This window comes from Acinetobacter sp. CAU_H_60, assembly GCF_058599385.1.
The window spans coordinates 2,190,816-2,421,501 of the sequence record NZ_CM178653.1; the positions used below are offsets into that span (position 1 = coordinate 2,190,816).

Genomic DNA, 230,686 nt, shown 5'->3' on the forward strand with positions numbered 1-230,686 from the left:
GCCCAAACCACAAAGACATCCGCAATCGGACTGTTGGTAATCCACATTTTCGCGCCAGTCAGACGGTAACCCCCATCGACTTTTTTGGCACGTGTAATCATGCTGCCCGGATCAGAACCGTGATCCGGTTCAGTCAGACCGAAACAACCGATATATTCACCGGTCGCCAGTTTTGGCAAATATTTCTGCTTTTGTTCTTCAGACCCAAATTCATTGATGGGTACCATCACTAGCGAGCTTTGTACGCTGGCCATTGAACGGTAACCGGAATCCACACGTTCCACTTCACGAGCAATCAGACCATAGCTGACATAATTTAAGCCGGCACCGCCGTATTGCTCAGGAATGGTTGGACCCAGCAGACCGAGTTCACCCATTTCACGGAAAATAGTGGGATCAGTTTTTTCATGACGGAACTGTTCTAATACACGCGGCATCAGCTTATCCTGACAGTACGCATGCGCGCTGTCACGGATCATGCGTTCTTCTTCAGTCAGTTGTTGCTCCAGTAAGAACGGATCCTGCCAGTTAAAATAGACCTTGCTGGTTTTTTTCGTATCGACCATTTGATTCATAGTATTCCCTGCCAATCCTTCATCTATCTATTAGATGATGTTGTTTTATCCTTCAGATTGACTCTAAGCATGAATCGTGACTTGTTCAAACAATAAATTTGCATGCAACTATGCAATTTACGCATATCTTATATAAGTCGCTATTTCTAGAAATTATTTTCTTAGCCAATTTGCCTATTTTTTATACCAAAGTCGTATAGTAGTATAAGAGTGATATACCATTTATTGATATCTGACCATTTTAAGTTCAAGGATGAACAGGTGCGTAGAAAAATACCTTCCCTGCAAGCACTGATCTGTTTCGAATCTGCTGCACGTCATGCCAGTTATACTTATGCAGCGCAGGAACTGTTTTTAACTCAAAGTGCAGTTTCACGCCAGATCCAGCAACTGGAGGAGTATTTAGGTACAGCTTTATTTACTCGTACGCGGCATGGTGTAGAACTCAATCATGCTGGACAGCAATATTTACAAAGTATCACTCCGCATCTCAAAGGACTGGAACAGGCAACACTAGATGTCATTACGCATCAAGGCCGCGGCGGCACTTTAAAACTGGGCGTAGTGCCTACGTTTGCGACTCGCTGGCTATTACCTAAACTCCAGAGCTTTAATCGACTGTATCCTGAAATTACGGTACATCTGGAAACCAGCACCCGCCCTTTTCTATTTCAGGAACAGATTTTCGATGCTGCCATTTATGCAGGAACACCTCAACAGGTCGAACAATGGCCTGGTACGCATAGCCATTTTCTAATGCATGAAGATGTAGTTGCTGTCTGTGCGCCTGATCTGATTCAACAGTATTTTCCCGATGCACAGAAGATTAATGATTACAGCTATGACTTAAGTGCTGAACAATTGGTTCAACTTCCTTTATTACAGCAAACCACCCGGCCGAATATCTGGGAAGACTGGTTCAAGTTACATCAGATCCAGCATCCGAATCCTTTGCAGGGGCAACGACATGAACTGTTTTCTATGCTCGCTGTAGTGGCTAGCCATGGCATGGGAATGGCCTTGATTCCACAAATGCTAATTGAAAAAGAATTAAAGCGGCAGGAATTGGTGCTGGTATCCAGCAAGACCTTAGAAAGGAAACGAGGCTATTATCTGGTCCATTCCAGCCAAGAAAGCTCACCGCTGATTGAAAAATTTGTTGCATGGATACAACAGGAAATTCAAGGCAGCCTTCCCTCTGAGTCTGAGCTATAAACCCCAATGAATAGACAATAAAAAACCCCGATCAATGATCGGGGTTTTTCGTATCTGGCGGAAGCGGTGAGATTCGAACTCACGGAGGGGTATAAGCCCTCGTCGGTTTTCAAGACCGGTGCATTAAACCGCTCTGCCACGCTTCCATGGCCGCCATCATATAAATATTTCTGTTTCTTGGCAATAAATTTTCGCAAAACTTCTGTAAAAATCAGTTCATTCAGTCAAAAATCAGACGAAAATTTTAGAGTAGATAAAATTTTATACACAGAATCTTGGTGCTGATATTTTTATTTTCAGAATGAATTTAGCCTTAATATTCACATCATTTTGAACAATGAAAATTTGAAATTATTTTAATAAGTTAAAAATAAAAACCCCGATCAATGATCGGGGTTTTTTATATCTGGCGGAAGCGGTGAGATTCGAACTCACGGAGGGGTATAAGCCCTCGTCGGTTTTCAAGACCGGTGCATTAAACCGCTCTGCCACGCTTCCATGGCCGCCATCATATAAATAAAAATTGCGCTTGGCAAATATTTTTCCAATTTCTCTGCATCAACTGCACAAAATAAAATCAATTTTATTAATCTTCTGAATTTTCTGGCTTTTCATAGCGAATTGAATTGATGAACCAGAGTTTCTTGCCGGATGGTGTCATCACTTCAGCTTCATCATCCACTGACTTGCCTAACAGGGCACGCGCCATGGGTGAATCAATCGAAATATGCTGCGGATGATGATCATAAATTTCATCGACGCCCACAATCCGAAAACTCTTCTGCTCACCCTGTTCATTTTCAATTTCGACCCAGGCACCAAAATAAACTTTGCCTTCCTGTTCAGGGGAAAAATCAACAATTCGCAGCTCTTCCAGCCGCTTGCCCAGATAACGAACCCGACGATCAATTTTACGTAAAAGCTGTTTGTTATATTGGTAATCTGCGTTTTCCGAACGGTCGCCGAGACTGGCTGCCCAGTTCACTTTTTTGGTAATTTCAGGACGTTCTTCATGCCAGAGATTTTTAAGTTCTGCCACCAATTTGTCGTGTCCACCACGGGTAATCAGGTTAGATTTCATGTGTTTTAATTGCCAATTTTGAACCAGTTTTTAGACATTAAGAGCTTATTTTATTTGGAGTTTTAGGACAAGCCAGAATATGCAATTTTTTTCTTCAATAAATTTAATAACTTAAATTACATTTAAAAAATAAATTATGTACAAAATTTGACAATTCATTTTTTGATCTTTAATATGCACCCTACTTTTGGAATCGCTTATTTTTTAATCTATGTAGTTTTTCTACATATTTCCCGATCAATTTAGTCATTTTTGAATGACGTCATGACTGCCCAACCCTTATTGAATTTATCAAACTTTTAAAAGTTTCTGGCTAGTATTGGCTGTGATTTTTAGGGCATAAATTACTTGTAGCGGAGACAACATGCACAGTAGTTCAACCACTGGGTCGAGGCTTTGCCTTAGCTCTTTTATCTCTTCTCTCCCTGTAAAAGCACTGGTACTGAGTACGGCACTTATCCCCTTTCATAGTATCAATGCCACTAAAACCACACTTCAATATGATCATGTGGTCAATAGCAACAAACTCACCGTCGTCGCAGTTCAAAGTCCAACGACTGTGTTTCAGGATGGACAACATCAGCATGGTTTTGGTTATGACCTGGTTCGCAACTATGCCAACAGCCTGAATGTTAAGCTGGATTTTAAAACTGTTCCGGATAATGCCACGGCCCTGAAATGGGTAGCGCAGGGTAAAGCCAATCTGGCCATGACCACCACTGATCTGGGTACGATTGAACAACAACGTTTAACGGCTTTTTCTGCCACTTGTGGTGATGAGTCTTCACTGGCCAGTAATGGACTGAATTCTAACCTGAATCTGGTATTTAAATCAGCCAGCGACCCTTTAAGTCAAACTGCTAGTGCTTTTGTCTGTCAAGGTAAACAAAGCGGTGCAATCAAGCAGCTTGCATCCTTCTACAATCAGAATGTGGTAGAAGAACATTCTTGGGATGAAATTCAACAGAACCTGAACCAGCGCCTCCCCACATACAAGGCGAGCTTCCAGAAATCTGCTCAGCAGTACGATCTGGACTGGCACCTGCTCGCCGCGATCGGTTACCAGGAATCCTATCTAAAGCCAAACTCCGTATCTCCCACCGGTGTCCGCGGTCTGATGATGCTCACAAGCTCTACCGCAAAAGCGATGGGGGTTAGTAACCGGACAGATCCAGGTGAAAGTATTGATGGGGGTGCCAAATACTATGACCAGATGCTGAGTCGTTATGAACATATCCCTTATCCGGATCGTAACTGGTTTGCTTTGGTCGCCTATAACATGGGCCCAGGTGCTGTGAATCAGCTGCAAAAACGTATTCAGGCCCAAGGCAAGAATCCGAATAACTGGGTAAACCTGTATGCTTATCTGGAACAGAATAAAGCCAGTAATGGTCGTTACCGTCAGGCCCTTCAATACGTGACCCGTATTCGTGCCTATCTGGAACACATCAAGACCACTCCACAGCTGGTGAATATTTAAGCCTGATCATTTCTAATCCAGATATTCAGCCATAAAAAAAGCTTACCTTAGGGTAAGCTTTTTTGTTACTACAGCTTTTTAGATCAAAACTATTAAGCCGTGGTATTTTCAAGAACTTTCTTGAACAGGTCTTTTTGTGCTTGGCTTGGCTTCGCTGTTTGCAATGCCATCAATTGAGACATATCGCCTTGCACCTTGATTTTACCTGTCATAAAGGCTTGCATTGCAGCCGCCATATCAAACTCAAGGAAAACTTTACGTAAGGTTTCACCATCCATGTTTAATGTTGTTTTCGCATTTGGAGATAAACCTTTTTTAATCGCGCCACCTTCCAAAGATAATTCTGTATTACCTGTAGTGTCTGCAACGACTAAATTAATTGCCAGATTCGCCAAAGCAGGTGGCAAATCCAAATCACCAGCTTGTGCAGTGAGCGTGTCTACAGTCGAAAACCAATCATCAGTTAAAAAAGCAGGCATGATCTTTCCTCAATTTATTTATTCATTTGTGTCGACTATCCAGACGACATCAGGTTGAAGCTATTATGCTTGTGGCTTGTTATAACATGATCATTATGGCAAAGGCTAACGAATTTTGTACGCACCGTTCAATTTTTGTAGTTCTTATCTTACGTTATTTTTGATTCAGGCATCGGCCGTAGCCCATGCCTGTATCAGCTTGACTTTATATAGGTCGATTAGTCTGCTGCAAAGCCCAGATTGACCATATTGATGCGGCGGTTCTCGCCTTCTACCGCCTCTTCAGTTGAACAGCTGCCTTTGAAATCGAATTCGCGCTGGCTATCCAGAATTTCGAAATCAAATAATTCGCGGTCAACTAACTGAGATGGCGACACATTTTGCAAGGCACCAAAGATACTGTGCAGACGTTTTGGATGCGCATTGTCCCATTCACGTAACATGTCATTGATAATGGCACGTTGAAGATTTTCCTGAGAGCCACATAAATTACATGGAATAATTGGAAATTGACGCATCTGTGCATATTTGATGATGTCTTTTTCTTCCACATAGGCCAATGGACGAATTAGGATATTCTTTTTGTCAGAAGACAGCAGTTTTGGCGGCATGGCTTTCAGGCTGCCCCCATGGAACAGGTTCAGGAAGAATGTAGCCAGAATATCATCACGGTGATGACCCAGCGCCACTTTAGTCGCCCCAATTTCCTGAGCAAAACCGTACAAAGAACCACGGCGCAGACGTGAACATACTGCACAGTAAGTCTTGCCTTCCGGTGTCAGTTTTTTGGTAATGCTGTAGGTATCTTTTTCCAAGATGTAATACGGAATGTTATTTTCTTCTAAATAACGCGGTAATACATCTTCCGGGAAACCGGGCTGTTTCTGGTCCAGGTTAACCGCCACCACATCAAAGTTGATCGGTGCAATGCGTTTAAACTGAAGCAGGATATCAAGCAAGGTATAACTGTCTTTACCACCAGAAATACACACCATGACCTTGTCGCCGTCTTCAATCATCTTGAAGTCGCGAATGGCATGTCCGACCTGGCGGCGAAGCTTCTTCAACAAACGGTAGTAGGCAGAGCTTGTTGGCAGTTCAGGTTTGAAATTAAATCCTTGCTCGGATTCAACTGGCGAGTACATAGACGAGAATAACCCATAAATAAAAATACCGCGCAATTTTAGCTGATTCGGTTCCGTATCGCATCAAAAGAATTTATTTTCATACAAATGCCATATTAGTTTCATTTTCATGTTTTATTTAGATTGATATATTGAACGATTTAGTTCAATTTTTAAGCGAGATGCTTATCTTTTGGACTTTTCCACAGTTGTCCACAAAAGCTGTGGATAACTTTGTGGATTGAAATGGACTTGACAACTTGTTCACCTCAAAATTTAAGGCTTTTCTTTAAATTGATCATTTTTTGATCAATTTATTTTACTATTAAAATCAATAACTTAAACCTGTCAACCCTAAGGTTTTAAATTAAATAAAAAAAATATTTTAGTGTTCAAAATATTGACAGGCGTTCCTGTTTACATACTCGTTTATAAATGCAGCGTATAAGGCTGTGCATTACGTAATTTTTTGTTAAACTCATCCATGAATTTTTCTAGCTTATTATTTATCAAATATAAACAATGAAAATAAAGACGTATTTCTTGGGGTGTCAACTGATCGGTAGCTTGGTTATGCTGAGCTGCAGTCATTTGGTGTATGCCGGTGAAACCATCTATCAGTTGCGTGATAAAAACGGCAGTACCTTATTGACCAATAAGAAGAGCCGTTATAATCATCTTCAGGTCGAAAAGAAGACTTATTATCCGGATAGCAATATTCATAGCTATAGTAACTGGGGCAGCAGCGAGTCGTCGGTTTTGCCTAGCTATAGCAAGAATAAGAATGCTTTTGATTCGATCATTCGTCAGGCCGCACAGACTTATGGTGTGTCTGAAGGTTTAATTAAAGCAGTGATGCATACTGAATCAGGCTTTAATACCCATGCCCGCTCCCCTGTGGGTGCACAAGGTTTGATGCAGCTGATGCCAGCTACAGCACGTCGCTTTAATGTCAGTAACGCTTATGATCCTCATCAGAATATTATGGCAGGCGCCAAGTATCTGGCCTGGTTATTAAAGCGTTTTAATGGCAATACCAGTCTGGCATTGGCGGGCTATAATGCCGGTGAAGGCAATGTCAGCAAATATGGTGGAATCCCGCCTTTCCGGGAGACCCAAGATTATGTGCGCCGTGTGACCAGCCGTTATCAAAATCTGTATACTCATGGCCTGAGTGCAAGCACAACCACGTCTAGCACTTCATCCAGTGAAGGCCGCATCATTGCCAGTTCAGCGAATTACTCCAATGATAGCAGCAACACTTCGCACATCCAGGCAGCCAAGTATCAGCGTCAGATTATTATGAATGCTGATGGCAGTTATACCGATGCACCGATGGGTTCTTATGCAACGGCGAATGCAACAGCAGCAGCTAAAATTTATTTAAGTGAATAAATAAATCAAAATCATTTGATTCTGAATGGCCTTAGCGAAAATACAGCAAAAAATAAAGCTGTGTTTTATGATCTAGGGCCATTTTTTTCTTGAATTTTTAGTCATTTCACCCCATATTGATTTCAATGATTTTCATTTGCTAATCAGATTATTTTTTTATAATAAGAGGATTTCTCAATGATGCGGATTGGTTTGTTCTTGCTAACCAACCTCGCGGTACTGGTTGTAGCTGGCATTATCCTGTCACTCTTCGGTGTCGGTAGTTACCATGGCGCGGGTGGCTTGAATCTAGGCAACCTGTTGGTGATCTGTTTTGTGTTCGGTATGGTGGGATCACTGATTTCCCTGTTCATGTCTAAATGGATGGCGAAAAAAACAACCGGTACTGAACTGATTGACCCAAATGCCCCTCGTAACCAGGCAGAAGCATGGTTATTACAAGAAGTTGCGCAACTTTCTCAGCGCGCTGGCATTAAAATGCCGGAAGTGGGTATTTTCCCATCTTATCAGTCAAATGCCTTTGCAACAGGCTGGAACAAGAACGATGCGCTCGTGTCTGTTTCTACAGGTCTGCTGGAACGCATGAACAAAGATGAACTTCGTGCGGTACTGGCGCATGAGATCGGTCACGTTGCCAATGGCGATATGGTGACACTGGCCTTGATCCAAGGTGTAGTCAACGCATTTGTCATGTTCTTTGCCCGTGTAGTTGGTGACTTCGTAGACCGTACGATCTTCGGCCGTGAAGAAGGTGAAGCACCGGGTATTGGCTATTTTGTGATTACCATTGTGCTGGATATCGTATTTGGTATTATGGCTTCTGCAATCGTATTGTGGTTCTCACGCTACCGTGAGTATCGTGCTGATGAGGCAGGTGCGCGTTTAGCTGGTAAACAGGCCATGATTTCAGCGTTATTACGTTTACAGGCGGAATCAGAAATGCCGGATGCTATGCCGAAAGAAATGAAAGCCTTTGCAATTTCTGCTGGTCAGGAACAAGGTTTTAGTCTGGCGGCACTGTTCCAGACTCACCCAACGATTGAACAACGTGTTGCTGCTTTGCAACAACTCGATTGCCCTTAAGCAACACATTGATTGATAGAAAAAAGCCTGCATTTGCAGGCTTTTTTATTAAGTTTAGGTTTATAAACCTTCAGGCTTTAAACCATTGAAAAAGCTGCATTGTGCCCCAGCCAATGGCCATAATTAACAGAATCAAAAAGAAAGTTCCTAAAAGATCTGGCAGATGAATCCAAATCCAGGCCACCACAGGATTACGCCAGAAAGCGGATTGCTGTTGTCTGCGTTCCAGACTTTCATGCAGAAATGGATGCACCACATGATGATCGGTACGGATCTGGTATTCGTCCCGGATATGTTGATGCACAATATCCAGTGCCTTACGGCTAGGACGAATAAAAATATCAAATATTGTTCCTGCTACAGGAATAAAGCCGACCACAGCATCCATGACGGCCATTTTCAGGACTGGCTTTAATTTTTCATTCGGCACCCCGATCTGACGGGCTTTATAAATCGCATAACTGGTCAATACAAAACCTGCGATATCTCCCGCTACCGGAATGGTACTCAAAGCAGCATCTGCCCCGACACCCTGCTTGGTAAATGGAATCCGTACCACTGAATCCATCATATTGGCAAACTTGGCCAGATCCCGCTCCAGCCGAATGACATCTTGTTGGCTCAGTTTATTTTTTTGTCCGGGATCAGGCATGGGTTCTTCCAGAAATGAGACTGATGTAATTGAGCATAAAGTATTTTTTCTATTTAAGCTGTAATTGCTAAGTATTTAAAATAATAATTGAGAGGCAATAAACAAGTAAATAATCACCCCGGTGGCATCACAAATCGACGTCACCAGAGGCGCTGATGCACTGGCTGGGTCCATTTTCAGCTTGTTGAGAATAAAGGGCAAACTCATGCCAATCAGACATCCCATCAGTACAATACCTAACATACTTAAAGCGAGTACAACGGCGACCATCCAGTCGCCTCGAATATAACCCAGGATTGATACAGCAATGGCCATCGTTCCACCCAGACATAAAGCAACTAGGGATTCACGACCCAGCAGGCTAAGCCAGTCCTTAAACTGCACATCGCCTGTTGCCAAGGCACGCACCATCAAGGTGGCAGATTGTGAGCCAGCATTCCCGCCACTTCCCACCAACAATGGCAAGAAAAATACCAGCACAATATGGGTGGAAATAATATCTTCAAAATGGGCAATCCCGATTCCGGAGAGCAGGCTGCCAAACACCAGAATGACCAGCCAGAATACGCGTTTTTGATACAGTCTGAGAATCGGTGCAGTTTTCAGGCTCAGCTCATTCAAAGGCGTCACTGCACCGGATTTTAAAATATCCTCGGTGCTTTCTGCCTCAGCAATATCCATGGCATCATCATAGGTAATAATCCCGACCAGCTTCTGGGTCGCGTCGACCACAGGCAAGGCGATAAAATCATAATAGGCCAAGGTACGGGCGACCTGCTCCTGATCCTCATCCACTGTGGCATAGACTACATCTGTGGTCATGACTTCATTAATGGTGGCATCCGGCTGTGCCTGAATAATTTGTCGCAAGGAAATTACGCCGAGCAGATGCTGTTTCTCATCCACGATATAGATCAGATATAAGGTGTCATGATTCCCTGCAATATCACGCAACATTTCAATTGCCTGAGTCATGCTCAGCTCGGGAGCAAGCGTGACGAAGTTCAAACTCATTAATGCACCGGCAGTTTCTTCCGGATAAGCATGCAGTTCTCGCAGGGTTTGTAGCGACTGGGTGGATAATTTGCCAAGTAATTGCTGCTGCACTTCACAAGGCATCTGCTTGTATAAATCAATGAAGTCATCGGAATGCATGGCATCCATCAGACTGGCCAGTTGCTCCAGAGGAAATTGATAGGCCAGCTGGATTTGCATGGCCAGTGGCAAGTACTCCAGTACTTCTGCCTGACGTTCCAGCTGCTTGAAATGGTGACAACGTTCTGCTGGTCCAAGCTCAGACAGAATTCTGGCCTGATCGGCAATATTCAGCTTTCGTAGAAGCTGATGAATGTTATTTTCCCCTGTCAGCAGAGTCTCATGTAGTTGCTGTATTTTTTCTTGGTGCTGCATTCCCATACCATCATTCCATGCAGGTATGAAACATACCCGCCCTAGAGTGAGTATTCCTCATTTTCCTGATTGATTTGTATAACTTTATTTGTTGCTTTGACACGAAACAGGTTTCGAATTAACGCATACATAAACGGGATAAAGAATAACACCAGAATAGTTGCAAAAATGACCCCGCCCAAAACGCTGGCACCAATTTCCTGACGGCTGATCGCACTGACCCCAGAGGCAAAGATCAAGGGAATCACTCCCGCAGCAAAAGCAATAGAGGTCATGAGAATCGGCCGTAAGCGCAAACTTGCTCCTTCTAAAGCTGCAACTATTGCGGTTTTTCCTGCTTTCTCTGCCTGTGCAGCAAACTCCACAATCAGAATGGCATTTTTACAGGACAGACCAATCGTCGTCAGCAAGGCAATATGAAAAAAGATATCATTGGCGAAACCAAAGACCCAGCAAAATAAGATACTGCCGCCTATGCCTAATGGAATGGCACTGATCACGGCCGCAGGAATGGTCCAACTTTCATATAAAGCGGTTAAACACAGGAAAATAAAGGCAATCGAAATCATATACAGGAAAATCGCCTGACCGCTGCTGCGTTTTTCTTCCAGTGCGGCTCCGCTCCAGGCCAGATTTACGCCTTCTTGGGCATCTACCAATGTTTCAACATCCTGCATGGTCTGACTGGAAAACTTGTCCTTTGGAATCCCGGCATAAACTGGAACAGCGTTATAGCCCATATAGCGGTTAATACTGTTCGGCCCGCCCTGCCAATTCAGACTGCTGAACTGGTTAAACGACAGCATTTCACCTTTTTGATTGCGTACATGCCAGAAGGCCAGATCCTCAGGTTTGGAACGGTATTCTGCTTCACCCTGCATAATCACACGCTTAATCTGCCCGCGATCAATAAAGTCATTGATGTAAGTTCCACCCCACGCTGCAGCCAAAGTACTGTTTACATTTTGCTGAGGAATGGAATGCTTTAACACACGCTCTGCATCAAGTTTGATATTCAGCTCAGCACTTTCTTTGGGTTGGTCCAGCTGTAGAAATTCAATCGATGATTTGCCTTGGGCACGCGCTTCAATCTGGCCAAATGCCTCCTGTAAAAATTCAGCCCCTTTATAATCCAGGTCCTGCAACCAGAAATCGACTACACGACCATTACTCGACATGGAAGGCGCCATAAAGAAAATTTGGGCATTGGCATGATTGGCAAAGTGTTTCTGTGCTCGATCGACAATGGCAAAGACCGAATCTTCAGGATTTTTGCGCTCAGCCCAGTCTTTTAATACCACAAAGAGCTGCCCGCGATACGGACCTACACCGACATTGTTGCCGCTATACCAGACACCTACACTCTGAATGCGTTCCGATTCGTGTTTCATCAAATAGTCTTGTACTTCACGCCCGACTTTTTCGACTTCTGTACGCGGTGCATTGCCCGGCATGACAATCTGCCCCATCACAAAGCCCATATCTTCAGTGGGCATCAATCCTTCCGGCAAATGCTTATATACCCAACCGAAGCCCATTATGCACACACTAAACAGTGCCAACATCGTGAATTTCAATCGCATGCTTTGAGCTGAAACTTTTTGGTAACCGGCATTGAGCTGATCCATACCATGGTTAAAGCGCTGCGCCCAGCGAGCCTGATGATGTTTGCGTTTCAATAATTGTGCCGCAAATGTTGGGGTAATCACCAAGGCTACGAATAAAGACAGCAACATCGCTACCACCAAAGTGATGGAAAATTGACGATAAATCACCCCAGTGATGCTGCCAAAGAAAGCCATCGGGATAAATACTGCGGTAAGTACCAGTGTAATACCGACCAGTGCTCCACTCATTTCCTGCATGGACTTTAAGGCGGCCGCTTTGGCATCCAGGTGTTCGTCCTGCATCAGGCGTTCAATATTTTCCACCACTACAATGGCATCATCGACTAGCAGGCCGATGGCTAAAATCAGGGCAAATAAGGTAAAGCTATTCAAGGTCATACCCAAGACATACAGCACTGCAAAGGTCGCCAAAACCACAATCGGAATCGTAACGGCCGGAATAATCGTGGCACGCCAGTTTTGCAGGAAGATAAACATCACCACAATGACCAGAATAATGGCTTCAACTAGGGTCTTAGCCACTTGTTCAATTGAGCTGGTAATAAATGGAGTTTTGTCCATGGTCATTTGCAACTGGTAGTGCGGTGGCAAATTGGCCTGAGCGTTTTTTAATACGTCTTGAATCTGTTTGGACACGGCAATGGCATTACTCCGCGGCGCCAAAGTAATCGATAAAGCTGAAGAGAGCTGTCCGTTGGTATAGTTAATGTGGTTATAACTTTCTGCACCTAGCTCTACCCGTGCCACATCTTTTAAGTACAGCAATGAACCGGAATCCGTGGTTTTAACGATGATATTTTCAAATTCTTTCACGCTGCTTAAACGTGAACCCGCACTGACCTTGGCATTGAGATATTGACCCTGCATCGTCGGCAAACCGCCAATTGCGCCTGAAGCTAATGGTGCGTTCTGGGTTTCAATGGCATTACGAATATCACTTGACATCAGGTTAAACTGATGCAACTTATGCGGATTTAGCCAGATCCGCATAGCATAACCTGCACCGTACAGGTCAATTTCCCCTACACCTTCAATACGTGACAAACGCGGTTCGACGTGGACCATCAAATAATCTGAAAGTTCAGTAACGCTACTCTGTCCACTCTCATCATATAAACTTAACAGTGCAAACTGGTCATACCCTGATTTATAAACATTGACTCCGCCCTGCTGCGTCTCTTCAGGTAAGCGGCTCAATACGCCATTCACGGCGTTTTGAACCTGTAACTGGGTTTGATCAAGATCGACCCCTTGCTCAAATTGCAGCGTAAGTTGGGCCCGTCCCACCGAACTGCTAGAATGAAAGGTTTCCAGACCTTCAATGCCTTTTACCGCCTGTTCCAGAATCTGGGTCACCGATTGCTCAACTGTTTCAGCCGACGCCCCACGATAACCTGCGGAAACGCCTAAAGCTGGCGTATCCATATTTGGCATATGTTCAATGGGAATTTTTTGAAGTGCAAATACCCCAAGGGCCATCATTAAAATTGCAATGACTGCTGCAAACTTGGGACGATAAATAAAAAAGCGCGACAACATAAATTAGAAATCCCCATCAAATGCATCTTTAGAATGCACACGCCATGAATAGATGATTTCTATAGCAATTTTCACACCATGCTTAAATTTAAGCCGACCTTTAACTCTTTATTTCCGATAAAAAAAATCCCCGTCATAACGGGGATTTTTGAGCTCAATATTTTGCATTGATATTAAATATGTGATTTCTTCATCGTCATTTGGCGAATTAAAACGTACATAAATGGAATAAAAATCAGTACCAGTATCGTTCCGAAGATCACTCCACCAAAAACACTGATTCCAATCTCACGACGACTGGCTGCACCAGCACCAAAAGCAAAGACCAGTGGCAAAATGCCAGCACCAAAGGCCAAAGATGTCATCAGGATCGGACGCAAGCGTAGTGACGCACCTTCAAGTGCAGCTTCAACTACAGATTTACCTTTTTCCTGGGCCAATGCCGCAAACTCTACGATTAAAATTGCATTCTTACAGGACAGACCAATCGTGGTGAGCAAAGCAATCTGGAAGTAAATATCATTCGGAAAATCTGCCAGAAAACTGAAAATGATATTCCCGCCTATCCCTAAAGGAATCGCGGACATCACCGCAGTCGGAATCGTCCAGCTTTCATATAAAGCGGCCAGGCACAGGAAAATGAAACCAATCGACACCAGATATAACCAGATTGCCTGATTACTGGATTGTTTTTCCTCAAAAGATAAACCGCTCCAGACCACATCAATACCATCCTGTTCTGCCACCAGATTTTCGACATCCTTCATCGCTTCACCAGAACTGGAACCTTTAACCATATCCGCTTGCATTTGCAGCGAGGTATAGCCCATAAAACGGTTGACCACCTCAGGACCGCCACTCCAGTCCACCTGAGCGAAATTACTGAAAGGCACCATCTCGTTCAGGTCATTACGTACGTGCCATTGCGCCAGATCTTCAGGTTTGGAACGGAATTCTGCATCACCCTGCATAATCACCCGTTTAATCCGACCACGATCAATAAAGTCATTAATATAGTTGCCGCCCCAGGCCGCTGAAAGCGTACTGTTAATTGCGGATTGACTCAGGCCATTGGCCATGGCCTGTTTCTGGTCAATATTGACTTTAAGTTCGGCTTTTTCCGGATTGGAACGCTTATCCAGATTTTCAAAGCTACTATATTGAGCTGCGCCAGCCTGCATATTCTGGAACTGCTCTTCCAGATACTGACGGCCATTACCGTTAATATCACGAATCCAGAAATCCAGGCCGTCGGTTTGCCCTAAACCATTCACTGAAGCTGGCATACTGATATTGACCTGGGCATCACGGTTACTGCGGAAATGCTTCATGGCACGTTCACGAATCGCCTGCGCAGTATTTTCTTCTCCTGCACGGTCATCCCAATGCTTCAAGGCAACAAAACCGGTCGCCAGGTTCTGACCGGTACCTGAGAAGTTACGGCCATAACGTAACATTACCAAGTCGATATTGTCCTTTTCTTCTTCCAGAAAATACTGACGAATCTGCTCACCGACCTGAATGGTGTTTTTCATCGGAGCGCCTTCCTGTAGCCGGATTTGCAGATTCAGGATGCCTTGATCCTCACTCGGCAAGAAGCTGGTGGGTAAGGCGCGATAGAATAAAGCAAATACGCAGAGCAATCCGGCAAAAAGCACCAGACTAATGGCCTTATGTTGTAGAGTGACTTTAGAAACTTTCAGATAACGATGCTTTAAACCATCCAGTTTCTGGTTAAACCAACTCGCCCACTTGGCAGGTTTTGGATTTGGTTTCAGAATCAGCGCACAAAGTGCAGGCGTCAGAATCAGTGCGACCATCAGCGACAGAGACATCGCTGCCACGAGCGTAATCGAGAACTGACGATAGATCACTCCGGTTGAGCCACCAAAGAATGCCATGGGAATAAAGACCGCGGTTAAAACCAGGGTAATCCCGATCAGTGCGCCGCTGATTTCCTGCATGGATTCCAGTGCTGCTTCTTTGGCTGTAAGCTGCTGCTCATGCATCAGACGTTCAACGTTCTCCACCACCACAATGGCATCATCGACCAGCAAGCCTATGGCCAGTACTAAGGCAAACAAAGTCAGCGTATTAATACTCAGTCCCAAAACATAAAGTACCGCCATGGTTCCGAGTAAAACTACAGGCACAGTTACGGTTGGAATCAAGGTGGCACGCCAGTTTTGCAGGAAGATAAACATCACAATGACGACCAGAATGACCGCCTCAAATAAAGTTTTAACGACTTCTTTAATCGATTCTTTAACAAACGGGGTATTGTCACGCGGATAAGCAATTTTATAGCCTTCCGGCAACTGCTGGGAGAGTCGCTCGATTTCAGCTTTGATCAGACTCGACGTCGCAATCGCATTGGCACCGGAGGCCAGTGAAATACCTAGACCGGCAGAAGGATAGCCGTTGGTGGTACTATATGACTGATAATTTTCCGCACCCAGTTCAACCCGTGCAACATCTTTTAAATAGATAAAGCTGCCATCCCGGGCAGACTTCACAATAATATTTTCAAACTCTTCGACTGTTTTTAAACGGCTGCCTGATGTGACTTTGGCATTCAGATACTGATCATCGACTGTCGGTAAGTCCCCAATCGCACCGGCTGCCACTTGAGTATTCTGTGATTCAATCGCTGCCCGCACATCACTTGGCATCAGGTTATACTGTTTTAATTTTGCTGGATTCAGCCAGATGCGCATCGCGAACTGTGAACCAAAAACATCCACTTCCCCAATGCCATCAATTCGGGAAATATCCTGTTCCAGATGCGTTGTCAAATAATCAGACAGTTCAATATTGCTGCTACGCCGTGACTCATCATACAAACCGATGACCATATGAGTATCGCCAAGAGATTTGAAGACATTCACGCCCTGTCGCTGGACATCATCAGGCAAACGATTGAGAACCCCGTTAATCGCATTTTGAACCTGTACTTGTGCTGTATCTGGATCGGTACCATTTTCAAAACTGATGCTGATCCGGCTTCGACCTGAAGAATCACTACTGGAGCTGAAATACAGCAAGCGGTCGATACCTTTAATTTGCTGTTCCAGCACTTGGGTCACGCTCTCTTCTACCGTTTCTGCAGATGCACCGGTATAGGTTGTTGCCACAGTAATACGAGGCGGCGCAATATCCGGATAACGTTCGACAGGTAAATTCATCACCGCAAAAAGTCCAATGGCCATGACCACAATGGCCAGTACACCTGCAAAAATAGGACGATGAATGAAAAACTTAGACAGCATAAGTCTGAATCACTTTGAATTTAATGAATTATGGAAAGCGTTGTATTATTGAGTCAGCTTAAGGATATTCAGGCAGTGGCCTAGAGAATGCAAGGCTTGATCACAGAAAAATATGTATAAAATTGAATCATGAAGAAAATATGAAGATTTTTCCTTTCATCTAGCTGTTTCAACAATTTATAGGGTTATTCATTTTATTTTAGGCATAAAAAAACCCTGCTTACGCAGGGCTTTTTTAGAATCGATTCAGAGCTGATTAAGCAGAGAATTGGTTCATTGTGTTTTTCGCATCGTCACCCGCTTTAAGCGCGTTGTCACCAGCGAAGATTTCTTTGTGGTCGTCACCGATGTCAGAACCAGCCATTGCTTGGTGTTTCACACAAGCGATACCGCCGCGGATTTCTTTACGTTGTACGCCAGCAACATAAGCCAACATACCTTCAGAACCGAAGTAACCTTGAGCAAGCTCGTGAGTAGAAAGAGCAGCTGTGTGGTAAGTAGGCAGAGTGATCAAGTGGTGGAACACGCCTGCTTCACGAGAAGCGTCTGCTTGGAATGTACGTACTTTTTCGTCAGCTTCAGCAGCCAATTCAGAATCGTCATACTCAGCGCTCATCAATTTAGCGCGGTCGTATGCAGATACGTCTTTACCTTCAGCAACCCAACGGTCGTACGCTTGTTGACGGAAGTTCAGTGTCCAGTTGAATGATGGAGAGTTGTTGTAAACAAGTTTCGCATTTGGCACAACTTCACGTACACGGTTAACCATGTGAGCGATTTCAGCAACGTTTGGAGTCGCAGTTTCGATCCAAAGAAGGTCAGCACCGTTTTGTAAGCTAGTGATACAGTCAAGTACAACGCGGTCGATCTGAGTGCCTTCACGGAACTGGTACAAGCCAGAAGCAAGACGTTTAGGACGGTGAAGTTTGCCATCACGTTTGATCAGGATTTCGTCTTCTTGCGCTTCAGAGATATCAATTTCTTGAGTGTCTAAGTAGCTGATGTATTGAGAAGCGATGTCGCCTGGCTCTTTAACCACTGGGATTTTTTGAGTCAAGTCAGCGCCTTCAGAGTCAGTACGTGCAACGATGATACCGTCGTCAAGACCCATTTCAAGGAATGCATAACGAAGAGCGTGAATTTTCGCGATGAAGTCTTCGTGTGGAACTGTAACTTTACCAGCTTGGTGACCACATTGTTTCGCATCAGAAACCTGGTTTTCGATTTGAAGTGCACAAGCACCCGCTTCGATCATTTTCTTAGCTAGTAAGTAAGTTGCTTCTTCGTTACCGAAACCAGCGTCGATGTCCGCAATGATTGGCACAACGTGAGTTTGGAAGTTGTCGATTTGTGAAGTGATTTCAGCAGCTTTAGCTGTATCACCAGCGTCTTGAGCTTTTTTAAGTGCGCGGAACAGGTCATTCAGTTCTTTCGCATCAGCTTGACGTAAGAATGTGTAGATTTCTTCGATCAATGCAGGAACAGAAGTTTTTTCGTGCATAGATTGGTCAGGAAGAGGACCGAATTCTGAACGAAGTGCAGCAACCATCCAGCCAGAAAGGTAGATATAGCGACGTTCAGTTGTACCGAAGTATTTTTTGTTCGCAATCATTTTTTGCTGAGCGATGAAACCGTGCCAGCAGCCTAGTGATTGAGTGTATTTGCTAGAGTCTGCATCATAAGCAGCCATATCACGACGCATAATCGCCGCTGTATATTTAGCAATGTCTAAACCAGTTTTAAAACGGTTTTGAAGTTGCATACGCGCAGCATCTTCAGGACTGATGTCTGCCCAAGTGTTACCGAATTTCGCTTTTAATTCGCGGATTGCATCAATCGCTGTTTGGTATGTAGTCATGATATATTCCTGTATTAATATTAGGATTTTTCTGCAACGAACCGCTCAAATCACACCCTCAATGACTTGTTCAGATTTTCAACGATCCGTTGGGATAGCTAAAGATTAGTGGGCTTCGAAAAATTAATCCAATATTCTGCAAGAATTATCATTATTTATTTAAAAAATATGTAGATGAAAGTCTAATTATATATTGATCAATATTTTATAAGTTATTGTATTTTATATTTTATTTATGAATTTTTAAAATTGAATTTTGTCTAAAACATCAGCAACATGAGTAAAAAATATTCATTAGACTTAAGTCTTGCAAGACTTTAGCAGCGCTTAATTTCAGCAATTTTTGTCCATTTTATAAGCCTTAAAACTTGGAACACTTATTTCGAAGGAATTATTTTTCATTTATTTGTTGAAATATTTTTTTATCAAATCTGGCACATTATTTGCTAATTCCCTCTGTTTTTCAGAAATACCTTTCTTTCGTTTCGAAGGCAGCCAGATTTCCTTTCTGCTCTTAAAAATAGAGGAGGATTCAGGCTGGCAAAATCTACGGTGAAAGAGACTCTAAAAAGGTATTTCAGTACAATCAGCTGGGCTTTTTTTCATCAGTTGCGTACACAAGCTATAGTAGTTATGGCATAATCCATATAATTTCATAATTTTATTTTCGGTATTTTTTTTATGAATCTGGAGCGGGTCGATCTTAATCTCCTCATTTATCTTGACGTACTTTTACGTGAAAAAAATGTCACGCGTGCAGCAGAACAACTTGGGGTAACCCAGCCTGCGATGAGTAACATTTTACGTCGTTTACGAAATTTATTTAATGATCCCCTCCTGATTCGCTCTTCTGAAGGTATGACCCCAACAGAACGTGCACTAGAACTCCAACCTCGTATCCGTGATGCCTTAGCGGATCTTTCCATGATTCTGGAACCGCGTACCGAGTTCCGTCCTTATACTTCAAACCGTGTCTTCCGCATCATGACTTCAGATTATGCTGAAGCCACACTGGTACCACGCCTGGTGAAAGCATTACGTTCAGAAGCACCGAATGTGGTGCTCGACTTCTTAACGCCAAGTGATGTGTCCTATCGTGACATGGAACAAGGTAAAGTTGATCTGGCGATTAACCGTTTTAATGAAATTCCGCAAAGCTTCCATCAGGTACTGGTTTGGCGTGACAGCTTTTCTTGCCTGTTAAATAACAAGCATCCGGCTGCGGGCAATCTAAACCTGAAAAGCTATCTGGATGCACAGCATATCTGGGTATCAAAAACTGGTATGGGCGTTGGCTTTGGGGTAAACCCTGAGAAACAGGCGGGTCTCGGTTGGATTGATCAGGCCCTTGAGCGTATTGGTCAGAAACGTAAGATTTCGGTATTTACCCGTCATTATCAGATGCCCGGTCTTTTGGCTGCTAATGTAGATCTTGTAGCAACACTACCGACCCGTATTGCACGTCTGCAAGCTAAAAACCAGAACTTACTCATTAAAGATCCACCATTTTATATTCCTGAGTTTGAATTGAAGATGGCGTGGTGTCCTTTATTGCATCATCATCCCGCCCATCGCTGGTTACGTCAGCTAATTCTGTATGTAGCGCGTCAGATGATCGAAGAAGAAAATCGTGAATTTTTAATGAATAATTCGCAATTTTCGCATTATTAAATTGAATATTAGCTAAATTGCTCATTTTTAAGCTTATACTCTAGAGACTTGAGTTGCTTTATTTGTACCTCAAGTCTTTTTTTGTGTTAAAAATATTTTTAGCTAGATCATATTAATCCACAGGTGGATTCGTGAGCCTCTTTCAAAACATCGTGATTATCTTATTACTCATCGCGGGGGCCGGTTTTTTATCATTAACAGAAATCGCGCTTGCAGGTGCCCGTAAGGTCAAATTAAAAATTTTGGCTGAATCGGGAGATATTCGCGCTCAAAAAGTTTTAGATTTACAAGAAAACTCTGCTGACTTTTTTGCAGCGTCCCAAATCGGCTTAAACGCCGTTGCCATTTTAGGCGGTATTTTAGGTGAAGGCGCCTTCCGCCCTTATATCATCAATTTACTTTCCAGATTTTATCAAGGTCCCTGGACTGAAACGATTGCATTCAGCCTGTCCTTCACCGCAGTTACTTCATTATTTATTCTGTTTGCGGACTTGATGCCGAAACGTCTGGCCATGATCGCTCCAGAAAAAATTTCTGTCTCGGTGATTAATCCGATTCAGGTATTTATCAAAATCTGTAAACCATTGGCCTGGTTCATCAATGCCATTGCGAACCTGTTATTCCGCTTATTTAAAGTAAATACCATCCGAGACGACAATATTACCTTTGCGGATATTTCAGCGGTAATGGATGCGGGTGCTCAGGCAGGTGTATTACAGAAACAGGAACATCACTTTATTGAGAACGTATTTGAGCTTGAAGAACGTAATGTTCCTTCCAGTATGACCACTCGTGAAAATGTGGTGTTCTTTACCTTGAAAGAATCTGAAGCCAGTATTCGCCAGAAACTGGCTGAATTTCCTTATTCCAAGTTCTTGGTTTGTAATGAAAATATCGACGATGTAATTGGCTATGTCGACTCCAAGGATATTCTGGTTCGTATTCTGAATAATCAGTCTTTACTTCAGTTGAATGAAAATACCATCCGTACGGTTCTGACCATTCCAGATACGCTAACCTTATCTGAACTGCTTGATCGTTTTCGTTCGACCAAGGAAAAGTTTGCAGTCGTTATTAATGAATATGCCTTGGTCGTGGGTGTGATTACCCTTTCCGACATCATGATTACCGTAATGGGCGACTGGGTTACTCCCCTGGAAGAAGACCAGCAGATCATTAAGCGTGACAGCAATTCATGGCTGATTGATGGCAGTACGCCCATTGAAGACATCAAACATGCACTGGAAATTGATGAAATGCCAGATGAAGAGAATTATGAAACTCTAGCTGGTTTTATGATGTTCAAGCTGCGTAAGATTCCACGTCCTGCAGATATTGTGCTACATGCGGGTTACAAGTTTGAAGTTGTCGATGTTGATCATTTCAAGATTGACCAGTTACTGGTTACACGTATGCTGGAAGTGAAAAAGCCACCGACAGAAGAATCAGAATAATCTGGTTCTTCTTCAATTTTTTTAAAATTCCAAAAACAATAATAATGAGACTTTTATGAATATTGCTGCGCTACTCGCCTGTCTGAGTTTTTATTCGGCCTTATATTTATTCTATTTTTTCTTTATACAAGATCAACAGCCTGTATTTCTGATTATAGCAATTGTGCTCATTTTCCTTTCAATCTGGCTGACTCCCTATCCTTATGAGCGGCGCCGGCAAGGATTTGATTCGACTTTAAGAATAGGCGAATATTTTTATTATCCGCTCATTACCTGGTGGCGGCTGTTTATACTTCCTGTGCGCTGGCTGCTTTCCCTATTTTATTCTCATTAAAAAAGCACCCGAAGGTGCTTCTTTACATTCAATTCAGTTTAGATTTTTGATAAAAGCGCTTCAAGGACTGCCTGATAATGGATCTGGATATCTTCCTGCAAAATTTTGTAGGCATTATCAAATTGCACCATTGGCCAGCCTTCTTTCCAGAATGGGAAAATATTATGTAAGTCATGAGTCACAACAGCATCTTCACGTAGAATCGCCTGTGCAATCTGTGCCAGTACAAAGGCAGTTTCCGCACCATCAATTGCCAGGTAATCAATACCACGCGCCTTTAAAATACGGATACGGTCTTTCTTATAGCGGATTTTTTTGATTTGGGCTTCATTTAGATTCAGGGCCAGAGAAACTGCTTCAACAAATTTTTCTTCAAATGACTGATTCAATACAACCAGCGCCTGTTTATGCGCTTCCTGACGACCCGCTTTACCACCCTGACGAATGACTTCTTTTGCTTCCGTATCTAGCTCATCATTCTTCATGGTTTGAAGGATGTCTAAAATTTCGATGTCGCTTAGCGTCGCAGGAGATTGATCAGTCATAAACTGTCCCTAAAAAATAAATATGCAATGGACTATTTTCGCATAAATCCTCACTAAAAAATTAAAATCTTTAGCTTCAACTCTAATAATTGCAAAATCCGGATCATCTCTGTCATTCTGGCGTAAATTGGCTATAGTAGGCGGCAAGTTTCTTATTTACTTTTTATTATGCAAACCAAACAGATTGATCTTTTATTGCAGCAACTTAAACTGCTTTATCCCGCTGCGTTTAAAAGAAATTATCTGTTTTATGGTCAGATCAAAACCAAGGGTATTTTAAGTGATCTCAAGGAACTGATTCCCTGGGTGCTGGCTGCCATGATCTTTGTACCGATTAGCCTGGTTCTCAAAGATGTTTATTCCTCTAAGCTATCAACTGCCCCAGACTTTCAGGCGCAAGCTTATGCAATTCTGACTATTCTGTTATTTCTGATGCTGGTGGTTCCACTAGTGATCAAGCAGATCCGGCACTCTTCTCATTCCCTCTATCAGTTTTTAAGACATACACCGATTAAACTCACTGTAGTCATTGTGCTGGAAGCGCTGAATCTGGTTTTTCTACAAAGCAGTACGACCATGTGGATTCTATTCTTTTTCGGGATCAGTTTTGGTTTTGTACGGTTCTATAAAGAAAATATGTTCCGCCCTGCTACCAATAGCACTGAACAATATCAACTGCAGCAGTTACGTCGCATCTGTTTCTGGGCTTATCAACAAACCTGGAAACTACGTCTGAAATTATTTTTTCATTCCAAGCCGACCTCCCCAAATGAAGTATTGAAAAATCAGCTTCAGCACTATGCGGATTTGCATACCCGCTTGTTTAAACTGGAACATGAGCAGTGCAAGAAGATCAAATACATCGATATCGATACTTATCTGGATGAGCATCTGTAAAAGTTTTATGAATCACGACCTAAAATACAAAATTACATGACTTCTCACGTTTATCATCCAGCACTATGGTTTTAATTTTTAAATTTAAGCTACTGAATTGTTTGAAAATAAAGCAAACGTATTGAAATTTACTTGCCAAGCTTTATTTCGTCCTCTATTATTGCGCACATGCCCGAGTGGTGAAATCGGTAGACACAGGGGATTTAAAATCCCCCGCCCACAAAGCGTGCCAGTTCGAGTCTGGCCTCGGGCACCATTTTAATTCTGATTAGAATGGTGCAATGAAAAATCTCCAGCATTCAGCTGGTTTTTTTTATGCGTGATTATCACCAATAGAATGTGCCCTCCCCATGTCTGCATCCCGTTCTTTTGATCTAGCCAGATTGCAATTACGCCATCCTGATGCATTCTTTTGCAGCCTCAGCTATGGCCGTTATAAATATTTGAACCAGACCACTGATCTATATCTGTATTTACGTATCGGTATTCTGATCATGATCACAGGTTTTTGCTGCCTGTGCTTTTCTCTGCCGTTTTATCCTGACTTTGTCACTTCAAAATATCAGGCGCTCAGTGCTGGTACCATTGTCATGATCGGCATGCTCTATCCTTATATCTGGCGCGCCCAGTTTCAGGCGAAATACAGTTCTGTTCGCTATGCCAAGCGTTTGCAACTCTGCCTGTATATGCAAACCCTGATTGCGATTCTGTCATTTATAAATTATCAGTATTTTCACTCAGTATTTATTACCTTGCCTTGCTTGGCCCTGCTTGCTTTCAGTAGCCTCGTACCGGTTTTAGTCGAGCCTTGCTTTAGAGTTTCGACTCGCAGCATCCTTTTGGTACGTCTGCAGAAAATCCGTCAACTGGCTTACTGGTCTTATCAGCAGTCGCAAAGCAAAGAGCCGGAACCGGTACCTTATCAAAAAGATTTAAAACAGTATTATCTGGATTTGCATCATAGCTGCATGCTGGAAGAGCAGAAATTACTGGATGAAATTCATTATAAAAATATAAAAGACGTATTTTCAGATCATTAAAAAAAGCCCTGTTTAACAGGGCTTTTTTTACCATTCGCGGTTAACGACCAGTTCTTCCATTTCAATATCAAACAGACCCTGTTCTTGCACGACCATCATCATGGCCTCGGCAATATAATCTGCGGCAGTATCATCCAGAGAAGAGTCCAGATCTTCAAACTGTGGCTTCATGGCATTGATGTCTGCCACAGTTTCATGGGCCAGCTGGTACACGTCCTGATCAGATAAACCGGATTTAGATACTTTTGAAGCAAAGCGTTCGATGTGTTGCTTGATTTCTGCAACCAGAATATCGGGATAATATTCATCATCGAACATGGGGAGAAGTAAATCTGCAAACATTACAGGCACTCTAAAAGATGACAATCTAACTTAAGCGTGCCTTATAGCACATTGCTGTTTAAAAGCCAAACAGCTTGTGCCCCTATATGTCTTTCAGCCCAAATCTAGGCATTTTGCATAGCTTTCCAGATTTTTATGGCATCTGCTGTTGCCTTGACATCATGCGCACGAACCATACAGGCACCTTGCTGAATGCTCAGCAAATGCGCCGCAGCCGAACCTACTGCACGTGCTTGTGGTACTGCACCATCTAGTGCAGCACCAATAAAACGTTTGCGGGATAAGGCAGATAGAATTGGATAGCCCATTTCAGTCAGTTTATAAAATTCCTGAAGCAACTTGAGATTTTGCTGGGCATTTTTTGCAAAACCAAAACCAGGATCAATCATGATATGTTCAGCTTTAACACCGACATCTAGAGCATCTTGAACCCGTTGTGACAGTTCCCGAATCACATCCTGAGTCACATCATCATACTGATCCAGATTATTCATGGTAGTCGGCTCACCACGCATATGCATGATGATCACCGGAATATCCAGTTCTGCTGCCGTCTCTAACGCTTGTGGACGAGTGAGCGCGCGCACATCATTCCAGATATGTGCACCAGCCTTAACGGCTGCTTTAATCACTTCTGGCTGTGAGGTATCAATCGAAATGATCACATCATATTTAGATAGTTCTTCCACAACTGGAACCACACGACGGATTTCTTCTTCAACGTCCACGACTGATGCACCCGGTCGTGTAGATTCACCCCCGATATCAATCACGGTGGCACCATCAGCAATCATTTCCAGGGCTTTTGCTAATGCCTGATCTTTCTGATTATGTAGTCCCCCATCGCTAAAGGAATCCGGAGTCACATTTAAAATTCCCATCACATGCGGCTGAGACAAATCCAGTTTTAAATGACCGAAAGTCCAGATCTGTGGTCGTAGTGGCTTCAGCTGCATGGTTCAATCCTAGTTCACAATAACCCCGGTATTGTCTTATGGAAAGATCAATAAAGCAAAGCTCAATCTATTCAATAGCTAGATTTCAAAATAGTTCTTATTGGAATATTGCACTAGCTTGGATTGCAGTAACGCTTTTACATCAACCCATTCACTTTTTAAAATACTATAGATGTAACTATCTCTGAGTGTCACGCCATCTTTACGCAGCATATGACATCTAATGATGCCATCCTGTTTGGCACCTAGGCCTTCAATAGCTTTCTGACTTTTGAGATTCAAATGATCAGTCCGAAAGCCTACCACTTGAGCATTCAGTTCTTCAAATGCATGCTGCAACAAAAGATATTTACAGACCCGGTTTACATAGGTCCGTTGATAAGGTTTGGCATACCAGGTAAAGCCAATTTCAACGCGTGGAATTTCCGGCTTGATATCATGATAACTGGTGGTGCCAATGGCTCGGCCCGAATTCAGATCAATCACGGCAAAGGCCATTCTTTCACCTTTGGACTGCTGTTCAAAAGTTTGGGTAAAGTAGTGTTTAAGTTTATGTAGGTAAGGCACCGAGTTATATAAAACTTCCCCTAAGTCCCCTTCGGCACATGCAGTTTCTAAATCTGCAAAATGTTCCCAGCTCAGTGGCTCCAAACGTAGCTGATAAATACTGGATTCCAGCACAGGTAAATTCATTCTTATTTTTACTCATTGATTTTTATGAATTGACTATAGCATTCAACTAGATATGACAAAATAATAGTCATAAAAAAACCACCCGAAGGTGGTTTTAATTTTTAACTTAGTTCGCTGGTAATGGCGGAGGAGTCATTGGACCATCAGTCGGTGTTACATCAATCACTGGATTGTCTGAAACATAAACTTTAGGTGGTTTTGGCTCACGACCTTCCATAATGTCACGAATCTGTTCACGATCAATTGTTTCCCACTCAAGCAGCGCTTTTACCATGGCATGGGCAATATCTTTGTTATTTTCAAGGATATCGCGTGCAACCTTGTATTGCTCATCGATGATGCGACGAACTTCCGCATCTACCTGTTGTTGGGTGGCCTCAGAAATCGTACGGGTACCAATGCTGCCCATAAATGACTGTTGAGAGTCATCTTCATAGACCATGACGCCTAACTTGTCCGACATACCATATTTGGTCACCATCGCACGTGCCATTTTAGTTGCACGTTCAAAGTCATTCGAAGCACCAGTTGACATCTGGTTAATGAAGACTTCCTCTGCGATACGACCACCGAACAGGATTGAAAGTTCATTCAACATCTTGTCTTTATAATGGCTAGTCTGGTCAAACTCAGGCAACTGCCAGGTTACACCTAATGCCCAGCCACGCGGCATGATAGTGACTTTATGCACAGGATCTGTACCTGGAAGCATTTCTGCCACAATCGCATGACCTGCTTCATGATAAGCCGTAGCACGACGTTCTTCTTCACGAAGTACCATCGATTTACGTTCAGGTCCCATGTACAGTTTATCTTTCGCATCTTCAAAGTCATGCATGTCGACTGTGTTCTTGTTACGGCGTGCAGCAAATAATGCCGCTTCGTTTACAAGGTTGGCCAACTGTGCACCTGAGAAGCCTGGTGTACCACGAGCAAGCACTTTGACATCTACACCAGTAGTAGAAGGAAGTTTCTTCAAGTGTACATTCAGGATTTGCTCACGACCTTTAATATCTGGCAAACCTACCATCACCTGACGGTCGAAACGGCCTGGACGAAGTAAAGCTTTATCCAGTACATCAGCACGGTTAGTTGCAGCGATGACAATAATGCCTTCATTGCCTTCAAAACCGTCCATCTCTACCAGCATCTGGTTCAGAGTCTGTTCACGTTCATCATGACCGCCACCTGTACCTGAACCACGATGACGACCGACTGCATCAATCTCATCAATGAAGATGATACATGGTGCATGTCGTTTTGCCTGTTCGAACATGTCACGTACACGAGATGCACCGACACCCACAAACATTTCAACGAAGTCAGAACCTGAGATACTAAAGAATGGAACTTTCGCTTCACCCGCAATGGCTTTAGCTAATAGAGTTTTACCTGTACCTGGAGGACCTACCATCAGGACGCCCTTAGGAATAGTCGCACCCAGACGTTTGAATTTTGCAGGATCTTTCAGGAAGTCAACGATTTCGACTACTTCCTGTTTGGCTTCATCACAGCCGGCAACATCAGTAAATGTTACTTTGATCTGGTCTTCAGATAGCATTTTCGCTTTAGATTTACCAAAGCTCATTGGGCCATTCTTGCCGCCTGCACCGCCACCCATGTTGCGCATAAAGAACATGAATAACAAAATGATTAGAAGCACAGGGAAACTTGCAATCAGCAATTGCATGAGCAAGCCTTGACGTTGAGGCGCTTCACCTTCAACGACCACATTATTTTTAATCAGGCTTGGCATCAGTTCTGGGTCTTGAACTGCCGGGCGAATGCTTTCAAACTCTGAACCGTTTGATTTTTCACCGCGAATTCTTTCGCCATCAATTGTAACTTGTTTAATTTGGCCAGCATTGACCGCGGCAACAAACTCCGAATAGTTCATTGTAGTCGGTTGATTGCGGTCACTGACGTTGCTGAAGATTAACACCAGCACACCCAGTATCACGAGCCACAATACGGCATTCTTAAAAAGATCGCTCAAAGCTTTATTTCCCATTCCAATCTAATTTGATCATGCCCTCGAAGGGTGACCTTAATCAATAAGCTGCAAATCAATTTGCAATAATGTAAAAACCTACAAAATGCACAATTTTTAACGTGTTGGCAAGTAAACTTTATTTCAAAGCCTTCTTGCGTCCCTGTCCGACCAAAAACACTTCTTTCGAACGGGCACGTGATGCAGCAGGTTTAATCGTCTTCAATACATCAAAACTGTTAACGACTTCTTTACGAAATTCATCAAAACCTGAACCCTGGAATACTTTCACTACAAACTGTCCTTTTGGACCGAGTACCTTGTTGGCAAAATCCAGAGCAAGTTCACATAAATAAATCTGACGTGGTTGATCTACAGCTCTATTACCTGATGTATTGGGGGCCATATCTGAAATTACAACGTCTACTGTGCGTCCGTTTAAAATATTTAACAATTTATCGAATACTTCTTGTTCACGGAAATCGCCCTGCAAGAAAGTCACATCAGGTAGCGCATCCATTTCCAAGATGTCTGATGCAATCACCAGACCTTTATCACCGACCAGTTTTCCGGCAATCTGGGACCAGCTTCCTGGGGCAGCACCCAAGTCCACTACAGTCATGCCGGGTTTGATAATGCCGTATTTTTCCTGAATTTCTAGCAACTTGTACGCAGCACGGGCACGATAACCTTCTTTTTGTGCTTTTTTCACATAAAAGTCATCAAGATGCTCTCTCATCCACGCACGACTACTTTTAGATAACTTTTGGTTGGTAATGCGTGTTGCCATAACTCTCTAAATAAAAAAAACTTCTAATGATTCATTGTACGGGAAAAACACATTTTTTGCAGTATACATGTGTATCTAAATCTGAGTATTCCGGTGTAATTTGCGATTATTTACAAGTGATTATTTCCTGAGAATTTACAGCGTTTGTTTTTCGCTTTTGCTATACTAAGCCGTTTTAAAAATCAGGTTATCTCTCATGGCGTCTTTATCTATTCAGGAACGTAAGCGTTTACGTCAAATTGGACATGCATTAAACCCGGTTGTAATGCTTGGTGACAAAGGCTTAACTGAATCTGTAGTTGAAGAGCTAAATCGTGCCCTTAATGATCACGAACTCATTAAAGTAAAAGTGGTGGCTGAAGACCGTGAAGCACGTGCAGCACTCATTGCTGAACTTTCAGAAACTACAGGTGCTGAAGTGGTACAAACTATTGGTAAAATTGCGCTGCTTTACAAGAAAGCTCCAAAGCAAAACCAGAAGTTATCCAATCTTGTCCGTTTTGCCCATCTTTCTAACTAAGTACAGGATTTATGGCCAGTTACGAACTCAGCGCATTTGATCGCCGTTTTCAGGCAATCTCATTGGTCGGTGCCATCGAACAGCAAAATCCATGCAGCTTGAATGTCGGATTTTGGTTGCGTGATCCCAACCAGTACGTGCTGTGGCCAGAAATGGTTACTGCACATCCCCGTCGTGATTTTTTGTGGGAACAGACCTGCTTTGAAATCTTTATCGGGGTTCAGGGTGAAGATTATTATCGCGAAATCAATCTTTCCCCTTCTCAGGCCTGGCAAGCCTATCAGTTTGAGGAATATCGCTATCCGGAAGATATGCCGCCACCTGCTGCATACGATATCGAACTGAATCAGCTTAAACGCACCCATTATGGTCTTAATGTCAGTCTGGATCTGACCGAGTTTATGGTTGAGCATAAACTTAAATGGGCAGACCTGTTTATTGGTCTGACAGCAGTATTAAAAACCTCACAAGGTGATCAATACTTTGCAATGCAGCACAGCAGTCCAGAAGCAGACTTCCACAATAAACGGGATTGGCTGCATGTCTTTTAATGCAGATTAAAAGCATTTACTGGATAAAAAAGATATTAAAAAACGTGAGCATTAAAGTCTCACGTTTTTTTATGGGCTTTTCCGGCTCATCCGTTCAAAGCTCACTATTATAGGTTTAAAAAATATTTGCCTTTATTTTCATTACGTGGATTCAGGTCAATATTAAATTGATACAACTAGCCTGCTCTCTATACTTAGGGCTGGCTACTTTAATAATAATTTAAACGATATTTAAGCTGATAGACTAAGAGTTCGTTTTTATTGTTTTCGACATTTTAGTGATGTAAGCGGTAATTGTCCTGCACTGATTTTACCGCGGCATAAAAAATTACAGTTAACGTGAAGATGATCAGGATAATCGTTCCAAAAGTTAGTCCAAAGAATCCCAGGCATAACATCATCACACCCAGATAAAGTGCACGCATCAACCAACTTTCCAGATTAAGCATCATAATCAGCGTCAGTAAACCAAGTACACCTGCAAAATAATGCTGCTGCATCGTGACCCCCTTTCATTATTATTGTGAGTCCGTTTGCCTCAAAAAGACAAAGGAGAACATTTCCAGTTCTCCTTTCATGCAATTTTAGTCAGCGTATTCCCTTAACTCTTCAGCTCAGGGCTTTTTTCTGAACTTTCAGCTTTTACCATGGGTTTGACCTTTTTCAGGACTTCAATGGTGCTGTCTTTTGAGCGCTTGAATGTACCAGTCAGATGCTCTTTATGTTTGGTCGAGATCTGACTGACATCTTCTTTCAGTTCCTTACCCATATTGGATAAGTCTTCAATCACTGCGGTAAATTCGGTTTTGATAAAGCTGGTTAATTCAGTCAGTTCTTTTTGCGAACCAAATAACTGCTCTTTCAGAGTATCGATCCGTTGTAACAGATCCTGTTTTAACTGGCGTAACTGTTCCTGAACAGTATCACCTAGCTGTTTCGCTTCAACTTCAAGTTTCTCTTTGCTTTCTTCGATGGTTTCCACCACCTGTTCTTTGGCTTCAGCTGCTACTTTTTCAAGCTGTTCAGTCGTTTCTGAAACCACGGTATTGATCTTTTTCTTGGATTGGGAAGATTTCGCTGCTGTAGTCATGTGTCTTATTCCTATAGTTATATTACGACTCATCCATATTAGTAGTTTTGATAAAAATTAAGATTTGATTTGTTAGACAATTCTTAATTGCTTACATTTTTTTACGTTGTTCGTAAAACAGACTTTCAAGCAAAAAGCAAGCCATTTATCTCATACTTTTGCTGTAAAGCTATTGGACTTGGAGGGTGGTTCTGCGTATAATGCCGTGTTAAGTTCAAGCGAGCAGACATAGGAGGGTAGGTTTAAAAATTAACCTTCCTTTTTTTTCGTCTACTCGCTTTTTTACAGCCTAAATTTCAGGAGCTTTGGTTTGAGCACCCCAGCAATTTTAGCCCTTGCCGACGGAACTATCTTTAAAGGTACTTCAATTGGCGCATCGGGTTGTACGACTGGTGAAGTCGTTTTCAACACTGCCATGACTGGCTATCAAGAAATTTTGACTGATCCTAGTTATGCACAGCAGCTTGTAACGCTGACTTACCCACATATCGGTAACACAGGTTGCAACGAAGAAGACGCTGAATCAGGTCGTATTCATAAAGTATGGGCAAACGGTTTAATTATCCGTGACCTTCCTTTACTACATAGTAACTTCCGTGCGAATCAATCACTCGGTGATTATTTAAAACAGCACAATGTAGTTGCCATTGCTGACATCGACACGCGACGATTAACTCGAATTTTGCGTGATAAAGGTGCACAAAACGGTTGTATCCTTGCGGGTGAAAACATCACTGAAGAAGAAGCAGTCGAAAAAGCACGTGCATTCGGTGGTTTAAGTGGTTTAGACCTTGCGAAAGAATGCTGTGATCCGACCGGTTTCGAATGGACTGAAGGCTCATGGGCACTTGGCAAAGGCTTTACTCAACCTGAACTTAAATTCCATGTGGTTGCATACGACTACGGTGTCAAAACCAACATCTTGCGTATGCTCGCAGACCGCGGCTGTAAATTGACTGTGGTGCCTGCACAAACTCCTGCTGAAAAAGTACTTGCGTTAAATCCAGATGGCGTATTCCTGTCAAATGGTCCTGGCGATCCAGCTGCATGTGACTACGCAATTGAAGCTGTAAAAACAATTGTTGAAACAACTGAAATTCCAGTATTTGGTATCTGCTTAGGTCACCAGATTCTTGCTCTTGCATCGGGTGCTAAAACGGTAAAAATGCCGCACGGTCACCATGGCGCTAACCATCCTGTACAGAACATCGAAACTGGTACAGTGATGATTACTTCTCAAAACCACGGCTTCGCAGTGGATGAAAGCACCTTACCTGCGGTATTGCGTGTGACTCATCGCTCACTGTTTGATGGTACGAACCAAGGTATCCATCGTACAGACAAACCTGCGTTCAGCTTCCAGGGTCACCCTGAAGCAAGCCCTGGTCCACATGACTGCGCACCATTGTTCGATCATTTCATCGAACTTATCGAAGCATCTAAGAAGTAATTAAGGAAGCATCATGGCTAAACGTACTGACATTAAAAGCATCTTGATCATTGGTGCTGGTCCGATCGTCATCGGTCAAGCATGTGAGTTTGACTACTCAGGTGCTCAAGCATGTAAAGCGCTTCGTGAAGAAGGCTACCGCGTTATTCTGGTGAACTCTAACCCAGCGACCATTATGACCGACCCTGCAATGGCAGATGCGACGTATATCGAGCCGATTACCTGGCAGACTGTTGCAGCAATCATTGAAAAAGAACGTCCAGATGCTGTGCTTCCAACGATGGGTGGCCAGACTGCACTGAACTGTGCCCTTGCACTGGATGCCAACGGTATTCTTGAAAAATACAACGTTGAACTGATCGGCGCGACCAAAGAAGCGATCGAAAAAGCAGAAGACCGTAAACTGTTTGACGAAGCAATGCGTAAAATTGGTCTGGAATGTCCAAAAGCTGCTATTGCTGAATCTATGGAAGAAGCACTTGAGATTCAAGCGCGCTTCGGTTTCCCTGTGATTATCCGTCCATCATTTACCATGGGTGGTTCAGGCGGTGGTATTGCTTACAACCGTGAAGAATTCCTGGAAATCTGTGAACGCGGTTTCGACCTCTCTCCTACTCACCAATTATTGATCGATGAATCATTGATTGGCTGGAAAGAGTACGAGATGGAAGTTGTTCGTGACAAAAACGACAACTGTATCATTGTATGTGCGATCGAAAACTTTGACCCAATGGGCGTGCATACTGGTGACTCGATCACTGTCGCTCCTGCACAGACATTGACTGATAAAGAATACCAGTTGATGCGTAATGCATCTTTAGCGGTTCTTCGTGAAATCGGTGTTGAAACGGGTGGTTCTAACGTTCAGTTCGGTATTAACCCGAAAGATGGCCGTATGGTGATCATCGAGATGAACCCGCGTGTATCGCGTTCATCTGCACTGGCATCTAAAGCGACTGGTTTCCCGATTGCAAAAATCGCAGCGAAACTGGCTGTTGGTTATACCCTTGATGAACTGAAAAACGACATCACTGGCGGTACAACTCCAGCATCGTTCGAACCGGCAATTGACTACGTTGTTACCAAGATTCCACGTTTCAACTTCGAAAAATTCCCGCAAGCGGATGCAACACTAACTACACAGATGAAATCTGTAGGTGAAGTCATGGCGATTGGCCGTAACTTCCAGGAATCTGTAAACAAAGCACTTCGCGGTCTTGAAGTTGGCGCAACTGGTTTTGATGAAAAAATCGAAGTGGGTACTGAAGGTGCGCGCGAAAAGATTCTTCAAGAACTTAAAGTTCCAGGTCCAGAGCGTATCTGGTATGTGGCTGATGCATTCCGTCACGGTTTCACTCTAGACGAAGTATTTGCGGCAACCAACATCGACCGCTGGTTCCTGATCCAGATCGAAGACATCGTTAAAACTGAAGAACAAATCAAATCTTTAGGTTTTGGTGATCTTAACGCTGACAATATCCGCTCATTTAAACGTAAAGGTTTATCTGACCACCGTATTGCCAACCTGATGGGTATTTCACAAAAACAATTCCGTAAGCACCGTTGGAACCTGGGTGTAACTCCAGTCTACAAACGTGTGGATACATGTGCAGCAGAATTCGAATCTGATACTGCTTATATGTACTCAACTTATGATGAAGAGTGTGAATCTAATCCGTCCAACCGTGACAAAATCATGGTCATTGGTGGTGGTCCTAACCGTATCGGTCAAGGTATCGAATTCGATTACTGCTGTGTACATGCTGCTTTGGCAATGCGTGATGACGGTTATGAAACCATCATGGTGAACTGTAACCCTGAAACAGTTTCAACTGACTATGACACTTCAGACCGTCTGTACTTTGAACCGATTACACTTGAAGACGTTCTTGAAATCGTACGTACTGAAAAACCTAAAGGTATTATCGTGCAGTACGGCGGTCAGACTCCGCTGAAACTGGCTCGTGCTTTGGAAGAAGCTGGTGCGCCAATTATCGGTACATCTCCAGACGCGATTGACCGTGCAGAAGACCGTGAACGTTTCCAACAAATGATTCAACGTCTGCAACTTCGTCAACCGAACAACAGCATCGTAAAATCTGCTGAAGAAGGTATGGCAGAAGCAGCTAAAGTGGGTTATCCACTTGTGGTACGTCCTTCATACGTACTCGGTGGTCGTGCGATGGAAATCGTCTATAACGACGAAGAATTAAAACGCTACTTACGTGATGCGGTTCAAGCATCTAACGAAGCGCCTGTTCTTCTTGACCACTTCTTAGATGATGCGATCGAAGTTGACGTAGACTGCGTATCTGACGGTAAAGACGTTGTGATCGGCGGTATCATGCAGCACATTGAACAAGCCGGTATTCACTCTGGTGACTCTGCATGTTCGATTCCTCCATATTCATTGTCTGAAGACGTGCAAAACGAAATGCGTCGTCAAACCATCGCTATGGCTAAAGAGCTTGGCGTTGTAGGCTTGATGAACGTTCAGTTTGCAGTGAAAGGCGATGACGTTTACATTCTGGAAGTGAACCCTCGTGCTTCTCGTACGGTTCCGTTCGTTTCTAAATGTATCGGCGAATCTTTAGCAAAAGTGGCTGCACGTTGCATGGCTGGCCAATCTCTTGAATCTCAAGGCTTTACCAAAGAGATTATCCCTGCTCACTTCTCTGTGAAAGAAGCAGTATTCCCATTCAACAAATTCCCTGGTGTTGACCCGATCCTTGGCCCTGAGATGAAATCTACAGGCGAAGTGATGGGCGTTGGTAAAACATTTGGTGAAGCGTTCTACAAAGCTGTTCTAGGCTCTAACGATCGTCTGCCAGGTCTGCCAACTGAAGGCGAAGTGAAACATGCATTCATCTCTGTACGTGATTCTGATAAACCACGTGCGGTAGGTATTGCGAAGCAGCTTGCTGACTTTGGCTTCAAGATTCTTGCGACTGGCGGCACATATGATGTGATTAAAGCTGCAGGTATTGAATGTGAACGTGTAAATAAAGTAACCGAAGGCCGTCCAAACATTGTAGACCGCTTGAAAAATGGTGAAATTCACCTCATTATCAATACCACTGAAGGTAAACAAGCTCAGCAGGATTCATTCTCGATCCGTCGCTCTGCGCTTCAAGGTAAGGTATACCATACCACTACCCTGAATGGTGCTGATGCTGTATGCCAAGCTTTAGCAATTAAATTGCCAATGGATGTATATCGTTTGCAAGATTTAACAGTAGGTTAATTCGTTACTGAGAAGTCCCGTCACCTTCTCGGTGGCGGGCTTTTTTTCATTTATAGACTTTCATTTTTATTACTGAGGGACAACTATGCAACGTTATCCTATGACTCCCGAAGGCAAACTTGCCTTAGAGAAAGAATTACACCAACTGAAAACTGTGGATCGTCCACGTATTACTGCAGCGATTGCAGAGGCACGTGAGCATGGGGATTTAAAAGAAAACGCGGAATATCATGCTGCGCGTGAGCAGCAAGGTTTCTGTGAAGGCCGTATTCAGGACATCGAAGGCAAACTGGGCGCTTGCCAGGTGATTGATGTTAAAGAACTGGAACAAAACGGTCGTGTAGTTTTTGGTGTCACTGTGACTATTGAGAATCTGGATACTGAAGAGCGCAAAACTTACAAAATCGTAGGTGATGATGAAGCAGACTTTAAGATCAACAAGATCTCTGTGAACTCTCCGATCGCGCGTGGCCTGCTGGGTAAAAACGAAGGCGACGATGTGAAAATCGTGACACCACAAGGTGAAGTTGAATACGAAATCGTAAGCGTTGAATATATCTAATTTTTAACTAGATATTTTTGGCTGTAAGACCCCTCAGATGAGGGGTTTTTTATTGATTCTAGAAATTTCTATCGGCTTTATTTTAAGAAGCCAGACGCCAATGCTTCAAATGTCTGTAAAGCCTGAGGTAAGACCTGTGCAGGTTCTTCACTAGAAGCGACCCACAGTGCTGCATTCATTGCTGCACCATTGAGCAAGACTGCTGCAGCAAGTGCATCGACTGGTTTTAATCTACTTTCAGCCAGTAACTTTTCTACACATTCACGTGTTGACTGTAGGCATTTACTTTGACTTGGCCAATGGGCGGGGTCCCCTAATACTGCCGGACCATCGCGTAGCACAATCCGTTGAAACTCAACATTCAAAGCATTTTCAATATAAGTACGCCCTTCCAACATCAATCCTTCCCATAGATCATCTGGCTGCTCCAGATGTTGCCCGGCATATTCAGCCATTTCTGAATCAATCTGATCGACCACGGCAGCAAATAAGCCTTTTTTATCTCCAAAATGATGGTATAGCGCACCCCGGGTTAGCCCTGCTTCTGCCGTGAGCTTATCCATGGAAGTGTCCGCATAACCGTATTCAGCAAATGCACGACGTGCGACTTCTATGAGTTTTTTACGGGTTTCCGCCATTTTTTGTTCACGTACAGACATATGTTGTTTCCATCAGCATTGTGAAAAATTTTAATTGACATACGCATCGTATGTCAATTATGTTTACATACGAAGCGTATGTGAAGATTTGAACTGCTTTCTAAAATACGTATAAATTAAATATTGAGCGAGGATTATCATGACTAGAACTGCAATATTTCCCCAAGATCGCCATGCTTTGTATGAACAGCATGGTTATTCTGCTGCCATCAAATCAGAAGATTTATTATTTGTTTCTGGTCAGGTTGGTAGTCGTGAAGATGGTAGTCCTGAACCTGACTTTGAGAAACAGGTAGAACAAGCCTTTGAAAACTTGGCTGCTACATTGGCAGCGGCTGGTTGTACTTTCGATGATATTGTCGATGTCACGACTTTTCATACCGATCCTGAACAGCAATTTGAAAGCATTATGAAAGTTAAAAATCAGATTTTTACGCAAAAGCCCTATCCAAATTGGACAGCTGTGGGGGTGACCTGGCTGGCGGGGTTTGATTTCGAAATCAAAGTCATTGTGCGTATTCCTCAATCCGCTCAAGCCATGTAAAACTTAACCCTGCAATCAGGTCAGTTATTGAATGGTATTGTTCTCCAGCTTGAAGATCAATTCGCTATAATAGCGTATTGATTGTTATTGAATCCTAGTTATGGCTGAAAAGTTGATTAATTCCCCTGTGAACCACTGGTGCGAGTTCGAATTCATCTCAAAAACGGTGAAGAATCCGAATATTCATATCAAGGGAAATTACAGTTATTACTCAGCCTATTGGGATCAGGGTTTTGAGCGCTGTGTGGTGCGTTATCTGCATGACAAACCAGCCACACCAGAGAAGCCGATTGACCAGCTTTATATCGGGAATTTCGTCTGTTTTGGTGCAGAATGCGTGATTATGATGGGTGGCAACCAGTTACACCGCACGGATTGGATCTCAGCCTTTCCGTTCGATACACGTAGCTTTGTGCCTGCTGGCGACACAGTCATTGGCGATGGTTGCTGGATTGGCTCACGCGCCATGATTATGCAAGGTGTAATGCTTGGCGAAGGTGCTGTCGTTGCCACAGGTGCTGTAGTAACGAAAGATGTACCACCTTATGCTGTTGTCGGTGGTGTACCAGCCAAAATTATTAAATATCGTTTTCCTGAAGAAGATATCGAAAAACTGCTTTCTCTAAAGCTCTATGACTTAGATGAAAAGCAGTTTTTAAAGATGCGTGAACAGTTGCAGACGGATGATATAGCAGCATTGATTCGCTGTTTTGAAACGCTTAAGGAGATGGAATAACAGTGACTGTCCTCTTTTGTACCCTTTTCCTATTCGTATGTGCAGGCCAATCTATTTCACTATAAATTAAGTTCCATTGATAAAAGGGTTTTCCAATATCTTCGTAAGTGATCGAAAGTAAGGTGGATTGTTCATCATGGCAGTGAGTATATTTTTTATAATCCTGTTCACTAAAACATGCTTTAATCCGTTCATAATAATAGAAAGGAATATCTTTAAGAACCTGATAAGTTTTTCCTTGAGGTAATAATTGAATGAACTGCGCGGTTTGATCGCCTCGTCCTCCACCTGAATAGCTTGCTGAAAAACTAGATACCAAAGCGACTGCATAATTATTCCGATTCAACGGATATAAAGCTGGATGGATAAATTCTGTAGCTATTTCATCTTCTTCAACTGCATGAGCTTTCTGATATTTAGCTAAATTCCAATGATCATCTATTCTATATTCACCCTGCTCTTTAGAGACCTGAACGATTCTTAACTTTTGATCAATCAGATAATAATATTTATTCGCCCCCCATCTGGACTGACCACACTATTACCTCCTCACTTTTGCAGGCTGGGTTTAACTGCTGACAGATATTTTGTATTTGTGCTTGAGAAATGTGTACAGCTTTAAAAACCAGGGATTTGACAGGTTCATTTGCATTTAGAGGGACGCTGAAAATCACCAGCCAAAAGAGCAAAATTATTTTTTTAATTTTCATAATTTATTTTTGGATTATTTTATATCGTTATTGAAACTAAAATCACTCTTCTGATCAATATAAATAACTTAGCATTCAATACACTGTTTTTATCATTTCCTAACTTCACCCCTATTTTTCAGCCATAGTATTTCCACTTCAACTCATCTATAACTTCAACAAATTAGAAACTAAAGAAAATAATCAGGACACGGCATGACCCGTACAATAAAGTATTCAGGCATTTTTATCCTAGCTCTACTTGCTGCTATTGTCGCAACACTTTGCGATGCCATTCATGTCTATACTCAAACTTTAAGCTATCCAGACTCACAATTTTTCAGTCAGGCATGGTGGGTATTTCCCGGATTCTTTATTGCCTTTTGCAGCATGGCATTCATTTATCTCTGGTTAGCTGATACCTTAAAGCATTGGATTAATTCTACCTTAAGCTGTCACCATGAAAACACCCAGACACTGGTCGAAGCGCTGACACTATTTGCCATTATTTATATCCTAAGTGGCTTTGGTAATTTTGACCCTGTGGCGCTGTGCTGGATTTTCTATATCAGCTTTTTGATTCGCTGGGGGTTCAGTTATGAGCGTTTATGGCTACTCATTGTTGCGATTACACTGGCAATTGGCGGGATGTTCTTTGAAGGACTACTGGCAGAGTTTGGATTGGTAAAATATCGTCATAGCGACATTTTCAATGTGCCGTATTGGCTCGGTGGCGTATATATGCACGGTGCATTTGCCTTGCGTGCTGGCATGTGCCGCTTTATCTATCGTTAATTCTAAAATATTCAGACGTAAAAAAACCCACTCAATCGGTGTGGGTTTTTCAGAATATGGTGGCTATGACGAGACTTGAACTTGTGACCCCCGCATTATGAGTGCGGTGCTCTAACCAACTGAGCTACATAGCCTTAAACTGTGCGCGCATTATGGGTTTTTCTGTTTAGAACGTCAAGCCCATATTGTGCTGATTGATCAAAATTTGGTGAAGTGAGCCGATAAGCCGGGTTCTGTCGAGAACGATCATTCCTCTAGGCGTACAATCACTCATACGCTCAAGCGACCTACCCGGATCCAGCATGGGCCATGCCTAAAGGATCCCTATTTGGTCTTGCTTCCGGTGGGGTTTACCATGCCATGAACTGTTACCAGTCATGCGGTGCGCTCTTACCGCACCCTTTCACCCTTACCTCCGATTCCAATTGCTCGAAACCATAATGAAGGCGGTCTACTCTCTGCTGCACTTTCCGTCGGCTCACGCCGCCCAGGCGTTACCTGGCACCTTGCCCTATGAAGCCCGGACTTTCCTCCCCTGCTTCAATCACGGAGATCTCCACAGCAGCGATCGTCTGGCTCACTTCGAGCCGCATAGTACCAAATCTGGCGACTAATTGCTTGATGTTTTTTGAGCAGTCAGTTTTTCATACTTGGCCTGAAGCTCCTCACGCGTCTCGGCATGGTTCGGATCAAGCGGAATACAGTCCACAGGACAGAATAACTGGCACTGCGGTTTGTCGTGATGTCCGACGCACTCTGTACATAAGTCCGGGTTAATTTCATAGATGACGTCACCCATGAAAATTGCCTCATTCGGACAGACAGGTTCACAGACATCACAATTGATACATTCATCGGTGATATATAAAGACACTCTACCAACCTTGTTGAAGTTTACGCTCAAAGGCTTCAACCACGTTTGGCGGAACAAACTTGGTCACATCACCTCTTAAACGAGCAATTTCACGCACCAATGTGGATGAAATAAAAGAATATTGCTCTGAAGGAGTTAAAAACACCGCTTCAAAATGAGAATCCAGTTGACGGTTCATATTGGCCAGCTGGAATTCATACTCAAAATCGGACACTGCACGTAAACCACGCAATACCGCTGTCGCATTCTGCTCGCGGAAGAAGTTCACCAGCAGGCCATCAAATCCTACAAATTCAACATTGTTCAAATGGCTTAATGACGTTTGGGCCAGTTCAACTCGTTCTTCCAGACTAAATACCGGGTTTTTGTGATGTCCGATTGCAATCGCAACTACAACTTCATCAAACATCTTTGCTGCGCGGGTCACCAAATCAATATGGCCATTGGTGATCGGATCAAAAGTTCCCGGATAAATTACACGAGTTTTAGTCATCCATTTGTACTCTGTTTATTGTGTAAGTTTCCATTTTAACAAAATCTTCATTTTTTAGTGAAGAAACTCCATCAATTTAAACACTTCAACTCAATAAAAGTTACGGTACAATAGTTACAACTTTGGAAGTGTCTGATTATGGCGAAAGCAACTGTAGTTAAAAAAAATAACGGCGGAACGATTGCTCTGAACAAACGTGCCCGTCACGATTATTTTATTGAAGAAAAATTTGAAGCTGGACTTTCCTTGCAAGGCTGGGAAGTAAAATCCCTGCGTGCCGGTCGTATGAGTATTGTGGAGAGCTATATCACCTTTAAAAATGGTGAGGCTTTCCTGTTCGGCGCACAGATTCAGCCTTTACTGAGTGCATCTACCCATGTTGTCCCTGAAGCGACGCGTACCCGTAAACTGCTACTGAAACGCCGTGAAATTGAAAAACTCATGGGCGCGATCAACCAGAAAGGTTATTCCTGTGTACCACTGGCCTGTTACTGGAAAGGCCCGCATGCCAAGCTGGAAATTGCGTTGGTAAAAGGTAAACAGTTACACGACAAACGTGCATCTGAAAAAGACCGTGACTGGCAACGTGATAAAGCGCGTATTTTTCATAAATAATACCAGCAATAAAAAAACCTCCAATTGATGGAGGTTTTTTTACGGATCAAATTAGGCTTTTAGATTCAGACGCGCCAGTGTCAAGGCAATATATTCCCCAAACCAGATCGCAGTTTGCAAATCCCCTTCCGGTGGTGTCACTTCAACAGGTGCATTGTCAGATTGGGTCATAAGGCCCAGAAAGCTCGACATGCGATTCAGATCTGTAGTGGAACGACCTGTCGGCATCAACGGTAGACCTGACCACAACATGCCATGCTGCATCGCAAACAGATTGATCTGCTGCAAAACAGCGAGTTTGTCCCCACTTAAGCCACCACCATTGGTAAAGGCTGCTGCCAGCTTGCCTTGCCAGCTACGTGCCAGCCAGCGCTTGGACGACTGCTCCATAAATAACTTCATGGCAGAAGTCAGACTACCCATATAGGTCGGACAGCCAAATACAATCGCATCGGCAGCGTCCAGCACCTCCCAATCCACCTGTTCCACATTCATCATATGCACTTGGACACCAGTTTTTTGTGCGCCTTCGGCAATGAAGTTTGCCACTTTAGCCGTGTGTCCATAAGGACTGTGATAAACAATCGCAACAGATTGGGAAGATAGGGACATAACAATCAAAAACCAAGAATTTCAATCAAGTTTAACATTTTCATGCCATAAACACGAATGTTGCCATACGTCCGGTTTTGGCTTCACGGCGATAGGAAAAGTATTCTTCCGCCTGACGATATGAACACTGATCGCCACCCAAAACAGTTTCAACACCCTGCTGTTGCAAGATGTAACGCGCAATCGCATACAGATCCGCATAGTATTTTCCGGCCTGTTCTCCTGCCTGAAATGCACTGTCCAGTTCAGTATATTTGGAACAGAAAGCTTCTCTTACTTCTGCGCCAATTTCAAAACAAGGCTGGCTGATCGCTGCACCAAGCCACGCCCAGGTAGGCTGGGTCTGCATCGCGGCAATGGTATTTTCAACGATACCGCCTGCCAGCCCACGCCAGCCAGCATGCAGATTGGCTACTTCAGTGCCTTCAGCATTACCCAGCACCACCGGCAAGCAGTCTGCTGTCATCATCATCAGGGCATGGGCCTTGCGCTGTGTGACCAGGCCATCGCCGACCAATGCCTCGAAAGGCATCTGCTCATTGATGGTATGACAAATGGTGCTATGCGTCTGTGTCATCCAGGTAATTTTGTCCACACCAAAAGGCTGGAAGTCTTTCAACAGCTGGATGCGATGCTTCTGTACACGTGCAGCATCATCATTGACATGCAAAGCCAGGTTAAAGCCCGCCAGCTCTGGCTGGGCTGATGGCTGTACCTGTTCATGATGAACACGGGTCTGACCCACATAAACGCCTTGAGGCAAACCTTGTACAAATTGCATGTCGCTTCCCTTTTAATGACTGCTAATAGAATGAAAAATTAATAGGCCTTGTTTTCGCTACGCAGCACTTCAACCAGATTGGCAAAGTCTTCTGGCCATGACGCATTAAAGGTCATTTCTTCTTTGGTACGTGGATGTTTCAGGCCTAGAGTCGCTGCATGCAATGCCTGACGTTTAAAACCACGCAAGGTGTCATCTAGCAATTGCGAAGCACCGGCTGGCATACGCACACGTGGCATATAGACCTGATCACCCACCAGACCATAGCCCAGGTAACTAAAATGCACACGAATCTGGTGCGTACGGCCGGTTTCCAGACGTGCCTGAATACGGGTGAAATGCTGGAAGCGCTCTTTCACATTGTAATGCGTCACCGCTTCCTTACCGCCTGGCAGGACTGCCATTTTCACACGATCAACCGGATGGCGTTTAATCGGTTCATCAATGGTACCGCCGGCAATGATGTTGCCATACACAATCAGGTCATACACACGGTAGACGGTCTTTTTCTCAAGCTGCTTGCTAAGCGCAAACTGTGCTTCCAGATTTTTAGCAACAACCAATAGACCACTGGTGTCTTTATCAATCCGGTGTACTAAACCTGCACGCGCCAGTTCAGAAGATTTCGGATAGTGATGCAGCAAAGCATTGACCAGTGTACCAGTCATATTGCCTGCACCCGGATGCACCACCATGCCCACTGGTTTGTTAATGACAATGATGTCATCATCTTCATAGACGATATCCAGTGGAATATCTTCAGGCAGACTACGGGTTTGTGCCTCCAGTTCAACGTTTAAAGTCAGGGTTTCAAAACCGTCACTTTTAAATTTTGGCTTAACTGGTTGACCATTCACTAATAAATTGCCGTCTTTGATCCATTGTTTGAGCTTTTCTCGAGAAAAATCGCTCCAGACCATGGCCGCAATCTGGTCGATACGTTGCCCGATATAACTTTCATCCAATTGAAATTGCAACGATAAACGTGTTGCAGTTGCGTCTGAAGTATGGTTATCTGCATCCTCAGAATCTTCAAGTAAATTGAAATCAGTATCAGGGATATTAGAATTGGAAGATTGTGCTTGACTCATTTGCTCATTCAGACAAAAGTGGTTTAATAGTGCAATTGTAGCTCATTGCCCGTATTAACAGAGGAATTTTTATGTCGCTACCACATTATAAAATGACAATGCTTGCTGTGACGTTAGGCATTGCATCGGCAATGGTAGGCTGTAGCAGTAATCCAAAAAAAGAAGTCGTGGACAAAGGTCCAGAATCTAGCGAACAGGTTTATATCCAAAAAGCACAGAACGCGCTAGATCGCAAACAATATACTGATGCAGCAAAACAGCTCGAAGCACTGGAAACCTATTATCCAACCAGCCAGTATGCACCGCAGGCGCAACTGGAACTGCTATATGTCAAATTCCAGCAAAAAGATTATGAAGGTGCAGTTGCACTGGCAGAACGCTTTATCCGTCTGAATCCGCAACATCCAAATGTCGACTATGCTTACTATGTCCGTGGCGTAGCGAATATGGAGCAGAACTATAATGGCCTGCTACGTTATACCTCACTAAAACAGTCACACCGTGATGTAAGCTACCTGAAAGTCGCTTACCAGAATTTTGTTGATTTCATTCGTCGCTATCCATCAAGTACCTATGCGGTTGATGCTGCACAGCGTATGAAGTTTATCGGTCAGGAACTGGCAGAAAGCGAAATGAATGCGGCCCGTTTCAATATCAAGCGTAAAGCATATCTGGCTGCTGTTGAACGTGGCTTATGGGTAATTGAACACTATCCACAAACGCCACAGATTCCAGAAGCGCTGGCAACCGTTGCTTACGGCTATGACAAGCTGGGCGACAAAGCGACAGCACAGCAATATATCGAAGTGCTGAAACTGAACTACCCAGGTCTGGTAAATGCCGACGGTACCGTGAACCTGCGTGCAGCACGTAGTGAAGGCAGTTTCTTCAATCGTGCGACTTTGGGTATTTTCGGTAAAGAAGCCAAAACCGTGACCGATACGTCTAGCCAGTCGGCTGAACCACAGGCAGAAAAACGCAGTCTAACCAATCGCATGACGTTTGGTTTACTCGATCGTCCAAAAACCTCTGAAACTGAGCTACCTGAACCGACTGCTGAATAAGCCAACTGTTACAGGTGCATTTTTGCAAAGGGCAAGTTATCATACTTGCCCTTTTGCATTTTCTGAGCAATGCTTGAACAAATTGTGCAAACAGGTTATACCAATTAATTCATTTATAGCGTTGGATAAATCATCCTGCTCTTAATTTTCAATGATTTAACACCTAAATAACGCAGCACGAGAAGCTTAGCAAACCATGGCCATTCCTCAGCATACGATTGATCAGATTCTCGATCGCACCGATATTGTCGATGTGATTGGTCAATACGTGAAACTAAAAAAAACTGGCCGTACCTATTCGGGTTGTTGCCCTTTCCATCAGGAAAAATCTCCTTCTTTTCACGTCTATCGTGACAAGCAGTATTTCCACTGCTTTGGCTGTCAGGCCAACGGCAATGCCATCCGCTTTTTAATGGATATTGGCAGCCGCAATTTCATTGAAGTGATGAAAGACCTGTCTAGCCAGACCGGAATTGAACTGCCTAAAGACAATAAAGATTCCAACCGCTTAAAATACAAACGCGAAGCCAAACCAAAACCGGTTGCTACGCCACCAGTAAAAACTGCGGATACATCTACAAATCCAGTATCAGAACAACCTGCTTATTTTGATCCATTTGCTGAAATTCAGGTACCTGAAGCCGAATTTTATACGGATGATCCTTTTGCCGCTTTTGAGCAAATGCCTGCAGCAGAAGCACAAGCGGATGGCAACTTATACGACCTGCTGGAAAATATCGCGCAGTTTTATGAGCGCCAATTACCCAACAGTCCAAGTGCCCAGCAATATTTTAAACAGCGTGGTCTGACCTCAGAAACGATTACCTACTGGCGACTCGGTTATGCACCGGAAGACTGGCAACATCTGGAAAAAGCCTTCCCGCAGGATATTGAAGGTCTCAAACTTTTAGGTCTGATTCGTACTAGCGATAGTGGTCGGGATTTTGACCTGCTCCGTGACCGTGTCATTTTCCCGATTCGTGATAGTAAAGGCCGTGTGGTCGGTTTTGGTGGTCGTGCACTGAATGACGAGATCAAACCGAAATACATCAACTCACCCGATTCAGAAGTTTTCCATAAAAACCAGTTATTGTATGGTCTGTATGAAGGTCGCAAGCAGAAAGCTCAAGACTGGCTGATGGTGGAAGGCTATATGGATGTCATTGCCTTGCAGCAATATGGCATTCATGGTGCAGTAGCTACTTTGGGAACAGCAAGTAATACTGATCACCTAAATATTCTGTTCAAGCAGAATAACCGAATCACCATTGCCTTTGATGGTGATGCTGCCGGACAAAAGGCTGCACGCCGTACTCTGGAAATTGCTCTACCCTTACTGAACGATGGGCGTGAGTTAAAATTCTTTGTCCTACCGAATGATCATGACCCAGACTCCCTGATCCGTCGTGAAGGCATTGAAAATTTCCGCCGTCTGCTGGATCAGGCACCGCTACTCTCTGACTTTGTCTTTGCTCATCTTACCCAGAATCACGACATTGCAACGCCTGAAGGTAAAAGTCAGGTCATGGGTGAGCTGCGTCAATTAACCGAATTGTTGCCCAAAGCTGGCTCATTCCGTTATCTGCTACAGCAGTTCTTTCGGGAAAAACTCGGTTTTAGCCGCAAATGGCAACCCAAAGTCAATAACGATGCATCTTTAAGCTTTAGTACCAAAATTGATGCCGAAGAGTATGTCATTGCGATTCTGTTGAATCACCCTTACCTGTATATTCATTTTGAACCATTACGTGCATTGGTCAGTGAAGATCAATTGCTGTTCAAGATCCTGAATATATTTAATGTGATTTTCGATGAATTGCCGGATGATCCGGAACTATCGACCTATTACGTGCTTGGTGCCTGTGCTGCACATCATCATGAGTTACAGCATATCCTGCAACATGCCAATGTCAGCGATTACACCTCTTCTCCTGAGCAGGCAGATAAACTGGCGGCAGACTTCTCAATCAAGCTGCAATATCAATGCTTACAACACAAATTAAAATCGAAAAAGTTTAGTAGCATCGCGGAGATGAAAAACCTCAAGATGCGAATTTATGAAATTGATAAAAAACGTTCCATGACCTTACTCGAAGATTAAAAACCAAGAAATAAAAAAGGCGTTTATTTTAAACGCCTTTTAAATATCGGGAAATTAACTCAAGATCATCTTAATGTTTAACCTTACGGCGATGCTGTACCACGTCCTGTAAACTGTTCTGTAGCATTTCAAAATAGCTTGGATCTTCAGCTTTGGCAGCTTCACGCAGCATGATTGAGGTCGGATGCAGAAGTTTTTGAGTCAAACGATGCGAAAATTCGGCTAATACTGTTTCAGCACTTTCACCTTTAGCGATACGTTGCATAGCGGTCGCCAGTTCTTCCTGACGCAAGCTTTCCCCATAATCCCGGTAAGCATGAATCGTACTACCCGCTTCGCTCACCTTCTGCTGGGTGATCAACTCGGTTGCCAGTTGATTGACCATTACTTCCGCTTCGACCGCTGCCTGACGACGCTGTGCCAGGTTTTCATCGATCACGCTTTGCAAATCGTCCACGCCGTATAGATAAACTCCATCCAGCTTTTCAACTTTTGGATCAATATCACGGGGTACGGCCAGATCGACCAACAGCATTTGCTGGTAACGGCGCTTCTTTAAGGCAGCTTTGACATCCGGATAGTGAATGACTTGATGCAAACTACCGGTACAACTGGAAATCACATCTGCACGATGCAGGTTTGCTGCCAGTTGATCAAAATCAATAATTTCTACATCTGCACGATGCGCGATTTCCTGCGCGAGATTCTCTGCACGAGCACGAGTCCGGTTACAGATAATGATTTTTCCGACGCCCATTTCTGCCAGATGTTTGGCCACCAGACTATTCATTTCCCCGGCGGCTACCATCATCACAGTCAACTGCTCTGGTCGGCTAAACACTTGCAATGCTAATTGTGCGACTGCATAACCCATTGAGACTGCATGACTGCCGACTGCTGTTTCCGAGCGCACACGCTTGGCCGCATAAAAGGCATATTCAAAGATACGATTCAGGTTTTGTGAAACGGTTTTAGATTCTTTAGCAAGAGAGAGTGCAGTTTTGACCTGTCCCAGAATCTGCGGTTCACCGAGCATTAGGGAGTCGAGACCACTGGCTACACGCATCAGATGAGTAACGGCTTGCGCATTCTCATAGCGATAAACATGATTCTGCAATTGCTTGGGATCAATACCATTGGTCTGGGCGAGCCAGTTCAGCACCATGTCGACATTGTCCGACATCGCGTAAACTTCGGTCCGGTTACATGTAGACACCACCACCATATCATTCAGTACAGGGTGCTGGCTTTGCTCGGCAAGTAAAATGCTTAACTTTTCAGGGTTAAAAGCAATCTTTTCGCGCAGCTCTACAGAGGCAGTTTGATGGTTGACACCCAATGCAAAGAAAGACATATCAGGTCATCATTTCACTAAATTTATGCTATTGTGCAACATCGGTGTCATAAAAAGCATTACTTGGATAAAGAAAAATTGCGTCTAACAACTAGCCGTATAAACGGCCCTACCATTAAGCAATATTCTACCACATTCTTGCTGGTGGTTAGCATGGCTTCAACTGCTCATCTTTATGCAGCAGAAGCAGTTTACCATGCAAATCAAAATTATGATGCGATAAAACAAAGTATGATAGCCGAGTTTGCACTCGCCTATCGCGATATTCCAAATGCTTTACACAACTATACTGTGCTGGCCATTAAAAGCAATTCCACTGCGGTTAAACAGCGCGCACTCAATATCGCCCTCGAACATGAAGACCTGAATGCAGCGCTGGATATTTCTACCCATTGGGTCGTCCAAGAACCGCAAGATGTTCCGGCATTATTCTATCTGGCACATATTGCCTTAAAAGCCCATGAGTACGAACTGGCGGCAGAAACGCTGGAAAAGATCCTGAAAATTGATGATAACGCCGATCTGGAAGAAATTCTGGCCGGGATTGCCCCAGATGAGCCGGATGACCGTGAATATTTAATTCAGGCTCTAAGTACTAGCAAAGCCAAAGACAATCCTTCGATTCTGGTGCTGGTCGCCGGTCTGGAAGCACAAAAAGGTCAGCTAGAACAGGCTCTCAATACCATCAACCGCGCCTTAAAAAAACGTCCAAAGTCGACTGGCTATATCTTGATGAAAGCCAATCTGTTGGCGGCATTGGGTGATGATGCGGAAACTTTAAAATGGTACGAGAAAGCCAGTCGTAAATATCGTAACAACATGGATATACGTCTGGCTGAGGTTAAATACCTGATCAAGCTAAATGAAGCTGAAAAGGCCTTACAGAAACTAGAAGCGATCCTGAAAAAATCACCACAACACGAAGAAGCGTTGTTTATTGCCGGCTTAACCAGTATTGACCTGCAGCAATATGAACGGGCCGAAAAATATCTGGTTGAGCTCCGTTATTCAGCTCAGTACCAGAATGAAGCCTATTACTATCTGGCAGTCAATGCAGAACGCAAACAGCATTATGAAACCGCCAAGGCGTATTACCGCCTGGTGGATGGCAGCCTGTATACGGTCTCACGACGCAATATCATTGCCATCTTTGCCGAGCAGGATAAACTGCATGATGCGCTGCGCTTTCTGACTCAGGAACGGGTCAATTATCCGCAACATGCCAGTTTCCTGTATCTGGCTCAGGCGGATATTCTGAAACGCATGAATAATAAGAACGCAGCGATCCGAATTCTGGAAGAAGCCAGCATAAACCTGCCGGATGATCCGGAGTTAGTCTATGCTCAAGTTTTATTGCTAGATCCACATGAAGATCGTGATCAACTGGATCAGCTGTTAAAAACCCTGCTTAAAATCGAGCCGAATAGTCCAACCTATCTGAATGCTTATGCCTATACGCTGGCCCGTCAAAATCGCCGTCTGGATGAAGCAAGGCGCTATGCTGAACAGGCACTGGAATACGCACCAGAACAGGCTTCTATTCTGGATACTTATGGCTACATCTGTTACCTGCAGAATGATTTTACTACGGCTGCCCAGGTGCTGCTTAAAGCCTATGAACTGAATCCAAGTGCGAAAATAGGCGTCCGTTATGCACGTTCACTTTATATGAAAGGCGATCTACAACAATTCCATCAAGTGTTACAACAATTACAACAAAACCATCCAAATGACCCAGAATTAAACCAACTTAATTCGCTATTGTTAGCACCACAATCCTGAACGAGTCCATTCTTTTATGCGCAACATAAGTACTTTAGGCTGCTGTTTCCTTGCTTCTACTGCCCTACTCATGAGTGGCTGTCAGCAGATGGTTCAGCAAAAAGCGCCTGTCACGCCATCGGTACAGGCTGAAAACCAGTTCCAGCTGCAAGGTAAAATCGGGGTACGAACACCTCAGCAAAGCGGCAGTGCCTTTTTTACCTGGGTTCAGCAGCAGGAAGAGTTTGATATTGAACTGACTGGTATCTTAGGTGCTGGAAAAACCCAGATTTCAGGTACTCCTGGCCAGGTAACTTTGAATAGTGCCAAAACCGGTCTGATCAAGGCAGCAACGGCAGAAGAACTATTGCAACGTGCTACTGGCTGGCAAGCCCCGATTAGTCATTTAGTCGATTGGGTACAGGCACGTCCTGCGACACAGTCTGCCCAGATCCAGAAAGACAGCTCACAGCGTATCAGCCAGATTATTGAACAAGGCTGGACGGTAGACCTCAGTTATAACCAGCAGGCAACTGTTCCAAACCGCTTGATTTTAAAGCAGTCGCTTGAGAATGGTGGTGAAAACCGTATTACAATGGTGATTCAAAACCGTTAACTGGTCTGATGCAAGCCTATGATGATTCGTGTTCCCTCACCTGCAAAACTGAATTTGTTTCTTCATATCACCGGTCGCCGTCCGGATGGTTATCACGAGCTGCAAAGTATTTTTCAGTTGATAGATTTGTGTGACTGGCTAGAGTTTGAACAAACAGATGATCAGCAAATCCAGATTGAAGGTTTGTCCTCAGTCGATCTGGAACAGAATCTCATCTATCGTGCAGCGCAGATTTTGCAGCCTTATGCCAAAACGCCTTCTGGCCTGATCATTCGACTAGAGAAAAATATTCCTATGGGTGCAGGTCTTGGCGGCGGCTCATCCAATGCAGCAACGACGCTGATTGTGCTGAACCAGTTATGGCATTGTGGCTTAAATTCTGAGCAACTGGCAGAGCTCGGTGTCAAGCTGGGCGCGGATGTGCCCATTTTTGTTCATGGTCGCAATGCCTGGGCTGAAGGCATTGGTGAACACTTAACATTCATAGACTTAGATCAAAAACAGTTCATTGTGTTAAAACCTGACTGTTTTATCAGCACTCAACAGCTTTTTTCACAAAAAACGTTGACAAGAGACACGAAGAGCTCTAAATTTTGCGCCTATCAGATAAAGCCATCTGATTTCGGAAATAACTTTGAGCCAGTGGCAAGAAGCCTATATCCAGAAGTCGATGAGGCAATGCAATATCTCGACCAGTTCGGTGTTGCAAAGCTTACAGGTACAGGTGCTTGTGTTTTTATCGAGGTAACTGATGATATGAATGTGACCGACATTCTTGAGAATGCACCATGTAAAGCTTACCTGGTGAACAGTCTGCAAGAATCGCCATTACGTCATTTCAAGGTTCAATAGGGGTATCGCCAAGTGGTAAGGCACCGGGTTTTGATCTCGGCATCCGTTGGTTCGAATCCAGCTACCCCTGCCATTATTCACCTGTAGATGTACTGTATTAGGGGTATCGCCAAGTGGTAAGGCACCGGGTTTTGATCTCGGCATCCGTTGGTTCGAATCCAGCTACCCCTGCCATCTTACAGTTCATCAAATCTAGGGGCGTCGCCAAGTGGTAAGGCACCGGGTTTTGATCTCGGCATCCGTTGGTTCGAATCCAGCCGCCCCTGCCATTTTCTCGAAAAAAGACAGAACATCATTTGCTGTAAGACTGTTAATTTACCTTGACACAATACCGCAAAAATATTAAAGTTCTGCCGCATTAGGGGTATCGCCAAGTGGTAAGGCACCGGGTTTTGATCTCGGCATCCGTTGGTTCGAATCCAGCTACCCCTGCCATCTACTTCCATACATACCAACCGCCAAGGGTGCTTCATGCCCAATCTTGTCGTTTTTAGTGGAACCGCGCATCCACAATTCGCTCAAAAAGTCGTAAGTCACTTACATATTCCTCTAGGCGCCGCCTCTGTAGGCCAGTTCTCTGATGGCGAAATCGCTGTTGAGATCACTGAAAATGTTCGTGGTAAAGACGTATTCATCGTACAACCTACTTGTGCACCGACCAACGATAACCTAATGGAAATCCTGGTCATGGCTGACGCGTTACGCCGTGCAAGTGCTGGTCGTATTACTGCCGTGATTCCTTACTTCGGTTATGCCCGTCAAGACCGTCGTCCCCGTTCAAGCCGTGTGCCGATTACTGCAAAAGTTGTTGCAGATATGCTGACCACTGTAGGTATTGACCGTGTGGTGATGATTGACCTTCACGCTGACCAGATCCAAGGTTTCTTCGATATTCCTGTAGACAACATCTACGGTACGCCAGCCCTGCTTGCTGACTTACGCCAACAACAGCATCATAACCTGATGGTTGTTTCTCCTGACGTAGGTGGTGTAGTTCGTGCTCGTGCTGTTGCGAAACAGATGGGTGATATCGACCTGGCGATCATCGATAAACGTCGTCAAAAAGCGAATGAATCACAAGTGATGCATTTGATTGGTGATGTGAAAGATCGTGACTGTGTGATCGTTGATGACATGGTGGATACTGCTGGTACGCTTTGTAAAGCTGCTGATGCGTTGAAAACTTTCGGTGCCCGCAAAGTTGTTGCTTATGCAACTCACCCAGTATTGTCTGGTAAAGCACTCGAAAATCTTAAAAATTCTGTAATTGACGAATTGGTTGTCACTGACACGATTCCTCTTTCAGAAGAAGCTTTAGCACTTGGTAAGATTCGCCAAGTTTCAGTAGCAAGTATGGTTGCTGAAACAATTCGTCGTATTAACAACGAAGAATCTATTAGCGCAATGTTCGATTCTTATCTATAATAGTGCGCTGAATTTCCAAAGCCCTGCCATTTGGCGGGGCTTTTACTCACTAGACTGGTCGCAAGTCTAGTTACTTAAACTTAAAATAGGATGTCTATCATGGCAAACTTCGTATTAAATGCAGTAGCACGTGATGAAGCAGTTCAAGGGAAAGGTGCGAGCCGCCGCCTTCGTCTTCAAAACAAAGTACCTGCTATCATTTATGGTGGTGAAGCTGCTCCTGTAGCTGTATCTCTTGAGCTTCGTCAACTTGTTAAATTCCTAGAAAGCAACGCTTTCTTCGAAGAAGTAATCGAAATCGATGTTGATGGTAAAGTTGAAAGCGTTAAAATCCAAGCGTTACAACGTCACCCAGCTAAAAACACTCCAATGCACGCTGACTTCAAACGCGCATAAGTGTTAATGGTGTAGATTAGTGTCAAATATTTCACTGATTGTAGGTTTGGGCAACCCAGGTTCTGAGTATGCTCAAACCCGCCATAATGCAGGCTTCTGGTTTGTAGAGCGCCTTGCAGATCAATATGGCATTAGCCTTAAAAAAGACCCTAAATTCAATGGATTCAGCGGTCGTGGCAATATCGAAGGTCAAGACGTCCGTCTCCTTCTACCTACAACATTCATGAATCTTTCCGGTAAAAGTGTTGTTCCTTTCGCCAAATTCTACAATATCGCACCCGAATCAATCCTGATTGCCCATGATGAACTGGATATGAATCCAGGCATTATTCGCCTGAAAACTGGCGGTGGTCATGGTGGACATAACGGTTTACGCGATATCGTGCCGCATATCGGTCCGAACTTTCATCGTCTACGCATTGGTATTGGTCACCCAGGTTCTAAAGACCGTGTTTCTGGTCATGTCCTGAGTAAAGCACCAAGCAGTGAACAAGAGTTAATGGACGATGCAATTGCCCATGCACTTGCTCGCGCCAAAATGCTGGTGAACGGTGAAGTACAACAGGCAATGAATCAAATCAATGCTTATAAACCGAACTAAACATTCATAAATTGCTGGACAATTCCGCTTGCCTTGCTGGCCATTTAGGCGCAAAATGCGCAAGCCTACCCACTTATCCAGTGTCGTAGAAATTGATTCAACCATAAGATCAAAGTCTTAGGTCAACTAAGAGGACGCTAGCCATGCTATCTCGTTTATTAAAATGCAAAATTCATCGCGCTTTTGTTACACATGCAGAATTACACTATGAAGGTTCATGTGCAATTGATGGCGTTTTGATGGATCTAGCTGGCATTCGTGAATACGAAGAAATTCATGTTTGGAACGTGACCAATGGTAAGCGTTTTACTACTTATGCCATTCGTGGTGAAGATAATTCAGGGATTATTTCTGTGAATGGTGGTGCTGCGCACCAAGCTGATGTTGGTGATATCGTGATTATCGCAACATTTGGTGATTTCACTGAAGCGGAAGCCAATGCTCATAAACCACGTCTGGTTTATGCAAATCCGGATAACACTGTGAATCACACTGCAAACTGTATTCCGGTACAAGTTGCCTAAGCTGGTTCGACAAGATTCTAAAAAGCTCGCTTCTCGCGGGCTTTTTTATGGGCTGATTAAAATAAAACTAACTCCCCTGCCACCAGCTTTTTCGGTTCTCACAGTTTAAGGACTTAAGATTTTGATCTACCAGGTCGGCCAACAAAGTTTCTCCATTTTCTTTTAGCTTTAATTCGGCGAATTTAGCATTACGATAACAAGGCTCAAGTCCCTCAGCGAACATAAAACTGTTGGCAGCCGGATATAAGCCTTCAAAGGTATTCCGTGGATTTTTCAGGATTAGTTGCGCTGAGCGTGGCTGATCCAGCGCACTTCGATTAAAACTGGTTTTGACAACTCTTCTTTGCTCATCAAGCTGTACATAGCTTAGTACACGGGACTGGTTTTCAAAATCTTGAATACTGATTTTAGGTTCTGATTGTTCTGATCTATTCTGCGCTGCTAGTGCACTAAAATGCAGATCATAATTCAGCGCCATATAATCGCCTTGCAGAATTGATCGCGGATCTACTGGTGCCAGCTCCACATAAATACTTTGGCTATCTCGAAGATGCCATTCATGTTGCGCGATCAATCCACAAAATAAGGCAATACTGAAAATAGCCAGATGCGAAGGAAGAAACTTTTTCATCTTGCTTCTCCTTGCTCATGTTGTAGTTTTGACCCCTTTAAAATATAGGCCAGCAACAAGACCAGTATCCCTGAAGCAAAGATACTGATGCTTTTTAATAGGAAGCTTAAGCCCAGATTGTAATACAGCATCCATAGCCAGAAGATCAGCAATAAAATGGTAAGTGCCTGTATAAGTCGTTGCTGATAGACCACTGCCCACGCCATAAGCAGCATAATAATAAAAATCTCAAAATAGCCCAACAGAATGAGTAAGATGCCAAATACAGAAATCAGCCAGAGCAATTTTTCAGAAAATTGCTGCCAGTTTTGCCAGATAAAACCAAGCAACAATAAGCTCGGAAGAACATAAAACAGCAGAACGTGGTCAAGGCTGATCTGCCCGATGCCCTGCCAGTGCTCTAATCCAGTCACAGATTGAACCACGGCTGAACCTGTCAGCATAGCAATGATCCAGAGCAGAATACTTTTCTGATAAATTGAGGACTGCCAATATCTAGCGGTTAGAATTAGCCCGATAAAAATGACATAGTTCAAGCTTAGGGCAAGCGTGATTACAATATCATCATGCTTAAAGCAATTCTCTAATGCCAAAACGATAATTGCTAAAGCATGAGCTATCAAGAGCTGTAAGGTCAGAATGAACCAGTGCATCCGTTTGATCACAGTCAGAGCCAGCATCATTAATTGCAACAGCCACACTATAAACAGACTATCGGTGAGCAGTTCTGTATGAATCAATACCGCAGCTTGCCCGCAAACCCAAAGACAATAGGCAAACTGACGTAGAAATATGGAATTCTTTTGACTTAATAATTTCCAAGCGATACCAATAAAAATGAGACCTAAAACAATTGAAACCGCTTTCCAATAGGTCAGCAATAAGACTGCCAGAATAATTCCCGCAATCCATGCACCAAGTGCCAAAGGAATGACGGAGAATTTGGTTTGTGGAAAAATTTTCTTTAGGGCAAAACTGGTCAGCGCAAACCAACCGAAGACCAGCATTGCCAAGATAAATAAGCCCGCTGCTGAATTGGTAAGCTGATCGTCCACCAGTTCAAACAGCCATAGGCTCAAACTGGCAGCCAAGCCTGCAATCAGTAAAATGGTTTCTAGTGCCTGATGCTTACGATAAAAATAAAATGCAGCTCCTGCTGGTAGAACAACTGAAGAAGCCAGATAGATCAGCTGAAAATGATGGGTAAACTGCATCATGCTGCTGATTGAAATCATGATAATGAATGCAATAAACAGATATCGCAGCAACGGGTAATAACGTATGGCAAAGGCAAAACTGATGGCTGTCAGTAGATTCAAAGTCAGTAGATACAATCCCTCTGCCCGTATCATCCAGAAACTTTGTTTAAAGTAAAAATACAATGCCAGCTGAGTGACCACACAAAGCATGGCAAAAACCCCGATATTGGGTCGATATAGCCACGGCAACAGCAATACTGCCCAGAGCAGAAATAACTGATAACTATCCGCGCTGGTCTGATAGATCTGCCCAATTACAGCCAGACTTAAACCCAGCATCAGGCCAGATACAGTATCCAGACTCTGTCTGGTCCACTCCTGCTGATTAAAGTAGATACTTGCTATTGCACTACAGAGTAAAACCAGCATTGGAATTGCTAGCTGTACCTGATTCGGTAGCATCCACCAGTTCGCAGCAACTAAATACAGCAAACTGACTGCAATCAGCGCAACTCCCAAAATATTGAGATAACGCAAAACCTTTGCATCACAAAACAGCAAGGGAGAAAATGGATTATTGTGGATGAGCTCGGTTTTCTTCATTGTCAGAATGATTGATTAATTTCTATTCTTAATAGCAACATAACATGTTTCCAGTTTTTTGCTAAAAGGCTGTGGTAATTCAGATAATCTGTTTTGCTTATCTGAAATTCTGCAAATTCGTGACTGGTCAAACTATCCCATCTTTTAAAAATCAGGACTATAATGGCCTTACATCGCTTCAGGGCGGGGTGAGATTCCCCACCGGTGGTAATTTCAGAGTAGTAAATCTCTATTCCTGAATTAGCCCACGAGCGGTCAATTTCGATTGATCTGCAGATCTGGTGCAAATCCAGAGCCGACGGTATAGTCCGGATGAAAGAAGACGAAAGCAGTACACCCTGTTTTATGCCTGGCATAAAACTGTTTTGCTATAAGCCTATTTTCACTATGTCCTGAAATGTTCAATCGTACTTTTACTTTACGTGAGCGTTTCAATGTCAAGTTTGATTCAACCCGAAATTTTCTTTTCCGCTTTAGCTCCCGCTGAACAGCGCATCCAACAAGCACTTGAAGACATCCGCCAAGGCAGACCTGTTCTGGTGATGGATGACTTTGACCGTGAAAATGAAGCCGACCTCATCGTTGCTGCAGAGACTTTAACTGTAGAAACCATGGCACGCATGATTCGTGATGGTTCTGGCATTGTCTGCCTGTGCCTGACTGATGAACTGGCCAATCATCTAGAACTGCCGCCTATGGTGCAGGATAACTCTAGCCAGTTTAAAACTGCCTTTACTGTAACGATTGAAGCTGCGGAAGGTGTGACGACTGGTGTATCTGCCAAAGACCGTACCACTACGATTAAAGCAGCCATTAAAGATGACGCTGTCGCCAGTGATCTGAATCGTCCAGGTCATGTCTTTCCTTTACGTGCCCGTGAAGGCGGTGTGCTGACCCGTCGTGGCCATACTGAAGGTACCATTGACCTTGCTCGTCTGGCGGGTTTAAAACCTGCCGGTGTTCTGTGTGAACTAACCAACCCAGATGGCACGATGGCTTCTGGCATTCAGGTATTGTCTTATGCACAGACTCATCAGCTGACCGTAATTACCATTGATGAACTAGCGCATTACCGCCAGCAGCACAATGTATAAGTACAAGATTTAAAGATAAAAAATCCCGGCTTAAGACCGGGATTTTTTATGTTCAGTATTTTGATTTAAATAAGAACAGAATAAATTCCATATAGTGCGACCAGCAGCAAGATCAAACCGCACAAACCAAGCAAATAAGGATACAGCCTAGATTTAGCAAAGCGCTGAAAGCCTAAATAAACTAATGACAGGGTCAAAAAATCTAGCACAATCCAGCTGATCGTCAGAATCACCAAACTTAAATCCAGATTTGGCGTGATGCCAATAAACTGCGGGAAAAATGCAGCAAAGAAAATAATATCCTTAGGATTGGAGATCCCCACCAGAAAACCGGTTCGAAAGCCCCCTTGTACCGGTTGCAAGCGTTGTGGATTAATCGAGCCCTGCCCTTGCCAGACTTCCCGGAAAATCTGGATTCCCAGCCAGGCAATATATAAACAGCCAAGCAGCTTGATGCCATTCAGCCAGTTTTCATTGATAACCAATAAACCTTTTAAGCTGAGAATGGATAAGGTGATCAATACCAGAGAAGCAAAATTTGTCCCGAAAATGGTCTGCAAAGCATGCTTATAGCCACCTTTCAGTCCAGCACTAGCGACCAGCAACATCACAGGCCCAGGTGTGGCAATCATGATGACGACGGCCAGACAATAGAGAGCATATTCACTGATATTCACGCCATGTCCTCAGCTATCATGATTTTTTAATAAAAAAGAGGACTTAGTCCTCTTCCTGCATATGAATCAGGTGCTGGCTGATCCCATCTGCCCGTAAAAAAGCCAGGTCATAACTGGCTTTGGCGAGTGCCAGTACCCGACGCTCGAATTCATCCCAAAGCGGACGCACCTGTTTGTAATGAATACCTAAACCGCTTTCATCAGTAAAATGACGGTTCTTTTCACAGAGTTTTAAGGCATGGTAAAGCTTACGACCTTTAGTCGCATCTTCACGCAGACGCACCCGTTTAGACAGGACAAATGTTTCCACTTTGGCCAGATTTGCCATCGGCAGCATCGGGACTAAAATCTGATCTAGCTGTGCATCCAGCCGCTGCCAGACTGCAGTATGTTGATCTGCGTTATAACTATTCCAGTGAATCACTTCATGATTAAAACGGCGGCAACCACGACAGACCGCATCACCAAATACGGTTGAGCAACGCCCTGCGCAAGGGGTCAAAGATGCAATACGACGATCCGAACTCAAAACTTACTCCAACTGTGCTGCAACTTCCAGCATCTGCATCATTGCATCAAAATCCTGGGTCGGCATGACTATACACGCTCTCCCTATCGATTTGAAGTCCGTTAAAACCCGGCCTTTTACTCGCTTATTCATTCAAATCACGTTAAAATATGCGCCTTTCAAATTATCATGCTACGTTGGAGTATTCCATGAACGCTACTGTAGAACAGCTTGCACCTGTAGAACAGCAAGCGACGACTGGTTGGGTTGTTGCCGCACTTTATCAATTCAAAGAAGTTCAAGATCCTGAGGGTCTGCAACAACGTCTTTTAGACTTGGTAAAAACCATCAACCTTTGCGGTACTCTAATTGTGGCAGGTGAAGGCATTAACGGTACCGTTGCGGGTAACCGTGAAGCCATCGACAAAGTACATCAGTTCCTGCTGGATGAAGGCTTCAACGAAATGGAATACAAAGAGTCTCATAGCTCTGACAAGCCATTCCGTAAAATGAAGATCAAACTGAAAAAAGAAATCGTGACTTTAGGTGTGCCGGTTAAGCCTCGTGATCTGGTTGGCCATTATCTTGATCCTAAAGAATGGAATGAGCTGATTGCACGTGATGACGTGATTCTGGTTGATACCCGTAATGATTACGAGTACAAAGCCGGTACCTTCAAAGGCGCAATCGATCCAAAAACTGAAACTTTCCGTGAATTCCCTGAATATGTGAAAAAGAATCTGGAACAGCACAAGGACAAGAAAATTGCCATGTTCTGTACCGGTGGTATTCGCTGTGAAAAATCAACTTCTTTATTGCTTCAGGAAGGCTTTAAAGAGGTGTATCACCTGAAAGGCGGTATTCTGAAATACTTGGAAGAGACCCCAGCTGAAGAAAGCCTGTGGGAAGGTGAATGTTTCGTATTTGATGGCCGTACTGCGGTTACACATGGTGTGGAAGAAGGTCAAAATACCAAATGTCATGCGTGTGGCTGGCCATTAACTCCTGAAGAGGCAGCGCTGCCAAGTTATGAACACGGCGTATCTTGTATGTACTGTATCGATAAAACCACCGAGAAACAAAAAGAAGGTTTCCGTATGCGTCAATCGCAAATTCTAGCTGCAAAACGTAAACGTCTCTAATTCCAGTTTTGTAACCAAAAATATCTAAGCCCTCTTTGGAGGGCTTTTTGTTTACATAAGCATTACATCTGCAATAAAAAACTTACCAATCCCTTACCAAGAACAGCATATTTTTACAGCCAAGCTTGATAGTCTTTATATCACATTACTTTGTTACCATAAGTCTTTCATTATTAATTAATTTTTTAAATGAAAAGGAAAACAAAATGGCCAATTCACTTGCTCGGGACCCCGATAATATTGTTAGATTCCAACCTAAAGAAAATACAAAACTGGAACGTATTACCCAACTGACAGATGAGCTAGAAGCAGAATCACATCTGTTTATTGTGATCTTGGGAACTATCATTGGTGCCATTCTTGCCCTGTTTATTGGCTACCATATTGAGGCTACAGCAGCACACTATTTACTGCTCAGTGCTCTGCCAGTTTGCCTGGCTTACAGCTTACGTAAAGTTTACATTTATACCTTAACCCATAGTTAATCCGCACTTGGCCATTTATATAACTTAACTTTACCCTCTTAAAAATACTGCTTAGGATACAAGCAGTATTTTTTATTTTGCCAATTTTATGAATCTGACTGAATGGATTATTTCTGTCATGGAACAGCTGGGCTACTGGGGCATTGCCTTGCTCATGTTTCTTGACAATGTCTTTCCCCCGATCCCCTCTGAAATTATTATGCCTTCTGCCGGCTATTCCGCATCTCAAGGAGAATTACTGCTGGTTGGAGTCATTATTGCAGGCAGTATCGGTTCGTTATTGGCAGCGGCATTGCTCTATTGGATTGGCTATAAATTTAACCACGACAGTATTTTCAGATTCATAGACCGATATGGAAAATTCTTGTTTATCAAATCTGAAGATGTCAAAAAATCTCTGGAATGGTTCGAGCAGTATGGACACCGGATTGTATTCTTTGGCCGGATGGTTCCGGCAGTACGTTCCCTCATCAGTATCCCGGCTGGCATGAGCCATATGCCTTTCTGGAAATTCATGTTCTATAGTGGACTAGGTACTGTTATCTGGACCACGTTCCTGGCCTGTGTCGGTTTTTATTTTGGTGAAAATCAGGAATTGATGCACAAAATCTTCAGTCAGGTCAGTTATGTGATTATTGCGATTGTCGTGATCATCTTGGGCTGGGTTTTATATCGTAGACATCAACGTAAAAATCGTCCATCCTGAAGAGACCTCAGCATAAGGAGGCTAAAACGATGTCGCATTATCTTAAATATTTTGCCACCGTTTATCTGACTCTGGTCTTAATAGTGGGCATACTCATCTACGTGTTCAATCTGGGCGCTATTCTGCTAATTCCTGCCCTGATTGCCTCCGCCTTTCTCAGCGCCCGATACTTTGTGAAAAAAGAACTCCGACTACCCACCCAGGAAGAGAAAAGCAGACTGGTCTGGGGTTCCACGATTATTGCCATGACCTTCGGATTTATCTTTTTGTTTATAGTCATCTGGCTGCATCCGCAGACGGAGGAAATCTATAGAAGGATGGCCTATACAGGACGCGGGCCAAATTCGTTTCTGGTAGCTGCAAGTATTGCTTTACATGCCTTGCTGTTCCATATCGCCTACAATGGCTATGCGCGTTACAGCTTGAGCAAGCGTACCGGTGCTGATCATAAACCTTAGATTAAATCATCCACTAGTCCAAACGTTGTACAAAACACCTGAGCTAAAAAAAGCACCTGACGGTGCTTTTTCATGGTGGGGCATGACTTATTCTGGTGTGTGGTACATCAGATATAATTCATTCAAGTTTTCTGGAATCTCTTCTGCAAGCTCATCCATTAACTGGCCATTGCGACGGAAAGATTCCATTTGCGGATCTTCTTCATCGATGCCACTGAATACCATAATTGGCAGCGTTAAATCGACCAACTGTTCTTCAAATTCTTCTGTAAACCAGGCTTCTTCGTTCAGGAACATGGCATCTACAAAGCCCACGCTCCAGTCACCTAGACTTGATTCGGTATCTGCTTCTTCAATTTCAAATGGGAAAGTGATCCCTTCTTCATTGGCCAAGCTTTGACGGATTGACTCTAACCATGCTTTAACCTGATTGATGATTTCTGCAGGCACTTTTTTCTGGTTGCCTTCAAAAAGTTCATCCATCCATTTGTCAAATTGCGGGCCTACTGCGATAGCACATAAGAAACCATGAGTTGCCGCAAAATCCAGACCATACTCATTTTGGTCGCCATCCAGATATTCACTCAACAGGTCTAAATCTAAAGCACTCATTTAACATCCAAACTTAGAAAACCGAAAGGATTAGCATAGCATTTATTCAGGCTATGCTAAATCTGAATTCGTTAATCTTCGTCGTCAAAGTCGTCATCATCGTCGAAGTCATAATCAAAATCTTTGAGTTCGCGTTCCAGGCGGCGTTGCGAGAGCAGATCATCAATCAGACGACGTTTTTCCAACGACTCTTTCGCACTTAGCTTACTCGATGCCTCATCGAAATTAACATCATCATCACCGTAGCTATCATCTAGTTCAAAATCTGTCGAAGACACTAAAACTACCTCGTAGTGAAAAATGTAAATGGGTCTAGGCGCTATTTATCTTGCCTTTAAAAACTTGTCAAGTTTTATTTATATATTTTGTATGTTTATACTAATTAGCTCTTGTTTTTCTACAGCATAATTGTGTATTTATTAGCTGGTTAGATAGTGAGCGCTTTTTATCCCATGGATGAAGGACGTTTCTAAAATTAGATTGGGAAATACACTTGAAAAGATAAACTTAGACCCAATATCGATATTCAATTGTTATTCAAACATATTTATAAAATCATGCTTGACTGATCAATTCCAAAACTATTTCAGGTGAATTGTGCTATCATGCACGGTTTTTCACTGCCACAGATTCAACGAAGAGTAAGCAAAGATGAGCGATATGACTTCCCCTACTTCTCAAGTAGCGGCTCTGATTAGCCGAGGCAAAGAACAAGGTTACTTAACCTTCGCTGAGGTTAACGATCATCTCCCGGACTCCATCACAGAAAGCGAACAGATTGAAGACATCATTCAAATGCTGAATGATGTGGGTATTCCTGTCCATGATCGTGCGCCTGAATCTGATGATGCAATGTTCGAGGATACTGCAGAAGCTGCTGATGAAGTTGCAGAAGAAGAAGCTGCGGCTGTACTTGCATCTGTAGAAAACGAACCAGGTCGTACGACTGACCCTGTACGTATGTACATGCGTGAAATGGGTACCGTTGAACTTTTAACGCGTGAAGGCGAAATTAGCATTGCAAAACGCATTGAAGAAGGTATCCGAGACGTTCTTCACTCTATTGCTTACTGGCCGAATGCTGTAGAAGTTGTACTACAAGAATACAAAGATTATGAAGCTGGCGAACGCCGCCTTGCTGACATTCTGTCAGGTTATTTAGACCCTGAATCAGATGAAGAAATTCCAGAAGTCCAGGAAGAAGTCGCTGAAATCGAAGAAGACGAAGAAGCAACGACCAAGTCAACCAAAGATGTAAAACTGGATGATGACGAGGAAGATGAAGAGTCTGATAGCGATGACGATTCTGAAGGTGACTCAGGCCCAGATCCAGAAATTGCCAAAGTTCGTTTTGCCGAACTTTCAGATGCTTGGAAAAATACCAAAGCGGTATTGGAAAAACACGGCCGTAACAGCAAAGAAGCAGAAGAAGCACTTCAAGCGCTTGCAACTGTGTTCATGATGTTCAAGTTCACGCCGCGTCTGTTCGATATCATTTCTGAAATGATTCGTGGTACACATGACCAGATCCGTGGTGCAGAACGTGAAGTGATGCGTTATGCAGTCCGTCGTGGCCGTATGGACCGTACCCAGTTCCGTACTACTTTCCCGGGCCAGGAATCGAATCCAGCCTGGTTAGATGAGCAGATTGCGAAAGCACCTGCCGATCAGAAAGCTTATCTGGAAAAAGTACGTCCTGACGTATTGGCCTTCCAGCAAAAAATTGCAGATATCGAAAAAGATCTTGATCTTAAAGTTCGTGACATCAAAGACATTGCCAAACGTATGGCAGTCGGTGAAGCGAAAGCACGTCGTGCCAAGAAAGAGATGGTTGAAGCAAACTTACGTCTGGTGATTTCGATTGCGAAAAAATACACCAACCGTGGTCTGCAGTTCCTGGATCTGATTCAGGAAGGTAACATCGGTCTGATGAAAGCCGTAGACAAGTTTGAATACCGTCGTGGTTACAAGTTCTCGACTTATGCAACCTGGTGGATTCGTCAGGCAATTACCCGTTCAATCGCGGATCAGGCACGTACCATTCGTATTCCAGTACACATGATTGAAACGATTAACAAGATCAACCGTGTATCTCGTCAATTGCTTCAGGAAATGGGCCGTGAACCGACTCCGGAAGAACTGGGCGAACGTCTGGAAATGGACGAAGTGAAGGTTCGTAAAGTACTGAAAATCGCCAAAGAACCGATTTCGATGGAAACACCAATCGGTGATGATGAAGATTCGCATTTGGGTGACTTCATTGAAGACAGCAACATCACCTCTCCTGTTGATGCTGCAACTTCAGAAGGCCTGAAAGAAGCGACTCGCGAAGTACTGGAAAACCTGACTGAGCGTGAAGCGAAAGTCCTGAAAATGCGTTTCGGTATCGACATGCCAACGGATCATACTTTGGAAGAAGTCGGTAAACAGTTCGATGTAACCCGCGAACGTATCCGTCAGATTGAAGCGAAAGCACTGCGTAAGTTACGTCACCCTTCCCGTTCTGAGCACCTGCGTTCATTCCTGGAAAATGACTAAGATTTGATACAATTTTGGAGACTTGAAATTTCATCTCTCGTCTCCATTTTGTATTGCAATACACCCAAACGCCTGCGCTATGCAGGCGTTTCGAATAGGGGGACTACATGTTAGACCGTACACCATCTCGTGAACTTCGCGAAGATCTTTGGGTTTTTCCAATGGATTACCCAATCAAACTCATTGGCCTTGCAGGTGAAGAACTGCTGAATGCAGTCGTTGAGATTTTTACCAAACATTTCCCTGACTTTGATGGTGATAGCGTAAGTGTCACTCCATCTCGTACTGGTAAATATCATTCGATCACTGCTCAGCTACGTTTCCTTGAACTGGAACAGGTTCATGCCGTATATGCTGATCTTGCAGCTTGCCCACTGATCAAGACTGCACTTTAAGTTATTCTGCTCCAACCTTGGCAAATTAAAAGACACGCTTTCGGGCGTGTTTTTTTATATGTGTGACTAGCTCACCAACAATTACTACGAATCCATCCCCTATCACTGCTGAAATCATTATAATTATTTGCAGTATGATTTAATTTTCTAAGGACACACACTGTGACAGCTGCGGTTCAAAAACCCTCCCTAATTATCCGTCAATATAATGACCTGACTCCTTACGAAGAGCGTTTTCTGGAAATGAAAAGCTTCACAGAAAACCGTGATGAAAATACGCCTGATGAGTTATGGATTTTGCAGCACCATGATGTACTGACCCAAGGTCAGGCAGGCAAACCGGAACATATCCTGATTCCAACCGATATTCCTGTCATTCAAACCGACCGTGGTGGTCAGGTGACCTGGCATGGTCCTGGTCAGCTCGTCGCATACTTTATGTTTGACCTGAATCGTCTGGGCTGGAATGTCCGTACACTGGTATCTTATGCTGAAAACCTGATGATTGAATTACTTAAAAAGCATGAGATTGAAGCTTATGCTAAACCCGATGCTCCGGGCGTCTATGTGAATGAGCGTAAAATTGGTTCTCTCGGCTTCAAAATCCGTAAAGGCCGTAGCTATCATGGCCTGTCTTTAAATATTGATTGCGACCTGACTGGTTTCCATACCATTAACCCATGCGGCTATGCAGGCCTGGAAATGGTGCGAATTAATGACCTCGTCAGCAACCCGCCAAAGTTTAATGACTTGTGTGTTGAAATTATTGAAACTTTAAGCCGCAGCGGTTACTTTAATCAGGTGAACGTCGAGCAAAGATAAAGCCTTTGCATTTTAATAATAAATAAATTAGAGTAATTACTCTAAACCAATAATATCAAGATAGGGATCATCACGTGATTGCGACAAAATCCGTAAAACCCGCTTTGCAGCTTGCCTATGTCAAACTGATGATGGATATCATTGGCCGTGGCTTGGTCATGGCAAGTCAGGTAGACCCAGAAATCAAACAGGAAGTTGCCCAGTTTCCCGCCAATTTTAGGCTTTCAATGAATGTTTTTCCGCATGGCCCGGCCTTCGTTGCCCGGGTCACGGAACAACATCAGCTGGAACTGGTCAAAGACAGCAGCATCAAGCCAGACCTGACCATTACTTTTAAGCATCTGCATCATGCTTTTCTGGTGTTTTCCTTTCAGGAAAGCACGTCTCAAGCCTTTGCCAATGACCGCATGGTTGCCGATGGTGATATTTCCTATGCGATCCGTCTGGTACGTTGCCTGAACAAAATGGAAGCGCTGATCTTGCCGAAAATGGTGGCGCAATTGGCAGTAAAAGAATACCCGAATAATCTGGGACTCAAAGATAAAATCATGGAAGCGAGCAGCATCTACTTAAAAGTCGCTCAATCTTATTTGAAACGGAGTGTATAACATGGCAAAACCTTATTATGAATTTTTCTGTCCAGTCAAAGTGATTGCTGGTCATGCCGCGTTAGAACACATTCCTTTTGAACTGGCCACTTTAGGTGCCAAACGTCCACTGATCATTACTGATAAAGGGGTACGTGCCAATAACCTGCTGGCGCCGATTGAAGCTGCTTTTGAATCGACCGATGCCAAAATTGCAGCGATTTTTGATGATGTACCGCCAGATTCTAGTCTAGGTACAGTGCGCAGCGCAGCACAGCTTTATCGTGATCATGATTGCGATGCCATTATTGCCGTGGGTGGTGGCTCAGTCATTGATACTTCAAAAGCGACCAATATTCTGGTCTCTGAAGGTGGTGACGACTTACTCAAATATTCTGGTGCGCATAACCTGCCTAAACCGTTGAAGCCATTTTTCGTAATTCCTACGACTTCAGGAACTGGTTCTGAAGTGACGATGGTTGCTGTGGTATCGGATACTGAAAAGAATGTGAAAATGCCATTCGCATCTTATTACCTGATGCCGCATGCTGCGATTCTGGATCCACGTATGACCCAAACCCTGCCACCGCATCTAACTGCCATGACAGCCATGGATGCGATGACTCATGCTGTAGAAGCCTACACCTGTATGGCAGCCAATCCAATTTCCGATGCCTATGCCACAGCTGCAGTGAAAAAAGTCAGTGCCAACCTGTTTAACGTACTCGACAACCCAACTGATGCGCAAGGTCGACTGGAGCTGGCTCAGGCCTCTACCATGGCCGGAATTGCCTTCTCCAATTCAATGGTAGGTCTGGTGCACTCCCTTGGACATGCTCTAGGTGCAGTCGCGCATTTGCCGCATGGCCTATGTATGAATCTGTTCCTGCCTTATGTGCTGGAATATAACAAGGAAGTGAATGGCGACAAGATTGCCGAGCTGCTGCTGCCATTGGCAGGTGCGGATATCTATGCACAAACGCCAGCACACCTACGTGCAGACAAGACCATTGCTACGATTTTAACCATGCGTGACCGGATCTATAGTCTGACCAAATTACCGCGTACATTAAGTGAAACAGGTAAGATTTCTGAAGCACAGCTGGATGAAGTTGCTGAAAAAGCATTAAATGATGGTTCCATCATTTACAACCCGAAAGAAGCCAGTTTGGAAGATTTGAAATCTATCTTAAAAAAGGCTTGGTAATTACTGAAAAATAAGCCAATATAGCGAAAAATTTAAGCCTGATGTTTTTTTAGACATCGGGCTTTTATCTTGCAGGAAATCGCCATTTTTTGCTTCGAATGGCACATTTCGTGCAGGCCTAAATTCAAAAAATAGCTAGTAAAAGCCGTAATTTTAAAGTAGATTGGCGCGCTTTTATAGAAAATTGTAGGGGGGATCGTTCGTCTCAAACGATCCTTATTAAATATGACTGATCCTTGATCAACGATTAAGAGGATAACGCCGTTGACAAATTTCTCTGGGACTCAATCGGCAGCTAAACTGCAAAAAACGCTAGGGCTCTGGCACATCATTATTATTGGTTTAGCTTACATTCAACCAATGACCTTATTTGATACTTTTGGTTTGGTATCTGAAGAAAGTCATTTGCATGTTCCTACTTCTTACATCATTGCCCTGATTGCAATTTTGTTTACATCGATCAGCTATGGTCACATGATTCGCCGCTACCCTTCTTCGGGTTCGGCCTATACCTATGCCCAAAAATCGATTCACCCCAATATTGGCTTTATGGTGGGCTGGTCTTCCTGGCTGGATTATCTGTTATCACCAATGGTGAACATCATCCTGGCGGTGATCTATCTTGAAGCACTGTTTCCTGATGTGAACCATTGGGTCTGGGTAATCGTACTGACTGCCTTCATGACTGGGGTAAACCTGCGTGGTGCACGCTTCGTGGCAAACTTTAACAGTTTGATCGTACTGGTACAGTTACTGGTGATCGGTATCTTTACCTGGATGGTCTTTACTAAGCTGCAGGCCGGTTTCAATGCTGATGGTCCAATTACAGCTGAACAGCGTTACCAGCTTTGGAGTCTTGAACCGTTCTGGAATGAACTAACTTCAGTCGGCGCCCTGATTACTGGTGCGACCTTACTGTGCTTCTCATTCACTGGTTTTGACTCTTTAAGTTCTCTGGCAGAAGAAACCAAAGATACTGAAAACACCTTGCCTAAAGCGATTTTCTTGACTGCTTTAATCGCTGGTGTGATTTTCATTATCAGTACTTACTTCATGCAGTTGTACTTCCCTTCTACACCGGGTTCTTACTTCAAGAATATTGCTGAAACTCAGCCAGAAATCCTGCTTCTTGTCGGTGGCTCACTGTTCCAGTCTTATGTGCTGACTTTTGCGATCATTACCGTAATGGCGTCTGGTATCTCTGCTCACGCAGGTGTATCTCGTCTGATGTATGTCATGGGTCGTGATGGCGTGATCAACAAGAAAATCTTTGGTCATATCAGTCCGAAAAGCTATACACCAAACTACAACATTCTGATTGTAGGTGCAGTGGCCTTAACTGCTGGCTTCATGGATTTGGATATCGTGATTTCAATGATTAGCTTCGGTGCCTTGACTGCGTTTACATTCGTGAACCTGTCAGTGATTTCCCGTTATGCACTGCGTGATGGTCGTACTAAAACTGCAAAAGATATTTTCAGCTTTGTGGTCATCCCGATGCTTGGTTTTATCAGCATCTTTGCGATGTGGCTGGAAATTGAAGAAACTGCACTGAAATACGGTTTATGGTGGGCGATGTTCGGTATTTTGTACCTGGGTTATAAAACCAAGGGCTTTAAGCACCCTGCTCCACAACATAACGAGTTTGAATAATCGATATTGTTCATACCTAAAAAGGCGCTTTATGCGCCTTTTTTTATTTTCTTGGATAATGGACTGAGCTTATTGCAGACGACAATCGAAGCCCATTTGGGTATTTACCCGGTTATTTTGAAAGCCCAATTTTTCAATAAACTGATCACGATTGGATAATAGTTTCTGATCTTCCGGGCTGAGCCGAGCCTTGTTCTTCACCGCCATTTGATACATTTCATTCACCACGCCCTGAAAAATATCGCAAACTTCCTGACGTTTAGCTGGTTTCATCTGACGTCCACGCCAGGTCCACTCGAAATCATCACGGCTGAGGGTTTTGCCCCATTGCTCAATGCGGCTATTTAAGCGCTGTTGCATCGCTGCCAGCCCCTGACGGATTTCTGCCTGAGTAATGGGCTGAACTGTATCTTGTGATGATACTGATTGCTGTGGCGCTTCTTGAGCCTGTGTCATCATGCTGGCCAGCAATAACATACTACATCCTGTTAAAATCCATCCTTTTTTCACATTTTGTTCCTTTTTTCTACATTCTCAAGAGTTTATCTACAAGATTACCTGAAAGGCCAAATATGTACCTGCATCTGTTACATAAAATAAAAAAGCTGCCCATAGGCAGCTTTTTAAATCGGCACGATGAACTTAAAGCGGTTTAAAACCCTGTTGACGCCATGCTTCATAGACAATCACAGCAGTCGCATTAGACAAGTTCAAGCTGCGTGAATTCTCTGCCATTGGCAGACGAATCCAGTGCTCTTTTGGAAACATCATACGTACATGCTCTGGCAAGCCACGAGTTTCTGGCCCCATTAACAAGGCTACTGAACGATTTAGATCCGAGGTATGCGGGGTTTCAAAACCTTTTGTTGTGAGTGGATAGACCGCATCCACACCTACGCCCTTAGTAGCCAGATCGGCCAGACAGTCTTCAATATTTTCCCAAATCTGCATATTGGCATATTCATGATAATCGAGACCGGCACGTCTTAGTTTTTTATCATCCAGTTCAAAGCCAAGCGGCTTGACCAAATGTAACTGTGCTCCCGTATTTGCGCATAGGCGAATAATATTACCTGTATTGGCAGGAATTTCAGGTTCATATAAAACAACATGGATCACAGCTTTTCTCTACTTTTGGGATTTCAGTGGCCATTTAGGACCACTTCAATTTTTCACGTAAACGCACCACTTCACCAATAATGGTCAAGGTTGGTGCCTGAATATGGTGCTCATTCACTTTCGATGCAATATCTTGGAGCGTTCCCACCACCACTTTTTGCTCTGGTGTGGTACCTTTTGAGACCAAGGCCACTGGCATATCTGGACGCTGACCATGCTCAATCAATTGTGCACAGATTTTTTCCAGTCCCACCAGTCCCATATAAAGTACCAGTGTCTGGTTTTCATAGACCAGTTCATTCCAAGGCAGTTCAGGAGAACCTTCTTTTAAATGACCTGTCAGGAAACGCACGCTTTGTGCATAATCACGATGAGTGAGCGGAATACCAGCATAAGCTGAACAGCCTGAAGCTGCGGTAATGCCAGGCACGACCTGAAAGGCCACGCCAGCAGCAAACAGCTCTTCAATCTCTTCACCGCCACGACCAAAGATAAACGGATCACCGCCTTTTAGACGACAGACTCGCTTGCCTTCGCTGGCATATTTCACCAGTAAGGCATTAATCCCTTCTTGTGGCACCGCATGATTGGACCTCGCCTTACCGACATAGATCTTTTCTGCATCACGGCGACAGAGATCCATAATCGGTGCAGAGACCAGACGGTCATAGATCACCACATCGGCCTGCTGCATCAAACGTAAAGCTTTTAGCGTTAATAACTCTGGATCACCCGGTCCGGCACCGACCAGATAAACTTCACCTTTTGGCTTTTGCCATTCATTCAAGGCTTGTTCAATCAGACGGTCAGCTTCAGCCAGATTGTCATTAAATACCTGTTCTTTCAAAGGGCTGGCGTACAAGTCTTCCCAAAAGATACGGCGCTCATCGGGATTAATAATCTTGGCTTTAACTGCACTACGCCACTTACCAGAGAACTCAGCCAGTTTACCCATACCATGTGGAATGGTAGCTTCAAGCTGGGTGCGGATCTGACGGGACAATACTGGTGAAGTACCGTTACTCGCGACTGAAATAATCAGTGGTGAGCGGTCGATAATCGCTGGTACCATGAAACGGCAATGTGGTGGATCATCAACACTGTTGACCAGCACATTTTCAGCTTCACAGTCTTCAAACACCTGACGGTTGACTCCAGCATCATTGGTCGCTGCAATCACCAGACGGTAGGAACGTAGAGGAATTTCAGAATTGAAAGGTGCCTGAACATATTGACCGGCGGTCGCTTGAACAATCTCAAGCAGACTCGCTTCGATCTCAGGTGCAACCACCGAAATGACTGCCCCTGCTTTCTGTAGCAATACCGCTTTACGGTATGCAATATGTCCACCACCGACAATCAGACAAGGTTGCTGTTGCAACTTTAACGAGATTGGAAAGATATCCACAAAATGCCTCAAAAAGTTTTAAATCTGACTGTCTAAGCAATTTTCATGCACATTTTGGTGCATACACCGACATTTAGTCGATGTAAGTTGCACCACCCATATACGGACGCAGTACTTCAGGGATCTCAATTGAACCATCAGCACGTTGATAGTTTTCCATGACTGCCAGTAAAGTACGACCTACAGCCAGACCTGAACCATTCAGCGTATGTACGAATTCAGTTTTTTTCTGGTCAGCACGGTAACGCGCTTTCATACGACGTGCCTGGAAATCCCACATATTTGAGCAAGATGAAATCTCACGATACGTATTTTGACTTGGCACCCAGACTTCAAGGTCATAAGTTTTGCATGCACCAAAGCCCATATCACCGCCACACAGAATGATTTTACGGTATGGCAAGCCAAGAGCCTGCAAAATACCTTCGGCATGACCAGTTAGCTCTTCCAGTGCCTGCATAGAGTCTTCTGGTTTTACAATCTGCACCATCTCAACTTTGTCAAACTGATGCTGACGGATCAAACCACGGGTATCACGGCCATAAGAGCCAGCTTCACTACGGAAACATGGGGTATGTGCTGCATATTTTAGTGGCAGACGGTCAGCATCAATGATTTCATCACGCACGAAGTTGGTTACAGGCACTTCAGCCGTAGGGATCAGGTAGAATTCTTTCTCACCTTGCAGCTTGAACAGGTCTTCTTCAAATTTTGGTAACTGACCTGTACCACGCAAAGAATCTGCATTTACCAAATAAGGAACATAGGCTTCGGTATAACCATTTTTAGTGGTATGCGTATCCAGCATGAACTGAGTGATGGCACGTTGCAGACGCGCTAAAGGACCTTTCAGAACGCTGAAACGTGAACCGGTCAGTTTGGTCGCAGTTTCAAATTCCAGACCGCCCATCATTTCGCCCAGGTCAGTATGGTCTTTGATTTCAAAATCAAATTCGCGTGGTGTACCCCATTTCAGGACTTCCACATTGTCATTTTCGTCTTTACCTTCAGGTACAGATTCATCTGGAAGGTTTGGAATAGACAGTGATTTTTCTTCTAGTTCAGCTTGCAGTTCAGCTAGAGCAGCTTCAGCAGCCTTAATTTCATCACCAATCGCAGACATGCGTGCCATAATTTCAGAGGCATCGCCACCTGCTTTTTTGATCTGACCCACTTGCTTGGCACCGGCATTACGCTCAGCTTGCAAGGATTCAGTTTTGGATTGAATCTCTTTACGGCGAGCTTCTAATGATGCCCACTCCTCAACATTCAGTTGAACACCACGTTTTGCCAAGGCTAAATTTACAGCCTCAATATTATTTCTAAGTAATTTCGGGTCGATCATAGCCAATCTTTGGATAAGAAAAAAACTGGCTATAGTGTAAGCTCTTAACGTCAAAAAATACAGTGACTGACCTACCGGCTGGAGTTTATTAGCGCAATATTTAAGGGCTTGTTTGAGGCAAAAGTGATAAATATTCAGGCCGGATGATCTCGCTTAATGCTGTATAAGGTACTTTTAATTCTGCCATGTCACTGATCGTCTTGCTCAACTCGCCTGCCGGATAGACCAGTACTAGGCCATGACCGTCAAAATAATAATTGTCACTCAGTGCTAGTTTCTGCTGGTTGATTTGATAACGATCTAGCCAGTCTTTATTCGCTTGATATAGAGCCTGTTTCAGTTTTTCATCTGTATTACCGCGCATAACCTGATGAAGAGCTAGACGTTTCTTTTGTTTTAGATCCAGATTGACATATTCAGTATGAGATTGGGGCTGTGCTACACGTTCAGGCTGATGAGCAGTTTTAAATATAAAAGTGGCCAGATGAGCATGCTGATTCAGGTAACTCACCTGAATGGAACGCTGATCAATAAATTTCGGCTGATCCTTTGCTTTAATTTTATTACTGGTCACTTTGCTAAAAGCGACCGGCTCAGTACGCTGAATCCGCTCCATAAAATACTGATCAATCCAGCTTATATTGGTATCTACAGTCTGCAAATCAAAGCGCACACAACCTTCGATTTCACATACGACCTGATTGGCATCTTTAACCGGAACTGTTTTGGACTGGATTTGCCCTGTGTCTTCTGATTGCGCGGATGTAGTGACTGAAGAGGTTTGAGGCTGACAGGCAAATAACCCCAGATTCAGACATAAGATACAACCGATCCAGCCTATTTTACATGAAGTCATTTTCATCCTGAGCTCCTAAAATTTTGCAATTTCATTAACTCAACTTTTGTTTATTCTAAAGCGCCTGAACTTCTAGATATACGCCAACCTTGTAATGACTCCAAATCCATCCCGATTATGAACAACAAAAAAGCAACCTTCGGGTTGCTTTTTTGTTGGGTTGATCTTGATGCTTATTGATCAATAATGTCTGTGCCCTTTGGCGGGGTAAAGTTAAATGTAGATGCCGGAATCGTGGTATTCAGTTTTACATTACTAAATTTAATATTCGTAGTCTGGCCTAATGAATCTTGCAAAATCATCAAGCTAGGCGCTTTGTTGGCACCAAAACTAATAGTCAGGCTTTCAAAAACCCCATCAGTATTTTTCGGATAAAGCGTGTAATAGGTTTTAGCTTTATTCGGCTGGGTCACGCGATAAGATTGCATAATCTGGCTGGTATTGCCGGACAATAATAATGCCGGTGTATTTGCCACCTGATCGTCTAGACTCTGACGCACTGCTTGCTGCAAGTCTGGATCATAGATCCATACGGTTTTACCTGTAGTGGCAATAGTCTGTTTCGACGGGCTAGAAGTTTCCCAGTAGAATTTACCCGGACGCGCCACTTTCATCACACCTTTAAAGGTCTGGTTCATGTGCTGCGCGGTCAAGCCTTTTTTCTGGGTCGCTTTCGGATTAGTGACTTTAGTGGTTTGTTCAAAATTTGCAGTTAAGCTACGGATATTGCTGAGCTGTTTCACCAGATTCGCAGTAGCTTGCTGCTCCGTCGCTGCAGTTGCGGCAAATACAGTCGTGCTCATGACAGGTGCCAGTGTCGCCGTACCGATTGTTATGGCACATACAGTTTTACGAAGCATACTCATAATCTCACCTTTTTGTATTTGCATATCGCTATTTATCTAATGGCTCATATTAAACCAATTTCTCAAACTAAGATGATAGAAAATAAGAAGTTTTGTATTGTTATTAATGCAGAATTCCTGCTTTTATTCATCATGATGAAGATTCAATAGTGATATTTACATTCGCTGTCACAGCTTTATAAGCCGATAAATCTTCACGCATAAAAAAACCCACAGAAACTGTGGGTCTTTTTTCTATTTCAGCAAATTATGCTTCAACAGATACGTAGCGACGGCCAAATTGACCTTTCACTTCGAATTTTACTACGCCATCAGCAGTAGCAAATAATGTATGGTCACGGCCCATACCTACGTTTTGACCAGCGTGGAATTCAGTACCACGTTGACGAACGATGATGTTACCTGCAGTTACAGTTTGGCCACCGTAAACTTTAACACCTAACATCTTAGGATTCGAATCACGACCGTTCTTAGTCGAACCACCGGCTTTTTTAGTTGCCATGTCTATTTACTCCTAGTAATTAGCCTGAGATACCAGTAATTTTCAACTCAGTGAACCATTGACGGTGACCTTGTTGTTTACGGTAGTGCTTACGACGACGCATTTTGATGATGCGGATTTTGTCGTGACGACCATGGCTAACTACTTCTGCAGTTACTTTAGCGCCAGCTACAACTGGAGCACCGATTTGAATGCTATCACCGTTTACAAGCATAAGTACGTCATCAAACGTAATTGTTGAACCAGTTTCAGCTTTCAATAATTCAACTTTAAGGGTTTCACCCTCAACTACACGGTGCTGTTTACCACCGCTTTGGATTACTGCGTACATAATGTACTCCAAACATGCCCGTGTCGACGTGCCGATAAAGGAATATATCGATCTTAAAACGCGCGCCACTGGGGGTTATACAAGGGCAAAGATTTTAAGGGATATTATAAGAAACAACAAGCCATTTTAAGGAAATAATCATGAACTCCATTACAAAGCCTATAAATCATTAAATTATTCATTCAAAATCAAGTATTAATACCGGATATACTGACTAAAAAACGCTACTAAATTTCAAGTTTTCCGGCTGCCTGAGAATGTTTAGAAAAAAACTTTAGCGGAAAGATATTGTTCATTTTTTAAATGTCAAAATTTAGGCTAAACTCGAATAAGTGCTATAAAAAGCTGATTTTTAGTAGAGTTTGTGCTTTTCTTAGCTTTCACTCATGTTATAAATTGTTAAACTACCCGCTGCGATTTACCAAACTAGAGGTTTTCTTTCACATGGCCATCGACTTTAAGCAAGATATTCTCGCTCCTGTTGCTAACGACTTTGCTGCGATGGACACATTCATTAACGAAGGAATTACCTCAAAAGTGGCGCTGGTGATGGCGGTCAGCAAGCATGTGGTTGAAGCTGGCGGCAAGCGTATGCGCCCTATCATGTGCCTGTTGGCAGCGAAAGCCTGTGGTGCCGTAGAACTGGAACAGCATCGCAAACTGGCAGCCATTATCGAAATGTTGCATACGGCAACTTTAGTTCATGATGATGTTGTGGATGAGTCGGGTTTACGCCGTGGTCGCCCGACTGCCAATGCCACCTGGAATAATCAGACAGCTGTGCTAGTTGGTGACTTCCTGATTTCGCGTGCCTTTGATTTGCTGGTCGACCTTAATAATATGACCCTGCTCAAAGACTTCTCTACGGGTACTTGTGAAATTGCCGAAGGCGAAGTTCTGCAACTGCAATCGCAACATCAGCCAGAAACCTCAGAAGAAACCTATTTAAGTATTATTCATGGCAAGACTTCTCGCCTGTTTGAACTAGCGACCGAAGGTGCAGCTATTCTTTCAGATAAGACTGAGTTCCGTGAACCGCTACGTAAATTTGCTGGTCACTTCGGTAATGCTTTCCAGATTATTGATGACATTCTGGACTATACATCTGATGCTGAAACCTTAGGAAAAAACATCGGTGATGACCTGATGGAAGGTAAACCTACTCTGCCATTGATTGCTGCCATGAAAAATACAACCGGGGAATCGCATGAAATTATCCGTCGCAGTATTGCAACGGGCGGAACAGATCATTTGGCAGAAGTCATCAAGATTGTAAATGATTCTGGTGCCTTGGATTATTGCCGCCAGCGTGCAACCGAAGAAACAGAAATTGCAATTCAAGCCTTGAATGCACTACCCGATTCAGAGTATCGTCAGGCCCTCGTTAATCTGGCCAAACTGGCTCTTCACCGGATTCAATAGCCGCTTACCTCGCCTATGCATATTAATTTTCTTGATATTTTTCAAAGCATGCAGCACCAGCTTGAACAACCACAGGCGGTGCTGGATGAGAATCTGCTCATCCAACTTGTAGAACGTATACGCCCAGAAGACAGCAGAAATACAGAAGAAATCGAAACAAAATTTAATGCATTTATCCGGGCTTTACTGCTCACTCCCAATGCAGTCTTAACCTTACAAAGTTTCACTTTAAGAGTTATCAACCGCTATAAACAAGCCAGCCTGTTTTCAGATACCGGGATTCTTTCTTTAGATGGTTTCTGGAACCAGCTGAATCAGCGGATCGGGGCGCATATCCTGCCGGTGATTCCAGATCATTTACAGCTCCAGGAATTGTTCCGCAAGATTTTCTATTTGCGTACCGACAAATACTGGCTGGATTATTTTGATGAAGCGGATTGGCAGCGACTTTTTGCCGTTGTAAATCAGGGCCATTCTAATCAGGCAGAAAAAACCCGAATCAAAGATCAGATCATTAAATCATTAACGATTCTGTCCTACCGGGTAAGTGGGATCGGTCTGCATCCTGAATTTATTAATGCCCAGCCTGAGCTCATGGAATATGAATCACCTTTTTTGGTGCAAAACCGCGAGATCATTGAATTTATCCAAGAATATAAAAAACGCTATAACACGGTAGAACTGGTGGATGCGATTACGCCGCCAGATGCTTCCCAAGCTCTGGTCATGCTGGAGCAGTGTCACGATGTTGTCGCTAAGATTCGCCGCTCTACCAAACGGATTGGGGTCAGTGTCAGCCTCACCTATATGCTGGCTTTACTAGAACAATGTCTGGAACGGATCGAAATCCTGCTAAATATGGTGCTGGATGACGATGACCTGCGTTATCAGTCCATTGGCCTGTTTATCGCAGATATTACTGAAGCAATCTATAGTGAACGTAGTGTACGTGCTTTACTGACTACCAATAGTGAACTCCTGGCTTTACAGGTGACTGAAAATGCCAGTAAAACCGGTGAACATTATGTAAGTACTGACAAGCAAGGCTTTCTGGCTATGTACAAATCGGCAGCCGGTGCCGGTATCATCATTGCCTTTATGGCCTCGCTGAAAGTCTTAATGGCGCGTGTCACGATGGCACCTTTAATGCAGGCCTTTAGCTATAGCATGAACTATTCGCTCGGTTTTATGCTCATTCATGTGCTGCACTTTACCGTTGCAACCAAACAGCCGGCCATGACCGCAGCTGCACTGGCTTCTACCGTACAACAGCGTAAGGGTTCGAAAACCGCCCAGATTGCTGAACTGGCTGCATTGATTGTGAATATCATTCGGACCCAGTTTGTCGCGATTCTTGGGAATATTTCCATCGCAATTCCGGTTGCAGCACTGATTGCCCTGATGTGGGAATTTGCCCTACATGAGCCATTAATGACACATGCCAAAGCAGCCAAAACCTTATATGACCTGAATCCATTCACTTCTTTAGCGATTCCTCATGCAGCAGTGGCTGGCGTATGTTTGTTCCTGTCAGGCCTATTAGCCGGTTATTTCGACAATATGGCAGTGTATCGGAAGGTCGGTCCTCGTCTGAGAGCTCATGTGCGCCTGTCACAACTGATGGGACAAGAACGTTTGCATCGATTTGCCGATTATATTGAGCGTAATCTGGGTGCACTGGCGGGTAATTTCATTTTTGGGGTTATGCTGGGCAGTATGGGTACCATCGGTTTCATTCTCGGTCTGCCTTTAGATATTCGTCATATTGCCTTTGCCTCTGCCAACTTTATCCAAGGACTGATCAATATTAATGGTCCAGATATTGGACTCATTATCATCTCTTTCCTGGGTGTTCTGCTGATTGGTCTGACTAACCTTTTTGTAAGTTTCAGCCTGACCATTATTGTGGCATTACGCGCACGACGGGTGCGTTTCGAACAGTGGAAACCGCTCGCTAAACTGGTCATGACCCATTTCCTGACTCGCCCAAGTGAGTTTTTCTGGCCGCCGAAGCAAACCATTGAAATTGACGAAAATCATACATCCACAAAACTGTAAAATTGCGAGAATATTTTGGCATTTAGGTACAAAATCCCATAAATAAAAAATGGAATTTGCATAAAATACGCACTCTTGAAAAAAAGTGTACTGGCAAGTACACTTTAGCGCAGACAGTTAACCGGCTGAATAACGGTTAAAAGGACAAGGATTTTTGGCATGCATTACTTGTTACTTATTGTCGGAATTTTATTTTTAATTTTCAGTGCGTTATTTCTTGATATTGCAACTTTAAGCCAGTTAGATGTGCTTGCAATAGAATGGATTAGCGGCTATCGCACAGAATTTTTAAATCAAATTAATCAGTCCTTATCAGTGATAGGTGGCATGCCATTTGTATTATTTTTATCCACACTATGGTGTATTTTTCTACTGTGGTATAAAAAGCATGCAAGCGTAATTTTTATATGTATCGGAATTATCGGAGGAATTCTCCTAGGCTGGCTTTTAAAATTCAGTATTGCCCGACCTCGACCAGCAGAGTCTTTTCATCTGGTTGAAAGCTATGGAAGCTCCTTCCCGAGTGCCCATAGCGTCTATGCAGCCTGTCTCGGCTGTCTGGCAATGTTCATATATCGGCAACATCCCCGACATACCATCATCTGGATGGGTGCAAGTGCATGGATGCTGATTATGGGTGTTTCAAGAGTTTATCTAGGTGTACATTTTCCTTCAGATGTCATATCCGGCTGGAGTATAAGTTTTATTTGGATTTCGTTGTGGTATATGGTCTGGATCAGATATTGCACGGCTCACAAATAAAAAAATTTAGATAAGAATCCAATTGAGGTGGAACAATGATGTCTGCAAAGCTTTGGGCACCCGCCCTGACTGCTTGCGCATTAGCAACAAGTATTGCACTTGTTGGTTGTAGCAAAGATCCTAAAGAGGGCCAGCAAGCTGGTGCTCAGCAGCAAATGCCACCGACTGAAGTCGGTATTCTTGTTGCACAGCCACAAAGTGTCGAGCAGTCTGTAGAGCTCTCAGGTCGTACAACAGCATTTGAGATTTCTGAAGTACGTCCACAGGCTAGTGGTGTGGTGCTTAAACGCTTATTCACTGAAGGTAGCTATGTCCGTGAAGGTCAGGCGCTGTATGAAATCGACTCAAGCACTAACCGTACTACTGTCGATAATGCCCGTGCAGCGATTGCCCGTGCTGAAGCGAATTTAGGTGTATTGCGTGTTAAAGAAGGTCGTTACCGTCAACTGGTCGGTACCAATGCCATTTCTAAACAGGAATACGATGACATCGCAGCACAGGTGAAACTGGCTGAAGCTGATTTGAATGCCAACCGTGCAACTTTACGTAATGCTGAAATCAACCTGGGCTATTCAACCGTACGTGCACCGATTTCTGGTCAAACTAACCGTTCTTCGATTACGGCGGGTGCGTTAGTGACTGCAAATCAGACAGAACCACTGGTTACGATTCAGCGCCTAGATCCAATCTATGTAGATATCAACCAATCCAGTGCTGAACTGCTGCGCCTGCGTCAACAGCTAAGCAAAGGCAACCTCAACAGCTCAAACAACACCAAAGTGAAGTTAAAGCTTGAAGATGGCAGCATCTACCCTGTCGAAGGCCGTCTTGCATTCTCGGATGCCAGCGTGAACCCTGAAACAGGTACTGTGACTTTACGTGCAGTATTCCCGAACAAAAACCATTTACTTCTGCCAGGTATGTTTGCCACAGCGCAAATCGTGCAAGGCGAAATTCCAAATGCCTTCCTGATTCCACAAGCGGCGTTAACCCGTACACCTACGGGTCAGGCTATGGCGATGCTGGTGGGTGCTGACAATAAAGTAACTCCACGTCCAGTAACGACAGTCGGTACTCAAGGCAGCAACTGGATCGTAACCGAAGGTTTGAATCCGGGTGATAAAGTGATTGTTGACGGTATTGCCAAGGTAAAACCTGAACAGCAAGTGGTGCCTAAACCTTATCAACCTCAAGCAGCGGCCCCACAAGGTGCTGCTCAACCAGCTGCACAACAACCTGCAGCAGATGCAAAAAAGGCAGATGATGCAAAGAAACAACCTGAACAAAAACCTGCTGCAAATGCATAAGGAGTAATGGTTCATGGCTCAATTCTTTATCCATCGCCCGATTTTTGCATGGGTGATTGCATTGGTAATTATGCTGGCGGGTATTTTGACCATCAGCAAAATGCCAATTGCTCAGTATCCGACGATCGCGCCACCGACAGTCACCATTTCTGCGACTTATCCGGGTGCATCTGCAGCGACTGTAGAAAATACAGTAACGCAGATCATCGAGCAGCAGATGAACGGTCTGGATGGCTTGCGTTATATTTCTTCGAACAGTGCCGGTAACGGTCAGGCATCGATCGCTTTAAACTTTGAACAGGGTGTTGATCCAGATATTGCTCAGGTACAGGTACAAAACAAGTTACAGTCTGCGACTGCACTTTTACCTGATGATGTACAACGTCAGGGTGTACGTGTGACCAAATCTGGTGCCAGCTTCCTTCAGGTATTAGCTTTCTATTCGCCTGATGGCAGCCTGACTGCAGATGACATTAAAGACTATGTGAACTCAAATATTTCTGAACCTTTAAGCCGTGTGGCTGGGGTTGGTGAAGTTCAGGTCTTTGGTGGTTCGTATGCAATGCGTATCTGGCTGGATCCTGCCAAAATGGCTAGTCTGCAAGTGACTCCAAGTGATGTGGCTCAGGCAATCCGTACCCAGAACGCTCAGGTGGCTGTCGGTCAATTAGGTGGTGCGCCACAGATTGAAGGTCAGGTGCTGAATGCGACGGTGAATGCGCAAAGTCTGCTGCAAACACCTGAACAGTTCGAAAACATCTTCTTGAAAAATACCACTTCAGGTGCTCAAGTCCGTCTGGGCGATGTCGCACGTGTAGAACTGGGTGCAGACAACTATCAGTTTGATTCTAAATTCAACGGTAAACCGGCTGGCGGTGTTGCGATTAAACTTGCAACTGGTGCCAATGCGCTGGATACCGCTGAAGCAGTTGAAGAACGTTTAAAACAGTTACGTCCTAACTATCCTCAAGGGATGGTAGATACACTGGCATTTGATACCACACCATTCATTCAGTTATCGATTGAATCGGTGGTTCATACTCTCATTGAAGCAGTCATTCTGGTCTTCATCGTGATGTTCCTGTTCTTGCAGAACTGGCGCGCAACGATTATTCCAACCATGGCCGTTCCAGTGGTTGTACTGGGTACTTTTGCAATCATTAATATCTTCGGCTTCTCGATCAACACCTTAACCATGTTTGCGATGGTTCTTGCGATTGGTCTGCTGGTCGATGATGCGATCGTTGTGGTCGAAAACGTTGAACGTGTCATGGCTGAAGAGCATCTTGATCCTGTGAGCGCGACTGAAAAGTCGATGAAACAGATCTCTGGTGCGCTGATCGGTATTACCTCTGTACTGTCTGCAGTATTCGTACCAATGGCATTCTTTGGTGGTTCTACAGGGGTTATCTATCGTCAGTTCTCAATCACGCTGGTCACAGCAATGGTTCTGTCACTGGTGGTGGCCTTAACCTTTACCCCTGCCCTGTGTGCGACCATTCTGAAACAGCATGATCCGAACAAGCCGCAAAGTAACAATCCGGCTGCGCGTTTTTTCCGCTGGTTTAACCATAGCTTTGACCGTGTTTCTGTGAAATATCAGGGCGGCGTCAATCGTATGACACACCACAAGATTTTCTCCGGTATCATCTATGCGGTGGTGATCGGGATTATTGTGCTGATCTTCCAGAAACTGCCTTCTTCATTCTTACCTGATGAGGACCAAGGTGTCGTGATGACGCTGGTACAGTTGCCACCAAATGCAACCTTGGAACGTACCGATAAAGTCATCAATACCATGACAGGCTACTTCCTGGAAAATGAAAAAGATCATGTCCAATCTGTCTTCAGTGTGGCTGGTTTCTCATTCACAGGTGTAGGTCAAAACGCTGGTCTGGCATTTATCAAACTGAAAGACTGGTCTGAACGTACCACACCAGAATCACAGGTCGGTGCAATTATCCAGCGTGGTATGGCACTGAACATGATTGTGAAAGATGCGTCTTACATCATGCCATTACAATTGCCAGCAATGCCTGAACTGGGTGTATCTGCCGGCTTTAACATGCAGTTAAAAGCAGCAAGTGGTCAAAGCCATGAGCAACTTTTGGCAGCGCGTAATACTGTTCTGGGTCTGGCTGCACAAGACAAACGTCTTGCAGGTGTCCGTCCAAATGGTCAGGAAGATAACCCGCAGTACCGTGTGATTGTCGATCATGCACAAGCCGGTGCTTTAGGTGTCAGCATTTCTGAAATTAACAGCACCATGAGCATGGCGTGGGGTGGTTCGTACATCAACGACTTCCTTGACCGTGGTCGTGTGAAGAAAGTATATGTACAGGGTGAAGCTAGTTCTCGTATGATGCCAGAAGATCTGAACCAGTGGTATGTTCGTAACAACCGTGGCGAAATGGTACCATTCTCGGCGTTCGCAACCGGTGAATGGACCTATGGTTCGCCTCGTCTGGAACGTTATAACGGCGTATCTGCGATGAACATTCAGGGTACACCGGCACCGGGCGTGAGCTCAGGTGATGCAATGCGTGCGATGGAAGAAATCATTGCCAAGCTTCCTGAAATGGGCATGCAAGGTTTCGACTATGAATGGACAGGTCTGTCTCTAGAAGAACGTGAGTCTGGCGCACAAGCACCATTCTTGTACGCGCTTTCACTGTTGATCGTGTTCCTGTGTCTGGCTGCATTGTATGAAAGCTGGTCAATTCCATTCTCGGTTCTTCTGGTTGTACCACTAGGTATCGTGGGTGCATTGTTATTGACCTTTGGCGGTATGATTTTGTTTAAAGACCCGAACCTGTCGAATAACATCTACTTCCAGGTAGCGATTATTGCCGTAATTGGTCTTTCTGCGAAAAACGCAATCTTGATTGTAGAATTCGCCAAAGAGCTGCAAGAACAGGGCGAAGAGTTGTTTGATGCGACCCTGCATGCAGCAAAAATGCGTTTACGTCCAATTATCATGACCACCCTAGCCTTCGGTTTTGGTGTACTTCCACTAGCACTTGCTTCAGGTGCCGGTGCCGGTAGCCAGCACTCCGTCGGTTATGGTGTCCTTGGTGGTGTAATCAGTTCGACCCTTTTAGGTATCTTCTTTATTCCTGTATTCTATGTGTGGATTCGAAGTATCTTTAAATACAAACCAAAACAACAAAATCAGGAGTACAAGTCGTAATGCAAAATATATGGTCTATTACAGGTCGTAGCATTGCGGTATCTGCCCTCGCGCTTGCTTTGACTGCATGTCAAAGCATGCGTGGCCCAGAGCCCGTTGCAGAGGCAAATATCCCAAGCAGTTATACCAATGCTTCAGGTACTTCTGTAGCAGAACAGGGTTATAAAGAATTCTTTGCTGACCAGCGCCTGTTACAGGTACTGGATCTGGCATTGACCAATAACCGTGATTTGCGTACTGCCGCATTAAACATTCAACGTGCCCAACAGGCTTATCAGATTTCTGAAAATGATCGCCTGCCAACCATTGGTGCGAGCGGCAGCGTGTTACGTCAGGATACTGGCAGTAACAACCCGCAAAGCCGTGGCGCTGTAACGACTTATAATGTCGGTCTAGGCGTAACTGCATTTGAGCTGGATTTCTGGGGTCGTGTGCGCAGCTTGCGTGATAATGCTTTAGATACTTATCTGGCGACTCAAAGTGCGCGTGATGCGACTCAGATTTCCCTGATTGGTCAGGTGGCTCAAGCATGGCTCAGTTACTCATTTGCCAATGCCAATCTGGCGTTGGCTGAGCAAACGCTGAAAGCCCAGCTTGAATCTTATAACCTGAACAAGAAACGTTTTGATGTGGGGATCGATAGCGAACTTCCAGTACGTCAGGCACAGATTTCTGTTGAAACTGCACGTAATGATGTTGCCAACTATCGTACTCAGGTGGCTCAGGCACAAAACTTATTAAATCTGCTTGTAGGTCAACCTGTACCGGCTAACCTGTTACCGGCACAACGTGTTACCCGCATTACCTCTAATGCGGCACTAGGTGCTGGCTTACCAAGTGACCTGCTGATTAACCGTCCGGATGTACGTGCAGCTGAATACCGTCTGTCTGCGGCAGGTGCCAATATTGGTGCTGCCCGTGCGCGTCTGTACCCAACGATCAGTCTGACCGGTTCTGCAGGTTTCGCATCTGCAGATCTGGGTGATCTGTTCAAGTCTGGCAGTTTTGCGTGGTCTGTAGGCCCAAGCTTGGATATTCCAATCTTTGACTGGGGTACACGTCAGGCCAATATTCGTATTTCTGAAACAGATCAGCAAATTGCGCTGTCAGATTATGAAAAATCAATTCAGACTGCATTCCGTGAAGTGAATGATGCCCTAGCGGTACGTCAGAATATTGGTGACCGTATTGCTGCTCAACGCCGTCTAGTTGATGCGACCAACACGACTTACCGCCTGTCTCTAGCACGTTTCCGTGCCGGTATTGACAGCTATTTGACTGTACTGGATGCACAACGTGCTTCATATGCAGCGGAACAAGGTTTGTTATTACTTGAACAGGCGAATCTGAACAGCCAGGTTGAACTGTACAAGAGTCTTGGTGGTGGTTTGAAAGTTAACACCTCAGACACTGTACCGTATCGTCCGTCTGTGACCGAACAGCGTCGTGCGGAACAGGCAAAATAAGTCCAGCCCCTTTTCAGAAAAGCTCACTTCGGTGGGCTTTTTTATTGCTTTTTCAAAGGAGATTTTCTATCTTCATGATTATACGATTGATTAAGAAGATATCTGCATGTTGTTGAGCAATCTTGAATCTGTACCGGGACATACCATTCGCCAGCAAATCGATGTGGTCTATGGCAGTACTGTGCGCAGTAAGCATGTTGGACGTGATTTACTGGCCGGCCTGAAAAATATTGTCGGTGGCGAGTTGACCGCTTATACCGAATTACTGGAAGAATCCCGTCAGGAAGCCATGAACCGGATGATTGAAAAAGCTCGCAGTATGGGTGCCAATGCGATTGTGGGTATTCGTTTTTCTACCTCAAATATTGCCCAAGGTGCTTCTGAACTGTTTGTTTATGGCACAGCAGTCATCGTTGATCCAGTCATGCCTAAACTGCCTGATCCATTTCCACAGGCGAACTAATGTATGGATGGATTGATTATACAGATTGTCATTTTTGCCATTCTGTTCAGCGTGGGTTTCGGTTTTGGTCGCTATAACGAGCGCAAGCATCTGCAATATCTGGATGAACAGGAACAGCGTTTGGCTTATATCCAGGTCAATAATAGCCGTTTCATCGAATCTACATTCCCCGGCCATATGATCAGCAGCAATGTGGTGATTTCACATGATTACTTTAAATATGCGATTGCTAATGTGCAAAACATGTTAGGTGGTCGTTTGACCAGTTATGAGAGTGTCGTTGAACGGGCACGACGTGAAGCTATAGTACGGTTAAAACTGGAAGCAGAAAAAATGGGTGCTGACCAGATTATGGGAATCCGTCTCAGTACTACCGAACTTGGCATGCAAGGTGGTATGGTTGAAGTCTTCGCTTATGGCACCGCAATTCAAGCCAAGTAATTATGCTTCTGCAAGTTTCTCTACAAATAAAATTCCATTCAGGTGATCAATTTCGTGCTGTACAATTCGTGCCGGAAAGCCTTTAAACGACTGAACCACTTCATTTCCCTCTAAGGTAAAATAACGTACCTGAATCTCTTCTGCTCGAGCTACTCTCCCTCTTTGTTCGGGCACACTTAAACAGCCTTCCTCACCCAATACTTGCATAGCTGAAGCACTGATAATCTCCGGATTGATCATGGTCACAGCTTCCATATACGGCGCGTCTGGATAACGTAAATTGGGCCGTGATGCGACAATAATAATGCGTTTAGAGACATAAACCTGCGGTGCTGCAATGCCCACACCCTGACGTTGTTGCATGGTTTCCATCAAGGCACTATTAAATTGCCTCAACCAATTACTGCAAAATTCAACCTGAGTAACCGGGTTGGCAATTAGGGTCAAAATGGCCCCACCTTGCTGTGCTACTGCCAAGGTATTTGTCATCGCGTTATCCTGTAATTTTTTCATCCAATTCTATCTTAGAGGGAAAATTACAGAATGAACATCAGGCTAAAATGAATAAATACGTTTAAAAAAGATAAGCTGTGTTTTAAGTAATATTGCGAACTCCAACTTATTTTTGCCTTAAAAATTTTACTTAAAATGAAAATAAATAATCAAAATATTCCAAATAATTTTATTCGTTTAAATTTTAATAACTTTTAGTTTAGGTTAAACAAAGAAAGATTGATTATTCAAGAAAATAACCCTTCTTTAAAATCAGCACTCAAGTCATGGATATTAAATAATGGAACGACCACATGAATGCACAACCCTATCTGAGCCGTGCTGACAAACGCACCCTCGGACTATCGTCCCTAGGTGGCGCACTGGAATTCTATGATTTTGTCATTTATGTGTTCTACGCCAAACTAATTTCCGAACTGTTCTTTCCAAGTACCCTGAGTCCATTTTGGGCCATGCTGAATACCTATGGCATCTTTGCCGCAGGCTATTTCTTCCGCCCACTCGGTGGTGTAGTGATGGCGCATTTTGGAGATCTGATCGGTCGTAAACGTCTGTTCAGTTTATCCATCTTGCTGATGGCGCTACCGACCCTCATGATCGGGATCATGCCGACCTTTGAAAGTATTGGTTATGCTGCACCACTGCTGCTGCTATTGATGCGTGTAGTTCAAGGTATTGCGATTGGCGGTGAAATTCCCGCTGCCTGGACCTTCGTGTCTGAGCATGTACCAGAACGCCGGATTGGGATTGCCAATGGTTTGCTGACTGCCGGCCTATCGCTCGGGATTCTACTTGGTGCCCTAATGTCGCTATTTATTTCACTTCAGTTCACTGAAGCGGAAATCAAAGACTGGGCTTGGCGCGTTCCCTTCATTCTAGGTGGGATTTTCGGTTTTATTGCCCTTTACCTGCGCAGTTATTTGAAAGAAACTCCAGTTTTTAAAGCCATGCAAGCGAAAAAAGAACTGGCGAAAGAATTACCGGTCAAACAAGTATTGTTAAGCCACAAAACTGCTGTAGGCATTGGGATGTTATTTACCTGGTTCCTGACCGGCTGTGTGGTGGTGTTAATTCTGGCGATGCCAAATTTGCTCGTGGCCAGTTTTGGTTTCGAACGTGCTGATGCGTTCAAGATGCAAAGTGCTGCAATCCTGATGCAAATGCTCGGTTGTATTATCGCTGGTGTACTGGCTGACCGTTTCGGTGCAGGCAAGGTCATTTTACTTGGCTCTATTTTTGTCGCGGTAGTGGCTGGGATTTTTTATCACAGTCTGGGTCATGTTGAAGCGTCAACGGTGTTCATGCTTTACATGTTGCTCGGTTTAAGCTCAGGAACCGTGGGCATGGTGTCTTATAGCATGGTGAAAATGTTCCCGGCACAAATCCGTTTCAGCGGAATTTCATTTTCCTATAATCTGGCCTATGCGATTGCAGGTGGGATTACCTTGCCACTGGTGCAATGGTTAAGCCTGTATAGCAATATTGGCGCCCTGTACTATATCTGGACCGTTTGTCTAGTGACCTTATTCACTGCCCTGCTTTACCGCAGCAAATTTGAAAAAACAACCTAAAATAAAAAAGAGCCTGACTCACAGGCTCTTTTTTTAAGCGTAAAAATACGAGCTTAAGCTTTCAGATTCTTGCGTAGCTCATCTTCCACAATGCTGATCTCGATCTCACTGAATTTACGGATTTCACCTTCGGCATGTTTTTCCAGCATGCCCCCGACCAAAGGCACTTTCACATTCACCGTCCAGTTTAACTGGAACTGGATCTGCTGTTCATCACCTGTAACGGCACGCTGACATTTGGCTTCAATCGGCAGATTGGCACCTAGTTCCACGACTGAAGTCATTTCTTCCAAGTTGCTGACATCGGTACGTTGCAAGCGAAACGCATCTTTTAGCAGTTTTTTTGCAATATCCGGAATTTTGACATCCAGATTGTAGGCACGTTTCAGGGTATACAAGTGTCCCTGCTTTTCTGAAACTAGAATTTCCATATTTTGAGCAGGGATCCGATGACAAACCGCTTCATGCAAACTGATGTCATTTGCCAAACGTTTAAACTCATCAATCGAAACACCGCGAATAATTGCGTTTACGGTAAACTGGTGGGCCATATCTATTTTCCTTATTTTTATTAGGGGTTATGGACTCAAATTAAGTCAAATGAATCATCTGACAGAGAAGATAAGCTATTTAAGTCAATTTTACATCGGCTGTCATTATTTTTTTATTGAGAAAAATTGGCATTGAGGTCAATGTTTCCAGGCAATTTTTGCAGATATACAGGGTCCACAGCTGAGTAAAAGCTGAACTTCACGATACTCAATGACCGCATGAAATTCTTCTGCACCATCATCCAGACCGGAAGCATACCAGACCGTGCCCGCAGGAAATTTCTTTAACCAGCTGGCCTTATAAAAATCAGAAACAGAATCAAACTGTAGATAGTGTTCCGGTTCAGCTTCAACCTGAGTCGCTAAAGCCATAAATTTCTGTAATTGTGCCTGATGAAAATCAATCAGCATGAGGCAGCCCTTCCTTTTGTATGAGGCGATTACATGCCATATAGGTAAGCATAGATGTCATTTACGACTCGTGAGTTTTGACATCATGGCTTAGATCAGATTAAAAATAATATAGATTCACCTCCCCTGATTCAATCCACGTATAAGGATATCCAGTATGCAACAAGGAAAAGTTCAGGTTGAAACCGTGCAGTTTTTGGCAGAAGATGGCTATACCTTAACCGGCAAGCTTTACCGCAGTGAATATGCCAAAGCCAATATTGTCATCGCCTGTGCGACAGGTGTTCCCCAAGCTTTTTACCGGCGCTTTGCCGATTATGCAGCACATGCAGGTTTTCAGGTACTGACTTTTGATTATCGCAGGGTGGCTGATTCTGCACCCAAACGGTTAAAGAATTTTAAGATGTCCTATTTAGACTGGGGACAATATGATCTCAGCGCTGCGATTGATTATCTCAGCCGAACCAGTCTAGACATTTATATGATTGGCCATTCCTATGGCGGACAGGCCTTGGGATTAAGCAAATATCATGATTGCATTGAAGCAATGTACTGCTTTGGCACCGGTGCTGGCTGGCATGGTTATATGCCTTTAACTGAAAGAATCAAGGTTCAGGTAATCTGGAATATTGTTTTTCCACCGATGGTAGCGGTGACAGGCTATTTGCCATGGAGTCGTTTAAATATGGGCGCCGACTTACCGCGTGATGTCTATCGTCAGTGGCGCAAATGGTGCAAAAATCCAACCTATTTCTTTGCCGATCCTGAACTGAAAGACCTGCATGCCCATTATGCGGCGGTAAAAACTCCTATTTATGCCGTAGCCGCGCTCGATGATGCTTGGGCCTTACCTAAATCCAGACAGGCCTTTATGCAATATTACCGTCAGGCCTCGTTGCATTATATTGATATTCAGGCGACTGATTATGGACTCAAACACATTGGACATATGGGTTATTTCCGTCAGGGCGCAGAACAGCTCTGGGATGAAGTGCTCGCCAAGTTCAGTGAATTACATCAACTCAAATATGCAGCTTGATTTTAGTCTCTAGAGTATTTAAATTTTCAGCTGACTAAGCATAACGTGCCTGTTGAACATCGGTTCTGATTTCCTGACGGTGTTCCTCGCCGAAACGGTCGACATGGGCATAAAATACTCCATAACGGCCGACATAATATTCCAGTGACTGGTCATAAAAATTCCAGAAAATTGACCATTCGCCTAAATCCATCTGACGGATTTGTGTACCGGTATGCATCGGCATCTTACGGAGCAGTTCCTGCTGTAACTGCTCTGCTTCATTGCGATCCTGAATCTGAACCTGATGCTGGAAAAATAATTGCGCCACGTCATCAAACAGTTCCAGCTCATAGGCATCGACCACGTGCAAGGTTTCCTGAGAATCAGATTCACTGTCTTCAGTACTACTGGAAATCGGATCCTCTTTTTCGACACGTTTACTCTTTACATACCGCTGGGTTCTATAGATTTTCATACCGATAAACCACATCGCATAAAGTATCAGGGCTAGACATGAAAAAATCAGGAATTTAAGAATCATTGATCATCTCGTGTGGTTAATTTTATTTTTATCACGGTCTGCCAATTCTTGATTTGGCGATCTTCTTTCAACTTAACACAAGTCTATTTTTTGTACAGCAAACATGAGGGGTTTTTTTAGATCTTTTCGGATTTTTTCTTCAGTTGAGCCTTATTTCCCAATATTTAATTTGAAATGAAAGTCTAAAATCTTGTAAAAAAATTAGAATTAAACCAAGGGGTCAATATTGATCAGGATAAATAAATCAGACAAATCACTACAGAATCGATCATCAACTCTCGGTTCTTTAGCAAATGCACTCAAAAAGCTACACGATTGGTATTTGTTTTCCTGAGCATTTTCCTTCAAATAAAAGATCCCTCTTTATGGTCGAGTAAATGAATAAAATTATGATTCGTGAAGGGAAGATTCAAGATATACCTCAAATAATTCAGGTCATCCACGACAGTATTCAATCCTGTATTTTGGATCATCAACGTGAAGACAGCGTGATCCAGCGCTGGCTGGAGCAGTTTAATCATGCCCAGCTGATTGTGGAAATGCTTTATAACGACTGCTGGGTGTATATTTTAAATGATCAGATTGTCGGCTTTTTGCTGGTCAGTGACACAGGAGAAATCCTGATGCACTATGTGGCTGCACGTTTCCAGCGACTCGGGTTTGGCACCCAGCTTTTTGATCAGATGCACAAATCCTTAGTGCGTAAAAATATCCATAAAATCAAAGTCCAATCAACTCAAACAGCTTTAAGTTATTATCAAAAAAATGGATTTTTTTCACCGAATTCTCAATCGGAAAATGAAGAAAATTATCATTTATATAAATACGCTTTTTAAAATTAAAAATTTTTCATGCCATTTTAAGTTGATCTCGCCCTGCCTGCTTAGCCGCATATAACTGTACATCTGCCGCTTTCATCAGTGCATGAATATCTGGATAGAGATGTGCTTGATCCATCCAGGAAATGCCCATACTAACCGTGACATAGGATTTATCATCTGTCCGATTTAAGTGTTCAAATTGCTGTTCTCGGATCTTGATTAAAACTTTCTCCAGAGACTGTAAGGCTGCCTGAACAGGTACATCAGTGAGTAGAATCGCAAATTCTTCTCCACCGTAACGGGCTAAATACGCGGATTCGGGAAGTACTGTCTGAATAACCTTGACCAGATTCTGTAAAATTTCATCTCCTTTTAAGTGCCCATAATAGTCATTGTAGTTTTTAAAATAGTCGACATCGAGCATGGCAAAAATCAGTGTACTGTGTGGATGTTGCTGACAGTGTAAAAACTGCTGCTGGATTTGTTCATTTAAAGCGCGGCGGTTAAAGGCACCCGTCAAAGCATCAATATTCACCTGATGTTCGAGTTTGGCATTCAGTGCACGCAGTTGCTCAGTACGTGCTTTAACTTTCTGATCGAGTGAATTATTTAACTCTTTCAGATTCATGTTCAGCTGCTCTGTCGCATAGGTTTGATGGGCATAATTTTGCGACTGCTGAAACATAATGATCACGGCATACAGACTGGTCGAGATAAAAGACAGATGCACACTTTCAATCACATTAATCAGTAATAAATAGTCATTTATAAAGGTTAGACATAGAAAAATGACCGCATAGAGAGTTAAGCGGGAATAATTGTCTTTATGATGCAAAGTCTGATAAAAGCCATAGATAAAATTGGCCACCACGACTATCCCGAAAATCGCGCTATACAAGGCCAGACGTTGAAAAGTTTCCGGATCGGTCAACAAAGTTACGACACAGTTCAGTAGTAAAAGTCCTGCGGCAACACTATAAATAAGTCGATGTAAATAGCGCTGATTAAACAGGTACATATAACTGAGGAAAAATAGAATCGCCAGGAAAGTGAACAGATATTCCAGGCGTGTTCCCCATAGCCAACCGAGCTTAGTCACGATCGAATAGGCATACGGCGCTGCAAAAAAGTTATGCAGGGCCAGAAAAATAATGAACAGGCCAAAGATAAAAATACTTTTGCTATTGCGTTCGGTTGAACCCCTGAACATCGAAAATAGAATCGTGAAAAAGCCCACCCCAAGCACCAGTCCACAGACCATACTGATACTCATCATAAGCTGCTGATACTGACGGTTAATAGTTCCAGCAGTACCAATGCGTATAGGCTGCTCAATCCCGCCATGCAGATGGGTATAGTTTGAAGCCTGAATACTCATGGTGAAATATTCACTCTCAGGAACAAAATAACCGATTCGAGGTGCTCTTTCATTTCTCTGCTCTTCTGCTGATTTCGCAATTTCCCCATGCCGCAGAATAAATTTTCCATCGATATAGATTCGATAGGCACCATATTCAGCCGGAATATGCACGGCGATCCGACGTCCGATAAATTCTGATGGAATTTTGAAATGTCCGATAAAGGTTCCATAGCCAATATTTGAACCGGTCAGGTCTTTAAATGAAGCGGGTAATTGAACCTCTTGCGGAGTAAGTACGGAACTTGGTTCAGTAATAAACTGGTTTGGATAAAACTGCCAATTTTGGGGCAATTGGCTACTATGATCTTCAGTAAAGTGAATTTCGGAAATATGCGGTTGACTGTGCTGCGTGACAGAGGAAGAGTCAAGTGATGCCTGGGCGAAAACTGGAATCATCACTAATAGGACCCAGCTAATGCTCCAAATCAATATTACAGAATAGACGTTCCTTATCACGTTTTGCAAAGACAGTATTTTCCTGAAAAGTGCTTTATTCTTCTTATAATCTACGTCGAATAGCAGGGAGTGCAAAGCTTTTTTTGTAGTTCATCGGATGAAGTCCATATTGCTATAACTTCACCCGGTCAGCATTCATTCATGACAATGAATGAAGCTTATTTCAGTGAATTAATCACGTGTTTTAACATCATACAGTTCGATTTCAAAAATCAGGTTTGAATTGGCCGGGATGATATTACCCATTTTACGTTCGCCATAAGCCAAATGAGCAGGCACGATCAACTTACGCTTACCGCCCACTTTCATACCGATAATCCCTTGATCCCAGCCCTTGATCACACGGCCAGTACCAATCACAGTTTCAAAATAGTTACCGCGATCCAGTGATGAGTCAAACTTAGTACCATCTTCTAGCCAGCCGGTATAGTGAGTCGTAATAAGCGCGCCCTTAACCGCTTCTTTCCCTTCACCCACTTTCAAATCAATAATTTCTAGCTCTTTGGTCATGACCAATATCCTTTATCTGGCAAATACGCATAGTATAAACGGGATTAGACAGAATTCCTTTAGCTTTGAGGCTTAAAGGATTAAAAGCTGAGTTCCTGGATATTTGAATCATTCAGTAAATAGTTGGTTAATTTTTTATGATTTTCGGCGGAGCCAATTAAAATCCAGCGTCCACTAATACGATGTTCCGTTTTATGCTGCACACTGCGAACGACTTTCATATTATAAGTTTTAAATAATTCTTCGTATTGCTCTAAGGTTTTACGTTGATAAGGACAGATAATTCGGTAGGTGCGTGCCTGACTTAAGGTTTCTATTCCCTCTTGGACATAAATCAGGAAAATCAGTACGATTAATACAATAAAAGTAGCAAACAGACTTAGCCATTCATAACCTGCACCAGCTGCCATCCCTAATGCTGCTGTCATCCAGATGGTGGTTGCTGTCGTAATACCTGAAATCCGGTTTTCATCTTTAAAGATAACTCCCGCACCGACAAATCCCAAGCCAGTGAGGATATTGGCTGCAATCCGATCCTGACTATCCAGACCAATTTTTATCGACATAATCGTGAACAAGCAGGAACTCAGACTGACCATGATCATGGTCCGCAAACCGGCAGACTTACTGCGATATTCGCGTTCTGCACCAATAATTGCACCAATACCGAGGGCAATGAGCAAACGATAAAGATCCGGATGCATATATTTATCCCTGTTTCATTTTTATTATTGTCAGGTATACGCAATTTCTGAATCAGGATACAAGCCGAGACTTGCATCCTTATTGGCTGTTATTGTAACTGTTCCCACTCAATTACAGCTTGGGCCTGATCACCGATCAAGGTCCATTCGCCATCCATGATATTTAGTTGCAGCTGCATGGTACGTTCACATAATTGTTGTACCGCTTCAGTGCTGGCGGTCGAGATTTTCCAGACCTCAACATTCGACAGCGTTTTCAGTTTGGAATTACGTTTATACCATTCATCAACTGAAGAACCATAAGCAACTACTGCGACCTGTTTGCAACGTGCGCTGGCTTTTTTGACTTTATCTTCGTCAGGACAACCCACTTCGATCCATTTCAATAATTGGCCGGTCAGGTCTTTTTCCCACAGCGCTGGCTCATCAGTCTCAAACAGATCCTTGGTAAATTCAAGCGCCTCGCCAGCAAAACGTGCATAAGCCAAAACACGTACCATCAGACGTTCAATGGTTTCCGAAGGATGCAGCGCCATCGTCAACTGATAGTCTTCATAACGATGGGTATCCATATCGGCAACATTCAAATCTGCCTTATAAATTGTCGCTTTTAACGCCATAATACAATCCTCAAATTTGGCGCCTAGCATATAAGATTTATTGCATTTTTGCTGGACAGATTTCGTCTTATCCAGCTATTTTCTCTGCGCAGATTTGAAGCTATTTTTCCTGATCAATCCGGCATTGCATTAAGGCGGTTTCAAATTCCAGCCAGTCACGTGAGGTCTGGTAAATCACTTCTACCCGGTTATCAATGCCTTCTTCGGCAGACTGATAATTAAACTGATCAGGATTGAAATTAAAGCTTTTCCAGCCCTGATTGGTATTAAAAATCCCTTTGATGCGTAGCCAGTCCTGCTGCTCACAAAGCAAATCTAGCAGGTCATAAAAATCAAACTGCCAGCGTTTCGGCAATTTCCAACCTGCCACCTGATAGCCTTGTGCACTTTCAACATAATGATAAGGCAACTGATGTACGACAGCCGGCATCTCTCCCAACACTTGGCGCTGTTGCTTGAGCAGTGGCTGAATCTGACGTGAAGCACCCTGATAATCCTGTTTGATTTGCTCAATATCCAGCTGTCCGTTTTCTATCATCAGCCAGTGCTGGGCATAGGGCTGATACTCAGACTTGAGTTCAGTTAAAGCAGCATGATCAGTTTCAGTCATCAAATCAGCATGGGAAATGACCACGATATTGGCAACTTTCAGCTGATCCGCATACAGGTTCTGATGCGTCCAGTCCCGATCATGTAAACGTGAGCCATCCACCACGGTAACCAAAGATTGCATCTTTAAATGACTCTGCCAATGTGGTTCAGTGAGCTGTTCCAGCAGTTGTCCGGGATGTCCGAGTCCTGTAGGTTCAATAAATAGCCGGTCCGGTTTGGTTTCTGACAATAGCCGGGATAAAGCAATCTGCATCGGCAACTGACTGCTACAACATAAACATCCGCCCAATAGTTCTTTTACTGCATAGCCCTGATCCTGAGGCAGTAATTGCTGGTCAACACCAATCTGACCAAATTCATTCATCAACACAGCCCAGACTTCCTGCTCCGGTTTCTGGCTCAGTAAATATTTTAATAAAGTGGTTTTACCGGCACCCAAGAATCCGGAAATGATGTGTACAGGAATAGGCTGCTGAGCGGCAAGAACTTTCAAAATTGATTCTCAAAGATTGAATTAGAAGTAGTAAACCTGACTATTATAGAGCACTGGACTCTAGCAAAAGTATTCATACTTGGATGAGTAGTCCATATTTAATTCAGTTCAAATAAAAATAACAGTCTGTAGTAAGTACTTTTTTAACCGTTAACTGGTTCACTTAAACGCTATATTTGAAATATTTACACACATTCCCAGCTAACAATCTCCTATACATTTAACAGAAGAAAACAAATTTCCAGTGATTGTATTTGCTTGGTTAACAGCTTCGTGCGGCTTTTGTTAATTGCTTTGCTCCATAAAATTTTCATGCTTAGGATGAATTCCTGCCGGATTGATGTGATGGTCATTCGGCAGTTTATAAATGTAATAAAAAGGATGCTCAACATGAAATATGCACAAATCTTACTTGCAACAACGCTTACTGCAGCCGCAGCTACCAGTTTTGCAGCAAACAATACCACTGACACGAAGACCACTGAGGAACAGAAAGTCACTGTGACAACTCAGGAACTTCCTGCAACGAATAACCCAAATCCAAATGTAACCACGGCTGGACCTGCTGACCAGCCTGCTGCGTCTGAAGCTGCTACAGAAGACAAAGATGGTAAAAAAACGACTAAGTCGACATCGAATCGTTAATCAGGTTTAAAGCAACATCTCGTGCAGTAAATCTCCAGTAGGTTCGACCTGTGCTGCCGGATGTAGACTGAGGCTGAATCATGCAACTGCGTGATTCAGCTTTTTTATACGTTATAGGCTATTCACTATAGCCAGAAATGATCATAGGATTGATTCATCTTATGAATAAATTTAAATATTATTATTTATTATCAATAATTTATTAAAATTAAAATCTTTTCAACCAAATCTTTTTGATAGACATGACCTACTATGGACTAGCTTGTTTAGCGCTCTTGATTGTTCCTTAATAGTCTCAATCCTGAATTGATTGAATGGACATTCGCTATGAGCAATACAAATTACACCACTGAAGTGGCGATTTTGGGTGCTGGCCCGGTAGGCTTAACGATTGCAAACTACCTGAGCAAACAGGGTGTACAGGTCACTGTCGTTGAACAGCTAGATAGTCTGATCGATTACCCGCGTGCCATCGGCATTGATGATGAATCCTTGCGTACCATTCAATCTTTAGGACTGGTTGATCAGGTCTTGCCGCATACCACACCTAATCATGCCATGCGTTTCCTGACACCCAAAGGCCGTTGCTTCGCAGACATTCAGCCACTGACTCGTGAATTTGGTTTCTCCCGCCGTAATGCTTTCATTCAGCCACAAGTAGATAACGTTCTGCTAGAAGGCCTCAAACAATATAAAAAAACTGAAGTACTTTTCTCTCGCCATCTGACACATTTCAGCCAGGATGCTGAGGGTGTAACTTTAAATGTTCAAACTAAAGACGGTGGTACAGAAGTTGTACATGCTCAATACCTGATTGCCTGTGATGGTGGTAACTCCTATGTACGTCGTACCCTCAACATTCCATTCGAAGGTGAAACTGCACCGAACCAGTGGATCGTGATTGATATCGATAATGACCCATTGGCAACCCCTCACATTTACTTATGCTGCGACCCGGTACGTCCTTATGTATCGGCTGCCCTGCCGCACGGCATCCGCCGCTTCGAATTCATGGTCATGCCAGGCGAAACTCAGGAAGAACTCAGCAAACCAGAAAATATTGCCAAACTACTATCTAAAGTTTTACCAAATACCGATGGAATCGAAGTGATTCGTCAACGTGTCTATACCCACAATGCACGTATTGCAGATAAATTCCGTGCTGACCGTATCCTGCTTGCTGGTGATGCTGCGCACATCATGCCCGTATGGCAAGGCCAGGGTTATAACAGCGGTATGCGTGATGCCTTTAACTTGGCGTGGAAAGTTGCATTGGTGATGCAGGGTAAAGCAAGTCATGAATTACTGGACTCTTACCAAGTGGAACGTAAGGATCATGCCAAAGCGATGATCGATCTTTCAGTCATGGCAGGCCACGTCCTTGCTCCACCAAAAAAATGGCAAGGCTTTGTTCGTGATGGTATTGCTTACGCATTGAACTATATCAAGCCAATCAAACAGTACCTGCTGGAAATGCGCTTTAAGCCTATGCCGAAGTATCATGATGGTGCCCTGCTGGCCAATACTCAGAAAGACTCTCCTGTCGGTAAGATGTTCATTCAGCCGCAGGTGAAACTGGAGTCTGGTGAAACTGTATTGCTGGATGAAGTGATTGGCAATGACTTCGCCATCATTGCTTGGGGTGTGGATCCAAAATGGGGCTTAAGCAAGGAAATAATACAACAGTGGAAAAAATTGGGTGTGAAATTTATCCATGTCATTCCTGCGGTTCAGTTGTCTAATCAACAACGCAAGCGATATGAAGATGTGATCACCATTGGCGATATCGGTACGGACATTCGTACTTGGTTCGGCAAGACCAAGGACTCTATCGTCATCCTGCGTCCAGACCGCTTCGTGGCAGCCTTAGCGATTCCTCAATCTATGGAAAGCACAAGTCAGGCGCTATTTAACAAGCTCCATGTCAAATAATTGACCTCAGTCAAAAAAACCACGCTACGGCGTGGTTTTTATTTATAGATGAACATAGAAGCTAAGTCCGGTATTGCTCAAACCATGAAATATCTTTGAGAGAATCACGACGTGCCATTTGCTGTAGGAAAGGTTTAAATTCTTCCAACGGCGGCAAAATTTTTGTACTCATTGCGAAGATCAGACAATAGGCTACATATAGATCTGCAGCAGAAAATTTTTCACCTAAAAGATAAGGCTTGGCCTGCGACAAGCCTCGTTTAAGAAAATCAAATACCGTGGCTTCGTTACCAAAACTTAAACTGGTTCGGACCTTTTCAATCTGTTCTTGGGGTACCAGTAAATTTTTTACATCAATATATTCAGTCAGTGGCCCATGACAGAAGAAAATCCATTTTAAATAAGTACCACGTCTGGGATCATCTAAAGCGGGTGCCAATCCTTTGTCCTGATACTTATCTGCCAGATAGATGATAATAGCCGCCATTTCTGAAATTACGACGCCTTGATCAACCAGACAGGGAACTTTACCCATCGGATTGATCCGAAGATATTCAGGTTGATGTATATCTTTATAGGGAACTTCCACCTGCTCAATTTGGTCTTCAATCTGCAGTTCTTTAAGGATAGGCAGCAAGGTCATGCCGCGTGACTGAGGGTTGTTATAGAGCTTCATCATTCTGCTTCAACCGATTTCTTATTTTTTGAATTTCAGTATAAAGCGATTTTCTTCTGCGATTAAAAAGCATGTGCTACAGATCATTTCTGTAGCACATTTCATTTATGGAAGATCAATAATTTACTTAAAAAGGTCTACACAAAACTTTTCTTTGAGCACTTTCAGAATCAGCTCAATCGCAGGATGCTGGTTATTTTTACGGTAACTGACATAGAGAGCAATCATCGGTAAAGGTTCCAGCGTTTTCTTCACCACAATATTATCGCCGAGTAAAGGAATCACATAGGTTGGTACCAAACTCCAGCCGACACCCATGCCGACCAGGTTGACATTTAGCAGAATATTGGTGGAATACTGCACCACATTCACGTTCAGTTTCGACTGCCTAAAGAAATCATCAATAATCTTATGCAGCTGTGGTGAAGCCTGCTCATCACTAATCACAAAGTCCTGATTTTCAAACTTCTTGATACTGACATAGGGCATTTTTGCGACTGGAGAATTTTTCGGCACAATCAGCGCCAGTGGCTCATCAAAAATCTGAACGGATTCAAACTCATTCGACTGATCCTGATAACGGGTAAAGGCAATATCAATACTGCCCTGTCTTAGCGCGCTAAACTGTTCTGCATCGGTCAGGCTATGAAACAGTGCTTTCAGTTCAGGAAAATGTGCACGGATATTCGGCATGATATAAGGAAAAATTTTCATTTCCGCAACCGGCACGAAGCCGATATTCAGCTGACCCTTATGTACATGTGCGATCTGTCGAGCTGCCTGCACGGCACGTTCTGCATGTTCTAAGCTCAGTAAAGCTTCCTTTAAAAAAGCCTGCCCAGCCTCGGTCAGCTCAACCTTGCGGTTATTCCGCTCCAGCAATTGCGCATCCACTTCACGCTCCAGATCCTTGATCTGCTGACTGAGTGAAGGCTGTACAGTATTCAGTTTTTCAGCTGCCCGGGTGAAATTCAGCTCTTCAGCCACTGTAACAAAATAGCGTAAATGTCTTAATTCCATTTTATTCTTCCGGTAAAGATGCTGAAATCGAAGGTCGCTTCCTAGCCACATATTGACGGTAGATCAATAAAGTGAAAATCACCATCACTGCACAGAACATATAGGTCTTTTCAAAACCGTATTGCGCAATGATCATACCCATCACTACTGAACCCACTGCCAGTCCAATATCAAACAGGGTAAAAAAGGTAGAAATTGCATGGCCCATACGCTGTTTTTCGACAGATTGAATCGCTAAAGTTTGTAAACATGGAAATAATGAACCGTAACCAATTCCGATAAATACCGCAGACAACCACATAGTCCATTGGCTGGACATGACACTGACAATCATCATGCCAATCGCAAAGAAAATAAAGGAAGGATAGATAACTGCACTTGGTCCTTTACGGTCGTAAATTTTGCCCACCCAAGGCCGTACCAACAACATTGAGGCCGCAAAAACAATAAAGAAGATGCCGGTATAAGCCAGTAGTTGCTTGGTTTCACTAAAGGGCGTGATAAAACTCATGATACTGGAGTAAGCAAAAGCAGTGAGCAGTGCCACAAAACTGACCGCCAGCACTTTGACTTCAATAATGTCATGCAGGCTGAATTTTGATTTTTCGACCACTGTAGCTTGAGGTTTTGCTAATTCGGTAATTTTCAGCATGAAGGAAAAGATCAAGCCGATAGAGATAATCACGGCAAGCAAGCCAAACAGCACTTTAAAGCTGGTGAACTGAACTACGGTTAAGGCCAGTAATGGACCAAATACCACACCCAGATTAGTCGACATGACAAAATAGCCCATGCCCTCACCCTTACGAGATTCCGGAATAAACTCATTTGCAACGGGAACGGTGACCGTCGTCAGGATGCTGAACCAGATCCCATGTAAAAAACGTACTGCCAATAATGACCACATGCTATCAACCAGCAGATAACTAAAGGCAAATAAGGCAAAAATAACTCCGGCTCCGCGCATTGCCAATTTCTTGCCGAGTTTCTCGATGATCATGCCAGAAAAAGGTCGAACGGCGATGGATGAAACTAAGAACAGGGTCAAAGCCAAACCTGCTTCTTTGACTGATCCGCCCAGATCTTTCATGATATAAACCGGCAGAATGGTCAGTAAGGCAAAGTAATAGATAAACAGGAACAGATTGTTTAATAAACACAGAACAAAGGAGCGATTCCATAAGCGCTCAGGACTAGCAGACATAACACGCAACTTTTAAAGCAAATTTAAGAACCAACTAAACTCAGGGAGAAATCAAAGCTGGGCTTAAGGCCAGATCTACCAGATTCTGGATATATTGATCATCCGGCATGCGATTGAAGAAAATGATCTGGTAATGAATCGGCCCATATAAAGTGTCCAGCATCAGATCAAAAGGATAATCAGCACGTAATTCTCCACACTCGATAGCCTGTTGAATCAATTGGTGGGTTTGTTTTCGACGTGGTAATAGATACTGCTGAAAAAAGTCTGCAGCCAGCTCCCGATGATTGGCCATAACGACCAGCAAAGCTCGGCCTACCGGATGATTAAGCGCCTGAACCAACAGAGTTAGCTGTTGAACCAGATTACTGCGCAGGCTTTGTGAAGCATCCAGTTCAAATACCCCTGCTGTGCGCTGCTTAAACACATCTAGTACCAGTTCAGATTTATGTTTCCACCAGCGATAAATCGTAGATTTGCCCACCCCTGCCCGTGCAGCCACATCTTCAATCGTTAGCTGATGATATTCACCTTCTGCCAGTGCATCCGAAACCGCCTGCAGAATACTGTGCTGGCGCCGTGAACATTTTTCTTCTTCACTCATGCTTAAAACCAAAAAACGAAACGATACGTATCGTTTCATATTAGATTAAAAAACAAGCTTAAGCCAGAGTTGAATGAATTTTTAGGCAAAAAAAAAGACCTCACATTGAAGGTCTTTTTAATAAGCAAATTAAGTTTAGTTCTTAGCTATGCGCTGATTTTTTATAAATACTGCATGAAGGGTGATGGTTTTCCTGCAGACGGGCAACTTTACGTTGTTCAGCTGCTTCAAAACGGCAACGTTTCCAGTCATTGTCCAGATTCAGTGGGGGAATCTGTTTAGGCTTACCATTTTCATCTACAGCGACCATCGTAAAATAGCAACTATTGGTATGGCGTACAGTACGTTTCTGAATATTTTGTGCTTCTACACGAATACCGATCTCCATTGAAGTACGACCTACATGGTTCACACTTGCTAGGAAAGTCACCAGCTCACCCACATGAATTGGTTCTTTGAAATTTACTTTGTCTACAGACAGGGTTACGACATAACTACCCGAATAGCGACTCGCACAAGCATAAGCAACCTGGTCCAATAATTTCAGAATCGTTCCACCATGTACGTTTCCTGAAAAATTCGCCATATCTGGCGTCATAAGAACCGACATCGTTAACTCTGACTGGTCATCCGATGCTGTTGCAATTTGATCTAAAGGGGCCATCGTTTTCTCTGAACTCTTTGAATGACAATGATATAGACCATTATTATAGCGTTTTTGGTCTAAATAAAATGTTCAATTCGGCAAATAAAACATCATAATTCTTGATATGAAATTTTTCTCCATACAAAAAAAAAGATATTCCTCTGAGGATTCATAGAAATCATCAGAAAGTTATTTTCAGTAACTATAAAATAAACAGGAATTTATCCACTAAAGTATTTTCTCGAATCAATGCACTGCAATTAAGAGATTATTTATTAAGCATGCAGAACTCCATTCAAGAAAACTGCCTACATTAACAAAAAATAACCTCGAATTAGGCAGGCACCTGCCTCAACATTTCTCGCGCCACATTCTCATAACTTAAAGTCTGCTGGCCATGCAATATAGTTTCAACGGTAAAAGAACCATCGGGATGAACTTTAGTTACAGTAAAAATCGTATTTTCAAACTGAGCTAGTGTGACTTGCTGGCCAATTTCGATGTGATTCATATGGCTTTTACATTTATTAATCTGTCGATTTTTATTCTGTCATGATCTTCTAAGCTTTTGAACAGTTGTTTAACTTAAGTCTGTGAATAATTTTGTTAAAATCAAAAAATAGCCTTAAAACATTTTCATAAAATCGCTATAGTTTTATAATTCAAATATTTATTTCCCATAGAAACTTGGGCTTTAAGTGACTTTCAATAGGTAGAAAACATCAGCTCATCTCTAAAAACGATGAGCAAAAATAAGTCGCTTTTCCCTCGATTGAGAAAAGCGGTAAATATACTTATACATCTATTTGAAAAATAAATATTTTATTAAAAATCTTAGAGCAAACTATTGTTGCTGGGCCAAGAGTAATGGAATCTGATGACCTTGGCTGTAATTATGCTTCTGATAGACCTGGGCAATTTCTGGTAGCTTGAGTTTAGCCGCCTCAATCCCGGCATCCATGGTCAATTCTCTGCCGCGTACATCAAAGATATGACCTTTTTCACGTAAGTCTGGCTGAATAACAACATCGGCGTATTGCAGTTCCTCAGAAGCTAAACGTTGCTGCATGATATTAATATTCTGGTTGAATAGGCCCCAGACATTGGTGGTTTCAGTATGGATTGGCTGCGCCAGAATATCGACAGCAATGACAATATCAGCGCCCAATTCACGAGCTACTTTAACTGGCACCGGACTGACCAGCCCTCCATCCACATATTCTTTTTTCTGGATGACAGTCGGAATAAACATGCTTGGAATAGAAACGGATGCACGCACCGCCTGACCGGTATTACCATAATTGAAGACTACGCGCTTGCCCTCTTTCAAGGCTGTGGCTACCACAAACATCGGGATTTTCATGGCTTGCAAAGGCGTCTGATCCACTTGCAAATTCACATAATTTTCGACTTTTTTGCCATCAAAAAAGCCTTTACGGTCCAGTTTGATATCGCGGACGTCAGTCGCTTTCATGCTTAATGCAATATTACGCAGTTCAATCGCCGGTTTACCACTGGCATAAATGGAACCTACGATACTGCCGGCACTGGTTCCCACAATAAAGTCAGGTTGTATGCCTGCCTGCTCCAACACTTCAATCGCCCCGATGTGCGCATAGCCACGCGCACCGCCACTGCCAAGAACCAGTGCAATCACCGGACGGTTTTCTGTTTGCTTGATCTTGCGGAAATTGATCTGGTTTGGACGTGCCTGGGCTTCTGCGACTGAACTGGCAGATTTAATATGACTAGAGTTAGGTTGATTTAAACCGGATGTCGTTTGGCAGCCGCTCAGACCTACCATTGTCATCGCCAATATACTCAGTACATATTTCTGCATGCAGAGCACGTCCTCATTTTGTTAAAGCAGCATAGTGTATAAACACATGCTTAAATAATCTGTAGAATTTCGTAAAACTGTCATACAGTTGCACTAATGTCTTTCAATTTTCAGCCACTGTATGAATACACCTTCACTGTACCGGATCTTTCTCACCTTCCTGCAACTGGGCTGTATGGCATTCGGTGGACCGGCGGCGCATCTGGTGTTTTTTCACCGTAAATTTGTCGACCAGTTACAGTGGTTAAATGCGACACAATATGGCCAGCTGGTTGCATTAGCGCAGCTTTTACCAGGCCCAAGTAGCAGTCAGGTAGGCCTCTCCATCGGCTATCTGCAAAGGGGTTATGCTGGGGCATTCGTGGCCTGGCTTGGGTTCACCCTGCCTTCGGCACTATTGATGAGCTTGATCGCAGTACTCGGTCAGCACTATTTCCATATTCTAAACTCAAACAGCTTTCATAGCATTCAATTGATCGTTTTTTCTGTAATCGTCTGGGCATTCTGGCAAATTCTCAATAGCTTCTGCAAGAGCATCTGGCAATATGTATTGGTCTTTATTTCAGTCCTGATCCTGAGCTTCATTAGTATCAGTTTGAACCAGCTACTGGTCATTATTTTGGGGGCGGTTTTTGGCCTCGTAATGGCAAAATTTTCCAATTCTCCTCAGGAAAATAAGCCCGCTTCAAATTCATCTACCATTCACTCAAGTTATATTTGTCCACATCATGCACCCTACTGGTTCATCGCATTTTTATTACCGTTTTTCCTGATTCCTCTACTAGTCAAATCTGGTTCTTGGCCTGAACTCGCATTTTTCGCTGATTTCTATCGAACTGGCTCATTGGTCTTTGGTGGCGGGCATGTCATTCTGCCTTTGCTGCATCAGGACTTTGTGGCGACCAATTTACTTTCGTCCCAATCTTTCGATCTAGGTTATGCATTTGCCCAATTGATGCCGGGTCCATTATTTAGTTTTTCCAGCTATGTCGGTGCTCTGTTGCCTTGGACAGGTTCAGCCTGGATTAATGCACTGTTAGCAACCTGTGCCATTTTCCTGCCTTCATTTTTTCTAATTTTTGCTACTTTGCCTTATTGGTCATGGTTAATGCAGCAACGTATTATTTTTCAGGCGGTAAGCGGGATTAATGCAGCAGTGGTGGGTCTGCTTTTATATTTACTGATTGATCTCTCTCAGGCATATTTTCGTTTCTGGTCTGATCTGGTTTTTGTCATCGTGATGATTTTACTGTTACGCTCGAAATTACCAGTCTGGTTCAGCCTGATTGCTGGCTTTATCCTATATCAAAGCTATCTTAATTTTGTGTCATTCTAACAATTTAAGCTCATAAAAAAGCCCCGAACCAGTCAGGGCTTTTTGCTCAAGTCTTACCAGATATCTGATTTAACTTTATCTTTAAATTTCGGATGATCATCGAGCTTAAACTCTGGTTGCTCGATGCCACGTTTTAGCTGACCGGTATAGTCCTTGAGTAGCATCAAAATAAATGGCATCAGCAGCACAATCGCAATCAGGTTGATACTGGCCATGACACCCATGAAAAGATCCGCCATATTCCAGATCAACGGTACACTGGCAATCGAGCCGAAATACACCATAAACAATACCAGCAACCGGAAAATAAACATGACCTTGCTGTTATTATTGATGAACTGGATATTCCCCTCTGCATAGGCATAATTACCAATGATAGAAGAATAGGCGAACAGGAACAGAATCAAGGCCAGGAAATCATCCCCCCAAGCACCAATCTGGCTTTCAAGTGCCATCTGGGTCAAGGTTACGCCTTCAAAACCGGCATTTTCATAAAGGCCAGAAACCAGAATCACGATGGCGGTACATGAACACACCACGAAAGTATCTACAAATACGCCAAGCATTTGAACCAGACCCTGATTCACCGGATGTTTCACGTCAGAGGCAGCCGCCGCATTCGGTGCTGAACCCATCCCCGCTTCATTCGAGAATAAACCGCGCTTAATCCCCATCATCATGGCCATCGAGATCATGGCACCGAAGAAACCGCCTGCAGCTGCTTCAAACTCAAATGCTTTGCTAAAGATCAGCTGGAAAATAGACGGTAACATATCGTAATTGATGACGGCGATATATAAAGCTACACCCAGGTAAAGGACTGCCATGAAAGGAACCACCCCTTCAGCAACTTTTGCAATCCGCTTGATCCCGCCAAAAATAATCATGGCCGTAATCAAGACTAATACCAGACCAATCCAGGAAACTTCCAGATCGAAACCACCTAATGGCAACATCAGATTGGCTTCATTCCAGCCCCAGGCATGTGAGGTTGCACCAGTAATGGCATTGGCCTGCACGGCATTGAACACAAAGCCGTAAGTCGTAATCAGTGCAATTGCAAAGACAATTCCCAGCCATTTCTGTTTAAGACCCTGAGTAATGTAATACGCAGGTCCACCACGGAATTGCTGATTCTTGTTATCCCGAACTTTAAACAACTGGGCTAATGATGATTCTACAAAAGCAGAACTCATTCCCAGAAATGCAGTAAACCACATCCAGAACACAGCACCTGGACCACCGACAGCAATCGCAATGGCAACACCTGCAACATTACCCACACCGACCCGGCTAGCCAGACCTGTTACAAAGGCCTGAAACGGCGTAATACCATGGTCATCATCGACCTTGCCACGACTACGTTTCATGACTTTGATACTGTGCCAGAATAAACGGATCTGTACTGCACCGGTCATGATCGTATACAAAATACCGACTGCGACTAGAAACACCACCAAAAAGTCCCAGAGTGGACCATTTAAGGCATCGACCCAGCCCAGTAAGGTTTCATTTAGCTGATCATTCATGTCATATCCTTATGAGCTTATGACTCATTATCAAGCCTAAAATTAGACGAAAAATTTCAAGATCATCTGGATGATCGTGGCATTAATCAAGTCAACGAAGAAAGCACCACATAATGGAACGATCAGGAAGGCTTTATGCGAAGCGCCATACATATTGGTAATCGCCTGCATATTGGCGACTGCCGTTGGGGTTGCACCCATCCCGAAACCACAGTGACCTGCAGCCAGTACTGCGGCATCGTAGTTTTTGCCCATCACCCGGAAAGTGACAAATGCTGCATATAAAGCCATGGTCAGGGTTTGTGCACCGAGAATCACCATCAATGGTCCTGCCAGATCTGCCAGTTGCCATAGTTTTAATGACAGCAGCGCCATGGCCAGATAGAGCGACAATGAAGCATTACCAAACACATCAATTGCACGGTCGAAGATCTGGATTTTCAGGATGCCTTCCAGCACGTTACGCAGAATCACACCGCCTGCCAGTGCCCATACAAATGTTGGCAGTTCAAATACTGTATCTTTACTGAAGCCAGTCATCAGTTCTGCAAATGCCAGACAGCCTGCAAACAGACCAAGTGTGGTAATGGCATTATCAGCGGTGATCAGACGGACACGATGTGGATATTCAAATTGCACATATTCATCTGTCGTGCTGTCCATTGGCGTATTGTCACGCTTTTCGATCTGCTGATCGGTACGTGCCACCGCAAGATTATGACGGTTAATCAACAGTTTCGCCAAAGGTCCACCGATAACACCACCAATGATCAGACCAAAGGTTGCACTTGCCATCCCGAGCGCCAAAGCCCCCTGAATACCATGCTCAACCTCCATAATTTCACCCCAGGCGCCAGCAGTACCGTGTCCACCAGTCAAGGTAATCGAACCGGCAATCAGACCGATCAGAGGATCAATACCTAACAAGCTTGCCAGTCCCATACCCACTGCATTTTGTAGTGCAATAAATGTCGAGATGGCAACCAGGAAGATCACCAGTCCGATCCCGCCTTCACGCAATTTGGCAAAGTTCGCGCTTAAACCGATTGACGCAAAGAAAATCAGCATGAAACTGGTTTGCAGCTCTGCACTCGTAGTAATGCTATAGCCCCAGAACGAATGAACCAGCAGAGAGATAACCGCTGCAACCAGACCACCTGCAACAGGTTCAGGAATGTTGTAACGTTTTAAAAAATCGATTTTATCTACCAGAAACCGGCCCAGTAATAGCACAATTACTGCAGCGATCAGGGTATAAAATGCGTTAAAAGTAAAATCCATAATTTTTTTGTCCAAGATGGTTCTGAATTTTTGTCATTCTAAAAGTCATGCTGCGATTTATTTCCACAGAAGAAAACCTTACATAACCCCATGTAATTATCATCTTCTTCATTCATCCATCGCTTTTAGAATTAACAAAGCATTCCGCATCTGTTTCAAACTTATGAATATCATCGTGATGATCATATTCAGTGAGAGATTTATAAAAGCGAAAAATGGCCTTTTGCTGATCGCATAAGCTACGCCAGATGCGTAAATTCATCTAAGCGTGCAACTCATAGCGATAACATCCAACCTATATTTTTTACTTCTCAACCAGCATGAATTGCTGCATGAGTGCTTTTAACCTAACTGAGTTCATCAAGTCATTTGGAATAATGGTATTTCAAATAGAGCTTGACCATGCAATCTTCATTATTTCTTCAAAATGCATGTATTCAACTGAAAAGTCGCACATTATGCTGTTTCTTTGTATAAAGTTTTATTGTTTTTTATTAACTATAGTTAGCGAATATATAAAAAATAATTATAACTTCTTATTTTTTATAGTTTACTACCCCCAAATTTTAATCGAAATAAAATATTAATTGAAAGTAAAAACGGATATTTAATTTTATTTTTAAGATTGAATTTTAATCATTCTATTTTGTTTTCAACTTTCCTTTTAGTTCCAGCCATTGATATTAATTGCTCAAGATATCAGCATCTAAAGTATTAGTTTCCTTTTTAGAAGCAGTTTTGTTCAAGCATTCAATAAATTTCTTAGGCTATTTATATAACTTGTATATCGCCTGAGTACATTCTTATTCATGTGATTTTCATTAATCATCACAATTCACTTTGAAACTAAAATTCCCCCTGCCCGACAGGGTTTGTTTGGTTTATAGTCAGTTCACCATCATTAAGGATATGAGATTGGAAATTAAAATGGATCAAAACCTCGTTCGTGCTGTTGACCAAACCATCACTTCCCGGCATTCGGTTCGTGCTTTTCTGGATACGCCGGTCAGTACCGACATGCTCAAAGACATTTTGACTGTGGCCAGTCGTGCCCCTTCAGGGACCAATACCCAGCCATGGAAAGTATATGTGCTAACCGGGAAAAAACGTGACGAGCTGGTGCAGCGTGTCTGTCAGGCGCAAATGGAGCTTTATCAAAATCCGGCACTGGCCGAGCAATATAAAGAAACCTTTGCCTATTATCCCGAACAATGGTTCTCTCCCTATATCGACCGACGCCGTGAAAATGGCTGGGGCTTATATGGTTTGCTGAATATCCAGAAAGGCGAAAAAGAAAAAATGGTGCGCCAGAACCTGCGTAACTTTGAACTGTTTGATGCTCCAGTAGGATTGTTCTTTACCTTGCATAAAGATTTAGGCGTAGGTTCAAAAATGGATATTTCCATGATGATTCAGAACGTGATGCTGGCCGCCAAGGCACGTGGTCTGGATACCTGTCCGCAGGCTGCCTGGAATCATTTTCATAGCATCGTGCTGGATGTATTAGGGGCAGGTGAAGATGAAGAGCTGGTCTGTGGTATGTCACTAGGCTATGCAGATCCAGACCATATCGTAAATACCTTTATTACCCCACGTGTCCCGGTAGAGGAATTTGCCGTTTTTGTAGATGAATAAGATTAGATAAGCCATGATCCAAGCATCAACTTTGAGCTGCTTGGATCGTCTGACAGAGATAGAAGTCTTGCAGCTCCTTATCTCTGTTTAACTCTAGGTAGTTCTAATTTCAATACAGATCTAAAGGCTATAACCACAAAGATTGCCATTACCAAGGCCATATTGAATAAAGCATCCCACAGCATAAAGTTCAGTAAAACTCCACCCAACAAACCGCAGGCAAATTGCATACTGCCCATAATCGCACTGGCGGTCCCGGCACGCGCACCCTGCTCTGCCATGGCCAGTGCCATCGCATTCGGTCCCACAAAACCAATTGAAGCCACAACAACAAATAAGGCCGCCATAACCAGGACAACAGATTCAATATTCAGATAGCCTAAAACCAGTAAAGCCAAGACACCGATTCCCTGTAAAGAAGCACCTAGTTTTAAACGACTTAATACTGAAAGATATTGGGCCAGATGCTTATTCATGGTCGAGAATAGCATGATTCCCACAGCATTCCCCCCGAAAGCATAAGCAAACTGCTGCTCGGTCAGATGATAATGATCCATCAGAATGGCTGAAGAAGCGCTGATATAGCAGAACATCACCGCTCCAGAAAAACAACCCACCAGCATTGGTCGTCTGAAACTTTCATCCTGAAGAATGGTTCGGTATAAACTCAATACCTGCTGCAAATTCAGTTTAAGACGGCGTTCCGGGGGCAAGGTTTCCTGAAAGAAAAAATGTACACAGACCAGACTAAACAAGCCACAGCCCATCAGCACCAAGAAAATAATATTCCACTCAAAGAACATCAGTACCCATGCGCCGAGACTTGGCGCAATAATCGGTGCAATGGTCGTTACAATCATCATGCTGGCAAAGGCCTGTGCAGCCGCCTGCATATCCAGCCGATCACGAATGGTTGCTCGGGCAACCACGACGCCTACACATCCTCCTAAGGCTTGTAATACCCGTGCTGCAATCAGGCTCCATTCATTCTGTGCAAACATACACAACAGGCTGGCCAGAATATACAGACTCAATCCAAAATAAAGCGGTGGCTTACGTCCAATCCGGTCACTGATCGGGCCATATAGCAACTGCCCAACCGCCAGTCCAAGGAAATATGCTGGCAGACTATTGGAGACCATCTGGGTACTGACACCAAAATCCGCTGCCATTTCTGGCAAGGCAGAGAGATACATATCAATGGATAAAGGACCAAGTGCAGTCAGTGAAGCCAGCAAAATAATCCAGGACATGGCATAAGGCCGTGGTGCTGTCGTATTGGAGTTCATGTAATTAAAGATTTTAATGCGTAGTAGGCAGACAAATTAACATAGCGCATAGTATGATTTACATGGAAATTAAAAGTTATAAATATACTTTTTCTCATATGTATATTCAGCTTTGCAGCAGAGACTGCAAGAGAAAGGATCACCGTTGAAATCTTGGCTCAATCGTCTTAAGCACGCGACTTATAATACGACCCTGATGTATAACCTGCGTATGCTGATCGCTTTTGCAGGCACTGCCTTCGTTCCCTATTTCATGGGACAGCAGTTAATGACTATTCCACTAACTCTGGGGGTGGTGGCCGCAGGTTTAAGCGATATTGATGACCGCTTTTCCGTGCGTATCCTGAATCTGTTCTATACCTATTTAGGCTTCTTCATTACCGCAGTGGCAGTCTATCTGTTATTTCCTTATCCGCTGCTGTTTGCTTCTGCCCTCATTGTTTCTTGTATTGTCCTGATTCTGCTTGGCTCGCTTGGTCGACGTTATGCCACGATTTCCTATGGCTGTCTGGTGATTTCTGTCTATTCCATGCTGGGGGTTGAACTATTTGATGGATGGTATCAACAGGCGAGCTTACTGCTGATTGGTGCAGTCTGGTATGGCTTTTTGTCGACCCTCAGCTTCCTGCTATTCCCGGCGCGACGTGCACAGGATAATCTGGCCAAGTGTTATGCCTCACTAGGTGATTTCCTTTATGCCAAATCGAATCTGTTCGATGTTGATATGACGGCAAAAAGTTATCAGCAAAGCATGATCGAGCTGTCACTGGAAAATGGCAAACTGATTTCAATTTTTAATGAAATGAAGACTGTTCTTTTGACCCGCCTGAAAGGTGACCGTGGTCAGAAAGATACCCGTCGTAGCCTGCAATACTATTTTGTGGCACAAGATATTCACGAGCGTGCCGATTCTGCGCATATTGATTATCAGAAACTGGCCAAAATTTTTGAACATAGCGACATTTTGTTCCGTTTTCAGCGCATCCTGTCGATTCAAGGCAAAGCCTGTAAAGACCTGAGTGAAAGCATTCAGCAACGCAAAACCTATAAACATAATAAACGCTTCAAACATGCCTTTGAAAACCTGAGATTGTCCCTGGAAAAATTGCGTACAGAACAGCAGTATGATCAGGTCTGGATCAATGCCCTATTTGCCTTATTCCAGAACCTGAAATCCATTGATGCGCAGTTACGCAACCTGGAAACTGAACGTAATATCAAATTTGATCGTGCTAAACATATTGAAAACCAGCTCAAAGATGACGACCTGAAAGGCTGGGAAGATATCAAGATTCGGGTCAAGCAGCATCTGACACCTGAATCCGTGTTGTTCCGTCATGCTATTCGCCTGTCGATTGTGCTACTAATCAGCTATATCTTTGTCCAGCTGACCGATATTGAGTATGGTTACTGGATTTTGCTGACCGCTCTATTCGTCAGCCAGCCAAACTTTAATGCTACCAAACGCCGCTTACGTTTACGTATCGTTGGAACACTGGCAGGTATTCTTTTAGGTTATGCCATTTTGTACTTTATTCCTTCTGTCGAAGGACAATTATTGCTGCTGATTTTGAGTGGGATTCTGTTCTTTGAATTACGTAGTAAACAGTATGCACAGGCCACTGCCTTCATTACCATTCTGGCCCTGATCAACTTTAACTTGGACGGTATGGGCTTTGCCGCAGCTATTCCACGTATGATTGATACCCTGATTGGCTGTGCGATTGCCTGGTTTGGCGTGAGCTTTATCTTCCCGGATTGGAAATTCCGTCGCTTGCCACGCAGCATTAGCCGTAGCCTGCAGGCAGAATGTGACTACTTGAGTGAAGTAATCGAACAGTATAAATCTGGACGGAATAATGGCCTGACCTACCGCGTGGTACGTCGTGCAGCTCATAATACCGATGCGGAAGTGGCTTCCCTGATCTCAACTTTGGCCACTGAACCTGACTTTGACCCAGTGCAAAAATCACAGGCTTTTGAGTTCCTGTGCCTGAATCATACTTTTATCAGTTATATTGCCGCGCTGGGTGCGCATCGTGAAAAAATTCAGGATCAGGATGTGCTGGACTTGCTGGATCAAGCCCTAGAAAATATTCGTGGTGCCCTGCTTTATGATGAAGTCCCTGACCTAAGCACCCAGAATATGATCCAGAATATTCGTCAGCGTCTGTCACAACAGCAGGAAGAAGACCAGAAACCATTGATCATTTTGCAGCAACTGTCTTTAATGTTTAGTATCTTGAAGCAATTGAGTCAGTTAAAGCAAACTTTGAGTCACGAACGTGATGAACAGGCTACTGAATTGGCCTCATTATAATTTGGCCGATTTTGGAACAATATACTCACTGAATCAGCACAATTAATGCTAAACTTTTTACAGTTTTAAATCTGTTAATTTCATTATGACCGCGAAAAATTTATACGCTTATACCCTACAGCCTGTGAACTATGAAATTTCAGAAGCTGAGCAACGTCATGCTCAGCTGATGATCTGGCGTAGTACCAATAAAATTGGCATGAAAGCCTGGCTGATCATGGGTGCTATTGTTGCCTTGTCTATTCTGGGAATTATCCTGATCAAGAACTACTCAACAGTTATCTGCTGGGTGGCGATTGTCTGTGTAGTACTGTATTACCTGATCCGTACTTTCGGTCTGGAATGGTATGTTAAACGCAAGATGAATGAATTTCCGGTACAGGAAATTAAAGGCATCCGTCTGGGCGTACAGCCACATGGTATTGTGATGCGCCAGAAAATGGGCATGCAGGAAGGTGTGGGTGCTATTGGCTGGAAAGACATTTATGAATGGTATAACACGCCAGAATTCATGCTGATCAATTTTAAAGTCAAAGGTCAGCAAGGTGCTTATATCCTGCCTAAACGTTTAGACAGTAAAAATTTCTCTTTCGCGACCATTCGCAAGCATCTGCAAGAAGAAGTGGGCGCGCCTAAAGAAATCTAAGACACATCCCGGTTTTAAAAGACCTCCTGTTTCAACATGGAGGTTTTTTTATGTCTATCTTTTATCCGACTCATCGACACAAATGATAATGAGAATAAATATTATCATCATAATCTATAATTTATTCTGATTCTTCAGTTATAATTTGCCTACTTTTACACATACCACCATAAATCTGACCATCATGTTTAAAAAGACATTTTTCCAAATCCACTGGTTTCTGGGGATTACTGCAGGTTTGATTCTCTCGATTATGGGAGTCACAGGTGCTATTTATTCTTATGAGCCGCAAATCTTAAAATGGATGAATAGCGACAGTTATACTGTACAGGTTCAAGAGCGAGACAAGCTTAGCCCTGCCCAGCTGTATCAGCATTTCCAGAACCAGAACCCTGAAATGAAAATTAACAGTATTACCGTGGCACAGGATCCAAGTGCCTCCAGTACGGTCAATATTGCGAAAGAGGGAGCACGTCGTGGTTATAACATGATGGTCAACCCCTACACGGCTGAAGTCTTACCTGAAATTAAAGGCCGTGAATTCTTCCAGTTTGTACAGCAGTTACATCGTAATTTAACAGTAGGTCCCGTTGGTAAACAGATTACCGGTGCCTGTACCCTGATGCTGATCTTTTTCGTCCTGTCTGGCCTGTATTTACGCTGGCCAAAACGTCATTCAATTAAGCAATGGCTGGCAGTGAAGCCGCAACTGAAAGGCCGTAACTTTATCTGGGATCTGCATGCAGTGGTGGGTACCTGGGTGGTGATTTTCTACCTGATTCTGGCTTGTACCGGTCTTACCTGGTCTTATGGCTGGTGGCGTGATGGTATGTATAAAGTTCTGGGCGTAGAACGTCCACAACCAGAAATGCAGGCCAATGGCGGTCGCGGCGAAGGCGGGCCACGTGGTGAACGCGGTCCTCGTGGCGATGGTGAAATGCGAGGTGAAGGTCGCCAAGGTGGTGAGCGTGGACCTCGCGGTGAAGGTGAAATGCGTGCCGAAGGTCGTTCAGAAGGCGAACGTGGTCCTCGTGGTGAACGCGGACAACGTGGTGAAGGCCGTGAAGAAGCTGGCATGAGCCCAGAAAGTATTTCACGTGCGCTGGATCAGAGCTGGACTGGCTTCAGTACTCAATTTGCAGGCAAATATTCGACTGTGACATTTAACCTGCCAAAAAAACCGGATGGTGAAATGCAGTTGAGTTTTGTTGACCCTGTGGCACAACATGAACGTGCCCGCAACAATGCGACTTATAATTATCGCAGTGCTGAATTTACCGAAGTCCAGCTCTATGAAGATAAAAAGCTCAATGAAAAAATCATGAGCAGCATGTTACCGGTACACCGTGGCAGCTTCTTTGGTCCTGTGTACCAGTTCCTGGTCATGATTGCTGCATTATTAATGCCATTGTTCTTCGTGACTGGCTGGATGCTCTATCTGAAACGTCGCAAGCAGAAAAAACTTACTCTGGCTGCACGCCAAGGCGCAACTGCCCTGCCTCTGGATCCAAATGCTAAGCCTTGGCTGATTGCGTATGCCTCACAAACAGGTGTTTCTGAGCAACTGGCATGGCGCACAGCTACTGCCTTACAGGAAGCACGTCAACCTGTCACCGTTAAAGCAGTACAGCAACTAAGCCTTGAAGATCTGCAACAAGCAGAACAGGTTCTATTTGTAGCCAGTACTTATGGCACAGGTGAAGCACCTGACCTAGCCTCCTCTTTTGAAAAGAAAATTTTGTCTGCCAAAGCGGATCTTAATCATCTCAATTATGCAGTTTTGGCTCTAGGCTCCCAGGAATATCCTGATACCTATTGCAGCTTTGGTCATCGGATCGACCAGTGGTTACAACAGAATGGTGCCAAGCAGCTCTTCAAGACCATTGAAGTGGATAATGCCAATAATGAGCATATCCAGCAATGGACCAATGCCCTTGCCCATGTGACCCAGTTTGAATTGCAGGATATGGGTATCGATAAAACCTTCGATCAATGGACTTTGAGCAAACGCGAATTACTGAATCCAGACAGTCTGGGGGCACCTGCGTTCAATATTGAACTGGTTCCACAGCATGAAGCCGTGTGGCAGGCAGGCGATATTGCCGAAATCCAACCAGGAAACAGCCCTGAACGTATCCGTGCATTTATAGAGAAATACCGTATTGCCGCGGGTACACAGGTGCCTTCTCTGAAGCAAAGTATCGAACAGGCACTTTGGGATCGTGACCTGACTCAGGTTGATCCTTTTGATTCAGTAGATGAGCTATTACAGCAATTACCGGCTCTGGCTACACGTGAATATTCGATTGCCAGTATTCCAAGTCAGCAAGTGTTACGTCTGGTCGTACGCCAGCAATCCGATGCGCAAGGTCAGTTAGGTCTGGGCTCAGGCTGGTTAACACAGCATACTGCCTTAAATTCACCGATTGCCCTGCGTATTCGCAAGAATGAATCTTTCCATCTGATTGCAGATAACCGTCCGATTATCTGTATTGGTAATGGTACCGGAATCGCAGGTTTGATGAGTTTACTCAGTGCGCGTAACCGTCAGGACTATACTCAAAACTGGCTCATCTTTGGTGAGCGTCAGCGTGCACATGATTTCTTCTTTGAAGAAACCATTCAGGCTTGGCTGCAAATGGGTACATTAAAACGACTGGACCTTGCTTTCTCTCGTGACCAGCAGGAAAAAGTTTATGTGCATCATAAATTGCGTGAGCAAGCTGAAGAATTGAAACTCTGGGTCGCTCAAGGCGCCGTGATTTATGTGTGTGGTAGCATTAATGGCATGGCCAGCGATGTCGATCAGGCTCTGATTGATATTCTCGGTGAAAGCACAGTAGATCAATTACGTCTGGATGGTCGTTATCGTCGTGATGTATATTAAGATCAGCTGATCTATAAAAAACCGGGCTTCATGCCCGGTTTTTTTATTAATAATATAGAAGAAGAGATAAGAAGATTAATAAAAATATGAATATCCGAATATCCAGCCAACTTAAACGAAGTCTCAGTCTGATCTTTGGTTTGATCCTTGGCATCAACAGCCTCTGGTTAATGAGTCAGGGACAAAGACATTTCGGTGTTCTTTTGCCAATTTTCATTAGCGTAGCACTGATCCTGTATGCTTTGCTCTTTTCAAACATTCAACGCTGGAAACAGCATTCCAGATTTAGAATCTGGTTCTGGAACAGTCTCTGGGCTGGATTTCTACTCTGGATGATCAGTGTTGCAATCTTCTTTGCTTATATCCAGATGTCTATTCATACACATGAATCTACACAGCCTCCTGCCGCTATTCTGGTTTTAGGCAGCGGGATTACGAATGGACAACCCTCACCCATCTTAAAAAGCCGTCTGGATACTGCAGCACAATATGCAGCACACTATCCAGATACTTTAATGATTATGACAGGTGGGCGTAATTATCGGGAAAGGCAAAGTGAGGCTGAAGTCATGCAACACTATATCAACACCACCTATCCAGAACTCATCAACCCCATCCAACTTGAAGATCGAAGCAGAAGTACTGCTCAAAACCTGATGTATTCTCAAGTGATATTGGAACAACAAAATATAAGTCAAAATGATCCGATTGTGATTGCAACCAGTGATTTTCATAGTCCCCGTGCACGTGCCATTGCTAGACACCAAGGCTATCAGCAAGTGATTAGTTTGAGTGCCAGTACTCCCCTTTATCTGCGCTATAACTCCTGGTTAAGAGAATATTTTGCCTTTTTGAGCGGCTGGCTACTCAATGAATATTCACTATTTAAATAAGTGACTTAAATTACTAAATTAATTTAAACGGATATGCCTTGGCGAAGGGATCGCTGGATTTTTGAATAGTTCAGGTTTCTGTACATAGACCTGATACAGGTAATTTTTAAGATCCAGCAAAAGTTTTTCAGGCGCAACCAGAATATTCTGCCCTTCCGGTGTCAGATCCAATGACACAATAGTGCTTTCCTGACGTAAGAAAGGAATGACCTTTTCAACAAAATCTTTGAGGGTAATTTCCTGAATCTGGTAATTGGCCCAGTTATCTTTAATGAGTAGTCTGGCCAGACCTTTGCTTTGCCAGGTTGCGAAAGCACGCTGTCCTGTCGGCGTAGCACATAAAGCCCAACCCTCTTGGTAAAGTGCAAAAATGCCACCTTGGGCAACAATAGCTTCAATAAAATTTTTATAAACTTGTAGCGGATCGTAGGCAGTATTTTGCGATTTGATCGCTGCCTTGCGCTGATATGGATTTCTCATAGTCTGAAATCTTCAAATTATTATAGACTTCAAATTCTATGAAATATTGAGGATTTAGGCAAGAAAGATATGGTGGGCGCTGACGGGATCGAACCGCCGACATTCTGCTTGTAAGGCAGACGCTCTACCAACTGAGCTAAGCGCCCTGAGGAATAAAAACAACACTGTTGTTTTTATGACGCAAGAAAGAAAATCTTGCTTGAAACACATTTTTCACATCAGGGAATGAAAAATGGCGCAGCGGACGGGACTCGAACCCGCGACCCCCGGCGTGACAGGCCGGTATTCTAACCAACTGAACTACCGCTGCATCGCGTATATCTTTAGAAGATATGGTGGGCGCTGACGGGATCGAACCGCCGACATTCTGCTTGTAAGGCAGACGCTCTACCAACTGAGCTAAGCGCCCTTAAAGGGTCAAACTGTTTGATTCTTAGGATGGCGCAGCGGACGGGACTCGAACCCGCGACCCCCGGCGTGACAGGCCGGTATTCTAACCAACTGAACTACCGCTGCATCACAAAAAATCTGGTGGGCGCTGACGGGATCGAACCGCCGACATTCTGCTTGTAAGGCAGACGCTCTACCAACTGAGCTAAGCGCCCTCAAAAGGTCTATTATGTAAATGGCGCAGCGGACGGGACTCGAACCCGCGACCCCCGGCGTGACAGGCCGGTATTCTAACCAACTGAACTACCGCTGCACTTACACAATGTCGCTATTGTGGCAAACGATTCATCAAGAACTTAAAGTGGCGCAGCGGACGGGACTCGAACCCGCGACCCCCGGCGTGACAGGCCGGTATTCTAACCAACTGAACTACCGCTGCACTATAAGTGTCTCAACTTTGAAAGAAGCTTGGTGGGCGCTGACGGGATCGAACCGCCGACATTCTGCTTGTAAGGCAGACGCTCTACCAACTGAGCTAAGCGCCCTTTCAAATCGACTTCATCGCTTGATGAGGTGCATTATAGAGAATCTTCACAGACTGTCAAACGCTTTTCTGACTGTTTTCTGCTTTTTCGGTGTGAGTGATTAAAAAATAGGTTGATTGTTAAAAAAAACAACACTTTTTGTTTATTTTTTAAGTCTATACCGATTTTTTAAGGATACTCTCTAAAACTAAAAGCCGGATTTTTACGGTTTTACTCATGAAAATTGAGACCTGAACATACAACAGACTTCAGTATTGCTGAAAGATTATACAAAGCCCAACTCACCGCAACGTTGTGATCCTGTAATCTTTATTTTAAAAGCTTACAGCCCTGTAAAAAACAAATCGATGACTTTTATTGGCGGGCTATAAATCCTGTTTCTAAGTCTATTTGTCTATAAAAGTAGAGTACATAGCTGATCCATGCCCACTTTTACTTTTACATCCATAAATAAAAGATATTTCAATTAATTTTAAATCCACTACAAATCTTCTTAGGTCATTTAAACAGTCAGATTCAGCGGCTGTTCTGAAATATAGACCAGAGCATCTTCATTCACCAGTTCAAACAGCTCGGCCACATCCGTATTCCGCATGCGGATACAGCCATGTGACATTGCAATACCCATCGGCTCGGAATCAGGCGTACCATGAATATAGATATAACGTTGATAAGTATCACAGCCCTCACCTTGGTTAAACCCTTCTTCAAGCCCACTTAGCCATAAGATCCGGCTGAGAATCCAGTCTCGCTGCGGGAACTGCTGTGCCAGTTCTGCATTATAAATTTCACCTGTCGCTTGACGAGCAATAAACACACTATTTAAAGGTGCCTGCTGGCCAAACTTTTCAGCGACTTTATGCCAGCCACGAGGCGTCTTGCCACTATTTTCTGTTTCACCAATGCCATTCTTACCCGTAGAAATCAGGTACTGCTTATCATATTTTGGCAAATATAGTTTTTGTTGGGCGAGATCAATCAGGATTTCTGCCTGATCCAGCTGCAAATGGCTCATGACTTCTCTTTCTCTGTCTTAATAGTTTCTAGTTCTACTTTCTTTGTGGCCATGTGTTCTGGATGGATTATGTCCTGAACCGGTTCAGGCCGACGCCATAACCAGATTGCCACAATCAGCATGGTCACATCAGTAAAGATTTTGACTGCCAACGGTGCTGTCGTAAATAACATGATAATGCCACTGATGACCATCATGATACTGGCCAGCCATTTGGCCTTGCGTGGCACAGTACCATTGGCACGCCAGGCTCTTAAAGTCGGACCATATTTTGGATGATTCAGCAGCCATGCATCCATTTGCGGCCAGCCTTTAGATGCCGCCCAAGCCGCCAGAATTAAAAATACTGTTGTTGGCATGCCGGGCAAGATTGCACCGATAAAGCCCAGTACGACAAACAGTACGACCAGGCTTCGCCAAAACAATATTTTCATAAATCGATCCTACCCACAAAATTAGGGGTAGTATAAAGTGTTTTTAAAATCTGTCCGTTGTATTTGTGCACTTTTCACAGGATGTGCTATGCCCTTTTCCAGTCTAAATCATCATCTTGTAGAAGCATGGCAATATTATCAGCATCCTTTGGTGCGGCAACTGGCATTTGCTGTCGGCAGTCCAAACCTTCTGTCTCAAATTCCAGACGAACTCGAAGTCGTTCATGCTTTTGAATTACATGATTTTGAGACTTGGCAACATCACCTGCAAAATTATCATCCACGTCTGAAATATCTGGACCAGCATCCAGAAGAGCTGGAGCAATTCGTGCAGCAGCTTAAAAGCACCCGACTGGGTCTGCGCTTTGAAATGCTGGTCTGGTTCTGGCTGCTGGATGATGCCTATCATCCTTATAAGCTTTTAGGTCATAGCATTCAAAAAATTGACGGCGCTAAAACGCTGGGTGAACTGGATTTTCTGTTACTCAATACAGAGACTGGTCTGACCGAACATTGGGAAGTGGCGCTGAAATACTACCTCGCAGAAGCCGATTTTAGGCTGCCAAACTGGTATGGCCTGAACCGCACCGATACTTTAATCCGTAAAATGAAGCATTTTACCCAGAAACAGTTTCAGTTTGATGAGGCTCTGGATCAGCAGATTGATCAGCGTTTCTGCATGTTAAAAGGCCAGCTTTATCTTCCAGTACATCGTGCGGATCAGACATTGCCTGGCTGGGTTAATACCCAACGTCGCATAGGATTATGGGGCCAGCAGATTCCCGACCCAGCGGCTAATTTCTATCGTTTGCAACGTCATGAATGGATTTATCCCAATGCGCAGATCAGCAGTTCAAGTCCCTATTGGTGGACAAATGGACTTTATAAAAAGGCTGATCAAGAGGATTTTTATATGTATCGCAGCCCGCTTCTGCTGCCCTTTCCTGCGCATAAACCCTTTTAAAACATTACATTTATTAACCGAAGCACTATGAAAACCACATATTTTTTATGTCGTATATTTTCTAATCTTAGTTCCACATCATAATAATTTTATTATCGATAATACGGAGATGATGATGAAAAAAATTCTTGCTGCTTCATTGGTAATGGCTTTTGTTTTAACTGGCTGTAACACTGTCAAAGGTGTGGGTAAAGACGTTTCTAAAGCAGGCGAAGCTGTAACAGGCACTGCAGAAAAAACTTCTGAAGAAATCCGTCAAAACTAAACTCTTTCTAGCTTCTCCACAAACCCTATCTCAGATAGGGTTTTTTTATGCGGAACATTCACATTACAGGCCATATTCGCCTATCATAGAGCCGACAAATTTATCGACTTATGAATTCACCATATGACATCTTCCGCGACTCTTGATTTAAGCCTGCAATTATTACGTCAGCCTTCTGTGACCCCTATTGATCATGACTGCCAGAATATCATGGCAGAACGTTTGAAGAAGGTAGGGTTCAATATTGAATCAATGCGCTTTGAAGATGTTGATAATATTTGGGCGCGTAAAGGTACTGAAGGCCCTGTTTTCTGTTTTGCTGGCCATACCGATGTTGTACCGACCGGCAATCTGGATGCTTGGAACTCTGATCCTTTTGCTCCAGAAATTCGTGATGGCAAGCTATATGGCCGTGGTAGCGCTGACATGAAAACCGCCTTGGCTGCAATGATTGTAGCCACTGAACGTTTTGTCGAAAAATATCCAAATCACAAAGGTTCAATCGCCTATCTAATTACTTCAGATGAAGAAGGTCCATCGATCAATGGTACGGTAAAAGTGATTGAAACTCTGGAAGCGCGTAATGAGAAAATTACCTGGTGTCTGGTAGGTGAACCATCAAGTACCAACAAACTAGGTGATATTGTCAAAAACGGTCGTCGCGGCTCTTTAAATGCCAACTTAACTGTCAAAGGCAAACAGGGGCATGTAGCTTATCCGCACTTAGCAGTGAATCCAATTCATACAGCATCTAAAGCCATTGCGGAACTGTGCGAAACAGTCTGGGATAATGGCAATGAATACTTCCCTGCGACGTCTTTCCAGATCTCAAATATCAATGCCGGCACCGGTGCAACCAACGTTGTTCCAGGCACCATGAATTTGCTCTGCAACTGGCGTTATTCAACTGAAGTGACTGCTGAAGAACTAAAGGCACGTATGCTTGAAATTCTGGATCGTCATGGTGTGGACTATGATATTTCATGGACTTTATCTGGCCTGCCATTCCTGACACCGGTCGGTGAGCTGGTGAATGCCGCTAAAGATGCCATTTTAACTGTGACTGGTACTGAAACTGAATTATCAACTTCAGGCGGCACCTCAGATGGTCGTTTTATTGCGCCTACCGGTGCACAGGTGCTGGAACTCGGTGTACTGAATGCCACAATCCATCAGATTAATGAGCATGTCGATATCGCGGATCTTGAACCTTTGGCTGAAATTTATGAGCAGATTCTAGTGAACCTGTTAGCCAATTAATCACCAGATATAAAAAAAGGAACTCTTATGAGTTCCTTTTTTTATGTGCTTTATAATAAATTACAAGCCAATTGAAGACTGGATATGGCCCATTTGCGGGATGTGAAATAACTGATCCCCCATACGCACATACTGGAATACTGCTGGGTCAGTCACTTGCTGATCGGCATCAACCACTTCAGAAATACGCAGACGAATGGTTTTCGGCATTTCATTGCACATGAGGGCAAAACGCTGATGCACCTCATCTCCTTCAATCACCAGCGCCACACCACTTTTACGTGCAGGATCATTTACTGCATAAACCGGTAATTGCGCATCATGCCATTCAACCACTTTAACCTGGGTATCACTATCCAGTGCAGACAGGACAATATTTTGTGGTAACAGCATTGGATCTTTGCCGTGACAGTCAATGATATAAGCATCAATAAATCCGGTAGATACCGTAATTAAATGCTGAAGTTCCTGCTGGCTAATCTGATCAGCCATTTTGGCATTAGTCGTATTCTGACTCATTTATGACCCCTGTTTTTCAGCAATTAATTGTTGAATGTTCGCCAGTAATTCAGCTTCCTGGAACGGTTTACCCATATAGTGGGTTACGCCCAAACTGAAGGCACGTTCACGGTGTTTCTCACCCGTACGCGAAGTAATCATGATGATTGGCAGGTCACGGTGAATATCGTGGTGACGGACCAGGTTCGTGACCTCGAAACCATCCATTCGTGGCATTTCAATATCCAGCAGCATCAGATCCGGACGGACATTTTCAAGCTGCTCAATCGCATCGACACCATCTTTGGCGGTGACAATATCATAGCCCTGACGCTCAAGTAGACGCGAGGTCACCTTACGTACAGTCACCGAGTCATCCACGATCATTACCAGACGGCGAGCACTGCCAGAACGTGAACCATCACGTTGATCCTGCATGTGTTTGATACGTTGTGTACCATGGATCTGACGGGCAATATTCTGACCATCCAGGATCAGACAGACCTGACCATCACCAAGAATCGTCGCACCGGTCACTACACCAATATTGGCGAACTGGTGGCCGATTGGTTTCACCACGATTTGTGCACGTGAACCCACTAACTGATCCACAAGCAAGGCAATGGTTTGACCACTATTCCCTTTAATCAGCAATACTGGCAGTGAATGCGCCACATTATTCAGACGTGGAATTGGCTGATTCGATACGAATTCAGACAGGTAACGCAATTTGTAATTGACGCCATCAATCTTGAAGAAATCGTCTTTACTGTTGAAGTAAGTTTCCAGAGTAGATGGTGCAATACGTACAATACGGTCGATTTGCGCCAGAGAAACAGCATATTGCTGATCGCCCACTTTTACCATCAAGGCATCGCTGACTGCTACAGTGGTCGGTACACGAATAGTGAAGGTTGTGCCTTTGCCGACTTCAGAGCTGACAGATACGTGACCGCCCAGCGACTTGATCTCACTTTGTACTACATCCAGCCCGACGCCACGACCTGAAATCTGGGTTACAGATTTAGCAGTACTAAAGCCTGGGTGGAAAATAAATTGCAATAGCTCTTCCGAATCCAGCGTCTGATCTTCTTTGATCAGGCCTTGGCTCAGTGCTTTCTCACGAATCTTCTCAGCATCGATACCTTTACCATCATCACTAAATGAGACGATGACATCTGTACCCTGACGGCTGATATTTAACAGGATTGAACCGACTTCTGGTTTGTTTAAGGCAATACGATCTGCCGTATCTTCTAGACCATGGTCAATCGCATTACGCAGCATATGTTCGAATGGCGTTACCAGACGCTCCAGAATATTACGGTCTAATTCACCTTCACTATTCTGAACAATCAGTTCGGCTGGACGGTTCAAGGTCGTAGAAGTCTGACGTACGATACGTTGTAAACGTGGCAACATCCGGTCAAACGGTACCAGACGGGTACGCATCAGGCTTTCCTGAATCTCGGCCTGAATCCGTGATTGTTGCAATAACAAACCTTCAGTTTCACGAATCTTGTCGGATAAGGTGCTCTTGAAGTCAACCAAGTCCGAAGCAGATTCCGCAAGCGACTTGGACAACTGGTTCAGTGACGAATATTGGTCCATTTCCAGCGGGTCAAAGTCTGCATAACGCGAGTTTTCTGAACCGTGTTTGGCAATAATTTGAGATTCTAGCTCGCCTTCCATTCGGCGCAACTGATCCGCCAGACGCTTGATTGCCAGTTCCATCTCGTTCAGAGTATTACCCAACTGGCCCAAATCCATCTCGATACGCGAACGGTTAATTGCATTCTCGCCTGACAGGTCGATCATCTTCTCAACCAGATCAGCAGAAATACGGATCATCTCGTGACTGGTATCGGTATTACCGGTATCAACCCACTCACCCATCATACGTGGTGGCTCAGTACCATCACCTTCGACAAATTCGAAGCTATTTTCAGTGACCAGTGTTTCTGTTTTAGCCAGACGTTCCGGCAGCTGCGCAGTAACATCCACATAGGCAATCTTTTTCAGGCTGCTTTGGATCTGTTCAAAATTGCTATAGTCACGTTGGAAGATGGCTTGTCTTAACCAGGCCAGTGTTTTTTGCAGCAGTCCATCATAAGCATTCGAGTTAAAGTGATATACCGCAAACTGTTCAAATGTGGTTTCTAGTTCATACGCAATGCTGGCCACCTGTTCATTTTCAACCATGCGCGCCCCCCCCTTGATACTGTGGGCAGCACGTTGTAATTGAAGCAATAAGCTACGGTCACTACGCTGATCGAACCATTGGTTCAGCAGTTTTTCAGTATTGTCGAGAATCTCTTCTGACTCTTCCAGGAAGGTTTCTTCAACAATCGACTTCAGTTCATCTTCTTCAGAGCGTTCTTCTTCTGCTACGACTTCAACTGCTTCAGTTAAGGTTTCAGCTTCAGCAAATTCAACTGGTTCATCTTCTAAGTTTAGAGCCGGTTCTAGATCTGAACTTGTGTCTTCTGATGCAATCTCTTCCGATGCTTCATCCACTGTTTGTTCGGAATCAACAGTAGCTTCTGCATATTCAAATTCGACAACAGGAATCGATGTTTCTACTGGAGCTGCAACAGCTTGACCAGCCACCAATGCCTGAATATTTTGCAGAATCGAAATTGCTTCAACCGCTGGATAATCGATACCTTCATCACGGATCGACTGGATACGGTCAGAAACGTTATCTTGCACCAGACGAATGATTTGAATCAAAGTAGGCGTTACTGCAATCTGCTGACGGATGATTCGCTCATAAATACTTTCCAGTTCGTGCGAGATCGAACCGATATGAGAAGCGGTAATCATGTTTGCACCACCTTTTAAGGTGTGCAAATGACGCATCAGGTTATTCAGTGAAGTCGTATCATCCTGCTTTTTACTCCAGGTATTCAGATCTTCATCAATATCTACCAGTAATTCATCCGCTTCTTCCAGGAAGATATTCAATAGATCTTCATCGAAATCACGCTGAGTTTCTGCGCTGTCGATGTATTGGCGGTCAGAGGCAATACGCTGGCTTAAAGCAGCAAAGTCAATGCTGGCTGGAGTTGCAGCTTCAGGAATAGAAATTTCTTCTGATACTTGTTCCGCTGGTACATTGTCTTCGGCAAAGATCTCCAGATCCTGCTGTACAAATGCAGCAAGTTCACTCAAGGTTTTTTGCGTATCATCATTTAAAATGACACGTTGACCTGCTGCCAGGGTGTCGAATAAATGAATGAATTCCTGATGTGCCTGGGCAAATAGCTCATAGGCATAATCGCTGTTCAGCAGTACCGGTTTTTCCAGCAAAGCATCATAGGCAGATTTTAAATCTGTCGTAAACTCATGAATGCCCAGTGCGGCACGGTTATCTGTATGTGCAAGCAGCTCAGCAGCTTGCTCGCTTAAAGCCTGAATATATTCTGGATAATCGACTTTAGCGCGTTTATCGAATTCAAACTCGGCATCCAGTAACAGGTCAATCTCCAGTTCAACCAGCTTGGTCACCAGACCTTGGGTTTCAACTGTTTCCGTTTCAGTGGCTGCGAAGCCATAATCATTCCAGACACGCTCAAAAGTCGCATACACTGCTGCCAGTTTGCTGTTATCGCTCTGACGCAATAAATGCAGATAGTCACTGACGAATTCAGCATACTGAATCAGTACAGCAGTTTCTTTTGAAGTAGAGGCAATTTCATCCTGAAGCAGCGTTTTAAACAGATGTTCTACTTTAGAGCTGGCCTCGAAGATTTCTTCGATCTGTGCCATGGACGAACTGCCGCGCAAAGTATGAATAGCACGAATCAATGCATTATAATCCTGCACTTTTTCATTTTCGCTACGCAGGAACTTGGCAATCGTTTCGAGATGCTCTTCCGCTTCCTCGATAAAGATTGCCACGGTTTCTTCTACATCACTGCGTGCAGCATCTTCAGTTTCGGCTTTTTCAAGCTCAAGTTCTGTTGTGTTTGTTTCTATTGTTGCAGTTGTATCTTGGTCTTCAGTCGAATCACCTAGCTCAAGACCTGTGATCTGACCTTCAGCAGTCAGACTGTCTGCCAGTTGCAAGAGTTCTTCTAAAGCCGGTTCAGGTGTCATTTGTTGTTGTAATTGCTGACCTAAAAGCACGACTGGGCGAAGGTCAACATCGAGTTCCTGCACCTGTTTGAATTTTGGATATAAAGTAAACTGGTAAATATTCAATACAGCTTTGGCATACTGTTGAATCGTAGGCGTTAACTGGATTGAACCTGAAAGTACCCGGTTTAAGGTATCTTCCACTGCCCATGCAATTTCACCCGCAGATTTAGCCCCCACCATACGGCCTGAACCTTTCAGGGTATGAAAATGGCGGCGAATGGTTTTCAGGTTTTCCTGATGAGCCGGATCACTCAACCATTCTGGAAATAAAGCATTTAACTCAACGAAAATCTCTTCGATTTCCTCGACAAAAATTTCAAGAATTTCTGCATCTTGATCAAGATAACTGTCTTCAGGAAGCGTTGTCGTTTCAACTAAATTTTTTAATATTTCTTTCATAGCTAATGCTTCTTACGTTGTGCCGCCAAGAAGGGCGCTCAAACTTAATTGTGACCGTCACGCGAGACCTAACCTTAATAGTCAGGTCCATCTTGTCGAGGCTTTATCTGTATTTCTGAATGTGCCTCAACCTGGGTTAAGGCACACTCCCCTCATACTTTCTGACTTTATTCTGGTAGTTTAAAGTCAGATACAGATTCACGTAATGCATCGGCCATGTTCGCCAATTCAGATACCGAACGTGCTGTATCGAAGGTTGCACTCGTAGTTTGTGAAGTAATTTCCTGTACGACATTCATCGTGGTCGCAATATGACCCGCAGATGCAGACTGAAGTTTCGCAGCATCGGAAATATTCGCAATCAGTTTTGCCAGGTTATTCGATACGGTCTGAATCTCATCCAGTGCCACACCGGCATCTTTAGACAGGTTCGCACCACGTACAACCTCGGCTGTGGTTTGTTCCATTGAAATTACGGCTTCGTTGGTATCCGTTTGAATGGTTTTTACCAGGCCTTCAATCTGTTTGGTTGCAGATGCAGAACGTTCCGCAAGACGCTGGACCTCATCCGCTACCACGGCGAAACCACGACCAGCTTCACCCGCCATCGACGCCTGAATCGCTGCGTTCAATGCCAGGATGTTGGTTTGGTCGGCAATATCGTTAATCAGGGCTACGATGTTACCAATTTCTTGTGAAGATTCACCCAGACGTTTAATACGTTTAGAAGTTTCCTGGATCTGTTCACGAATCGTATCCATGCCTTCAATTGAACGGTGTACAACGTCTGCACCATTCGCAGCAATTTGTACTGAACGTTCCGCAACGACTGCAGATTCTTCCGCGTTGGCAGATACCTGGTCAATTGACATCGCCATTTCGTTAATCGCAGCAGATGCACCGGCAATTTCTTGCGCCTGATGTTCAGATGCTTCTGCTAACTGGTTGGTAATGCTTTGAGTTGTCGCTGTATATTGCGCAACTTCCTGAGAAGTTTCAGTAATACGAGATACCAAGTCACGTAACTGGTCGATCGCGAAGTTAATCGAGTCGGCGATCGCACCGGTAAAGTCTTCCGATACTGTTGCATATGAACGCAAGTCACCATCCGCAAGGTCGGCAATCTCGTCCAGTAAACGTAAAATCGCATTCTGGTTACGGTCATATTCTTCTTGAAGACGGGTTACACGCTGTTTATCCGATGCACCACGTAGGGTTAACAGGCGGAATACACACAGTAGGAAGCCGATCAATAACAGAATTAACAGTACCGCTGGAACGATTGTTTTCAGACCAGAGTTACCAGACAGTTTGTTCAGGTTATCGAGCAGGACATCCGATTGCGAGAAAATTGACGCAGATGCCTGACGTACTTTTACGATTTGCGCAGAGTTTTTCAGGATTGTCGCAGATGCTGATTCAAGTACATCATCATATTCCGCTTTGATGCCTTCCAGAGACTCGCGCAGGTTTGGATCAGTAATACGTTGTACACCCAGTTCAGCAGAACCGTTTAACTGTGCATTTAAGTATGAACCGAAAGTTTCGGTATCGGCACTGAAGTCATCCGCTGATTCACGTGAACCGTCGTTACCAGTCAATACCAAGCTGATCGAACGTAAAATACGTTCCGCAATGAATACCTGGTTTTTCGCAATGACCACCTGGTTAGACGGCATGTCTTGACGCGCCATCTGGTCGACCATCAAGTTATATTCGGCCTGAATCCCCGGGATCGCTTCACCAATTGCGATGTTGGTGTCATATAACTGGTTAATGATTTTTTGTTGCGATGCAATCAGGTCAATACTAGAAGACACTTCTGTCCACTGTTTATCTACTGCTTGCAGCGCTTCATTATTGGAGTGAATATTTTTTACAGTCTCAAGGTTTTCCGCAAAAGCTTTTTGAGAATCTGTCAGGTTTTTCATCGCCTCAGGTGTACCAGAAGCCGTTGCTTCAGTCGCCTGTCGAGAAATAGTTTGTGAAAGCAGACGTAAATCACCTAGACTTTGTGTCAGCTGGTTGGCACGTGGCACACTGTAGAAAAGATACAATAAAGTGATGGTTGCCGCTAACAGACAGCCGGCTGCACCATAAATAAACGGTTTAGACTTTTCACTATCACCAAATACACGTGACAACTGATCTGTTTGTGATTGAATCTTGGATAAAAAAGTATTGCCACTTTTGCGGCTACCTTCACCTGTATTTTTCTTTTTAAGTTTAAAGCCCATGCAGCCTCTCCCCGATTTACGTCTTTATTACTTTCGTGCGCGACGTTTAATTTATAAATTTTATAGATGCGTTCATAAATTTTGGATTTTGCAACAGACGACTGAATAAGAACACATGCCATTGCTGGTTATGCTGGTGGAAAAATCCCTGACAGTATTCTTGTAAGTTATTATCCAATTCAGTTGTTTTAGAAAAAAAACTTTTCTTATTAAAATGTTGTATACCCAAAACTTGATCAACGACCAAACCGACATATTGGTCATTATGGTGAATACATAATACTTTTTGAGTCGGTGAAAACTGGCTACTTTGTCCTGATACATATTGAGTCAAATCAGAAACTGATAATAACCTTCCCCGAATATTGGCCAATCCTAACACCCATGACTGAGTATTAGGAACTGGCGTATATTTTGGAGGATAGATCACTTCGGATACTTCCCCCAGCGGAGCAACAAAATATTGCCCCATCATCTCAAAAGCAATGCCTGACCATCGGTTGACTTCATTTTCATTAGAAACGTAGTTTTTATTTCCCCGTTTCGCAATGCGAAGCAATTCGATAAATCCATTTGCTGCCATAGAGCTTATCCTGCGTTGAGGTGGTGCTTAATCACTTCAATCAACTGTTTTTCATCTACCGGTTTTGTAAGATAATCTGCGGCACCCTGACGTTTACCCCAAACGCGGTCAGTGGCCTGATCTTTGGTACTTACAATTACAATCGGAATATGCTTGGTGGTTGCACCACGTGCAATTTGACGTGTTGCCTGGAAGCCATTCACGCCTGGCATGACCACATCCATCAATACCAGATCTGGCAACTCAGCCTGAGCCATGGTTACCCCATCTGCACCATTGGATGCTTCAATCACCTCAAAGCCGTGTTTAGAAAGAATCTCTCTAAAACGGAATGTTTCTGTCGGTGAGTCATCTACGATTAAGATACGCGCCATGCCAATTCCCCTAAAAAAATCAATTATTAAGCACTAATATGGTTACGGATTGCGTTAAGCAATTCATCTTTACTGAAAGGTTTAGTCAAGTATTCGTCCGAACCAACAACACGACCTTTGGCCTGATCAAATAAGCCATCTTTACTCGAAAGCATAATCACAGGAATATTCTGATAATTTTGAGAATTTTTAATCAACGCACAAGTTTGATAACCATCTAGACGAGGCATCATGATGTCTACAAATACGATGTCTGGATTGGCTTCTGCGATTTTTGACAAAGCTTCAAAACCATCTACCGCAGTCACAACTTCATATCCTTCGCGCTGTAGAAGAGTTTCTGCTGTACGACGAATGGTCTTTGAGTCATCAATGACCATAACTTTTAGATTTTGGAATTTATCGTCCATTTTGACCCTTCCCATTTTAGAAACGATGTGCCATAAGGCTCATAGGATTATTTTATTACGATCGATAAACATTTTTAACACAAATCTACTTGTATTATCAATGAACATTTTCTACACAAGTGTGCATAAATGGCGGATTTTCATTAACCATTTCACATTTTTATTTTGTCATTGCTTTTTTTTTGACTGATGGTAGTTTTTAATTCGTGAATTTGAGTCTAATATAGCATTATTATTACTTTAAAATAAGTAATTTAGTCAACTTTCAATTGGGGAGCCAATGATGAGTCAGTTTTCAGAAAAACTTGCTTTCATTGATAAAAATAAAATGACTGGCCGATTCATATTTGCAGTGACACTTTTTCTTCAGGTCACCATTTCTTATGCCTCAACTAACCAGCCACCAAAAGCCACCTGGTACCGCTATTATGATAATAAAGGCGTGGCCAATATCAGCACTAACGTTACCCCCAACCATATCCGCTATGGCTATGAGGCACTTGACCAGAATATGCAGGTCATTAAACGTGCACGTCCTTATAATGTCGATAAAGATATTAAACAGGCGCCGCAACGTGCCCAGCAAGCCCAGCGCATCGCAGAAGATCAAAAACTGAAACGTGCCTACACCAATAGCCATGTTGCTCTACAAAAAAAGAATGAAAGTCTGAGCCAACTTAAAAAACAGATTGCCTTTCAGCAAGAGCAGATGAAACAGTTGCAGCAAGACCGGGTCATGTTTGTACGCCAAGAACGTGAATATTTACGTAAAGGTAATAATCCCCCGGCATCTTTAAAAGCCAACCTTGAAAACAACCAGAAAAACCTGATTTCTCAAAAAGAAAATATTCAATCTTTACAAACTCGCTATCGAAATATGGAAGCGGAATACGACAGAATTATTGCCCGTTTAAAAGCACTTGAATAAACACAAATAACTTGTTGTTGCTTTAAACGACCACAAGTGAAAAGGATTAATATGCCATTTGCACAGCATTTTCATATTTCAAAGACCCCTTCTTCGCGCTCTGTATTGATGATGAGTGCACTTTGCTTAAGTCTTTTTCTAAGCGGCTGCAATAAAAATGAATCTACACCGCAAGCCGAAAGTCCAGAAACAATTGAACTGATTCCTCAGGATCTGGTTGCCTTAAAAACAGGTACTTCAGTCCAGAAATCCGCATTTACCGGTACTATTCGCGCAGTCAACCAAAGCAGTATTCAGGCACAGGTTTCTGCCACTGCCACCAGCGTTAATGCTCAGGTAGGTGACAATGTATCTAAAGGTCAGGTACTGATTCGCTTAAATAATCAGGATAATGCCGCACGTCTGGCTCAGGCCCGTGCCAATCTGGCATCTACCCAGGCACAGGCCAATCAGGCGCGCAACATGATGCAGCGCAAAAAGCGTCTGCTCGACCAAGGCTTTATCTCTAAAGTTGAATATGAGCAAAGTCAGGTTGACTATCAGGCCCAGGTTGAAAATGTCCGTGCACAGCAAGCCAATGTCGATATTGCCGTAAAAGCCGATCGTGATGGCATTATCACCAGCCCGATTAGTGGCGTGATCACCCAGCGTCAGGTTGAGCCCGGCCAAACCGTGGCGATCGGACAAACCCTGTTTGAAATCGTAAATCCAAACCAACTGGAAATTCAGGCCCGTGTCCCGAGCGAAATGCAGTCCAGCCTACGCTTAGGCAGCAAAATTGAATACCAGATTCAGGGCAATCCAAACACATTTACCGCTGCTATTAGCCGAGTGTCTCCAATTGCTGATCAAGCCAGTCGCCAGATTGAATTCTTCGCCAGACCGAATGAAAGTATTCCCTCTTTAAGTATTGGCTCTTTTGTTGAAGGCAATATTCTGAGTTCTCAACAAGTTTCTGGTCAGATCATTCCCCTCGATACCATTCAGGATATCCAGAATAAACCTTATGTCTGGGTTATTCGCCAGAACAAAATTATTAAAGTGAATGTTCAGGTTCTGGAACAGCGCTATAACCAGAATACGGCAGTGATCCAGGGTCTGGAGACAGGTGATCAGGTCAGTCGCATTCCATTTACCAAGGCAGATCTCAACAAGCCAGTGACGCTGCGTTCCAACTAATCAGACAGGATCATTAATATGTGGTTTACCCGAATTAGTGTGAAGTATCCCGTCTTCACCATTATGATGATGTTCTGTTTGATGGTACTTGGACTAGCTTCCTGGCAGCGTATGGGTGTGGAAGAATTTCCGGATGTTGACTTCCCCTTTGTCGTAATTTATACGAATTATCCAGGCGCCTCTCCAGAAACCGTTGAATCGGAAATTACCAAAAAACTCGAAGACCAGATCAATACTATTTCCGGTTTAAAACAGGTAATTTCACAATCCAGTGAAGGCCTGTCGATGATCACGGCCGAATTCAATCTGGAAGTGCCTTCTACCACGGCGGCACAGGATGTCCGTGACAAGATTGCTTCAGTCACCGCCGAATTCCGTGATGAAATTCAGGAACCAGTCGTCGAGCGTTATGATCCGACTGCCAATGCGATCATGTCGATCGTATTTGAGTCTGACAATATGGGCTTAAAAGCACTGAGTTCCTATCTGGATCAGCGCATAGTTCCACAACTGAGGACTGTTCCGGGAGTAGGTACCGTCAACCTGCTTGGTGATGCACAGCGTCAGATTCGCATTCAGGTTGAACCACAGAAACTGCAAGCTTTTGGCATCGGCGTGGATAGCGTCATCAATACTCTGAAATCTGAAAATATCGAAGTTCCGGGCGGTACATTAAAATCTGGCAATTCGGAACTGGTGATCGAGATTAATTCCAAAGTCCTGCATCCCCTCGCCTTTGGTGATCTGGTCATTGCCAATAAAAATGGTGCACCGATCTTTCTGAAACAGGTCGCAGAAATTGAAGATAGTCAGGCAGAACTTGAAACTGGTGCTTTCCTGGATGGCAAGGCTGCAGTTGCAGTTGATATCCTGCGTAGCTCTGATTCTAATGTCATTGAAGTTGTAGACAGTACCTATAAAACCCTTGAAAGCATCAAATCCCAACTGCCACAAGGAACCACTTTAAAAGTTGTGGTGGATTCTTCAAAAAGTATCCGCGGCACCATTGGTGATGTGGCGCGTACCATTATCGAAGGTGCAGTTCTTGCTGTCCTAATTGTTCTGTTATTTTTAGGTTCTTTCCGCTCAACGGTCATTACTGGCCTCACTTTACCGATCGCTTTGCTCGGAACTTTGACCTTTATCTGGGCTTTTGGTTTCAGTATTAACATGATGACCTTATTGGCCCTGTCTTTAAGCATCGGTCTGCTGATTGATGATGCGATTGTAGTACGGGAAAATATCGTACGGCATACCGATATGGGCAAAGACCATGTTACTGCCGCGCTGGACGGCACCAAAGAAATCGGTCTTGCCGTTCTGGCAACAACACTGACAATTGTCGCGGTATTCTTGCCTGTTGCATTTATGGGCGGGATTATTGGGCGTTTCTTTTATCAGTTCGGTGTGACGGTGAGTACCGCCGTTCTGATTTCCATGTTTGTCAGTTTTACTCTGGATCCAATGCTATCTGCACATTGGGCAGAAAAGAAAAAAGATCCCAATAAAAAGCCGGGACGAATTAAACGCTTCTTTAACTGGATTTCAGGCAAATTAGACAATTTAAGTCATGTCTATGAAAAACTGCTGAAACTGGCTTTGCGCTTTAGATTCATTACTATTGTAATTGCAGTGGCTTCTCTGTTTGGCGCTCTAGCCCTGTCGAAACTGATTGGTACCGAGTTTGTGCCTGTACCAGATAAAGGTGAAATCCGGATCAAGTTTGAAACCCCAGTCGATGCCTCCCTAGAATATTCACAAGCCAAACTACAACAGGTCGATCAGATTATCCGTCAACACCCTGATGTTAAAGCAACTTATGGCGTAATTAATAGTGTAACTGACCGTGGTAAAAACCACGTCAGCCTGCGAGTGACCGTGACACCACGGATCGAACGCGAAAAAAGCCTGACCGAGCTCAACAATGAGTTTCGACAACGCCTGCAATCGGTTGCCGGGATCAGTATTACCTCGGTTGCATCTGCCGATGAAACCGTTTCGGGTGGTCAAAAGCCGATTATGATTTCAATCAAAGGCCCTGATTTGAATGAACTACAGAAGATTTCTGATCGCTTTATGGTCGAGATGACTAAAATTGATGGTATCGTCGATCTGGAATCCTCACTGAAAGAGCCGAAACCGACCTTAGGTGTACAGATCAATCGCGTTCTGGCCAGTGATCTTGGTTTGTCAGTCAATCAGATTGCCAATGTGGTTCGCCCCCTGATTGCCGGCGATGATGTCACCACCTGGCAGGATGAAAAAGGTGAAACCTATGATGTCAATTTGCGCCTGACCGAAGACCGGCGCACCCTGCCGAGTGATCTGCAAAATATGTATATCACTTCATCTAAAATGGATGGTAATAATCAGCCGATTTTGATCCCGCTTTCTAGCGTTGCTAATTTTGAAGAAAAACTGGGAGCTTCTCAGATTAATCGTCGAGATCTGGCGCGTGAAGTGTTGGTTGAAGCAAATACCTCTGGACGCCCCGCAGGTGACATCGGTACCGATATCAGCAAACTTCAGGATAGTTTCGACATGCCGCCGGGTTATAGTTTTGATACCCAAGGTGCCAATGCAGATATGGCAGAATCCGCTGGTTATGCGTTCACTGCGATTACCCTGTCGATTGTATTTATTTATATCGTACTCGGTTCCCAGTTCAACAGTTTTATCCACCCTGCTGCCATTATGGCTTCATTACCCTTGTCATTAATTGGTGTATTCCTGGCGCTGTTCCTGTTTAATTCAACCATGAACCTGTTTTCGATTATCGGGATTATTATGCTGATGGGCCTAGTGACCAAAAATGCGATTCTGCTTATCGACTTCATCAAAAAAGCCATGGATCGGGGTGAAGCCCGTTATGATGCGATTCTAAATGCCGGCAAAACCCGTTTACGTCCAATTCTGATGACCACTAGTGCCATGGTCATGGGAATGGTACCGCTGGCCCTTGGATTAGGGGAAGGTGGTGAACAAAGTGCACCGATGGCACATGCCGTGATCGGCGGGGTAATTACTTCTACCCTGCTGACGCTGGTCGTGGTTCCAGTGATTTTCACTTACCTAGATGACCTTAAGAATTTTATGCTGCGCCAAGCCCGTAAAATCATGGCATAATTTAAACCATCACAATGAGGTGACATTCAAGAATGTTCGCCTCATTTTTTATTGTATAATCTCTGCTTTAACGCTTAATTTTTTAGGACAGTTTCCATGCGCGCGAGTCGCTTTTTATTTGCAACGTTGAGAGAAACCCCGAACGATGCTGAAGTTATTTCACATCAGCTGATGCTTCGTGCCGGTATGATTCGTAAGTTGGCTTCAGGTTTGTACACCTGGCTGCCGATGGGCGTTCGCGTATTAAATAAAGTTGCAGCGATCGTTCGCGAAGAAATGAATAACGCAGGTTCACTCGAAGTCTTGATGCCTGTGACTCAACCAGCTTCTCTTTGGGAAGAATCTGGTCGTTATGTGCAATACGGTCCTGAACTATTACGTTTTAAAGATCGTCATACCAATGATTTCGTACTTGGCCCAACACATGAAGAAGTGATCACTGATCTGGCACGTAACGAACTAAAAAGTTACAAACAATTGCCTGCAAACTTCTACCAGGTTCAAACCAAGTTCCGTGACGAAATTCGTCCTCGTTTTGGCGTAATGCGCTCACGTGAATTCATCATGAAAGATGCTTATTCTTTCCATGCAGATCAGGAATCTTTGCAAGAAACTTACGACAAAATGTACGAAGCATATTGCAAGATCTTTACCCGCTTAGGTCTGGATTTCCGTCCAGTACAGGCAGATACCGGCTCAATTGGTGGTTCAGGTTCACATGAATTCCACGTCTTGGCTTCAAGTGGTGAAGATGATATCGCCTTCTCAACTGAATCTGATTATGCAGCTAACATCGAAATGGCTGAGGCGATTCTGGTAGGCGAACGTGCTGCTCCGACTCAAGAACTGAAAGTGGTTGATACCCCAAATCAGAAAACCATTGCTGATGTATCCAATTTCCTTGGTACTAATCCTGCGCATTCGGTGAAGGCATTACTGGTTCAAGGTGTTGCAGCTGAAGAAGGTAAAGAGGCTCCTGTGGTTGCTCTGTTCCTTCGTGGTGACCATGAACTGAATGAAATTAAAGCCGAAAAGCATCCAAAAATTGCTGCACCTTTAGCTTTTGCTACTGAAGCTCAACTTGCCGAACTTGGCTTAACGGCTGGTTTTGTGGGTCCGCAAGGCTTAGTAGAAAAAGGCCTAACAGTGATTGTTGACCGTGCTGCTTCTGTACTGTCTGACTTTGTTGCAGGTGCAAACGAAGCAGATAAGCACGCAACTGGCGTGAACTGGGAACGTGATGCGCAGTTTAGCGAAGTTTATGACCTGCGTAATGTGGTTGAAGGCGATCCTTCTCCAGATGGAAAAGGTGTACTACAAATCAAACGCGGTATTGAAGTCGGCCATATCTTCCAGTTAGGCAAGAAATACTCAGAAGCTCTCGGCTGTAAAGTTCTGGGTGAAGATGGCAAACCGTTTACTGTGACTATGGGCTGTTATGGCATTGGTGTAACACGTGTGGTTGCTTCTGCGATTGAACAGAATTACGATGAAAAAGGCATCATCTGGCCGGCATCGATCGCTCCATTTGAAGTGGCAATTGTGCCAATGAATGCGCATAAATCACCTCGTACTTTAGAAGCTGCTGAAAGTTTATATGCAGAACTGCAAGCTGCTGGTTTTGACGTACTGCTTGATGACCGTAATGAACGTCCAGGTGTGAAATTCTCTGATCTTGAATTGACTGGTATTCCACATCGCATTGTGATTGGTGAAAAAGGTCTGGATGCAGGTACTTTTGAATATAAAGGTCGCCGTGATGCAGAATCAGTAAATCTTTCGAAAGAAGAACTACTGGCAAAAATTGCTAAATAATTTTTTTCTGAATCAATAAAAAAATCCCGCTTAAAGCGGGATTTTTTTATGTCTCTAACTTAACAGAACTTATGCCCGCCAAAGCAGTTTGAGGTCACATTCTGGTTCTGTAGCAGCTTATCCATTAAGGTTAAAGTTGCAGGAGTACCATCTACATAGTTAGTAAATTTACCCACATCAATATTCAATTTACGTACCACCGCGACATTCGCAAGAGATCCTAAAGCCTCACCCACACTCACATCGATTAAGTTTTCAGGACGTAACAGAAACTCAGAAATTGCAGTTGCTACCTGAGGTAATACGAATGAAATATCAACTTCATCTGTGGTTTTTAACACACCCAATTGAATCGGGTCTTTAAACGATAGCCACCAACCTGGCTTGGCAATATCAGCCGCATCCGCACCTTGCCAATGCACATTCTGACTCTGTAAAGACAAATAACCGCCTGTGCCATTTAATGGAATATTATGGATCATATTCAGAGCTTGGACAAAGGTGATGTCCATATTCAGGTTATCCAGACTCGAACCCGCTCCCATTTGGAAATATGAGTGCTCACCAAGATTTATTCCCAGGAAACTAATTAAAGCTGGAAACTCCACATATAGCTTATCATTGGAAAAATCTGGTGTACCAATCACATCACTTGGCAAAGTTGAACCCGTTAAAGCCTTTGCTAATGGAATCGAAGCAATAGTAGAACGGATATTACTTACAGTCGCTGACTTTAAGCGCTGCCCAGTTACGACAGTTTCTGGCATAGTAAAGTCTACCCGCATGGAAGGCACTGTAATCCCGGTATGGCCATCAGCACCTGGCTTACTGGTAAAAGTACGTGTTTGTCCTAAAGCCTTTAGATTCCCTGAGATTTTTTCATCATTCGCAACACCAAAAGTTCCCGCTTTTGTAACAGACTCACCAGTGGTTTGCGCCATTTTCATATAACCACTAAAACTTTTGAGGCCATCATTCGGATTTTCGATGTTGTCAGTCCCCATGGTTAAGAGTCCGACAATTTTATCTGCACCTAGACGAAAACCGACCACTTCACGGGTAGAGGCACTTCCACCATTTTTAATTGCAAACTCAACAAAGGGATTACTTACACTGGCACTGGTATTAGCACGGTCGCCTGAAAAGACAGGATTACCTTTATCATCAAGACTGGTATTTAAGCCACTCAAAGCCAAGTTAGAAATATCAATATCACAACCATTGGTATTCCCAATACTGTTATTAGTTCCACCACAACCGAGCTGCAAAGTTTTGATATTAATGTTCAGTTCCATTAAAGCTTCAATACTTAGCTTATGGAAGTTAATCCCTTGTGATGAATCATAAGCATTTTCCAAATTTAATAATGCCTGTGCATCAACTGCCGATAAAGCCTCATCGTCTAAGGCTGTCATTGCCATCGCCTGTTGACTAAGGCCCATTAAAGTGACAATCAAGCTATTCAATATTATTTTTTTCATGAAATCATCCCTTATTTCAGCGCGGTGTAATACCAAGCGTACTGCGCATGGTTCCGCCTGTGAGTGCAATTGTTGCTATATTCTGCATATTGCCATTTGTGGTCATGGCCATGTTGGTTCTAAACGGCTCGATAATCTTCTGATCTTTATTAAATTTAATTTGATTATCTAAAGTAACAGTATCTTCACTCACGCCTATTTTGGTGATTAATCCTAAATTCCCTTCCATACGATTAAAGTTAATCGCAGAAGTATGAACTGCACCTGTGCTATCTACATCTTCATTAATCAGACTAAAATAACTACCAAGATTATTAACATCACCTTTTTCTGTAGAAGTTAATGTTCGGAACTTAAAGTTTGCATCCAGCGATAAATAATTTTCGTCTGCTACATCCAGCCCCGGAATAATCATTAACTCACCACTACCATCAAGCATCATGGCAATTGTTGTTAATACATCATCGCGTTTAGAAAAGTTGTCATCAGGAACAAACTGATCACATTTATTGCCTGATACACAGTTATATTTAGATCCCGGTAGTTGCCCAATTGCCACCTCAGCTTTCGCTGCGATCAGCAATTTATCAGCTTTTACATAGATGCCTTCATCCTCATAACCAATCACCCCTTTGGATTCAATAAAGGCATCAATATTTCGAAGGCCAGCATAATAGTTTCGCGCATGGCCATTCTCTACACCACCATCAATTAAAAGAATTGAGGTTGTACTTGGCGCTCCGGTTTTGGCATCCTTTCCATAACCTTCAGTTGATGCCATCACGTTATAGGCAATACCATTCTTGTCACCGTCATATTTTGTACCCGACAAGGCCACATTGGCATTCAGGTTGTAAATTGGAATACCAATTCCCCAAGAACCACTATTCCCGGAAATAACACCAGTATCATTAGAAATAAAATTTGCTTTGGCTGCAATCGACTGAAAATCCATACCCCGTATGGCAATTAGTGCAAAGTCCTGATTAGCAGGCGTACTGCTTAAAGTTTGCTGCAAAATCGGATTACTTCGTCTAAGCGTTGACTTAATATTGTCATTAACTAAAAATTCTAGGCTCTGTGCCTGAATTGTATTGATATAAATATCGCCAAAATCAATATAAGCATTATTCTTTCCAGTTAATGAACGTAATTCATTAAACTGAACTGCATAGCTTCCTTTACCCGTATGACCAATTTCCAAAGTCGTTGGCTTTAAACCCTGTGCTGCTGCCACTTCCTGATTGGTAAAATCAGCTGATAAACCAAGATGCAAGCCACCTTCACCTGCGTTATAGCTTGAAACACTCTGATCTTGTCGCGTCAGCACACCACCAACTTTATTACTTATATCAAAAGAATTCAGTTTTGACTGATCGGCACCTAACGACAAACGTGCATTACTCACTGCACCCGAAATACCATAGCGCATGATATTTTTTAAATCGCCATCTCCATTCTGATAGCGTAAATCAAAGTTTAATCCAGCTGTTTGCGCACCAGTTGTTCCTACAGCCACTGGTTTTAAATTAATTAGATGATCTTGTGTGCCACTTTTACTGGAGAGTACGATGCCTTGTGTCGGGTCTATATACATATAGCCCGTACCAGCGAAGTTAAAATTAAAGTTATCTAGAACTAAGCTATTTGTACCTAAAGTATGTTTGATCGTGGCATCTTGCAAATTGAAATCGATAGTAGCTGTTTCATTCTTATTGAATAAACCTGCTGTCGTATGAAGCACCATTTTAAATGGACTATCAATCGCAAGACCTAATTTGCCCAAATTTTGATTGTTTTCGACACAGCTTGTTCCAACACAATCCTTACTCACAAGTTTAAAATCTGCATTGGCACTAAAGGGAGCTACGCTTGCTTCTAGACGGATCCCTGCACCAGCATCGGTCGCACCGACATCAAACTTAAGCTGGCTTAAAATCGCATTTTGATCTTTGCCTAAGATTTCTACTTTATGCAATCCCAGTCCCATCTTGGTATTTACATCAGCATTCGGGTCATACCAATTGAGCTGTTCAACTTCTACTTTTGATACCTCGTGTGTAATCGTAATACCGTCTTGACCAGTGATATGACCCAATTCTTGTTCTTCAATCAGCTCTAGTGCATAACTATGCTGTGCCAAACAGACACATGCCGTTAATAATTTAATTTGTGATTTTATTTTTTTCATTCTTTCATCCCTATGCTGCATCCATGCAGTTAGCAACGGCTTTGTGCACTCCCTGCTGAGCAGTTAAAGCCAAATATTTTTAAGTTTCCTGACATGTGCATGTTGCCGTGCATATTGAGACCCATAAAGCCCTTCTCACGCCCCCGGTCAAATTCTGGAACATCTGCTGAGGCAGTGGTATATGTACCGTCCGCTTTATAAACACGATTGGTGAAGGTCGTATACTTCTCTGAATTGGCATAGCCTTCTTTATCGCCCTCACCGGTTCCGGTTTCAATAGCCAAAGTATTAAAACCCAAATTTCTGATTTTTAAAGGTTTATCATCATAAAAAGTGATTTTCATGGCTGTTTGAGGATCACCTGCCGCATTAGTAATCGTGGTGCCATCGATAGAAAACTTATCAATTTGCAGGGTGCCTTGTATGCCTTTAAATACCAGCCATTTTTTATTGCCTTGGGCATCGACATGATTGTTAGGAGAAATCGCCAAGCGACAAAACAAGGTGTTAATTCCACAATCTGTTGTTGGCTTGTAATACACTTCTAACTTATTAGCGACCGTTTCAGAAATTTGAGATTTTGTTAAATCAGTAGCGTATTGATGGTTGAGTGACAAGGTCCAGCTTAAATCCGCTCCGCCTTGACCTGTTTCTGCTGTCATTTGCTGCGGATCAAGACTGACCAAGCCGGCTTGTGTCGCTAAAGAAATCCCTAGAACTGTAGCAAGCATTAAATTTTTCAACATTGCCCTATTCCTTTATAGACCTGTAGTTTTTATTTTCAGATGTTGAATCAACACACCATCAATCACTGCTGAACCAAAATTCCTCATTGAATTATCAGTAGCTCCCCTAAATACCACACCAGTTGCATTATTATCATCTTTTGCCTTCAGCATATTGGTATTGGCAATACGTTCAACAGAACCAATGGCGATACTACTGTGAGTTGCATCGCGTCCTTGATACAAGGCAATGCTATCTGAAGCTTGAGCTTTAATTTCAGTACCACACGTATATACATTACATGTAGAGCCTAAAAGTGCTTCTGATCCTAAAAAGCCACCTTTTCCATCTGGATAACGCTGATAAATCCGGTTGTAAATATCTGGAATTTTAGGAATACGTGTCACTTCCAAAATAATATTATTTCCTTCCGAACCCACAACAAAAGGCTGGTACATACTTCCTAGTACCAGGTTGATATTCGGGCTATATAAATACAGTCCCTCGGTATCATGAAATATAGGAGCTGCAGAGCCATTTAAAGCAGGGGTCGGACCATCCCCATCAAGATTATTCTCTTTTGCTGCACTACTAATGCGAATCCCTTTACTGTTCAAATTGTTTGAATCACTGGTCAAAGTAGAGGGATCATCATTAGTATTGAGCCGGATCAGACTCGCCAGGCCCAAGGTTTGACTATATGCAAGATCAGGCGATGTAAGGGTTTGAAATAATCGGACTTGCGAACCGTTCATACTCAAGCCATTAGCAATAAATTGTGCACGAAAGCGTTCAGAAATATCTAAGCCTGAAGTAGGTGCTCCAGTAGCATAATCTACGGTATTACTTGAATTTAAAGAGCGTGAGAAAATATCAGTCCAAAAACCTAGTTTAATATTATTATCTGCTTCATTTGCAGCAACTGTTGCAAGAGGTGCTTCCAAAGCTAGATAGCCAACTTCTTTTCCAGTATCCGTAAACTGTTTTACCGTTTCAGACCCTGCATGGAATAACCATGGATTGCTGGCTGTTCCCCAATTAAATCCCTGATTGCTATAGCGGCTACTGAGCGAGTTATCACTTTTTGATAGAGCCAAACCATAGATAAATACATCAGCCTTCGTACGAAGCGTACTGACTGAGGCACCCATTGCAGCTTCTTTGGCCGCCGTTGTTGCGCTCGCTTTAACCGCCTGCTCCATAGCGGTCACTGCATTTTTTGCCTGAATCAGTGCATACCTATCAGCTTCAATTGCTAATTTTTCTTGTGTCGCATTCTCTACAACTGTAGTAACTCTTGAATCAATAGCATTGGTTCGGGTACCCGCTTGTTGAGTCCAAGTATTATTTAATGGAGTGGTTACCTTGTTTCCATATAACAATTCGATCATTTCATAGGTATTTTTTAATGCATATTCGACAGATTTATCTTTTTGCCATGCAGTTAAAGTATGAGATGTTGTTCCGTCACTTTTTAATCCTGTAATAATTGTACCGTCATAATAATCCTCATAACGCTGCTGATAATATTGCTGCATTAATGTCGAATTACGATATTCTTCCACAATACCACTACGCGCACTTGCACCAATTTCATTACGGATTGCAGTTAAAGTCGCATTATAGTTTTGAGTTTTATAGGTACTAACACTATTGTCATAAGTCGTTTGATAAAGATTGGCATTTGCACTGATACCATTTAAATAGCTACTTGCATACACTCGATCATAGACTTTGTTATAGGCACGCTCACCTAACTGAGCATAGTTCTCTCCAGTCGGAATAATACGAATAAAGCCAGTGTCTGCCTGACCTGGATTGGCAATACCTCGTGCATAGCTTGAACCACTGGAAGCATCATTCGGTGCCTGAAAAACCATTTTAAAGTCATCAAGTACCAGGGCAACACCTTCACCGGTAGTATCAGAAAGAGAAGAATCAGTTAATTCCTGCATTGCATGTGCGGATGGCAATAATCCTAAACCGATCATCATTGCCAAATAGCTTTTACGAAATTGAAATTTAGCTTTTATTTGAGCCATCTCGACCTATCCTTCTTATCTGATGCTCCGCATCTTTATCCTTCAGCTTCCCAGCCTTCAATTTTTGATTTTTATGATGCTTGGCACATCTTTTTTATATATTCATTCTTCATTATGCTTATTTTTAGCAAGATTACCAAAGCCAAAAGACTAAAAACCCCGAGTTTCCGATGAATGAAACAGCAAAAAAATTAGCGAGGCATTAGCCTCGCTTATTAAATGCTTTAAAACTATTAAGCTTTAGGCAAAGTAACGCCTGTCTGCCCTTGGTATTTACCACCACGATCTTTATAGGAGGTTTCACAAACTTCGTCTGATTCGAAGAACAGCATTTGAGCCACACCCTCACCCGCATAAATACGTGCAGGCAGGTTAGTTGTATTTGAAAACTCCAGCGTGACATGACCTTCCCACTCAGGTTCAAGTGGAGTCACATTCACGATAATGCCGCAACGTGCATAAGTCGATTTACCCAAGCAAACGGTCAGTACATTTCGTGGAATACGGAAGTATTCTACTGTACGCGCTAAAGCAAATGAGTTGGGTGGAATGATACAAACATCCGATTCAATATCGATAAAGCTTTTTTCGTCAAAGTTTTTCGGATCGACAATTGCAGAGTGAACATTGGTGAATACTTTAAACTCACGCGCACATCGCACGTCATAGCCATAGCTTGAAACACCATAAGAAATCAGCTTTTGACCATTTTCATCCAGACGAATCTGGTTTTCTGCATACGGTTCAATCATGCCGTGTTTTTCGCTCATTTCGCGAATCCAACGATCAGACTTAATTGCCATTGATATAATCCAAAAATCTTAAAAATAAGTAATTGCGACGTACTTTAACTGAAATTGACACTAATGAAAATAAGCGAAATTCTGACAGCTAAATTTCAGGAAATTTAGCTGCTTTTTCAGGTTTAAAGACTGAGGAGTGCTGAATAGGATAAAGGTACAGAAAAGCTCATTAAAATAATGGAAGCGGTCTTTTGTAAGTTCTTTTGATTCAGCCAGCGATTGTTTTTTCTGGCCAATAAGCTACCTAAAAAGGTCCAGAAAAATGCGATAGGAATAAGTAATGCCAAGAATGCCAGCATATAAGTCACATAATATTGACTGCTTTTCCACACAATGACCGGGAAAATAGCCGAAGCAAATAATAATGCCTTAGGATTCAGCAAAGTCGCCAAAAATAGTTCCCGTGCCCGAATCGAAATACATTGAAAATTTTCACCAAGTTCTGCGGTACGCCATAATTTTAAAGCTAAAAATAGAATGTAAGCAGCACTACAGAGTTTGAGGATATGAGGTAATTCCGGTAAATAGACCGAGATTTTACCAATCAAAAAGCCCCAGAATGTAATTGCGATGAGATAGCCGAAAGCTTCTGCGGGAATAAGGCGAAAAGTTTTTCTAAATCCAACTTGAATACCTGACGATGCCAATAAAGTATTGGTTGGGCCCGGTGTTAATAGAATGGCTGCCACTAAACCAATAAATAACCATGAAATCATAGTTTGACCTCGCTCTTAGGTATTAAGCATAAAATAATCCGGTCAAATCTGCAAAAAAATAATTGTAAGAGAACATATTAAAAATTTTTATATTTTCTTATTTTTTAATTAATTTCATATAATTAGATAGAAATACAAGAAATTTTCTTTTCAGTCAATTTTGTCAATTTATAAAGCTATAAGCTCATCATAAAATTGCTATAAAAGTAGAAGTTTCAATAGAGTATTCGGACTTAAAATTCCTGAAATACTAGTCTCTATACCATGAATGGAAAACTATCCAAAACTTTGAAATCATTATTTCCGGTAACCTTTGATTGAATTTTAACTAACTAAAATCCCTGCTCTTGCGTATGAACTTTGGACACCTCTCTAGAAAAATTTGGTGATGGGAGCAACTTTTACCTAACTCCTAATGATTAAATTTCCGCTCTCCATTTAAGATGTCTATCTAGCTCAATTTGCTCAACATATTAATTAAGCAAAATTTCGAAAAAAATGCTATTAAAGGTATTCAGACAAAATAATTGCTGTTAAATTGTACAAGGACAACAATTGATAATTCACATTTTTTTAACATCCAGACGGTTTAGTATATTGTTGTTTTAATTATATTTTAAGAACTAAAGAATAATATCAGGAGTCATATATGAATAAATGGATCAAACTTTCAGTCATGAGCTTAGCGTTATCAGGCGTAGTTGCCTGCTCGAATGATAATGCACAAAATAAATCAGATCATCAGGCTGCATCTGGTGAGAGCGTAGCTGCAGATAAACTGCAAACCCGATTTGTCAATATTGCGACAGGCGGTGCCTCAGGTCCTTATAATGTCATCGGGACAGGATTGGCTGAAATCTATAACAAGACCTATGGCGTGAGTTCCAAAACCCAGACCACAGGGGCTTCTGTCGAAAATCTAAATTTATTAAAACAGAACAAAGTTGAAATGGCCTTTGTCATGAGCGACAGCTTAACTGAAGCAATTAATGGTCAAGGCAGTTTTAGTTCTAAAATTGACAACGTGCAGCAGATCGCTGCTCTTTATCCAAACTATGTACAGATTGTCACTTCAAAACGTTCTGGCATCAAAAATATTGAAGATCTCAAAGGCAAACGTATTGCAGTGGGCGCCCAGAATTCAGGTGTAGAAGTGAATGCCCGTACTCTATTGAACGGTTTTGGTATCACTTATAAGGATGTCAAAGTAGATTACTTAGGTTATGCCGAAGCAGCAGATGCCTTGAAAGGTGGCAAACTGGATGCAGCCTTCCTGACCAGTGGTATTCCAAACTCCTCCCTAATGGAACTGCAACAGGGTTTTGACCTTCAATTGGTCAGCATCAATCCTGATAAAGTGAAAGCGATTGCCAAAGATCAGGCGTATTTCCTGCCAATGACCATTCCAAAAGGTACCTATGGCAATGCTGAGGATATTCCTACAGCTGCGATCATGAATGCGCTGGTGGTTCGTTCTGATCTCTCTACAGATGATGTATATAAGCTAACCAAAACGTTCTTCTCCAGCTTGGATCAACTCGCCAATTCACATCAGGCTGCTAAAGAAATCACATTAGAAGGTGCGCAAAAAGGTCTAGTTGCCCCACTGCATCCGGGCGCGCAAAAATTCTATGATGAGAATAAAGCGAACTGATGAAATGGATACAAGGTGCAGCGATTGCTGCACTTTTTAGTTTGGCTGCTTTTTTTATTAGCTGTGTTTGGCTGACATTTTCGTATATTTTTGTGGAAGTGAAAGAGCAAAATTTTCAGTGCAAAATTGACCAGAAATCTTTTCAGCTGAGCTGGATGCATTCGGTAGAAAGAACACAGTGGAAAGAACGTTATCTTCTAGACAAGGACCATTTCATTCTGACAGATACTCAGTTCATTTCATTTGGTGCGGGTACACCTGATCAAGGTACTATTACTCGACAGGATGATGGCAATATCCATATGCAAATCAACCGGAAGATGAAAGAAATCAATTGGGTGATTTCACGCAGAATGCAGGGAAAAATTGAGAGTGCTGATCGTATCTGGAATATTTATCAGGATTTTCCCGACTATAGTACGGTACAACTTTCCATAAAAAAAGACAGCCTATGGAAAAAAAGAGGTTTAAATGATTGCCTATGAATCCACAAGAAACAAGAAATGTGACCGAAGCACTGGATGATCAACAGCAACAAGAATTATTAGAAAAATTTGACCGCGAATCTGTCACTCGCAACCCGATTAACAAATCGGTTCGCTGGTTTATTGCTGCCTTGGCAATATCCTATTCGTTATTTCATCTTTATATTACTTTTAATCCCTTACCCGAATTGATTCAACGTGCAGCGCACGTATCGATCGGTCTGGCGCTGATTTTCTTGTTGTATCCAGCACGTCAGGCCAGCAGTCGGCAAAAGGTCGCGTGGACGGACTGGATTTGGGTGATTGCCTCTTTCGCTTCTTTCTTTTATCTATTTAAAGAATACCAAGCCATTATGACCACCCGAGGAGGCATTCCTAATACGCTGGATATTGTCTTCTCAATTATGACGGTAGTATTGGTGGTCGAGGCTGCTCGACGGGTGATGGGCTGGATGTTGCCGATCCTGGGACTGATTTTCTTAAGCTATCCGTTTATCAGTCATTTTGACTGGATGCCGGATCGCTTGCTGACCCGACCCTATACATTCAGTGACATCTTTGGGCAAATGTATCTGAAAACTGAAGGTTTATATTCTTCAGCCATTGGGGCATCAGTGACCTTTATTTTCCTGTTTATTCTGTTTGGTGCCTTTCTGGCTAAATCAGGAATGGGAAAATTATTTAATGATCTCGCCATGGCACTTGCCGGGCATAAGCAAGGTGGCCCTGCCAAAGTTGCGGTGATTTCCAGCGGTTTTATGGGCAGTATTAATGGGACAGCGGTTGCCAATGTGGTAGGAACCGGTTCATTTACCATTCCTTTAATGAAGAAAATTGGCTATCACAAAAACTTTGCCGGTGCTGTTGAAGCCAGTGCTTCTGTGGGTGGACAGATCTTGCCGCCAGTAATGGGTGCCAGTGCCTTCATCATGGCAGAAACTACAGGTGTCAGTTACGGCACCATTGCCTTAGCTGCGGTATTGCCTGCCCTGCTGTATTACCTCGGTGTGATGGCACAAGTCCATTTCAGAGCTGGCCGGGATCACCTGAAAGGTGTTCCCAAAGCTGACCTACCACGGGTCAAAGAAGTTCTGAAAGAACGAGGACATTTATTATTTCCGATCGTTGCTTTGGTGTTCTTCTTATTTCAATCCATTCCGGTTAGCTATGCGGCTGTGTATACGATTTTATTGACTATCGTGGTTGCAGCATTCAGAAAATCGACCCGCATGGGACCTAAAGAAATTCTGGAAGCGCTGGCAGATGGTGCCAAACAGTCACTTTCCGTGATGGCGGCCTGTGCGGTCGTGGGTATTATTATTGGTGTGGTGAGCTTGACCAGTTTTGGCTCGGTGATGACTTCTTCGATCATGAGCATTGGTGCCGGCAGTCTGTTTCTGACCCTTTTCTTTACCATGATTGCATCGATGATTTTGGGTATGGGCCTACCATCCATTCCTGCCTATATCATTACGGCAACGATGGCAGCTCCGGCTTTAGCCAACTTTGATATTCCAATCCTAGTCGCACATATGTTCGTGTTCTATTTTGGCCTGTTTGCTAATATTACCCCTCCCGTCGCCTTAGCCGCCTTTGCCGGTGCCGGAATTGCCGGGGGTGACCCAATGCGGACTGGATTCCTGGCGCTGCGCCTATCCCTAGCCGGATTTATTGTGCCGTTCCTATTTGTGTATAACCCGGCGATGCTGATGATTGACACAACAAATATTGCAGTTAATGCTAAAGAATTCGCCTTACCGGCATGGAATGTCATTTTAAGCATTACCGTGACATCCATTGTCGGCATTCTGGCACTTGGCGCTGCAGTAGAAGGCTACTTTAAAACCGCGATGAATTGGTTCTGGCGCATCTTCCTGGGGGTGGGCGCACTCATGATGATTGTGCCTGAGACCATGACCGATATTATCGGCACCATCATGGTAATTATTGCGATTGGCTTTAATATCATTCAGGCAAGAAAAGAAAATACAGTCACGACTAAAACCTCATAAAAAAAGAGAGCCTCGGCTCTCTTTTTTTCACTATAGAATCTTAGAAAATACGAGTTTTATCTTTTTCTGCTTTTGGCAATTTTGCTGCAATTTTCTGAGCAATGGCCATATAACTTTCAGCAGCATCATCTCCAGCAATCACTGAAGGCTTACCGGCATCGGCATTTTCACGAATCACTGCATTCAAAGGCAAACGACCGAGCAATGGAATATTGTATTGCTCTGACAGTTTATCACCGCCGCCTGTACCAAAGATCTGTTCTTCGTGACCGCAATTTGAACAGATATGGGTAGACATGTTTTCGACTACACCCATCACTGGAATCTGCACACGATTGAACAGTTCAATGCCTTTGGTCGCATCCAGCAATGCCACGTTTTGTGGTGTGGTGACGATCACAGCACCTGTGACTGGAATACGCTGAGCGAGCGTTAACTGAATATCACCTGTACCTGGTGGCATGTCGATCATCAATACATCCAGATCTGGCCATAAGGTTTGATTGAATAGCTGCATCAAGGCGCCCGTTGCTTTAGGACCTCGCCAAGCAACGGGCGTATTGTTATCACCCGTTAAGTGCCCAATTGACAGCACTGCCATACCATACGCATCGAGTGGAACAAACTGCTCGGCTTCGATCATCGGGGTTTTGCCGGCATTGCCGAGCATCGTCGGAATACTTGGACCATAAATATCTGCATCCAGTACACCCACTTTCAAACCTAATTTTTGCAAAGCCAAAGCCAGGTTTACAGTTGTTGTAGATTTACCAACACCACCCTTGCCGGAAGAGACCAGAATCACATTCTGAATACGTGGATGCTTCGGCACATCGCGTTGCTGTGGGGCAGCTTTCTGGATCGGTGGATTATTTGGGTCAGCTTCTGCTTGGGCTGCATGACCTGAAGCATCAACCACAGGTGGCAGATTCGATTTTGAAGCAGCAGTTTGCGGCTGGCTGGAATAGCTCTCACCTTCCGCATGATGATGTCCACAACCGCCTTCTTTCTTATGGCCCGTCTTTTGCTGAATCACATGCAGGTTTAGTTCTTTGATGCCGCATTTCTCTAGCGCATCCGCCAGTTCATCATGAATCTGCTGTAACTGCTCTTTTTCTTCCGGATAGGTATTAATGGTGATCTGTAGTATCTCACCTTGCACATTGACCTGAGTAATCCGGTCTTTCAGTGCATTGGTAGAATTTGGCAAGACATAGTTTTGCAGTACGTTCTGCACAGCTTCTTCGTTCACCTCCTTGGAAGGCGAAAAAACCGATTTAAGCGAAGAAAGCCAGGACATAGGTTACTCCAAAAATATAGATAGACATCTGAATAGCTTAGTTTAACGAGGTTTTAGGCTTAGGTTAAGCGATCTGTATTCAGAAGCCTGAAAGACGAATATGATTTCCAACTATTTTACTTGGTTTTAAATGATTGCAGGGAAGAAAATTTATAAAGTGAACATCATCTCTTATTTATTATTTTATATTATTGATATTTAAAATTTTAAATAAAATTAACTAGATAGTATGCATTAAAAAGCCACTTCATTCAAATACTGAATGAAGTGGCTTTCAACATGAAATGATTATTTATGATTTTTATCTTGGTCAGTCTTGTTTTGCCCAGATTGATCAGCTTTATCCTGATCCTTTTTAGCATCATCTTTATTATTGGTCTGATCTGAATTTTGGTCCTTATCCTTAGCATCCTTAGAAGAAGAATCCTGATCCTGCTTTTTAGAATCATCTGACTGAGACTGGTCATCGCCTTTCATTTTAGTCATAGTTTCAGCCGCCATCTGTTTCAACTCATTCAGTTTCGTAGCAGCTTCATTCACCAACTCACTAATTTTGACTTTGGTATCTTCAAACTTGTGTAGCGCTTCATCTTTTAAATTTGCCATACGATCCTGGTCAGCCTGATTTGCTGATTTATCTCCAGAACTTTGATCCTGTGCCTTTTTAGAATCATCTGAACCTTGCTCGCCATTTTTTTGGCTGTCTGATTTGCCATTTTTCAGATCATTCAGAATCTTTTCGCCTTTTTGCAATAACTCTTCACCAATTGCGATGGCTTTCGCTTTTAAGTCATCCATCTTGGTACTTTCAGCTTTTTTATCTGATTGATCACCATGATTAGATTGGTCATTTTTAGACTCATCTTTTTGCTCTGATTGCTGATGATCAGATGCTTTAGAGTCTTGCTGATGATCAGACTTTTCATCAGCACCATTTTTTTGGGCTTCTAGGACTTCTTCATGCTTCTGCTTATGCTGTTTATCAATCTCGTTCTGCTTTTGCTCTTGTTCAATCTTGTCATGCAGCTCTCGTGCATGTCGTTCTTTATCTTGATTCTGTTTTGAAGTACTTGTCTGGTTATTCTGAGTCATGAGTACCCTCCTAATGCGTCATAATAAAAATGATCAGCCAAATTTTTAGCACAAAGCACGCAATGACGTAGGTGAATTAAGCAAACTGCAACAAAGCCTGTACATGTTGTTGCTATTGCTTGCAGGAAGTAGCATCAACTTATCTCAACCGAATTTTTAAGGGTCAATTACCCGTCTATAGCCTGTTTTTGTATTCTGAATATTCAGCCTGATTTATTCCTCGTGCTTCTGTAAAAGCATTTCTTTGTAATCCCTTCTGCATCATGTAAAATTATGGCCCATTGCATAATGAATACGAATGAGAGAGTGAATCCGTGCGTAAAATCCTAGTCACTAATGCCCTTCCTTACGCCAATGGCCCGATTCATATGGGTCACTTACTCGGCTATATCCAGGCTGATATATGGGTACGTGCGATGCGTGCAATGGGTCATGACGTGACGTATGTCTGTGCGGATGATGCTCATGGTACAGCGATCATGCTGCGTGCAGAGGCAAATGGCATTTCACCTGAAGCACAGATCGCCAATGTGCAAAAAGAACACATTCGTGACTTTGACGGTTTCGGTGTGCATTTCGATCATTATGACTCTACCCACAGTGATACCAACCGCGCCCGCGCTTCAGAAATCTATATCAAAAACCGTGAAGCCGGCAATATCGCAGTTCGCCCTGTAACCCAGTTATTTGATCCTGAAAAAGGCATGTTCCTGTCAGACCGTTTTATTAAGGGTACATGCCCAAAATGTAAGGCGGAAGATCAATACGGCGATTCATGTGAAGTTTGCGGTACAACTTACAACGCGACTGAATTATTAAATCCAAAATCGACTTTAAGCGGCGCGACTCCTGTTGAGAAATCTTCGGATCATTACTTCTTTAAACTGCCAAATTTTGGTGAATACCTGCAAAAATGGACCCGTGACGAAGGCCGTCTACCCGTATCTATCGCCAACAAACTGGATGAATGGTTTGACAATGGCTTGAATGACTGGGACATCTCACGTGATGCACCGTATTTCGGCTTTGAAATTCCAGATGCGCCAAATAAATACTTCTATGTGTGGGTGGATGCACCAATCGGCTATATGTCGAGCTTCGAGAATTACATCAAAACTAAACGTCCTGATTTAAGCTTCGATGATTTTTGGAAAAAAGATTCTAAAAATGAAGTCTATCACTTCATTGGTAAAGACATCGTTTACTTCCATGCCCTGTTCTGGCCTGCAATGCTGGAAGGTGCAGACTACCGCACCCCAACCGGTTTATTCGTGAATGGCTTCCTGACTGTGAATGGTCAGAAGATGTCGAAATCACGTGGTACCTTCATTAAAGCTGAAACTTATTTACAGCATTTGAACCCTGAATACCTGCGTTATTACTTTGCTTCTAAACTTTCTGACAAGGTTGAAGATTCTGACCTGAATCTGGATGACTTCGTTCAGAAAGTAAACTCTGACTTAGTCGGTAAAGTCGTAAACATTGCCAGCCGTTGTGCGAAATTCATCAATACCAAGTTTGATAACAAGTTAAGTGCAACTTGTGCCGAGCCTGAGCTGGTTCAAAGCTTTATTGATGCTGGCGATTCAATTGTCAAAGCTTATGAAACTCGTGAATTCTCGGCAGCGATCCGTGAAATCATGGCACTTGCAGATAAAGCCAATCAGTACATCGATGAGAAAAAACCTTGGGCTTTAGCGAAAATTGAAGGCGAAGAACAACAGGTTCACGATGTGTGTTCTGTAGGTATCAACCTGTTCCGTCAATTGGCTGTGTATTTAGCTCCAGTTTTACCAACATTGGCTGCTCAGGTTCAGGACTTCCTGAAATTAGCTTCTTTCGACTTTGCTTCTCGTACAGAAATTTTGACTGGTCATGAAATTGCATTGTTCCAGCCACTGATGCAACGTGTTGATCCGAAAGCTGTGGCTGCAATGGTCGATGCGTCTAAAGATTCTTTAGCTGCACCTGCTGCTGAACCAGCAAAAGCTGAGAAGAAAAAAGAGAAAGCTAAAGAGAAGAAAGCTGAACCTAAAGTCGGTGAAGCTGAAATCATCACCATTGATGACTTCATCAAAGTTGACCTGCGTGTAGCGGAAGTTCTAGAAGCTGCAATCGTTGAAGGTTCTGATAAACTTCTTCAATTGACTTTAAATGTCGGTGAAGCTGAACCACGTAACGTATTTAGCGGTATCCGTGAGTTCTATAAACCGGAAGACCTGAAAGGCAAACTGGTGGTGATGGTCGCTAACCTTGCTCCACGTAAGATGCGTTTTGGTATTTCAAACGGTATGGTACTTGCGGCTGGTAATGGCGAAGGTGTTTGGGTGATTTCACCTGAATCTGGCGCTAAACCGGGTGATAAAGTGTCTTGAGATTTAGGTCTTAGATAGAAGAAGAGCCTCTACTGATGTAGGGGCTTTTTATACCTTTAAGTTCCCTCTCCTTTTTTAAAGGAGAGGGTTAGGGAGAGGATTTATTGAATCACTGCCCCATATTCTTTTTATAAAACACAATTCTTCTGCTCAGGCATTGACTTACTTTTGAAAGATCAAAAGTAAGGCAGATAACAAAATAGTGGTCATAGCCCTCATCCCAACCTTCTCCCAAAGGGTGATGGAGCTTTCAATAAAGTTTTAAAATTTATATCCAAGTATGATAAAAAAGCCTCTATCTTTAGAGGCTTTTTTAGGTCAATCAATAAATCAAATAGCACTTATTTATCAAGGAAAAATTCCCAGATGACATAGCCAATGCCGAAGCCTAGCAATGAATATAAGGTAATAATGAAAAATACAAATGCTGCATTATTTTTCTTTTTCCAAAAACTCATAGCGATACCCAAGGCTGTTTGCAATACCCCATGTTAACGGGCTTTTTTATAAAAGTGAAATTTATCTAAGTAATTTATTTATAAAAATATTTTTAGATAAAAAAACTTTTATTTCCTTATAAAATCAATATACAGATTCAAACTGAATGCCTAGTACAGATATTCAATTCCTCTTCTCTCTTTAAAAAATGGTAAATATTTTTATATTCTATTTTCATGCTTTACATGCTAATACATAGCATAAACTTCACAACCATAAGAATTGCCATGAATATTTTAAAGACATCCTTTCTCACTTCTTTACTTTCATTTTCTGTTTTAGGTGTAAGTGTGAGTCAGGCTGCTGAACCTGCAACGATTACTTCACAAAAACAAGTCGCTGGCTACTACCATCACCAAATTGGTAATACTCAGATTACTGCCCTGCTCGATGGTACAAACTACTTAAATCCATCGATGTTTAAAGGCCTAAGTGATGCAGAAAAAACTGAGATTTTGAAGAAATATCATGCCGATCAAGCCAAAGGCATACAGACTTCAGTCAATGCCTACCTAATTAATACAGGCAATCAATTGCTCATGGTGGATAGCGGTGCTGCAAGTTGCTTTGGTGCACACTTAGGGTCAATTTATAACAACCTCAAAGCATCAGGTTATCAGCCTGCACAGGTGAGTGATATTTTTTTGACTCATCTACACCCTGACCATGTCTGTGGCATTTCAAATGACGGCGCAGCAAATTATCCAAATGCCACCTTACATATTTCCAAAACCGAATATGACTACTGGCTGAGTCCAAATACCGTCAAAAAACTACCAAAAGACCAGCAGGAAGGTTTCTTGGGCACCGTAGAGAAAATTAAAGCAGCCCTTGCACCCTATGAAAAAGCTAAAAAAGTGAAAGTTTTTTCTGATAAATCTTTAGCCTTTGGTAGGGTCGAGTTTAAGCCATCCTTTGGTCATACCCCAGGGCATTACAGCTTTAAACTCAAATCCGATGGTCAAGAAGTGGTTTTTGTCGGTGACATCGTCCATTCACATACCTTGCAATTCGACAAACCTGAAACGGCCATAGAATTCGATGTTGATCCTAAAACTGCGGTAGAAACCCGTTTAAAGCATTTTGCTGAATATGCCAAGCAAGGTCAGACCATTGCAGCGCCACATTTACCATTCCCGGGAATCGGTCATATTTACTCGAAAGATGGAAAGAGCTATCAGTGGATTCCTGTGCATTTTAAAGATTAATTGAATACTTCAGAGATTTTAGCTCCAGATGAAACCCTAATTCTTTAGGGTTTTATTTGTTGGAGATATAGCTAATCAATGGTCTATATAACTTCTAAAATTTAAAATCATCTTTCACTTAATTTTTTTAAATTTTTTCTTAAAAATCCTTTCACTTTTCATGTGCACCTTTAGCACACATTTTTAACACGCCATTTTCGGTGATAAAGCTAAATATCTAAAAAACAAAATATAAATTTAAATTTTATCTTTTCTTATGATGTCTTAGTTTGGTGCATAAAATTCTATTGTGCTTTATATCGAGTCTTGTCAGTTTCAAGAAATTCTTTATCAAAATTTCCCTTGTTAGTAACTCTTTTCGAATCAGTTTGCCTCTATATACTGGATTTCTTTTGTGATTCTATGCACTAAATTGGAACGCACATGCAAAATATAGACTTATTATTTCTCCTTCTCGGTGCAGTTCTAGTGCTTGCCATGCATGCAGGATTTGCATTTTTAGAACTAGGGACAGTTCGCCATAAGAATCAGGTCAATGCCTTAAGTAAAATTCTCACTGACTTTTCCCTATCCGCCATCGCTTATTTTCTGATGGGCTACTATATTGCCTATGGTCAGCATTTTTTCCACGATGCCTCTACTTTAGCAGCCGATCATGGTTATAACCTGATGCGCTGTTTCTTCCTGCTAACCTTTGCCGCAGCTATTCCTGCGATTATCTCTGGAGGAATTGCAGAACGTGCCAAAATGCGTTCGCAGGCTTTAGCGACTTTATTTCTGGTGGCTCTGATTTATCCATTTTTTGAAGGGATGATCTGGAATGGCAACTTTGGTTTTCAGGACTGGTTGGCAAATACCTTCGGTGCCAGCTTCCATGATTTCGCCGGCTCTGTGGTTGTGCATGGCATGGGGGGCTGGATTGCTCTGGCTGCAGTCGTTTTACTTGGCGCACGTAATGGACGCTATAAAAATGATGGCCGGATTACTGCACATCCACCATCATCCATCCCCTTTCTAGCTTTAGGCTCATGGATTCTGATTGTCGGCTGGTTTGGCTTTAATGTTATGAGTGCACAGCGCCTGGATGCCATTTCCGGACTGGTTGCAATTAACTCTTTAATGGCGATGGTCGGTGGAACCATTGCGGCAAAAGTAGCCGGTAAAGATGACCCAGGCTTCTTGCACAACGGGCCATTAGCCGGACTGGTTGCCATCTGTGCAGGTTCTGATGTGGTACATCCACTGGGTGCATTATTTATCGGAATCAGCGCAGGCGTGATTTTTGTAAAACTCTTTACCTATACCCAAAATAAACTCAAAGTTGATGATGTATTAGGGGTCTGGCCTTTGCATGGTGTATGCGGTGCTTTTGGTGGAATTGCTGTCGGTATATTCGGTCATCAATGGCTCGGAGGCATGGGCGGTGTTTCTATCATTTCACAATTATTCGGTACCGTACTGGCGATTGTGATGGCTCTGGCAGGTGGATTCCTGGTTTATGGTCTGCTGAAAGTGTTGATCGGTATTCGTCTGAGTCAGGAAGAAGAATTTACCGGTGCGGATTTGTCCATTCACCGGATCTCGGCTAATTCCGAAGAGAATATTTTTTAAGCACCAAATAAAAAAAGCCCCGAATCATCGGGGCTTCTTTAATTGTTTGAGATAATTAGAAAATTACTTCATCCCAAAAATCAGCTTTAAGCCAAGTACGGTCATAACCGCCCCTGCTGCACGGTCAAAGCCAGCTTTAAACTTCAAATATACTCGACGTGGCTTTTCAGCAGAAAGTGCAACGGCCACCAGTGAACACCAGCCCGCATCAATAAAGAAACATAAAACCGGCAATACAAAGTAAAAGTAAGTTGGAATTTCTTTTGGTAAAAGAGCAGTAAAAATACTGGCCAATACAATGGCAATTTTTGGGTTAGATAATTGGGTAATCAAACCTGTCATATAAGCACGACGTAAGGACATCTGAGTTTGACTGTCATCGCCTGCATCGATCGGTTCTTTGGCATGCTTGATAATTTTAAAAGCCAACCAGAGCAGATATAAACCACCACAAACTTTAAGCGCCAGATAGGCAGATGGCACCGCCAGCAAGAATGCCTGCAAACCTAGAACTGCCAGCAGACCAAAAATAGCCGCCCCTGTTCCGGTACCTAAAGCTGTAAATAGGCCATGTTTACGTGAGATCGCAATTGAATTTTTTGCTACATAAATAGAAGTCGGTCCTGGGCTCATTGCACCTAACATGAGTGCAAAGGCAATTGAACCTAAAATCCAAAATGATTCCACGTGACCATCCAAACTTAAAATGAATGGCTTATTTTAAGTAAAAATAATTTATTTTGCTTTAATATTTCTACGCAAATGATGCAATATTCGTGCGAAATCCTGCTATTTCTTCAATTGGTCTTGAGCGGTGAGGGATGAATCAAGCATCTTATAATCATGGTCATGCACCGGTACTCCGCCAATGATCATGCTTCGTGAATCAGTTTTAGGTTTATTCAGCGGATCATCACAGCCAGATAAGCCTAAGAGCAATACACTTAAAATCGTACAGGATAGTATTTTCATTATTCTATCCTCCTCTAAGTTCCTTATAGGATTCAGATTAGCAAATTTGTTTAAATTTTCAGCATATGTATTGTGACAATCTACAAAACTTTATTCTCAGTATCAAGAATGCATGATTCTGCCATCCTGCTGATTCTATTTCGCTATAATTTGCTCATTCTTAGCTTATGAAAATACCATGTTTGAAAAAATTGCCCAGCATATTCCAGACCTGCGCATCTGGCTGAGAGACAGGTTTGTAACCATACGCCGTCTGGATCTGGTGCATCCACAAATATCAGGCAACAAGTTTTTTAAACTGAAATACAATTTTCTGGAAGCACAGCAACTTGGCTTTAAAAAGCTGCTGACTTTTGGTGGCGCTTATTCCAATCATATTGCCGCAACGGCGTTTGCAGCACAGCAGTTTGGCTTTGAGAGTGTCGGCATTATTCGGGGTGAGGAACTGGCCCATCGGCCCTTAAACCCTACTTTAGCGTTGGCACAACAATTCGGCATGCAATTGCATTTTGTGAGTCGTGAAGAATATCGACGTAAACAGGACGCTGATTATCTAGAAGCGTTAGCACACAAGTTTCCTGCACATTACATCATTCCTGAAGGTGGTACTAATACATTGGCGATTCGGGGATGTCAGGAGATTCTAAAGGACGGCGATGCACAGTTTGACGTGATCTGCTGTGCAGTGGGTACCGGTGGCACGATTACAGGTTTGATTGAAGCCAGCCAGCCTCAGCAACAGGTAGTAGGATTTTCTGCCTTAAAAGGCGATTTCCTGAATGAGGATGTGGCTAAGCTGACCACGAAAAGAAACTGGTCCATTCTCGATGATTATTGTTGCGGTGGCTATGCCAAAACCACTCCTGAACTGATTCAGTTTATACAGCAATTTGAAGCTGAATATGATATTCCTTTAGAGCAGATTTATACGGGAAAAATGCTGCTGGGAATTTCTGACCTGATTGAAAAAGGCTATTTTCCAGCAGAAACAAAACTGCTGATCCTGCATACTGGTGGACTACAAGGTCGAAATATTTAAATCGCTTAAAGTTCTGATCGAAACTTAAGTGCCTATCGGATTATTTTCATTTAATGCAATTAGCCCTTTCACCAGTCGATAGACATGCCAGACAAAGACAAGAAAAATAATCACAAAACCGATCAGAATCACGGTGAGCAGCCCACCCAGAATATAACCCAGCAAGCTAAACCAGAAGGTTTTAATCTGCCAGTCCACATGACTTTCCAGCCAGGTGCCCCGCATTTCATCACGTTTAATATAATTCATGATAATAGCGATTAATGGGGTTATTCCCAGGAAAAAACCCAGTAGATGAAGAATATAGCTGATCAGATTATATTGTTTGTATGCTGCCGTATCCGTCATAAATTATTCCTTTCATTGTGATTATTTTTTAGGCATGACAAAACTATGCATGAATCCGCCTGCTGCTTCAAATTATTTATGATAAATATTCGCTAACATGTTGTAATTCGGGCAGCCCCTTTCAGGAATAGACAAAGCTGAAATAAAATTGTCTATAATGCTCCCCTTTCTTCTCCCTTGAGTGTGTCATGTCTGTTCAGCAATACGATGTTTTGGTCATAGGTGCAGGTGCATCAGGTTTAATGACGGCCTATATGGCAGCACAACGTGGTCGTAAAGTCGTAGTCGTTGAAAAAGCCAATAAGGTGGGTAAGAAAATCCTGATGTCCGGTGGTGGCAAATGCAATTTCACCAACCTCTATGTCGAACCTGAAAATTTCATCTCGCACAATCCGCATTTTGTGATTTCAGCACTGAGCCGCTATACCAATTGGGATTTTATTGGCTTGGTCTGCGAATATGGCATCGAGTATGAAGAACGTAAACATGGACAGCTATTTACCTTAAATGGTGCCAAAGAAATTCTGGCGATGTTGCTGTCCGAATGCGACAAGACCGGTCTGGTCGAGATCAAAACTAATTGCGAAGTGAAAGCCGTCAATACTGTGGACGATCAAGGATTTCAGGTAGCCACTTCTTTAGGATATTTTGAAGTGGAATCGGTTGTGGTTGCTTCAGGTGGCCTGTCTATTCCAACCTTAGGCGGTTCAGGTATCGGCTATGAGATAGCCAAACAGTTTGGACATCATGTCTATCCAACCCGTGCCGGTCTGGTGCCGTTTACTTTCTCGGATAGTTTCAAGGAAATCACCACCCGTCTGAGCGGTAATGCAGTCGAAGCCACGCTGTCTAATGATTTAAACAGTTTTACTGAAGCTCTGCTGTTTACCCATCGTGGTCTGAGCGGTCCTAGCTCGCTACAACTGTCAAATTACTGGGATGTTGGCCAAAGCTTTAAGGTCAATTTCTTACCAAGTATCGACCTGTTTGATTTCTTTAAAGCTAAAAAACAGAGCCAACCTAAGGTTTTGCTACGTACACTATTGACCGAACATTTACCGAAGAGCGTAGTACTAGAATTACAGAATCTGATCTGGCCTGAAGTGGCTGAAACATCTATTGGCAATATTAGTGATGACAAGCTGGAACAGATTGCCAAACGTTTAAGTGGCTTTGAACTGAAGCCTTCTGGAACTGAAGGTTACCGTACAGCCGAGGTGACTTTGGGCGGCGTAGATACAACCGAAGTTTCATCTAAAACAATGGAAAGCAAAAAGCAGAAAGGCTTGTATTTTGTGGGTGAGATACTGGATGTGACTGGTCATTTGGGAGGTTTTAACTTCCAATGGGCATGGTCATCAGCACATGCCGCATCGGAATATGTTTAATACAAAGATGATCTAGGAAAAGAAAATACTACGCTTATTCCAGATAATCCGTTTTAAACAGGCTGAGATTGGCCGTATTTTCTAAACGGTCAATCGTCAGTTGCATTTTCTGAGCCGCTTCCTGCAGATGTAAGGGTACTTGATCTGCCATAGGCGCCATGAATTTATGCTGCAATGTTTTCCACATCTTATTGATCTCCTTTTTCTTTATATTTTTAATGCAAGAAAAATACCAAAATCATTTTAGTATTCACTTGAATATTCTATATTTTTTAAAAAAGAAATTCTATGTGTAGTGACTGAGCAGTGTTCTGGCTTAGTTAAATTCGTCTGAATCAGGTATTTTCTTATCTAGCTCTTTTTCAGCCTGCTCATCCTGTTTGCTTTTCACAAAGACAAATCGATAAGCAGCCGTGAAAAAGCCAATGGTAATGCCTGCTATCACTAAGGGTGCTAGCAGATTATTCGGTTTCTTGGCATTCATTCAGATTTCCTCAGGATTAAAAAAATCGACCACTCAAGCGTGGCCGATTTTGTTTAAATAAAACAGGTTAATTCGGGTCATCTTTTTTTGGATGACTATCGACATCCGGTTCTTCTTCACCTGTAGAACCAAATGGATTATTCGCTGGTGGATGAGTTGGATCAACTTGAAGCGAATCCGGTACAGCCTGATCGACATCTGGTGTCACCTGATCTACACCTGAAGCTTCATCATCCTGTGGTGCAGTGGTCAATGTTGCTGGCGTACTATTGGATAAATTGGTACGCATCAGCGTATTGTCATCTTGTGATTGATCTTGATTCGGCACAATATTTTCTCCTGTCGTTGAACTGCCTGCACCTGTAGTACCACTGACATCAGCACCTAAGCCTGAAGTCATGATATTGGTTTCATTTTTTAAAGGATTTGGTTCTTTAGCTTCTCGTTTAGCTTTATCGATCAAATCAGTCAGCACACGTTCTGCTGGTTGACGGCCACCGAGACCAAAGGCCAAGGCAAATGCCACTGCAACCGCACCCAGAGTTAAACCGAAGGCCAGATTCACAATCGAGTCAGCGATGCCCATGGCACGTAGACCCATCGCAATGACCAGACCCATGATCAGTACACGAACCAGGTTCGCTAACCAGCGTGAACTGTTGTATTCACCACGTTGCACAATGTTGGCAACTACATTGGCCAGCCAGAAGCCGATCACCAGGATCACAGCACCTAGCAGGATGTTTGCACCGAAGTAGATGAACATCGCGATCAGGCCACTCACCTGTTCAAAGCCTAAACGGTCCGCAGCTTCAGAAACTGCAAATAGCATGGTGAACAGTACAATCAGGTAACCCACGAGGCTTGATAGTTTGGTTTTGCCCAGGAAGCGTTGCAGATCCAGTTTGGCTGGAACCTCATCCACGCCTGTTCCGGCAACGACTTCAGTCACCAGACGTGCTACCAGTCTAGACACCACATAAGCCAGAATCAGAATCAGTGCAGCTGCAATGATATTTGGAATGGCATTCATGATCTCATACAGCATTGCAGTTGCTGGTTGAGAAATTGCTTCGATACCCAGTGCTTCAAATGCAATGATTAATGACGTAATAATTACGACTGCGAAGATGAATGAACCAATCAGTTGAGCGACATTCGAGTTTTTGAAAATGCCGACTTTTTCAGCTTGATGTTGAATATTCAGGCTGTTGAGCAAACCTTCAACTATACCGCGAACGATTTTTGCCAGAATGTATCCGACAAATACAATAACTGCAGCAATGAAGATATTAGGCAGATAACTTACGACATCCGTCAGCATGTTCTGCACAGGCAGTAATAAACCATGTAGACCTAGAATCGACAAGACAATTGGCAAGAACAGCAGTAAAATCAGCCAGTAAACAATTTCACTGATATTTTGGCTAATCGGGCTGACACCGACTTCAGCACTCAGCTTTTCATCCAGCTGGGTGCGATCAAGCATTTTTTGCAAGCCGACTTTGACCAGATTCGCCACAATCCACCCAACAAAGGCCACAGCAACAGCCGCCAGCAATTGTGGAATAAAGAGCAGGACCTGCTGGATCATATTACTGAACGGTCCGCTCACTGCTGTCAGATTCAGTACGTTAAGCGCACCGATGACCGCAATAATCAGAATAATCCAGAACACAACACGAGCGATAATACTCTCGACATTAGAGCGATGTCCTGTCGCTGCATTTAAGTGTGTATTGGTCCCTAGTTTTTGCAAGATTTTTTTAACACCTGCCGAGACGAGTAATGCAATAATCCAACCTAGGACTAATATGGCAATTGCACTAAGAATTGGATGAAACTGATCCCAGTAGTACATGGCATCATAGCCACCACGTGGGCCTCTCATATAATCATTCATGTTTTCTGCCCTCTTTGTTATTACGCTATTTATCTGAATTCACGAGCTTATTTTTGAAATCTTCAGCTCTTTCCGATTGCTTATAAAGCTTAGACTTCCTGTGCTTAGCTTGCCTGGAGATACAGAACTTTGAAAAACATCACCACCTATTGCAAAAAAACCCTAGTCATGAACCAGAGCTTTTTTTAACAATTCCAGTTATTGGGTGGCCTGTTGAGCATCAGTTGCAGTGGCTTCTGCTGTATCTTGTGACATTTCGCCTACAGTGGCTGTTGCTTCTGTCATCGCATCATCTGCGGTAGCCATTGCTTCATTGCTTTCACCGCCTGGAGTAGCCGCCGGACTAGCATTATTGGCAGGGGCTTCAGTCGCTGGTACTGGTGTATTAGGCTGGGTTGCAGGCGCATCTGGCTTCACATCTGCAAACATATAGAACAGGACTGCCAGTAAAAAGATACCGACCAAAATCAGGATATAGACAGGAATGCGCTTCTTCTGCGTGATTGCTGCCTGATCATGCAAAGGTGGTTTTTTATTAAAATCATCAACCATGACCATTCTCACTCTTTCTTATTCATAAGTAGATTTTTATCATAACAAGCAGTTATCACAGCTTCTGTGACAAAAGATGGTGAGATAGTGAATGGATGTAAGTTATATGTATGAGTCTGATGAACTTGGTATTAGTTTCAAAAAGAGGTATTTTCTGGCCTGAATATACTATGCTTTTATGGTTAGAAACTCTCTTCCCAGACAGTTGATGCTGGCGGTTTTTAGCTGATTTATCAGGAATTAAATCGTCTATAAAATAAATAATATACCACTATGATTTTATTAAATTTTAAGCACATTTTAAGTGGGCTAAAACATGCTGTAAAAATACCGTTTTTCAATATACCTGCTACTTTGCACAAAATACGTTATAATTATCCACCTTATTTTTCATGCACCCGAGTTTTATGGCGTATCGTCAACAGAGTGTATCGCTGGATCTTGACACTGACGTCACACATCAATGTGCTTTGCACTACACTCGTGATCAGCATCTGATTGGAATCATTGAATTTAGCAAACCGAGCTTTATGCTACGCTGGCAAGATCTGGAATATTTCCGCCGCCGTACTGAAGAAATGTCGGTGATGCCTTTTCCAGACTGCATTAATGCCATGGTCATTGATGTACGAAATGTGGCGGCCTGGCTAGATAATGACGTTCCGATTATTCCATGGCGCCTACTGGAAGAAGATTGTCCGGTACGTTTAGTTGTGCCTGCGGATCGAATCGAACATTATGCCGGTTTCTTTGAGCCGACCTGGTTAACGACCGATACAGATACTGCCATTCAGGAAATTCGTGACTTTATGGATATGTTTGTTCACTAATATGACAGTATGAAAAAAACCTCCATGACGGATGTTTTTTTGTACCTAAAAAAATAAAAGTCCCCCTTTAACAAAGGGAGATTTAGGGGGATTCTTTTTAACTTGAAAATATTTTCAGTTTTAATCCATTTCTAATTTAAAGAAGGATGTAACTCCCTTTCCTTTTAAGCGATGAGCAGCACTGCTGCGCAAGAGAGAGGTAAAAGCCCCTCCTTTGCAAAGGAGGGGTTGGGGAGGATTCAAGAACTGACAAATAATCTAACTTCAATCCCTCCTAACCTCCCTTTTAGAAAGGGAGGAACTCTGAAGGAATTACCAATAATTCTCTACCGCAATATTTCCTTCACCACGGCGGTTCATGGTCAGGCCACGTGCTTTTAGCGCTTCTTTGGTATCTTCGACCATTTCCGGATTACCACAGAGCATCACATGACTGGTTTCAGGATTAAGCTGAAGTCCTGCTGCCCGTTCAAGTTCCCTATTCTCAATCAAGATCGGTAAACGATGGTGAAGTGCTGCTTCAGGATCACGGGTAATGATTGGAATAAATTTAAAACCTGTATGACCTTCGCCAAAGGTCTCGGCAATTTCCTGAATACGGTCAACATAGGCTAGTTCGTCTTGAGTACGGACGCTATAAACCAGATTAATATGTTTATATTTATTCCAAGTTTCAAAGTCTTGCAGCATGCATAAAAATGGTGCCAAACCTGTACCTGTGCCAAGCAGCCATAAATCTTGTGGTAATGGCAATTGATAACGTGCCAAAGTCAGATAACCATAGGGAATTTTCTCTAAGTAGAGTTCATCGCCTACTTTAAGATGTTGTAAATTCGAAGTAAATTTCCCTTCAGGAACAACGATTGAAAAAAATTCCAGCGTTTCATCAAATGGTGATGACACGACTGAATATGCCCGAACAACCAGTTCATCCCCCACTTTCAAGCCAATACGCGCAAACTGTCCTGCCGTAAACTTGAAATGCGCAGGTCTGGTCATGGTGAAACTAAACAGCGTATTGGTCCAACGGTGTACAGATAAAACCTTTTCTAAGCTAAATTTTTCAATAGACATGATTCAAACGTGGCATCAAAGACTATGCTCATGGTAGCATGACAGCATAATTTATTAATATTTTTTAAATGTTAAGGCTCTATTCATGCGCATGACTTTACGCCAGTTGGCTGTTTTTGTAGCAGTTGCTCAAGAAGGCACCGTCACCAAAGCCAGTGATGCAGTCAAACTCACCCAAAGTGCGGCGAGTATGGCTTTAGCAGATTTAGAAGATGGTCTTGGCGCGCCTTTATTCGACCGTCTTGGTAAGCGTTTACAGCTCAATGACTTAGGTCGTTTTCTTCTCCCGCAAGCTCTTGAAATCCTTGGCCGCTGTGAAGCTTTCGAGCAGGCAGCCAAAGGTGAACTACAAAGCATTGACCTTCGTCTCGGTGCGACGCTGACCATTTCCGACTATCTGATGCCAGACCTGATGGCGGATTTCCTGAAAATCCAGCCACAGGCTCACTTGCAACTGCAGGTCGGCAATACCCGTCAAATGATCGAAGCCGTAAATCAGTTCCAGTTAGATTTGGCCCTGATTGAAGGTTCTTGTCATTTACCACAACTGCAATGTATTCATTGGCGCGATGATGAACTTGCAGTGTGCTGTGCGCCGGATCATCCTCTGGCTCAGCTAAACCGTCCGCTCACTGCTGAAGATTTTAAATCGGTTGAATGGATTTTACGTGAAGAAGGTTCAGGGACTCGTGAAGTCTTTGATAATGCCATCTTGAAAGATGTACCCGACGCCAATATCCGTCTGACTCTAGGCCATAATGAAGCGATTCTGAAGATTGTGGCAGGTGGTCTAGGGATGTCTTGTATTTCCAAGCTGGCGATTGAACCTTTGCAGGAAAAAGGCCAACTGGTGATTCTGGATACTCCATTCTGGTCACTCACCCGTCCTTTATTTATGCTGGTACACCGCCAGAAATATCAAGGTCCAGGCCTCAAAGCCTTTATGAAATTCTGTGAAGCTTAAAATTTTGTTGAAATAAAAAAAGCGCCTAAGGGCGCTTTTTTATTACCTGAATAAATGTCTCTTACTAATTTCTTCCCTAAACTGTCTTTCACATGGAACACCGTCATGATTTCCATCCATCTGAGTACCCGGGCAATTTCGCAAAAAGAATACCGCTTCATCATAAGAGCGCATCTGGCTACAATGGGTTCTACCATCACATTGATAAGGTGAAGACACTAAAGTGGATGAGGCAGTACTTCTAATAGAAGTATTTGTTGATGCCTCTAAATTCCTCCTCCCTTGTTCACTGAGGCCTTGTTCAGGTAAGTCACCTAAAGCAGCACGTTGTTCTGAAACAAGCCTTTTTTGTTCTTGCATTAAATGCTCAAGTTGCTGTTGCTTTTGTATTTTATAGTTTTGGTATTTTCCATAAACTAATACAGCAAGTATCACGATAATGACCAAGCCCATACCTGTAATCAATTTCGATAAAACTGACTTTTTAGGCTGACGGTAAGGTAGTGCTCTTTCGATCTGAAGATCATTATGTTGACTAACAATTTTTGAAGGTGTCTTTTGATATGAGATATCTAAACGCACAATATTGTCTGCTTTAAACTTGCCTGCATCCTGTACTTTGAGAAACTTTAAACTTTCCCCAACTTTTGGTGGCACGTTCTTATTTGGGAAGTCTTTAATGTGGAAGAATAAATCTTTTGACTCACCAGCTATCTCAATAAAACCAAAACCTCGTTCTTCGTTATAGGTCTTGATCTTCCCCTCTAAAAACATAATTCACTCTATTGTTTGATATTTTTAATTATTGTATTCAAAAACTGATGAAAATTCTAAAAATAAAAAAAGCACCGTAAGATGCTTTTTCTTATTTGAATGATGAGACAAATATCTTAGTAAATGAGAACCTAACTTAAATTTCTCCAAAAATCATAAATCCAATCGCTGTTACCAGAATCAACCAGAGTGTGGGACTAAAGAAAATAGTATTGCGTACCGGATTGACTATTGTAGAAGTAGAAGCTAGAGATGGCAGTGCAACCACTTCAGAGACGAACTCTTCTTGATGCTTGATATCTAGACGTACCATATTGTCCAATTGAATCGTATTCTGCTCTTCGATTATTCTAAATTTAAGTCGTTCTCCGACTTGAGGTGCTATTTCAGGTGAAGGTAATTGATCTAACTGAAAATTAAGCTCCTGTGCATTATTTGACAGTTCAATACTCCCAGTCCCACGTACAGCATCATAGGTTTTAATTCTTCCATCTGTAAACATGATATGTGTCCCTAGATCATTCAACAGATGCGTAGTTTATATGGAAGGGATTAAAGGATATTGTTGAACTTTGGTGGGTATTTTATTGTTTTCACAACATTCTATAAGGTTCTGATTACACAAGATTCCTACAACTTACATAAACTTATAACTCAAATAAAAAAGAGGCTCTAGAGCCTCCTTTTGTATGTTTTTTCCAAGCAAAAATTAACGCTTTAAATTCGACAATAGTGCTGATGTAATCGAAGTATTGACTGCTACTGCTTTGGCTTTTTTGACTTTCTTCGATTTATCTTCTACACGTTCAATTTTAATGGCTTTATAGCGATCACCATTTTGAACCACATTGAATTTTACCCGGTCGTTGCGCTTCGGTTCACCTGAATCGGCAGGGAAATCCGAGATATGAAAAAATACCTCACCTTCAGGTGAAGAAATAAAACCAAATCCTTTTTCTGGATTGTACTGTTTTACTTTTCCTTGGTATTGCTCGGAAGTCATAAACGTCCCCTACTCTGTATCTGTCAGTATTCAGTATATAAAAAAGAGGCTGTAAAAGCCCCTTTTCTGTTCATTTTCAAAAATATTAGTCTTTTTGAACTGAACCAAAAATCTTGTCACCCGCATCGCCCAAACCTGGAACGATGTAACCATTTTCATTCAAGCCATGATCAATCGCCGCAGTGAAAATCACCACATCTGGATGAGCTTCTTCAACACGCTTAATCCCTTCAGGTGCAGCAACCAATACCATCACACGAATATCTTTACAGCCGCTAGCTTTCAATACGTCAATCGCAGCTACCAGAGAAGAGCCAGTCGCCAGCATTGGATCAATGATCATAGCAAGACGGTTTTGTACATCTGGAACCAGTTTTTTATAGTAAGTACGTGCCTGTAGGGTTTCTTCATCACGTTCCAGGCCCAGTACAGAAACTTTGGCACTTGGAATCAGATTCAGGAAACCATCCAGCATACCAATACCTGCACGTAGAATTGGCACAACAGTAATTTTCTTACCTGCAATACGGTCTACAGCCACCGGTCCGTTCCAGCCATCAATCTCATGTTCAACGACAGGAAGATCCTTGGTCGCTTCATAAGTCAAAAGCATAGTCACTTCCTGAGCAAGCTCACGGAAGTTCTTGGTACTAATGTCAGCACGACGCAGTAAACCGAGTTTATGTCGAATTAAAGGATGACGGATTTCATGGATTGCCACGGGAGAACACCTAGAAGGTTAAAGATAAATTTCCGCTATTATAAAGACTTTTCCGGATTTGTTTAACTAAAAAAGCCCCCAATCGTGGAGGCTTTTTTGTAATAACTTCAAACTTGCGCTGAATTAGTTAAAACCACTTTGAACCAAAGTGAAAATAAACTGTTGTAATTCAGGCGACATTGCGAAGAATGCATAGCGAGACAGTGCAATGATTGGATCCGGATAAACACCGATCACCAGTACCAGTAATGCAACGAGCAATACCATGATACCGCCGACTTTTTGACCCCAGTGATTTACAGCGTCAAGACGTGGTGTTTCTGGTGGAGTCATATACATGACAACCATCACACGCAGGTAGTAGTACAGACCGATACCTGAACCCAGGATAACCATCGCAGCAAGGAACCAAGACTCGCCTGCTACCGCAGTTTTCACTACCAGGAACTTACCGATGAAGCCCGCTGTTAATGGAATGCCTGCCAGAGACAGCATCATCACAGTTAATACAGCAGTCAATACTGGACGACGCCAGAACAGACCACGGTACTCAGCCAGGCTACCCGCTTCATCTGTATTGTTATACGGACTAGACATCAGCGTTACCACACCGAAAGCACCAATCGTAGTCAATACATAAGTGATGATATAGACGTTTACACTTTCGAAAGTCGCGAAACCTTGAACCTGTAAAAAGTCAGTATTACGTGCAGATACGATTGCAACCAGTACGTAACCGAAGTGAGCAATTGAAGAGTATGCCAAGATACGTTTCAAGTTCACCTGTTTCACTGCAAGCAAGTTACCTACAATGATGGAAAGTACTGCAATCACGCTGATGATGGTGACGAAGCTATCTGACAAGATTAAGCCTGAAGACAATACATAACGTACGAACAGACCCAACATTGCCACTTTAGACACAGTTGCAAGGAAAGTTGCAACTGGTGCTGGAGCACCTGCGTATACATCTGGTGTCCATTTGTGGAATGGAGCTAGTGACAGTTTAAAGCCAACAGCGAATACAATCAGTGCTAGACCAATCACCACAGCAGGCTGACTAAATGCAGTCAACAGTTTGCCTGGTTCAGCGACAAAGCTTAGAGAACCTGTATATGCATAAACATATGCCATACCCATCAGCAACATTGCAGATGCAGTTGCTGAAAGCACCAGATATTTCACACCTGCTTCAAGCGATTGAGAACGCTGATGTGTATACGCCAATAAGCCGTATACAGGGATCGACATGAGCTCAAGACTAATGAAGAAAGAGGCATAGTGAGAACTTGCCACCATCAGCATCGCACCGGCAACGGAGGTCAGCATCAGGATATACAGTTCTTCACGATTATCTTTATAGGTTTCAATATAAGCATGTGACAAGGTACTACACGCCAGTGCAGCCACAATAATCACAAACTGATATAGCATCGTAAACGGATCTACGAGGAACAGGTTCATTACATTGGCAGGTGCAAATTGACCCGCTAACAGAACGAACAGAATGTACAACGCCGCCAGGTTTAGACCGATGACTGTCGTAGTCGCAACTAAGTTATGGTTACGCTTAATTGCAGTAAGCAACATCACGACGATCGCAGTCAATGACACGATCATCACAGGTGCTAGAGGCATAAGCTCAGAAAAAGACATTGTGAAGTTCATGGCTTATTGGATCTCCACATTTTCAGCTGAAACGGCAGCTTGCTGCACAGCATCAGCTGCTTCAGACACAGGAATGTAGCTATTCGCTAACCACGCCATGCTTGAGTTAGAAACGTCAAGGAAGCTTTGTGGGTATAGACCAAGCCATGCTAGACCAAATGCACAGATCAGCAAAATTACCACTTCACGTGCATTTAAATCTTTTAACGGATTTGTGTAGTGCTGTTTTTGCTCTTCGTTTGGAACACCAAACAACGCTTTATGGATCAGAATCAAACCGTACAGACCCGCAAATACCAGGCTGATTGCAGCGAGGATTGTAAATGCTGGGAATTTACCGAATGAACCCATCAGGATCAGGAACTCACCAATGAAGTTACCTAGACCTGGAATACCGACAAGCGCCGCGATGAAGAACATCAGGAAGAATGCAAGGTATGGGAACTGACCACGAATACCACCCATCAAACGCATATCACGTGTATGAACACGTTCGTACACCTGACCACACATAATGAACAGAGCTGCAGATGACAGACCGTGAGCCAGCATCATGATCATCAGACCTTGGAAAGTCAGGATGTTACCTGCATAAATCGCAAGTAAAACGAAGCCCATGTGTGAAATAGATGTATACGCAAGTAAACGTTTCATATCGGTTTGCTGGAAAGCACACCAAGCACCGTAGAAGATACCGATTAAACCGAAAATGATCGCGATGTCTGCAAACTGTGCAGAAGCCGCCGGGAAGAATGGAATCACGAAACGGATCAGACCGTAAGCAGCTGTCTTAATCAAGATACCTGCAAGGTCAACAGACCCCGCTGTCGGTGCTTGTGCATGCGCATCTGGTAACCAGCCGTGTAATGGGAAAACTGGAAGTTTTACCGCAAAACCGATGAATAAACAGATCATGAATGCGTAAGCAACTGCTGGCGCTTGTGTATCCAGCATGTTCGCTACACCCATCAGGTAGTTGTAGTCGAAACGGATTTGACCAGTCATGGTGTAGCCTACAGTTACCAGACCGAGGATACCAATCAGCATGACTAAACCAGCCACCTGTGTGTAAATGAAGAACTTGGTTGCAGCATATACACGTGACTTGCCTTCTGCCCCTTTATGACCCCAAAGTGCGATCAGGAAGTAGATCGGCACCAGCATCATCTCCCAGAAGAAGAAGAACAGGAACAGGTCAATCGCCAGGAATACACCGATTACACCACCCAGAGACCATAACAGGTTCAAGTGGAAGAAACCAACGTTTTTCTGAATCTCACCCCATGAACAGCCTACTGCCAACACACCAAGGAGTGCAGTCAAGCCAACCATCAGTAAAGATAAACCATCCACCGCAAGGTGAATATTAATGCCTAGGGTTTGAATCCAAGGCAATTTGAACTCGGCTGCCCACGTAGGAGCCGCACCGCCAAGTTCATAGTTATAAGTACCCGACTGCCAAAGGACGATGGTTAAAACCAGCGTCACTAACATACCAATCAGCGCGATATAACGCGGAAGGTGTTGGTCGAGTTTATCGACCAACCAGCAAATAAAACCTGCAATGAACGGAATGAGGATCAGAGCCGGCAAAATAATATTGTTTGGAGCTTCCATTTTATTTCCCCACTACCTGAATCACGAGCAAGATCATCAGTAGGACAACGACACCGAGCCCCATACTAGATGCATATTCACGCAGTGAACCTGTTTGACGCGAACTAGTAAAGCTATGACCACCTTTAACCAGTGCAGGCAGCACCAGCCAGAAGCCATCAATCGGATCACGACCGAACAGTTTCGCGAAGAACAAATAAGGCTTCACAAAAACGATGTCATACAGCTTGTCGAAACCAAGTGCATTACGGCAGATGTTGGCAAGACCCGCACCCAGAGAAGTTTTAGCAAAAGATTTCACAGCATTGTAAGCAAAAGCAAACAGCACCACACCAATTGCAAGACCTACCAGTGCAATACCTACTGCTGTGTATTCTGCAGTATGCATGCCATGTTCAAGTGCTTCCGGAATTTCAAATGCAGGAAGTTTAGCCGCATTTAAAATGCTTTCTACAGGCGCTTTCAATGCCGCACCCACGAAAGTCGAAAGTACTGCAAGAATTGCCAATGGTCCCCAGTAAGTTACACCCTTGATTGCGTGGTAAGGTGTGTTTTCTTTACCGAAGAATACAACCCAGATCAGACGGAATGTATAGATCGAAGTCAGGAACGCACCGATTACACCCACCCAGTAAAGTGTGCTGTAAACTGCGATTGATTGGCCTTGTACCCATACCGCACCCAGGATTGCATCTTTTGAGAAGAAGCCCACAGTGATGAATGGAATTGCAGCCAATGCACCGCCACCAATGGCGAAACATGCAAACAGGAATTTGTTCTTGTAGAACAGACCGCCCATCTTGAAGATGTTTTGTTCGTGGTGGTAAGCCAGAATCACTGCACCAGAAGACAAGAATAATAATGCCTTGAAGAATGCGTGAGTCAGCATGTGGAACAGACCCGCCTGGTATGCTTCAGCACCTACAGCCATAAACATATAGCCCAACTGACTCATAGTTGAGTAAGCCAGAATACGTTTGATGTCTGTTTGTACCAATGCAGCAAAACCAGCTACCAGTAATGTCACTGCACCAGTAATCGAGATGAACATCATTACTTCAGGCGCAAGTTCAAATACTGTGAACAGACGGCAGCACAGGTAAACACCCGCTGTTACCATTGTTGCAGCGTGGATCAATGCAGAAACAGGTGTAGGACCTGCCATCGCATCTGCCAACCAGGTTTGCAGTGGAATCTGCGCAGATTTACCAGCAGCACCCAGGAACAGCATTAACGCAGTCCAGATAGTCAATGATGAACTTTGAGTCATCACAGTCGCAGCATTTTCAACGATGTACTGAGTATTCAGCGTACCGAATTGCTGGAACAGCAAGAACATGGCAATCAGCAGGAATACGTCACCAATACGGGTAACGGTAAATGCCTTGATCGCTGCCACACCGTTTGCAGGATTTTGGTAGTAATAACCAATCAGCAGATAAGAACACAGACCTACACCTTCCCAACCCAGGAATAACAACGCCAGGTTGTCACCCAGTACCAGCAATAACATGCTTGCAACGAACAGGTTGAAGTAAGAGAAGAAACGTGCGAAGTCTTGTTCACCGCGCATGTACCATGATGCAAAGATGTGGATCAGGAAACCAACGCCTGTCACCATGCCCAGCATCAACAGAGACAAACCGTCCAGGTGCAGGCTGATGCCCGGTGCAAAACCACCGACATTGAACCAGGTCCAAAGAGGTTGTACTACTGCGGTAGAACCATTGTTGACAAAGTCCATACCCGCAATGAGTGCAAACAATGCCGATAACCCCACAGCCCCTACACCAATAATGGCTGCAACTGTTTCAGGAAGCTTATGACGCCCTGCCGCTAAAAGGACGAAGCCAATGAGCGGGAATAAAATTGTTAGATATAAATAACTCATCCGCGCATCTCACTAGCAGCATCCACATCCAGATGATGGAAGCGATGATAGAACTGAAGGACGATCGCAAGACCGATACATGCCTCTGCCGCAGCAAGGGTCAGAATCAGGATAAACATGATTTGACCATCAGGCTGTGCCCATGCACTGCCCGCCAAGACGAATGCCAAAGCAGCAGCATTCATCATGATTTCAAGGCTCATTAAAATGAATAGCAGGTTGCGTCGCACCATTACACCGTAAAAACCCAGTGCAAAAAGAATGGATGCAACGATCAAACCATGCTCTAAAGGGATGTTGCCCATTATTGTTGTTCCTCTTCTGCACCTGGTTCACGTTTACCCAAATGGAATGCTGCAACAAGTGATGCAAGCAATAACATCGCGGCAACTTCTACCAACAATAAGTATTGCGTAAAGAGTGATTGACCTACCGCTTTAGGACCGACCATTTCTGTGCCCATCACCATTGAAGGCTGCACGTAATCTGATTTTAGTACCCAAACCAGGACCAGACCAATCAGGAAGCTCATCAATGCCGGATAAGCCCAAGCCGATGAAGTCAACCATTTGCGTTCCTGAGCAACAGTCTGTTCGCCCAGGTTCAGCATCATTACCACGAACACGAATAACACCATGATCGCGCCAGCATAAACGATGACTTCAAGTGCACCCGCAAATGGTGCACCCACGATCAGGAACAGCCCTGCTACAGCAAGGAGCGAAACGATCAGGCTTAATAAAGCATGTACCGGATTCGTGTTAGTCACCACACGAACCGTAGAGACGATGGCCACAAGGGCCATTAAATAAAATGGCCACATCATGGTAATAGACTCCGTACATCAACAGGTGCACTTTCACGCTGTGCCTGACCTTTGTCCTTACCAGCAACTGCCATACCGGTTACACGGTAGAAGTTATAGTCAGGATATTTACCAGGACCAGAAATCAGCAAGTGTTCTTTTTCGTAGACTAAGTCTTGACGAACATATTCGCCCAATTCGAAATCTGGTGTCATCTGAATCGCAGTCGTAGGACATGCTTCTTCACACATACCGCAGAAAATACAGCGAGAGAAGTTGATACGGAAAAATTCCGGATACCAACGACCATCTTCACGTTCTGCTTTTTGTAATGAAATACAGCCTACCGGACATGCAACCGCACACAGGTTACATGCCACACAACGCTCTTCGCCATCTGGGTCACGCGTTAATACGATACGACCACGGAAACGTGGTGGCACGATTTCTTCGGCTGGCACTTCCGGATATAAAATGGTGTCACGTTTGCGCGTTGCATGGGTAAATACCATGAACAACGTACGAACGATTGACCCGAATCCAGCTAGAAATTTAAACATTTTGTTCTCCCTGCTGTCTTAGGCCTGATTCAACAGAATCACAGCACCAGTCACCAAAAGGTTAACCAACGCCAATGGCAAGCAAATTTTCCAACCAAAGTTCATCACCTGGTCATAACGTGGACGCATTAAAGAACCACGCGCCAATACAAACATCATTACGAAGAATGCTGTTTTAATAATGAACCAGAATGCTGGTGGAAGGAAATCAAGACCAAATGGTGCTAACCAGCCACCGAAGAACAGGGTTACGATCAATGCAGAGATCAGTACTACGTTCACGTATTCCGCAACGAAGAACATACCCCATTTCATACCGCCATATTCTACGTGGTAACCTTCCGCCAGTTCCTGTTCCGCTTCTGGTTGGTCAAATGGGTGACGGTGAGTTACCGCAACACCTGCAACCACGAAGATCAGGAAGCCTAAGAACTGAGGAATGATAAACCATACATCTTTCTGTGCTTCTACGATTTCACGCATGTTGAATGAACCGGCAATTGCCACTACACCCATCAGGGAAATACCCAGGAACACTTCATAAGAAATAGTTTGTGCTGCTGAACGTAGACCACCAAGCAATGCGTATTTGTTGTTAGAAGACCAACCACCAAACAGTACTGCATATACCGCAATACCTGCCATTGCCATGAAGAACAACAGACCGATACTCATGTCTGCAACACCTAAGTAAGGTGATACAGGAATAACCATGAACGACAGCACCGCAGTTGCCATCGCAACTGCTGGAGCCATACGGAAAGTCAATTTATCAGCAAATTTTGGTGTCCAGTCCTCCTTGAACATGATTTTCAGCATGTCGGCAACAATCTGGAACATACCGCCCGGACCTACACGGTTCGGACCGTAACGGTCTTGCCACAAGCCAAGTAAACGACGTTCAATAAAAGACATCAACGCAGCGATCAGTACTACAACCAGTAAGATCACGATCGCTTGAAGTACTGAATAGGCGATTGGCCAGTTTTCAGCCCACAGCGGCGTTTGACGGATTAATTCTTGTTCCATGAATTACGCTCCTACCGCGACTGAAACAGGCTCTGCAAGAGATACCGTTGGTGCAAGACCAATTGGGTAGCCAATATAACCTGTTGGTAAGTATTCAATCACTTGTACAGGAAGAACGATTGAAGTCTCGCCTGCTTTCACAGTGATTTTCTGACCGTCTTGCAGGTTCAAGCGTGTAGCATCCTGTTCGCCCACTGCAAATACTGCGTCAGGAATACGTGATTCCATTGCCGGAGTTTTAATGGTGAACTCGCCAGATGCAAAGATGTGATGCATTGGTACCAGACGGAAGCTTTCAGCATTTACAAGCACAGGTGCTGGTGCAACGAAGCTACGCGCTGGACGTTTTGGTAAACGGTCGAATAAACGAACGCCTGAATCACCGCCTTTTAAGTGACCGCCCACTTCATCCTGGTATTTGTTCCAGGCTTGTGGTGAGTTCCAGCCTGCAGACCAAGCAAATGGTACCAGTGAAGATGGAGTCTCATCACCGACATAACCTTCCATAGAGAATGTTAATGCAGTGTCTTTATCAGTAGGCTGTTTCGGCTCATGTACAGATAATGGCGCACGCATCGAAGTACGACCTGAATAACGACGTGGTTCACGTGCCACTTTCAGACCATGGACACGGAAGCCTGCATCTGGTGCTACATCCAGAATACCTTCAAGTGCAGGAACGTTGCTTGCTACTGACTCGATGACATCATCCAGTATAGTCCAAGAAATCGCTTTGCCTTGTACGCCTGTTTCCAGTGCGTGTAACCAGCGCCAAGATTCTTTGATTGCCAGTTCTGGGTTGTAGTAGTTAGGGTCATACACTTGGTAGAAACGTTGTGCACGGCCTTCTTGAGAAACGACAGTACCATCACCTTCAGCAAATGAAGCAGCAGACAATACGATGTTAGCTTTCTTCACAGTCGCAGTTTCAGAGTGATCTAATACGATCACTTGTTTGCCTGCAAGCGCAGCATCAACCTGAGCTGCTGGTAAACGACGATATAGATCGTTTTCTACAATTACGACAGTGTCATAGTCTTGTGCAAATGCTTGCTCAAGGCTTTGACCACCGAAGATTGCCAGACCCATTGAGTTCACTTCAGGAACAGTCAAGGTCAAGCCCGCATTACCCAGGTTTTGTGCGACTTGTGCAGCAGCTTCCATGATGGTTGCGTCTTGTAGGCTTGTACCAGAGATGATCAGTGGTTTCTTCGCAGCTTTCAGCGTATCTGCAATGGTTTGTGCAAATGCTTTGGCATCGTCATCAATACCAGTGATGACTTCACCTTTCACGCCCGCAGCAATCGCGAAGCCTAAACGTGCGATATCGTTTGGAGAAGCAACCACTTCACCTTCCGCAACGTCAGACAAACGTGTTTGTGTTGCAGCCAGAATGTAAATCGGAGATTTCGCATCTTGGGCAATACGTTGTACAGGTTCAGCCAGCCATTCTTGCGTACGGCGCTCTGCAGCCATTTCCTTGCCTTTATTTTTCGCAGCTTGGCGAACAGATAAAGCCATACGTGGCGCAGTTTGAGTCAGGTCTTCACCCAGAATCAGTACCGCATCATAGCTTTCGATCTCACGCATGTTCGGGTTATAAACACCCTCGGTTTGCATAATCGATGCAGCCAGTTCAACCAGATTTTGCTCTTTTTGAGCCATACCGGTTGAGTAGTTGTCTTGACCAACTAATTCACGTAATGCGAAGTTAGCTTCAAGTGATGCACGTGGTGAACCGATCCCCAGTACATTTTTGCCCTGGATTTTCGCAATTACGGTATCCAATGCTGTATCAACAGAAACTGTTTCTACATTTGTACCAGTACGGAACTGTGGCTGACGAGGACGGTCTTTACGGTTCACATAACCGGTACCGAAACGACCTTTATCACATAGGAAGTATTGGTTCACTTCACCGTTGAAACGGTTTTCGACACGACGAAGTTCGCCATAACGTTCACCCGGAGAAATGTTACAACCTGAAGAACAGCCTTGGCATACGCTTGGCGCATACTGCATGTCCCATTTACGGTTATAACGTTCTGAGTGAGTTTTGTCAGTGAATACACCTGTTGGACATACTTCAGTCAAGTTACCTGAGAATTCAGACTCTAATGTGCCTGATTCTGGACGACCGAAATAAACGCGAGAAGCGTTTGCATATACACCGAAATCTGTACCGCCTGCATAGTCTTTGTAATAACGAACACAACGGTAACATGCGATACAACGGTTCATCTCGTGCGCAATAAACGAACCAAGTTCTTGGTTGTAATGCGTACGCTTGGTGAAACGGTAACGACGACGGTCGTGTTGAGTCATTACTGTCATATCTTGCAGGTGACAGTGGCCACCCTCTTCACAGACTGGACAGTCGTGCGGGTGATTGGTCATCAAGAATTCAACAACAGAAGCACGGAAATCTTTCGCTTCTTTGTCTTCAATCGAGATGTAGGTATTGTCAGCAGCCGGTGTCATACATGACATGACCAAACGACCACGCGTATCTTCTGGATTCGCGTATTGAGTCACAGCACATTGACGGCAAGAACCGACAGAACCTAAGGATGGATGCCAACAAAAGTATGGGATGTCGATGCCAAGACTCAAACATGCTTGCAGCAAGTTTTCCGAGCCGTTGACTTCATACGATTTTCCATCGACATGAATTGTAGCCATAGTCGAATTCCTTAAGCTTGTTCTACGTTGCGGGTTTGAGCGGCAGCATTTACGACTTTCGCTTCAAATTCGCCACGGAAATGTTTGAGTGCGCCCATTAACGGTTCCATAGCACCTGGTGCGTGAGCACAGAAAGTTTTACCAATCCAAAGCTTACGAGTCAGTTCTTGTAAGTGATCGATATCTTCTTTCTTGCCAGTACCATCTTCAAGTGCTTTAAGCGCTTTTACCGCCCAAGGTAAGCCATCACGGCAAGGTGTACACCAACCACATGATTCACGCGCAAAGAATTCTTCGAGATTACGAGTCGCTGAAACCATACATTGGGTTTCATCAACCACCATCAATAGACAGGTACCTAAACGTGAACCTGCTTTCATGATGCTTTCCGCATCCATCGGAAGATCGATATGCTCAGCAGCCAGGAAGTCAGTTGATGCACCACCGGGTAACCATGCTTTCAGCTTCAGGCCGTCACGCATACCACCGGCATGTTCTTCAATCACTTCACGTGCAGTGGTACCGAATGGCAGTTCCCATAGACCCGGGAATTTCACCTTACCTGAAGCACCATAAATTTTTGTGCCCGGATCTTTCGATTTGCCTGCAGACAAACCGATGTACCATTCTGGACCACGCAACATGATGGCTGGCAAGTTGTTGTAGGTCTCTACGTTGTTCACGATCGTAGGACGACCCCAAGCACCTGCAACCTGCGGGAATGGCGGTTTGGTACGCGGGTTTGCACGGCGACCTTCAAGCGAGTTAATCAATGCAGTTTCTTCACCACAGATATAACGACCCGCACCGGTATGTACGTGTAACTCGAAGCTCCAGCCAGAATCCAGGATATTGTCACCTAGATAACCTTTAGCACGAACCTGTTCAAGTGCTTCGTTCAGGTACTTCGCTGCTTCGATGTATTCACCACGGATGAAGATATAACCTTGAGTTGCTTCAAGGGTATAAGCTGCAATCAGCATACCTTCGATCAACTGGTGAGGAAGATCTTCCATCAACAGACGGTCTTTGAAGGTACCTGGTTCCATCTCATCGGCATTACAAATCAGGTAACGTGGACCTGAATTGTCATTTGGTGCCATCAGCGACCATTTGATCCCTGCCGGGAAGCCTGCACCACCACGACCTTTTACGGTTGCAGCTTTTACAACTTCCAGCACTTCTTTCGGTGTCATAGACAGGGCTTTTTTAAAGCCTGCATAGCCTTCAAGCGCTTCGTAGTCATCAACGTGACGGACATTCGCCTGTTTGCTTAGACGCCAAGTCAGTGGATGCGTTTCCGGGTTACCGTCGCCATAAATTGGTTTTGGTTCGGTATTCATACATACTTCTCCAATAACTGTTTAATTGATGTCACTTCCACGAGACCGTGAGTGTCTTCATCAATCATGAGGGTTGGACCTTTGTCACAGTTACCTAGGCAGCAAATTGGAAGCAAGGTAAAACGGCCATCCGCTGTGGTTTGGCCGAACTGGATACCCAATTCACGCTGGAATGCTTCTGCTAAAGTCTCCGCACCCATCAAGAAACATGCAATAGAGTCACACAGTAAAATTACGTGACGACCCACTGGCTGACGGTAAATACGGTTATAGAACGTTGCAACCCCTTCCAAATCGGCAAGGCTCATGCTGAGCATTTGCGCGATGGCATTCATTTGAGCATCGTCTACCCAGCCATTACGGCGTTGTACACACTTCAGCGCATCAAGACACGCTGCACGTGGGTACGGGTAATGCCCAATGTGATGTTCAATTTCATGGATTTCTTCCGAAGTCAAAATCCCTTCAACATTCACACGTGGCTTTTTATCAGTCAAAATCATCATAATGCGTTTACCCCTTAGCGATCCACGTCAGCCATTACGACGTCGATTGTCGCTAAATAAATGATTAAGTCAGATACAAGACTGCCGTTAATCACAGAAGGCATTTGCTGTAAATGCGTGAAAGTTGGTGTACGAATACGGGTACGGTAACTCATGGTTGACTTGTCTGAAGTCAGATAATAAGTCGACGCACCTTTCACCACTTCTGCCATCACAGATGATTCACCTGCAGGCATTACAGGACCCCAAGAAACGCTCAAGAAGTGCGTAATCAAGGTTTCAATATCTTGTAATGTTTTGTCTTTTGGTGGTGGAACAGCCAGTGGATGGTCTGCTTTGTACGCACCAGATGGCATATTCTCTAGACACTGCTTAATGATTTTCAGTGACTGTTCGATTTCACGGAAGTGAACAATCACACGAGCATATGCATCGCCTTCGTACTCAACTGGCACTTCGAAGTCATAGTTTTCATAACCACTGTATGGACGGTATTTACGAACATCAAAGTCGATACCTGTCGCACGCAGACCAGTACCTGTTACACCCCATGCCAATGCAGATTTCGCATCGTATTGAGCCACATTACGGGTACGACCCACAAATACAGAGTTTTTCAGTGCTGCAGTATAGTATTCGTTCAAACGCTTAGGCATCCAGTCGAGCAAGTCTCGAACCAGTTTTTCCCAACCGTTTGGCAAGTCATGTGCAGTACCACCGATACGGAACCATGCTGGATGCATACGGTAACCGGTGATCGCTTCCACAATGTCATACACTTTCTGACGGTCAGCGAACATATAGAATACTGGGGTCATACCGCCGGCATCCTGAATCGCAGTACCGATGTACAGCAAGTGGTTATTGATACGGAACAGTTCCGACATCATGACACGGATACACTGGGCACGGTCAGGTACAGTAATACCCGCCATTTGTTCCACGCCCATCACATAAGGCATGTTCTGTGCACAGCCACCGAGGTAGTCGACACGGTCTGTATATGGAATGAATGAATGCCAGGTTTGACGTTCAGCCATCTTTTCCACACCACGGTGGTGATAACCGATGTCAGGCACACAGTCTTTAACTTCTTCACCGTCCAGCTGCAAGATCACACGGAAAGCACCATGCGCAGATGGATGGTTCGGACCCAGGTTCAGGAACATGAAATCTTCATCTGCATTACCGCGCTTCAGACCCCAGTCTTCTGGCACGAAACGTAGATGTTCCTGTTCAAAGTCCTGCTTGGCTTTGTCTTGGATATACGGGGTATATTCAGTCGCACGTGCAGAATATTCTTTACGTAGCGGGTGACCTTCCCAGTAGGTTGGCAACAAGATACGACGGAGCATTGGATGCCCTTCGAAATTGATGCCGAACATGTCATAAGCTTCACGCTCATACCAGTTCGCATTTGGCCAGATATTCGTTGCGGTCGGAATATTCAGATCGCTGTCACTTAATGCAACTTTAATACGAATGTCACAGTTACGCTCTAAAGATAATAAATGATAGAACACTGTGAATTCTGACGCAGGCAAACCGTCACGGTGCGTACGTAAACGCTCATCTACTGCAGACAAGTCGAATAGCATCACGTATGGACGTGGCACGGTACGCAAGAACATCAATACTTCTTGTACACGTGCGCGCTCAACCCAAACTGTCGGGAAATCCTCGAAAGTCGTTTGCACAAAGAAGTTCTCACCAAACTTGGTTTTGAGCTCTTCAATGATGGCAAATGCTGGGCGTGAATCAACTGCTGTTGATTCTGGCATAGCAATGTCAGTTTCAGCCATTGGCTTGGCTTCCTATTTAATACAAATTCAGTCAACCTAAACGACAACTACACCCATAGCGGGTGCACAACAAAAAACCGGTCGTTTAAATTATTTAATTTCATCCATAGAGCGTAAGTTCTTCACAGCCACACGCTGGTCTTTCTTACGGTCACGTTCCGGCATCATCTTTGGCTTATACACTGGCTTAAGATCATCACCGATTACCGCAGACAGCGGACGACGCTCTAATTGAATTTGGTCTTGTAACAGCATTAATGCCTGGATCAATGCTTCAGGACGTGGTGGGCAGCCCGGAACGTATACATCTACCGGAATAATCTTGTCCACACCTTGTACGACTGAATAAATATCGTACATACCACCTGAGTTTGCACACGCACCCATTGAAATAACCCATTTCGGTTCAAGCATCTGTTCATACAGACGTTGAATTACCGGAGCCATTTTCACGAAGCATGTACCTGCTACGATCATCAAGTCTGCCTGACGCGGTGAAGCACGGATAACTTCGGCACCGAAACGTGACAAGTCATGTACACCGGTCAAAGTCGTTGCATATTCAACGTAGCAGCAAGATGTACCAAAGTTAAATGGCCAAACTGAGTTCTTACGACCCCAGTTCACTGCTGTGTGCATTACATCCTCTAGGCGAGTCATGAACACATTTTTATTCACTTCTTCTTCTAGAAGCGGATCTTCTACAACAATACGCTCTTGAAGTGGATATTCATCAGCATTCGGATTCGCACGGGTTAATGTATATTTCATCCCGAGTTACTCCTTATCAGAGGGTTGAACTTGTGATTTTTTCACAAGACCAGATGATTGAGCTGGGATTTGACCAGTTGGATCCATAACCAATTCTTCAACAGAGTTGAAGCGCGTAATTTCTGCAAGATCCATATTTGGCGAACCAATTTTAGCTTTGTATCCTGCTGCTTTACGTCTGTCTGAAGGTGCCCAGTTCAGTGCGCCTGTCGATAATTCGTAAACTAAACCAACAAGTAAAACCAAAATAAAGATAGCTGCAGTTGCAAAACCAATCCAACCTACTTCACGAACAGAAGATGCCCATGCATACAGGTAAAGTGCTTCGAGGTCGAAGACTACAAAGAAAATTGCAACTAAATAGAATTTCGCAGACAAGCGGATACGAGCTCCACCTGCGCTGACTACGCCTGACTCAAACTGCTCCTGCTTGGCACGGCCCCATGATTTACCCCCGAGGAGTAATGGGACAGTGAGCATAAAGACGCATAAAAATGTAACGCCGATCACGAAGGCAATAATTGCCCATTCGTATGGAGTAATGGCACTCATGCGGGGATAACTCCTGGCAGGCCGATTTATTAACAAAGAATGTATGTATTGGCCTTCAAATACACCAAACACAAAATTAATCCCGCCAATTGTACCTGATTTTGGATTTCACTTGCTAGTTTATAAGCCTTAGTCTTTTGGATGATTTTTTAGACATTCCTAATTTTATTCTGGCTTTAAGCTCAAAGAATCTCAACCAATCGTTTTTTTAAATTAAAGTTTAAATTTCCATTATTTTTTTCTAAACCCGGATAGACTTTTAAAGCTTTGCTTAATTAGGCCTCACTCCTTTTACAGTGTCTGGCTACCCACCCCATGAAAAGAAACTTATAAAGAATCAATCAAAAACATTTCACCTTTGCATAATACTCCGAAAAAATCAGTGTGTTTTTAAAAGATGTTTAACATGAATGTTGTCATTCAATTAGAAGCCGACCTTTTCTACCCGCTCTCGGTAAGCCTTAAAAGAGCAATTGTGTATTTTTGCAACACGTCCAACAGTTTGATTCAGATTATGATATTTCTATTTTTAAACACACTATGACATTTATAAAGTAACAATAAGGAGTCCATGCATGTCTCTACGATTTACCCATAAACCCGATTATTTTTTCTTTGCTCAATTATTGATGCGACATGTAGAAAGCTATATCCAAAAACATCAGGATGCCAGCAATGCAATCTTTGACTTAGGGGATATTCATAAACTTTTCCAGACAGACTATGCCTCTTCCAGCATTAACCTAGACGGTATTATGAATATTGCCGATGAGTACAAGCTTGAAACCTTATCTGGTGACCAGAAGCTAATCCAAAGCTATCAGGTAGACGTTAAAAACAACAAGCTGCTGATCAACTTCAATTCTGATGCCTTAAACAGTCTGAAAGAAGGCAAACCACTGATTGAACCGGATGCTACCATCCATGAATAATCCCCTTTAAATAGCCATAAAAAAAACGATACCTATGTATCGTTTTTTCTCACCTAAACTCTTATTCTGATTGATCTGACACTTCAGCTTTTTCCAGTTTTTCGATTGGTTTTTTCTTGATTTTTTTACCGTAACGGCTGGCTGGCCAAATCATGATAAAGCGTGCACCACCCAGTGTCGGACTTTGATCGACATGAATCTCTCCACCAAACCAGTAAGCAATCCGGCTAACAATAGACAAGCCCAAACCATAACCCCCTGAAGCACGGGTACGACTATCATCCAGTCGGGCAAAAGCTTCAAAGATACGGGCACGGTCAGCTTCCGGAACCCCCGGACCATCATCTTCTACACAGATATACGCCATACCCTTAGCGTCTAGTCCGCCACTGATCAGGATTTTCTGCTCACAGTAGCGTACTGCATTCCCTACCAGATTTTGCACCACACGATGCAGGTAACGTCGTTCAGCCTCTACGATTACAGGTACTGGCATAGGCAGCACTTCGACTTCTTTGCCTGTTTTTAAAGCATCGGTTTCGACTGCCACCTGATCCAGCACTTCAAACAGATCAATATCTTCAAATTCAATTGAAGGCATGCCTTGTTCCAGTTTGGCATAAGTCATGATTTCATCAATCAAAGTATTTAAGGCTTCAATATCCTTGTCAATCTGCTCAACCTGCTGCAAGCGGTAATCATAGTCGTCTTCATCTGCCATCATTTCCACTGCAAAACGGATACGGGCAACAGGTGTACGCAGCTCATGCGATACCGCACGCATCAATTCACGCTGCGCTTCAATCAGACGCTGAATATGATCCGACATATTATTATAGCTGGAAGCCAGCGTCGCCATCTCATCACTACCTTCTACCGGAAGACGCAATGACATGTTCCCGGTTTTCATCTTGTTCAGGGCATAGCTCACTTCACGCAGTTTACGCTGCATTGGCACCAGCAGACCATAAATCCCCAGACTTAAGACAAACAGGCTGAGCAAGGTAATCCCGGCAGCTAACTGGAATGGCATCCAGTTAAATAACGGCACTGGCCCCATGACCAGCACTTCAGACGTCGAGCTAGGAATAGGAGAAATGATTGAAATTGTAGTACCGCGAATTGAGGCACTATCACGATATAGAATAATGCTGTGATCTAGACGCAAACGTCCGATCTGCTCGGAATCTAGTGGCAGGCTCTGGACATTTTCAATCGAGATTGGATAAGAGAAATAATCCTGAATTCGCTTCAGGTATTCTTTTTCCTGACCTGGGTAGTACACCAGATAGTCCAGAATAAAGACCGGTAAAGCCTTCATCTGGCGTTCAGTAATATTATCCGCCTTAATATAAAGATAATGACTTGGATCATCGCGTAGCCCAATGACAATATAAGCTACCCCGGTTTTGGCATCCCAACGCACGACTGCCTTACGGTCAGCCAGACGTCGACCTTCCGCTCGGGTAATATCCATTTTACTGGCTTCGACATAGTAGATTGGCAATTCCAACAGATCAGACGCATCTGAAACCCAATCCATCTTTTGCTGCAGATTAGGCTGTCTCGCAACCCCCTCACTGATGATATATGCCATACCATCAGTCAGGGATTCACGATATTCCTGCGCACGCTGGTAGTTGATGATCTGTACCAGCAGATAGCTGAATACTGCCACCAGGACCACAAGCATGACCAGGCCTGCGTATATCCGCAAAAATATACTGTGTTTAAACACCTATTAATTATCCTGTTTATTCAGGCGGCTAAAGGCACCGATTAGATACCGTTAGTTTCTTTGACGAATAGATAACCTTTACTACGTACTGTTTTAATACGTTTTGGATTTTCAGGATCGTCACCAATTTTTGGACGAATGCGCGAAATACGCACATCAATTGAACGGTCTTGGCCGTCATATTCGATGCCGCGTAGACGTTCAAAGATATCTTCACGTGACAGGATGCGGCCCGCATTTGAAGCCAGCAGCCACAACAGGTCATATTCTGCACTGGTAAAGTCAACCAGCTCACCATTTAAGGTCACTGAACGACCACCATTGTCGATCACCAGGTCATCAAACTCGATGCGCTGAGCCACTTCATCCTCAGGCACTTTGTCAGTACGGCGTAATAAAGCACGGATACGAGCCAGCAGGACACGCGGCTGAACCGGTTTAGCGACATAGTCATCTGCACCCATTTCCAGACCTAAGACCTGATCCATATCTTCAGTACGTGCAGTCAGCATTAAAATCGGTTGATGATAATGTGGACGAACTTCACGGCAGATGGTCAAACCATCAGCACCTGGCAACATAACATCTAGAACCACCATGTCTGGTTGCTCAGCAATAATACGACGAATAGCACGGTTGCCATCCGGCTCTACCCCAACCTCAAGACCATTACGGATGAGGTATTCTTGTGTTAAACGAGCAAGACGCTCATCATCTTCAACAATTAGAATTTTAGGTAACTTTTCTTCTTGGCTCATGTGTTGCCCCTTTATTTGATGGACGTATGCTACGGACGTATCCTTTTTGAAATCCAATAGATACGTTTTTAATATGCTTGCAATATACACACGTTTACATTGTAAACAAGATAGCGTTCACCAAACCAATACACCAAAGTAGCATTTTGTAATATTTTATCGTGCACATTTCACTCGAATGTGCATTTAACTACCGTTTGTCGGCTTATTTGCATCGATCACAGCTTAATCTGAACAAAATGTGACTAGTTGATTCAGGCCTTTTTAGTTATCCACAATGTTATCTATAAGCACTTTTTGCCAGCTTTGCTATGCTATGCCTTGCCGGATAAGGCTTATGCAAGAATCAATAAAAATTGGGATCTTTTTGCAAAAGATTAAGATAAAACTTCAGAAAAATATTTAGCAAAATGTCAATATTGATCTACCCTAAATTTTCCCGTATCTTGTGTTCAATTAATTTTATAACCACTAGGTCTTGTGTTTATTCCTCGAACACTGTGGCACGATTTTTGCCCAGTTCAAACGGTCCATAAACATAAAAATAGATGACAATGGAGCTATGCTAACATGAGCGTAATCACGTCCACTCCGGGTCAACTTCAGGTGATTAAACGCACCGGTGATGTTGCCGCTTTTGATGCAGAAAAAATTTCTGTTGCAATTGGAAAAGCATTTTTGGCAGTAGAAGGCCAGCAAAGTGCAGATTCGAGCCGTATACACGACCGTATCGAACAATTAACGGAAATGGTTCTGAATACATTCAAACGCCGTTTACCATCGGGTGGCACGATCCATATCGAAGAAATTCAGGATCAGGTTGAACTTGCGCTGATGCGTACTGGCGAACAGAAAGTTGCACGTGCCTATGTCATCTACCGTGAACAACGTTCTGAAGCGCGCAAACAGTTAGGTGCCAACCATCACCCTACACTGCAAGTCACTGATGCAGAAGGCAAGTTAAAGCCGCTTGACCTAAGCGAATTGACTGCGACTGTGACTCGCGCTGCTGAAGGCCTTGAAGGAATCGACGTACAGGCGATTGTCGATGAGACCGTAAAAAACCTTTATAACGGCGTAAAAGAGTCTGACATCTCTACAACAATGATGATGGCAACTCGTACCCGTATTGAGCAAGAACCTAACTATACTTATGTGACTGCACGTCTGTTGCGTGATGACCTGGTGGCTACCGGTTTAGAGTTCTTGGGTTTATCAACTGATACTAATGAAGGTGATGCGCTTGAAACTTTCCTGAAAAAAGGGATTGAGTTAGAGCTTCTTTCACCTGAATTGTTAAACTTTGACCTGGCTAAGCTGGCTGCAGCGATTCAACCAGAACGTTCAAACCAGTTCACTTACCTAGGTCTGCAAACCCTATTTGACCGTTACTTCATCCACTCAGATGGCGTGCGTTTCGAATTGCCACAATTGTTCTTCATGCGTGTGTCTATGGGTCTTGCCCTGAACGAAGACAATCGCGAAGACCGCGCAATCGAGTTCTATAACTTATTGTCTAGCTTCGACTACATGGCGTCGACACCTACCCTGTTTAATTCAGGTACGTTACGTCCACAGTTATCTAGCTGCTACTTGACTACGATTGATGATGACTTGTATGACATCTATGGTGCGATGCGTGATAACGCAATGCTGTCTAAGTGGGCAGGCGGTTTAGGTAATGACTGGACTCCAGTTCGTGCCTTGAACTCTTACATTAAAGGTACAAACGGTAAGTCTCAAGGTGTGGTGCCATTCCTTAAAGTTGCCAACGATACTGCTGTTGCGGTAAACCAAGGCGGTAAACGTAAAGGTGCGGTATGTGCATACCTGGAAACCTGGCACCTGGATATCGAAGAATTCCTTGAGCTTCGTAAGAACACGGGTGATGACCGTCGTCGTACTCACGACATGAACACTGCGAACTGGGTTCCTGACCTGTTCATGCAACGTGTATTTGAAGATGCTGAATGGACACTGTTCACTCCTTCTGAAACACCTGATCTTCATGATCTGACTGGTGCAGAATTCGCTGAGCGTTATGCTTACTACGAAAGCATTGCCAAAGAAACAAATATGTTGCACAAGAAAATCCGTGCAAAAGATTTGTGGCGCAAAATGCTGTCTATGCTGTTCGAAACAGGTCACCCATGGATCACGTTCAAAGACGTATGTAACCTGCGTTCACCACAACAACACGTGGGTGTGGTTCACTCTTCTAACCTGTGTACAGAAATTACCCTGAACACGAGCAAAGAAGAAATCGCAGTATGTAACTTAGGTTCGATCAACCTGGTACAACACGTTCAAGGCGGCAAGCTGGATCGTGAAAAACTGGCTCGTACAGTGAAAACTGCGGTTCGTATGCTCGATAACGTGATCGACATCAACTACTACGCGGTTCCACAAGCACGTAACTCGAACCTGAAACACCGTCCAGTCGGTATGGGTATCATGGGCTTCCAGGATGCGCTTTACGAAATGGGTATGGCTTACGGTTCTGACGCTGCGGTTGAGTTTGCTGATGAATCAATGGAAGTGATTTCTTACTACGCCATTTCAACTTCAAGTGACCTTGCTGTTGAACGCGGTACGTATGAAACATTCAAAGGTTCTCTATGGGATCAAGGTATTCTGCCAATCGACTCTCTTGACCTGGTTGCGAAAACTCGCCCAGAACGTATGTTTGAAGTTGACCGTACACAACGCCTGGACTGGGACACTTTACGTGCCAAAGTTCAAAAAGACGGTATGCGTAACTCGAACGTGATGGCGATTGCGCCAACTGCTACTATTTCGAACATTTGTGGTGTATCTCAGTCAATCGAGCCTACTTTCCAGAACCTGTATGTGAAATCTAACCTGTCTGGTGAATTCACAGTGATCAACCCGTACCTGGTACGTGCGTTGAAAGAACGTGGTCTTTGGGATGCGGTGATGGTCAATGACCTGAAACATTTCGAAGGTTCAGTACAAAAGATTTCTCGTATTCCTGAAGAATTAAAAGCGATCTTTGCGACTGCGTTTGAAGTTGAGCCACGCTGGATTGTTGATGCTGCTTCTCGTCGTCAAAAATGGATCGACCAGGCGCAATCTCTGAACCTGTACATCGCGGGTGCAAACGGTAAAAAACTGGACATCACTTACAAGATGGCTTGGTTACGTGGTCTGAAAACCACTTATTACCTACGTGCCTTAGGTGCAACTTCTGCCGAGAAATCAACCATTAATACTGGTGCATTGAATGCAGTTAAGCCTGCAACTGTTGCGGCTCCTGTAGTTGCAGCGCCAGTGGTTGAAGAGAAAAAACCTGAAGCGCCTGTAGAGGAAGAAGGTTTCACTCAGGCAGCACCAGTGCCACAAGCATGTTCAATTGACAACCCTGATTGTGAGGCTTGTCAGTAATCTGACGGGTTTCTAATCCACCCCGACCCTCCTTTTTCAAAGGAGGGAGATTCCTCGAAGCAAATGGCGGGATGCAAGTCCCCCTTTGCAAAAGGTGAGCAGCACTGCTGCGCAAGAGGGGGATTCAAATTTTAAAGAGATTTTGTTTTGATTATTACGATAGTCATCACACTCAAAGGTAAGGCAGTTCCTACAGCCAATCCTAAGAGCCAAATTTTAGACATAAAAAAAGGGAATCTTCCTACAGATCCCCTTTCCAGTCTAAGAAGCGAGTTCTTCGACATATTGCTTCGCTAAAAGCAGGTGAATAATCGCCTGATCTCGCAATATCGTCAAGGACTTTTGAGTAACAACTGCCCTAATGATATTTAAGGAGTATGAAAATGGCGGTTTATTCTATAAGTTATGATTTGGTAACACCAGGTCAGAAACATGAAGCTGTGCGGAAGGAAATAAAAAACTTTCCTGATTGGTGTCATGTAATGGACTCTTATTGGTTTATTAGTACAACTTTGTCTAGTGAGCAAATAAGAGAGCGACTTAGAAAACATACAGATAGTAATGATCTAATTCTAGTAATGCCTGCCTCAAAAAATCACTCTGGATGGTTGAGACAAGAAACATGGGATTGGATTAATAAATATATCTAATATGTTTATTTAAAAAGGAAACCTCAAAGCCGCATATGACTCACAATTACATGTTAGGACTTGTGGCATTGATCCTTTCCTTTGCCGTTACCTTTTACGCACCGATTGCTTATTTCTGGTTTAAAGTTCGCCAGCAACAGCGTAAACAAAATAAGTAGTGGGGATTTATCTCTGAACAAATTCAGAGCATTCATCGACAAAACTTAATTTTGTTTACACAAATTGAGCGTATAGTAAGACATCTCAGCACTGCTGGATGTCTAATAAAAGATATAAAGCAACTAGAGAGAATTGATATGTCTATCCTAAGTTGGGACGATTTCGAAGATGATTCGCAAAAACCGGCTGCACCTGAACAGCAGCCTACGCCCGTCGAGCCGAAAAAAACGGCTAATCCGCAGATGGTATCTGATGCAAGCAACACATCGTCGAATGTGGCAGCTGCACAACCCGCTGCAGCCCCTCGAAGCGCAGGATCAAATTCAACCGATTCACTGGCAAGAGCATCTGCTTCCCTAGACCAGCTGGACGTTGCGCCAGGTCTTGAGGAACTTGAGATGGGTGCACAGCGTGTACAAGTTGATGATAAACGTATGATCAACTGCCGTGCTGACTTGAATCAGTTAGTGCCATTCAAATACGAATGGGCTTGGCAGAAATATCTGGATGGTTGTGCCAACCACTGGATGCCTCAAGAAATCAACATGAACCACGACATCGCGTTGTGGAAGTCTGAAAATGGCTTGACTGAAGATGAACGTACCATCGTGATGCGTTCACTTGGTTTCTTCTCTACTGCGGATTCACTGGTTGCAAACAACCTGGTATTGGCGATCTACCGTCACATCACAAACCCTGAATGCCGTCAGTACATCCTGCGTCAGTCATTTGAAGAAGCGATTCATACGCATGCTTACCAGTACTGTATCGAGTCTTTAGGTATGGACGAAGGCGAAGTCTTCAACATGTATCGTGAAGTTCCATCAGTAGCACGTAAAGCAGCTTGGGGCTTGAAATATACGCAATCTCTAAGTGATCCTACTTTCAAAACCGGTACACCAGAAAACGACCAGATCCTGCTTCGCAACCTGATCGCATTCTACTGTGTCCTTGAAGGTATCTTCTTCTACTGCGGTTTCACCCAAATTCTGTCTATGGGTCGTCGTAACAAGATGAATGGTGTTGCTGAGCAATTCCAGTACATCCTGCGTGACGAATCTATGCACCTGAACTTCGGTATCGACATGATCAATCAGATCAAGATCGAGAACCCACATCTGTGGACTGCTGAATTCCAGCAAGAAGTGATTCAAATGATCCTTGAAGGTACCATGCTTGAAATCGAATATGCTCGTGACACGATGCCACGCGGTGTATTGGGCATGAATGCTGGCATGATGGAAGAATACCTGAAATTCATCTGTAACCGTCGCTTGAGCCAGTTAGGCTTGCCTGAACAGTTTACTGGTGTGAACAATCCATTCCAGTGGATGTCAGAAATGATGGATCTACGTAAAGAGAAGAACTTCTTCGAAACTCGCGTAACAGACTACCAAACTGGTGGTGCGTTAAGCTGGTAAGAAATATCACATAATATATAAAGTATTATGATCAAAAAAACCGCCTAAAATGGCGGTTCTTTTATTGGATGAATGCTTAACTTATTTCATCTTTTCAACGATTTGTTCAGCTTTTTTCAGATGTGTCGCTACCGCAGTACGGGTTTGCGTCAACATGCTTTTTAATTCCGCATTTTTCGCATTTGGAATCAATTGTGTGTCCAAAGTGTTCAGGGCTTTACGATGTACTTCAACTTGGCTCATCATATAGTCTTTATCAGCTGCAGATGGCTTGCTCAGGTCAGTAACAATCTTGTCACTATCACTTTGCAATGTCGTACTGAGACTGCTTGCTTGCGGAGTTAATTTTAAACGGTCTGCCAGAGCCTGACATTTTTTCTCATTCGCTGTATGTTCGCTAATCATCATTTGCGCATACTTACGTGCGTCATCTGTTTTAAGTTTTGGCAAGGCTGTTTTTGCCTGTTTGATTTCACCGTTATTGACCGTACTTACAACCTTAATCACTTGACTCTCGGTTAAATGCATTCGGCTGTCATTTGATGCTTTAGAATTTGCTTGAGCAGCAGTTGAAGATTGCTGATTCATTGCCATTGTTTGCCCAGCAGTGAATAGCAATACACCACTCATCGCAACACAGTTAATCATCTTCTTCATTGGAATAGCTTTCATCATGGCACCCTTTAATGTTTTATTAATTAAAAATGCCTTTATAAAATAGGTGAATTAGCTTAAAAACAGTGTAATGTTTAAGTTGTTTTATGAGATCAATATATAAGCATTTATTAGCTTAAGCAAAGTCTGTTGAGGATTAGTTTCTTATTCAAACTCTACGTAAAAATTCGCAATATATTCATATTGAGTAAAATACCAAAATTAATTAAGGCATTGATTTAAATTATTTTTATAAATTTTAGTATATTCTTAGCTTTATTAAATTTACTTCAGTTTTTCCTCTATTGAATCATTCCTTATTATTCAACAAATTAAGAAAAGCTAAATTTAATTGAACTATTCATTAGCTGCTAAATCAACTTCTTATTAGATATCTTTCATAAATCAAAAAACGATCTTCTTTTTGGTTAATATTTGCACTCCGGATTTCTTAGCATTCGTGCATAATCTGCGGATGAAATACATCGATTCAAACAAGCTTTCTGATCCTCAGTTCAAGCGATACACAGGCATCTCATGGTCAACTTTCTATTTGATGGTTGAGCAATTGCAGAAGCATGTCTCTGCCAAAGGCAGACCGCCCAAGTTAAGCCTGGAGGATCAGGTTCTGCTCTGTCTGAGCTATTGGCGGGAATACCGAACCTTATTTCACGTTGCGACGAGTTACGGGGTTTCAGAGCCCACAGCCTCAAGAATTGTCCGTCATGTTGAAGACTGCCTGATTCGGTCCAATCTGTTTAATTTACCCAAAGATTTACCCGAGGGCGAAGGCATCGACTGGCATGTTGTGATCGTGGATGCCACGGAAATTCCAATCCAAAGGCCTAAAAAAACAGAAGAAAAGCTATAGCGGCAAGAAAAAGACCCATACCTTTAAAGTACAGGCCATGATTCACTACAAAACTCAGAAAATTCTGAGTTTATGTACCAGTCGCGGTGCAGTGCATGATTTCGAGTTGTTCAAACGCAATTTAAACCAGATTCCTTTTGGGGCTTTTATTCTTGCAGATAAAGGCTATCAGGGGATTTATGTGTTGTATCCGAATAGCCTGTTGCCATTAAAAGCCAAAAGACACTGTAAATTGGATCCTGAATTGAAAATCTATAATCAAGAAATCAATAAAAGAAGAATCGGAATTGAGCATGTATTTGGCAGCCTGAAAACCTTCAAAATCCTTGCTGAGCGTTATCGAAATAGAGGTAAAAGGCTTGGTTTGAGATTCAATTTAATCGCTGGAATCTACAACTTGGAACTGAGCAAAAAATGATTTATGAAAGAGGTCTATTAATCAGAATTTCTAGCTTTAGATAGTGAAAATTTATTACCTAAATATTTTTATAAAAGCTTGATCTCAAAATAAATTTCCTATGCTACTATCGGCCATATATGAATAATATTTATACAAATCCATAATAGCCAGAAGATAAATAGAGAGGGCTTATGAAAGGTTCCATCCTGGATTTTTCTATTCAAGATAATACGGGTTTTATCACAGGGGATGATAACAACCGCTACAGTTTTAGCGGTGCAGACTGGCGTGGACAACGCCCTCCATCACGCGGTGACCGGGTTGATTTTATTGTTAACTCAACCGGCCATGCAGCAGATATTTATCTGGCTCTGGGAAGCTCGATTCATCTGGGAGAAAGTATTAGCAATCAGATTAACAAATATTCCAATTTGGATCAGGCTGAAGAGAATTACAGCAGTATCGACTGGTTCGTAAAATGTCTAACCAATTATGCAAACTTTTCTGGTCGTGCACGCCGTAAAGAATTTTGGTTCTTTATGCTGTTTTGTGTAATTTTAGGCATTATTAGTGAAGTCATTGATGCAGTTTTAGGCACCAAACCTTTGGTGAATGGCCTGCTAAATTTAGCTCTTTTACTCCCAAGTCTGGCTGTAGGGGCACGTCGCTTGCATGACATTGGACGCTCTGGATGGTGGCAATTGCTTGTACTGACAGGGATAGGAGTCATTTTACTCATCATCTGGTGGGCAAGTGATACCAAAAAAGAAAATAATGAATATGGTGCTCCTGCCAAGTAATGGAACATTACATATCCCGTCTTGATACGGGATATGTTTATAGATTATTTAATTTAATATCAAAGCAATACGTAGGTAATTCATGCTGCAAGATCAGTTATCCAAACTTCCCAATGCAATATGGGTGCAAATTTATAAAGATAAAATGCAACTGATGGACAATGAGGGCACGATTGTGCAAACAATGGTCCCTCCCGTTCCCTATGCGCATGAACGCAGCATCATTGCCGACTTTAATGCTGCCTCAGACACCCTAAAACAGCTGGTATCTACTCCAATTGTTCAAAAACTTTGGGGCTCTACAACGCTGCTGCAAGTTATGGATATGCCTGAAGAGGGTCTGACAGCTCTTGAACAGCGTGCCCTGCTAGAATTAGGTTATGAAAATAGTGCACAAAAGGTGATTCTGTATGATCCCGCAGGTCAGGAAGTTACGAAAGCGAGCTTAAGCACCACTTATCCTAAAACCAATCTAAAAATCTTTCTGGTTATCTTAATTGTCGTCATTGCTGCTTCTATCTGGTTTTTAACACTTTAAATGCCATATAAAATTAAAAAACCCCGCATTAAGCGGGATTTTTTAATTGAAGTTCAATGACATCTTAAATTTTTATGAATAATCCATTTTAAAAACTTCTGATTAGATTGGATTATATTTAATGATGTCATCCAGCGGCTTTGTTGCACAAAGATTTGAAATGCAAAGCGCCCCTAATTGAGCCAAATTTAAGGCGTAATTTGGGTAAGTGGTCGACCTAATTCCGTAAATCGGTTGAGGACTGCTACACGTGCATGAATTTCATTCACCTGACTAGGAAAGCTTCTTGCCATTAATTTATCGCCTAATAATTTGATGCAATGCATCTTGGTTTCCACCAAACTGCGGCGATGATAGCCTGACCATTTTTTCCATAATGTCCTGCCTAAACGTTTAACTGTTCGAAGTAATTCATTTCGCTCTAGCGAGCTACTCTTTCTATCTTTCCATGGTTTCGCATTTTTTCTAGGTGGAATCACCGCATGTGCTTGCCGATCTGCAATGACCTGACGGCATTGCTTGGTGTCATAAGCTCCATCGGTATAAACAGAGTCAATCTGCTCATCTTGTGGAATCTGATTAAGTAAATCACCAAGCACCTGTGAATCACTGACATTATTGGTTGTGAGCTGAATAGCGCGTATTTGTAGGGTTTTGGCATCTATACCAATATGTAGTTTACGCCATTGGCGACGATATTCAGCTCCATGTTTCTTGCGTTTCCATTCGCCCTCACCTAGAAACTTCATGCCTGTAGAGTCTACAAGTAGATGCAGCCCCTCGCTACTTTTTTGGTAGCTGATTGCAATATCAATATGCTTTTGTCTTCTACAAAGCGTACTGTAATCTGGTGCGGTCCAATTTAATCCGCAAAGTTCAATCAGACTTTGCACAAAGCCAGTGACCATACGTAAAGATAGACGGAATAAGGATTTAATCATTAAGCAGCATTGGATAGCTGCGTCGGAGTAGGTTTGATTTCGCCCTTGTTTGCCTTTTGATGGAGCATACCATTGCGTAGCAGGATCAAACCAAATGGCAATATTTCCGCGACTCATGAGTACTCGGTTATATGCGGGCCAATTGGTTGTGCGGTAGATTTTATGTGTAGGCTTCTTCATTTGAAAATTATATCGCTGAAAAAGCCTTTACAGATAGGTTTGTGCAACAAAGCCAGTTAACGCAATAGAACAGATTTCTATTCAAAAGGTGAAGTTAAAAATTATTGTTAATAATGAATATAAAAAATGCTCCTAAACATAGAAGCATTTTATTTTTAATGAAAATAAAAAATTATTTTAAATAGTCTAATAAATGACTAAAGTTCTCAATCGTATATTTAGGCTGTGCCTGCTGTAATTCAATTTCTGAACCATAGCCGTATTTGACTGCAATCGACTCAATCCCATTATGGCGGGCACCAAAAATATCATGCTCACGGTCCCCCACCATAATGCATTGATCAGCCTGCATGCCTTGTTGTTCCAGGATATACTGAATCAGTTCCCCTTTATTGGTCCGATCACCATTCAGCTCACTGCCATAAATCTCAGTAAAATACTGGGCCAGATTAAAATGTTCCAGAATCTGTTTGGCATAAACGGTTGGTTTTGCTGTTGCGAGAAACAGGCGATAACCACGGCGTTTAAGTTCCGCCAGAGTTTCAGCTACGCCTTCAAAGACGTGATTTTCATATAAGCCAGTCACTGCGAAACGTTCACGATATGCCATTAGTGCCTGTTCAGCCAGGGTATCATCCGCATCCACATTCAAAATTTTAGCTAGTGAAGCTTTTAGAGGAGGCCCGATAATCCAGTCAATATTCGTGTCTTCACTGATCGGATGACCCACCTTTTCCAGACCATAGCGGGCAGAAGTCGTAATCCCCACTTTTGGGTCAGTTAATGTACCATCCAAATCAATTAAAATATTCTGAATCACATCTTGTCCCCTATGTTTGCAACCGACATCAATTCATATCGTGAGTATAGCCAGATTTGTCTACTCTAAAGCAATTATTAGGCCATAAAAACAAGCCAAGAACGCCCATTTTCAGGGTAATCAACTCTATATTTTGATCAGATAAAACATATGAAATTTTGCCTGACAGACAGTTCTTGCAAGTGATAGAAATTAATATCGAGAGTTTGAATAAATTTGCCTATACTAAGGCAATTTTAGTGAATGAAGGACATCATTTTGCGACCTACCGTACTTTGCTTTTCAGGTTTAGATCCTTCAGGTGGAGCAGGCCTTCAAGCAGATATTGAAGCCATCGGTCAAAGTGGTGCTCATGCTGCAATTGCCTGTACAGCCCTGACCATCCAGAACTCGCAACAGGTCTTTGGTTTTGAAGCAACTTCAAAGGAATTACTGCTGGCTCAGGCCAATGCTGTGGTAAATGATCTGCCGATTCGCTGTGTTAAATCAGGCATGCTGGGTACTACTGAAAATATTGAGGCGCTGGCAGAATTTCTAACTGCGCATCCGGACTATAAGTATGTACTGGATCCAGTGCTGGTAGCCAATAGTGGTGGCTCACTCGGCAATCAGGCCACACTGGTCAAAGCGTTTACACAACTGATTCCGCTAGCTACGATTTTAACTCCAAATACTGTCGAGTTGCGTGCCCTAACAGGTGAGCAGGATTTAGATCAAGCCACGCAGAAACTGTTTGAAATGGGTGCTCACGCGATTCTGGTTAAAGGCGGCCACGAAGATACTCCCGACTATATCCAGAACCGTCTATATATTCAGGGTGAATTGATCAACGAAACCCGTTGTCCGCGTCTGGAAGGTGAATATCATGGCTCAGGCTGTTCACTGGCGAGTTTCATTGCCGGACGTCTAGCCTTGGGTGAACAGTTGAAAACAGCTGTACAACATGCAGAAACCTGGTTATTTGGTGTATTAAAGAATGCGGAAATTCCAGTACCGAATGGTCAGCGGATTCCAAAACGCTTCTAATCTTTCCTAAATAAAAAAGCCTGAACGATTCAGGCTTTTTTATGGCGATTTCTTTTCAAGAGTCGACAAATAGAGGTGATGATCTTGTTTCAATGAAATTTAAAACTTGCGCCTTAACCTGCCAGTTTCACAGGACGCAGTTTTTCAGTTTTCTCCTGAACAGGGACAGAAATATGCTGATAATGCAATTGCCACTGATCTTGCTGCTTGCTCAAGACCATGCTGAAGCGACACCACTGTAAAGGAAAATATCGCTCCATCGCCGCATAGGCAATCCGGACATAACCATATACAAAAGCCATATCATTATTGACCTGAATGGTGACCTCCTGCCGTTCAACGCGCATACCTTTGTTGCGCATATATGGGCGGTACTGTTGCCATGCAGCCTGATAAGCCTCGATCCCTTTCAGTTCGGAGCTAATATCAATCAGACAGACATCTGGTCGGCAAAGTTGACGAATTTCGCTGAATTCAAGTGAACAAATAGCTTGATCCCATTTTTGTAAAAATGTCCTGACTTCCTGAGCCAGACATTCTTCCCCTATTATTTTCATTGAATACCTCTCTATAAGGTTTTATTCAGACTTGAAAACCGAGATTTCAAGCATCTCATCATTTTTCAGTCTTTCTTGTTTTTCATTATTTTTAATTATGTGGATGGGTCCTGGTTTTACCCATCCCCCATATATCAGGTCAAAAGTGTGACCTAATACCTAAAATTACACCATTTTTTTAATCATAGGCAAAATTTTCTGATCAACTGCAATCATCAGGTGAATTTTGACTGATTATTTAAATTTTCATGCTCTATTTTTATTTATCGTTCTTTATATTTCACAATCACTTTGATACTTCTCAATTTTTTATTAAGTTCTCATGCATTCAAGATAAAGAGAGAAATTAAGAAAACTTAATTTCCTAGTCCTCACTTCAATCTAAAAAATTCAAATAATAGCTTTAGTGTAAGTTTCTTTGTCCATTTCCAGAATTTCAACACAGAGCTGAATCTTTAACCCCGGCTGCGAGACAATGTGCTGCTGCATGACCTGAAGTACCAGCTTGGAAATTGCCTGGCGAATGTCCAGACTACGACCAGTCAGGAGAGAAACTTTGGCATGCACATAAGCCTGATCTGTCTCCGGCTCTAGTCCAATCACATAATCCTGCTGTGCAATCGCCCGACTTTTTAAATCATTCGGGTCATTAATATAACCGGCGTTAAATAAGGCCTGGTGAATTGCCAACATTAAAGGTCGGGTTTCGAGCTGCTGAATATTATCTGAATATTCAAGATGAAAATGAGGCATAAAGCATAGATCCAGGCATGATATAGTGATCAGAAGAGATTGATCTTCGAGTTTGAGGAAGAAGCATAAACCTTCAAACCCGAAGACCGAAAGCACTCATTCGTATAAGAATGTATTAGGCTTTTTTCACATATTCAGATTTGAGCTTCATGGCGCCAATGCCATCAATTTTACAGTCAATATCATGTCCATCAGTTGCATCGGGTAATAGACGAATATTTTTGACCTTAGTCCCGACTTTAACCACTGAAGAAGACCCTTTAATTTTAAGATCCTTAATCACCGTAACTGTATCGCCATCAGCCAGCAGATTGCCATGCGCATCCTTGATGACCACGGTTTCCTCAGTTGCTTCCCCTTCTTTCCACTCATATCCACATTCTGGGCAGATTAACAAGTCACCATCTTCATAAGTATATTCAGACTGGCATTTTGGGCATTGTGGTAGAGCCATAGCAACCTCAACAAAATAAAAAAATAAAAGAAAAAACAAAAAATTAAGGCTGAATTATAGCATCTTTGGGTGGGTTCATGCTCAAGCTTTAAAAGGATCTCCCGCTCGACTTAATTAACTGAACTTAACCATCTAAAATATGTGGATTGACCAGCCAGGACAAAAGCTGCAATGACTCCTGCCAGCTTAAGTGACATGCAGATGGTGGTACCAGATCCGGATAACCCACCTGAATAATATGCAGGCTGGTGCCTACAGACACTTTTTCAAAGATGAGCGTGACTTCAATTTCACCTTTGACCTCAGGCGTGGAAAAGCAATCGGTATAGCGCAGTAACTGGTTGGGAATAACTTCATGATAGGTGCCATGTAAATGATGCTGGGTACCAGTGGCAAAATTGGTCAGGGTGATTTTATAGCTGCCTCCCGGTTTGACTTCGGCATGCTCAACTCTGGCAGTGAAGCCATGCGGTGCCAGCCATTTTGCAATGGCATCTGGATGAATAAAGGCCCGGTACACCCGTTCCGGTGGCGCACTGAATACGCGATGCATTTTTAGGGTATAACTCATTTCAGCCTACCTTTTTTTCTTGTTCTTACTGAAAGATTATTTTTATTTATTATTCGGATGGATCATCCCGATCTCATCGGCCTCAGTATTTAAATAACTGCCCAATATACTGTACGGCCTAAATATAATTGTTATCTATCCATTTTATAGGATGTATAACAAAAAACTACAGTTAAGCCGACCAATACCGCAGGCCATAAAAAAACCCGGCTTAACCGGGCTTGAATAAGGAAATTTTGATTAGCTGCTACGAAGTTTGCTTTCGCCCTCTTCCGGGTCGCCTTCATCATCATAGACATAGGCCATACAGCCCCAGCCGTCATATTCACCCTGAAATTCAGCGGCAATTCTGGTAAACCATTGTTCTAAGTCGACAATATTTTCATAGGTAGGCTGCATATAGACATGAATGGTAATCGTCCATTCCAGGGTATCGCTCTCCTCATCCTGATATAGGCTTATCTTTTGTTCTTCTTTGAGTAAATGCAATGCACAGCGGTCAGCCTGCTCTTCACTATTAAAGGCTATCGAGAATTCAATTTCATGGTCGTCCTGCAGATCATCACCATCCTGATACATTTGCCACAGTACATGACCATTTTCATCGTCAGGGAATTTGTCATAATCGCGTGCCATAGAGATATCCTTATTATGATGTTTTATTATTCGATTCAGCTTAACTTATTTTATTTGAATTATCGAGTACAGAATATGAAAAAAAATTGAATTTCTCTAAATAACCAACTGAATTTTATCAATATAAATTTAAGAATTTGAAAAAAAGCTGCATTTTCATCTAATTAAAAATACCTGCATATCAATCTGCAGATTAAAAAATTTCATCGGTTGATCTGGATTTTTTAATTGTAGTTAGGAAGCGATCACTGCAGATGGTTCAAACACTTGATTCTGTCGAAGCTCAAGTAAAACGGCGGCGAATTTAAGCTCTTCCAGACGTAAGTTCAGATAGGACTCCTGAATCATGGCCTGGCTCAAGCTTTGTCCTTTATAATTCATCAGGCGATAATCATCTTTTAAGGATTGCAGCGTTTCTCCCAGATTATGAGTATTTAACTGGGACAAATAGAATTCTGCCCTGCTATTAAATGCCAGACTCAAAATCGCAATGGTGTTCTTGCGACGGTCTTCATCGACATAGTTACAGCTGGCTACCTGCTGCTGTTCTTTAGCCTGCTCAATCTGTGTTCTAATAGTCAGTAAATGCCGAGCTGCATCAGTATCGTTGTAGCCACTAATGAGCTGATTCAGAAGCTGCGTGACCGGCAGATCAAAACCATGTTGATAGCCCTTGATCTTATGCTCGAGAGCTTCAACTACTTCTTGCAGTCGCTGCTGTTCTTTGGCCTGTTGATAATAAGCCTGTAACGCTTTTCGGGCCTGTTGCTCAATATCAGCTTCGGCCTGAGCCTGTAAACTCTGTAAATATGCTTTGACCTGGGCGATATAGGCTTTGAGATCATCCAGCATGATCGAGGCATCAAGCTTGGTTACTTCTACGAAATTTTCGGCCTGCAAACTGCGGTTAATAATGTATTGTTCAATGTCACAGATATCCTGATATTTTTTATATTTATTCAGTTCAGTTCTGGCACTTCCCAATTGCATCCGTAGCTGGGTCATTTCATAATTTAATTCATCAACTTGTGTTTCATAATCAGCCAATTTACTGCGTGAATGATCCAGATTTTCCTGTAGAGACTGAATATTGTTTCTTGATAATTTCAGGCTATTGAATACCCGTAGTAATACAATGATTAAAACACTTGCGAGAACAAAGAGCGCGCCACTTAGCATCATCCCGTTCCTTACCCCTTGCACCATATATAGGCACTAAAAAATTAAAAATTTATGATATTTTAAAGTTATTCTGCATAATTTAATGATGAGAATCAAAGATAAAAAATGACCGTAAGTATTTAATATAATTGATCTTTTAAATGATTTTTCATCTATAAAACCTTAATATTTTTATGCCTATCAATTTACTTAAAATGAATCTGTTGGTGATAATCGATTAGAGTGGTTTTTATTTTTATATCAAATGTTATAAGTACGAATTCCGGATAGGCTGAAAATCTTGAGAAAAACTGAATAAAAATAGATAGATTAAACAGTTAAACTAAAGATAAAGTGATAAAGCCCTTTAAATGATTCCTGAAATTTTTCCGGATACACTTTTTTAATTTCAAAAAATCATTACTTGATAAGACATGATTCAGAACATAATTTTTCTAGAAAACTGCTTAAATTCAACTCCATAATTTTCCGATGATTGAAATAAATTCTGACATTTCTGTTGCAGCTTACTGAAATTTAAATATTTATCAGAATCTATATTCATTTTTTGAATGCTTAAATTTTACTAAAATGGTGCAGGTGCAAGAATTTCAACTTTATGACCACTCAAGGGTTGAGTAAAAGTCAGTTCACTGGCATGCAAGGCCATGCGATTAAGAGGACTACGCGTTGGTTCCGGATGATAGATTTTATCGCCCGTAATCGGATGACCAATATGCAGCATATGGACTCTGAGCTGATGTGAACGCCCAGTAATTGGCGTTAGTAATACCCGGCTGATGTCTTGCTCAGGCAGATATTCCAGCCGTTGATATAGTGTTTTGGCAGCTTTACCCAGTTCAAAATGTACCATTTGCCGTGGGCGATTTTCCCAGTCAGTAATTAAAGGCACATCGACACTGCCCTCATTCTGAATTTCTCCCTGTACCAGCGCAATATAGTGCTTGCTGACTGTACGTGCCTGGAACATTTTACTGACCGCCACTTCGGCATCGCGATGTTTGGCAAACATCAGGATGCCAGACGTCGCCATATCAAGACGATGGGTAATTTTGGCATTCGGATAACGCTCTAGTACCCGTAGATAAGCACTGTCATGATGCTCAGGCAAACGTCCCGGAACAGACAACAAACCGGCCGGCTTCTCAATGACGACCAGATCATCATCTTCATATAGAATATGCAATGGGTCTTGAGGCGGTGCGTAGACAAAGTTGTCGTTAATAGGCATGTGCTTTAAGCATTCAGGAGAAAATGCGCAAAATAACAATGTCAGGGAATACTGTCAATCCAGCCCTATTGCAGAAGCAGTGCCCGACTAAGCTTTGGACGCTGCACTGATGGGAGATACTGAATGACCTGACTGATACTGGGTTTTCAGGCTGTCGAGATCTTCATTTAAGAATATCATAAGATATTGCTGAACCTGTGACATAGTCAGACTGCGAAATGACACATAGTCTTTGTTTTTCAGGCTAAACAGTCCCAGAATTTTATGCTGAGCTTCGACTTCAATATCACTTTCCAGCCTGAACTCAAGCTGACCTGATGGCGCCAGTTCATTCAGCGTGATCTGGATCGACTGTTCAGTATCGGAATCTGTTACGGTAAAAGTGGTAATGGCGGCTTGCATTTGCAATTGTAAAATCCGTAACTGTTGCCAGTTAATGGATTTAAAAGTAGAGAGAATTTCTTCTGCCGATAAGCTGCCTAGCTGCTCTGCTTCGTCTTCTTCCTGATGCGGATAACTGATTTCTAATTCATATTTTTTCATGGGACGTGCCCCTTTCTTATATGCAAAATTATCATAGCATTCTGTTTTATTTTTCAAGGATATAATTTGTGAGCAAATATTAAACATATTATATTTTAAATTATTTATATCAAATACTTATAAACAACCAGTGACATTAGAATAGTATTTAAATAAAGGATAATTGAAAGCAATAGGCTGTAAATAAAATAGATTAGATATGTGATTAAAATAGTATTTATTTGAATCTCAAATGAATTTACAGCTATTTAGGAAGAATATAAGTGACTGGGTAAGGAAGGTATTAAGCAGTTTGGAGGAGAAGATTTATTATTAGAAGAGAAAATTTTGAGGGTGTTGGGAAAACATCTTGATGGTTTACTTCAACTATCACTCTTTGTAAGAAATGATCTTATAGCCTATAAACTTTTGGTCTATAGCGTCCTAAGCCGAATCGAGACCTTTTGGGTTCGTACTGCACTCGCGTTTTGCGCCACTCACAGCATGCTACTCTTTTCGATCCCATCACACCCTTGAGATCTATAGTAGCCAAGCTGCGGCAAAATTAATTTCCTAAGATTTTTTAATTTTCCCAGTTTTTGAAAATATTTTTCTTTAAATATATCTGTAGAAGAATTTTTTACCTTTTACCTCAAAATAAGGATATTTTATTACAGAAAGAGCAGAATTACTGGAATTTATCTTCATTTAAAACTTCATTCTGCTCTAAATTTTTCAGACTATTATTTTCAATTTTCCAGCTATTTAATCCGCCAGATAATAATCCACTGTAGAAACCACACGAACTTTCTTTAAATAAGGCGTATTGCTGTCACGGTCCTCAATGCTAAACAGACCTTGATTGGCTGTCTTGATTTTCCCGAGACGGCTTTGAGAATCCGCTGCAAACTTTTCTGCCACACTGCGGGCATTTTGCGTGGCCTCTTCAATCATCGCCGGTTTGATGTCATTCAGTTTGGTAAAAATATATTCAGTTCTTTGCCCGGAATCATCACCACCAAAAGCAATGCCCTTTTTACCCAGAGCGACCAGACGGGTTTGCGCTGCACGGACTGCATCAATATTGTGGGTATAAACCGTAATGGTCTGATGTGCGGTATAACGTAGCGCGACATTGGCATCACCGCCATATTGCTGGGCATATTTATCTGTAGTGACTGGAGAACCTGTGGTAATTTCTTCTGCCTTAAAACCTTCGCCTTTTAAGAAAGCCTGAATTTGCTGGGTTTGCAACTCCATGGTGTCATACAGTTCTGTCAGACTCTGACTACCGCCACTAAAACGGATGGGCCAAACTGCGACATCAGCCTTAACCTCACGTTCCGATAGCCCTTTTACCGAAACAATCCGCTCATACTGTTTAATTTTGACTGCACTATTGCCCAGAATGAATCCGGCAATAATCATTCCCAAGCCGATTAAAGCACCTAAAATCAAGGCGGGTTTAAACTGATTCATTGATCCGAACTCCTTTTTCATATTGTTATTCTGTTTCGAGCATTTTAAGCCTTAAACTGCTCCGTGTAATGCTGAAGTGACTATCAGTTTTATTTATTCTTGGAACTTTGGAAAGTTTTATCTCCTAACTTTTCCCAATCAAAAATATGGCAATCAGCGGCACCAGATTGAACAGGAATATCCCGATTTTATAGATGGCCATGCCGCTATAGTGAATGGCATCAAAAGTCGAATCTGAGAGCTGAAACCATTGACCATGCAATCGTTTTACCCAGTTTCGTGCAAAGACAATCAGCAAAAACCAGAGCATTAAGATGCCGTAATTTAAAGCCAATGTATAAAGTAAAAACCGACACCAGAAATTGAGATCCATAGTGGTTCCCTGCCTGTAGAGCCATCTATCATTAAGTTAACAGATCAATCAAATCTTCAGGAACTACTGATTTGTATCTGTGATCTAAAGAGAAATGGTTTAAATATTTTGAGCTAAAAGTTTCAGTTCTAACTTCCAACGATCATTTTTTAGCGTACAAACAGATGACGGGTATGATGATTGATATAGGCATTTAAGCCATCACCATACTGGGCCAGCTGTTTCATATTTTCCACATGCTGATAGCCTGCACTGCTATAGCTATAGGTATACACTTTCGAGGTTTTCTTGAATTGAACCCGAATAAACTCATTGCCAATCTCATAATTGGCCACACCCGAGTCATGATTGAGATCAAGATAATGTTGCAATTGAGCAGCCCTAAACATGATAAATCTATAGTTTTATATGGGGTTAAATTGATCAATTTTCAAACAGAATAAATGATAAAACCCACTGTATAGCGGGTTTTAAATAATGTCCAATATGTCTATAAATCTCATTCTATACAGCACTTATGACAGCCCTCTACTTTCTCCCTCGGCCAGTTCATTCTTGCCCGTTTATAAGCCAAATCATAATTGGCAAAATATCCAATCAGAATCTGGTTATCAAATTCTGGCAGGTCTTCACAGCCTTCAGTTACGTTATGAATATAGTGCACGCCTTGGGCAGACTCTTGTTCATCTACAATAAATTTAATCATTTACAGTTCCCCTAATATTGTTTTTATCAAGTTAAACCACAAATAAAACCATACAAAAATTATGCCTTTTGCAATCCCATAATAAAATTATGACTTTATTGAATAAAAATCAAGCAATTTAATGAACAAGATGAGAACCTTTCTTTAAGCAAATATTTCGTTAAAAATTAGTGATAAATATTTATTTATCTGACTCTTATAAGGCGGAATTTTCTAGCTTGATTTTCTTTTTTTGACGTATCCAGCGAATCGCCATGATGGCTAGTATTACGACCAGCAAGGCAGCTAACACTGGCAAAAGCAATGACAGGATGGATAACAGAATAGCCCCGATCCACTCTCCGGTTGAGAGTACCGGATTCGCAACACCGCCTGTGGTAGCAGTTGATAGTCCGCGTGCTGCAACACTGCTCATTTGCACGGCCCCTGCTGTTCCACCACCGACAATAATCGCTGCTGCCCAAGCTGTAAACTGGGACATTTCTCCACTGCTGGCAGCCATCGTTGTCAGAGTTCCGGCCAGCATGGCAGCAGGCGTTGCAATCGTATCGATGGCATTGTCCACCCAGGGAATATAATACGCAGCAATTTCACAGATAGTCGCGATGGCTAAAGCCAGACAGACTGCCGGCATGGCCAGCCATTCAAAACCGGTCATCGGTTCAAACCAGCCCATCAATGCGGCAATACTCATCACCAGCAAAGGCACAAAAACACGGAAACCACAGGCTGCACTCAAGCCGATACCGATACATAAACCGAGGATTGTTTCCATGCTGCTTATCCTTGAGATTTAAGCCGTTTTTATGATCCAAATTATACGCTAACAAAAAAGCCCTATCGGGTGATAGGGCTTTTATTTAAAACAGGATCTTCTGTTTTGAATATCGTGTGCTTAGGCAACCTTATCGTTATATTGGGTGCCGAGGCATTTGGTACACGGTGGTAGTCGGTCTGTACCAATTTCTAAGAAGACGCGATGTCCGCATTGAACACAAAAATAGAAACCTGTTCCCGGTTTTGAGCCAGCTGTAACCATCTTTGTTCTCCGTTGTTTTAGAAAATGGTCTAAGCAGTATAACTCTGTTGTGATGAATGTCTATTGTCCATTTTTGTAAATGATAGTGTCGTTAAAGCTAAGTGATATTTTTATTTGTGATTTAATGATATTTCTTCGCTGCGCCTAGTCACTTTCACTTTCTATGATAAATAGCTTGATAGCATTGGAATAAATGGAGCTAAGAAAGTATATATAGTGACATGAGTAGAGAGAAAACTCATTAGCTCACCATATTGGGAAGTATATTCTGGTGTTCCAATTAAGGTTCCTAATTTTTCGATTCTTAGTTCTAGATCGCTAACTAACTCTTCCTCGATTTCAGATTCTCTCAACGTGCTTAATAAATCTAAAAACTCTTGAGGAATTTGAGAGTTATTAATTTCTTGATGGATAGTGCTGTGATAATTTCCTGAAGCTAAGTTTTGAACATCGCCTGAAATATTTATATTAAAGATCTGGCTCACTTTTTCTTGGGGGGATTGGGCTGGAATTTAAAGCAGCTTCACCAGCGTCAGGATTCAAGACCTCAATTTCTAGGACGAAATTCAAGATTCTAGTTTTTACGGTATCAACTATACCAATCACTGATGCTATAGAAATCACTTTCCATGCTTGTATACAATTCAAATCACTATACATATTCGCCCCATACTGAGCCAAGATCGCAGGATCCCAACTTTGGGTTAAATATCCTTCTTTATTCAAAGAATAGCTTTCTACAGTTGCAATTGGTTGGTGGAATTCGGCTTTTATTTGTTTTTCTTGTAACCTTTCTGGAAGACCATGAATCGGCATATCCGCATTAGAAAAACTACTACCAAAACTCCCTACGAAATTACCTTTAGAACCTACAGTTAATATTCTATAAGAAGGTAATAAGTCATCTGATGAATATCCATTTAGTTCTGACTCTACCCACTTTTTAAAATCTTCATTGCCTAAACGATATGCCAAAATTTTACATTTTCGTAGTAAATCAGAAACTTTAGTTGCAGGACTAACTGCTTCGCTCTGAATTTCTCTTAATAAAGACATCATTTTCTCAGTAAAAGACCCTACTTAACAGTAGGGTCTTTTTTAAACAATTTCAATCACTTTAATCCACCCCAACCCTCCTTTAAAAAGGAGGGAGTTCCCCTCTTTCTAAAGAGGGGTTAGGGGAGATTATTACTGGCACCTTGAAAAGTTAAGCCACATTCCCTTCTAAAAAGTCCTGAGCAAAGCGTTGTAATACTCCGCCCGCTTCATAGACAGACACTTCTTCTTCAGTATCCAGACGGCAAGTCACCGGCACTTCAATGGTCTGTTTTTTGCCATCTTCAGTCGCACGCTCAATCACCAGAGTCAAAGTCGAACGTGGCGCAATATTACCCATTACGCTATATAGCTCAGTACCATCCAGCTTCAAAGTTTTACGATCTGTACCCGGCTTAAACTCAAGTGGAAGTACACCCATACCGACCAGATTCGTACGGTGAATACGCTCAAAACCTTCAGCCACAATCACTTCTACACCTGCCAGACGCACACCTTTGGCAGCCCAGTCACGGCTTGAACCCTGACCATAATCTTTACCCGCAACAATGATGAGTGGTTGCTTACGGTTCATGTAGGTTTCAATCGCTTCCCACATACGCATCACTTCACCTTCTGGTTCCACACGTGCTTTAGAACCCTGCTTGATGGTGCCGTCGGAACGCACCACCATTTCGTTATACAGCTTTGGATTCGCCAAGGTTGCACGCTGTGCAGTCAGGTGGTCACCACGGTGCGTTGCATAAGAGTTGAAATCTTCCTCAGGCAAGCCCATTTTCGCCAGATATTGACCCGCTGCCGAATCCAACACAATCGCATTCGATGGAGATAAATGATCGGTAGTAATGTTATCGCCAAGGATGGCTAACGGACGCATATTTGCCAGAGTACGCGGTGCAGCCAATGCCCCTTCCCAGTATGGCGGACGGCGGATATAAGTACTTTGCGGACGCCAGTCATACAGCGGACTTGCTGCCTGCTCACGCTCACCCAGATCGAACATCGGAATATACACTTTCTTGAACTGTTCCGGCTTCACGGACTCTTTTACCAAAGCATCAATTTCTTCATCCGATGGCCAGATGTCTTTCAGGTAAATTGGATTGCCATCTTTGTCTGTGCCTAAGGCATCTTTTTCGATGTCAAAACGGATGGTACCCGCAATCGCATAAGCAACCACTAACGGTGGAGATGCTAAAAATGCCTGCTTCGCATAAGGATGGATACGACCATCGAAGTTACGGTTACCCGACAAGACTGCTGTCGCATACAAGTCACGGTCGATAATTTCCTGCTGAATCTTTGGATCAAGCGCGCCAGACATGCCGTTACAAGTGGTACATGCATAGGCCACGATACCAAAGCCCAGTTTTTCCAGATCTTTCAGTACACCCGCTTCTTCAAGATAAAGCGCTGCTGCTTTAGAACCCGGAGCAAAAGATGATTTCACCCAAGGTTTACGCACTAGACCAAGTTCATTAGCCTTACGTGCCAACAAGCCTGCTGCCACGGTATTACGCGGGTTTGAAGTATTGGTACAAGAGGTAATCGCCGCAATGATGATCGCACCATCTGGCATCAAGCCATCAGTACGGTTTTCTACCACACCGGCAATGCCTTTTTCTTTTAAGTCAGATGTCGATACACGCGCATGTGGATTCGATGGACCAGCAATGTTACGAGTTACGGTAGACAAGTCAAAACGCAGTACACGCGGATATTCTGCCTGCGTCATTTCCGACGACCACAAGCCAATTTCCTTGGCATAGGTTTCAACCAGTTTCACTTGTTCAGATTCACGACCAGTCAGCGTCAAATAATCAATGGTGTTCTGATCGATATAGAACATGGCCGCAGTTGCGCCATATTCCGGTGTCATATTGGAAATCGTAGCACGGTCACCGACTGACATGCTGTCTGCACCTTCACCGAAGAATTCCAGATAAGCACCAACCACACGTTCCTTACGCAGGAATTCAGTTAAAGCCAGTACGATATCCGTCGCCGTAATGCCCGGCTGACGTTGTCCTACCAGTTCCACACCAATGATGTCTGGCAGACGCATCCAAGATGCACGGCCCAGCATGACGTTCTCAGCTTCCAGACCACCAACACCCACTGAGATCACGCCCAACGCATCGGTATGTGGGGTATGAGAGTCAGTACCCACACAGGTATCTGGGAATGCCACGCCATTACGGTTCTGAATCACCGGTGACATTTTTTCCAGATTGATCTGGTGCATGATGCCATTACCGGCAGGAATCACATCAACATTTTCAAACGCAGTTTTGGTCCATTCAATAAAATGGAAACGGTCTTCATTACGGCGGTCTTCTACTGCACGGTTTTTCTCAAATGCATCCGGATCAAAGCCGCCATATTCCACTGCTAATGAGTGATCGACGATTAGCTGGGTCGGTACGACTGGATTGACTTTAGAGGGATCACCACCCTGATCAGCAATTGCATCACGCAGACCAGCAAGATCGACCAGTGCCGTTTGGCCCAGAATGTCATGACACACCACACGCGCCGGATACCAAGGAAAATCATGTTCCTGTTTACCCTCAATCAACTGGCGTAAAGACTGTTCTAAAATCGCAGGGTCGCAACGGCGTACCAACTGCTCGGCCAGCACTTTAGATGTATAAGGAAGTTTGGCATATGCACCTGGCTGAATATCTTCTACGGCTTGACGCACGTCATAATATTCCAGCTGGGTACCTTGCAGCGGTTTCCGGTAGTTATTGTTCATAGCTTGCCTGCCCTCTTTCATTACTCTTTTTATTCATCAAAATATCTTGATGACTTGTTTTTTAATAAAGGCATTGTACGCTGTCGAAAGTCCATTTCCCAAATCTTATAATTTTCAAAAGTTTAAATACTAAAAATGGCATTTTTACCAAAATTTATAACCCATACTTTAGAATTTTGACTCTAAATTGCGATTTTTCTGAAAAATCGGCCTAAATCTGTCTCATTCTTTAGTATGAGATGTGGATAACCGCATAAAAAATAATCGATTTATTCGAATCAGTTTAAGTATAAATTTCATATAAAATCAAAGCTTAGAATTTTTTAATTTTAGAAATAGCTCATTTAATAAAACACCGAATCTACGTTTTTTATTTCAGTATTAAGCGTAAATCTTAACCATGAATGGTAAATTTCATTGCAGATATTGCTCAATGAGTTTAGGCGAAAAAAATCATTTTTCAGGTTCGACATACCCCGAAATAAGTTACATTCTCAATTCCATATATTTTTTAAGACTTTCTTACAATTTTAGAAATACGTTAAATATTTATAGGACAATGATTCATAAACATGAGCTTATAAAACGCATCCCTATCTAAAATACTTTACACACGTCATTTCAGCCTACCGTCTATCGCCCTCCCCCTAATTTGGTGATAACAGTCTGTATCTCAACTTTGTAAATCTACCCTCGAATTACTTCACAACAACAACACTCATCACAAAAGCACATAAGGGTGATTACAATGATACAACTCGCCATTATTGGTATCGTTGCTGCAGTGATCGCTGTACTGGCAGCGAGCTGGAATGGAGGTAAAAATCCCTCCAATCCTAAACTGCCAACTCCCAACAACCCTAACCCACCAACCACTCCCAATAATCCCAACAACCCACAACCTACTCCAACAACACCCGATACTTTGATTAGCAATCCGCCCCTATTGCAAAAAAATTCCAAAGGCACCCATGAACTGATCGTCGCTTATAAAACCGGCAAGATTTACAATCCGAGAAATAGTACCTGGGATCAACTGTTCGTCAGAGGTTATCTCACTAATGCCAGCTTGTTTAACAAGAAAAAGGCTGGAGAGTCTGTTGAAGATCTTTTAGTTGGTCCGCAGATCCGGGTCAAACAAGGTGAAACCCTGAAAATTAACCTAAATAACCAGCTTCCACCTGAACAGAAAGCCACCTGCCCAGACAAAGTGGATAATGTGAACGATCCACATTGTTTCAATACTACTAACCTGCATACCCATGGCTTCTGGGTAAGTCCTCAAGGCAATAGTGATAATGTTTTCCTGAAATTTAAACCTCAGGAAAAATTTGATTATCAGTACAAAATGGAGCCGAATCATCCGGCAGGCACCTACTGGTATCATGCCCATCTGCATGGCTCAACGGCTATTCAGGTATCGAGCGGTATGGCAGGCCCATTAATTGTAGAAGGCTCAAGAACACCAAAAGTAAAAAATGGCAAAGTCACTGAAACAGGCGATATGGACATTTTGTGGAAAGAAAAAAATAGCTATCCAAATGAAAACATCCTGCTATTCCAGCAAATTCAATATCGATGCTCTAACCCTGACCCGGATGTAAAATTCGATATTCCTAACAATTGCGAAGGTAAAGGCTTAGGATTACTTGAAGATTATACAGATATCGCTAATCCTGGCTCTTGGGCCGGCCAGAACTTTTATACGTCTATCAATGGTAAAGTTTTAGGAGAGATTAAAGTTGAACAGAATGCTTTTAATCGCTGGCGCATGATTCATGGTGGTGTACGCGACACCATTGGTTTGATTATTAAAGAACTGCCAAACTCCAGTAAATTTAGCGCCGCAGACACCCTTAAAGCCTGTCTGGCATATCAGGAAGTAGATCCAAAAGAGTTTAATGAGAGTTTAAAAAGCTTACCTGTTTATACGATTGCTCAAGATGGTTTGACCATGACTCAGGTACAGCGCAGAACCCTATCTGTGTTCCAGCCTGGTTATCGTCATGATGCAATGGTCACCTTCCCAACCACCAACAAATACTGCATTTATGACTCCAAATTAAATATTGAGGATGAAGTGAATGCACCGATCCCAACGGGTCAAATTACCCCTCAACTTGCCCCGAACCATCCTTTCAATGCCCAACTACTGGGATGGGTCAATGTACAGGCAAGCAAAACAAAAGCGCAGACTCCTGCCCAGTTCCTGCAAGAGCGTGCAAAAAAAATTGGTTTAAGCAAAGAGATTCAGACTCAGTTATCCAAGCTTGATCTTACTGCCTTTACTGATCATCCATCATTGATGACTCCAGCAATTGACAAGCTGGTTGCCTCCAGACCGAAACAATACAGTAAATTTGAACTGGCTTTCGCAAATGGCCTTAAATTTGGCTTCCGTCATAAAGAAGATGGTGACTTACTCAGTTTTGGAGATGCATTTGATGGCGAAGGATCAGTCGGTCGGACTCATGCCAAAGACCCGGATCGTGAATATGTGCGTCAGTTACAAATTGGACAGACGGATGAATGGGAACTGACGACCGAAGCTTTTGGTGGCCATCCTTTCCATATTCATGTTAATCCATTCCAGATTGTTAAAATCTTAAAAACTGTCACTGGCCCTAATGGCGAATCCAAAGAAGTTGATGTGAGTGAATTAGCGCCTGATGATAATGATACAGATGATGTGCAATATCGTGGTATGAAAGGACAATTCAAGGATACCCTGTTTATCAAGGCGAACTATAAATTTATTCTTCGAAGTCATTACAAGAAATTTGAAGGTGATTTTGTACAGCACTGTCATATTCTCGATCATGAAGATCAGGGCATGATGGAAACGGTACGGGTCTGTGGAGGTAAATTCCCTTGTGATTCACCTCTGCCAACCTCATCTCATCATCACTAATTAGACACTCCTGAAAAGGCCAACGATCCCGATTGTTGGCTTTTTTGTTTGCCTCTATTAAATGCTTGCTGCACAATAGCTTGATTGATTTTTAGTATTCAAACTGAGGCTGATCATGGCAACATCTCCTGCTTTTACCTTATTTACGCTGAATGGAGTAGATGCGCAAAAATTCCTTCAGGGTCAAGTTACTTTAAATGTCGAAACTCTGGCTGAAAACCTGACTCGCTATACAGCGATCTGTAGCTTGAAAGGACGTATTCAGTTCGGCATCTGGCTGAAAAAAATTAATCCGGAAAGCTTTGAAATTGTCAGCCCTGAAAATCAGGCAGCAGAACTGGCCAGCCATATTAAAAAGTTTGGCGCTTTTTCAAAAATGAAACTGGAGCAGGTTGGCCCGGTTTATCCAGTCATCAATGACATCCACACTGATTTTGTTGAAACTGAAACGGATATTACCCTTTGGCAACAGCAAGCTATTGCCTCAGGTCAGGCCTGGATTCAGGCAACTACCGCGACCCTGTTCCAGCCACAGGAATTGCGTCTGCATCAACGTGAAGGCATTCACTATGACAAAGGCTGTTATCTGGGTCAGGAAGTGATTGCTCGCTTATGGTTTAAAGCCAAGCCAAAACACTGGTTGCATTTGATTCAAGGTACAGGCGAAGCACCTGCTGTTGCGACCAAGCTGCACAATGACGTCGAAGTGGTTAATAGTATTGGTACAGATGAGGGTTATCAGGCTTTAGTGGTTGCCAAACCTGAAGCATTGGCTGAGCTGGACGTACAGGTTCTGGAATTACCTGAAGCTTTAAGTGGTGATGTAGCACGTCCACAATAACCAACAGTTCTCTTGATGCAAAAGCCAGAATTCAATTCTGGCTTTTTTTATTTTTATTAGGCTAAACAACTAAATAGAAAAAAATTGACTGAATAAAACACACCTTAAACCGAGCACTCTTTTATTGATTCATCTCCTATATGATTCTCAAATAATTTGTAATTAGTCACATATTCAGTATTTACAAAGCCTGAAATCGTCTTATGATGTAGATGAAAACGACAAAAATCGCACCATGGAATTAGGTGTTAGAAAAATTAAGGTTATCGGAACAATGAAAAAATTAGTACTTGCTGCAATTCTTGCAGTGTCCAGTCAATTTGCCCTCGCAAACACTTCAAATGCCCCAGTCGATCCTCAATTTGCCAAAATTGAAGAGATGGTGAATGCCAAGAATTTCAAGGGTGCCTACGATGCTTTAAGCAAACTGGCCAGCCAGGGAAATGCACAGGCCATCTATAACTTAGGCTATTTAACGCAAACTGGCCAAGGTACTGCCAAGGATGAAAAAAAGGCTATTCAGCTTTATGAACAAGCTGCCAGTAAAGGTTATCCAGTGGCCAACTATGTACTGGGCAAGAATTATACCGGTGGTACTTTAGGTCTTAAGCAGGATTTGGGCAAAGCCAAACAATACCTGGAACGCGCATCGGCAGCCAATTTCGATGAAGCGACGGTAGATCTGGCTATACTTTTATTTGCTGAAGGGACAACAGCTTCTGACCAGCAGGCTTTGAAAAAATTACAGCCTCTGATTAGCAAGGGTAATATGCCGGCCATTCATGCCAAAGCCTTATATGACATCAGCAACGGCTTTAAAACCAAGAATGAAAAGCCGATCCAGCAAGGTTTAAGCAGTATTCAGGATCTGGCGAAAAAAGGCTATATCCCTGCCCTGATGGCGATTGGCAATATGTTTGCCAACGGTAGTATTGTTGCGCAAAACCTGCCTGAAGCGAAAAAGATCTTTGCGGCCCTGGCACAGGAAAATATTCCTAAGGCCAGAGAATCTCTAGCAGCAGTGGATAAAATGATTGCTGAGCAGAAAAAAGCACCTGCCAAAAAAAGTTGATCAGGTCTGATCAAAATAAAAAAGCTCCAACAGGAGCTTTTTTATGGGCTATAGATTTATAAGCCAGCGTGTTTAACTCCACCACAAAGTAATAAGTCCGCTCGCAACCACGAAACCTGCGATAGTACTCATCAATAAAGGGGTTAAGGTCCGCTCATTGAGGCCATACGCCTGCCCCAACATACCGAAAATCGTTGGCATAGGAAGTGCTGCGATCAAGGTCCCGGCATAAATCATTTCCTGACTTAGCTGAGTCAGTCGACTAAGACCCAGATACATCAGAATCGGCATCAGGATATTGCTGGAAAATACCAAATAGAAACTTTGCAGATTCACATATTTCAGGCTCATGCCCACGATTCCGCCACCAATCGCGAACAGCGCCAAAGGTGAGGCAGTCTGTCCAATCATGGCAAAGACCTGATCCAGATAAATTGGCAGGCGAATTTCAAAAATCGCACAGGCCATACCCAGCATCACCCCCATAAATAAAGGGTTCTTGAACAGCATGAGAATGGTACTTTTCACAAGACTACCCAGATTGGCTTGATGTTGGGTACCGAGTGCAGCCAGGATCAACACCATCGGAATCAGGATCATGCTTTCAATGATGACCACCAGAGAGGTATAGGTCATTGCATGCTGTCCCACCAATAAAGTGAGTACTGCTGTACCGATCAATCCGGTATTGGACATCGCTGCCCCCAAGGATAGAACAGCGCTATGTGAAGAGGTATTCCGGAACTGACGGCGCATCAGCCAGAAGCTGAAACCATAAAGTAATAAAGTGACAGAGGTATAGACCGCAAAGTATTCAAAATACCAGATTTCATGCAGATCTTTAGAGGCTAGAAACTGAAAGAACAGTAACGGTAAGGCCACTTTGATGACAAAGGTCCCTACCATTTCAACCTGTTCTTTTTTTAGAATTTGACATTTCACACTCAGGTAACCTAGTGCCAATAATAAAAATATGGGCACAATTACCGCAATAATCATATGAAATGTCCTGTTGTTTGAGATGCGTTATTATAAGCCTTTCTAAGAAAAAATGGCCTTAAAACGATTCAAACAACTGATTTAAGCCATGCGGTGCAGAACGTAAATATTGTGGAGAAATTGCTATTTTCTCATCCAGCGTTACTGCGGCATGCCAAGGCCAGCGTGGATCATAAAGCAAGGCACGTGCAATCGCGATCGCATCAGCCTGTTTATACTCCAGTATGCCTTCTGCCTGCTGTGCATCGGTAATCAGCCCCACGGCAATGACTGGAATATCCACGTCTTTTTTAATCGCTTCAGCAAAAGGTACTTGGTAATTCGGATGTACATCAATTTTCTGATCGACGTGTAAACCTGCACTCGAAACGTGAATATAGACTGCACCTAGCTTCTCCAGTTCTTTGGATAGTTCAACTGAAGATTCTACATCCCAACTTTCTACGCCATCCATCCAGTCCGTTGCTGAGATACGAACACCAATTGGAAAACCGTCTGGTACTGCAGCTTTAATTGCTTCAAATACTTCAAGCGTCAGACGAATACGGTTTTCAAATGAACCGCCATATTGATCCTGACGATGGTTCGATAACGGTGACATGAACTGATGCAGCAAATAGCCATGTGCTGCATGTAGTTCAATCAGTTCAAAGCCTGCTTCAACCGCTCGTTTGGCACTGGCTGCAAAATCCTGAATCACTTGTTGGATCTCATCCACACTTAGAGACTTAGGTGGATGTTCATGGTCCTGAAAAGGGATATCACTAGCAGAGACAGTTTGCCAGCCGAGTGCATGATCTGGGGCGAACTGCCCCTTGCCGCCCCAAGGTTTATCTGTAGAAGCTTTACGGCCTGCATGTGCAAGCTGTATGGCAAAAGGCATAGGAGAAATTGATTTGACTTTTTGCAGTAAGGTTTTGATCTGACTGGCCTGCTGGTCATTCCAAAGCCCTAAATCGGCATAACTGATGCGACCTTCAGGCTGTACAGCGGTGGCTTCCACAATGCAAAGACCTGCACCGGATAAGGCATAATTGGCCCATTGTTGTTCATGCCAGTAAGTGATTTCACCTTGTTCGGTTGCAGAGTACTGACACATCGGGGCAATCACAATTTTATTTTTAAGTTGCAATGATCCAAACTGAACCGGCTGAAATAGTAGTGACACGCGGTATTCCCTCTTTTTTTGAAGTGGCTTTTCAAAACTTTTTACCAAAAAATAAAAAACAGGCTCTGATGAGCCTGTTTATTTATAACGTGATTAAATTCTTTTTAGAAGATCACTCGTGTAGTCAAACCTACCACCAATGCATTATCTACTTGGTTGCTAGACCCCGGATTTATAACGTATTGCAGGTTTGGACGTAACATCAGCCATTTTGTTGCGTTATAGCTGTAGTTGAGTTCGATATTGTATTCGGCACTCGCATCATAAGCTATATTATCAACAGATTCTTGATACTCAACAAAACGATCATTCACATGCACACGGTTCACTGCTAGACCTAAAATGTCATTTGGCTGGCTATCCACCAGACCAATATATTTAAGACCCAACTGTTGTGAATTGTCCACTTTATTGGTATCACGATCATGCCAGGTAAAGTTAGCGAATGAGTGTAAACCCTGACGACCACTGCCGGTTGAGGTCAACTGCTGCTCTACGGCTAACCAGCCAGCAAAAGTACGATTTTTAGCATCTGTTGGATTGGCTACGTCTTTCTGGTTGGCCACATCATCAGCAGTATTATACATACCACCTACACGATAACTGCCAGGTAAACCATTTACTAATGATTTTGGTGTCCAGATTACTTCTGCAGGAATCGTCACGCCATCAGCATTGTCGGTATCCAGACTCCAGCCCTGACCTTCTTTAGTACCATTGCCGTTATCAGGATTAAATTCATAAACACCGACTTGTACAGCAACGTCAGAGTTTAGCTGCTGTTTCACACGTGCCCCCCATTGTGCGACCGGTGTATTCATCCAGATATTGCCCTGCCATTTACCCATCTGCGCAGCACAAAATGCTGTACTGGCAAAATCACAGGCCATCACGTTAAAGTCCATACCGAGACCCAGACGACCAGCTTTAATACTCAGTCCTTGATCCTTATAGTTCTTTTCAATTGAAAGTTCGGTTAAACGGCTGTCCTGGTTACCACGGCCAAATGTCCCTTGCACATTAGCCATATGCGGTACTGATTGAGATACTTGTAAATCACGTACCGATGTACTTTGTCCCTGACGTGCAGTCGCAACTGCACGAACAGTTACGCCATCCCAGCCAGCCAGTTTTTCCATGTCTAACTGTGTACCCAACCATAACTGTGCAGAAGTTAGAGGATCAGCCCCTTCATTACGTCCGCCATCAGCCAGATAAGCTGTATCTGTCAGCAAGTTTGCTTCAAACTTGACGCCTTGTTGAGCAAGTTCAGTACGTTTTCCATTCCAGTCACCTAACAGGTACTGTCCTTGAGAATCAAATGCAGACTCAGCCTGAGCAGAGGTCATGGCTGCCATCAATGGCAATAAAGCTAGACTTAACTTTTTCATATAAAACCTAAACATATGGAGAGAGTAAAGGCAGCCTGATGCATGCCCTATATGACTTGATACAGAACGTTACATAACTTTTCACTTAAAAACGCAGCATTTTTTTTATTATTAGTAAAACTTTAAGTTATAAGAAAAGATATTTTATATAACAATAAATTCTGCATAATTTATATTTTTCAGTAAGTTAAATACTAAAAATCAACCCATATATTTCCTATTTTTATTATTCGGATCTGAAACCTGCTTAATATTAAAGTTTATTTTTTAACCAATTGTTAAAATATTTTTGAATATCCTGCCTATAACTTCTATTCAAATAGGACTTGCATTCAGGCTTAAAACGCCCAATATTAGCTTCATGATATTAGCTGCTAAGTGTTATGCCCGAATTACCCGAAGTTGAAACCACCAAAACCAGCCTCCTTCCCCTTCTTAATCAGCAAGTGTTAAAAGTTGAAGTGCGTCAGCCTAGTTTACGTTGGCCGATTCCTGATGATCTCGCGCGCCTGCAAGGACAACGCCTGATTCAGCTTACGCGTCGCTCTAAATATATTCTGGCGCAATTTGAACAGGATACAATGCTCTGGCATCTGGGTATGTCAGGCAGCTTTCGCTTGTGTGAAGCCAATGAAGAATTACGCAAGCATGATCATCTGATTATTCAGTTTGAAGAGATTCAGCTGCGTTATCATGATCCGCGCCGTTTCGGCTGTATTCTCTGGTTAGATGCTCAATCACAAAGCAAACTGATTGATACGCTTGGGCCGGAGCCATTAAGCGATGCTTTTAATGCCGAATATCTATTTGAAAAACTAAAAAATAAAAATGTTGGCACCAAAGTTGCAATCATGGATAACCATGTCGTGGTCGGCGTAGGCAATATCTATGCAACTGAAAGCCTGTTCAATATGGGCATTCATCCAGCACAGTCAGCCTCAAGTTTAAGTTTCGAACAGATTGAAAAACTGGTGGTTGAGATCAAGCGTATTTTAAAACAGGCGATTGACTTAGGTGGTTCTACCTTACGCGACTATACCAATGCCATGGGAGAAAATGGTTATTTCCAGCAGACGCTGCTGGCTTATGGCCGTGCAGGCGAAATGTGCGTGAACTGCGAAACGACACTGGAAAATATCAAACTCGGCCAACGCGCATCCGTCTATTGTCCTGAATGCCAGCCGCTAAAAAAGGTAAAGCTTTCACCTAAGCGTGTGGCTGCTGTACGAGGTAAGAAATCATGAAGACTGCGATTGTCCGTCATATTCTGGTGAAGGATAAAGATACTGCGGAACAGCTTAAAAAGAAGATTCTAGCTGGTGCAGATTTTTCTAAGATCGCCAAACAATATTCAACCTGCAATTCAGCCAAACGTGGCGGTGAACTCGGCGAAGTAAAAAAAGGCCAACTTGTTCCAGTGATTGATAAACTGGTCTTTACTGCTGCAGAACATGTTCTGCATGGCCCAGTCAAAAGTCAGTTCGGTTTTCATTTAGTGGAAATTAAGTTTCGGATGGATTTTTAATTCCTTTAGGGTTCCCTCTCCTCTCAGGAGAGGGTTAGGGAGAGGTCAGAAAATAAAAAAACGGCGCTTATACGCCGTTTTTTTATTTACTCCAAAAGCTTAAGCTTCAGGACGTTTTTTTAGCTCGTCACGAATTTCACGCAGTAATTCGATATCTTCCGGAGTCGCTTCAGGTTCAGGCGCTGCTTCTTCTGCTTTATCACGGCGTAGTTTGTTCATCAGTTTCACCAACCAGAACACCACCCATGCCAATAACAGGAAGTTAATGAGAATGGTCAGGAAATTACCATAAGCAAAGACATTCAGACCTGCTGCCTGTGCTGCAGCCAAATTGGTCACATTATTTGGATTATCACCTAACACGACAAACCAGTTAGAGTAATCAACATCACCACCCAAGATCCAGCTCACGACAGGCATGATGATGTCTTTCACCAGAGAATCGATAATTTTACCGAAAGCACCGCCAATGATCACACCCACTGCGAGATCCATGACATTGCCTTTTACCGCAAATTCTTTAAATTCTTGAATAATACTCATAAAGACTCCACAATGTTTGTTTTGAAATTTTGTGATGGATTATACATTATTTCATTGCCAGCATTTTTATCTAATTTACTAGATTTGAGTAACTTTAAGCATCACCTTTCATCCATAAAAAAAACCGTAACCTCCGAAAAGATTACGGTTTCTTATTGAACCGAAAAACTAAAGATTAGTCGTTACGGTGACGTTTACGTTCGTTTTCAGTCAAGTAACGTTTACGGATACGGATTGACTTCGGTGTTACTTCAACAAGTTCGTCATCTTCGATGAATTCAAGCGCTTGCTCAAGTGTGAACTCAATGTTTGGAACAAGAGTCAACGCATCATCAGTACCAGAAGCACGTACGTTTGTTAACTGTTTCGCTTTAGTTGGGTTAACAGTCATGTCGTCTGAACGAGAGTTAATCCCTACGATCATACCTTCATAAACTTCTAACTGTGGTTTAGCGAATAGACGACCACGGTCTTGTAAGCTGAACAATGCATAGCCCAAGCAAGTACCTTGAACCATAGAGATCAACACACCATTTTGACGTTTAGCAACAGTACCTTGCTTCATCGGACCATAGTGCGAGAAGCTTGAAGTCATGATACCAGTACCTGAAGTCATAGTCAGGAATTCAGAACGGAAACCAATCAAGCCACGTGAAGGTACAGTTGCTTCAATACGGATACGGCCTTTACCGTCAACTTCCATATTGGTCATTTCGCCTTTACGGTGACCCATTTGTTCCATTACAGCACCTTGATGCTGTTCTTCAACGTCAAATGTAACGTTTTCATAAGGTTCTTGTTTTTCACCATCAATTTCTTTGATGATTACTTGTGGACGTGATACGCCCATTTCGAAACCTTCACGACGCATGTTTTCAATTAATACTGAAAGGTGAAGTTCACCACGACCAGACACTTTGAAACGGTCAGGACTGTCAGTATCTTCAACACGAAGTGCTACGTTGTGAATCAATTCGCGATCAAGACGTTCACGGATGTTACGTGAAGTTACGAATTTACCTTCTTTACCAGCAAACGGCGAGTTGTTGACTTGGAAAGTCATAGATACAGTCGGTTCGTCTACAGAAAGTGCAGGTAATGCTTCAACTGCTTTAGGATCACAAATTGTGTCAGAGATATGAAGTTCATCAATACCAGTTACACATACGATGTCACCAGCAGAAGCAGATTCAACATCAATACGCTCTAGACCATGGTAACCCATGATTTTTAAGATACGACCGTTACGTGTTTTGCCATCTTTGTCGATAACAGTAACAGGTGTATTTAATTTAACAGAACCACGTTGAATACGACCAACACCGATAACACCTACGAAGCTGTTATAGTCAAGTGAAGACACTTGCATTTGGAATGGACCGTCAACGTCAACTTTTGGTGGTTCAACGATGTCTACAATTGTTTGGAACAATGGAGTCATGTCATCAGCAAGTTCTTCAGGAGAAGGACCCGCAACACCACGTAGACCAGAAGCATAAACCACTGGGAAGTCTAACTGTTCATCAGTACCACCAAGGTTATCGAACAAATCGAATACTTGGTCAATGACCCAGTCAGGACGCGCGTTTGGTTTATCAACTTTGTTGATAATTACGATAGGTTTCAAACCACGTGCGAACGCTTTTTGCGTTACGAAACGAGTTTGTGGCATTGGACCTTCTTGTGAGTCTACAAGAAGAAGTACACAGTCAACCATCGACATTACACGTTCAACTTCACCACCGAAGTCGGCGTGTCCCGGGGTGTCCACGATGTTGATACGGTATTCAGTATCAGTACGTTTGTCTAACCATTTAATTGCAGTGTTTTTTGCAAGAATGGTAATACCACGTTCACTTTCAATAGCGCCCGAATCCATGACACGTTCGATCTCGCCTGCGCGATCGCCAAGAGCACCTGATTGCTGTAAAAGTTTGTCTACAAGAGTCGTTTTACCATGGTCGACGTGCGCGATGATGGCAATGTTACGGAGAGTTTTAATATCTGACATGTAAATTCGATACGCTTTAAATTTGAGGGCAAATTATACAGAAAAATACAAACTTTTGACAGTGACTGTTTGTAGAGAGCGTCAATTTTTTTTCCAATTACTTTTGTAATGACGTGTA

General features: G+C 43.1%; 218 protein-coding genes, 16 tRNA genes, 1 other RNA gene and 1 riboswitch (1 of these 236 running past the window's edge). Of the genes, 94 read left to right on the plus strand and 141 right to left on the minus strand.

Features of this window, described 5'->3' with window-relative positions:
* Positions 1–575, minus strand: partial view of an acyl-CoA dehydrogenase gene (locus AC4MBN_RS10235; protein ID WP_419375303.1) — the beginning only. It extends 649 nt beyond the left edge of the window; 575 of the gene's 1,224 nt are visible here — the first part of the coding sequence; its start codon is at positions 573–575; the stop codon falls past the left edge of the window.
* A 261-nt stretch (positions 576–836) separates the two neighbouring features.
* On the opposite strand from AC4MBN_RS10235, the gene AC4MBN_RS10240 reads away from it, so the two are divergent.
* Positions 837–1,790 (plus strand): LysR substrate-binding domain-containing protein, encoded by a 954-nt coding sequence (locus tag AC4MBN_RS10240; protein WP_419375302.1) that lies wholly within the window; start codon positions 837–839, stop codon positions 1,788–1,790.
* A gap of 55 nt (positions 1,791–1,845) precedes the next feature.
* On the opposite strand, the gene AC4MBN_RS10245 is transcribed toward AC4MBN_RS10240, so the two are convergent.
* The 3 genes from AC4MBN_RS10245 to greB all read right to left on the minus strand — a co-directional run bounded on the left by AC4MBN_RS10245 (position 1,846) and on the right by greB (position 2,871).
* Positions 1,846–1,936 (minus strand) — tRNA-Ser (locus tag AC4MBN_RS10245).
* 261 nt (positions 1,937–2,197) lie between these two features.
* Positions 2,198–2,288: transfer RNA gene (locus tag AC4MBN_RS10250), tRNA-Ser, on the minus strand.
* A gap of 88 nt (positions 2,289–2,376) precedes the next feature.
* Positions 2,377–2,871, minus strand: coding sequence for a transcription elongation factor GreB (greB, locus tag AC4MBN_RS10255; protein ID WP_419365749.1), 495 nt, complete (start codon positions 2,869–2,871; stop codon positions 2,377–2,379).
* Positions 2,872–3,235: 364 nt separating this feature from the next.
* Between greB and AC4MBN_RS10260 the strand changes: the two genes are divergently transcribed.
* Positions 3,236–4,351, plus strand: a complete 1,116-nt coding sequence (locus AC4MBN_RS10260) for an MltF family protein (RefSeq protein ID WP_419365750.1) — start codon at positions 3,236–3,238, stop codon at positions 4,349–4,351.
* A gap of 92 nt (positions 4,352–4,443) precedes the next feature.
* Here the strand turns inward: AC4MBN_RS10260 and AC4MBN_RS10265 are convergent, their stop codons facing one another.
* Both AC4MBN_RS10265 and ttcA read right to left on the minus strand, forming a co-directional pair.
* Positions 4,444–4,830 carry an SCP2 sterol-binding domain-containing protein gene (locus tag AC4MBN_RS10265; RefSeq protein WP_004784757.1) on the minus strand — a complete coding sequence of 129 codons (387 nt, stop codon included), beginning with the start codon at positions 4,828–4,830 and terminating at the stop codon, positions 4,444–4,446.
* Between the two features lie 218 nt (positions 4,831–5,048).
* On the minus strand, positions 5,049–5,975 hold the full coding sequence (gene ttcA, locus AC4MBN_RS10270) for a tRNA 2-thiocytidine(32) synthetase TtcA (RefSeq protein WP_005236792.1): 927 nt from the start codon (positions 5,973–5,975) through the stop codon (positions 5,049–5,051).
* A 501-nt stretch (positions 5,976–6,476) separates the two neighbouring features.
* Here ttcA and AC4MBN_RS10275 point away from each other — a divergent pair.
* The gene (locus tag AC4MBN_RS10275) at positions 6,477–7,349 is read left to right on the plus strand and encodes a lytic transglycosylase domain-containing protein (RefSeq protein ID WP_419374783.1); all 873 of its coding nucleotides are present in this window, start codon (positions 6,477–6,479) and stop codon (positions 7,347–7,349) included.
* Positions 7,350–7,526: 177 nt separating this feature from the next.
* The gene (htpX, locus tag AC4MBN_RS10280; protein WP_180012754.1) at positions 7,527–8,432 is read left to right on the plus strand and encodes a protease HtpX; all 906 of its coding nucleotides are present in this window, start codon (positions 7,527–7,529) and stop codon (positions 8,430–8,432) included.
* Between the two features lie 70 nt (positions 8,433–8,502).
* Here the strand turns inward: htpX and AC4MBN_RS10285 are convergent, their stop codons facing one another.
* The 5 genes from AC4MBN_RS10285 to AC4MBN_RS10305 all read right to left on the minus strand — a co-directional run bounded on the left by AC4MBN_RS10285 (position 8,503) and on the right by AC4MBN_RS10305 (position 18,788).
* Positions 8,503–9,084 (minus strand): DUF4112 domain-containing protein, encoded by a 582-nt coding sequence (locus tag AC4MBN_RS10285; RefSeq protein ID WP_208462087.1) that lies wholly within the window; start codon positions 9,082–9,084, stop codon positions 8,503–8,505.
* A 75-nt stretch (positions 9,085–9,159) separates the two neighbouring features.
* Positions 9,160–10,494 carry a magnesium transporter gene (mgtE, locus tag AC4MBN_RS10290; protein ID WP_419374789.1) on the minus strand — a complete coding sequence of 445 codons (1,335 nt, stop codon included), beginning with the start codon at positions 10,492–10,494 and terminating at the stop codon, positions 9,160–9,162.
* A gap of 41 nt (positions 10,495–10,535) precedes the next feature.
* Positions 10,536–13,661 (minus strand): efflux RND transporter permease subunit, encoded by a 3,126-nt coding sequence (locus AC4MBN_RS10295; RefSeq protein WP_491880191.1) that lies wholly within the window; start codon positions 13,659–13,661, stop codon positions 10,536–10,538.
* Between the two features lie 173 nt (positions 13,662–13,834).
* Positions 13,835–16,930, minus strand: a complete 3,096-nt coding sequence (locus AC4MBN_RS10300) for a multidrug efflux RND transporter permease subunit (protein WP_419374781.1) — start codon at positions 16,928–16,930, stop codon at positions 13,835–13,837.
* Between the two features lie 256 nt (positions 16,931–17,186).
* Complete coding sequence (locus tag AC4MBN_RS10305) at positions 17,187–18,788, minus strand: isocitrate lyase (RefSeq protein WP_159123482.1); 1,602 nt, start codon at positions 18,786–18,788, stop codon at positions 17,187–17,189.
* Positions 18,789–19,469: 681 nt separating this feature from the next.
* On the opposite strand from AC4MBN_RS10305, the gene AC4MBN_RS10310 reads away from it, so the two are divergent.
* The 3 genes from AC4MBN_RS10310 to AC4MBN_RS10320 all read left to right on the plus strand — a co-directional run bounded on the left by AC4MBN_RS10310 (position 19,470) and on the right by AC4MBN_RS10320 (position 22,247).
* Positions 19,470–20,459: a LysR family transcriptional regulator gene (locus AC4MBN_RS10310; RefSeq protein WP_004784775.1), complete on the plus strand. Its 990-nt coding sequence runs from the start codon at positions 19,470–19,472 to the stop codon at positions 20,457–20,459.
* Between the two features lie 131 nt (positions 20,460–20,590).
* Positions 20,591–21,913, plus strand: a complete 1,323-nt coding sequence (gene paeA / locus AC4MBN_RS10315) for a polyamine export protein PaeA (protein ID WP_004784777.1) — start codon at positions 20,591–20,593, stop codon at positions 21,911–21,913.
* 55 nt (positions 21,914–21,968) lie between these two features.
* Complete coding sequence (locus AC4MBN_RS10320) at positions 21,969–22,247, plus strand: hypothetical protein (RefSeq protein ID WP_419374780.1); 279 nt, start codon at positions 21,969–21,971, stop codon at positions 22,245–22,247.
* Between the two features lie 38 nt (positions 22,248–22,285).
* Here the strand turns inward: AC4MBN_RS10320 and AC4MBN_RS10325 are convergent, their stop codons facing one another.
* Positions 22,286–22,792, minus strand: coding sequence for a hypothetical protein (locus tag AC4MBN_RS10325; protein WP_004784781.1), 507 nt, complete (start codon positions 22,790–22,792; stop codon positions 22,286–22,288).
* A gap of 168 nt (positions 22,793–22,960) precedes the next feature.
* Between AC4MBN_RS10325 and AC4MBN_RS10330 the strand changes: the two genes are divergently transcribed.
* From AC4MBN_RS10330 to AC4MBN_RS10340, 3 genes are all read left to right on the plus strand, one after another.
* Positions 22,961–23,689: a hypothetical protein gene (locus AC4MBN_RS10330; RefSeq protein WP_419374779.1), complete on the plus strand. Its 729-nt coding sequence runs from the start codon at positions 22,961–22,963 to the stop codon at positions 23,687–23,689.
* Between the two features lie 170 nt (positions 23,690–23,859).
* A tRNA-Leu gene (locus AC4MBN_RS10335) sits at positions 23,860–23,945 on the plus strand.
* 94 nt (positions 23,946–24,039) lie between these two features.
* Positions 24,040–24,729 carry a hypothetical protein gene (locus AC4MBN_RS10340; protein WP_419365757.1) on the plus strand — a complete coding sequence of 230 codons (690 nt, stop codon included), beginning with the start codon at positions 24,040–24,042 and terminating at the stop codon, positions 24,727–24,729.
* Positions 24,730–24,756: 27 nt separating this feature from the next.
* On the opposite strand, the gene AC4MBN_RS10345 is transcribed toward AC4MBN_RS10340, so the two are convergent.
* From AC4MBN_RS10345 to rlmE, 5 genes are all read right to left on the minus strand, one after another.
* The gene (locus AC4MBN_RS10345; protein ID WP_125278212.1) at positions 24,757–25,071 is read right to left on the minus strand and encodes a DUF5713 family protein; all 315 of its coding nucleotides are present in this window, start codon (positions 25,069–25,071) and stop codon (positions 24,757–24,759) included.
* A 104-nt stretch (positions 25,072–25,175) separates the two neighbouring features.
* Entirely contained in the window at positions 25,176–26,027 is an 852-nt protein-coding gene (gene folP / locus AC4MBN_RS10350) for a dihydropteroate synthase (RefSeq protein WP_419365758.1), read from the minus strand.
* A gap of 78 nt (positions 26,028–26,105) precedes the next feature.
* Positions 26,106–26,720: a GNAT family N-acetyltransferase gene (locus AC4MBN_RS10355; RefSeq protein ID WP_419365759.1), complete on the minus strand. Its 615-nt coding sequence runs from the start codon at positions 26,718–26,720 to the stop codon at positions 26,106–26,108.
* 106 nt (positions 26,721–26,826) lie between these two features.
* Complete coding sequence (gene ftsH / locus AC4MBN_RS10360) at positions 26,827–28,716, minus strand: ATP-dependent zinc metalloprotease FtsH (RefSeq protein WP_034170205.1); 1,890 nt, start codon at positions 28,714–28,716, stop codon at positions 26,827–26,829.
* Positions 28,717–28,849: 133 nt separating this feature from the next.
* The gene (rlmE, locus tag AC4MBN_RS10365) at positions 28,850–29,500 is read right to left on the minus strand and encodes a 23S rRNA (uridine(2552)-2'-O)-methyltransferase RlmE (RefSeq protein WP_004784794.1); all 651 of its coding nucleotides are present in this window, start codon (positions 29,498–29,500) and stop codon (positions 28,850–28,852) included.
* A gap of 196 nt (positions 29,501–29,696) precedes the next feature.
* Here rlmE and yhbY point away from each other — a divergent pair, with 196 nt between their 5' ends.
* Together yhbY and AC4MBN_RS10375 are read left to right on the plus strand one after the other, a co-directional pair.
* On the plus strand, positions 29,697–30,020 hold the full coding sequence (gene yhbY, locus AC4MBN_RS10370; protein ID WP_004784797.1) for a ribosome assembly RNA-binding protein YhbY: 324 nt from the start codon (positions 29,697–29,699) through the stop codon (positions 30,018–30,020).
* A gap of 11 nt (positions 30,021–30,031) precedes the next feature.
* Positions 30,032–30,571, plus strand: coding sequence for a DOMON-like domain-containing protein (locus AC4MBN_RS10375; RefSeq protein WP_034170177.1), 540 nt, complete (start codon positions 30,032–30,034; stop codon positions 30,569–30,571).
* Between the two features lie 275 nt (positions 30,572–30,846).
* Here AC4MBN_RS10375 and AC4MBN_RS10380 read toward each other — a convergent pair whose 3' ends face one another.
* A complete protein-coding gene (locus AC4MBN_RS10380) occupies positions 30,847–31,071 on the minus strand; it encodes a hypothetical protein (protein ID WP_125278216.1) in 225 nt (74 codons plus the stop codon).
* 101 nt (positions 31,072–31,172) lie between these two features.
* A complete protein-coding gene (locus tag AC4MBN_RS10385; RefSeq protein WP_004784804.1) occupies positions 31,173–31,661 on the minus strand; it encodes a hypothetical protein in 489 nt (162 codons plus the stop codon).
* A gap of 310 nt (positions 31,662–31,971) precedes the next feature.
* Between AC4MBN_RS10385 and carA the strand changes: the two genes are divergently transcribed.
* From carA to greA, 3 genes are all read left to right on the plus strand, one after another.
* Positions 31,972–33,111: a glutamine-hydrolyzing carbamoyl-phosphate synthase small subunit gene (carA, locus tag AC4MBN_RS10390; protein WP_005236823.1), complete on the plus strand. Its 1,140-nt coding sequence runs from the start codon at positions 31,972–31,974 to the stop codon at positions 33,109–33,111.
* 13 nt (positions 33,112–33,124) lie between these two features.
* Positions 33,125–36,355 carry a carbamoyl-phosphate synthase large subunit gene (gene carB, locus AC4MBN_RS10395; protein ID WP_159123473.1) on the plus strand — a complete coding sequence of 1,077 codons (3,231 nt, stop codon included), beginning with the start codon at positions 33,125–33,127 and terminating at the stop codon, positions 36,353–36,355.
* An 85-nt stretch (positions 36,356–36,440) separates the two neighbouring features.
* Positions 36,441–36,917: a transcription elongation factor GreA gene (gene greA / locus AC4MBN_RS10400; protein WP_005236827.1), complete on the plus strand. Its 477-nt coding sequence runs from the start codon at positions 36,441–36,443 to the stop codon at positions 36,915–36,917.
* Between the two features lie 77 nt (positions 36,918–36,994).
* Here the strand turns inward: greA and AC4MBN_RS10405 are convergent, their stop codons facing one another.
* Positions 36,995–37,576 (minus strand): TetR/AcrR family transcriptional regulator, encoded by a 582-nt coding sequence (locus AC4MBN_RS10405; RefSeq protein WP_419365761.1) that lies wholly within the window; start codon positions 37,574–37,576, stop codon positions 36,995–36,997.
* A 139-nt stretch (positions 37,577–37,715) separates the two neighbouring features.
* Here AC4MBN_RS10405 and AC4MBN_RS10410 point away from each other — a divergent pair, with 139 nt between their 5' ends.
* Positions 37,716–38,120, plus strand: a complete 405-nt coding sequence (locus AC4MBN_RS10410; RefSeq protein WP_419365762.1) for a RidA family protein — start codon at positions 37,716–37,718, stop codon at positions 38,118–38,120.
* Positions 38,121–38,220: 100 nt separating this feature from the next.
* A complete protein-coding gene (locus tag AC4MBN_RS10415) occupies positions 38,221–38,856 on the plus strand; it encodes a CatB-related O-acetyltransferase (RefSeq protein ID WP_419374778.1) in 636 nt (211 codons plus the stop codon).
* Here AC4MBN_RS10415 and AC4MBN_RS10420 read toward each other — a convergent pair.
* Complete coding sequence (locus tag AC4MBN_RS10420; protein WP_491880192.1) at positions 38,840–39,202, minus strand: hypothetical protein; 363 nt, start codon at positions 39,200–39,202, stop codon at positions 38,840–38,842. The genes AC4MBN_RS10415 and AC4MBN_RS10420 overlap by 17 nt on opposite strands.
* 559 nt (positions 39,203–39,761) lie before the next feature.
* Between AC4MBN_RS10420 and AC4MBN_RS10425 the strand changes: the two genes are divergently transcribed.
* Positions 39,762–40,340, plus strand: a complete 579-nt coding sequence (locus AC4MBN_RS10425) for a hypothetical protein (protein ID WP_419365765.1) — start codon at positions 39,762–39,764, stop codon at positions 40,338–40,340.
* Positions 40,341–40,397: 57 nt separating this feature from the next.
* Here the strand turns inward: AC4MBN_RS10425 and AC4MBN_RS10430 are convergent.
* The 4 genes from AC4MBN_RS10430 to coaD all read right to left on the minus strand — a co-directional run bounded on the left by AC4MBN_RS10430 (position 40,398) and on the right by coaD (position 41,707).
* A tRNA-Met gene (locus tag AC4MBN_RS10430) sits at positions 40,398–40,474 on the minus strand.
* A gap of 72 nt (positions 40,475–40,546) precedes the next feature.
* An RNA gene (rnpB, locus tag AC4MBN_RS10435) (RNase P RNA component class A) lies at positions 40,547–40,924 on the minus strand.
* Positions 40,925–40,950: 26 nt separating this feature from the next.
* Entirely contained in the window at positions 40,951–41,214 is a 264-nt protein-coding gene (locus AC4MBN_RS10440) for a YfhL family 4Fe-4S dicluster ferredoxin (RefSeq protein WP_034581081.1), read from the minus strand.
* A gap of 1 nt (position 41,215) precedes the next feature.
* Entirely contained in the window at positions 41,216–41,707 is a 492-nt protein-coding gene (coaD, locus tag AC4MBN_RS10445) for a pantetheine-phosphate adenylyltransferase (protein ID WP_004784820.1), read from the minus strand.
* Positions 41,708–41,845: 138 nt separating this feature from the next.
* Between coaD and smpB the strand changes: the two genes are divergently transcribed.
* Positions 41,846–42,322: an SsrA-binding protein SmpB gene (smpB, locus tag AC4MBN_RS10450; RefSeq protein ID WP_004784822.1), complete on the plus strand. Its 477-nt coding sequence runs from the start codon at positions 41,846–41,848 to the stop codon at positions 42,320–42,322.
* Between the two features lie 51 nt (positions 42,323–42,373).
* On the opposite strand, the gene AC4MBN_RS10455 is transcribed toward smpB, so the two are convergent.
* The 3 genes from AC4MBN_RS10455 to rluD are packed head-to-tail and all read right to left on the minus strand — an operon-like array spanning position 42,374 to position 44,806.
* Positions 42,374–42,934 carry a flavodoxin family protein gene (locus tag AC4MBN_RS10455; RefSeq protein WP_005236845.1) on the minus strand — a complete coding sequence of 187 codons (561 nt, stop codon included), beginning with the start codon at positions 42,932–42,934 and terminating at the stop codon, positions 42,374–42,376.
* Between the two features lie 40 nt (positions 42,935–42,974).
* Complete coding sequence (gene pgeF, locus AC4MBN_RS10460) at positions 42,975–43,715, minus strand: peptidoglycan editing factor PgeF (protein WP_419374776.1); 741 nt, start codon at positions 43,713–43,715, stop codon at positions 42,975–42,977.
* 38 nt (positions 43,716–43,753) lie between these two features.
* Positions 43,754–44,806 (minus strand): 23S rRNA pseudouridine(1911/1915/1917) synthase RluD, encoded by a 1,053-nt coding sequence (gene rluD / locus AC4MBN_RS10465; protein WP_419374775.1) that lies wholly within the window; start codon positions 44,804–44,806, stop codon positions 43,754–43,756.
* Positions 44,807–44,877: 71 nt separating this feature from the next.
* On the opposite strand from rluD, the gene AC4MBN_RS10470 reads away from it, so the two are divergent.
* The gene (locus AC4MBN_RS10470) at positions 44,878–45,870 is read left to right on the plus strand and encodes an outer membrane protein assembly factor BamD (RefSeq protein ID WP_419365768.1); all 993 of its coding nucleotides are present in this window, start codon (positions 44,878–44,880) and stop codon (positions 45,868–45,870) included.
* Positions 45,871–46,066: 196 nt separating this feature from the next.
* On the plus strand, positions 46,067–47,971 hold the full coding sequence (locus AC4MBN_RS10475; RefSeq protein WP_419374774.1) for a DNA primase: 1,905 nt from the start codon (positions 46,067–46,069) through the stop codon (positions 47,969–47,971).
* A 70-nt stretch (positions 47,972–48,041) separates the two neighbouring features.
* On the opposite strand, the gene hemA is transcribed toward AC4MBN_RS10475, so the two are convergent.
* Positions 48,042–49,325, minus strand: coding sequence for a glutamyl-tRNA reductase (hemA, locus tag AC4MBN_RS10480; protein WP_419374773.1), 1,284 nt, complete (start codon positions 49,323–49,325; stop codon positions 48,042–48,044).
* 78 nt (positions 49,326–49,403) lie between these two features.
* Between hemA and AC4MBN_RS10485 the strand changes: the two genes are divergently transcribed.
* The 11 genes from AC4MBN_RS10485 (at position 49,404) to panD (ending at position 55,500) form a co-directional block, all read left to right on the plus strand.
* A complete protein-coding gene (locus AC4MBN_RS10485) occupies positions 49,404–51,107 on the plus strand; it encodes a tetratricopeptide repeat protein (RefSeq protein WP_419365771.1) in 1,704 nt (567 codons plus the stop codon).
* Positions 51,108–51,123: 16 nt separating this feature from the next.
* The gene (gene lolB / locus AC4MBN_RS10490; RefSeq protein WP_312331460.1) at positions 51,124–51,702 is read left to right on the plus strand and encodes a lipoprotein insertase outer membrane protein LolB; all 579 of its coding nucleotides are present in this window, start codon (positions 51,124–51,126) and stop codon (positions 51,700–51,702) included.
* Between the two features lie 21 nt (positions 51,703–51,723).
* On the plus strand, positions 51,724–52,554 hold the full coding sequence (gene ispE / locus AC4MBN_RS10495) for a 4-(cytidine 5'-diphospho)-2-C-methyl-D-erythritol kinase (protein WP_419365772.1): 831 nt from the start codon (positions 51,724–51,726) through the stop codon (positions 52,552–52,554).
* Positions 52,553–52,627, plus strand: a tRNA-Gln gene (locus AC4MBN_RS10500). The genes ispE and AC4MBN_RS10500 overlap by 2 nt, the downstream gene beginning before the upstream one ends.
* 26 nt (positions 52,628–52,653) lie before the next feature.
* Positions 52,654–52,728 (plus strand) — tRNA-Gln (locus AC4MBN_RS10505).
* Positions 52,729–52,748: 20 nt separating this feature from the next.
* A tRNA-Gln gene (locus tag AC4MBN_RS10510) sits at positions 52,749–52,823 on the plus strand.
* A 91-nt stretch (positions 52,824–52,914) separates the two neighbouring features.
* Positions 52,915–52,989, plus strand: a tRNA-Gln gene (locus AC4MBN_RS10515).
* Positions 52,990–53,025: 36 nt separating this feature from the next.
* The gene (locus tag AC4MBN_RS10520; protein ID WP_004784839.1) at positions 53,026–53,979 is read left to right on the plus strand and encodes a ribose-phosphate pyrophosphokinase; all 954 of its coding nucleotides are present in this window, start codon (positions 53,026–53,028) and stop codon (positions 53,977–53,979) included.
* 99 nt (positions 53,980–54,078) lie between these two features.
* Entirely contained in the window at positions 54,079–54,375 is a 297-nt protein-coding gene (gene rplY, locus AC4MBN_RS10525) for a 50S ribosomal protein L25 (protein WP_067730790.1), read from the plus strand.
* Positions 54,376–54,394: 19 nt separating this feature from the next.
* Complete coding sequence (pth, locus tag AC4MBN_RS10530) at positions 54,395–54,976, plus strand: aminoacyl-tRNA hydrolase (RefSeq protein WP_005236857.1); 582 nt, start codon at positions 54,395–54,397, stop codon at positions 54,974–54,976.
* A 143-nt stretch (positions 54,977–55,119) separates the two neighbouring features.
* Positions 55,120–55,500, plus strand: coding sequence for an aspartate 1-decarboxylase (gene panD / locus AC4MBN_RS10535; RefSeq protein WP_004784844.1), 381 nt, complete (start codon positions 55,120–55,122; stop codon positions 55,498–55,500).
* A gap of 67 nt (positions 55,501–55,567) precedes the next feature.
* On the opposite strand, the gene AC4MBN_RS10540 is transcribed toward panD, so the two are convergent.
* On the minus strand, positions 55,568–56,131 hold the full coding sequence (locus AC4MBN_RS10540) for a GDYXXLXY domain-containing protein (protein WP_419374772.1): 564 nt from the start codon (positions 56,129–56,131) through the stop codon (positions 55,568–55,570).
* On the minus strand, positions 56,128–57,933 hold the full coding sequence (locus AC4MBN_RS10545; protein ID WP_419374771.1) for a DUF2157 domain-containing protein: 1,806 nt from the start codon (positions 57,931–57,933) through the stop codon (positions 56,128–56,130). The genes AC4MBN_RS10540 and AC4MBN_RS10545 overlap by 4 nt, the downstream gene beginning before the upstream one ends.
* 171 nt (positions 57,934–58,104) lie before the next feature.
* A riboswitch (FMN riboswitch) is annotated at positions 58,105–58,261 on the plus strand.
* A gap of 106 nt (positions 58,262–58,367) precedes the next feature.
* Between AC4MBN_RS10545 and ribB the strand changes: the two genes are divergently transcribed.
* Complete coding sequence (gene ribB / locus AC4MBN_RS10550; protein ID WP_419374770.1) at positions 58,368–59,027, plus strand: 3,4-dihydroxy-2-butanone-4-phosphate synthase; 660 nt, start codon at positions 58,368–58,370, stop codon at positions 59,025–59,027.
* A 65-nt stretch (positions 59,028–59,092) separates the two neighbouring features.
* On the opposite strand, the gene AC4MBN_RS10555 is transcribed toward ribB, so the two are convergent.
* Genes AC4MBN_RS10555 through AC4MBN_RS10565 form a run of 3 tightly spaced genes read right to left on the minus strand, consistent with a single transcriptional unit; the run spans position 59,093 to position 60,365 of the window.
* Positions 59,093–59,704: a LysE family translocator gene (locus AC4MBN_RS10555; RefSeq protein WP_419374769.1), complete on the minus strand. Its 612-nt coding sequence runs from the start codon at positions 59,702–59,704 to the stop codon at positions 59,093–59,095.
* Positions 59,705–59,747: 43 nt separating this feature from the next.
* On the minus strand, positions 59,748–60,233 hold the full coding sequence (locus AC4MBN_RS10560; protein WP_179992824.1) for a DUF1289 domain-containing protein: 486 nt from the start codon (positions 60,231–60,233) through the stop codon (positions 59,748–59,750).
* 3 nt (positions 60,234–60,236) lie between these two features.
* On the minus strand, positions 60,237–60,365 hold the full coding sequence (locus AC4MBN_RS10565; protein ID WP_257218376.1) for a hypothetical protein: 129 nt from the start codon (positions 60,363–60,365) through the stop codon (positions 60,237–60,239).
* A 56-nt stretch (positions 60,366–60,421) separates the two neighbouring features.
* Here AC4MBN_RS10565 and trhO point away from each other — a divergent pair, with 56 nt between their 5' ends.
* The 4 genes from trhO to AC4MBN_RS10585 all read left to right on the plus strand — a co-directional run bounded on the left by trhO (position 60,422) and on the right by AC4MBN_RS10585 (position 63,003).
* Positions 60,422–61,354: an oxygen-dependent tRNA uridine(34) hydroxylase TrhO gene (gene trhO, locus AC4MBN_RS10570; protein WP_419365778.1), complete on the plus strand. Its 933-nt coding sequence runs from the start codon at positions 60,422–60,424 to the stop codon at positions 61,352–61,354.
* Positions 61,355–61,560: 206 nt separating this feature from the next.
* Complete coding sequence (locus tag AC4MBN_RS10575; RefSeq protein WP_159123452.1) at positions 61,561–61,839, plus strand: FUSC family protein; 279 nt, start codon at positions 61,561–61,563, stop codon at positions 61,837–61,839.
* 88 nt (positions 61,840–61,927) lie between these two features.
* Complete coding sequence (locus tag AC4MBN_RS10580) at positions 61,928–62,545, plus strand: DedA family protein (protein WP_419374767.1); 618 nt, start codon at positions 61,928–61,930, stop codon at positions 62,543–62,545.
* Between the two features lie 29 nt (positions 62,546–62,574).
* Entirely contained in the window at positions 62,575–63,003 is a 429-nt protein-coding gene (locus AC4MBN_RS10585; protein ID WP_159123450.1) for an ABZJ_00895 family protein, read from the plus strand.
* Between the two features lie 87 nt (positions 63,004–63,090).
* Here the strand turns inward: AC4MBN_RS10585 and AC4MBN_RS10590 are convergent, their stop codons facing one another.
* Entirely contained in the window at positions 63,091–63,615 is a 525-nt protein-coding gene (locus AC4MBN_RS10590) for a YecA/YgfB family protein (RefSeq protein ID WP_004784868.1), read from the minus strand.
* Positions 63,616–63,686: 71 nt separating this feature from the next.
* Positions 63,687–63,893 (minus strand): PA3496 family putative envelope integrity protein, encoded by a 207-nt coding sequence (locus tag AC4MBN_RS10595; protein ID WP_004784869.1) that lies wholly within the window; start codon positions 63,891–63,893, stop codon positions 63,687–63,689.
* A 373-nt stretch (positions 63,894–64,266) separates the two neighbouring features.
* Between AC4MBN_RS10595 and rpoD the strand changes: the two genes are divergently transcribed.
* The 6 genes from rpoD to AC4MBN_RS10625 all read left to right on the plus strand — a co-directional run bounded on the left by rpoD (position 64,267) and on the right by AC4MBN_RS10625 (position 70,817).
* Entirely contained in the window at positions 64,267–66,153 is a 1,887-nt protein-coding gene (gene rpoD / locus AC4MBN_RS10600; RefSeq protein WP_419365781.1) for an RNA polymerase sigma factor RpoD, read from the plus strand.
* Positions 66,154–66,260: 107 nt separating this feature from the next.
* A complete protein-coding gene (locus AC4MBN_RS10605) occupies positions 66,261–66,548 on the plus strand; it encodes a YbeD family protein (protein WP_075167539.1) in 288 nt (95 codons plus the stop codon).
* A 162-nt stretch (positions 66,549–66,710) separates the two neighbouring features.
* Complete coding sequence (lipB, locus tag AC4MBN_RS10610) at positions 66,711–67,370, plus strand: lipoyl(octanoyl) transferase LipB (protein ID WP_419365782.1); 660 nt, start codon at positions 66,711–66,713, stop codon at positions 67,368–67,370.
* Between the two features lie 74 nt (positions 67,371–67,444).
* Positions 67,445–67,978: a hypothetical protein gene (locus AC4MBN_RS10615; protein ID WP_180012725.1), complete on the plus strand. Its 534-nt coding sequence runs from the start codon at positions 67,445–67,447 to the stop codon at positions 67,976–67,978.
* Position 67,979: 1 nt separating this feature from the next.
* Positions 67,980–69,164 carry an iron-containing alcohol dehydrogenase gene (locus AC4MBN_RS10620; RefSeq protein ID WP_034170151.1) on the plus strand — a complete coding sequence of 395 codons (1,185 nt, stop codon included), beginning with the start codon at positions 67,980–67,982 and terminating at the stop codon, positions 69,162–69,164.
* Between the two features lie 264 nt (positions 69,165–69,428).
* On the plus strand, positions 69,429–70,817 hold the full coding sequence (locus AC4MBN_RS10625) for an APC family permease (protein ID WP_004784881.1): 1,389 nt from the start codon (positions 69,429–69,431) through the stop codon (positions 70,815–70,817).
* A 69-nt stretch (positions 70,818–70,886) separates the two neighbouring features.
* On the opposite strand, the gene AC4MBN_RS10630 is transcribed toward AC4MBN_RS10625, so the two are convergent.
* The 8 genes from AC4MBN_RS10630 to rplU form a co-directional block, all read right to left on the minus strand.
* Positions 70,887–71,276 carry a hypothetical protein gene (locus tag AC4MBN_RS10630; protein WP_419365784.1) on the minus strand — a complete coding sequence of 130 codons (390 nt, stop codon included), beginning with the start codon at positions 71,274–71,276 and terminating at the stop codon, positions 70,887–70,889.
* Between the two features lie 183 nt (positions 71,277–71,459).
* Positions 71,460–71,936: a tRNA (cytidine(34)-2'-O)-methyltransferase gene (locus tag AC4MBN_RS10635; RefSeq protein WP_180069918.1), complete on the minus strand. Its 477-nt coding sequence runs from the start codon at positions 71,934–71,936 to the stop codon at positions 71,460–71,462.
* Between the two features lie 34 nt (positions 71,937–71,970).
* Positions 71,971–73,344 carry a siroheme synthase CysG gene (cysG, locus tag AC4MBN_RS10640; RefSeq protein WP_419374766.1) on the minus strand — a complete coding sequence of 458 codons (1,374 nt, stop codon included), beginning with the start codon at positions 73,342–73,344 and terminating at the stop codon, positions 71,971–71,973.
* Positions 73,345–73,417: 73 nt separating this feature from the next.
* A complete protein-coding gene (gene serS / locus AC4MBN_RS10645; protein ID WP_005236894.1) occupies positions 73,418–74,689 on the minus strand; it encodes a serine--tRNA ligase in 1,272 nt (423 codons plus the stop codon).
* Between the two features lie 100 nt (positions 74,690–74,789).
* Positions 74,790–75,551 (minus strand): DUF3298 domain-containing protein, encoded by a 762-nt coding sequence (locus AC4MBN_RS10650; RefSeq protein WP_419374765.1) that lies wholly within the window; start codon positions 75,549–75,551, stop codon positions 74,790–74,792.
* Positions 75,552–75,718: 167 nt separating this feature from the next.
* A complete protein-coding gene (gene lolA / locus AC4MBN_RS10655) occupies positions 75,719–76,411 on the minus strand; it encodes an outer membrane lipoprotein periplasmic chaperone LolA (protein WP_004784895.1) in 693 nt (230 codons plus the stop codon).
* 247 nt (positions 76,412–76,658) lie between these two features.
* Positions 76,659–76,913 (minus strand): 50S ribosomal protein L27, encoded by a 255-nt coding sequence (rpmA, locus tag AC4MBN_RS10660; RefSeq protein WP_004784896.1) that lies wholly within the window; start codon positions 76,911–76,913, stop codon positions 76,659–76,661.
* 19 nt (positions 76,914–76,932) lie between these two features.
* Positions 76,933–77,244, minus strand: coding sequence for a 50S ribosomal protein L21 (gene rplU, locus AC4MBN_RS10665; RefSeq protein WP_004784898.1), 312 nt, complete (start codon positions 77,242–77,244; stop codon positions 76,933–76,935).
* Positions 77,245–77,688: 444 nt separating this feature from the next.
* Here rplU and sdsA point away from each other — a divergent pair, with 444 nt between their 5' ends.
* The 8 genes from sdsA (at position 77,689) to AC4MBN_RS10705 (ending at position 88,353) form a co-directional block, all read left to right on the plus strand.
* Complete coding sequence (sdsA, locus tag AC4MBN_RS10670) at positions 77,689–78,666, plus strand: All-trans-nonaprenyl-diphosphate synthase (RefSeq protein WP_004784900.1); 978 nt, start codon at positions 77,689–77,691, stop codon at positions 78,664–78,666.
* 15 nt (positions 78,667–78,681) lie between these two features.
* On the plus strand, positions 78,682–80,724 hold the full coding sequence (locus AC4MBN_RS10675) for a site-specific recombinase (protein ID WP_419364521.1): 2,043 nt from the start codon (positions 78,682–78,684) through the stop codon (positions 80,722–80,724).
* Between the two features lie 159 nt (positions 80,725–80,883).
* Positions 80,884–81,486: a phosphatase PAP2 family protein gene (locus tag AC4MBN_RS10680; protein ID WP_419374764.1), complete on the plus strand. Its 603-nt coding sequence runs from the start codon at positions 80,884–80,886 to the stop codon at positions 81,484–81,486.
* Positions 81,487–81,521: 35 nt separating this feature from the next.
* Positions 81,522–82,793, plus strand: coding sequence for an efflux RND transporter periplasmic adaptor subunit (locus tag AC4MBN_RS10685; RefSeq protein ID WP_419364525.1), 1,272 nt, complete (start codon positions 81,522–81,524; stop codon positions 82,791–82,793).
* 13 nt (positions 82,794–82,806) lie between these two features.
* Complete coding sequence (locus AC4MBN_RS10690) at positions 82,807–85,983, plus strand: efflux RND transporter permease subunit (RefSeq protein WP_284879141.1); 3,177 nt, start codon at positions 82,807–82,809, stop codon at positions 85,981–85,983.
* On the plus strand, positions 85,983–87,449 hold the full coding sequence (gene adeK / locus AC4MBN_RS10695; protein WP_005236902.1) for a multidrug efflux RND transporter AdeIJK outer membrane channel subunit AdeK: 1,467 nt from the start codon (positions 85,983–85,985) through the stop codon (positions 87,447–87,449). The genes AC4MBN_RS10690 and adeK overlap by 1 nt, the downstream gene beginning before the upstream one ends.
* Positions 87,450–87,555: 106 nt before the next feature.
* On the plus strand, positions 87,556–87,912 hold the full coding sequence (locus AC4MBN_RS10700) for a YbjQ family protein (RefSeq protein WP_103799673.1): 357 nt from the start codon (positions 87,556–87,558) through the stop codon (positions 87,910–87,912).
* 3 nt (positions 87,913–87,915) lie between these two features.
* Positions 87,916–88,353: a YbjQ family protein gene (locus tag AC4MBN_RS10705; RefSeq protein ID WP_180012716.1), complete on the plus strand. Its 438-nt coding sequence runs from the start codon at positions 87,916–87,918 to the stop codon at positions 88,351–88,353.
* On the opposite strand, the gene def is transcribed toward AC4MBN_RS10705, so the two are convergent.
* The gene (gene def / locus AC4MBN_RS10710; protein ID WP_491880193.1) at positions 88,354–88,842 is read right to left on the minus strand and encodes a peptide deformylase; all 489 of its coding nucleotides are present in this window, start codon (positions 88,840–88,842) and stop codon (positions 88,354–88,356) included.
* A gap of 317 nt (positions 88,843–89,159) precedes the next feature.
* Here def and AC4MBN_RS10715 point away from each other — a divergent pair, with 317 nt between their 5' ends.
* A complete protein-coding gene (locus AC4MBN_RS10715; RefSeq protein ID WP_419364532.1) occupies positions 89,160–90,437 on the plus strand; it encodes an MFS transporter in 1,278 nt (425 codons plus the stop codon).
* Between the two features lie 53 nt (positions 90,438–90,490).
* Here the strand turns inward: AC4MBN_RS10715 and AC4MBN_RS10720 are convergent, their stop codons facing one another.
* Together AC4MBN_RS10720 and AC4MBN_RS10725 are read right to left on the minus strand one after the other, a co-directional pair.
* Positions 90,491–90,988 (minus strand): DUF2505 family protein, encoded by a 498-nt coding sequence (locus AC4MBN_RS10720; RefSeq protein ID WP_005236909.1) that lies wholly within the window; start codon positions 90,986–90,988, stop codon positions 90,491–90,493.
* Between the two features lie 138 nt (positions 90,989–91,126).
* On the minus strand, positions 91,127–91,399 hold the full coding sequence (locus AC4MBN_RS10725; protein ID WP_004784921.1) for a hypothetical protein: 273 nt from the start codon (positions 91,397–91,399) through the stop codon (positions 91,127–91,129).
* A gap of 157 nt (positions 91,400–91,556) precedes the next feature.
* On the opposite strand from AC4MBN_RS10725, the gene AC4MBN_RS10730 reads away from it, so the two are divergent.
* Entirely contained in the window at positions 91,557–92,438 is an 882-nt protein-coding gene (locus tag AC4MBN_RS10730) for an alpha/beta hydrolase family protein (RefSeq protein WP_491880194.1), read from the plus strand.
* Positions 92,439–92,472: 34 nt separating this feature from the next.
* On the opposite strand, the gene AC4MBN_RS10735 is transcribed toward AC4MBN_RS10730, so the two are convergent.
* The gene (locus tag AC4MBN_RS10735; protein WP_419374788.1) at positions 92,473–92,958 is read right to left on the minus strand and encodes a hypothetical protein; all 486 of its coding nucleotides are present in this window, start codon (positions 92,956–92,958) and stop codon (positions 92,473–92,475) included.
* 392 nt (positions 92,959–93,350) lie between these two features.
* Between AC4MBN_RS10735 and AC4MBN_RS10740 the strand changes: the two genes are divergently transcribed.
* Entirely contained in the window at positions 93,351–93,797 is a 447-nt protein-coding gene (locus tag AC4MBN_RS10740) for a GNAT family N-acetyltransferase (RefSeq protein ID WP_159123410.1), read from the plus strand.
* A 13-nt stretch (positions 93,798–93,810) separates the two neighbouring features.
* On the opposite strand, the gene AC4MBN_RS10745 is transcribed toward AC4MBN_RS10740, so the two are convergent.
* From AC4MBN_RS10745 to AC4MBN_RS10765, 5 genes are all read right to left on the minus strand, one after another.
* Entirely contained in the window at positions 93,811–95,598 is a 1,788-nt protein-coding gene (locus AC4MBN_RS10745; protein WP_419374787.1) for a sensor domain-containing diguanylate cyclase, read from the minus strand.
* Between the two features lie 231 nt (positions 95,599–95,829).
* The gene (locus AC4MBN_RS10750) at positions 95,830–96,168 is read right to left on the minus strand and encodes an FKBP-type peptidyl-prolyl cis-trans isomerase (protein WP_159123393.1); all 339 of its coding nucleotides are present in this window, start codon (positions 96,166–96,168) and stop codon (positions 95,830–95,832) included.
* An 80-nt stretch (positions 96,169–96,248) separates the two neighbouring features.
* Positions 96,249–96,872, minus strand: a complete 624-nt coding sequence (locus AC4MBN_RS10755) for an MgtC/SapB family protein (protein WP_103799665.1) — start codon at positions 96,870–96,872, stop codon at positions 96,249–96,251.
* 89 nt (positions 96,873–96,961) lie between these two features.
* Positions 96,962–97,492: a YaeQ family protein gene (locus AC4MBN_RS10760; protein WP_208462734.1), complete on the minus strand. Its 531-nt coding sequence runs from the start codon at positions 97,490–97,492 to the stop codon at positions 96,962–96,964.
* Positions 97,493–97,592: 100 nt separating this feature from the next.
* Entirely contained in the window at positions 97,593–98,597 is a 1,005-nt protein-coding gene (locus AC4MBN_RS10765; RefSeq protein ID WP_419374761.1) for a CobW family GTP-binding protein, read from the minus strand.
* A gap of 390 nt (positions 98,598–98,987) precedes the next feature.
* On the opposite strand from AC4MBN_RS10765, the gene AC4MBN_RS10770 reads away from it, so the two are divergent.
* Together AC4MBN_RS10770 and AC4MBN_RS10775 are read left to right on the plus strand one after the other, a co-directional pair.
* Positions 98,988–99,242 carry a hypothetical protein gene (locus AC4MBN_RS10770; protein ID WP_180105064.1) on the plus strand — a complete coding sequence of 85 codons (255 nt, stop codon included), beginning with the start codon at positions 98,988–98,990 and terminating at the stop codon, positions 99,240–99,242.
* A 327-nt stretch (positions 99,243–99,569) separates the two neighbouring features.
* Entirely contained in the window at positions 99,570–101,174 is a 1,605-nt protein-coding gene (locus tag AC4MBN_RS10775) for a bifunctional 3-(3-hydroxy-phenyl)propionate/3-hydroxycinnamic acid hydroxylase (protein WP_491880195.1), read from the plus strand.
* 61 nt (positions 101,175–101,235) lie between these two features.
* Here AC4MBN_RS10775 and AC4MBN_RS10780 read toward each other — a convergent pair whose 3' ends face one another.
* From AC4MBN_RS10780 to AC4MBN_RS10810, 7 genes are all read right to left on the minus strand, one after another.
* Positions 101,236–101,850 (minus strand): glutathione S-transferase family protein, encoded by a 615-nt coding sequence (locus tag AC4MBN_RS10780; RefSeq protein ID WP_419364740.1) that lies wholly within the window; start codon positions 101,848–101,850, stop codon positions 101,236–101,238.
* Between the two features lie 123 nt (positions 101,851–101,973).
* Complete coding sequence (locus AC4MBN_RS10785) at positions 101,974–102,870, minus strand: LysR substrate-binding domain-containing protein (protein WP_419364543.1); 897 nt, start codon at positions 102,868–102,870, stop codon at positions 101,974–101,976.
* Position 102,871: 1 nt separating this feature from the next.
* The gene (locus AC4MBN_RS10790) at positions 102,872–104,074 is read right to left on the minus strand and encodes an MFS transporter (protein WP_419364545.1); all 1,203 of its coding nucleotides are present in this window, start codon (positions 104,072–104,074) and stop codon (positions 102,872–102,874) included.
* A gap of 40 nt (positions 104,075–104,114) precedes the next feature.
* Complete coding sequence (locus AC4MBN_RS10795; RefSeq protein ID WP_419364547.1) at positions 104,115–104,678, minus strand: TetR/AcrR family transcriptional regulator; 564 nt, start codon at positions 104,676–104,678, stop codon at positions 104,115–104,117.
* A 142-nt stretch (positions 104,679–104,820) separates the two neighbouring features.
* Complete coding sequence (locus tag AC4MBN_RS10800) at positions 104,821–105,342, minus strand: acyl-CoA thioesterase (protein WP_004784949.1); 522 nt, start codon at positions 105,340–105,342, stop codon at positions 104,821–104,823.
* A gap of 316 nt (positions 105,343–105,658) precedes the next feature.
* Complete coding sequence (locus AC4MBN_RS10805) at positions 105,659–105,835, minus strand: hypothetical protein (RefSeq protein WP_162835329.1); 177 nt, start codon at positions 105,833–105,835, stop codon at positions 105,659–105,661.
* A gap of 333 nt (positions 105,836–106,168) precedes the next feature.
* Entirely contained in the window at positions 106,169–107,164 is a 996-nt protein-coding gene (locus AC4MBN_RS10810; RefSeq protein ID WP_180069941.1) for a patatin-like phospholipase family protein, read from the minus strand.
* 121 nt (positions 107,165–107,285) lie between these two features.
* Here AC4MBN_RS10810 and chrA point away from each other — a divergent pair, with 121 nt between their 5' ends.
* Positions 107,286–108,500 (plus strand): chromate efflux transporter, encoded by a 1,215-nt coding sequence (gene chrA / locus AC4MBN_RS10815; protein WP_491880196.1) that lies wholly within the window; start codon positions 107,286–107,288, stop codon positions 108,498–108,500.
* Between the two features lie 53 nt (positions 108,501–108,553).
* Here the strand turns inward: chrA and AC4MBN_RS10820 are convergent, their stop codons facing one another.
* Positions 108,554–110,029, minus strand: a complete 1,476-nt coding sequence (locus AC4MBN_RS10820) for an alanine/glycine:cation symporter family protein (RefSeq protein ID WP_159123382.1) — start codon at positions 110,027–110,029, stop codon at positions 108,554–108,556.
* 42 nt (positions 110,030–110,071) lie between these two features.
* Positions 110,072–111,310 carry a sodium/glutamate symporter gene (gene gltS, locus AC4MBN_RS10825; RefSeq protein WP_166137667.1) on the minus strand — a complete coding sequence of 413 codons (1,239 nt, stop codon included), beginning with the start codon at positions 111,308–111,310 and terminating at the stop codon, positions 110,072–110,074.
* Between the two features lie 927 nt (positions 111,311–112,237).
* Here gltS and AC4MBN_RS10830 point away from each other — a divergent pair.
* Positions 112,238–112,945, plus strand: a complete 708-nt coding sequence (locus AC4MBN_RS10830; RefSeq protein ID WP_419374758.1) for a nitroreductase — start codon at positions 112,238–112,240, stop codon at positions 112,943–112,945.
* A gap of 77 nt (positions 112,946–113,022) precedes the next feature.
* On the opposite strand, the gene AC4MBN_RS10835 is transcribed toward AC4MBN_RS10830, so the two are convergent.
* The gene (locus AC4MBN_RS10835; protein WP_419374757.1) at positions 113,023–114,234 is read right to left on the minus strand and encodes a multidrug effflux MFS transporter; all 1,212 of its coding nucleotides are present in this window, start codon (positions 114,232–114,234) and stop codon (positions 113,023–113,025) included.
* 145 nt (positions 114,235–114,379) lie between these two features.
* Between AC4MBN_RS10835 and yccS the strand changes: the two genes are divergently transcribed.
* The 4 genes from yccS to AC4MBN_RS10855 all read left to right on the plus strand — a co-directional run bounded on the left by yccS (position 114,380) and on the right by AC4MBN_RS10855 (position 120,980).
* Complete coding sequence (yccS, locus tag AC4MBN_RS10840) at positions 114,380–116,554, plus strand: YccS family putative transporter (protein ID WP_419364556.1); 2,175 nt, start codon at positions 114,380–114,382, stop codon at positions 116,552–116,554.
* Positions 116,555–116,639: 85 nt separating this feature from the next.
* Complete coding sequence (locus tag AC4MBN_RS10845) at positions 116,640–117,200, plus strand: YcxB family protein (protein WP_004784963.1); 561 nt, start codon at positions 116,640–116,642, stop codon at positions 117,198–117,200.
* 184 nt (positions 117,201–117,384) lie between these two features.
* The gene (locus tag AC4MBN_RS10850; protein WP_419374756.1) at positions 117,385–120,087 is read left to right on the plus strand and encodes a PepSY domain-containing protein; all 2,703 of its coding nucleotides are present in this window, start codon (positions 117,385–117,387) and stop codon (positions 120,085–120,087) included.
* Positions 120,088–120,185: 98 nt separating this feature from the next.
* Positions 120,186–120,980, plus strand: coding sequence for a YdcF family protein (locus AC4MBN_RS10855; RefSeq protein ID WP_491880958.1), 795 nt, complete (start codon positions 120,186–120,188; stop codon positions 120,978–120,980).
* Positions 120,981–120,998: 18 nt separating this feature from the next.
* Here AC4MBN_RS10855 and AC4MBN_RS10860 read toward each other — a convergent pair whose 3' ends face one another.
* The 11 genes from AC4MBN_RS10860 to AC4MBN_RS10910 form a co-directional block, all read right to left on the minus strand.
* Positions 120,999–121,460 carry a DUF2750 domain-containing protein gene (locus AC4MBN_RS10860; RefSeq protein ID WP_004784968.1) on the minus strand — a complete coding sequence of 154 codons (462 nt, stop codon included), beginning with the start codon at positions 121,458–121,460 and terminating at the stop codon, positions 120,999–121,001.
* 70 nt (positions 121,461–121,530) lie between these two features.
* Positions 121,531–121,606 (minus strand) — tRNA-Val (locus tag AC4MBN_RS10865).
* An 87-nt stretch (positions 121,607–121,693) separates the two neighbouring features.
* Positions 121,694–121,770, minus strand: a tRNA-Asp gene (locus AC4MBN_RS10870).
* 23 nt (positions 121,771–121,793) lie between these two features.
* Positions 121,794–121,869: transfer RNA gene (locus AC4MBN_RS10875), tRNA-Val, on the minus strand.
* A gap of 30 nt (positions 121,870–121,899) precedes the next feature.
* Positions 121,900–121,976 (minus strand) — tRNA-Asp (locus AC4MBN_RS10880).
* Positions 121,977–121,989: 13 nt separating this feature from the next.
* Positions 121,990–122,065: transfer RNA gene (locus AC4MBN_RS10885), tRNA-Val, on the minus strand.
* A 21-nt stretch (positions 122,066–122,086) separates the two neighbouring features.
* Positions 122,087–122,163: transfer RNA gene (locus AC4MBN_RS10890), tRNA-Asp, on the minus strand.
* A gap of 49 nt (positions 122,164–122,212) precedes the next feature.
* Positions 122,213–122,289 (minus strand) — tRNA-Asp (locus tag AC4MBN_RS10895).
* Positions 122,290–122,319: 30 nt separating this feature from the next.
* Positions 122,320–122,395 (minus strand) — tRNA-Val (locus tag AC4MBN_RS10900).
* Between the two features lie 502 nt (positions 122,396–122,897).
* Positions 122,898–123,410, minus strand: a complete 513-nt coding sequence (gene elsL, locus AC4MBN_RS10905) for a cell wall-recycling L,D-carboxypeptidase ElsL (protein ID WP_419364561.1) — start codon at positions 123,408–123,410, stop codon at positions 122,898–122,900.
* Complete coding sequence (locus AC4MBN_RS10910; RefSeq protein WP_419364563.1) at positions 123,407–123,844, minus strand: YbaN family protein; 438 nt, start codon at positions 123,842–123,844, stop codon at positions 123,407–123,409. The genes elsL and AC4MBN_RS10910 overlap by 4 nt, the downstream gene beginning before the upstream one ends.
* A gap of 88 nt (positions 123,845–123,932) precedes the next feature.
* Between AC4MBN_RS10910 and AC4MBN_RS10915 the strand changes: the two genes are divergently transcribed.
* The 3 genes from AC4MBN_RS10915 (at position 123,933) to dapE (ending at position 126,333) form a co-directional block, all read left to right on the plus strand.
* Positions 123,933–124,808, plus strand: coding sequence for a DUF1853 family protein (locus AC4MBN_RS10915; protein ID WP_491880197.1), 876 nt, complete (start codon positions 123,933–123,935; stop codon positions 124,806–124,808).
* A 115-nt stretch (positions 124,809–124,923) separates the two neighbouring features.
* A complete protein-coding gene (locus AC4MBN_RS10920) occupies positions 124,924–125,073 on the plus strand; it encodes an entericidin A/B family lipoprotein (protein WP_004784975.1) in 150 nt (49 codons plus the stop codon).
* 123 nt (positions 125,074–125,196) lie between these two features.
* The gene (gene dapE, locus AC4MBN_RS10925) at positions 125,197–126,333 is read left to right on the plus strand and encodes a succinyl-diaminopimelate desuccinylase (RefSeq protein WP_491880198.1); all 1,137 of its coding nucleotides are present in this window, start codon (positions 125,197–125,199) and stop codon (positions 126,331–126,333) included.
* 60 nt (positions 126,334–126,393) lie between these two features.
* Here the strand turns inward: dapE and AC4MBN_RS10930 are convergent, their stop codons facing one another.
* The 6 genes from AC4MBN_RS10930 to pilG form a co-directional block, all read right to left on the minus strand.
* A complete protein-coding gene (locus tag AC4MBN_RS10930) occupies positions 126,394–126,852 on the minus strand; it encodes a hypothetical protein (protein WP_005236995.1) in 459 nt (152 codons plus the stop codon).
* Positions 126,853–131,373 carry a hybrid sensor histidine kinase/response regulator gene (locus tag AC4MBN_RS10935; RefSeq protein WP_491880199.1) on the minus strand — a complete coding sequence of 1,507 codons (4,521 nt, stop codon included), beginning with the start codon at positions 131,371–131,373 and terminating at the stop codon, positions 126,853–126,855.
* Between the two features lie 167 nt (positions 131,374–131,540).
* Entirely contained in the window at positions 131,541–133,610 is a 2,070-nt protein-coding gene (locus tag AC4MBN_RS10940; protein WP_180052329.1) for a methyl-accepting chemotaxis protein, read from the minus strand.
* 46 nt (positions 133,611–133,656) lie between these two features.
* The gene (locus tag AC4MBN_RS10945; protein WP_159123371.1) at positions 133,657–134,193 is read right to left on the minus strand and encodes a chemotaxis protein CheW; all 537 of its coding nucleotides are present in this window, start codon (positions 134,191–134,193) and stop codon (positions 133,657–133,659) included.
* A 5-nt stretch (positions 134,194–134,198) separates the two neighbouring features.
* Complete coding sequence (locus AC4MBN_RS10950; RefSeq protein ID WP_004784985.1) at positions 134,199–134,567, minus strand: response regulator; 369 nt, start codon at positions 134,565–134,567, stop codon at positions 134,199–134,201.
* 26 nt (positions 134,568–134,593) lie between these two features.
* Entirely contained in the window at positions 134,594–134,977 is a 384-nt protein-coding gene (gene pilG, locus AC4MBN_RS10955) for a twitching motility response regulator PilG (protein WP_004784987.1), read from the minus strand.
* A gap of 283 nt (positions 134,978–135,260) precedes the next feature.
* On the opposite strand from pilG, the gene AC4MBN_RS10960 reads away from it, so the two are divergent.
* The 4 genes from AC4MBN_RS10960 to AC4MBN_RS10975 all read left to right on the plus strand — a co-directional run bounded on the left by AC4MBN_RS10960 (position 135,261) and on the right by AC4MBN_RS10975 (position 142,025).
* Positions 135,261–135,905, plus strand: coding sequence for a hypothetical protein (locus AC4MBN_RS10960; RefSeq protein WP_180014553.1), 645 nt, complete (start codon positions 135,261–135,263; stop codon positions 135,903–135,905).
* 51 nt (positions 135,906–135,956) lie between these two features.
* Positions 135,957–137,084, plus strand: coding sequence for an efflux RND transporter periplasmic adaptor subunit (locus AC4MBN_RS10965; protein ID WP_491880200.1), 1,128 nt, complete (start codon positions 135,957–135,959; stop codon positions 137,082–137,084).
* 18 nt (positions 137,085–137,102) lie between these two features.
* The gene (locus AC4MBN_RS10970) at positions 137,103–140,210 is read left to right on the plus strand and encodes an efflux RND transporter permease subunit (protein WP_491880201.1); all 3,108 of its coding nucleotides are present in this window, start codon (positions 137,103–137,105) and stop codon (positions 140,208–140,210) included.
* Between the two features lie 96 nt (positions 140,211–140,306).
* On the plus strand, positions 140,307–142,025 hold the full coding sequence (locus tag AC4MBN_RS10975; protein ID WP_491880202.1) for a proline--tRNA ligase: 1,719 nt from the start codon (positions 140,307–140,309) through the stop codon (positions 142,023–142,025).
* 59 nt (positions 142,026–142,084) lie between these two features.
* Here the strand turns inward: AC4MBN_RS10975 and AC4MBN_RS10980 are convergent, their stop codons facing one another.
* The 6 genes from AC4MBN_RS10980 to AC4MBN_RS11005 all read right to left on the minus strand — a co-directional run bounded on the left by AC4MBN_RS10980 (position 142,085) and on the right by AC4MBN_RS11005 (position 149,984).
* Entirely contained in the window at positions 142,085–143,506 is a 1,422-nt protein-coding gene (locus tag AC4MBN_RS10980; RefSeq protein WP_419364581.1) for a hypothetical protein, read from the minus strand.
* A 16-nt stretch (positions 143,507–143,522) separates the two neighbouring features.
* A complete protein-coding gene (locus AC4MBN_RS10985) occupies positions 143,523–145,697 on the minus strand; it encodes a DUF6160 family protein (RefSeq protein WP_491880203.1) in 2,175 nt (724 codons plus the stop codon).
* Positions 145,698–145,726: 29 nt separating this feature from the next.
* Positions 145,727–146,443 (minus strand): hypothetical protein, encoded by a 717-nt coding sequence (locus tag AC4MBN_RS10990; RefSeq protein WP_419364583.1) that lies wholly within the window; start codon positions 146,441–146,443, stop codon positions 145,727–145,729.
* A gap of 12 nt (positions 146,444–146,455) precedes the next feature.
* Positions 146,456–148,465, minus strand: a complete 2,010-nt coding sequence (locus tag AC4MBN_RS10995) for a hypothetical protein (RefSeq protein WP_419364585.1) — start codon at positions 148,463–148,465, stop codon at positions 146,456–146,458.
* 233 nt (positions 148,466–148,698) lie between these two features.
* Positions 148,699–149,268: a dCTP deaminase gene (dcd, locus tag AC4MBN_RS11000; RefSeq protein WP_004785008.1), complete on the minus strand. Its 570-nt coding sequence runs from the start codon at positions 149,266–149,268 to the stop codon at positions 148,699–148,701.
* A gap of 122 nt (positions 149,269–149,390) precedes the next feature.
* Entirely contained in the window at positions 149,391–149,984 is a 594-nt protein-coding gene (locus tag AC4MBN_RS11005; RefSeq protein WP_034701986.1) for a LysE family translocator, read from the minus strand.
* 649 nt (positions 149,985–150,633) lie between these two features.
* Between AC4MBN_RS11005 and AC4MBN_RS11010 the strand changes: the two genes are divergently transcribed.
* The 3 genes from AC4MBN_RS11010 to AC4MBN_RS11020 are packed head-to-tail and all read left to right on the plus strand — an operon-like array spanning position 150,634 to position 154,135.
* Positions 150,634–151,638 carry a TAXI family TRAP transporter solute-binding subunit gene (locus AC4MBN_RS11010; protein ID WP_312157649.1) on the plus strand — a complete coding sequence of 335 codons (1,005 nt, stop codon included), beginning with the start codon at positions 150,634–150,636 and terminating at the stop codon, positions 151,636–151,638.
* On the plus strand, positions 151,638–152,123 hold the full coding sequence (locus tag AC4MBN_RS11015) for a DUF1850 domain-containing protein (protein WP_491880204.1): 486 nt from the start codon (positions 151,638–151,640) through the stop codon (positions 152,121–152,123). The genes AC4MBN_RS11010 and AC4MBN_RS11015 overlap by 1 nt, the downstream gene beginning before the upstream one ends.
* On the plus strand, positions 152,120–154,135 hold the full coding sequence (locus tag AC4MBN_RS11020) for a TRAP transporter permease (RefSeq protein WP_419374743.1): 2,016 nt from the start codon (positions 152,120–152,122) through the stop codon (positions 154,133–154,135). The genes AC4MBN_RS11015 and AC4MBN_RS11020 overlap by 4 nt, the downstream gene beginning before the upstream one ends.
* A gap of 40 nt (positions 154,136–154,175) precedes the next feature.
* Here AC4MBN_RS11020 and apbC read toward each other — a convergent pair whose 3' ends face one another.
* Both apbC and AC4MBN_RS11030 read right to left on the minus strand, forming a co-directional pair.
* Positions 154,176–155,435, minus strand: a complete 1,260-nt coding sequence (gene apbC / locus AC4MBN_RS11025; RefSeq protein ID WP_491880205.1) for an iron-sulfur cluster carrier protein ApbC — start codon at positions 155,433–155,435, stop codon at positions 154,176–154,178.
* A gap of 288 nt (positions 155,436–155,723) precedes the next feature.
* Complete coding sequence (locus tag AC4MBN_RS11030) at positions 155,724–156,527, minus strand: hypothetical protein (RefSeq protein ID WP_491880206.1); 804 nt, start codon at positions 156,525–156,527, stop codon at positions 155,724–155,726.
* A 314-nt stretch (positions 156,528–156,841) separates the two neighbouring features.
* Here AC4MBN_RS11030 and metG point away from each other — a divergent pair, with 314 nt between their 5' ends.
* On the plus strand, positions 156,842–158,902 hold the full coding sequence (metG, locus tag AC4MBN_RS11035) for a methionine--tRNA ligase (protein ID WP_491880207.1): 2,061 nt from the start codon (positions 156,842–156,844) through the stop codon (positions 158,900–158,902).
* A gap of 341 nt (positions 158,903–159,243) precedes the next feature.
* Here metG and AC4MBN_RS11040 read toward each other — a convergent pair whose 3' ends face one another.
* Positions 159,244–159,360: a hypothetical protein gene (locus tag AC4MBN_RS11040; RefSeq protein WP_373683639.1), complete on the minus strand. Its 117-nt coding sequence runs from the start codon at positions 159,358–159,360 to the stop codon at positions 159,244–159,246.
* A gap of 267 nt (positions 159,361–159,627) precedes the next feature.
* Between AC4MBN_RS11040 and AC4MBN_RS11045 the strand changes: the two genes are divergently transcribed.
* Positions 159,628–160,608, plus strand: a complete 981-nt coding sequence (locus tag AC4MBN_RS11045) for an MBL fold metallo-hydrolase (protein ID WP_491880208.1) — start codon at positions 159,628–159,630, stop codon at positions 160,606–160,608.
* 423 nt (positions 160,609–161,031) lie between these two features.
* The gene (locus AC4MBN_RS11050) at positions 161,032–162,219 is read left to right on the plus strand and encodes an ammonium transporter (RefSeq protein ID WP_491880209.1); all 1,188 of its coding nucleotides are present in this window, start codon (positions 161,032–161,034) and stop codon (positions 162,217–162,219) included.
* A gap of 63 nt (positions 162,220–162,282) precedes the next feature.
* Here the strand turns inward: AC4MBN_RS11050 and AC4MBN_RS11055 are convergent, their stop codons facing one another.
* Both AC4MBN_RS11055 and AC4MBN_RS11060 read right to left on the minus strand, forming a co-directional pair.
* Positions 162,283–162,906 (minus strand): LysE family translocator, encoded by a 624-nt coding sequence (locus AC4MBN_RS11055; protein WP_491880210.1) that lies wholly within the window; start codon positions 162,904–162,906, stop codon positions 162,283–162,285.
* Positions 162,907–163,008: 102 nt separating this feature from the next.
* Positions 163,009–163,191 (minus strand): NF038215 family lipoprotein, encoded by a 183-nt coding sequence (locus AC4MBN_RS11060; RefSeq protein WP_491880211.1) that lies wholly within the window; start codon positions 163,189–163,191, stop codon positions 163,009–163,011.
* A 178-nt stretch (positions 163,192–163,369) separates the two neighbouring features.
* Between AC4MBN_RS11060 and AC4MBN_RS11065 the strand changes: the two genes are divergently transcribed.
* Positions 163,370–164,230, plus strand: a complete 861-nt coding sequence (locus tag AC4MBN_RS11065) for a 1-aminocyclopropane-1-carboxylate deaminase/D-cysteine desulfhydrase (protein WP_491880212.1) — start codon at positions 163,370–163,372, stop codon at positions 164,228–164,230.
* Between the two features lie 24 nt (positions 164,231–164,254).
* Here AC4MBN_RS11065 and AC4MBN_RS11070 read toward each other — a convergent pair whose 3' ends face one another.
* Entirely contained in the window at positions 164,255–164,578 is a 324-nt protein-coding gene (locus tag AC4MBN_RS11070; protein WP_286713247.1) for a DUF4870 family protein, read from the minus strand.
* 188 nt (positions 164,579–164,766) lie between these two features.
* Between AC4MBN_RS11070 and AC4MBN_RS11075 the strand changes: the two genes are divergently transcribed.
* Complete coding sequence (locus AC4MBN_RS11075) at positions 164,767–165,966, plus strand: BaiN/RdsA family NAD(P)/FAD-dependent oxidoreductase (protein ID WP_419374737.1); 1,200 nt, start codon at positions 164,767–164,769, stop codon at positions 165,964–165,966.
* Between the two features lie 34 nt (positions 165,967–166,000).
* Here the strand turns inward: AC4MBN_RS11075 and AC4MBN_RS11080 are convergent, their stop codons facing one another.
* The 4 genes from AC4MBN_RS11080 to AC4MBN_RS11095 all read right to left on the minus strand — a co-directional run bounded on the left by AC4MBN_RS11080 (position 166,001) and on the right by AC4MBN_RS11095 (position 168,905).
* Positions 166,001–166,153, minus strand: coding sequence for a hypothetical protein (locus AC4MBN_RS11080; RefSeq protein ID WP_419364614.1), 153 nt, complete (start codon positions 166,151–166,153; stop codon positions 166,001–166,003).
* Between the two features lie 129 nt (positions 166,154–166,282).
* A complete protein-coding gene (locus AC4MBN_RS11085) occupies positions 166,283–166,450 on the minus strand; it encodes a hypothetical protein (RefSeq protein ID WP_180070695.1) in 168 nt (55 codons plus the stop codon).
* A gap of 67 nt (positions 166,451–166,517) precedes the next feature.
* Complete coding sequence (locus tag AC4MBN_RS11090) at positions 166,518–168,353, minus strand: mechanosensitive ion channel (protein WP_491880213.1); 1,836 nt, start codon at positions 168,351–168,353, stop codon at positions 166,518–166,520.
* Between the two features lie 198 nt (positions 168,354–168,551).
* Positions 168,552–168,905, minus strand: a complete 354-nt coding sequence (locus tag AC4MBN_RS11095) for a hypothetical protein (protein ID WP_208462530.1) — start codon at positions 168,903–168,905, stop codon at positions 168,552–168,554.
* Between the two features lie 407 nt (positions 168,906–169,312).
* Here AC4MBN_RS11095 and AC4MBN_RS11100 point away from each other — a divergent pair, with 407 nt between their 5' ends.
* The gene (locus AC4MBN_RS11100) at positions 169,313–169,735 is read left to right on the plus strand and encodes a hypothetical protein (RefSeq protein WP_005237048.1); all 423 of its coding nucleotides are present in this window, start codon (positions 169,313–169,315) and stop codon (positions 169,733–169,735) included.
* Positions 169,736–170,047: 312 nt separating this feature from the next.
* Here AC4MBN_RS11100 and AC4MBN_RS11105 read toward each other — a convergent pair whose 3' ends face one another.
* Positions 170,048–170,809: a ferredoxin--NADP reductase gene (locus tag AC4MBN_RS11105; RefSeq protein WP_491880214.1), complete on the minus strand. Its 762-nt coding sequence runs from the start codon at positions 170,807–170,809 to the stop codon at positions 170,048–170,050.
* A gap of 85 nt (positions 170,810–170,894) precedes the next feature.
* Between AC4MBN_RS11105 and gigC the strand changes: the two genes are divergently transcribed.
* Positions 170,895–171,773: a LysR family transcriptional regulator GigC gene (gene gigC, locus AC4MBN_RS11110; RefSeq protein ID WP_180138928.1), complete on the plus strand. Its 879-nt coding sequence runs from the start codon at positions 170,895–170,897 to the stop codon at positions 171,771–171,773.
* A 42-nt stretch (positions 171,774–171,815) separates the two neighbouring features.
* Here the strand turns inward: gigC and AC4MBN_RS11115 are convergent, their stop codons facing one another.
* The 17 genes from AC4MBN_RS11115 to ndhC form a co-directional block, all read right to left on the minus strand.
* Positions 171,816–172,547: a cold shock domain-containing protein gene (locus AC4MBN_RS11115; RefSeq protein WP_491880215.1), complete on the minus strand. Its 732-nt coding sequence runs from the start codon at positions 172,545–172,547 to the stop codon at positions 171,816–171,818.
* A 136-nt stretch (positions 172,548–172,683) separates the two neighbouring features.
* Positions 172,684–173,049, minus strand: coding sequence for a hypothetical protein (locus AC4MBN_RS11120; protein WP_491880216.1), 366 nt, complete (start codon positions 173,047–173,049; stop codon positions 172,684–172,686).
* A gap of 207 nt (positions 173,050–173,256) precedes the next feature.
* Positions 173,257–173,550, minus strand: coding sequence for a cold shock domain-containing protein (locus tag AC4MBN_RS11125; protein WP_491880217.1), 294 nt, complete (start codon positions 173,548–173,550; stop codon positions 173,257–173,259).
* 85 nt (positions 173,551–173,635) lie between these two features.
* Positions 173,636–174,271: a uracil phosphoribosyltransferase gene (gene upp / locus AC4MBN_RS11130; protein ID WP_491880218.1), complete on the minus strand. Its 636-nt coding sequence runs from the start codon at positions 174,269–174,271 to the stop codon at positions 173,636–173,638.
* Between the two features lie 123 nt (positions 174,272–174,394).
* Positions 174,395–175,939, minus strand: a complete 1,545-nt coding sequence (gene nuoN / locus AC4MBN_RS11135) for an NADH-quinone oxidoreductase subunit NuoN (RefSeq protein WP_004785070.1) — start codon at positions 175,937–175,939, stop codon at positions 174,395–174,397.
* A 3-nt stretch (positions 175,940–175,942) separates the two neighbouring features.
* Complete coding sequence (gene nuoM / locus AC4MBN_RS11140) at positions 175,943–177,556, minus strand: NADH-quinone oxidoreductase subunit M (protein WP_004785072.1); 1,614 nt, start codon at positions 177,554–177,556, stop codon at positions 175,943–175,945.
* Between the two features lies 1 nt (position 177,557).
* Positions 177,558–179,447: an NADH-quinone oxidoreductase subunit L gene (gene nuoL, locus AC4MBN_RS11145; protein ID WP_180105232.1), complete on the minus strand. Its 1,890-nt coding sequence runs from the start codon at positions 179,445–179,447 to the stop codon at positions 177,558–177,560.
* Positions 179,444–179,752, minus strand: a complete 309-nt coding sequence (gene nuoK / locus AC4MBN_RS11150) for an NADH-quinone oxidoreductase subunit NuoK (protein ID WP_004280769.1) — start codon at positions 179,750–179,752, stop codon at positions 179,444–179,446. Before nuoK ends, nuoL begins: the two co-directional genes overlap by 4 nt.
* Entirely contained in the window at positions 179,752–180,270 is a 519-nt protein-coding gene (gene nuoJ, locus AC4MBN_RS11155) for an NADH-quinone oxidoreductase subunit J (protein ID WP_491880959.1), read from the minus strand. The genes nuoK and nuoJ overlap by 1 nt, the downstream gene beginning before the upstream one ends.
* The gene (nuoI, locus tag AC4MBN_RS11160) at positions 180,270–180,812 is read right to left on the minus strand and encodes an NADH-quinone oxidoreductase subunit NuoI (protein ID WP_004785079.1); all 543 of its coding nucleotides are present in this window, start codon (positions 180,810–180,812) and stop codon (positions 180,270–180,272) included. The genes nuoJ and nuoI overlap by 1 nt, the downstream gene beginning before the upstream one ends.
* Positions 180,813–180,830: 18 nt before the next feature.
* Positions 180,831–181,841: an NADH-quinone oxidoreductase subunit NuoH gene (gene nuoH / locus AC4MBN_RS11165; protein WP_004785081.1), complete on the minus strand. Its 1,011-nt coding sequence runs from the start codon at positions 181,839–181,841 to the stop codon at positions 180,831–180,833.
* 3 nt (positions 181,842–181,844) lie between these two features.
* Positions 181,845–184,523 carry an NADH-quinone oxidoreductase subunit NuoG gene (nuoG, locus tag AC4MBN_RS11170; RefSeq protein WP_491880219.1) on the minus strand — a complete coding sequence of 893 codons (2,679 nt, stop codon included), beginning with the start codon at positions 184,521–184,523 and terminating at the stop codon, positions 181,845–181,847.
* Between the two features lie 11 nt (positions 184,524–184,534).
* Complete coding sequence (gene nuoF, locus AC4MBN_RS11175; protein WP_004785084.1) at positions 184,535–185,866, minus strand: NADH-quinone oxidoreductase subunit NuoF; 1,332 nt, start codon at positions 185,864–185,866, stop codon at positions 184,535–184,537.
* Positions 185,863–186,372, minus strand: a complete 510-nt coding sequence (gene nuoE / locus AC4MBN_RS11180) for an NADH-quinone oxidoreductase subunit NuoE (RefSeq protein WP_004785086.1) — start codon at positions 186,370–186,372, stop codon at positions 185,863–185,865. The genes nuoF and nuoE overlap by 4 nt, the downstream gene beginning before the upstream one ends.
* A gap of 14 nt (positions 186,373–186,386) precedes the next feature.
* On the minus strand, positions 186,387–188,174 hold the full coding sequence (gene nuoC / locus AC4MBN_RS11185; RefSeq protein WP_419364630.1) for an NADH-quinone oxidoreductase subunit C/D: 1,788 nt from the start codon (positions 188,172–188,174) through the stop codon (positions 186,387–186,389).
* Between the two features lie 90 nt (positions 188,175–188,264).
* A complete protein-coding gene (locus tag AC4MBN_RS11190) occupies positions 188,265–188,945 on the minus strand; it encodes a NuoB/complex I 20 kDa subunit family protein (protein WP_004785090.1) in 681 nt (226 codons plus the stop codon).
* Positions 188,946–188,951: 6 nt separating this feature from the next.
* A complete protein-coding gene (gene ndhC, locus AC4MBN_RS11195) occupies positions 188,952–189,497 on the minus strand; it encodes an NADH-quinone oxidoreductase subunit A (RefSeq protein WP_004785092.1) in 546 nt (181 codons plus the stop codon).
* 575 nt (positions 189,498–190,072) lie between these two features.
* Here ndhC and AC4MBN_RS11200 point away from each other — a divergent pair.
* A complete protein-coding gene (locus AC4MBN_RS11200; protein WP_004785094.1) occupies positions 190,073–190,429 on the plus strand; it encodes a hypothetical protein in 357 nt (118 codons plus the stop codon).
* 61 nt (positions 190,430–190,490) lie between these two features.
* On the opposite strand, the gene bfmS is transcribed toward AC4MBN_RS11200, so the two are convergent.
* Both bfmS and bfmR read right to left on the minus strand, forming a co-directional pair.
* Complete coding sequence (gene bfmS / locus AC4MBN_RS11205; RefSeq protein WP_491880220.1) at positions 190,491–192,167, minus strand: sensor histidine kinase BfmS; 1,677 nt, start codon at positions 192,165–192,167, stop codon at positions 190,491–190,493.
* A 41-nt stretch (positions 192,168–192,208) separates the two neighbouring features.
* Positions 192,209–192,925 carry a response regulator transcription factor BfmR gene (bfmR, locus tag AC4MBN_RS11210; protein ID WP_004785097.1) on the minus strand — a complete coding sequence of 239 codons (717 nt, stop codon included), beginning with the start codon at positions 192,923–192,925 and terminating at the stop codon, positions 192,209–192,211.
* Between the two features lie 570 nt (positions 192,926–193,495).
* Between bfmR and AC4MBN_RS11215 the strand changes: the two genes are divergently transcribed.
* The 4 genes from AC4MBN_RS11215 (at position 193,496) to AC4MBN_RS11230 (ending at position 198,560) form a co-directional block, all read left to right on the plus strand.
* A complete protein-coding gene (locus AC4MBN_RS11215) occupies positions 193,496–196,330 on the plus strand; it encodes a ribonucleoside-diphosphate reductase subunit alpha (RefSeq protein WP_419375239.1) in 2,835 nt (944 codons plus the stop codon).
* Between the two features lie 383 nt (positions 196,331–196,713).
* Positions 196,714–196,980: a hypothetical protein gene (locus tag AC4MBN_RS11220; RefSeq protein WP_491880221.1), complete on the plus strand. Its 267-nt coding sequence runs from the start codon at positions 196,714–196,716 to the stop codon at positions 196,978–196,980.
* A gap of 35 nt (positions 196,981–197,015) precedes the next feature.
* Positions 197,016–197,138 (plus strand): hypothetical protein, encoded by a 123-nt coding sequence (locus tag AC4MBN_RS11225; RefSeq protein WP_257225464.1) that lies wholly within the window; start codon positions 197,016–197,018, stop codon positions 197,136–197,138.
* A gap of 138 nt (positions 197,139–197,276) precedes the next feature.
* The gene (locus AC4MBN_RS11230) at positions 197,277–198,560 is read left to right on the plus strand and encodes a ribonucleotide-diphosphate reductase subunit beta (protein ID WP_004785102.1); all 1,284 of its coding nucleotides are present in this window, start codon (positions 197,277–197,279) and stop codon (positions 198,558–198,560) included.
* Between the two features lie 81 nt (positions 198,561–198,641).
* Here the strand turns inward: AC4MBN_RS11230 and AC4MBN_RS11235 are convergent, their stop codons facing one another.
* Positions 198,642–199,232, minus strand: a complete 591-nt coding sequence (locus AC4MBN_RS11235) for a DUF4142 domain-containing protein (RefSeq protein WP_419364637.1) — start codon at positions 199,230–199,232, stop codon at positions 198,642–198,644.
* A 457-nt stretch (positions 199,233–199,689) separates the two neighbouring features.
* Between AC4MBN_RS11235 and AC4MBN_RS11240 the strand changes: the two genes are divergently transcribed.
* From AC4MBN_RS11240 to AC4MBN_RS11255, 4 genes are all read left to right on the plus strand, one after another.
* Positions 199,690–200,085 (plus strand): transposase family protein, encoded by a 396-nt coding sequence (locus AC4MBN_RS11240; protein ID WP_080631261.1) that lies wholly within the window; start codon positions 199,690–199,692, stop codon positions 200,083–200,085.
* Positions 200,033–200,503 (plus strand): IS5/IS1182 family transposase, encoded by a 471-nt coding sequence (locus AC4MBN_RS11245; protein ID WP_005252359.1) that lies wholly within the window; start codon positions 200,033–200,035, stop codon positions 200,501–200,503. Before AC4MBN_RS11240 ends, AC4MBN_RS11245 begins: the two co-directional genes overlap by 53 nt.
* Before the next feature lie 173 nt (positions 200,504–200,676).
* Positions 200,677–201,285 carry a DUF805 domain-containing protein gene (locus tag AC4MBN_RS11250; RefSeq protein ID WP_491880222.1) on the plus strand — a complete coding sequence of 203 codons (609 nt, stop codon included), beginning with the start codon at positions 200,677–200,679 and terminating at the stop codon, positions 201,283–201,285.
* Between the two features lie 82 nt (positions 201,286–201,367).
* Positions 201,368–201,823: a hypothetical protein gene (locus tag AC4MBN_RS11255; RefSeq protein WP_419364641.1), complete on the plus strand. Its 456-nt coding sequence runs from the start codon at positions 201,368–201,370 to the stop codon at positions 201,821–201,823.
* Between the two features lie 188 nt (positions 201,824–202,011).
* On the opposite strand, the gene AC4MBN_RS11260 is transcribed toward AC4MBN_RS11255, so the two are convergent.
* Positions 202,012–202,944 (minus strand): IS5-like element IS17 family transposase, encoded by a 933-nt coding sequence (locus AC4MBN_RS11260; protein ID WP_419365521.1) that lies wholly within the window; start codon positions 202,942–202,944, stop codon positions 202,012–202,014.
* Between the two features lie 172 nt (positions 202,945–203,116).
* A complete protein-coding gene (locus tag AC4MBN_RS11265; RefSeq protein WP_419364645.1) occupies positions 203,117–203,764 on the minus strand; it encodes an HAD family hydrolase in 648 nt (215 codons plus the stop codon).
* Between the two features lie 258 nt (positions 203,765–204,022).
* Here AC4MBN_RS11265 and AC4MBN_RS11270 point away from each other — a divergent pair, with 258 nt between their 5' ends.
* Complete coding sequence (locus AC4MBN_RS11270; protein WP_419364744.1) at positions 204,023–204,790, plus strand: hydroxymethylpyrimidine/phosphomethylpyrimidine kinase; 768 nt, start codon at positions 204,023–204,025, stop codon at positions 204,788–204,790.
* Positions 204,791–204,903: 113 nt separating this feature from the next.
* On the opposite strand, the gene AC4MBN_RS11275 is transcribed toward AC4MBN_RS11270, so the two are convergent.
* The 17 genes from AC4MBN_RS11275 to acnD all read right to left on the minus strand — a co-directional run bounded on the left by AC4MBN_RS11275 (position 204,904) and on the right by acnD (position 218,107).
* Positions 204,904–205,347 (minus strand): YybH family protein, encoded by a 444-nt coding sequence (locus AC4MBN_RS11275; RefSeq protein ID WP_491880223.1) that lies wholly within the window; start codon positions 205,345–205,347, stop codon positions 204,904–204,906.
* 390 nt (positions 205,348–205,737) lie between these two features.
* Positions 205,738–206,100: a 5-carboxymethyl-2-hydroxymuconate Delta-isomerase gene (locus AC4MBN_RS11280; protein ID WP_419364647.1), complete on the minus strand. Its 363-nt coding sequence runs from the start codon at positions 206,098–206,100 to the stop codon at positions 205,738–205,740.
* A 115-nt stretch (positions 206,101–206,215) separates the two neighbouring features.
* The gene (locus AC4MBN_RS11285) at positions 206,216–206,554 is read right to left on the minus strand and encodes a zinc ribbon domain-containing protein YjdM (protein WP_034705280.1); all 339 of its coding nucleotides are present in this window, start codon (positions 206,552–206,554) and stop codon (positions 206,216–206,218) included.
* 124 nt (positions 206,555–206,678) lie between these two features.
* Positions 206,679–207,125, minus strand: coding sequence for an SRPBCC domain-containing protein (locus tag AC4MBN_RS11290; protein ID WP_004785131.1), 447 nt, complete (start codon positions 207,123–207,125; stop codon positions 206,679–206,681).
* A 240-nt stretch (positions 207,126–207,365) separates the two neighbouring features.
* The gene (locus tag AC4MBN_RS11295; RefSeq protein WP_034171734.1) at positions 207,366–207,761 is read right to left on the minus strand and encodes a ribonuclease E inhibitor RraB; all 396 of its coding nucleotides are present in this window, start codon (positions 207,759–207,761) and stop codon (positions 207,366–207,368) included.
* A gap of 234 nt (positions 207,762–207,995) precedes the next feature.
* Complete coding sequence (locus AC4MBN_RS11300; RefSeq protein ID WP_491880224.1) at positions 207,996–208,940, minus strand: SNIPE associated domain-containing protein; 945 nt, start codon at positions 208,938–208,940, stop codon at positions 207,996–207,998.
* 568 nt (positions 208,941–209,508) lie between these two features.
* Positions 209,509–210,174 carry a pseudouridine synthase gene (locus AC4MBN_RS11305; protein WP_419375330.1) on the minus strand — a complete coding sequence of 222 codons (666 nt, stop codon included), beginning with the start codon at positions 210,172–210,174 and terminating at the stop codon, positions 209,509–209,511.
* Positions 210,175–210,261: 87 nt separating this feature from the next.
* Positions 210,262–210,717 carry a hypothetical protein gene (locus AC4MBN_RS11310; RefSeq protein ID WP_491880225.1) on the minus strand — a complete coding sequence of 152 codons (456 nt, stop codon included), beginning with the start codon at positions 210,715–210,717 and terminating at the stop codon, positions 210,262–210,264.
* A 744-nt stretch (positions 210,718–211,461) separates the two neighbouring features.
* Positions 211,462–212,175, minus strand: a complete 714-nt coding sequence (locus AC4MBN_RS11315) for an SIMPL domain-containing protein (RefSeq protein WP_312332738.1) — start codon at positions 212,173–212,175, stop codon at positions 211,462–211,464.
* A gap of 124 nt (positions 212,176–212,299) precedes the next feature.
* Complete coding sequence (locus tag AC4MBN_RS11320) at positions 212,300–212,548, minus strand: DUF6868 family protein (protein WP_419375331.1); 249 nt, start codon at positions 212,546–212,548, stop codon at positions 212,300–212,302.
* Between the two features lie 149 nt (positions 212,549–212,697).
* Complete coding sequence (locus tag AC4MBN_RS11325) at positions 212,698–212,919, minus strand: hypothetical protein (protein WP_004785142.1); 222 nt, start codon at positions 212,917–212,919, stop codon at positions 212,698–212,700.
* A 128-nt stretch (positions 212,920–213,047) separates the two neighbouring features.
* Positions 213,048–213,254: a hypothetical protein gene (locus AC4MBN_RS11330; protein WP_491880226.1), complete on the minus strand. Its 207-nt coding sequence runs from the start codon at positions 213,252–213,254 to the stop codon at positions 213,048–213,050.
* A 196-nt stretch (positions 213,255–213,450) separates the two neighbouring features.
* The gene (locus AC4MBN_RS11335; RefSeq protein WP_200228939.1) at positions 213,451–214,029 is read right to left on the minus strand and encodes a DUF4126 domain-containing protein; all 579 of its coding nucleotides are present in this window, start codon (positions 214,027–214,029) and stop codon (positions 213,451–213,453) included.
* A 120-nt stretch (positions 214,030–214,149) separates the two neighbouring features.
* Positions 214,150–214,293, minus strand: coding sequence for a zinc ribbon-containing protein (locus tag AC4MBN_RS11340; protein ID WP_179993182.1), 144 nt, complete (start codon positions 214,291–214,293; stop codon positions 214,150–214,152).
* 161 nt (positions 214,294–214,454) lie between these two features.
* Positions 214,455–214,778: a hypothetical protein gene (locus AC4MBN_RS11345; protein WP_419364657.1), complete on the minus strand. Its 324-nt coding sequence runs from the start codon at positions 214,776–214,778 to the stop codon at positions 214,455–214,457.
* Complete coding sequence (locus AC4MBN_RS11350) at positions 214,762–215,349, minus strand: AbiTii domain-containing protein (RefSeq protein ID WP_419364659.1); 588 nt, start codon at positions 215,347–215,349, stop codon at positions 214,762–214,764. The genes AC4MBN_RS11345 and AC4MBN_RS11350 overlap by 17 nt, the downstream gene beginning before the upstream one ends.
* Before the next feature lie 151 nt (positions 215,350–215,500).
* A complete protein-coding gene (gene acnD / locus AC4MBN_RS11355) occupies positions 215,501–218,107 on the minus strand; it encodes a Fe/S-dependent 2-methylisocitrate dehydratase AcnD (RefSeq protein WP_491880227.1) in 2,607 nt (868 codons plus the stop codon).
* A gap of 748 nt (positions 218,108–218,855) precedes the next feature.
* Here acnD and AC4MBN_RS11360 point away from each other — a divergent pair.
* The 3 genes from AC4MBN_RS11360 to AC4MBN_RS11370 all read left to right on the plus strand — a co-directional run bounded on the left by AC4MBN_RS11360 (position 218,856) and on the right by AC4MBN_RS11370 (position 222,931).
* Positions 218,856–221,018, plus strand: a complete 2,163-nt coding sequence (locus AC4MBN_RS11360; RefSeq protein WP_491880228.1) for a multicopper oxidase family protein — start codon at positions 218,856–218,858, stop codon at positions 221,016–221,018.
* A gap of 115 nt (positions 221,019–221,133) precedes the next feature.
* The gene (gene ygfZ, locus AC4MBN_RS11365; RefSeq protein WP_491880229.1) at positions 221,134–221,859 is read left to right on the plus strand and encodes a CAF17-like 4Fe-4S cluster assembly/insertion protein YgfZ; all 726 of its coding nucleotides are present in this window, start codon (positions 221,134–221,136) and stop codon (positions 221,857–221,859) included.
* A 274-nt stretch (positions 221,860–222,133) separates the two neighbouring features.
* Entirely contained in the window at positions 222,134–222,931 is a 798-nt protein-coding gene (locus AC4MBN_RS11370) for a tetratricopeptide repeat protein (protein WP_159123689.1), read from the plus strand.
* A gap of 72 nt (positions 222,932–223,003) precedes the next feature.
* Here the strand turns inward: AC4MBN_RS11370 and AC4MBN_RS11375 are convergent, their stop codons facing one another.
* From AC4MBN_RS11375 to AC4MBN_RS11385, 3 genes are all read right to left on the minus strand, one after another.
* Entirely contained in the window at positions 223,004–223,930 is a 927-nt protein-coding gene (locus AC4MBN_RS11375) for an AEC family transporter (RefSeq protein ID WP_419375225.1), read from the minus strand.
* A gap of 58 nt (positions 223,931–223,988) precedes the next feature.
* Positions 223,989–225,098, minus strand: coding sequence for an NADH:flavin oxidoreductase/NADH oxidase (locus tag AC4MBN_RS11380; RefSeq protein ID WP_491880230.1), 1,110 nt, complete (start codon positions 225,096–225,098; stop codon positions 223,989–223,991).
* Positions 225,099–225,202: 104 nt separating this feature from the next.
* The gene (locus AC4MBN_RS11385) at positions 225,203–226,489 is read right to left on the minus strand and encodes a carbohydrate porin (protein WP_491880231.1); all 1,287 of its coding nucleotides are present in this window, start codon (positions 226,487–226,489) and stop codon (positions 225,203–225,205) included.
* Positions 226,490–226,872: 383 nt separating this feature from the next.
* Between AC4MBN_RS11385 and mutM the strand changes: the two genes are divergently transcribed.
* Positions 226,873–227,733 (plus strand): bifunctional DNA-formamidopyrimidine glycosylase/DNA-(apurinic or apyrimidinic site) lyase, encoded by an 861-nt coding sequence (mutM, locus tag AC4MBN_RS11390; protein WP_491880232.1) that lies wholly within the window; start codon positions 226,873–226,875, stop codon positions 227,731–227,733.
* A complete protein-coding gene (locus tag AC4MBN_RS11395; protein ID WP_005237136.1) occupies positions 227,730–228,014 on the plus strand; it encodes a peptidylprolyl isomerase in 285 nt (94 codons plus the stop codon). Before mutM ends, AC4MBN_RS11395 begins: the two co-directional genes overlap by 4 nt.
* Before the next feature lie 99 nt (positions 228,015–228,113).
* On the opposite strand, the gene mscL is transcribed toward AC4MBN_RS11395, so the two are convergent.
* Positions 228,114–228,557: a large conductance mechanosensitive channel protein MscL gene (gene mscL / locus AC4MBN_RS11400; protein ID WP_419364674.1), complete on the minus strand. Its 444-nt coding sequence runs from the start codon at positions 228,555–228,557 to the stop codon at positions 228,114–228,116.
* A 175-nt stretch (positions 228,558–228,732) separates the two neighbouring features.
* Positions 228,733–230,568: a translational GTPase TypA gene (gene typA, locus AC4MBN_RS11405; RefSeq protein WP_067731027.1), complete on the minus strand. Its 1,836-nt coding sequence runs from the start codon at positions 230,566–230,568 to the stop codon at positions 228,733–228,735.
* Between the last annotated feature and the right edge of the window lie 118 nt (positions 230,569–230,686).

Coding starts and splice junctions, on each gene's coding strand:
- elsL (WP_419364561.1), bottom strand. CDS start 123,410: ATGAGCCATTTGCAGCTGGATCAGGCAGAAATCCTGATTGATCTCGCC.
- AC4MBN_RS10565 (WP_257218376.1), bottom strand. CDS start 60,365: ATGAATAAGCGAGTAAAAGGCCGGGTTTTAACGGACTTCAAATCGATA.
- AC4MBN_RS10575 (WP_159123452.1), top strand. CDS start 61,561: ATGGCCAATTCACTTGCTCGGGACCCCGATAATATTGTTAGATTCCAA.
- AC4MBN_RS10630 (WP_419365784.1), bottom strand. CDS start 71,276: ATGATGACACAGGCTCAAGAAGCGCCACAGCAATCAGTATCATCACAA.
- AC4MBN_RS11280 (WP_419364647.1), bottom strand. CDS start 206,100: ATGCCTCATTTTCATCTTGAATATTCAGATAATATTCAGCAGCTCGAA.
- AC4MBN_RS10750 (WP_159123393.1), bottom strand. CDS start 96,168: ATGACCAAAGAGCTAGAAATTATTGATTTGAAAGTGGGTGAAGGGAAA.
- AC4MBN_RS10300 (WP_419374781.1), bottom strand. CDS start 16,930: ATGCTGTCTAAGTTTTTCATTCATCGTCCTATTTTTGCAGGTGTACTG.
- AC4MBN_RS10540 (WP_419374772.1), bottom strand. CDS start 56,131: ATGAAAAAGTTTCTTCCTTCGCATCTGGCTATTTTCAGTATTGCCTTA.
- AC4MBN_RS10755 (WP_103799665.1), bottom strand. CDS start 96,872: ATGCATCCGGATCTTTATCGTTTGCTCATTGCCCTCGGTATTGGTGCA.
- AC4MBN_RS10470 (WP_419365768.1), top strand. CDS start 44,878: ATGTCGCTACCACATTATAAAATGACAATGCTTGCTGTGACGTTAGGC.
- ribB (WP_419374770.1), top strand. CDS start 58,368: ATGTCAAGTTTGATTCAACCCGAAATTTTCTTTTCCGCTTTAGCTCCC.
- AC4MBN_RS10345 (WP_125278212.1), bottom strand. CDS start 25,071: ATGTTTGCAGATTTACTTCTCCCCATGTTCGATGATGAATATTATCCC.
- AC4MBN_RS11320 (WP_419375331.1), bottom strand. CDS start 212,548: ATGGATCTCAATTTCTGGTGTCGGTTTTTACTTTATACATTGGCTTTA.
- AC4MBN_RS11315 (WP_312332738.1), bottom strand. CDS start 212,175: ATGAATCAGTTTAAACCCGCCTTGATTTTAGGTGCTTTAATCGGCTTG.
- AC4MBN_RS11375 (WP_419375225.1), bottom strand. CDS start 223,930: ATGATTATTGCGGTAATTGTGCCCATATTTTTATTATTGGCACTAGGT.
- AC4MBN_RS11045 (WP_491880208.1), top strand. CDS start 159,628: ATGAATATTTTAAAGACATCCTTTCTCACTTCTTTACTTTCATTTTCT.
- AC4MBN_RS10805 (WP_162835329.1), bottom strand. CDS start 105,835: ATGAATCACATCGAAATTGGCCAGCAAGTCACACTAGCTCAGTTTGAA.
- AC4MBN_RS10730 (WP_491880194.1), top strand. CDS start 91,557: ATGCAACAAGGAAAAGTTCAGGTTGAAACCGTGCAGTTTTTGGCAGAA.
- AC4MBN_RS10950 (WP_004784985.1), bottom strand. CDS start 134,567: ATGGCGCGTATCTTAATCGTAGATGACTCACCGACAGAAACATTCCGT.
- AC4MBN_RS10310 (WP_004784775.1), top strand. CDS start 19,470: ATGAATCTGGAGCGGGTCGATCTTAATCTCCTCATTTATCTTGACGTA.
- AC4MBN_RS11060 (WP_491880211.1), bottom strand. CDS start 163,191: ATGAAAATACTATCCTGTACGATTTTAAGTGTATTGCTCTTAGGCTTA.
- AC4MBN_RS11260 (WP_419365521.1), bottom strand. CDS start 202,944: ATGAAGAAGCCTACACATAAAATCTACCGCACAACCAATTGGCCCGCA.
- AC4MBN_RS11370 (WP_159123689.1), top strand. CDS start 222,134: ATGAAAAAATTAGTACTTGCTGCAATTCTTGCAGTGTCCAGTCAATTT.
- AC4MBN_RS11215 (WP_419375239.1), top strand. CDS start 193,496: ATGAGCGTAATCACGTCCACTCCGGGTCAACTTCAGGTGATTAAACGC.
- AC4MBN_RS10405 (WP_419365761.1), bottom strand. CDS start 37,576: ATGTCTGTACGTGAACAAAAAATGGCGGAAACCCGTAAAAAACTCATA.
- carB (WP_159123473.1), top strand. CDS start 33,125: ATGGCTAAACGTACTGACATTAAAAGCATCTTGATCATTGGTGCTGGT.
- AC4MBN_RS10585 (WP_159123450.1), top strand. CDS start 62,575: ATGTCGCATTATCTTAAATATTTTGCCACCGTTTATCTGACTCTGGTC.
- rpmA (WP_004784896.1), bottom strand. CDS start 76,913: ATGGCAACTAAAAAAGCCGGTGGTTCGACTAAGAACGGTCGTGATTCG.
- AC4MBN_RS10995 (WP_419364585.1), bottom strand. CDS start 148,465: ATGGCTCAAATAAAAGCTAAATTTCAATTTCGTAAAAGCTATTTGGCA.
- AC4MBN_RS10295 (WP_491880191.1), bottom strand. CDS start 13,661: ATGTTGTCGCGCTTTTTTATTTATCGTCCCAAGTTTGCAGCAGTCATT.
- AC4MBN_RS11305 (WP_419375330.1), bottom strand. CDS start 210,174: ATGCCTATTAACGACAACTTTGTCTACGCACCGCCTCAAGACCCATTG.
- AC4MBN_RS11115 (WP_491880215.1), bottom strand. CDS start 172,547: ATGTTTTTAGAGGGGAAGATCAAGACCTATAACGAAGAACGAGGTTTT.
- AC4MBN_RS11220 (WP_491880221.1), top strand. CDS start 196,714: ATGGCGGTTTATTCTATAAGTTATGATTTGGTAACACCAGGTCAGAAA.
- AC4MBN_RS11295 (WP_034171734.1), bottom strand. CDS start 207,761: ATGGCACGCGATTATGACAAATTCCCTGACGATGAAAATGGTCATGTA.
- AC4MBN_RS11050 (WP_491880209.1), top strand. CDS start 161,032: ATGCAAAATATAGACTTATTATTTCTCCTTCTCGGTGCAGTTCTAGTG.
- pgeF (WP_419374776.1), bottom strand. CDS start 43,715: ATGCAATTTGTACAAGGTTTGCCTCAAGGCGTTTATGTGGGTCAGACC.
- rplU (WP_004784898.1), bottom strand. CDS start 77,244: ATGTACGCAGTAATCCAAAGCGGTGGTAAACAGCACCGTGTAGTTGAG.
- AC4MBN_RS10980 (WP_419364581.1), bottom strand. CDS start 143,506: ATGAAAAAAATAATATTGAATAGCTTGATTGTCACTTTAATGGGCCTT.
- gigC (WP_180138928.1), top strand. CDS start 170,895: ATGCGCATGACTTTACGCCAGTTGGCTGTTTTTGTAGCAGTTGCTCAA.
- mgtE (WP_419374789.1), bottom strand. CDS start 10,494: ATGCAGCACCAAGAAAAAATACAGCAACTACATGAGACTCTGCTGACA.
- AC4MBN_RS11100 (WP_005237048.1), top strand. CDS start 169,313: ATGGCGTATCGTCAACAGAGTGTATCGCTGGATCTTGACACTGACGTC.
- AC4MBN_RS11015 (WP_491880204.1), top strand. CDS start 151,638: ATGAAATGGATACAAGGTGCAGCGATTGCTGCACTTTTTAGTTTGGCT.
- AC4MBN_RS11020 (WP_419374743.1), top strand. CDS start 152,120: ATGAATCCACAAGAAACAAGAAATGTGACCGAAGCACTGGATGATCAA.
- AC4MBN_RS10650 (WP_419374765.1), bottom strand. CDS start 75,551: ATGAAAATGACTTCATGTAAAATAGGCTGGATCGGTTGTATCTTATGT.
- AC4MBN_RS10380 (WP_125278216.1), bottom strand. CDS start 31,071: ATGCAGCAGCATTATTTTGCAGGTGTACTTGGTTTACTGACGCTGATT.
- rplY (WP_067730790.1), top strand. CDS start 54,079: ATGGCAAACTTCGTATTAAATGCAGTAGCACGTGATGAAGCAGTTCAA.
- nuoI (WP_004785079.1), bottom strand. CDS start 180,812: ATGTTTAAATTTCTAGCTGGATTCGGGTCAATCGTTCGTACGTTGTTC.
- mscL (WP_419364674.1), bottom strand. CDS start 228,557: ATGAGTATTATTCAAGAATTTAAAGAATTTGCGGTAAAAGGCAATGTC.
- AC4MBN_RS10790 (WP_419364545.1), bottom strand. CDS start 104,074: ATGTCTGCTAGTCCTGAGCGCTTATGGAATCGCTCCTTTGTTCTGTGT.
- AC4MBN_RS10940 (WP_180052329.1), bottom strand. CDS start 133,610: ATGGGCTTTAAACTTAAAAAGAAAAATACAGGTGAAGGTAGCCGCAAA.
- trhO (WP_419365778.1), top strand. CDS start 60,422: ATGAACGCTACTGTAGAACAGCTTGCACCTGTAGAACAGCAAGCGACG.
- AC4MBN_RS10680 (WP_419374764.1), top strand. CDS start 80,884: ATGCATTACTTGTTACTTATTGTCGGAATTTTATTTTTAATTTTCAGT.
- AC4MBN_RS11290 (WP_004785131.1), bottom strand. CDS start 207,125: ATGAGTTATACCCTAAAAATGCATCGCGTATTCAGTGCGCCACCGGAA.
- htpX (WP_180012754.1), top strand. CDS start 7,527: ATGATGCGGATTGGTTTGTTCTTGCTAACCAACCTCGCGGTACTGGTT.
- AC4MBN_RS11395 (WP_005237136.1), top strand. CDS start 227,730: ATGAAGACTGCGATTGTCCGTCATATTCTGGTGAAGGATAAAGATACT.
- AC4MBN_RS11075 (WP_419374737.1), top strand. CDS start 164,767: ATGTCTGTTCAGCAATACGATGTTTTGGTCATAGGTGCAGGTGCATCA.
- AC4MBN_RS10455 (WP_005236845.1), bottom strand. CDS start 42,934: ATGTCCCTATCTTCCCAATCTGTTGCGATTGTTTATCACAGTCCTTAT.
- AC4MBN_RS11095 (WP_208462530.1), bottom strand. CDS start 168,905: ATGGTTGATGATTTTAATAAAAAACCACCTTTGCATGATCAGGCAGCA.
- AC4MBN_RS10830 (WP_419374758.1), top strand. CDS start 112,238: ATGGATCAAAACCTCGTTCGTGCTGTTGACCAAACCATCACTTCCCGG.
- lolB (WP_312331460.1), top strand. CDS start 51,124: ATGCGCAACATAAGTACTTTAGGCTGCTGTTTCCTTGCTTCTACTGCC.
- AC4MBN_RS10785 (WP_419364543.1), bottom strand. CDS start 102,870: ATGGAATTAAGACATTTACGCTATTTTGTTACAGTGGCTGAAGAGCTG.
- serS (WP_005236894.1), bottom strand. CDS start 74,689: ATGATCGACCCGAAATTACTTAGAAATAATATTGAGGCTGTAAATTTA.
- bfmR (WP_004785097.1), bottom strand. CDS start 192,925: ATGAGCCAAGAAGAAAAGTTACCTAAAATTCTAATTGTTGAAGATGAT.
- AC4MBN_RS11300 (WP_491880224.1), bottom strand. CDS start 208,940: ATGCTAAGTGGCGCGCTCTTTGTTCTCGCAAGTGTTTTAATCATTGTA.
- AC4MBN_RS11200 (WP_004785094.1), top strand. CDS start 190,073: ATGTCTCTACGATTTACCCATAAACCCGATTATTTTTTCTTTGCTCAA.
- AC4MBN_RS10355 (WP_419365759.1), bottom strand. CDS start 26,720: ATGAATTTACCTGTGCTGGAATCCAGTATTTATCAGCTACGTTTGGAG.
- rlmE (WP_004784794.1), bottom strand. CDS start 29,500: ATGGCAACACGCATTACCAACCAAAAGTTATCTAAAAGTAGTCGTGCG.
- AC4MBN_RS10845 (WP_004784963.1), top strand. CDS start 116,640: ATGACCGCGAAAAATTTATACGCTTATACCCTACAGCCTGTGAACTAT.
- AC4MBN_RS11275 (WP_491880223.1), bottom strand. CDS start 205,347: ATGAAAATAATAGGGGAAGAATGTCTGGCTCAGGAAGTCAGGACATTT.
- AC4MBN_RS10965 (WP_491880200.1), top strand. CDS start 135,957: ATGCCATTTGCACAGCATTTTCATATTTCAAAGACCCCTTCTTCGCGC.
- nuoK (WP_004280769.1), bottom strand. CDS start 179,752: ATGGGCAACATCCCTTTAGAGCATGGTTTGATCGTTGCATCCATTCTT.
- AC4MBN_RS10795 (WP_419364547.1), bottom strand. CDS start 104,678: ATGAGTGAAGAAGAAAAATGTTCACGGCGCCAGCACAGTATTCTGCAG.
- AC4MBN_RS10990 (WP_419364583.1), bottom strand. CDS start 146,443: ATGTTGAAAAATTTAATGCTTGCTACAGTTCTAGGGATTTCTTTAGCG.
- AC4MBN_RS10675 (WP_419364521.1), top strand. CDS start 78,682: ATGCATATTAATTTTCTTGATATTTTTCAAAGCATGCAGCACCAGCTT.
- ttcA (WP_005236792.1), bottom strand. CDS start 5,975: ATGTACTCGCCAGTTGAATCCGAGCAAGGATTTAATTTCAAACCTGAA.
- AC4MBN_RS10375 (WP_034170177.1), top strand. CDS start 30,032: ATGGCCAGTTACGAACTCAGCGCATTTGATCGCCGTTTTCAGGCAATC.
- coaD (WP_004784820.1), bottom strand. CDS start 41,707: ATGACTAAAACTCGTGTAATTTATCCGGGAACTTTTGATCCGATCACC.
- typA (WP_067731027.1), bottom strand. CDS start 230,568: ATGTCAGATATTAAAACTCTCCGTAACATTGCCATCATCGCGCACGTC.
- rpoD (WP_419365781.1), top strand. CDS start 64,267: ATGAGCGATATGACTTCCCCTACTTCTCAAGTAGCGGCTCTGATTAGC.
- gltS (WP_166137667.1), bottom strand. CDS start 111,310: ATGGATTTTACTTTTAACGCATTTTATACCCTGATCGCTGCAGTAATT.
- AC4MBN_RS10725 (WP_004784921.1), bottom strand. CDS start 91,399: ATGCTGATTGATTTTCATCAGGCACAATTACAGAAATTTATGGCTTTA.
- AC4MBN_RS11010 (WP_312157649.1), top strand. CDS start 150,634: ATGAATAAATGGATCAAACTTTCAGTCATGAGCTTAGCGTTATCAGGC.
- nuoJ (WP_491880959.1), bottom strand. CDS start 180,270: ATGTGGCCATTTTATTTAATGGCCCTTGTGGCCATCGTCTCTACGGTT.
- nuoL (WP_180105232.1), bottom strand. CDS start 179,447: ATGAGTTATTTATATCTAACAATTTTATTCCCGCTCATTGGCTTCGTC.
- AC4MBN_RS11225 (WP_257225464.1), top strand. CDS start 197,016: ATGACTCACAATTACATGTTAGGACTTGTGGCATTGATCCTTTCCTTT.
- ygfZ (WP_491880229.1), top strand. CDS start 221,134: ATGGCAACATCTCCTGCTTTTACCTTATTTACGCTGAATGGAGTAGAT.
- AC4MBN_RS10715 (WP_419364532.1), top strand. CDS start 89,160: ATGAATGCACAACCCTATCTGAGCCGTGCTGACAAACGCACCCTCGGA.
- AC4MBN_RS10260 (WP_419365750.1), top strand. CDS start 3,236: ATGCACAGTAGTTCAACCACTGGGTCGAGGCTTTGCCTTAGCTCTTTT.
- AC4MBN_RS11285 (WP_034705280.1), bottom strand. CDS start 206,554: ATGGCTCTACCACAATGCCCAAAATGCCAGTCTGAATATACTTATGAA.
- AC4MBN_RS11040 (WP_373683639.1), bottom strand. CDS start 159,360: ATGAGTTTTTGGAAAAAGAAAAATAATGCAGCATTTGTATTTTTCATT.
- chrA (WP_491880196.1), top strand. CDS start 107,286: ATGAATACACCTTCACTGTACCGGATCTTTCTCACCTTCCTGCAACTG.
- AC4MBN_RS10910 (WP_419364563.1), bottom strand. CDS start 123,844: ATGAAAATATTGTTTTGGCGAAGCCTGGTCGTACTGTTTGTCGTACTG.
- AC4MBN_RS11070 (WP_286713247.1), bottom strand. CDS start 164,578: ATGACGGATACGGCAGCATACAAACAATATAATCTGATCAGCTATATT.
- AC4MBN_RS11330 (WP_491880226.1), bottom strand. CDS start 213,254: ATGATTAAATTTATTGTAGATGAACAAGAGTCTGCCCAAGGCGTGCAC.
- AC4MBN_RS10740 (WP_159123410.1), top strand. CDS start 93,351: ATGATTCGTGAAGGGAAGATTCAAGATATACCTCAAATAATTCAGGTC.
- AC4MBN_RS10960 (WP_180014553.1), top strand. CDS start 135,261: ATGAGTCAGTTTTCAGAAAAACTTGCTTTCATTGATAAAAATAAAATG.
- AC4MBN_RS10760 (WP_208462734.1), bottom strand. CDS start 97,492: ATGGCGTTAAAAGCGACAATTTATAAGGCAGATTTGAATGTTGCCGAT.
- AC4MBN_RS10690 (WP_284879141.1), top strand. CDS start 82,807: ATGGCTCAATTCTTTATCCATCGCCCGATTTTTGCATGGGTGATTGCA.
- AC4MBN_RS11065 (WP_491880212.1), top strand. CDS start 163,370: ATGTTTGAAAAAATTGCCCAGCATATTCCAGACCTGCGCATCTGGCTG.
- AC4MBN_RS11085 (WP_180070695.1), bottom strand. CDS start 166,450: ATGAATGCCAAGAAACCGAATAATCTGCTAGCACCCTTAGTGATAGCA.
- ispE (WP_419365772.1), top strand. CDS start 51,724: ATGATTCGTGTTCCCTCACCTGCAAAACTGAATTTGTTTCTTCATATC.
- def (WP_491880193.1), bottom strand. CDS start 88,842: ATGACAAATACCTTGGCAGTAGCACAGCAAGGTGGGGCCATTTTGACC.
- AC4MBN_RS10545 (WP_419374771.1), bottom strand. CDS start 57,933: ATGAAGAAAACCGAGCTCATCCACAATAATCCATTTTCTCCCTTGCTG.
- AC4MBN_RS10820 (WP_159123382.1), bottom strand. CDS start 110,029: ATGAATGATCAGCTAAATGAAACCTTACTGGGCTGGGTCGATGCCTTA.
- AC4MBN_RS11335 (WP_200228939.1), bottom strand. CDS start 214,029: ATGGAAACAATCCTCGGTTTATGTATCGGTATCGGCTTGAGTGCAGCC.
- AC4MBN_RS11190 (WP_004785090.1), bottom strand. CDS start 188,945: ATGAAATATACATTAACCCGTGCGAATCCGAATGCTGATGAATATCCA.
- nuoE (WP_004785086.1), bottom strand. CDS start 186,372: ATGATGATTTTGACTGATAAAAAGCCACGTGTGAATGTTGAAGGGATT.
- AC4MBN_RS10520 (WP_004784839.1), top strand. CDS start 53,026: ATGCCCAATCTTGTCGTTTTTAGTGGAACCGCGCATCCACAATTCGCT.
- AC4MBN_RS10605 (WP_075167539.1), top strand. CDS start 66,261: ATGTTAGACCGTACACCATCTCGTGAACTTCGCGAAGATCTTTGGGTT.
- AC4MBN_RS10945 (WP_159123371.1), bottom strand. CDS start 134,193: ATGGCAGCAAATGGATTTATCGAATTGCTTCGCATTGCGAAACGGGGA.
- AC4MBN_RS11385 (WP_491880231.1), bottom strand. CDS start 226,489: ATGAAAAAGTTAAGTCTAGCTTTATTGCCATTGATGGCAGCCATGACC.
- AC4MBN_RS10720 (WP_005236909.1), bottom strand. CDS start 90,988: ATGGCCCACCAGTTTACCGTAAACGCAATTATTCGCGGTGTTTCGATT.
- AC4MBN_RS10330 (WP_419374779.1), top strand. CDS start 22,961: ATGCAAACCAAACAGATTGATCTTTTATTGCAGCAACTTAAACTGCTT.
- AC4MBN_RS11080 (WP_419364614.1), bottom strand. CDS start 166,153: ATGTGGAAAACATTGCAGCATAAATTCATGGCGCCTATGGCAGATCAA.
- AC4MBN_RS10770 (WP_180105064.1), top strand. CDS start 98,988: ATGAAATATGCACAAATCTTACTTGCAACAACGCTTACTGCAGCCGCA.
- AC4MBN_RS11235 (WP_419364637.1), bottom strand. CDS start 199,232: ATGAAAGCTATTCCAATGAAGAAGATGATTAACTGTGTTGCGATGAGT.
- AC4MBN_RS11030 (WP_491880206.1), bottom strand. CDS start 156,527: ATGACTCAGAATAACCAGACAAGTACTTCAAAACAGAATCAAGATAAA.
- AC4MBN_RS10340 (WP_419365757.1), top strand. CDS start 24,040: ATGTCTGCATCCCGTTCTTTTGATCTAGCCAGATTGCAATTACGCCAT.
- apbC (WP_491880205.1), bottom strand. CDS start 155,435: ATGTCCTGGCTTTCTTCGCTTAAATCGGTTTTTTCGCCTTCCAAGGAG.
- AC4MBN_RS10810 (WP_180069941.1), bottom strand. CDS start 107,164: ATGCAGAAATATGTACTGAGTATATTGGCGATGACAATGGTAGGTCTG.
- AC4MBN_RS10835 (WP_419374757.1), bottom strand. CDS start 114,234: ATGAACTCCAATACGACAGCACCACGGCCTTATGCCATGTCCTGGATT.
- AC4MBN_RS10800 (WP_004784949.1), bottom strand. CDS start 105,342: ATGGCCCCTTTAGATCAAATTGCAACAGCATCGGATGACCAGTCAGAG.
- AC4MBN_RS10780 (WP_419364740.1), bottom strand. CDS start 101,850: ATGAAGCTCTATAACAACCCTCAGTCACGCGGCATGACCTTGCTGCCT.
- AC4MBN_RS11350 (WP_419364659.1), bottom strand. CDS start 215,349: ATGTCTTTATTAAGAGAAATTCAGAGCGAAGCAGTTAGTCCTGCAACT.
- adeK (WP_005236902.1), top strand. CDS start 85,983: ATGCAAAATATATGGTCTATTACAGGTCGTAGCATTGCGGTATCTGCC.
- AC4MBN_RS11245 (WP_005252359.1), top strand. CDS start 200,033: ATGCCACGGAAATTCCAATCCAAAGGCCTAAAAAAACAGAAGAAAAGC.
- nuoF (WP_004785084.1), bottom strand. CDS start 185,866: ATGAATACCGAACCAAAACCAATTTATGGCGACGGTAACCCGGAAACG.
- AC4MBN_RS10325 (WP_004784781.1), bottom strand. CDS start 22,792: ATGACTGATCAATCTCCTGCGACGCTAAGCGACATCGAAATTTTAGAC.
- AC4MBN_RS11105 (WP_491880214.1), bottom strand. CDS start 170,809: ATGTCTATTGAAAAATTTAGCTTAGAAAAGGTTTTATCTGTACACCGT.
- AC4MBN_RS10745 (WP_419374787.1), bottom strand. CDS start 95,598: ATGATTCCAGTTTTCGCCCAGGCATCACTTGACTCTTCCTCTGTCACG.
- AC4MBN_RS11090 (WP_491880213.1), bottom strand. CDS start 168,353: ATGAATGATTATATGAGAGGCCCACGTGGTGGCTATGATGCCATGTAC.
- panD (WP_004784844.1), top strand. CDS start 55,120: ATGCTATCTCGTTTATTAAAATGCAAAATTCATCGCGCTTTTGTTACA.
- AC4MBN_RS10970 (WP_491880201.1), top strand. CDS start 137,103: ATGTGGTTTACCCGAATTAGTGTGAAGTATCCCGTCTTCACCATTATG.
- AC4MBN_RS10410 (WP_419365762.1), top strand. CDS start 37,716: ATGACTAGAACTGCAATATTTCCCCAAGATCGCCATGCTTTGTATGAA.
- dapE (WP_491880198.1), top strand. CDS start 125,197: ATGACATCTTCCGCGACTCTTGATTTAAGCCTGCAATTATTACGTCAG.
- AC4MBN_RS11255 (WP_419364641.1), top strand. CDS start 201,368: ATGCTGCAAGATCAGTTATCCAAACTTCCCAATGCAATATGGGTGCAA.
- AC4MBN_RS10285 (WP_208462087.1), bottom strand. CDS start 9,084: ATGCCTGATCCCGGACAAAAAAATAAACTGAGCCAACAAGATGTCATT.
- AC4MBN_RS10775 (WP_491880195.1), top strand. CDS start 99,570: ATGAGCAATACAAATTACACCACTGAAGTGGCGATTTTGGGTGCTGGC.
- AC4MBN_RS10985 (WP_491880203.1), bottom strand. CDS start 145,697: ATGAAAAAAATAAAATCACAAATTAAATTATTAACGGCATGTGTCTGT.
- dcd (WP_004785008.1), bottom strand. CDS start 149,268: ATGGCAATTAAGTCTGATCGTTGGATTCGCGAAATGAGCGAAAAACAC.
- AC4MBN_RS10920 (WP_004784975.1), top strand. CDS start 124,924: ATGAAAAAAATTCTTGCTGCTTCATTGGTAATGGCTTTTGTTTTAACT.
- AC4MBN_RS10385 (WP_004784804.1), bottom strand. CDS start 31,661: ATGACTACAGCAGCGAAATCTTCCCAATCCAAGAAAAAGATCAATACC.
- AC4MBN_RS10320 (WP_419374780.1), top strand. CDS start 21,969: ATGAATATTGCTGCGCTACTCGCCTGTCTGAGTTTTTATTCGGCCTTA.
- AC4MBN_RS10685 (WP_419364525.1), top strand. CDS start 81,522: ATGATGTCTGCAAAGCTTTGGGCACCCGCCCTGACTGCTTGCGCATTA.
- AC4MBN_RS11250 (WP_491880222.1), top strand. CDS start 200,677: ATGAAAGGTTCCATCCTGGATTTTTCTATTCAAGATAATACGGGTTTT.
- AC4MBN_RS10265 (WP_004784757.1), bottom strand. CDS start 4,830: ATGCCTGCTTTTTTAACTGATGATTGGTTTTCGACTGTAGACACGCTC.
- AC4MBN_RS11340 (WP_179993182.1), bottom strand. CDS start 214,293: ATGGTTACAGCTGGCTCAAAACCGGGAACAGGTTTCTATTTTTGTGTT.
- AC4MBN_RS11310 (WP_491880225.1), bottom strand. CDS start 210,717: ATGAAAAAATATGAATTAGAAATCAGTTATCCGCATCAGGAAGAAGAC.
- AC4MBN_RS10425 (WP_419365765.1), top strand. CDS start 39,762: ATGACCCGTACAATAAAGTATTCAGGCATTTTTATCCTAGCTCTACTT.
- mutM (WP_491880232.1), top strand. CDS start 226,873: ATGCCCGAATTACCCGAAGTTGAAACCACCAAAACCAGCCTCCTTCCC.
- folP (WP_419365758.1), bottom strand. CDS start 26,027: ATGCAGCTGAAGCCACTACGACCACAGATCTGGACTTTCGGTCATTTA.
- nuoM (WP_004785072.1), bottom strand. CDS start 177,556: ATGGAAGCTCCAAACAATATTATTTTGCCGGCTCTGATCCTCATTCCG.
- lolA (WP_004784895.1), bottom strand. CDS start 76,411: ATGAGTATGCTTCGTAAAACTGTATGTGCCATAACAATCGGTACGGCG.
- AC4MBN_RS10930 (WP_005236995.1), bottom strand. CDS start 126,852: ATGAGTCAGAATACGACTAATGCCAAAATGGCTGATCAGATTAGCCAG.
- nuoG (WP_491880219.1), bottom strand. CDS start 184,523: ATGGCTACAATTCATGTCGATGGAAAATCGTATGAAGTCAACGGCTCG.
- AC4MBN_RS10275 (WP_419374783.1), top strand. CDS start 6,477: ATGAAAATAAAGACGTATTTCTTGGGGTGTCAACTGATCGGTAGCTTG.
- AC4MBN_RS11230 (WP_004785102.1), top strand. CDS start 197,277: ATGTCTATCCTAAGTTGGGACGATTTCGAAGATGATTCGCAAAAACCG.
- smpB (WP_004784822.1), top strand. CDS start 41,846: ATGGCGAAAGCAACTGTAGTTAAAAAAAATAACGGCGGAACGATTGCT.
- acnD (WP_491880227.1), bottom strand. CDS start 218,107: ATGAACAATAACTACCGGAAACCGCTGCAAGGTACCCAGCTGGAATAT.
- greB (WP_419365749.1), bottom strand. CDS start 2,871: ATGAAATCTAACCTGATTACCCGTGGTGGACACGACAAATTGGTGGCA.
- AC4MBN_RS11005 (WP_034701986.1), bottom strand. CDS start 149,984: ATGATTTCATGGTTATTTATTGGTTTAGTGGCAGCCATTCTATTAACA.
- AC4MBN_RS11120 (WP_491880216.1), bottom strand. CDS start 173,049: ATGTTTACAGATGGAAGAATTAAAACCTATGATGCTGTACGTGGGACT.
- pilG (WP_004784987.1), bottom strand. CDS start 134,977: ATGGACGATAAATTCCAAAATCTAAAAGTTATGGTCATTGATGACTCA.
- AC4MBN_RS10915 (WP_491880197.1), top strand. CDS start 123,933: ATGCCCTTTTCCAGTCTAAATCATCATCTTGTAGAAGCATGGCAATAT.
- AC4MBN_RS10305 (WP_159123482.1), bottom strand. CDS start 18,788: ATGACTACATACCAAACAGCGATTGATGCAATCCGCGAATTAAAAGCG.
- AC4MBN_RS10935 (WP_491880199.1), bottom strand. CDS start 131,373: ATGAAAGAAATATTAAAAAATTTAGTTGAAACGACAACGCTTCCTGAA.
- AC4MBN_RS10620 (WP_034170151.1), top strand. CDS start 67,980: ATGGCAAAACCTTATTATGAATTTTTCTGTCCAGTCAAAGTGATTGCT.
- AC4MBN_RS10860 (WP_004784968.1), bottom strand. CDS start 121,460: ATGAGAAATCCATATCAGCGCAAGGCAGCGATCAAATCGCAAAATACT.
- yhbY (WP_004784797.1), top strand. CDS start 29,697: ATGGCGTCTTTATCTATTCAGGAACGTAAGCGTTTACGTCAAATTGGA.
- AC4MBN_RS11125 (WP_491880217.1), bottom strand. CDS start 173,550: ATGACTTCCGAGCAATACCAAGGAAAAGTAAAACAGTACAATCCAGAA.
- ndhC (WP_004785092.1), bottom strand. CDS start 189,497: ATGAGTGCCATTACTCCATACGAATGGGCAATTATTGCCTTCGTGATC.
- AC4MBN_RS10850 (WP_419374756.1), top strand. CDS start 117,385: ATGTTTAAAAAGACATTTTTCCAAATCCACTGGTTTCTGGGGATTACT.
- AC4MBN_RS10415 (WP_419374778.1), top strand. CDS start 38,221: ATGGCTGAAAAGTTGATTAATTCCCCTGTGAACCACTGGTGCGAGTTC.
- nuoH (WP_004785081.1), bottom strand. CDS start 181,841: ATGGAACAAGAATTAATCCGTCAAACGCCGCTGTGGGCTGAAAACTGG.
- AC4MBN_RS10590 (WP_004784868.1), bottom strand. CDS start 63,615: ATGAGTGCTTTAGATTTAGACCTGTTGAGTGAATATCTGGATGGCGAC.
- nuoN (WP_004785070.1), bottom strand. CDS start 175,939: ATGAACTTCACAATGTCTTTTTCTGAGCTTATGCCTCTAGCACCTGTG.
- nuoC (WP_419364630.1), bottom strand. CDS start 188,174: ATGGCTGAAACTGACATTGCTATGCCAGAATCAACAGCAGTTGATTCA.
- AC4MBN_RS10700 (WP_103799673.1), top strand. CDS start 87,556: ATGTTGTTGAGCAATCTTGAATCTGTACCGGGACATACCATTCGCCAG.
- AC4MBN_RS11360 (WP_491880228.1), top strand. CDS start 218,856: ATGATACAACTCGCCATTATTGGTATCGTTGCTGCAGTGATCGCTGTA.
- AC4MBN_RS10580 (WP_419374767.1), top strand. CDS start 61,928: ATGAATCTGACTGAATGGATTATTTCTGTCATGGAACAGCTGGGCTAC.
- greA (WP_005236827.1), top strand. CDS start 36,441: ATGCAACGTTATCCTATGACTCCCGAAGGCAAACTTGCCTTAGAGAAA.
- AC4MBN_RS10975 (WP_491880202.1), top strand. CDS start 140,307: ATGCGCGCGAGTCGCTTTTTATTTGCAACGTTGAGAGAAACCCCGAAC.
- AC4MBN_RS11240 (WP_080631261.1), top strand. CDS start 199,690: ATGAAATACATCGATTCAAACAAGCTTTCTGATCCTCAGTTCAAGCGA.
- AC4MBN_RS10475 (WP_419374774.1), top strand. CDS start 46,067: ATGGCCATTCCTCAGCATACGATTGATCAGATTCTCGATCGCACCGAT.
- sdsA (WP_004784900.1), top strand. CDS start 77,689: ATGGCCATCGACTTTAAGCAAGATATTCTCGCTCCTGTTGCTAACGAC.
- hemA (WP_419374773.1), bottom strand. CDS start 49,325: ATGTCTTTCTTTGCATTGGGTGTCAACCATCAAACTGCCTCTGTAGAG.
- rluD (WP_419374775.1), bottom strand. CDS start 44,806: ATGAGTCAAGCACAATCTTCCAATTCTAATATCCCTGATACTGATTTC.
- AC4MBN_RS10705 (WP_180012716.1), top strand. CDS start 87,916: ATGGATGGATTGATTATACAGATTGTCATTTTTGCCATTCTGTTCAGC.